The 230,686-nt window shown below is 58.7% G+C and carries 201 protein-coding genes, 6 tRNA genes and 2 rRNA genes (1 of these 209 cut by a window edge); 139 read left to right on the top strand and 70 right to left on the bottom strand.

From position 1 onward, the window contains the following. Positions 1 to 2,604: ribosomal RNA gene (locus ACFFFR_RS00005) — 23S ribosomal RNA — on the top strand; the annotation flags it as partial. A 183-nt stretch (positions 2,605 to 2,787) separates the two neighbouring features. Continuing rightward, positions 2,788 to 2,904 (top strand): 5S ribosomal RNA (gene rrf / locus ACFFFR_RS00010). A gap of 302 nt (positions 2,905 to 3,206) precedes the next feature. On the opposite strand, the gene ACFFFR_RS00015 is transcribed toward rrf, so the two are convergent. The 3 genes from ACFFFR_RS00015 to ACFFFR_RS00025 form a co-directional block, all read right to left on the bottom strand. Then, entirely contained in the window at positions 3,207 to 4,073 is an 867-nt protein-coding gene (locus tag ACFFFR_RS00015; RefSeq protein ID WP_377457087.1) for a LysR family transcriptional regulator, read from the bottom strand. Positions 4,074 to 4,194: 121 nt separating this feature from the next. Then, the gene (locus ACFFFR_RS00020) at positions 4,195 to 5,394 is read right to left on the bottom strand and encodes a MalY/PatB family protein (RefSeq protein WP_377457089.1); all 1,200 of its coding nucleotides are present in this window, start codon (positions 5,392 to 5,394) and stop codon (positions 4,195 to 4,197) included. Between the two features lie 121 nt (positions 5,395 to 5,515). After that, positions 5,516 to 6,976, bottom strand: coding sequence for a sodium/glutamate symporter (locus ACFFFR_RS00025; RefSeq protein WP_377457091.1), 1,461 nt, complete (start codon positions 6,974 to 6,976; stop codon positions 5,516 to 5,518). Positions 6,977 to 7,053: 77 nt separating this feature from the next. Here ACFFFR_RS00025 and ACFFFR_RS00030 point away from each other — a divergent pair, with 77 nt between their 5' ends. The 3 genes from ACFFFR_RS00030 (at position 7,054) to ACFFFR_RS00040 (ending at position 9,843) form a co-directional block, all read left to right on the top strand. Beyond that, positions 7,054 to 8,172 carry a pyridoxal-phosphate-dependent aminotransferase family protein gene (locus ACFFFR_RS00030; protein WP_377457093.1) on the top strand — a complete coding sequence of 373 codons (1,119 nt, stop codon included), beginning with the start codon at positions 7,054 to 7,056 and terminating at the stop codon, positions 8,170 to 8,172. Continuing rightward, positions 8,173 to 8,760, top strand: a complete 588-nt coding sequence (locus tag ACFFFR_RS00035) for a TetR/AcrR family transcriptional regulator (protein WP_377457094.1) — start codon at positions 8,173 to 8,175, stop codon at positions 8,758 to 8,760. 141 nt (positions 8,761 to 8,901) lie between these two features. Next, positions 8,902 to 9,843 (top strand): AraC-like ligand-binding domain-containing protein, encoded by a 942-nt coding sequence (locus ACFFFR_RS00040; RefSeq protein WP_377457096.1) that lies wholly within the window; start codon positions 8,902 to 8,904, stop codon positions 9,841 to 9,843. Between the two features lie 29 nt (positions 9,844 to 9,872). On the opposite strand, the gene ACFFFR_RS00045 is transcribed toward ACFFFR_RS00040, so the two are convergent. After that, positions 9,873 to 11,210, bottom strand: coding sequence for a DUF2254 domain-containing protein (locus ACFFFR_RS00045; RefSeq protein WP_377457098.1), 1,338 nt, complete (start codon positions 11,208 to 11,210; stop codon positions 9,873 to 9,875). Positions 11,211 to 11,256: 46 nt separating this feature from the next. Here ACFFFR_RS00045 and ACFFFR_RS00050 point away from each other — a divergent pair, with 46 nt between their 5' ends. The 17 genes from ACFFFR_RS00050 to ACFFFR_RS00130 all read left to right on the top strand — a co-directional run bounded on the left by ACFFFR_RS00050 (position 11,257) and on the right by ACFFFR_RS00130 (position 28,764). Next, a complete protein-coding gene (locus ACFFFR_RS00050; protein ID WP_377457100.1) occupies positions 11,257 to 12,228 on the top strand; it encodes a hypothetical protein in 972 nt (323 codons plus the stop codon). A gap of 26 nt (positions 12,229 to 12,254) precedes the next feature. Then, positions 12,255 to 13,397 (top strand): tetratricopeptide repeat protein, encoded by a 1,143-nt coding sequence (locus ACFFFR_RS00055; protein WP_377457102.1) that lies wholly within the window; start codon positions 12,255 to 12,257, stop codon positions 13,395 to 13,397. Positions 13,398 to 13,399: 2 nt separating this feature from the next. Beyond that, positions 13,400 to 14,191 (top strand): HAD-IIA family hydrolase, encoded by a 792-nt coding sequence (locus tag ACFFFR_RS00060; protein WP_377457104.1) that lies wholly within the window; start codon positions 13,400 to 13,402, stop codon positions 14,189 to 14,191. Further along, positions 14,188 to 14,364, top strand: coding sequence for a hypothetical protein (locus tag ACFFFR_RS00065; protein ID WP_377457105.1), 177 nt, complete (start codon positions 14,188 to 14,190; stop codon positions 14,362 to 14,364). Before ACFFFR_RS00060 ends, ACFFFR_RS00065 begins: the two co-directional genes overlap by 4 nt. A gap of 2 nt (positions 14,365 to 14,366) precedes the next feature. Next, complete coding sequence (locus tag ACFFFR_RS00070) at positions 14,367 to 15,179, top strand: TlyA family RNA methyltransferase (RefSeq protein WP_377457107.1); 813 nt, start codon at positions 14,367 to 14,369, stop codon at positions 15,177 to 15,179. 69 nt (positions 15,180 to 15,248) lie between these two features. Beyond that, on the top strand, positions 15,249 to 16,436 hold the full coding sequence (locus ACFFFR_RS00075; protein WP_377457843.1) for an NAD kinase: 1,188 nt from the start codon (positions 15,249 to 15,251) through the stop codon (positions 16,434 to 16,436). Between the two features lie 17 nt (positions 16,437 to 16,453). After that, the gene (recN, locus tag ACFFFR_RS00080; RefSeq protein ID WP_377457109.1) at positions 16,454 to 18,181 is read left to right on the top strand and encodes a DNA repair protein RecN; all 1,728 of its coding nucleotides are present in this window, start codon (positions 16,454 to 16,456) and stop codon (positions 18,179 to 18,181) included. 38 nt (positions 18,182 to 18,219) lie between these two features. Next, positions 18,220 to 18,861, top strand: a complete 642-nt coding sequence (locus ACFFFR_RS00085) for an NUDIX domain-containing protein (protein WP_377457111.1) — start codon at positions 18,220 to 18,222, stop codon at positions 18,859 to 18,861. A gap of 9 nt (positions 18,862 to 18,870) precedes the next feature. Then, entirely contained in the window at positions 18,871 to 19,839 is a 969-nt protein-coding gene (xerD, locus tag ACFFFR_RS00090; protein ID WP_377457113.1) for a site-specific tyrosine recombinase XerD, read from the top strand. Positions 19,840 to 20,000: 161 nt separating this feature from the next. Next, positions 20,001 to 20,843, top strand: a complete 843-nt coding sequence (locus ACFFFR_RS00095; RefSeq protein WP_377457845.1) for a ParA family protein — start codon at positions 20,001 to 20,003, stop codon at positions 20,841 to 20,843. Continuing rightward, the gene (locus ACFFFR_RS00100) at positions 20,827 to 21,639 is read left to right on the top strand and encodes a segregation and condensation protein A (RefSeq protein WP_377457115.1); all 813 of its coding nucleotides are present in this window, start codon (positions 20,827 to 20,829) and stop codon (positions 21,637 to 21,639) included. The genes ACFFFR_RS00095 and ACFFFR_RS00100 overlap by 17 nt, the downstream gene beginning before the upstream one ends. Then, entirely contained in the window at positions 21,636 to 22,220 is a 585-nt protein-coding gene (gene scpB / locus ACFFFR_RS00105; RefSeq protein ID WP_377457117.1) for an SMC-Scp complex subunit ScpB, read from the top strand. The genes ACFFFR_RS00100 and scpB overlap by 4 nt, the downstream gene beginning before the upstream one ends. Next, positions 22,165 to 23,220: a pseudouridine synthase gene (locus ACFFFR_RS00110; protein WP_377457119.1), complete on the top strand. Its 1,056-nt coding sequence runs from the start codon at positions 22,165 to 22,167 to the stop codon at positions 23,218 to 23,220. Before scpB ends, ACFFFR_RS00110 begins: the two co-directional genes overlap by 56 nt. Then, positions 23,220 to 24,338 (top strand): prephenate dehydrogenase, encoded by a 1,119-nt coding sequence (locus ACFFFR_RS00115; RefSeq protein WP_377457121.1) that lies wholly within the window; start codon positions 23,220 to 23,222, stop codon positions 24,336 to 24,338. The genes ACFFFR_RS00110 and ACFFFR_RS00115 overlap by 1 nt, the downstream gene beginning before the upstream one ends. Next, entirely contained in the window at positions 24,338 to 26,500 is a 2,163-nt protein-coding gene (der, locus tag ACFFFR_RS00120) for a bifunctional cytidylate kinase/GTPase Der (RefSeq protein ID WP_377457122.1), read from the top strand. The genes ACFFFR_RS00115 and der overlap by 1 nt, the downstream gene beginning before the upstream one ends. Positions 26,501 to 26,512: 12 nt before the next feature. Beyond that, a complete protein-coding gene (locus ACFFFR_RS00125; RefSeq protein WP_377457124.1) occupies positions 26,513 to 27,181 on the top strand; it encodes a cyclase family protein in 669 nt (222 codons plus the stop codon). Positions 27,182 to 27,267: 86 nt separating this feature from the next. Then, complete coding sequence (locus ACFFFR_RS00130; protein WP_377457125.1) at positions 27,268 to 28,764, top strand: DUF1846 domain-containing protein; 1,497 nt, start codon at positions 27,268 to 27,270, stop codon at positions 28,762 to 28,764. On the opposite strand, the gene ACFFFR_RS00135 is transcribed toward ACFFFR_RS00130, so the two are convergent. Further along, the gene (locus ACFFFR_RS00135; protein WP_377457847.1) at positions 28,761 to 30,635 is read right to left on the bottom strand and encodes a pyruvate kinase; all 1,875 of its coding nucleotides are present in this window, start codon (positions 30,633 to 30,635) and stop codon (positions 28,761 to 28,763) included. The two genes, ACFFFR_RS00130 and ACFFFR_RS00135, sit on opposite strands and share 4 nt — an antisense overlap. A gap of 132 nt (positions 30,636 to 30,767) precedes the next feature. Between ACFFFR_RS00135 and ACFFFR_RS00140 the strand changes: the two genes are divergently transcribed. Continuing rightward, positions 30,768 to 31,568: a glycerophosphodiester phosphodiesterase gene (locus ACFFFR_RS00140; RefSeq protein ID WP_377457849.1), complete on the top strand. Its 801-nt coding sequence runs from the start codon at positions 30,768 to 30,770 to the stop codon at positions 31,566 to 31,568. A 63-nt stretch (positions 31,569 to 31,631) separates the two neighbouring features. On the opposite strand, the gene ACFFFR_RS00145 is transcribed toward ACFFFR_RS00140, so the two are convergent. Then, positions 31,632 to 31,708 (bottom strand) — tRNA-Pro (locus ACFFFR_RS00145). A 39-nt stretch (positions 31,709 to 31,747) separates the two neighbouring features. After that, entirely contained in the window at positions 31,748 to 32,347 is a 600-nt protein-coding gene (locus ACFFFR_RS00150) for a hypothetical protein (protein WP_377457127.1), read from the bottom strand. Positions 32,348 to 32,496: 149 nt separating this feature from the next. On the opposite strand from ACFFFR_RS00150, the gene ACFFFR_RS00155 reads away from it, so the two are divergent. From ACFFFR_RS00155 to ACFFFR_RS00170, 4 genes are all read left to right on the top strand, one after another. Further along, entirely contained in the window at positions 32,497 to 32,946 is a 450-nt protein-coding gene (locus ACFFFR_RS00155; protein ID WP_377457129.1) for an FHA domain-containing protein, read from the top strand. 150 nt (positions 32,947 to 33,096) lie between these two features. Then, the gene (gene ftsR / locus ACFFFR_RS00160; protein WP_377457851.1) at positions 33,097 to 33,780 is read left to right on the top strand and encodes a transcriptional regulator FtsR; all 684 of its coding nucleotides are present in this window, start codon (positions 33,097 to 33,099) and stop codon (positions 33,778 to 33,780) included. Between the two features lie 15 nt (positions 33,781 to 33,795). Further along, entirely contained in the window at positions 33,796 to 34,323 is a 528-nt protein-coding gene (locus tag ACFFFR_RS00165) for a bifunctional nuclease family protein (protein ID WP_377457131.1), read from the top strand. A gap of 223 nt (positions 34,324 to 34,546) precedes the next feature. Further along, the gene (locus ACFFFR_RS00170; RefSeq protein ID WP_377457853.1) at positions 34,547 to 35,071 is read left to right on the top strand and encodes a MerR family transcriptional regulator; all 525 of its coding nucleotides are present in this window, start codon (positions 34,547 to 34,549) and stop codon (positions 35,069 to 35,071) included. Positions 35,072 to 35,153: 82 nt separating this feature from the next. Here ACFFFR_RS00170 and ACFFFR_RS00175 read toward each other — a convergent pair whose 3' ends face one another. After that, positions 35,154 to 35,933, bottom strand: a complete 780-nt coding sequence (locus ACFFFR_RS00175; RefSeq protein ID WP_377457132.1) for a ParA family protein — start codon at positions 35,931 to 35,933, stop codon at positions 35,154 to 35,156. 156 nt (positions 35,934 to 36,089) lie between these two features. On the opposite strand from ACFFFR_RS00175, the gene ACFFFR_RS00180 reads away from it, so the two are divergent. Beyond that, positions 36,090 to 39,542 carry a pyruvate carboxylase gene (locus ACFFFR_RS00180; protein ID WP_377457134.1) on the top strand — a complete coding sequence of 1,151 codons (3,453 nt, stop codon included), beginning with the start codon at positions 36,090 to 36,092 and terminating at the stop codon, positions 39,540 to 39,542. A gap of 59 nt (positions 39,543 to 39,601) precedes the next feature. Further along, positions 39,602 to 41,026 carry a mycothione reductase gene (locus ACFFFR_RS00185; RefSeq protein ID WP_377457136.1) on the top strand — a complete coding sequence of 475 codons (1,425 nt, stop codon included), beginning with the start codon at positions 39,602 to 39,604 and terminating at the stop codon, positions 41,024 to 41,026. 33 nt (positions 41,027 to 41,059) lie between these two features. Here the strand turns inward: ACFFFR_RS00185 and ACFFFR_RS00190 are convergent, their stop codons facing one another. From ACFFFR_RS00190 to ACFFFR_RS00200, 3 genes are all read right to left on the bottom strand, one after another. Continuing rightward, complete coding sequence (locus ACFFFR_RS00190) at positions 41,060 to 42,901, bottom strand: AMP-dependent synthetase/ligase (protein ID WP_377457138.1); 1,842 nt, start codon at positions 42,899 to 42,901, stop codon at positions 41,060 to 41,062. A gap of 85 nt (positions 42,902 to 42,986) precedes the next feature. Further along, a complete protein-coding gene (locus tag ACFFFR_RS00195; RefSeq protein WP_377457140.1) occupies positions 42,987 to 43,307 on the bottom strand; it encodes a hypothetical protein in 321 nt (106 codons plus the stop codon). After that, on the bottom strand, positions 43,304 to 44,179 hold the full coding sequence (locus ACFFFR_RS00200) for an alpha/beta hydrolase (protein ID WP_377457141.1): 876 nt from the start codon (positions 44,177 to 44,179) through the stop codon (positions 43,304 to 43,306). The genes ACFFFR_RS00195 and ACFFFR_RS00200 overlap by 4 nt, the downstream gene beginning before the upstream one ends. Here ACFFFR_RS00200 and ACFFFR_RS00205 point away from each other — a divergent pair. After that, entirely contained in the window at positions 44,161 to 44,946 is a 786-nt protein-coding gene (locus ACFFFR_RS00205; RefSeq protein WP_377457143.1) for a lysophospholipid acyltransferase family protein, read from the top strand. The two genes, ACFFFR_RS00200 and ACFFFR_RS00205, sit on opposite strands and share 19 nt — an antisense overlap. A gap of 77 nt (positions 44,947 to 45,023) precedes the next feature. Then, positions 45,024 to 46,415, top strand: coding sequence for a class II 3-deoxy-7-phosphoheptulonate synthase (locus tag ACFFFR_RS00210; RefSeq protein ID WP_377457145.1), 1,392 nt, complete (start codon positions 45,024 to 45,026; stop codon positions 46,413 to 46,415). Here the strand turns inward: ACFFFR_RS00210 and ACFFFR_RS00215 are convergent. Together ACFFFR_RS00215 and ACFFFR_RS00220 are read right to left on the bottom strand one after the other, a co-directional pair. Next, positions 46,412 to 47,734 (bottom strand): protein kinase domain-containing protein, encoded by a 1,323-nt coding sequence (locus tag ACFFFR_RS00215; protein ID WP_377457147.1) that lies wholly within the window; start codon positions 47,732 to 47,734, stop codon positions 46,412 to 46,414. The genes ACFFFR_RS00210 and ACFFFR_RS00215 overlap by 4 nt on opposite strands. Positions 47,735 to 47,761: 27 nt before the next feature. Continuing rightward, positions 47,762 to 49,675 (bottom strand): LysM peptidoglycan-binding domain-containing protein, encoded by a 1,914-nt coding sequence (locus ACFFFR_RS00220; RefSeq protein ID WP_377457149.1) that lies wholly within the window; start codon positions 49,673 to 49,675, stop codon positions 47,762 to 47,764. A gap of 227 nt (positions 49,676 to 49,902) precedes the next feature. On the opposite strand from ACFFFR_RS00220, the gene ACFFFR_RS00225 reads away from it, so the two are divergent. After that, positions 49,903 to 50,280 carry an Rv2175c family DNA-binding protein gene (locus tag ACFFFR_RS00225; RefSeq protein ID WP_377457151.1) on the top strand — a complete coding sequence of 126 codons (378 nt, stop codon included), beginning with the start codon at positions 49,903 to 49,905 and terminating at the stop codon, positions 50,278 to 50,280. 48 nt (positions 50,281 to 50,328) lie between these two features. Here the strand turns inward: ACFFFR_RS00225 and ACFFFR_RS00230 are convergent, their stop codons facing one another. Beyond that, on the bottom strand, positions 50,329 to 51,453 hold the full coding sequence (locus ACFFFR_RS00230; RefSeq protein WP_377457153.1) for a polyprenyl synthetase family protein: 1,125 nt from the start codon (positions 51,451 to 51,453) through the stop codon (positions 50,329 to 50,331). A gap of 87 nt (positions 51,454 to 51,540) precedes the next feature. Between ACFFFR_RS00230 and dinB the strand changes: the two genes are divergently transcribed. Next, positions 51,541 to 52,710, top strand: a complete 1,170-nt coding sequence (dinB, locus tag ACFFFR_RS00235; RefSeq protein WP_377457155.1) for a DNA polymerase IV — start codon at positions 51,541 to 51,543, stop codon at positions 52,708 to 52,710. A 67-nt stretch (positions 52,711 to 52,777) separates the two neighbouring features. After that, a complete protein-coding gene (locus ACFFFR_RS00240) occupies positions 52,778 to 53,161 on the top strand; it encodes a DUF3040 domain-containing protein (protein ID WP_377457156.1) in 384 nt (127 codons plus the stop codon). Here the strand turns inward: ACFFFR_RS00240 and ACFFFR_RS00245 are convergent. Further along, the gene (locus tag ACFFFR_RS00245) at positions 53,158 to 53,853 is read right to left on the bottom strand and encodes a GntR family transcriptional regulator (RefSeq protein ID WP_377457158.1); all 696 of its coding nucleotides are present in this window, start codon (positions 53,851 to 53,853) and stop codon (positions 53,158 to 53,160) included. The genes ACFFFR_RS00240 and ACFFFR_RS00245 overlap by 4 nt on opposite strands. Before the next feature lie 110 nt (positions 53,854 to 53,963). On the opposite strand from ACFFFR_RS00245, the gene ACFFFR_RS00250 reads away from it, so the two are divergent. The 25 genes from ACFFFR_RS00250 to nrdR all read left to right on the top strand — a co-directional run bounded on the left by ACFFFR_RS00250 (position 53,964) and on the right by nrdR (position 83,960). Then, the gene (locus tag ACFFFR_RS00250) at positions 53,964 to 55,232 is read left to right on the top strand and encodes an MFS transporter (RefSeq protein WP_377457160.1); all 1,269 of its coding nucleotides are present in this window, start codon (positions 53,964 to 53,966) and stop codon (positions 55,230 to 55,232) included. Next, a complete protein-coding gene (locus ACFFFR_RS00255; protein ID WP_377457162.1) occupies positions 55,229 to 57,256 on the top strand; it encodes a hydantoinase/oxoprolinase family protein in 2,028 nt (675 codons plus the stop codon). Before ACFFFR_RS00250 ends, ACFFFR_RS00255 begins: the two co-directional genes overlap by 4 nt. Before the next feature lie 2 nt (positions 57,257 to 57,258). Continuing rightward, a complete protein-coding gene (locus ACFFFR_RS00260; protein WP_377457164.1) occupies positions 57,259 to 58,869 on the top strand; it encodes a hydantoinase B/oxoprolinase family protein in 1,611 nt (536 codons plus the stop codon). A gap of 330 nt (positions 58,870 to 59,199) precedes the next feature. Next, the gene (mraZ, locus tag ACFFFR_RS00265) at positions 59,200 to 59,631 is read left to right on the top strand and encodes a division/cell wall cluster transcriptional repressor MraZ (protein WP_377457166.1); all 432 of its coding nucleotides are present in this window, start codon (positions 59,200 to 59,202) and stop codon (positions 59,629 to 59,631) included. A gap of 191 nt (positions 59,632 to 59,822) precedes the next feature. Beyond that, on the top strand, positions 59,823 to 60,833 hold the full coding sequence (gene rsmH, locus ACFFFR_RS00270; protein ID WP_377457167.1) for a 16S rRNA (cytosine(1402)-N(4))-methyltransferase RsmH: 1,011 nt from the start codon (positions 59,823 to 59,825) through the stop codon (positions 60,831 to 60,833). After that, positions 60,830 to 61,441, top strand: a complete 612-nt coding sequence (gene ftsL / locus ACFFFR_RS00275) for a cell division protein FtsL (protein WP_377457169.1) — start codon at positions 60,830 to 60,832, stop codon at positions 61,439 to 61,441. The genes rsmH and ftsL overlap by 4 nt, the downstream gene beginning before the upstream one ends. A 24-nt stretch (positions 61,442 to 61,465) precedes the next feature. Beyond that, on the top strand, positions 61,466 to 63,286 hold the full coding sequence (locus ACFFFR_RS00280) for a peptidoglycan D,D-transpeptidase FtsI family protein (RefSeq protein ID WP_377457171.1): 1,821 nt from the start codon (positions 61,466 to 61,468) through the stop codon (positions 63,284 to 63,286). A gap of 1 nt (position 63,287) precedes the next feature. Beyond that, a complete protein-coding gene (locus ACFFFR_RS00285) occupies positions 63,288 to 64,904 on the top strand; it encodes a UDP-N-acetylmuramoyl-L-alanyl-D-glutamate--2,6-diaminopimelate ligase (protein WP_377457172.1) in 1,617 nt (538 codons plus the stop codon). 12 nt (positions 64,905 to 64,916) lie between these two features. Beyond that, entirely contained in the window at positions 64,917 to 66,398 is a 1,482-nt protein-coding gene (locus tag ACFFFR_RS00290; protein WP_377457174.1) for a UDP-N-acetylmuramoyl-tripeptide--D-alanyl-D-alanine ligase, read from the top strand. Positions 66,399 to 66,401: 3 nt separating this feature from the next. Beyond that, entirely contained in the window at positions 66,402 to 67,514 is a 1,113-nt protein-coding gene (gene mraY / locus ACFFFR_RS00295; protein WP_377457176.1) for a phospho-N-acetylmuramoyl-pentapeptide-transferase, read from the top strand. Then, a complete protein-coding gene (murD, locus tag ACFFFR_RS00300) occupies positions 67,501 to 69,051 on the top strand; it encodes a UDP-N-acetylmuramoyl-L-alanine--D-glutamate ligase (protein ID WP_377457178.1) in 1,551 nt (516 codons plus the stop codon). Before mraY ends, murD begins: the two co-directional genes overlap by 14 nt. After that, positions 69,044 to 70,228, top strand: coding sequence for a peptidoglycan glycosyltransferase FtsW (locus tag ACFFFR_RS00305; RefSeq protein ID WP_377457180.1), 1,185 nt, complete (start codon positions 69,044 to 69,046; stop codon positions 70,226 to 70,228). Before murD ends, ACFFFR_RS00305 begins: the two co-directional genes overlap by 8 nt. Next, the gene (gene murG, locus ACFFFR_RS00310; RefSeq protein WP_377457182.1) at positions 70,225 to 71,337 is read left to right on the top strand and encodes an undecaprenyldiphospho-muramoylpentapeptide beta-N-acetylglucosaminyltransferase; all 1,113 of its coding nucleotides are present in this window, start codon (positions 70,225 to 70,227) and stop codon (positions 71,335 to 71,337) included. The genes ACFFFR_RS00305 and murG overlap by 4 nt, the downstream gene beginning before the upstream one ends. Further along, entirely contained in the window at positions 71,334 to 72,752 is a 1,419-nt protein-coding gene (gene murC / locus ACFFFR_RS00315; protein WP_377457184.1) for a UDP-N-acetylmuramate--L-alanine ligase, read from the top strand. The genes murG and murC overlap by 4 nt, the downstream gene beginning before the upstream one ends. Continuing rightward, positions 72,752 to 73,558, top strand: a complete 807-nt coding sequence (locus ACFFFR_RS00320; RefSeq protein WP_377457186.1) for a cell division protein FtsQ/DivIB — start codon at positions 72,752 to 72,754, stop codon at positions 73,556 to 73,558. Before murC ends, ACFFFR_RS00320 begins: the two co-directional genes overlap by 1 nt. Positions 73,559 to 73,767: 209 nt before the next feature. Beyond that, on the top strand, positions 73,768 to 74,907 hold the full coding sequence (ftsZ, locus tag ACFFFR_RS00325) for a cell division protein FtsZ (RefSeq protein WP_377457188.1): 1,140 nt from the start codon (positions 73,768 to 73,770) through the stop codon (positions 74,905 to 74,907). A gap of 109 nt (positions 74,908 to 75,016) precedes the next feature. After that, positions 75,017 to 75,673, top strand: a complete 657-nt coding sequence (locus tag ACFFFR_RS00330) for a purine nucleoside phosphorylase YfiH/LACC1 family protein (protein WP_377457189.1) — start codon at positions 75,017 to 75,019, stop codon at positions 75,671 to 75,673. A 56-nt stretch (positions 75,674 to 75,729) separates the two neighbouring features. Further along, the gene (locus ACFFFR_RS00335) at positions 75,730 to 76,419 is read left to right on the top strand and encodes a YggS family pyridoxal phosphate-dependent enzyme (protein WP_377457855.1); all 690 of its coding nucleotides are present in this window, start codon (positions 75,730 to 75,732) and stop codon (positions 76,417 to 76,419) included. Between the two features lie 73 nt (positions 76,420 to 76,492). Then, positions 76,493 to 77,020, top strand: a complete 528-nt coding sequence (locus ACFFFR_RS00340) for a cell division protein SepF (RefSeq protein WP_377457191.1) — start codon at positions 76,493 to 76,495, stop codon at positions 77,018 to 77,020. Between the two features lie 45 nt (positions 77,021 to 77,065). Then, positions 77,066 to 77,356 carry a YggT family protein gene (locus tag ACFFFR_RS00345; RefSeq protein WP_377457193.1) on the top strand — a complete coding sequence of 97 codons (291 nt, stop codon included), beginning with the start codon at positions 77,066 to 77,068 and terminating at the stop codon, positions 77,354 to 77,356. A 151-nt stretch (positions 77,357 to 77,507) separates the two neighbouring features. Further along, on the top strand, positions 77,508 to 78,161 hold the full coding sequence (locus ACFFFR_RS00350; protein WP_377457195.1) for a DivIVA domain-containing protein: 654 nt from the start codon (positions 77,508 to 77,510) through the stop codon (positions 78,159 to 78,161). A 107-nt stretch (positions 78,162 to 78,268) separates the two neighbouring features. Continuing rightward, on the top strand, positions 78,269 to 78,874 hold the full coding sequence (gene lspA / locus ACFFFR_RS00355) for a signal peptidase II (protein ID WP_377457197.1): 606 nt from the start codon (positions 78,269 to 78,271) through the stop codon (positions 78,872 to 78,874). Then, the gene (locus tag ACFFFR_RS00360) at positions 78,867 to 79,829 is read left to right on the top strand and encodes an RluA family pseudouridine synthase (protein WP_377457199.1); all 963 of its coding nucleotides are present in this window, start codon (positions 78,867 to 78,869) and stop codon (positions 79,827 to 79,829) included. Before lspA ends, ACFFFR_RS00360 begins: the two co-directional genes overlap by 8 nt. A gap of 87 nt (positions 79,830 to 79,916) precedes the next feature. Next, a complete protein-coding gene (gene dnaE / locus ACFFFR_RS00365) occupies positions 79,917 to 83,459 on the top strand; it encodes a DNA polymerase III subunit alpha (protein WP_377457201.1) in 3,543 nt (1,180 codons plus the stop codon). A gap of 51 nt (positions 83,460 to 83,510) precedes the next feature. Next, positions 83,511 to 83,960, top strand: coding sequence for a transcriptional regulator NrdR (nrdR, locus tag ACFFFR_RS00370; protein WP_377457203.1), 450 nt, complete (start codon positions 83,511 to 83,513; stop codon positions 83,958 to 83,960). 181 nt (positions 83,961 to 84,141) lie between these two features. Here the strand turns inward: nrdR and ppgK are convergent, their stop codons facing one another. Together ppgK and map are read right to left on the bottom strand one after the other, a co-directional pair. Continuing rightward, on the bottom strand, positions 84,142 to 84,915 hold the full coding sequence (ppgK, locus tag ACFFFR_RS00375) for a polyphosphate--glucose phosphotransferase (RefSeq protein WP_377457205.1): 774 nt from the start codon (positions 84,913 to 84,915) through the stop codon (positions 84,142 to 84,144). Then, positions 84,915 to 85,823 (bottom strand): type I methionyl aminopeptidase, encoded by a 909-nt coding sequence (map, locus tag ACFFFR_RS00380; RefSeq protein ID WP_377457207.1) that lies wholly within the window; start codon positions 85,821 to 85,823, stop codon positions 84,915 to 84,917. The genes ppgK and map overlap by 1 nt, the downstream gene beginning before the upstream one ends. A 139-nt stretch (positions 85,824 to 85,962) precedes the next feature. Between map and ACFFFR_RS00385 the strand changes: the two genes are divergently transcribed. Continuing rightward, positions 85,963 to 86,172: an SPOR domain-containing protein gene (locus tag ACFFFR_RS00385; RefSeq protein ID WP_377457209.1), complete on the top strand. Its 210-nt coding sequence runs from the start codon at positions 85,963 to 85,965 to the stop codon at positions 86,170 to 86,172. A 19-nt stretch (positions 86,173 to 86,191) separates the two neighbouring features. On the opposite strand, the gene panB is transcribed toward ACFFFR_RS00385, so the two are convergent. Next, positions 86,192 to 87,013: a 3-methyl-2-oxobutanoate hydroxymethyltransferase gene (gene panB / locus ACFFFR_RS00390; protein ID WP_377457211.1), complete on the bottom strand. Its 822-nt coding sequence runs from the start codon at positions 87,011 to 87,013 to the stop codon at positions 86,192 to 86,194. 82 nt (positions 87,014 to 87,095) lie between these two features. Here panB and ACFFFR_RS00395 point away from each other — a divergent pair, with 82 nt between their 5' ends. After that, positions 87,096 to 88,436 (top strand): glutamine synthetase family protein, encoded by a 1,341-nt coding sequence (locus ACFFFR_RS00395; RefSeq protein WP_377457213.1) that lies wholly within the window; start codon positions 87,096 to 87,098, stop codon positions 88,434 to 88,436. Continuing rightward, positions 88,437 to 91,697 carry a bifunctional [glutamine synthetase] adenylyltransferase/[glutamine synthetase]-adenylyl-L-tyrosine phosphorylase gene (locus ACFFFR_RS00400; RefSeq protein WP_377457214.1) on the top strand — a complete coding sequence of 1,087 codons (3,261 nt, stop codon included), beginning with the start codon at positions 88,437 to 88,439 and terminating at the stop codon, positions 91,695 to 91,697. It begins immediately after the preceding gene. A 16-nt stretch (positions 91,698 to 91,713) separates the two neighbouring features. On the opposite strand, the gene ACFFFR_RS00405 is transcribed toward ACFFFR_RS00400, so the two are convergent. Both ACFFFR_RS00405 and glnA read right to left on the bottom strand, forming a co-directional pair. Beyond that, positions 91,714 to 92,685: an LLM class flavin-dependent oxidoreductase gene (locus ACFFFR_RS00405; RefSeq protein ID WP_377457216.1), complete on the bottom strand. Its 972-nt coding sequence runs from the start codon at positions 92,683 to 92,685 to the stop codon at positions 91,714 to 91,716. 52 nt (positions 92,686 to 92,737) lie between these two features. After that, the gene (glnA, locus tag ACFFFR_RS00410) at positions 92,738 to 94,162 is read right to left on the bottom strand and encodes a type I glutamate--ammonia ligase (RefSeq protein ID WP_377457218.1); all 1,425 of its coding nucleotides are present in this window, start codon (positions 94,160 to 94,162) and stop codon (positions 92,738 to 92,740) included. 175 nt (positions 94,163 to 94,337) lie between these two features. Between glnA and ACFFFR_RS00415 the strand changes: the two genes are divergently transcribed. Further along, a complete protein-coding gene (locus ACFFFR_RS00415; RefSeq protein WP_377457220.1) occupies positions 94,338 to 94,847 on the top strand; it encodes an RDD family protein in 510 nt (169 codons plus the stop codon). Positions 94,848 to 94,881: 34 nt separating this feature from the next. Here the strand turns inward: ACFFFR_RS00415 and ACFFFR_RS00420 are convergent, their stop codons facing one another. Genes ACFFFR_RS00420 through lipB form a run of 3 tightly spaced genes read right to left on the bottom strand, consistent with a single transcriptional unit; the run spans position 94,882 to position 97,438 of the window. Then, the gene (locus tag ACFFFR_RS00420; protein ID WP_377457222.1) at positions 94,882 to 95,664 is read right to left on the bottom strand and encodes a DUF4191 domain-containing protein; all 783 of its coding nucleotides are present in this window, start codon (positions 95,662 to 95,664) and stop codon (positions 94,882 to 94,884) included. A 59-nt stretch (positions 95,665 to 95,723) separates the two neighbouring features. After that, positions 95,724 to 96,728 (bottom strand): lipoyl synthase, encoded by a 1,005-nt coding sequence (gene lipA, locus ACFFFR_RS00425; protein ID WP_377457224.1) that lies wholly within the window; start codon positions 96,726 to 96,728, stop codon positions 95,724 to 95,726. Between the two features lie 44 nt (positions 96,729 to 96,772). Continuing rightward, a complete protein-coding gene (gene lipB, locus ACFFFR_RS00430) occupies positions 96,773 to 97,438 on the bottom strand; it encodes a lipoyl(octanoyl) transferase LipB (protein ID WP_377457226.1) in 666 nt (221 codons plus the stop codon). A 392-nt stretch (positions 97,439 to 97,830) separates the two neighbouring features. On the opposite strand from lipB, the gene ACFFFR_RS00435 reads away from it, so the two are divergent. Continuing rightward, positions 97,831 to 98,874, top strand: coding sequence for a serine/threonine-protein kinase (locus ACFFFR_RS00435; protein WP_377457228.1), 1,044 nt, complete (start codon positions 97,831 to 97,833; stop codon positions 98,872 to 98,874). A gap of 10 nt (positions 98,875 to 98,884) precedes the next feature. Here the strand turns inward: ACFFFR_RS00435 and ACFFFR_RS00440 are convergent, their stop codons facing one another. The 4 genes from ACFFFR_RS00440 to ACFFFR_RS00455 form a co-directional block, all read right to left on the bottom strand. Next, positions 98,885 to 99,235, bottom strand: coding sequence for a hypothetical protein (locus tag ACFFFR_RS00440; RefSeq protein ID WP_377457230.1), 351 nt, complete (start codon positions 99,233 to 99,235; stop codon positions 98,885 to 98,887). Between the two features lie 100 nt (positions 99,236 to 99,335). Continuing rightward, positions 99,336 to 101,102, bottom strand: a complete 1,767-nt coding sequence (gene sucB / locus ACFFFR_RS00445; protein WP_377457232.1) for a 2-oxoglutarate dehydrogenase, E2 component, dihydrolipoamide succinyltransferase — start codon at positions 101,100 to 101,102, stop codon at positions 99,336 to 99,338. An 81-nt stretch (positions 101,103 to 101,183) separates the two neighbouring features. Further along, positions 101,184 to 102,563 carry a dihydrolipoyl dehydrogenase gene (gene lpdA, locus ACFFFR_RS00450; protein WP_377457234.1) on the bottom strand — a complete coding sequence of 460 codons (1,380 nt, stop codon included), beginning with the start codon at positions 102,561 to 102,563 and terminating at the stop codon, positions 101,184 to 101,186. 170 nt (positions 102,564 to 102,733) lie between these two features. After that, positions 102,734 to 104,260, bottom strand: a complete 1,527-nt coding sequence (locus ACFFFR_RS00455; RefSeq protein ID WP_377457236.1) for a leucyl aminopeptidase — start codon at positions 104,258 to 104,260, stop codon at positions 102,734 to 102,736. Positions 104,261 to 104,492: 232 nt separating this feature from the next. Between ACFFFR_RS00455 and ACFFFR_RS00460 the strand changes: the two genes are divergently transcribed. The 3 genes from ACFFFR_RS00460 to ACFFFR_RS00470 all read left to right on the top strand — a co-directional run bounded on the left by ACFFFR_RS00460 (position 104,493) and on the right by ACFFFR_RS00470 (position 108,574). Beyond that, positions 104,493 to 105,524, top strand: a complete 1,032-nt coding sequence (locus tag ACFFFR_RS00460) for a proteasome assembly chaperone family protein (protein WP_377457237.1) — start codon at positions 104,493 to 104,495, stop codon at positions 105,522 to 105,524. 112 nt (positions 105,525 to 105,636) lie between these two features. Further along, positions 105,637 to 106,911 carry a DUF4192 family protein gene (locus ACFFFR_RS00465; protein WP_377457239.1) on the top strand — a complete coding sequence of 425 codons (1,275 nt, stop codon included), beginning with the start codon at positions 105,637 to 105,639 and terminating at the stop codon, positions 106,909 to 106,911. A gap of 259 nt (positions 106,912 to 107,170) precedes the next feature. Continuing rightward, the gene (locus ACFFFR_RS00470; RefSeq protein WP_377457241.1) at positions 107,171 to 108,574 is read left to right on the top strand and encodes an RNA polymerase sigma factor; all 1,404 of its coding nucleotides are present in this window, start codon (positions 107,171 to 107,173) and stop codon (positions 108,572 to 108,574) included. Between the two features lie 147 nt (positions 108,575 to 108,721). Here ACFFFR_RS00470 and ACFFFR_RS00475 read toward each other — a convergent pair whose 3' ends face one another. Then, positions 108,722 to 108,931 carry a DUF7455 domain-containing protein gene (locus ACFFFR_RS00475; RefSeq protein WP_377457243.1) on the bottom strand — a complete coding sequence of 70 codons (210 nt, stop codon included), beginning with the start codon at positions 108,929 to 108,931 and terminating at the stop codon, positions 108,722 to 108,724. 161 nt (positions 108,932 to 109,092) lie between these two features. Between ACFFFR_RS00475 and ACFFFR_RS00480 the strand changes: the two genes are divergently transcribed. Beyond that, entirely contained in the window at positions 109,093 to 111,195 is a 2,103-nt protein-coding gene (locus ACFFFR_RS00480; protein WP_377457245.1) for a DNA gyrase/topoisomerase IV subunit B, read from the top strand. 20 nt (positions 111,196 to 111,215) lie between these two features. On the opposite strand, the gene ACFFFR_RS00485 is transcribed toward ACFFFR_RS00480, so the two are convergent. Both ACFFFR_RS00485 and ACFFFR_RS00490 read right to left on the bottom strand, forming a co-directional pair. Next, complete coding sequence (locus tag ACFFFR_RS00485; RefSeq protein ID WP_377457247.1) at positions 111,216 to 112,067, bottom strand: M56 family metallopeptidase; 852 nt, start codon at positions 112,065 to 112,067, stop codon at positions 111,216 to 111,218. 101 nt (positions 112,068 to 112,168) lie between these two features. Continuing rightward, positions 112,169 to 112,531 (bottom strand): BlaI/MecI/CopY family transcriptional regulator, encoded by a 363-nt coding sequence (locus ACFFFR_RS00490; RefSeq protein WP_377457248.1) that lies wholly within the window; start codon positions 112,529 to 112,531, stop codon positions 112,169 to 112,171. A 204-nt stretch (positions 112,532 to 112,735) separates the two neighbouring features. On the opposite strand from ACFFFR_RS00490, the gene ACFFFR_RS00495 reads away from it, so the two are divergent. From ACFFFR_RS00495 to cydC, 3 genes are read left to right on the top strand one after another with little or no spacing between them, the layout of a single operon-like run. Then, positions 112,736 to 114,310: a cytochrome ubiquinol oxidase subunit I gene (locus tag ACFFFR_RS00495; protein ID WP_377457250.1), complete on the top strand. Its 1,575-nt coding sequence runs from the start codon at positions 112,736 to 112,738 to the stop codon at positions 114,308 to 114,310. A gap of 29 nt (positions 114,311 to 114,339) precedes the next feature. Further along, positions 114,340 to 115,362, top strand: a complete 1,023-nt coding sequence (gene cydB / locus ACFFFR_RS00500; RefSeq protein WP_377457252.1) for a cytochrome d ubiquinol oxidase subunit II — start codon at positions 114,340 to 114,342, stop codon at positions 115,360 to 115,362. Positions 115,363 to 115,371: 9 nt separating this feature from the next. Next, positions 115,372 to 118,848: a thiol reductant ABC exporter subunit CydC gene (cydC, locus tag ACFFFR_RS00505; RefSeq protein ID WP_377457254.1), complete on the top strand. Its 3,477-nt coding sequence runs from the start codon at positions 115,372 to 115,374 to the stop codon at positions 118,846 to 118,848. On the opposite strand, the gene ACFFFR_RS00510 is transcribed toward cydC, so the two are convergent. Continuing rightward, positions 118,845 to 121,382, bottom strand: a complete 2,538-nt coding sequence (locus ACFFFR_RS00510; protein ID WP_377457256.1) for a DNA gyrase/topoisomerase IV subunit A — start codon at positions 121,380 to 121,382, stop codon at positions 118,845 to 118,847. The genes cydC and ACFFFR_RS00510 overlap by 4 nt on opposite strands. 85 nt (positions 121,383 to 121,467) lie before the next feature. On the opposite strand from ACFFFR_RS00510, the gene ACFFFR_RS00515 reads away from it, so the two are divergent. Genes ACFFFR_RS00515 through ACFFFR_RS00525 form a run of 3 tightly spaced genes read left to right on the top strand, consistent with a single transcriptional unit; the run spans position 121,468 to position 125,929 of the window. Next, positions 121,468 to 124,170 carry a bifunctional acetate--CoA ligase family protein/GNAT family N-acetyltransferase gene (locus ACFFFR_RS00515; protein WP_377457258.1) on the top strand — a complete coding sequence of 901 codons (2,703 nt, stop codon included), beginning with the start codon at positions 121,468 to 121,470 and terminating at the stop codon, positions 124,168 to 124,170. 31 nt (positions 124,171 to 124,201) lie between these two features. Next, positions 124,202 to 124,786 carry a DUF5998 family protein gene (locus ACFFFR_RS00520; protein WP_377457260.1) on the top strand — a complete coding sequence of 195 codons (585 nt, stop codon included), beginning with the start codon at positions 124,202 to 124,204 and terminating at the stop codon, positions 124,784 to 124,786. Further along, positions 124,787 to 125,929: an alkaline phosphatase family protein gene (locus ACFFFR_RS00525; RefSeq protein ID WP_377457261.1), complete on the top strand. Its 1,143-nt coding sequence runs from the start codon at positions 124,787 to 124,789 to the stop codon at positions 125,927 to 125,929. Positions 125,930 to 125,947: 18 nt separating this feature from the next. Here the strand turns inward: ACFFFR_RS00525 and sepH are convergent, their stop codons facing one another. Next, on the bottom strand, positions 125,948 to 127,171 hold the full coding sequence (sepH, locus tag ACFFFR_RS00530) for a septation protein SepH (protein WP_377457263.1): 1,224 nt from the start codon (positions 127,169 to 127,171) through the stop codon (positions 125,948 to 125,950). Positions 127,172 to 127,423: 252 nt separating this feature from the next. On the opposite strand from sepH, the gene ACFFFR_RS00535 reads away from it, so the two are divergent. Further along, the gene (locus tag ACFFFR_RS00535) at positions 127,424 to 127,723 is read left to right on the top strand and encodes a DUF4193 domain-containing protein (protein WP_377457265.1); all 300 of its coding nucleotides are present in this window, start codon (positions 127,424 to 127,426) and stop codon (positions 127,721 to 127,723) included. Between the two features lie 63 nt (positions 127,724 to 127,786). Here the strand turns inward: ACFFFR_RS00535 and ACFFFR_RS00540 are convergent, their stop codons facing one another. Continuing rightward, on the bottom strand, positions 127,787 to 128,269 hold the full coding sequence (locus ACFFFR_RS00540; RefSeq protein ID WP_377457267.1) for a DUF3093 domain-containing protein: 483 nt from the start codon (positions 128,267 to 128,269) through the stop codon (positions 127,787 to 127,789). A gap of 42 nt (positions 128,270 to 128,311) precedes the next feature. On the opposite strand from ACFFFR_RS00540, the gene dut reads away from it, so the two are divergent. From dut to ACFFFR_RS00560, 4 genes are read left to right on the top strand one after another with little or no spacing between them, the layout of a single operon-like run. Continuing rightward, positions 128,312 to 128,812 carry a dUTP diphosphatase gene (gene dut / locus ACFFFR_RS00545; protein WP_377457269.1) on the top strand — a complete coding sequence of 167 codons (501 nt, stop codon included), beginning with the start codon at positions 128,312 to 128,314 and terminating at the stop codon, positions 128,810 to 128,812. Between the two features lie 4 nt (positions 128,813 to 128,816). Next, the gene (locus ACFFFR_RS00550; protein WP_377457270.1) at positions 128,817 to 129,467 is read left to right on the top strand and encodes a DUF3710 domain-containing protein; all 651 of its coding nucleotides are present in this window, start codon (positions 128,817 to 128,819) and stop codon (positions 129,465 to 129,467) included. Next, a complete protein-coding gene (locus ACFFFR_RS00555) occupies positions 129,467 to 129,856 on the top strand; it encodes a single stranded DNA-binding domain-containing protein (RefSeq protein WP_377457272.1) in 390 nt (129 codons plus the stop codon). The genes ACFFFR_RS00550 and ACFFFR_RS00555 overlap by 1 nt, the downstream gene beginning before the upstream one ends. After that, entirely contained in the window at positions 129,853 to 130,551 is a 699-nt protein-coding gene (locus ACFFFR_RS00560) for a DUF3159 domain-containing protein (RefSeq protein WP_377457274.1), read from the top strand. The genes ACFFFR_RS00555 and ACFFFR_RS00560 overlap by 4 nt, the downstream gene beginning before the upstream one ends. On the opposite strand, the gene ACFFFR_RS00565 is transcribed toward ACFFFR_RS00560, so the two are convergent. Both ACFFFR_RS00565 and ACFFFR_RS00570 read right to left on the bottom strand, forming a co-directional pair. After that, positions 130,493 to 131,161 (bottom strand): potassium channel family protein, encoded by a 669-nt coding sequence (locus ACFFFR_RS00565; protein ID WP_377457275.1) that lies wholly within the window; start codon positions 131,159 to 131,161, stop codon positions 130,493 to 130,495. The genes ACFFFR_RS00560 and ACFFFR_RS00565 overlap by 59 nt on opposite strands. A gap of 8 nt (positions 131,162 to 131,169) precedes the next feature. Then, complete coding sequence (locus tag ACFFFR_RS00570) at positions 131,170 to 131,922, bottom strand: potassium channel family protein (protein ID WP_377457277.1); 753 nt, start codon at positions 131,920 to 131,922, stop codon at positions 131,170 to 131,172. Between the two features lie 50 nt (positions 131,923 to 131,972). On the opposite strand from ACFFFR_RS00570, the gene ACFFFR_RS00575 reads away from it, so the two are divergent. The 9 genes from ACFFFR_RS00575 to ACFFFR_RS00615 all read left to right on the top strand — a co-directional run bounded on the left by ACFFFR_RS00575 (position 131,973) and on the right by ACFFFR_RS00615 (position 143,473). Continuing rightward, positions 131,973 to 133,922, top strand: a complete 1,950-nt coding sequence (locus ACFFFR_RS00575) for an APC family permease (RefSeq protein WP_377457278.1) — start codon at positions 131,973 to 131,975, stop codon at positions 133,920 to 133,922. A gap of 8 nt (positions 133,923 to 133,930) precedes the next feature. Further along, the gene (locus tag ACFFFR_RS00580) at positions 133,931 to 135,313 is read left to right on the top strand and encodes a class I SAM-dependent RNA methyltransferase (protein ID WP_377457280.1); all 1,383 of its coding nucleotides are present in this window, start codon (positions 133,931 to 133,933) and stop codon (positions 135,311 to 135,313) included. A gap of 144 nt (positions 135,314 to 135,457) precedes the next feature. Then, a complete protein-coding gene (acnA, locus tag ACFFFR_RS00585) occupies positions 135,458 to 138,163 on the top strand; it encodes an aconitate hydratase AcnA (protein WP_377457282.1) in 2,706 nt (901 codons plus the stop codon). Between the two features lie 150 nt (positions 138,164 to 138,313). Next, entirely contained in the window at positions 138,314 to 140,314 is a 2,001-nt protein-coding gene (gene dxs, locus ACFFFR_RS00590) for a 1-deoxy-D-xylulose-5-phosphate synthase (protein ID WP_377457284.1), read from the top strand. 30 nt (positions 140,315 to 140,344) lie between these two features. Then, positions 140,345 to 140,932 carry a DUF402 domain-containing protein gene (locus ACFFFR_RS00595; protein ID WP_377457286.1) on the top strand — a complete coding sequence of 196 codons (588 nt, stop codon included), beginning with the start codon at positions 140,345 to 140,347 and terminating at the stop codon, positions 140,930 to 140,932. Beyond that, positions 140,929 to 141,450 (top strand): hypothetical protein, encoded by a 522-nt coding sequence (locus ACFFFR_RS00600; RefSeq protein WP_377457287.1) that lies wholly within the window; start codon positions 140,929 to 140,931, stop codon positions 141,448 to 141,450. Before ACFFFR_RS00595 ends, ACFFFR_RS00600 begins: the two co-directional genes overlap by 4 nt. Continuing rightward, positions 141,447 to 142,421: an aldo/keto reductase gene (locus ACFFFR_RS00605; RefSeq protein WP_377457289.1), complete on the top strand. Its 975-nt coding sequence runs from the start codon at positions 141,447 to 141,449 to the stop codon at positions 142,419 to 142,421. The genes ACFFFR_RS00600 and ACFFFR_RS00605 overlap by 4 nt, the downstream gene beginning before the upstream one ends. Positions 142,422 to 142,468: 47 nt before the next feature. Then, the gene (locus ACFFFR_RS00610) at positions 142,469 to 143,035 is read left to right on the top strand and encodes a potassium channel family protein (RefSeq protein WP_377457291.1); all 567 of its coding nucleotides are present in this window, start codon (positions 142,469 to 142,471) and stop codon (positions 143,033 to 143,035) included. A gap of 21 nt (positions 143,036 to 143,056) precedes the next feature. Next, positions 143,057 to 143,473: a VOC family protein gene (locus tag ACFFFR_RS00615; RefSeq protein ID WP_377457293.1), complete on the top strand. Its 417-nt coding sequence runs from the start codon at positions 143,057 to 143,059 to the stop codon at positions 143,471 to 143,473. Here the strand turns inward: ACFFFR_RS00615 and ACFFFR_RS00620 are convergent. The 7 genes from ACFFFR_RS00620 to msrB form a co-directional block, all read right to left on the bottom strand. Then, positions 143,470 to 144,000: an O-acetyl-ADP-ribose deacetylase gene (locus tag ACFFFR_RS00620; protein WP_377457295.1), complete on the bottom strand. Its 531-nt coding sequence runs from the start codon at positions 143,998 to 144,000 to the stop codon at positions 143,470 to 143,472. The two genes, ACFFFR_RS00615 and ACFFFR_RS00620, sit on opposite strands and share 4 nt — an antisense overlap. Positions 144,001 to 144,004: 4 nt before the next feature. Continuing rightward, entirely contained in the window at positions 144,005 to 144,442 is a 438-nt protein-coding gene (locus tag ACFFFR_RS00625) for a Rieske (2Fe-2S) protein (RefSeq protein WP_377457297.1), read from the bottom strand. 25 nt (positions 144,443 to 144,467) lie between these two features. Beyond that, positions 144,468 to 146,600 (bottom strand): 3-hydroxyacyl-CoA dehydrogenase NAD-binding domain-containing protein, encoded by a 2,133-nt coding sequence (locus tag ACFFFR_RS00630; protein ID WP_377457299.1) that lies wholly within the window; start codon positions 146,598 to 146,600, stop codon positions 144,468 to 144,470. A 101-nt stretch (positions 146,601 to 146,701) separates the two neighbouring features. Beyond that, positions 146,702 to 147,934, bottom strand: a complete 1,233-nt coding sequence (locus ACFFFR_RS00635; protein ID WP_377457301.1) for a ribonuclease D — start codon at positions 147,932 to 147,934, stop codon at positions 146,702 to 146,704. Between the two features lie 5 nt (positions 147,935 to 147,939). Further along, complete coding sequence (locus ACFFFR_RS00640; RefSeq protein ID WP_377457303.1) at positions 147,940 to 148,566, bottom strand: DUF3000 domain-containing protein; 627 nt, start codon at positions 148,564 to 148,566, stop codon at positions 147,940 to 147,942. Positions 148,567 to 148,582: 16 nt separating this feature from the next. Next, positions 148,583 to 149,671 (bottom strand): threonine aldolase family protein, encoded by a 1,089-nt coding sequence (locus tag ACFFFR_RS00645; protein ID WP_377457304.1) that lies wholly within the window; start codon positions 149,669 to 149,671, stop codon positions 148,583 to 148,585. Then, positions 149,668 to 150,108, bottom strand: coding sequence for a peptide-methionine (R)-S-oxide reductase MsrB (msrB, locus tag ACFFFR_RS00650; protein ID WP_377457857.1), 441 nt, complete (start codon positions 150,106 to 150,108; stop codon positions 149,668 to 149,670). The genes ACFFFR_RS00645 and msrB overlap by 4 nt, the downstream gene beginning before the upstream one ends. A 33-nt stretch (positions 150,109 to 150,141) precedes the next feature. On the opposite strand from msrB, the gene ACFFFR_RS00655 reads away from it, so the two are divergent. Continuing rightward, positions 150,142 to 151,395, top strand: a complete 1,254-nt coding sequence (locus ACFFFR_RS00655) for an alpha/beta hydrolase family protein (RefSeq protein ID WP_377457306.1) — start codon at positions 150,142 to 150,144, stop codon at positions 151,393 to 151,395. Here the strand turns inward: ACFFFR_RS00655 and ACFFFR_RS00660 are convergent. Together ACFFFR_RS00660 and ACFFFR_RS00665 are read right to left on the bottom strand one after the other, a co-directional pair. Further along, positions 151,392 to 151,835 carry a SufE family protein gene (locus ACFFFR_RS00660; protein ID WP_377457308.1) on the bottom strand — a complete coding sequence of 148 codons (444 nt, stop codon included), beginning with the start codon at positions 151,833 to 151,835 and terminating at the stop codon, positions 151,392 to 151,394. The two genes, ACFFFR_RS00655 and ACFFFR_RS00660, sit on opposite strands and share 4 nt — an antisense overlap. A 149-nt stretch (positions 151,836 to 151,984) precedes the next feature. Continuing rightward, a complete protein-coding gene (locus ACFFFR_RS00665) occupies positions 151,985 to 152,881 on the bottom strand; it encodes a sulfurtransferase (protein ID WP_377457310.1) in 897 nt (298 codons plus the stop codon). 206 nt (positions 152,882 to 153,087) lie between these two features. Here ACFFFR_RS00665 and zapE point away from each other — a divergent pair, with 206 nt between their 5' ends. Next, positions 153,088 to 154,125 (top strand): cell division protein ZapE, encoded by a 1,038-nt coding sequence (gene zapE, locus ACFFFR_RS00670; protein ID WP_377457312.1) that lies wholly within the window; start codon positions 153,088 to 153,090, stop codon positions 154,123 to 154,125. Positions 154,126 to 154,264: 139 nt separating this feature from the next. On the opposite strand, the gene ACFFFR_RS00675 is transcribed toward zapE, so the two are convergent. From ACFFFR_RS00675 to ACFFFR_RS00690, 4 genes are all read right to left on the bottom strand, one after another. Then, a tRNA-Gly gene (locus ACFFFR_RS00675) sits at positions 154,265 to 154,341 on the bottom strand. Between the two features lie 22 nt (positions 154,342 to 154,363). Further along, positions 154,364 to 154,435, bottom strand: a tRNA-Val gene (locus ACFFFR_RS00680). Positions 154,436 to 154,527: 92 nt separating this feature from the next. Continuing rightward, positions 154,528 to 154,598 (bottom strand) — tRNA-Cys (locus ACFFFR_RS00685). 43 nt (positions 154,599 to 154,641) lie between these two features. Next, a tRNA-Gly gene (locus ACFFFR_RS00690) sits at positions 154,642 to 154,715 on the bottom strand. Between the two features lie 161 nt (positions 154,716 to 154,876). On the opposite strand from ACFFFR_RS00690, the gene ACFFFR_RS00695 reads away from it, so the two are divergent. The 10 genes from ACFFFR_RS00695 to ACFFFR_RS00740 all read left to right on the top strand — a co-directional run bounded on the left by ACFFFR_RS00695 (position 154,877) and on the right by ACFFFR_RS00740 (position 163,123). After that, positions 154,877 to 155,722: a cytochrome gene (locus ACFFFR_RS00695; RefSeq protein ID WP_377457314.1), complete on the top strand. Its 846-nt coding sequence runs from the start codon at positions 154,877 to 154,879 to the stop codon at positions 155,720 to 155,722. 68 nt (positions 155,723 to 155,790) lie between these two features. After that, a complete protein-coding gene (gene def, locus ACFFFR_RS00700; protein WP_377457316.1) occupies positions 155,791 to 156,345 on the top strand; it encodes a peptide deformylase in 555 nt (184 codons plus the stop codon). 10 nt (positions 156,346 to 156,355) lie between these two features. After that, positions 156,356 to 157,300, top strand: a complete 945-nt coding sequence (fmt, locus tag ACFFFR_RS00705; protein ID WP_377457317.1) for a methionyl-tRNA formyltransferase — start codon at positions 156,356 to 156,358, stop codon at positions 157,298 to 157,300. A 4-nt stretch (positions 157,301 to 157,304) separates the two neighbouring features. After that, positions 157,305 to 158,870 carry an RsmB/NOP family class I SAM-dependent RNA methyltransferase gene (locus tag ACFFFR_RS00710; protein ID WP_377457318.1) on the top strand — a complete coding sequence of 522 codons (1,566 nt, stop codon included), beginning with the start codon at positions 157,305 to 157,307 and terminating at the stop codon, positions 158,868 to 158,870. A 33-nt stretch (positions 158,871 to 158,903) separates the two neighbouring features. Continuing rightward, the gene (gene rpe, locus ACFFFR_RS00715; protein ID WP_377457320.1) at positions 158,904 to 159,554 is read left to right on the top strand and encodes a ribulose-phosphate 3-epimerase; all 651 of its coding nucleotides are present in this window, start codon (positions 158,904 to 158,906) and stop codon (positions 159,552 to 159,554) included. Between the two features lie 29 nt (positions 159,555 to 159,583). Further along, positions 159,584 to 160,309 carry a nicotinamide riboside transporter PnuC gene (gene pnuC, locus ACFFFR_RS00720; RefSeq protein WP_377457322.1) on the top strand — a complete coding sequence of 242 codons (726 nt, stop codon included), beginning with the start codon at positions 159,584 to 159,586 and terminating at the stop codon, positions 160,307 to 160,309. A gap of 79 nt (positions 160,310 to 160,388) precedes the next feature. Continuing rightward, positions 160,389 to 160,652 (top strand): phosphoribosyl-ATP diphosphatase, encoded by a 264-nt coding sequence (locus tag ACFFFR_RS00725; protein ID WP_377457324.1) that lies wholly within the window; start codon positions 160,389 to 160,391, stop codon positions 160,650 to 160,652. Between the two features lie 20 nt (positions 160,653 to 160,672). After that, entirely contained in the window at positions 160,673 to 161,524 is an 852-nt protein-coding gene (gene hisG / locus ACFFFR_RS00730; RefSeq protein WP_377457859.1) for an ATP phosphoribosyltransferase, read from the top strand. An 89-nt stretch (positions 161,525 to 161,613) separates the two neighbouring features. Next, positions 161,614 to 162,378, top strand: a complete 765-nt coding sequence (hisF, locus tag ACFFFR_RS00735; RefSeq protein ID WP_377457326.1) for an imidazole glycerol phosphate synthase subunit HisF — start codon at positions 161,614 to 161,616, stop codon at positions 162,376 to 162,378. Further along, positions 162,353 to 163,123, top strand: a complete 771-nt coding sequence (locus ACFFFR_RS00740) for a GNAT family N-acetyltransferase (RefSeq protein ID WP_377457328.1) — start codon at positions 162,353 to 162,355, stop codon at positions 163,121 to 163,123. The genes hisF and ACFFFR_RS00740 overlap by 26 nt, the downstream gene beginning before the upstream one ends. 23 nt (positions 163,124 to 163,146) lie before the next feature. Here the strand turns inward: ACFFFR_RS00740 and ACFFFR_RS00745 are convergent, their stop codons facing one another. Beyond that, a complete protein-coding gene (locus ACFFFR_RS00745; protein WP_377457330.1) occupies positions 163,147 to 163,794 on the bottom strand; it encodes a TIGR03085 family metal-binding protein in 648 nt (215 codons plus the stop codon). An 85-nt stretch (positions 163,795 to 163,879) separates the two neighbouring features. On the opposite strand from ACFFFR_RS00745, the gene hisI reads away from it, so the two are divergent. The 10 genes from hisI to ACFFFR_RS00795 all read left to right on the top strand — a co-directional run bounded on the left by hisI (position 163,880) and on the right by ACFFFR_RS00795 (position 172,741). Continuing rightward, positions 163,880 to 164,266 carry a phosphoribosyl-AMP cyclohydrolase gene (hisI, locus tag ACFFFR_RS00750; protein WP_377457332.1) on the top strand — a complete coding sequence of 129 codons (387 nt, stop codon included), beginning with the start codon at positions 163,880 to 163,882 and terminating at the stop codon, positions 164,264 to 164,266. Between the two features lie 7 nt (positions 164,267 to 164,273). Continuing rightward, positions 164,274 to 165,896, top strand: a complete 1,623-nt coding sequence (locus ACFFFR_RS00755) for a chorismate-binding protein (protein WP_377457334.1) — start codon at positions 164,274 to 164,276, stop codon at positions 165,894 to 165,896. 3 nt (positions 165,897 to 165,899) lie between these two features. Next, positions 165,900 to 166,514 (top strand): Trp biosynthesis-associated membrane protein, encoded by a 615-nt coding sequence (locus ACFFFR_RS00760; RefSeq protein WP_377457335.1) that lies wholly within the window; start codon positions 165,900 to 165,902, stop codon positions 166,512 to 166,514. Between the two features lie 85 nt (positions 166,515 to 166,599). After that, positions 166,600 to 166,881 (top strand): HGxxPAAW family protein, encoded by a 282-nt coding sequence (locus ACFFFR_RS00765; RefSeq protein ID WP_377457337.1) that lies wholly within the window; start codon positions 166,600 to 166,602, stop codon positions 166,879 to 166,881. A gap of 38 nt (positions 166,882 to 166,919) precedes the next feature. Then, positions 166,920 to 167,732, top strand: a complete 813-nt coding sequence (gene trpC / locus ACFFFR_RS00770; protein ID WP_377457339.1) for an indole-3-glycerol phosphate synthase TrpC — start codon at positions 166,920 to 166,922, stop codon at positions 167,730 to 167,732. Between the two features lie 94 nt (positions 167,733 to 167,826). Further along, on the top strand, positions 167,827 to 169,083 hold the full coding sequence (trpB, locus tag ACFFFR_RS00775; protein ID WP_377457341.1) for a tryptophan synthase subunit beta: 1,257 nt from the start codon (positions 167,827 to 167,829) through the stop codon (positions 169,081 to 169,083). Positions 169,084 to 169,088: 5 nt separating this feature from the next. Further along, on the top strand, positions 169,089 to 169,883 hold the full coding sequence (gene trpA / locus ACFFFR_RS00780; RefSeq protein WP_377457343.1) for a tryptophan synthase subunit alpha: 795 nt from the start codon (positions 169,089 to 169,091) through the stop codon (positions 169,881 to 169,883). Then, the gene (lgt, locus tag ACFFFR_RS00785) at positions 169,883 to 170,833 is read left to right on the top strand and encodes a prolipoprotein diacylglyceryl transferase (RefSeq protein WP_377457345.1); all 951 of its coding nucleotides are present in this window, start codon (positions 169,883 to 169,885) and stop codon (positions 170,831 to 170,833) included. The genes trpA and lgt overlap by 1 nt, the downstream gene beginning before the upstream one ends. A 103-nt stretch (positions 170,834 to 170,936) precedes the next feature. Next, on the top strand, positions 170,937 to 172,430 hold the full coding sequence (gene pyk, locus ACFFFR_RS00790) for a pyruvate kinase (protein ID WP_377457347.1): 1,494 nt from the start codon (positions 170,937 to 170,939) through the stop codon (positions 172,428 to 172,430). 206 nt (positions 172,431 to 172,636) lie between these two features. Further along, on the top strand, positions 172,637 to 172,741 hold the full coding sequence (locus ACFFFR_RS00795) for a mycothiol transferase (RefSeq protein WP_377457348.1): 105 nt from the start codon (positions 172,637 to 172,639) through the stop codon (positions 172,739 to 172,741). A gap of 79 nt (positions 172,742 to 172,820) precedes the next feature. Here ACFFFR_RS00795 and ACFFFR_RS00800 read toward each other — a convergent pair whose 3' ends face one another. Continuing rightward, complete coding sequence (locus ACFFFR_RS00800) at positions 172,821 to 173,453, bottom strand: ANTAR domain-containing response regulator (RefSeq protein WP_377457350.1); 633 nt, start codon at positions 173,451 to 173,453, stop codon at positions 172,821 to 172,823. A 117-nt stretch (positions 173,454 to 173,570) separates the two neighbouring features. Between ACFFFR_RS00800 and ACFFFR_RS00805 the strand changes: the two genes are divergently transcribed. Next, positions 173,571 to 173,652, top strand: a tRNA-Leu gene (locus ACFFFR_RS00805). 64 nt (positions 173,653 to 173,716) lie between these two features. Here the strand turns inward: ACFFFR_RS00805 and ACFFFR_RS00810 are convergent. After that, positions 173,717 to 174,238, bottom strand: a complete 522-nt coding sequence (locus tag ACFFFR_RS00810) for a hotdog fold thioesterase (RefSeq protein WP_377457352.1) — start codon at positions 174,236 to 174,238, stop codon at positions 173,717 to 173,719. Positions 174,239 to 174,298: 60 nt separating this feature from the next. On the opposite strand from ACFFFR_RS00810, the gene polA reads away from it, so the two are divergent. The 3 genes from polA to rpsA all read left to right on the top strand — a co-directional run bounded on the left by polA (position 174,299) and on the right by rpsA (position 180,171). Beyond that, positions 174,299 to 177,076, top strand: coding sequence for a DNA polymerase I (gene polA / locus ACFFFR_RS00815; protein ID WP_377457354.1), 2,778 nt, complete (start codon positions 174,299 to 174,301; stop codon positions 177,074 to 177,076). Positions 177,077 to 177,124: 48 nt separating this feature from the next. Continuing rightward, entirely contained in the window at positions 177,125 to 178,525 is a 1,401-nt protein-coding gene (locus tag ACFFFR_RS00820; protein ID WP_377457356.1) for a GNAT family N-acetyltransferase, read from the top strand. Positions 178,526 to 178,701: 176 nt separating this feature from the next. Next, positions 178,702 to 180,171 (top strand): 30S ribosomal protein S1, encoded by a 1,470-nt coding sequence (rpsA, locus tag ACFFFR_RS00825; RefSeq protein WP_377457358.1) that lies wholly within the window; start codon positions 178,702 to 178,704, stop codon positions 180,169 to 180,171. 99 nt (positions 180,172 to 180,270) lie between these two features. On the opposite strand, the gene ACFFFR_RS00830 is transcribed toward rpsA, so the two are convergent. From ACFFFR_RS00830 to ACFFFR_RS00840, 3 genes are read right to left on the bottom strand one after another with little or no spacing between them, the layout of a single operon-like run. Further along, positions 180,271 to 181,269 carry a GNAT family N-acetyltransferase gene (locus ACFFFR_RS00830; protein WP_377457360.1) on the bottom strand — a complete coding sequence of 333 codons (999 nt, stop codon included), beginning with the start codon at positions 181,267 to 181,269 and terminating at the stop codon, positions 180,271 to 180,273. Positions 181,270 to 181,304: 35 nt separating this feature from the next. After that, positions 181,305 to 182,519: a class I SAM-dependent methyltransferase gene (locus ACFFFR_RS00835; RefSeq protein ID WP_377457361.1), complete on the bottom strand. Its 1,215-nt coding sequence runs from the start codon at positions 182,517 to 182,519 to the stop codon at positions 181,305 to 181,307. Next, positions 182,516 to 183,244 (bottom strand): IMPACT family protein, encoded by a 729-nt coding sequence (locus ACFFFR_RS00840; RefSeq protein WP_377457363.1) that lies wholly within the window; start codon positions 183,242 to 183,244, stop codon positions 182,516 to 182,518. Before ACFFFR_RS00840 ends, ACFFFR_RS00835 begins: the two co-directional genes overlap by 4 nt. Positions 183,245 to 183,276: 32 nt before the next feature. Between ACFFFR_RS00840 and coaE the strand changes: the two genes are divergently transcribed. The 4 genes from coaE to ACFFFR_RS00860 all read left to right on the top strand — a co-directional run bounded on the left by coaE (position 183,277) and on the right by ACFFFR_RS00860 (position 188,900). After that, positions 183,277 to 183,888: a dephospho-CoA kinase gene (gene coaE, locus ACFFFR_RS00845; RefSeq protein ID WP_377457365.1), complete on the top strand. Its 612-nt coding sequence runs from the start codon at positions 183,277 to 183,279 to the stop codon at positions 183,886 to 183,888. Between the two features lie 79 nt (positions 183,889 to 183,967). Continuing rightward, a complete protein-coding gene (gene uvrB, locus ACFFFR_RS00850) occupies positions 183,968 to 186,121 on the top strand; it encodes an excinuclease ABC subunit UvrB (protein WP_377457366.1) in 2,154 nt (717 codons plus the stop codon). A 265-nt stretch (positions 186,122 to 186,386) separates the two neighbouring features. Next, positions 186,387 to 187,583 carry a TerC family protein gene (locus ACFFFR_RS00855; RefSeq protein WP_377457368.1) on the top strand — a complete coding sequence of 399 codons (1,197 nt, stop codon included), beginning with the start codon at positions 186,387 to 186,389 and terminating at the stop codon, positions 187,581 to 187,583. 9 nt (positions 187,584 to 187,592) lie between these two features. Next, on the top strand, positions 187,593 to 188,900 hold the full coding sequence (locus ACFFFR_RS00860) for an MFS transporter (RefSeq protein WP_377457370.1): 1,308 nt from the start codon (positions 187,593 to 187,595) through the stop codon (positions 188,898 to 188,900). Between the two features lie 16 nt (positions 188,901 to 188,916). Here ACFFFR_RS00860 and ACFFFR_RS00865 read toward each other — a convergent pair whose 3' ends face one another. From ACFFFR_RS00865 to ACFFFR_RS00875, 3 genes are read right to left on the bottom strand one after another with little or no spacing between them, the layout of a single operon-like run. Next, positions 188,917 to 190,242, bottom strand: a complete 1,326-nt coding sequence (locus ACFFFR_RS00865) for an alpha/beta fold hydrolase (RefSeq protein WP_377457372.1) — start codon at positions 190,240 to 190,242, stop codon at positions 188,917 to 188,919. A gap of 10 nt (positions 190,243 to 190,252) precedes the next feature. Beyond that, a complete protein-coding gene (locus ACFFFR_RS00870) occupies positions 190,253 to 192,835 on the bottom strand; it encodes a DEAD/DEAH box helicase (RefSeq protein WP_377457374.1) in 2,583 nt (860 codons plus the stop codon). 9 nt (positions 192,836 to 192,844) lie between these two features. Then, positions 192,845 to 193,537, bottom strand: coding sequence for an MBL fold metallo-hydrolase (locus ACFFFR_RS00875; RefSeq protein ID WP_377457375.1), 693 nt, complete (start codon positions 193,535 to 193,537; stop codon positions 192,845 to 192,847). 100 nt (positions 193,538 to 193,637) lie between these two features. On the opposite strand from ACFFFR_RS00875, the gene uvrA reads away from it, so the two are divergent. The 11 genes from uvrA (at position 193,638) to secG (ending at position 206,744) form a co-directional block, all read left to right on the top strand. Beyond that, positions 193,638 to 196,529, top strand: coding sequence for an excinuclease ABC subunit UvrA (gene uvrA / locus ACFFFR_RS00880; protein WP_377457861.1), 2,892 nt, complete (start codon positions 193,638 to 193,640; stop codon positions 196,527 to 196,529). An 86-nt stretch (positions 196,530 to 196,615) separates the two neighbouring features. Beyond that, positions 196,616 to 197,284 carry a lysophospholipid acyltransferase family protein gene (locus ACFFFR_RS00885; protein WP_377457377.1) on the top strand — a complete coding sequence of 223 codons (669 nt, stop codon included), beginning with the start codon at positions 196,616 to 196,618 and terminating at the stop codon, positions 197,282 to 197,284. Positions 197,285 to 197,287: 3 nt separating this feature from the next. Next, the gene (gene uvrC, locus ACFFFR_RS00890) at positions 197,288 to 199,291 is read left to right on the top strand and encodes an excinuclease ABC subunit UvrC (protein ID WP_377457379.1); all 2,004 of its coding nucleotides are present in this window, start codon (positions 197,288 to 197,290) and stop codon (positions 199,289 to 199,291) included. Between the two features lie 84 nt (positions 199,292 to 199,375). Then, the gene (rapZ, locus tag ACFFFR_RS00895; protein WP_377457380.1) at positions 199,376 to 200,269 is read left to right on the top strand and encodes an RNase adapter RapZ; all 894 of its coding nucleotides are present in this window, start codon (positions 199,376 to 199,378) and stop codon (positions 200,267 to 200,269) included. An 89-nt stretch (positions 200,270 to 200,358) separates the two neighbouring features. Beyond that, positions 200,359 to 201,360 (top strand): gluconeogenesis factor YvcK family protein, encoded by a 1,002-nt coding sequence (locus ACFFFR_RS00900; RefSeq protein ID WP_377457382.1) that lies wholly within the window; start codon positions 200,359 to 200,361, stop codon positions 201,358 to 201,360. 9 nt (positions 201,361 to 201,369) lie between these two features. Further along, entirely contained in the window at positions 201,370 to 202,350 is a 981-nt protein-coding gene (whiA, locus tag ACFFFR_RS00905) for a DNA-binding protein WhiA (RefSeq protein ID WP_377457384.1), read from the top strand. Between the two features lie 76 nt (positions 202,351 to 202,426). Beyond that, complete coding sequence (locus ACFFFR_RS00910; RefSeq protein ID WP_377457385.1) at positions 202,427 to 203,050, top strand: superoxide dismutase; 624 nt, start codon at positions 202,427 to 202,429, stop codon at positions 203,048 to 203,050. A gap of 227 nt (positions 203,051 to 203,277) precedes the next feature. After that, positions 203,278 to 204,285 (top strand): type I glyceraldehyde-3-phosphate dehydrogenase, encoded by a 1,008-nt coding sequence (gap, locus tag ACFFFR_RS00915; protein WP_377457387.1) that lies wholly within the window; start codon positions 203,278 to 203,280, stop codon positions 204,283 to 204,285. Between the two features lie 117 nt (positions 204,286 to 204,402). Further along, positions 204,403 to 205,644, top strand: a complete 1,242-nt coding sequence (locus ACFFFR_RS00920) for a phosphoglycerate kinase (RefSeq protein ID WP_377457389.1) — start codon at positions 204,403 to 204,405, stop codon at positions 205,642 to 205,644. 6 nt (positions 205,645 to 205,650) lie between these two features. After that, positions 205,651 to 206,475, top strand: coding sequence for a triose-phosphate isomerase (gene tpiA / locus ACFFFR_RS00925; RefSeq protein ID WP_377457391.1), 825 nt, complete (start codon positions 205,651 to 205,653; stop codon positions 206,473 to 206,475). A gap of 17 nt (positions 206,476 to 206,492) precedes the next feature. Continuing rightward, complete coding sequence (gene secG / locus ACFFFR_RS00930; protein ID WP_377457393.1) at positions 206,493 to 206,744, top strand: preprotein translocase subunit SecG; 252 nt, start codon at positions 206,493 to 206,495, stop codon at positions 206,742 to 206,744. A 76-nt stretch (positions 206,745 to 206,820) separates the two neighbouring features. Here the strand turns inward: secG and pgl are convergent, their stop codons facing one another. The 6 genes from pgl to tkt are packed head-to-tail and all read right to left on the bottom strand — an operon-like array spanning position 206,821 to position 214,990. Next, on the bottom strand, positions 206,821 to 207,612 hold the full coding sequence (gene pgl, locus ACFFFR_RS00935) for a 6-phosphogluconolactonase (RefSeq protein WP_377457395.1): 792 nt from the start codon (positions 207,610 to 207,612) through the stop codon (positions 206,821 to 206,823). Next, the gene (locus ACFFFR_RS00940; RefSeq protein ID WP_377457397.1) at positions 207,596 to 208,537 is read right to left on the bottom strand and encodes a glucose-6-phosphate dehydrogenase assembly protein OpcA; all 942 of its coding nucleotides are present in this window, start codon (positions 208,535 to 208,537) and stop codon (positions 207,596 to 207,598) included. The genes pgl and ACFFFR_RS00940 overlap by 17 nt, the downstream gene beginning before the upstream one ends. Beyond that, complete coding sequence (zwf, locus tag ACFFFR_RS00945) at positions 208,534 to 210,093, bottom strand: glucose-6-phosphate dehydrogenase (RefSeq protein ID WP_377457399.1); 1,560 nt, start codon at positions 210,091 to 210,093, stop codon at positions 208,534 to 208,536. The genes ACFFFR_RS00940 and zwf overlap by 4 nt, the downstream gene beginning before the upstream one ends. After that, complete coding sequence (locus ACFFFR_RS00950) at positions 210,090 to 211,727, bottom strand: phosphoglucose isomerase-related protein (protein WP_377457401.1); 1,638 nt, start codon at positions 211,725 to 211,727, stop codon at positions 210,090 to 210,092. The genes zwf and ACFFFR_RS00950 overlap by 4 nt, the downstream gene beginning before the upstream one ends. A 33-nt stretch (positions 211,728 to 211,760) precedes the next feature. Then, the gene (gene tal / locus ACFFFR_RS00955; RefSeq protein WP_377457403.1) at positions 211,761 to 212,867 is read right to left on the bottom strand and encodes a transaldolase; all 1,107 of its coding nucleotides are present in this window, start codon (positions 212,865 to 212,867) and stop codon (positions 211,761 to 211,763) included. Positions 212,868 to 212,878: 11 nt separating this feature from the next. Then, positions 212,879 to 214,990, bottom strand: coding sequence for a transketolase (tkt, locus tag ACFFFR_RS00960; protein WP_377457405.1), 2,112 nt, complete (start codon positions 214,988 to 214,990; stop codon positions 212,879 to 212,881). Between the two features lie 213 nt (positions 214,991 to 215,203). Between tkt and ACFFFR_RS00965 the strand changes: the two genes are divergently transcribed. Then, positions 215,204 to 216,187, top strand: coding sequence for a heme o synthase (locus tag ACFFFR_RS00965; RefSeq protein WP_377457407.1), 984 nt, complete (start codon positions 215,204 to 215,206; stop codon positions 216,185 to 216,187). Between the two features lie 308 nt (positions 216,188 to 216,495). On the opposite strand, the gene ACFFFR_RS00970 is transcribed toward ACFFFR_RS00965, so the two are convergent. The 3 genes from ACFFFR_RS00970 to ACFFFR_RS00980 are packed head-to-tail and all read right to left on the bottom strand — an operon-like array spanning position 216,496 to position 219,244. Continuing rightward, complete coding sequence (locus ACFFFR_RS00970) at positions 216,496 to 217,455, bottom strand: COX15/CtaA family protein (RefSeq protein WP_377457409.1); 960 nt, start codon at positions 217,453 to 217,455, stop codon at positions 216,496 to 216,498. A gap of 8 nt (positions 217,456 to 217,463) precedes the next feature. Beyond that, positions 217,464 to 218,255 carry an ABC transporter permease gene (locus ACFFFR_RS00975; RefSeq protein WP_377457411.1) on the bottom strand — a complete coding sequence of 264 codons (792 nt, stop codon included), beginning with the start codon at positions 218,253 to 218,255 and terminating at the stop codon, positions 217,464 to 217,466. Further along, positions 218,252 to 219,244 carry an ABC transporter ATP-binding protein gene (locus tag ACFFFR_RS00980; protein ID WP_377457413.1) on the bottom strand — a complete coding sequence of 331 codons (993 nt, stop codon included), beginning with the start codon at positions 219,242 to 219,244 and terminating at the stop codon, positions 218,252 to 218,254. The genes ACFFFR_RS00975 and ACFFFR_RS00980 overlap by 4 nt, the downstream gene beginning before the upstream one ends. Before the next feature lie 196 nt (positions 219,245 to 219,440). Between ACFFFR_RS00980 and ACFFFR_RS00985 the strand changes: the two genes are divergently transcribed. From ACFFFR_RS00985 to ACFFFR_RS01005, 5 genes are all read left to right on the top strand, one after another. After that, the gene (locus ACFFFR_RS00985; protein WP_377457415.1) at positions 219,441 to 220,259 is read left to right on the top strand and encodes a helix-turn-helix transcriptional regulator; all 819 of its coding nucleotides are present in this window, start codon (positions 219,441 to 219,443) and stop codon (positions 220,257 to 220,259) included. After that, complete coding sequence (sufB, locus tag ACFFFR_RS00990) at positions 220,256 to 221,716, top strand: Fe-S cluster assembly protein SufB (RefSeq protein ID WP_377457417.1); 1,461 nt, start codon at positions 220,256 to 220,258, stop codon at positions 221,714 to 221,716. Before ACFFFR_RS00985 ends, sufB begins: the two co-directional genes overlap by 4 nt. A 74-nt stretch (positions 221,717 to 221,790) precedes the next feature. Continuing rightward, on the top strand, positions 221,791 to 223,020 hold the full coding sequence (sufD, locus tag ACFFFR_RS00995) for a Fe-S cluster assembly protein SufD (protein WP_377457863.1): 1,230 nt from the start codon (positions 221,791 to 221,793) through the stop codon (positions 223,018 to 223,020). 42 nt (positions 223,021 to 223,062) lie between these two features. Then, on the top strand, positions 223,063 to 223,821 hold the full coding sequence (gene sufC, locus ACFFFR_RS01000) for a Fe-S cluster assembly ATPase SufC (RefSeq protein ID WP_377457419.1): 759 nt from the start codon (positions 223,063 to 223,065) through the stop codon (positions 223,819 to 223,821). 35 nt (positions 223,822 to 223,856) lie between these two features. Continuing rightward, the gene (locus tag ACFFFR_RS01005; protein WP_377457420.1) at positions 223,857 to 224,198 is read left to right on the top strand and encodes a metal-sulfur cluster assembly factor; all 342 of its coding nucleotides are present in this window, start codon (positions 223,857 to 223,859) and stop codon (positions 224,196 to 224,198) included. A 125-nt stretch (positions 224,199 to 224,323) separates the two neighbouring features. Here ACFFFR_RS01005 and ypfJ read toward each other — a convergent pair whose 3' ends face one another. Continuing rightward, a complete protein-coding gene (gene ypfJ / locus ACFFFR_RS01010; RefSeq protein ID WP_377457422.1) occupies positions 224,324 to 225,226 on the bottom strand; it encodes a KPN_02809 family neutral zinc metallopeptidase in 903 nt (300 codons plus the stop codon). Positions 225,227 to 225,392: 166 nt separating this feature from the next. Here ypfJ and abc-f point away from each other — a divergent pair, with 166 nt between their 5' ends. Both abc-f and ACFFFR_RS01020 read left to right on the top strand, forming a co-directional pair. Next, on the top strand, positions 225,393 to 226,994 hold the full coding sequence (gene abc-f, locus ACFFFR_RS01015) for a ribosomal protection-like ABC-F family protein (RefSeq protein ID WP_377457424.1): 1,602 nt from the start codon (positions 225,393 to 225,395) through the stop codon (positions 226,992 to 226,994). A 36-nt stretch (positions 226,995 to 227,030) separates the two neighbouring features. Next, positions 227,031 to 227,852, top strand: coding sequence for an AlbA family DNA-binding domain-containing protein (locus tag ACFFFR_RS01020; RefSeq protein WP_377457426.1), 822 nt, complete (start codon positions 227,031 to 227,033; stop codon positions 227,850 to 227,852). On the opposite strand, the gene ACFFFR_RS01025 is transcribed toward ACFFFR_RS01020, so the two are convergent. Genes ACFFFR_RS01025 through ACFFFR_RS01035 form a run of 3 tightly spaced genes read right to left on the bottom strand, consistent with a single transcriptional unit; the run spans position 227,835 to position 229,513 of the window. Next, on the bottom strand, positions 227,835 to 228,752 hold the full coding sequence (locus tag ACFFFR_RS01025; RefSeq protein WP_377457428.1) for an SURF1 family cytochrome oxidase biogenesis protein: 918 nt from the start codon (positions 228,750 to 228,752) through the stop codon (positions 227,835 to 227,837). The two genes, ACFFFR_RS01020 and ACFFFR_RS01025, sit on opposite strands and share 18 nt — an antisense overlap. Further along, entirely contained in the window at positions 228,745 to 229,014 is a 270-nt protein-coding gene (locus tag ACFFFR_RS01030) for an acetone carboxylase (RefSeq protein WP_377457430.1), read from the bottom strand. The genes ACFFFR_RS01025 and ACFFFR_RS01030 overlap by 8 nt, the downstream gene beginning before the upstream one ends. After that, a complete protein-coding gene (locus tag ACFFFR_RS01035) occupies positions 228,980 to 229,513 on the bottom strand; it encodes a DUF3099 domain-containing protein (RefSeq protein ID WP_377457432.1) in 534 nt (177 codons plus the stop codon). Before ACFFFR_RS01035 ends, ACFFFR_RS01030 begins: the two co-directional genes overlap by 35 nt. 110 nt (positions 229,514 to 229,623) lie before the next feature. Between ACFFFR_RS01035 and ACFFFR_RS01040 the strand changes: the two genes are divergently transcribed. Both ACFFFR_RS01040 and ACFFFR_RS01045 read left to right on the top strand, forming a co-directional pair. After that, positions 229,624 to 230,349 (top strand): beta-ketoacyl-ACP reductase, encoded by a 726-nt coding sequence (locus ACFFFR_RS01040; RefSeq protein ID WP_377457434.1) that lies wholly within the window; start codon positions 229,624 to 229,626, stop codon positions 230,347 to 230,349. Positions 230,350 to 230,381: 32 nt separating this feature from the next. Next, positions 230,382 to 230,686, top strand: partial view of an SDR family oxidoreductase gene (locus tag ACFFFR_RS01045; RefSeq protein ID WP_377457436.1) — the beginning only. The gene runs 454 nt beyond the window's last position; only the first 305 of its 759 coding nucleotides appear in the window; the start codon lies at positions 230,382 to 230,384; its stop codon lies beyond the right edge, outside the window.

The following is a 230,686-nucleotide window of genomic DNA, read 5'->3' on the forward strand; positions in this document are numbered from 1 at the left end:
TGGTAAGCCTAAATACTCCCTGTTGACCGATAGTGAATCAGTACCGTGAGGGAAAGGTGAAAAGCACCCCGGGAGGGGAGTGAAATAGTGCCTGAAACCGTGCGCCTACAATCCGTCAGAGCCTGCATTTGTGTGGGTGATGGCGTGCCTTTTGAAGAATGAGCCTGCGAGTTAGTGGCATGTGGCGAGGTTAACCCGTGTGGGGTAGCCGTAGCGAAAGCGAGTCTGAAGAGGGCGTTTTTAGTCGCGTGTCCTAGACCCGAAGCGAAGTGATCTACCCATGGCCAGGTTGAAGCGTGTGTAAGAGCGCGTGGAGGACCGAACCCACTTCAGTTGAAAATGGAGGGGATGAGCTGTGGGTAGGGGTGAAAGGCCAATCAAACTTCGTGATAGCTGGTTCTCCCCGAAATGCATTTAGGTGCAGCGTTACGTGTTTCTTATTGGAGGTAGAGCTACTGGATGGCCGATGGGCCCTACAAGGTTACTGACGTCAGCCAAACTCCGAATACCGGTAAGTGAGAGCGTAGCAGTGAGACTATGGGGGCTAAGCTTCATAGTCGAGAGGGAAACAGCCCAGACCACCGATTAAGGCCCCTAAGCGTGTGCTAAGTGGGAAAGGATGTGGAGTTGCTTAGACAACCAGGAGGTTGGCTTAGAAGCAGCCACCCTTGAAAGAGTGCGTAATAGCTCACTGGTCAAGTGATTCCGCGCCGACAATGTAGCGGGGCTCAAGTACACCGCCGAAATCGTGGCAAACACACATTTTTGTGTGGTTGGGTAGGGGAGCGTCGAGCACGTGGTGAAGCCGCAGAGTGATCTAGTGGTGGAGTGTGTTCGAGTGAGAATGCAGGCATGAGTAGCGAAAGACGGGTGAGAAACCCGTCCGCCGAATGACTAAGGGTTCCAGGGTCAAGCTAATCTGCCCTGGGTAAGTCGGGACCTAAGGCGAGGCCGACAGGCGTAGTCGATGGATAACGGGTTGATATTCCCGTACCGGCGAAAAACCGTCCATGTTGACCAATTGATACTAACCACCCCAAAACATGCCAACCGGTTTAGTTTACTATTCTGGTGGTGTGTGGCGGCGTGGGACCTGATTTTGGAAGGCAAACGTATTAACAGGTGTGACGCAGGAAGGTAGCCGGGCACGGCGATGGTTGTCCGTGTCTAAGGATGTAGGGCTGCTGGTAGGCAAATCCGCCAGCATCTTGTGCCTGAGATCTGATGGGACCCCACACTTGGTGGGGTGTATCCGGTGATCCTATGCTGCCTAGAAAAGCATCGACGTGAGGTTTTAGCCGCCCGTACCCGAAACCGACACAGGTAGTCAGGTAGAGAATACCAAGGCGATCGAGAGAATCATGGTTAAGGAACTCGGCAAAATGCCCCCGTAACTTCGGAAGAAGGGGGACCCGGACCGTGACCCACACTAGCGGTGGTGAGCGGGTAAGGGTCGCAGAGACCAGAGAGAAGCGACTGTTTACTAAAAACACAGGTCCGTGCGAAGTCGTAAGACGATGTATACGGACTGACTCCTGCCCGGTGCTGGAAGGTTAAGAGGACCTGTTAGCAACCCTTGTGGTTGCGAAGCGGAGAATTTAAGCCCCAGTAAACGGCGGTGGTAACTATAACCATCCTAAGGTAGCGAAATTCCTTGTCGGGTAAGTTCCGACCTGCACGAATGGAGCAACGACTTCTCTACTGTCTCAACCATGAACTCGGCGAAATTGCACTACGAGTAAAGATGCTCGTTACGCGCAGCAGGACGGAAAGACCCCGAGACCTTTACTATAGTTTGGTATTGGTATTCGGTGTGACTTGTGTAGCATAGGTGGGAGACTAGGAAACCGGCACGCCAGTGTCGGTGGAGTCATCGTTGAAATACCACTCTGGTCATAGTGAATATCTAACTTCGAACCATGATCTGGTTCAGGGACAGTGCCTGATGGGTAGTTTAACTGGGGCGGTTGCCTCCTAAAAAGTAACGGAGGCGCCCAAAGGTTCCCTCATCCTGGTTGGTAATCAGGTGTCGAGTGTAAGTGCACAAGGGAGCTTGACTGTGAGACAGACATGTCGAGCAGGGACGAAAGTCGGGACTAGTGATCCGGCGGTACGTTGTGGAACGGCCGTCGCTCAACGGATAAAAGGTACCTCGGGGATAACAGGCTAATCTTGCCCAAGAGTCCATATCGACGGCATGGTTTGGCACCTCGATGTCGGCTCGTCGCATCCTGGGGCTGGAGTCGGTCCCAAGGGTTGGGCTGTTCGCCCATTAAAGCGGTACGCGAGCTGGGTTTAGAACGTCGTGAGACAGTTCGGTCCCTATCCGCTGCGCGCGCAGGAGATTTGAGAAGATCTGTTCCTAGTACGAGAGGACCGGAACGGACGAACCTCTGGTATGTCAGTTGTACCGCCAGGTGCACCGCTGATTAGCTACGTTCGGGAAGGATAACCGCTGAAAGCATCTAAGCGGGAAGCCAGCTTCAAGATGAGATCTCCATACCAGGCCCCCAGCAAGACCACTGGGTTGATAGGCAGGATGTGTACGCAAGGACTAACGACTTGCTCAGCTGACCTGTACTAATAAGCCGATAACTTACACACAACACACACAAAACGTTGTGATGCTCCGCGTCCACCATACGGTCCCCAACCAACAACCCCCACACACAAGCGTGTGGGCGGGCACCAACACCACAATAACCAAATACACACGCACGCACAACACGTGCCACTAGATTTCACCCCCAACCCACCACAAACGGGTACCAGGGGGCGAGAAAGAGTTACGGCGGCAACAGCGTGGGGGAAACGCCCGGACCCATCCCGAACCCGGAAGCTAAGACCCACAGCGCCAATGGTACTGCAACCGGGAGGTTGTGGGAGAGTAGGACACCGCCGGACACCCCTTCACAAAAAAGGAGAGTGGGCCTCACAACGACGTGAGGCCCACACCCATTTAAAAACNGACCCACAGCGCCAATGGTACTGCAACCGGGAGGTTGTGGGAGAGTAGGACACCGCCGGACACCCCTTTCACAAAAAAGGAGAGTGGGCCTCACAACGACGTGAGGCCCACACCCATTTAAAAACACAATTCGGGTTGCCCTAAAAATTGCCTTGATCTCTTTTCAAGGTGGCAACCCGCATATCCTGCCGACGATAGATTCGAGCCTTGATGTGCTGCGGGTGTGACCAGGTATGACTTAGTGTGCTTGTGCGGCGAACTTCCGAAGGACGTTCATGATAGGTCGCCGATCTTCAGCTAGGGTCAAGAGCCCCATATACAGCGTTGGCGCATCACTAATTGGAATGTAGGTGACCTCGTCCCGGGGGTTCGAATATTGCATCGATTCAGGACAGACATTGATCCCGAATCCGGCCGCCACGAGATCCTGGGCTTGAGGGGCATCAATAATAAGTGGTTTGCGTTTGAGGAACGGGACCCTTTCGGCTCCAAAGATTCCTGTATGCCACACATCGCGCTCCAAATCTGTGACACTCAAGAGTTCGTAGGGGAGTAAGTCGTTCAGCGTTACAGAGGCTCGTTGTGCCAACGGATGCTTCTTAGGCATCGCAGCCACAAACCCCTGTTGCTGAATGACCACATAATCCGTTCCCGGAGGATTGTTCTTGTGCGGCATGGGGTAGATCAGTGCATCCAAGTCCCCAGCGAAGAGTTTCGGGACACCATCCAAATAAGGGACATGTTGTGTCTTCAGCTCTGCCTGCGGGAATTCAGCACGCAAGCTGCGTAGGATCTGTGCCACTTCAGGAACCGTATTCATGCTCGCCAAAGTAATTACTTCGGTTCGCTTAACGATTTCCGCCTCGAATCGTTCCACCGAGTGGATCACCTGTGTTGCAAGCGGAAGAAGTTCTGCTCCGCGCGCAGTGATCCGTGCCCCGCGATTCGTTCTAGTAAAGAGCGCCTCTCCGATTTTCTCTTCGAGATTCGCGATCTGATCAGAAAAGGCAGAAGGACTCAGCTGCAGCGCCCTGGCAGCATCGCCAAAGTACTCATGGCGTGCGGCAGTCACAAAGCACTGTAACTGTTGCAACGTGAATCGCATCTGAGTTCTCCCCATAGGTCATGGTAAAAGTTACCACTGTGTCTATCCTATGGCCTTGGCGCGGCGGTTTCGGCCAAACTCATGCTAGGTAAGTACTCTCGTAGCATGAGAAAAGGCGATGTCAGCGCGGACTAAGCGCTGATCCAAGCGCCTGAAAAATCTTGACAACGGTGTCTCGGTGCGTCGCAAAGTTCACGCGAATGTGCCCCACACCTTCTGGTCCACACTCTTCGCCATCAGTAGGCAGCACACCACAGGCGTTGGCGAGATTCCGCGCCAAACTTCGTTCGGCATTAGCTCGGTATTGTTCGTAGTTGGCCGTGCCCCTGACATCCAGCCACGCCAAGTATGTTGACTCCGGTGGAATAAAGATAGCACCGGGTAAGTATTCTTTGGTGAGCTCGGCAACCAAGTCACGATTGCTTCTCAGGTAGTCACAAGCTTCTGTCAGCCATTGCCGCCCGTGATTGAGTGCTGCTGCTGTAGCCACCAATCCTGAAGTTGCTGTACCGAACTCGACCCTCATACTCTTTGGCTTCCAGACGGACACGTCCTGCGGGTTGCTGAAGATGAGGGCAGCAGCTTTAGTACCCGGGATGGAGAATCCCTTGGTGGCGGAAAAAGCGGTCAACGCCACCTTGTGTGCCTCTGGGCTCACGCCGGCAAAAGGGACGTGCTGGCCGTCGCCCAACATGATTGGGGCGTGAATCTCGTCCGCAAAAACTCTCACTCCCGATTTTGCGGCTAGCTCCGCGATACGGGCCAGCTCTTCGCGGGTGTAACTCTTACCGATTGGATTGTGCGGGCTAATCAGAACCAACATGCCCCCGTCGGTCATTGCGCTAGCGAGTCCATCCCAGTCAATGTCCCAGCAATTGTCCGCAACGTTCCTGACCATGCTCACCGTACGCAACGGTCGGCCAGAATCGTGTGCCAAAGTTAGGAAATTCATGTACGTCGGGGTGAGCAAAATGAGCGGTTGCCCCTCCGGTAGGAACGCGTCGAGGACCTGTTCGAACAAGGTGACTAGGTCAGAGACTGGGCGGATATGGCTACGCTCCGGTTGCCAGCCCAAGTCACTGTAGTAGTCCGCAATGGCTTCCTGAAAGGATTTCAGCAGGGCTGGGGGCTGATACCCCAGGTCTCCTTCGAGAGCCCATTCGGAGAGAGCCTGACGAATTGCTGGTGCCGGTTGAAAGTCCATTTGCGCCACGAAACATGGCAGCTGAACTCCTGTTGACCATTTCAGGCTTTTCGTGGTTCGCATCTTGTCCGCCGTGGACATAGGCAACAGGTCTTTGAAATCAGGCAGCTCACTCATGAGCGCTAGTCTACTCATCTGAACATCGCATCTGAACAACAGCCGCACACGCAAAAAGGACAGTTCTGGTGGAACCCCATTGGGGTACCAGAACCGTCCTTTTGCTCGTAGACGTGAAGCCCTAAGCTTGTGCTTCAGCTTCCTCCATGATCTCCTCGACTGGATCATCCACGTCACCGGCCTTGACCTTCTTGAAGTGGCCCATACCCCACCACACGGAGGCGACGAACAGGACAATCATCACGATCAAGAACGGCAGTTCCCCGAACTGCATGATCAACGGAATGGCGGCGGCGGTGATCATACCGCCACCAAAGAACGGCACCATAGCCAAGGACTTGTAGCCGAAGGCTTCCAGCGCGGGAGACTTGTCCTCTGGGTCCGCGATACGCATCAGGATCAGGCCTGTCGCCGTGACGCCCATGGACTGGCCAAAGTCACCCACACCGCGTTCCAACCAGAACGAGGGCAGAATACGCGGGGTGAGCCACACCAACACGAAGGTAGAGAATGCCACACCGGCAACCGACAGAATCAGGAACGACTCCCAGTTCTGCGCAATGGCCGTCAGAGACAGCGTAGCCAACGCGGAGATGATCAGCAGGTCCAGTGCTAGGCCCTGGATGCGGAACATCATCTGCTGGTCCAATAAGAAGCCGTTTCCGGTCTTATCCAAGTACAGCTGGACAATCACGCCGCCAAGCATTGCCATCGGGAACAACGGCAGATATTCCATCAGCTGCAAATGCTCGCCCCAGAGAACAGATTCCAGCCACTGCAGCCCGGACAGGAGGAGCCAGCCGATAAGGATTGCCAACCCAACGACAGCTAGGTGCAATGACAGTGGCTCAATGGAGGACGGGCGGGAGGTCATCATCGCGGCCGGAACGTTCTCGTCCTTCTTGTACAGCCCGCGCTGTTCTTCCAGCGACATTTGCAGGCCGTTGTCCAAGCATTCGGCCTTGCCTTTTCTGACGGCCCAGTTGATCACAGCAACGCCGATGATGATGCCCGAGACCAAACCAACGGTGGCAAGGGCTAAAGCCAAGTCGGAGCCGCCTTCGAAGCCAAAGTCTTCGAAGACTTGCTTCATACCGGCTGCGGTACCGTGTCCACCTTCAAATGCGGCCTCAATGAGAGCGCCAGCAGCAGGGTGCAGGCCAAAAAGCGGAGCCAGCAACAACATGGTGAGCAAAATACCGATGATGTACTGCCCGGTTGCGTAAGCCATACCGATCGATAGCTGAGGTCCAGCAAGGCGGGCCACCTTACGCGGTGACATCACCTTTGAGCCGAGGAACAAGGCGGCGAACACGACTGAAATCAACAGGCCGGGCAGAACTTTCCAGACCTCGAGGATTTCCTCGGTGAACACGCCACCATCGGCAAGCCAAGGAAGATTCAGCGGCTCAGCAAGTCGACCCAGGATCTGCGGGCCGAGGGCCAGCGCCAAGAAGCCAGCCAGAATAGAGGAGGGGAGAAAGAGTTTCTGAACCCAACCAATCTTCACGCGCATCCACTTACCCAACAGCAACAAAGCGGTGAGTAAGATCAGCGCGAACCCGATTTGATTCGGTGTCATGGCTCATCCTTTCTAAGAAGAAAATCGAGGCGAGTAGGACTAGCCTACTGCAGAGCGAACGACTTAGACTGACCCACATGAGTGCCTCCACTGCTTTTTCCACCCCCGTGCCCAACCGGCGCCTGTTTGGTCCCGGCCCCTGCAACCCATACCCGGAAGCTCAGCTGGCTCTAGGGTTGCCTCTACTAGGCCATTTGGATCCTGAGTTCATCACCCGGATGGATGCCGTGTGTGACCAATTACGGAGGGTCTGGGGGACCGAGAACGCGCGCACCTTGCCACTGTCTGCTACTGGCTCGGCTGGCATGGAAGCAGCGTTCGTCAACACTGTGCACCCCGGCGATGTCGTCGTGGTCGCAGTTAACGGTCTCTTTGGTGAGCGGATGGTGGAAGTGGCCTCTCGACATGGGGCCGAAGTTGTTCGGGTCGATCACGACTACGGGCAACCTGTCGATGCGGAACGTGTCCTGTCCGCCCACCCGAACCCGCAGATGATTTGCGCGGTCCACGCGGAAACCTCCACCGGCGTTGTCTCCGATATTGCTGCCTTGGGCGCAGGCAAAGGGGATGCCTTGCTGCTTGCCGATTGCGTCACCTCCATCGGGGGTATGGAGATTAACCTTGATGAGTGGGGCGTGGACCTTGCTTATGCGGGCAGCCAGAAGTGTTTGGGCGTGCCACCAGGGCTTGCACCGTTTACCATCAACGACCGCGCCTTCGAACGTCGGGTTGAGAAGCCAGCCAACTGGTACCTAGATTTGGGTCTGCTGGGCGGTTACGCCGTGGGTGCTACCGGCGGGCAACGAACCTACCATCACACCGCTCCGACCGGCATGGTCATTGCACTGCAAGCCGGACTGGATCGCATTGAAGCCGAGGGGCTTGAGAAGGTCTACGCCCGGCACGCCGCAGCCGGAAAAATGCTCCAAGACGGGCTCGAAGAGATGGGGCTAGAGCTCTTTGCCGCTGAAGGGCACCGGCTCGCGCAGCTGACAACTGTCCGTGTTCCCGACGGTGTTGACGCGGCGGCCGTCCGCTCCTTCCTGCTCGATGAATACGACACCGAGATCGGCGCGGGGACAGGGGAGTACGCACAAAAGATCTGGCGTATCGGTTTGATGGGCCACAACGCCACGGAGGCGAACGTGACCTTTATTCTGGCGGCGTTGAAGCGAGCCATCGAGGTGGCAGGATAGATGCCCCTGATCGTCGATCATGTGCAACGGCGTGCCGAACTGGTGGAGGTGACGTGGCGGGTGATCGCTCAGTTCGGATTCGAACGAGCTACCATGCGCCAGATCTGCGCGGCGGCCGGTTACGCCAACGGGGCCCTCAAACCCTATTTCCCCACAAAAGAAGACCTGCTCGAAGCCACCTTTGAGTACGTGTTTGAACGAACCACCACGAGGATCCACGAAGAAGTGGGGGACTCCACGGGCCGAGAAGCGCTCGAAGCCTTCGCGGAACAAGTCTTACCACTAGATGAGCTGCGCCAGGACGAGGCCCGCGTGGTCATTCCCTTTTGGCAAAGAGCCTTACACAACGAGGAAGAACAAGCAGTCAACCGAGAGAAGATGAGTAGCTGGCAGAAGATGCTGCACGGCTGGTTCATGGACGAAGGACTGGCAGAAGAGACAGCAGTTAGCGCCGGACACACCTTCTTGACGTTCCTTTTGGGAACCCAAGTGACCACGGCTTTGAACCAAGAAGGGACCGAGGAACAAACCCTCCGAGAGCATACGCGGTTCATGCTGGATGTACTTCTGCGCACAGGTAAAGCCTAAGTAACGAGCAGGGTCCTCTTTTTTTACGCTTATATGTCTCCAGTTGGAGAAAATAGCTGACATTGGTTGAAAACCTCATTAGACTATCCGGACACGGTGATTTATCTCACGCCGTGATTCTGGTTGCAGAAGAGGTGGCTGATGTACCAAGAACAGACTGTGGACAACTTCGCTCAGTGGCGACAGTTGGTCTCGAATGCTTTTGTGCCGTTGGAAACCACAACGGATATCCACGATCAATTCAGGGCGACGATCGCCGGTCAACAATTCAATGAGATCGCGTTGCTGAAGGTTCAGGCGCCCCAACACAGCGTTATGCGGACCCAGGACCAGATCGATCGTGAGGACAAGAGCTACTACAAACTGAATCTGCAATTGGCAGGACAAGGGTTCTTGGCTCAATACGGTCGTTCGGCAACCCTACGTCCAGGAGACTTGGCTCTGTACGACACAGGGGAGCCATATACTCTCGAATTCGATGAAGATTTCAGCACGCTGGTGTTGATGTTCCCCAAGGATGGATTGGGTATCCCCGCGGCAGACATCAAGCAGCTGGCCGCGGTGCGGTTGGCCGGGGAGCAGCGCTTGGCTCGTGCTATCAGCCCCTTCGTTGCTGAGCTCGGCCAACAGCTGCCGGAGTTGAGTTCACCCCTTGGCGCTCGCTTGGCTCAGAACGTAGTCGACTTGATGACGACGTTCCTTGCTGACGAGTTGTATCAGGGGCACGCCCCGGTGGACGAGCAGACAAAATTGCTGGCTGAAGTTCGTGACTTCATTGACCAGCAGCTGCCCAACCCCGAATTGTCGCCGGCGGTGATTGCCGCGGCCCATTTCATGTCCGTCCGCAGCCTGCACAAACTGTTCTCGGAGACCGGTTCTACCGTCTCGGAATGGATTCGGAGCCGCCGGTTGGAGCGGTGTCGTCAAGATCTGGCTGACCCGTTGTTGGCACATCTTCCGGTCGGGGCTATTGGGGCCCGCTGGGGCCTGAGCGACGCGGCTCATTTCTCCCGGAGCTTCCGTTCGGCATACAACTGCTCACCCTCGGCCTATCGTGCTACCGGGGTCACCACTGCGGCTTAGCAGCAGCCCCAACGTATAGAGAAACGGCGCTACAGATTGCGCTTCAGGGCCACTCTGGCATCGTCAAGAGCGGCCCTGATCTCTTTCTTGTCCGCCTCGATATGCGCGCACCGATTCACGCTCTCGCTGAGCCGGTCAAGATGGACTTGGATCTCTGCTTCGTGACGTTTGGAGCGATCCGCCCACGCAATATCTCGCAGCATGTTGGCTAAGCGGCGCAGCACCACAGGATCCGCCTCGGAGTAGACCCGCAACTGGGTCAGACCGGTGTCGAGCAAATCGGCGAAAGTGTGTTGGTTGACCAACAGGCGGGGTTGACCTGTCTCATCCCGGAACAGGCGCGGACCGGTGACCCGGTTGGAGGCAACGCCAAGCAGGCTGCCGATATGAACCATCGCGTCTTGTGCTGTCGTCGGGTCGTTGACACCGGGGGAGAGCGCCTTGCAGGCAATGTCGGAGAGCTGACGTAAACCAAACTCGGGCTGGTTGAGCACACTGCGCTCCGAATTGACCGTGGTCGCGTCAAGAAACGCGCTCTTGAGCCGCTCGTGCTGTTCGCCGCTGATTCCGGAGCTGCCCGGCCCGGGCCAGATGGAGATATGTGGTGCTCCTTCAATGACCGAGTCACCCACTTTGGCGTCGAAGCGGATCATGGTGTTGGTCTCTTCGGCGGCGCGCAGCAGCGCTTGCGTGTCAACGGCTGCCAAGAACCCTGATTTTCGGCTGCGAAGTCGGAGAATTCTCTCGTTCGGTTCGTCCGGTATCGGCTGGAAGTCGGTGGTGTATTCCGGGTAGATCTGCTCAATCTGGCGCGCAGTTTCGGCCCGGACGTTCTTCATCACCATTTCTACGCGAATCTCTCGAGCCAAGTGGGCAAGAAATAGCACGAGCGCGAAGACCGAAGCCAACGCCAAAATAATGGCGAATGTCACGGAAAGATGGGGCACGAACTCGGGCCCGGACTCATCTTCGGTCCGAACGGCAGTCAGCACGAAAAGTGAATAGGTGAAGGAGCCCAGGAAGACGGCCAAGGTGACATGGACGAAGCGGTCTGCGGTGAAGTTGCGCAGCAGTCTCGGTGAGAACTGGCTGGAGGCCAATTGCAGAGTCACCACGGTCAACGAAAAAGTCAGTGAGGTGACAGTCATGAGAGAGCCAGAGATGGTGGTCAACACGTCTCGAGCCGCGTCCGGGCCACCGGAGAAGACCCACGGCCACCGGGGATTATCTGTTGCCGAGGCATAGGATGCTCGGTCCAGCTCCGGTAAGCTCAAACCAAGAACGACGGCCAGTAGCAGAGCGATCAGGGGAACTGGCCAGAGCTCGGTTCTGATGGAGTCTTTGACCCGGTACAGATATTCACGCATGAACAGCAGTCTACGGGGTTGAGTAATCCCGGCAGCGAGGACAGAGATGAAGAACACGCCCTTCGCCGGTAGGACATGGGCCTACCAGCGTGCCCGGGAACTACTGTCAGAACATTTTCGACGCCAACCAAGCCGATCTTCAGGCCGGAGCGAACCGGTGCGGTTGCAGGCTGCCGACTTTTCCCCAGCGGTGTTGGACCCGAGGGTCTCCGGCAACACTGCCGACAGGATGCAGCAGGAAGAGTCCCTACCAGGCGGCATCTTGCCAGCGGGTTTTCAGCTGATTGATCTCAACCCGGCCGGTGACTTAGAGGTTGTCGGTGAACTGAACTATTGGTCAACGCTGCAGAGCTTCCGTGCAGAATACGGCAAGAACGTGGTGGCCGTTTTGGAACCACTGCAGGAAGAGCACGGCCTCTCCGTGCGGGTTTCTCTCCTGAGCGGGGAACGCTACCACCACATCGGCTTTCTACCCGCCGCGGTGGCCCCGCAATACTACGCCGTGCTGGACCGGCTCACACGGAACCGTCAGATCGGTCTGTGCCCGGCCCGGATTTGGTGGCCGGAAGGCGAAGCAGAATCCATCATGCAGGTGTACTTGCGGCTTGCTCCGGCCGATCAGGTGCTACCGGAAGCCTCCCCGGAGGGACCGTACTTCAACATCACCGGGTACACGCCGGTGGTAGTCACTAAAGAAGAAGAGCATCAACAGGCACTGGACTTTTTCGGCCCCCAAGAACGGATCTGGTTCCATTTGGGTTTCGCCGCGATCAAGACCGGCAAGTATGCCGGAGAACGAGCCGTGCAGGTCCGTATCGAAGACCATATCGTCGGCGAGCTCACCCATCTGATGGGGCAACGGTACGGAGCCCTGGTGGAAACCGGGATTGGACGCGGCCAGCGGGTCATCTGTCAGGGTTCGATCCGCGACGAAGGTGAACGTGGTCTCCAAGTGGAATTGCTGCTGCCTTCCCAAGACGCGCTCCGTGCCGGGGTTAGCTATGATAAGAAAGACTAAATTGCAGAGAGGGAGCCGCACTCTTTATGGCTGAGGAGCAACCGAAACAACGTCGATCCGGCAGTGACCGGAATCAACGTTTCGGTGACAAGAAGAACGACTCGAAGCGCGACTGGCGCGGGCGAGGCCACCATCGAACCGACTCGGAGGAATCTTCCGCGCGTTCTGATCGGCGCGAGCGATGGGATAGAAAACCCCGGCAGCATCGGGCCGAGCGCGGCGAGCAGGAAGAACGTGGCACCGGCCGGGGCGAGTTCCGGGGGCAACGCGGTGAGCGTCGAGGCCAACGTTCCAAAGACCAATTCGGGCGCAACCGTCGGGACCAAGAAGCCCGCATTCGGCAGCGTGGCGACCAGCGCAGCGCCAACCGTGAAGACCGTGGCCGTTCTCCCGACATCGATCCCGACGTCACCGGAAAAGAGCTCAACAAGGTTGTCCTGAAACAAATCTCCGGCATGGACGATCGCAACCGCAGCTGGGTGTCCAAACACCTAGTGATGGCCGGACGATTGCTGGCCACGGACCCAGAACTGGCGTTCGAGCATGCGCTCGCGGCTTCCCGGCGCGGGGGCCGTCACGCTGTGGTGCGTGAGGCAGTCGGTTTGACCGCCTACGCAGCAGGTCACTACCACGACGCACTCCGGGAGTTTCGCACGTACCGCCGCATCAGCGGAGACCAGTCCCATCTGCCGTTGATGGCCGCCAGTGAAGCCGCCCTAGGCCGGCCAGAAAAAGCGATCGAGCTCGCCGAAAGCATTGAAGCTGAAAAGCTCGAAGTAGAACAAAAAGTCGACATGGCGATCATCATCTCTGGGGTATACGCGGACATGAAGGAATATGAGAAGGCCAAGACTGTTCTCGAACTACCCCAGCTGAACTTGGGCCGGGCCTACAGTTTCAGCCCCCGACTCTTCCGCGCCTACGGCGAAGCCTTGACGGATTTGGGGCAGCTGGACGAAGCACAAACCTGGTTCAACCAGGCGACTGTGGCGGACGCCGCCCTCGGAACCGGTGACTTCGCACCCCCTGAAATCATCGACCTCGGTGAAGACCTTGAGGAAGAAGAACCCAAGCCGCGGGTCAAAGACGTGCTAGATCCGGCGACCACCGAGCAGCAGGGCAACCAAGATACCGCAGCAGAGCAAGCGCCAGCCACAGACGGAGAGTGACGGTGAGCGAGGAACTCATCTTCGGAAAATATGACGGGTTGCTGTGCGATCTTGACGGGGTCGTCTACGCCGGCCCGGACGCCATCGAAGGGGCGCCAGAAGCACTGCAAGAGCTGGCTGGCCGGGGCGTGAAAATCGGTTATGTCACCAACAACGCCTCCCGGTCAAACCTCGTCGTCGCGGAGCATCTACGCTCCCTCGGCGCCCCGGCGCCGGACCATACCGTCTTCGGGTCGGTGCAAGCAGCCGTCGCCCTCTTACAGCAACACGTGCCCGCACCCGCATCCGTATTGGCCACCGGATCTGAGTACCTGGCAGACAGCCTAGTGGCAGCCGGCTATCGGATCAGCGCCGACCACCATGACCGGCCCGACGCCGTCGTTCAAGGTTTCAACCCGGCCCTGGCGTGGCCAGATCTTGCTCACGCCAGCTACGCGATTGCCGCGGGCTCTTTCTGGGTCGCAACCAATATGGACACCACGATCCCAACTGCCGAAGGCATCGCTCCAGGGAACGGAACGTTTGTGCAGGCGGTAGCCACAGCTACCGGCAAAACCCCGATCGTTGCAGGCAAACCGGAACCTCATCTTTTCCGCGTTGCGTCCGAACAGCTGCAGCTGCGCCGTCCGTTGGTGATCGGTGATCGACTGGACACGGACATTCTGGGCGGCAACCGGGCTGGCTACGACACCGCGTTGGTCCTGACAGGGATTAACACCCGCGCCCAAGCTCAAGAGGCTCCTGCTGAATTGGTGCCAACCATGATCGTGGAATCACTGCGGGAGCTGCTATGAATCCGGAAGAGCCGGGCCAGGATCTGAACCTAGCTGAGCTGCAAGAAACGCTGAACAAGCTGCGGCTGCAGCTGGATCAGACCATCCAAGCGGACGAGCAGGATGCTGCCGCCGTGGATGAGCTGCTGGGTCTGGATCGGCAGCTGAACGAGCATCCGCAGAGCCTGTGGTAGCCATGTCAGGTCCGGGAAGACAAACGCAACGGCTGGACCAGCACCTTGTTCACATGGGGGTGGTTCCCTCACGAACGAAAGCCGCGACACTGATTCAGACTGGCTCGGTTCTTGTTAATGGATCGGTTCAAACGAAGCCGGCCCACAAAGTGGCCGAAACTGATGCAGTCGAGGTACGAGACGGCGGGGATAAATACGTTTCCCGCGCCGGACATAAACTTGCCGGGGCGTTAGCCAGATTCCCGGACATTAACGTACACGGGAAAATGTGTTTGGACGCCGGGGCGAGCACCGGCGGATTCACCCAGGTGCTCTTAGAAGCCGGTGCTGCAGGCGTGTATGCCGTAGATGTAGGGCACGGACAATTAGTCCAACAGTTGCGGGACGATGACCGTGTCCACGTGTATGAAAAACTCAATATCCGTGACATTCACACCATCTTGGACCCTGAATCGGTGCCACTGATCGTTTCTGATCTGTCCTTTATTTCGTTGACGTTAGTCATCCCCGCACTGTCGGCGGTCGCGGCACCCGGAGCAGACCTCTTGCTCATGGTGAAACCGCAATTTGAGGTTGGCAAATCGAATGTCGGCAAGGCAGGGGTGGTCACGGACCCCCGCTTGCGCAGGGACGCAGTGACACGGGTCGTGGACTGCGCAGCTGAACACCAGCTGTGTCTACAAGGCGTCGACCGCAGCAGCCTGCCGGGACAGGATGGGAATGTCGAGTTCTTTTGCTGGTTCACTTCAGGAGCCAGGGAATCCACACCACAGCAGGACAGTTCGACACTGTTGGCGGCGGTTGACTACGCCTAACCAGCGAAACGAGAAGTTCGGTAGGCTGAGACGAGCAGAAACATCGACCGGGATATGTGAATCAGCTTGATTATCAAAAAACGCAGACGCCTGAGCCCGCCGGCTCCCGAAGGGGAGAAGTCGAAGCGGCGGCGAATCTTGTTGCTGGCCCACACAGGCCGTTCAGACGCGATCGAGGCAGCCATCCAAACCTGCCACCAGCTGCTCAATTCTGATCTGATCCCGGTGATGCTGCGACGGGATATGGAGCAGATCGAGAAGCATTCGCACCGACACCAGTCCCAACTGGGGATTCTCTCCAATGTCGAGATTTTGGGTATCAACACTGAACTGCCGGACATCATGCTCTGCATGGTTCTGGGCGGTGACGGATCAGTGTTGCGTGCAGCCGAATTCGTCCACGGCTACGACATCCCGATTCTGGCCGTGAATCTGGGGCACGTCGGGTTCTTGGCTGAAAGCGAGCGTTCGGATCAGCAAGAAACTGTCCAACGGGTCGTAGAAGACTCATACACCGTCGAAGAACGGATGAGTATTGACGTCAAGGTCTGGCACAACAACGAGTTGATTGCTCAAACTTGGGCGCTGAATGAAGCCAGTGTGGAAAAGATCAATCGTGAACGCATGCTGGAAGCGGTGATCGAAGTTGATGCCCGTCCCATCTCAACGTTCGGTTGTGATGGTGTCGTGCTCGCAACCCCAACTGGATCAACTGCTTACGCGTTTTCTGCCGGAGGGCCCGTGGTGTGGCCAGAAGTTGATGCCCTGTTGTTGGTGCCGATTAGCGCCCACGCGTTGTTCGCCCGGCCCATGGTGATCGCTCCGACCTCGGTCATGGCGGTGGAGATTCTGTCCCGCACTGAAAGCGGTGGGGTCCTTTGGTGTGATGGCCGCCGGATGGTTGAACTACCACCGGGCGCTCGCGTTGAAGCAACCCGTTCCCCGCAACCGGTGAAGTTGGCCCGTGTCAATCGGACTCCTTTCGCTGAACGGTTGGTGCGCAAGTTCGAACTTCCAACAACCGGGTGGCGTGGGCCTGCCAAGACCGAGCAGCAGCATGGACCAACGGAGCTGGAGCATCAGCGACGTGCATCCGGGGCTGTCACGGAGGCACTGAAGATCGTCGAACCGCGCAACATCACTGCTGCACCCCCGGTTACTGGACGGCTTAACATCAACCCGGCTGATCTGCGGTTCCACCGGAATCGTAAGAAAAACGACGATAAGCAAACCGACCAGGACACTGATCAGAAGTAGAAGGCGGTGCGGCACTCGTGATTGAAGAAATCAACATCCAACAACTCGGGGTCATTGAGTCTGCCACACTGCCGTTGTCCGAAGGCTTCACGGTAGTCACTGGGGAGACTGGTGCGGGTAAGACTATGGTCGTCACCGCCCTCGGTTTGTTGCTAGGCCAACGTGCGGACTCGGGTGCGGTGCGCCACGGAGAAAACTCCGCCAGCGTCGACACCCGCTATGTTTTACCGAAGATCACTGACCGGCTAGCTCAACTGCTTGAGGAGCAGGACGCAGTCTTAGAAGAGCATGACGGCGGGGCAGATCTGCTGGTCTCCCGGACCGTCTATGTCAACGGTCGTTCCCGAGCCACCGTCGGTGGTCGGCAAGCTCCGGCCGGGATTCTGCAAGAAATCGGGCGCGAGCTTGTCGCCGTGCACGGTCAAACCGACCAGCTTCGTCTAACCAGCGCTCAAGCCCAGCGCGAAGCGCTAGACCAGTTCGCCGGAGCAAAGCTCCGTGACAAACTCGAAACGTATCAAGAACAATTCGAACAGTGGCGGCACAGCGCCCAGATACTGGCCGAACTGACATCCAATGTGCGTGAACGCACCCTTGAGGCTGACGGCCTGCGCCAAGCTCTAGCCGACATCGACGAGGTTCAGCCGCTCAGCGGGGAGGACGAGGAACTCAAAGCGACCCTGCGTCGACTCGAAAACGTCGAAGGGTTGCGCAGCGCGGCAGCGATCGCACAAATGGCCCTGATCGGCGGCGACGACGCCGGAGTTGAATCCCCGAGCGTGGCTAGCCTGATACAGCATGCCGAAAGCGAGCTCGGCGCCGTCAGCGACGAAGACGAACAGCTTCAGCAGTTGGCTCAACGACTGCAGGAATTGAGCATCCTGAGCTCCGACCTAGGGTCTGAACTGGGAGCCTACTTGTCCAGCTTGGACATGGACGATCTGGAGTCACTGGGTGCGGTGCACGAAAGGATCGCCGAACTGAACCGGATCACTCGAAAATACGGTGAACACGGCAACAGCACCTTGGACGACATTATTGCTTGGGCGGATCAGGCCCGGACACGTCTTGCAGATCTAGACGTGTCCGACGAGCGCATCGAACAGCTTCAGGCAGAAACCCAGCGTCTTGATGATGCCGTGAATGAATCCGCGCAGGAACTCTCAGCGATTCGGACCCGAGCCGCGGCTGAATTAGCAGATGCAGTAAGTAAGGAGCTGCAAGCCCTGTCGATGCCGGACGCACGACTCGTGGTGGACGTTACCCCGGCTCAGGAGCGGACCCGCTACGGACAGGATGAAATCACCATCCAGTTACAACCGCACTCTGGGGCCGGACCGCGTCCACTCGCGAAAGGCGCCTCCGGTGGGGAGCTTTCTCGCGTCATGCTCGCGATCGAAGTTGTGTTGGCGACCAAGAACCCGGTTCCCACCATGATTTTCGATGAGGTTGACGCTGGGGTCGGTGGACAAGCAGCCGTAGAAATCGGCCGTCGACTCGCAAAACTGGCCCAACACACCCAGGTCATCGTGGTCACGCACTTGCCGCAGGTGGCAGCCTTCGCGGATCACCACATCCGCGTCCTGAAAGCCACCGACACCCAAGCGGCTGTGACCAGTAGCGATGTGGGCCCCTTGAACGCCGAAGAGCGGGTCCTCGAACTCGCACGGATGCTTTCCGGGCACCAAGATTCCTCTTCTGCCCAAGAGCACGCCCGCGAACTATTGGCATCCTCCCACACCTAGCCATCCTCACTAGCTGCAAAAATTCCGAGGTCTTCCCCATGCATTTTGATCCCCAGACAGTCCGCGATGAGATCCACGACGTGCCCGTGCACAGCACCGAAACAGTCTTTACGGGGGCGGTCTGGGATGTGCACGCCGATGAGTTCGACTACACCAGCGAAGCGGGCACCCAAAAACTGCGCCGCGAATATGTGCGCCACACCGGTTCGGTGGCCATCGCGGCGGTGAACGAGAACAACGAGCTGTTGCTCATCCAGCAGTACCGCCACCCGGTAGGGCAGAAGCTGTGGGAAATTCCGGCAGGCCTACTCGACCATGAGGGTGAAGACATGCTCCAAGCGGCCCAGCGTGAGCTCGCCGAGGAATCAGACCTTGTAGCCGACACCTGGCACATCCTCATCGACTGCTACACCTCACCTGGCGGACAAACCGAGTCCTGCCGCATCTACTTGGCCACCGACCTGAAAAAAGTACCGGAGGAGCAACGGCACGATCGGGAAGGTGAAGAAATCGATATGCAAACAGCCTGGATCGAGCTGGCTCAAGCAGAAGAACTCGTCTACGCCGGAAAGCTCCACAACCCCTTTACCGTCATGTCGGTTCTGGCGCTCAACGGGCGGGCTCGAGAACTCGCCCGCCCCGCCGATGCTCCATGGCTGCCACAGCGGCAGGACAGCTGACGGTTGGCTATGAAGACCGAAACACACGCATTGCCGCCACCGGCTCAAGCTTATTTCACTCACCTGCAGATCGAACGCGGGCTCAGCGCCAACACCATGAGTGCTTATCGGCGGGACATTGGGCGCTACCTCAACTTCTTGGCACAGCAGAACCGCGACCTGACTGAATCCCGGCCCCAAGATATCCGTGAATTCCTAGTCACGCTCACCGATCCGCCCATCGACCAAGACACCGGTGAGAAACCAAAGCCGTTGTCGGCCCGGACCGCAGCAAGAGTGATTATCGCGGTACGTGGTTTGCACAAGTTCCTCGCGCTAGAAGGACTGACACCCACCGACCCCGCAGCAGGAATCAAACCCCCAACGCATCCAGAGTCCCTACCAAAAGCCTTGACCGTCGAACAGGTCCAGCAGCTACTGGCCGCAATGCCGGAACAGAGCCCGCGCCAGCTGCGCGATAAGGCCCTGCTCGAGTTCCTCTATTCCACCGGAGCCCGGATCACCGAAGTCATAGACTTGGACGTGGACGATCTTCACCTCGATCCAGAACCAGAGCAACCCGCAGTGGTGCTCGTCCGAGGTAAGGGCGGCAAAGACCGGTTGGTGCCCATCGGTAGCTACGCACAGAAAGCAATCCAAGCCTATTTGGTGCGCGGCCGTGCAGCGCTCGCGGCTGGGGGAGTGGGCAACCCAGCCGTCTTCCTCAACGCCCGTGGCGGCCGACTTTCCCGTCAATCGGCCTGGCAGATCTTGAAAGACGCGGCGGCCGCAGCCGAACTCGATGTGCCGGTATCACCGCACACTCTGCGCCACTGCTTCGCCACCCACCTGCTTCAAGGTGGCGCTGATGTTCGGGTCGTCCAAGAGCTGCTGGGGCACTCCTCTGTGACCACGACTCAGGTCTACACCAAGGTCACCCCTGATAAGCTCCAAGAGGTCTTCCGAACTTCACATCCACGGGCCCTACATTCAGCTTGATCCTTAACTTGAAGGCTCGCCGGGGGTGGACGGCAATTCCCACAAAATAGGTTCCAGCAGTCATAAAGTGGAACCAGTAAACGTAATTTCATCAACGCCAGTAGGGAGCGGAATCGGTGAATCCGAAGGATAACGCAGAACTGTTCCCCGTTAAACCGGGGATGCAATTGGGCCCAACCGGTCGGCCGTTGCGAGACTTCCCTGAGCCGCAACCCCTGAGCACCCACGGGCCAGCCCGCATCATCGCGATGGTCAACCAAAAAGGCGGCGTCGGAAAAACAACGTCAACCATCAACTTGGGCGCCGCGCTTGCCGAATACGGACGCAAGGTCCTCATGGTTGACTTCGACCCACAAGGTGCCCTCTCTGCCGGTTTGGGAGTGAGCTCCCACGAGCTTGATACGACCGTGTACAACGTCATGATGGAACGCAATGTGCACGCGCGCGATGCGATCGTGCCCACGAACGTGGAAGACGTTGACTTGCTCCCCGCCAACATTGACTTATCTGCTGCCGAAGTTCAGCTTGTCAACGAGGTCGCCCGGGAACAGGTCCTCGCGCGCGCTTTGCGTGACGTGGCCGATGACTACGACGTCATTCTGATTGACTGCCAGCCTTCCCTAGGCCTGTTGACGGTCAACGCGTTGACCGCAGCTCACGGGGTTATCATTCCGCTGATCGCAGAGTTCTTCGCGCTACGCGCCGTCGCACTGCTGGTGGAGACCATTGAAAAAGTCCAAGACCGGCTCAACCCGGACCTGAACATCGACGGCGTGCTAGCCACCATGTACGATGCTCGGACGTTGCACTCCCGCGAAGTCGTGACCCGACTCGTGGAAGCATTCGGGGACAAGGTCTTCGAGACGGTGATCCGCCGCACCATTCGTTTCGCCGATGCCACCGTCGCAGCGGAACCGATTACCTCGTACGCCTCCAATCACCAAGGGGCCGACGCCTACCGCCAATTGGCCCGAGAACTGATCGCCCGTGGCGGAGCCCCGTAACGAGCAACGCCGGGAATCTGATGCGGGCTTCCACCTGCAGCTGAGCAACTTCAACGGCCCGTTCGATCTGCTGTTGACCCTGATCGGCAATCACAAACTAGATATCACAGAGGTTGCCCTAGCCCAGGTGACCGATGAGTTCTTGGCCTACTTGCGTCAGCGCCTTGCTGACAACACCCAAGAAGCCCTTGATGAGGCGAGCGAATTTCTGGTGGTCGCGGCCACCTTGCTGGACCTGAAAGCGGCCCGACTGTTACCGGCTGGTGAAGTGGAAGATGCAGAAGACATCGCCGCCCTAGAGGCACGTGACCTGCTGTTTGCCCGGCTGCTGCAATACAAGGCCTTCAAAGAACTGGCCCAACATCTGGCAGGATTGGTGGGGCAAAGCCAGAACTATGTGGCCCGCAGTGTCCCCCTCGACCCGCCCTTTGACGCGGTCTTGCCCGAACTCATCGTCAATACGACCCCGGAGCAACTCGCGGCGATTGCAAGAAGTGTCTTCGAACGGGAATCGGCGCCACCGCCACAGGTCGGGGTAGATCACCTGCACCACCCGAAAGTGTCGGTGCCAGAACGAGCCGAGCTCATGATGGCACACCTAAAAGAACATGGGAGGGCGACCTTTTCCGAACTCTGCCCCCGCGGCGGAGATGATTGGCAAGAGTACGTCGCCACCGTGGTGGCAAGTTTCCTCGCACTGTTGGAACTCTTCAGAGACCGCCACATCGATTTGCACCAGGAAGACAGTGGTACGGAACTAACTGTGAGTCTGCTAGTTGAGGAAGAATCATCATGAGCGAGTCCACGAATTTGCCGCGACTTTTAGAAGCCATCATGATGGTCACCGATGAGCCATTAAGCGACGCTGACTTGGCCGAAGTTCTTGGACATCCGCGCGAGGACATTGAGTCGGCCTTGAAGCAGCTTGCCCACGAGTTCGCATCCGCACACGACGGGCAAGGGCGCGGATTTGTGCTGCGAAAGACCGGGGCCGGCTGGCGAATTTACTCTCACCCAGATTTTGCTGCCGACATTGCAACCTTCCTCACCCACGGTCAATCCGCACGCTTGTCGCAGGCTGCCTTGGAGACGCTGGCGGTGGTGGCGTATCGGCAACCGATCTCACGGTCCCAGATCGCCGCGATTCGTGGTGTGAGTGTTGACTCAGTCGTTAAAACCCTCCAAAGCCGCGGTTTAGTGGAAGAATATGGTCAGGACGAGCACACTCAGGCGACCCTGTATCAAACGACGTCCAGTTTTCTTGAGACAATGGGGATAACTTCGTTGTCCGAGCTGCCGCAACTGTCTGAACACTTGCCGGGTGTGGAAACCTTGGCCGAGGTGTTGGACACCGAGCAGAATCCGGACGTGTTCTAATCCGCCGCGTTGTCCCCGTCCACACACAGACCTTGTTATTCAGGAGAGACCATCCATGAGCTCACAGCATTCTCGCGGTTCCGGCCGTGGCAAAGGCCGCGCACGCGGACCTGCAGCTGGCGGAAAGGGCAAAGCCCGCAGCGGCCGGCAGCAGGGGAGCAAACAGGGCCCCTTTGAGAAAGAGCGGTTCGGACAGAATTTGGGTCCGCGCCGCCAGCACCAAACCCCACCGCGTGGACAGCAAGCTGAAGAAGTGTTCCACGAGGTCCATGATCCGGAAGGCGTTCGACTCCAGAAAGTCTTGGCTTCGGCCGGTGTTGCGTCCCGTCGAGTCTGCGAAGAACTCATCGCAGAAGGACGGGTTGAGGTCGACGGCAAAATTGTGGTTGAACCCGGCGTCCGCGTCAATCCAGAAACGGCCACCATCCATGTGGATGGCATGCGTGTTCAGCTGAACCGCCAATTGCGCTACTACGCCTTCAACAAGCCTCGTGGAGTGGTGTCGACCATGGACGACCCGGAAGGCCGCCCCTGCATCACGGACTACCTGAAAAACAAGCACGAGCGGCTCTTTCACGTCGGTCGACTCGACACGAACACCGAAGGGTTGTTGCTGCTGACCAATGATGGTGAGCTAGCTAATCGACTCACCCATCCAAAATGGGAAGTGCCCAAAAAGTACTTGGTCCAAGTTCCTGGGCCCCTGCCCCGTGGTGTGGGCGCGCAGATGCGGGCAGGTATTGAATTAGAAGACGGGATTTCCCGGGTCGATTCCTTCAAAGTTGTTGACTCAACACCGGGCTACGTTCTCATTGAAGTTGTCCTGCACTCGGGGAAAAACCGGATTGTGCGGCGCATGTTCTCGGCCGTCGGACATCCGGTGCGCCGACTCGTTCGGCTGCAAATGGGTTCGATCCGACTGGGCGATCAGAAGCAGGGCACCGTACGCCCGCTTTCCCAGCATGAAATCGGCCATCTCCTCGCCGAGGTGGGGATGTGATGGCCAAGCATACGGCCGATAGTTTGGGTGGTGCTGTCCTGATCCGGGGTACCGGACTGTTGGGAACCAGTATCGGACTGGGCCTGTCCAAAGCCGGCGCCCAAGTGTATCTTTCCGATCCATCCCCGTCAGCACAGGCAGTCGCAGTGGACATTGGCGCAGGCGCCCCGCTGGGTGAGGCCACCACCGATCCCGCCGTGGTGGTGATCGCGGCCCCACCTGATGTGTGCGCGGCAGAAATCGCTGATGCGCTACAACGCTACCCGAACGCAGTCGTGCTCGATATCGCGTCCATCAAGGTCGCCTTGTTGGAGGATCTGCAAAAACGGGTTGCTGCCGGCGAACTGACCGCCGAACAACTGAGTCGCTACATTGGCTGCCACCCCATGGCCGGGCGAGAACGCTCCGGTCCGGTCGCAGCGCGTGGCGAGCTGTTCACCTCCATGCCATGGGTCATTTGCCGCCGGGCGGACGTCCAGGAAGCAGCCGTCAATGCCGCATTGGAAATTGCCCATACCCTGGGGGCCTCCGTATCTTACATGGACACGGCCGACCACGATGCCTCGGTGGCCCTCATCTCACACTTGCCACAAATCGCGGCTTCACTTGTTGCCTCCCGGTTGCAAGACACCCGCCCAGAGTCCCTCGCCCTTGCCGGCAACGGTCTGCGTGATGTCACTCGTATTGCCGCGTCCGATCCGTCGCTCTGGGTGCAAATCCTGTCCGGAAACGCGCCCCGCATCGTGGAAATACTCTACGGCGTCCGCGAAGATTTGAACCGGTTGATTAACACCATGGAAAACCCCACCGGACCGGGTGCCCGGTTGGATATTGCCCAGCTGATGAGCGAAGGCAACACCGGTCACGCCCGCATCCCGGGTAAGCATGGTGCACCACCGCAAGCCTTCACCAAGGTCACGGTCATCGTGGACGATACCCCCGGTCAGATCGCCGCCCTCTTGGCTGACATCGGTCGCATCGGGATCAACGTTGAGGACCTGCGGATGGAACACTCCGCCGGACACCAAGTCGGTATGGTGGAAGTGGCCGTGGTCCCAGGCGTGCGGGACACACTGATCGAATCATTGACCGAAATTGGCTGGAAGGTAGTTCAATAATGACCGAAGAAAACCTCGCTGAACACCTTGTGATTGCCATTGACGGGCCATCCGGCTCCGGCAAGTCATCCGTATCGAAAGCAGTGGCCCGCGCATTAGACGCTGCATACTTGGATACCGGTGCGATGTACCGCGCCGTAGCGTGGCTGTGCTTAGACCAAGAATTGGACACTGCCAATGAAGAGGCCGTGCTGGAGGGACTGCGGGACGCTGAATTCAGCATCTCTACCGACCCGGATGACGAAGCCGTGGAGGTCAATTCAAATCTGATCACGGAGGCAATCCGTTCCACCGAGGTCACCTCGGTCGTCTCGGAGATCGCCGCCCACTTGCAAGTACGCGCCTTTTTGGTCCAGGCGCAGCAGGAAATCATCGCCGAACATCCGGCCATCGTGGTCGAAGGCCGGGACATCACCACCGTGGTAGCACCAGATGCGCCAGTCCGAATCTTGCTGACCGCAGACGAAGCAACCAGAATGTCCCGCCGCGGACTGCAGATCGTGGAGCAGACAGACCAGTTACCTGATCAGGAACTGCTGCGGGAACAGGTCAAAGACCGGGACGCCAAAGATGCCCAAGTGAATGAATTCATGGTGGCAGCGGACGGGGTCGTCACGGTCGATTCCACGGATCTAAATTTCGAAGAAACCGTTGAGGCGGTTCTTGCGGTCGTCAACGAGCAGCTGAGTAATTCAGCGCAGCGTGTGGAACTTGAAGACGAATCCGATCACAAGCGCGCACAGATTCTGCGTGAGCATCTCGGGGATTACGAGCTCGAACCAGAAGACGAAGTGCTGCTGGCCGACTGGGAAGATGACCTAGAACTCGTGCCGGAGAAGATCCCTCCCGTCCTAGCGGTTGTGGGCCGGCCGAACGTGGGTAAGTCCACGCTGGTAAACCGCATCTTGGGGCGACGGGAAGCCGTGGTCGAAGATGTTCCCGGCGTGACTCGTGACCGAGTCAGCTACCCGGCCGAATGGAATGGTCGAGAATTCACCATGGTCGACACCGGTGGCTGGGAGCAGGATGCCAAAGGCATCCATCGCAGGGTCGCCGAGCAGGCTGAGATGGCGGTGGACGTCGCAGACGCTGTGCTCTTCGTGGTCGATGCAACCGTTGGTGCTACCGCAACCGATGAAGCGGTGGTGCGGATGCTGCGCCGCAAGAAAAAGCCGATCATCTTGGCTGCCAACAAGATCGACGACTTTCATCAAGAACCGGAAGCTGCCGCCCTGTGGGGCCTCGGATTGGGGACACCGTATCCGGTGTCCGCGATTCACGGCCGGGGCACCGCAGATCTACTTGATGCCGTCATGGAAGAACTGCCCGAACAATCAGCCTACGGTGGTTTGGTGCCGACCGGTGGTCCCCGCCGGGTGGCCTTGATCGGGCGCCCGAATGTGGGCAAATCGTCGCTGTTGAACAAGCTTGCCGGTGAAGAACGCGTGGTGGTTGACGACATTGCAGGCACCACTCGGGATCCGGTGGATGAACTCGTCGAATTGGGTGATCAGACATGGCGCTTCGTCGACACTGCCGGTATCCGGCGGCGTCAGCACATGGCTCACGGTGCCGAGTACTACGCCTCGCTGCGAACACAGACGGCCCTCGACCGTGCCGAAGTTGCTGTGGTGCTTATCGCGGCCGATCAGGTGATCTCCGAGCAAGACGTACGAATCGTTCAGTTGGCACTGGATTCAGGCCGGGCTCTCGTCCTAGCGATCAACAAGTGGGATCTGCTGGATGACGAGCGCCGCAAGTTCCTCGAACGTGAAATCGAACAGGATTTGTCCTTTGTTGACTGGGCGCCTCGAGTGAACATCTCCGCCGCCACAGGCTGGCACAAGGACAAACTGGTACCTGCGCTGGAAACGGCCCTTGAATCGTGGGATAAGCGGCTTCCGACCGCGAAACTCAATGCGTTCTTGGGTGAACTCGTTGCTGCTCATCCGCACCCTGTGCGTGGTGGCAAACAACCTAGAATCCTGTTCGGTACCCAAGTATCAGCGCGCCCGCCCAAGTTCGTTCTTTTCACAACCGGTTTCTTGGATCCGCAGTATCGCCGATTCATTACCCGCCGGCTCAGAGAGACATTCGGTTTCAAGGGCACGCCCATTGAGATTGGTATGCGGGTCCGGGAGCGACGCAGCCGCAACGACTAGTTGGTATAGCTCATGGATTCGGTCCGCGATCTTACGCAGCCATGGCAGGCCGGGATGCCTGCGGTAGCCGGTGACCCTAGCTTCCAGCTGAATCGGCTCAAGAGCGCTGATCGGGACGGGTACGCTCTGCATCGTTTCGTGGCGGGTTCCCACACTGGAACCCATTTCGATGCCCCAGCACATTTGTTTCCGTCGGCCCAGACGGTCGATCAGGTGCCGCTGGATCAGTTCTGCGGCCGCGCGCGGGTATTGCAGGCGCACACCACAGAACCGCAGTGCATTACGGCGGATCAATTGGGTCAACAATTGCTCGATTTCCTGTCCCAACCGGAAGCAGAGCCAATCGTGTTGATCGCCACCGGTTGGGACCGTTGGTTTTCTTCGGACCCTGAACGTTATGGGAACCACCCGTACCTATCGACCGCTCTCGCCGCACTGTTACGGGATCAGGGAGTTAAATTGGTGGGCATCGATACCTTCAGTCCTGATGCGCAGGGAAGTGTCGAGTTGCCCGTGCATCAGGTCTTACTTGCGGCAGGGATTCTAATTGTGGAAAACCTCTGTGGGCTCACCGAGTTGCCGCCGACCGTGAACTTTTCCGCATATCCACTGCCGCTAGTAGGCGCGGATGCGGCCCCTGTCCGGGCAATAGCAAGCTTGGATGAGGGGCCGCAAACGTGAACTTTCCGAATGCCATAAGATACTAACGAGGCGCTCGAGAGCCAAGACGTTGCTATCGAGTGAAAGCAAGACAAAGATAGGGCACGATGTCCCCACATAAACTGGGATTTGACCGCGAACTGTATATCAAATTGCAGTCCGAACACATCGACGCTCGACGCCAAAAAATCGGTGGCAAACTCTACTTGGAGATGGGCGGAAAGCTGTTCGATGATCTCCACGCCTCTCGAGTTCTGCCGGGCTTCACCCCGGATAACAAGATCGCCATGTTGGAACGGCTCAAAGATGAGCTCGAAATTGTGGTCGCGATCAACGCGAAAGACCTGCAACGCCAAAAAGTGCGGGCCGACCTCGGCATCCCTTACGAAGAAGATCTGCTTCGCCTTGTCGATGTGTTCCGCGAACGAGGCTTCCTTGTCAACAATATTGTGATGACTCAGATGGATGAGTCCAACGGGATTGCCCGGGCCTTCAAGAACCGGCTGGAGCGGCTCGGACTGAAGGTGGCACGGCACAGGACCATCAAAGGCTACCCGGCAGACACCCAGCATGTGGTCAGCAAGAATGGTTTCGGCAAGAACGAATACGTGCACACCACCCGAGACCTCATCTTGGTCACTGGCCCGGGTCCGGGGTCAGGAAAATTGGCCACCTGCCTATCCCAGATTTATCACGATTATCGCAACGGTATTCCGGCCGGATACGCCAAATTTGAGACGTTCCCCATCTGGAACCTGCCCTTGGACCATCCGGTAAACCTGGCTTACGAAGCGGCGACAGCGGATCTTGACGACGTGAATATGATCGACCCGTTTCATCTGGCCGCATACGGGGTTCAAGCCGTGAGCTACAACCGGGACGTGGAAGTGTTCCCGTTGCTAGCGATGCTCTTACAAGAACTGGCGGGGGAGTCCCCCTACAAGTCGCCCACAGACATGGGGGTGAATCTGGTTGGGGCCTGCATCAGCGATGACGAAGTCTGCAGAGAAGCAGCGAAACAAGAAATCATTCGCCGCTACTACAAGGCGCTCGTGGAGGAACGTCGCGAAGAGGCTGACCCGACCGTGTCTGAACGTATCGCCTTGCTGATGGGCAAGCTGGGGATCACCAAGGCTTCGCGAGAAGTGGTGGAACCAGCCCTTGAGGTCGCGCGACGGACACGAGAACCAGCCTCAGCCATCCAACTGGCTGACGGGCAGATCGTCACAGGTAAAACCACCGCACTGTTGGGCTGCTCCGCAGCAATGTTGCTGAACGCGTTGAAGGTGTTGGCCGGTATTGATGACGAGGTGCAATTGTTGGCACCGGAGTCGATTGAACCTATCCAATCGTTGAAGACCGATCATTTGGGGAGCAGGAACCCTCGGCTCCACACGGATGAGGTTCTGATCGCCTTGTCGGTGTCAGCGAACTCGGATGAGTACGCTCGCAGGGCTCTGGACCAGTTGCAGAATCTGCGTGGGTGTGAGGTTCATACCACCACCATTCTGGGGTCGGTGGATGAAGGGATTTTCCGTAATTTGGGTGTCCTCGTCACCTCCGAACCGCAGTACCAGGTCAAGAGCCTGTACAAGAAGCGCTAGGTTTCTTTCGGCTCTGAATCGCGGACCCGCCACGACTCCAACGCCCGCAACATGTCGCGCTTCTTACTGGTGTGTCCATCCATGCGTGCCAAGATGTCATGCAGTGTCGAAATGGTTTCGGCGATGAATGGGCCCTTATTGAGCATCACTGCCTCAGCTCGCTGAGCCATCGCAGCGTCCGTGATTTCTGACCTTGAGGGCAACCCTGATTTGGCCATGCTCTCCAAGACTTGAGTGGCCCAAATGACGGGAACGTGTGCCGCTTCGCAGAGCCACAAGATTTCTTCTTGAAGCTCTGCCATTCGTTCGAAACCCGCTTCCACGGCTAAGTCTCCGCGAGCGATCATGACACCGACTCGAGGCCAGCGCATGGCTTCCAATAACAGTTCCGGTAGGGCGCGGAAGGCGGCAACCGTTTCGATTTTCAGCACAATGTCCACCCCGGAGGCGTTCCTGTTCTGGAGCTCTGCGATCAGCTGGCTAATGTCGTCGGTCGTGCTTACAAAGGACATGTTGACGATATCGGCGTGGGACGCCACAAAATCTAGGTGCTGCAGGTCTTCTTCCGTGAGGGCCAGTACGTGAACGTCCGTGTCGGGAAAATTGATTCCCTTTTCAGCCCGGAGTTTGCTGCCCTTGGGCCCGGTATGGGTCACCGTTAGTTCTATGGAGTCTTGGGTGACGGCGAAAACGTCGGCCCCGATTTTGCCATCATCAAACCAGACTCGTTCACCCTTGCGTACCTGAGCGAAAATTTCCGGGAGCGAGCAACCGATTGTGAATGGAGCGGTATCAGTCACGGGCTGGGGTTCCATGTCCTTGGTCAGGACAAGGGTGTCACCTTCGTGTACGCGCAGTGCTTGCTCCAATGCGGGCAGATCCGCAATGGTGAAGAGCGGGTTTTGGTCTGTGTCGTAGATCAACGAACCAGTGTGCCAATAAATAGTTTTGGTCGTGGAAACAAGCACGCTCGTGGGGCTACTAGCCTCCACGATGAGCGATCTGCTTGAGCCTCGAGCATCGGTGTACCGCAGTTTTTCGCCCACCTGTAGGGGAGCGGTTGTCAGGATGGCCGACTCTTCGATCGGAACCACGTGGAGATCCACCCCGTCAAAACCGTCAAAAGGTGCCGGATCAGGTTCACTGGACAGCACGACGAAGGCCGGTTCTAGGACGTCTCCGGTGCTGCTTCGCCGCGGCCGGGTCTTTCGGACTTTTTCACCGGGCTGTAACGGACCGGTACGAAGTTTAGGGCCGGCCAGATCCATGGCGATCCGAGGGATAGACGCATCGTCCGCAGCGGAGTCTTGAAGGTTCGTCACCATCTTGGCCCAAGCCTGCTGGTCGTCGTGGGCACAATTGATACGCGCTAGATCCATTCCCGCACGACACATGTGCTTCACGAGCTCTGGGCTCTGGGCAGCCTCGGAGGGCATCGTCACCATGATGCGTGTCTGACGATCTGGCCTCGCGGGACCCAGAAGATCGTTGGCATGTTCACTGAGCAGGGTACGGCCCTGGGCTGGGGTGAGACGCTGTTCGGCTGGGCGGGTTGATCTTACCTCACCGGCTAAGCATTCCAGAGCGGTGATAACCAAATCCAGATGACCTAAAACACCTGCTTCCATTCGGCCCAGTGAAGACAGCCCCACTGCAGTCAAATCTTCTTGAATTTGGCGTAGATCGCGACTACGCAAACCGATGTAATGGATGAGGTTCTGCGCCGAGGCAAGATTGTCCGGATGCACCCGCTGCAACTGTTCTGTGTATCGGGTCTCTAGTTCTTGCAGGGAGGCACGAATCTGCACCATTGTTTCTGTAAGCTCGTGCACTGACATGTGGGCCCTTTCCGCGCTGGTGCTATTGAGGATAGGTTACGAAACTCAAAACTTGGTGAATTCTTGAGTGGCCGGAGCTGAAATCACGGCAACAAGCTCATATTCAGCAGTCGCTACGGAGAAATCGTCGTTAGCGTAGGGATCGTGAAATCGGGACTAGAAATTGTGGGTCATCGAGGATGCGCCGGTACACAACCTGAAAATACTCTCCGTGGACTATCCGAAGCACTCAGTATGGGAGTGGACGGCGTCGAGATTGATCTGCGCCTGACCCGAGATGGGGTTCCGGTGTTGCTACACGATGCCCATCTGAATCGGACCACCAATTGCGAGTCCGTTGAGGCCTTTCGAGGGATCAAACAGCTTTCTGTGAGCGAGCTGAATCTGGCACAAGTAGTTTCCTTACGAACAGTGGACCATCTTGGCAGCCCCACAGCTGAAACCGTTCCTACCCTTGTACAAGCGGCCGAACTTATCGTAGAAACAGCTGCGGGATGGTTCATCGAGCTGAAGGAACCATCGCCACCAGGTCCGTGGTTGCACGCTTTAGTGCACACGATCCAATCGTCGATGACTTTTCGGTGTCTGCTTGCCCGTGGCCAAATCCAATTCCTCAGTTTCGATCATCCGGCGCTCGCAGCGGTGGGGGACCTGTTGCGGACGCATGGTTACACGGTAGGCTTGCAACCACTTGTCGACACCATCCCAACTGGTAAGGAACTCTTACAAGCGCGCCTCTTGGGCAGAACCCTTGGCGCAGACCAACGATGGTTGACCCTAGAGAGTGTGCAGAGCGCGCAGGATGCAGGTATGCGGATTCACCCGTATACGGTGAACAGTTACCAGGATGCTGAACGCGTCCGGAGACTCGGCATTAGTGCATTCACCACAGATCATCCAGAACGCTTCATGCACTTGCGTCGCGCAGCAGAACCAGCCCCGGGCAACTCAGTACCGATCCGGTAAACAGGACAAGATTTCTGCAGGAAACATCGAATCCCGCCTGCCAAGCAGACGGGATTCGCTAAGTGGTCGGGCTAGCCGGATTTGAACCGACGACCTCTGCACCCCCAGTGCAGCGCGCTACCAAGCTGCGCCATAGCCCGTTACCGTGGTCAACGATTTAGACCACTAGGTACTTTACCTTATTTTTCGGCTTCAAGTTGGCGAACCCGCTGGCCCCGTTTACGGAAGGCAGCGACGCTGACCACCAATGCTAAGAAGGCAAGCCCACCGAGCAGAGCGCCGTACGCGGTCCAAGTGCCAAACCACGTAGCTTCGGTGCCGAGAATGCGCTGGGCGTTATGCGCTGCAGCGTTGGAACCAACATGGATTCCCAAGGTAATGAGATTCGGCACCGCGACCAACACTGCCAGAACGATCAGTGCAATCTTTGCCGGCCATTTCAACTTGGGTCGGCGAATCTGCCAAATGAGCAGCAGTGGAAAGAACGTGAAGACTGAACCATAAAACAGCCCCAATAGGACCCCGGAGGCCAGATTCTTATCCACCTGGTTTCCGATAATGTTGGCCCACCAGACCGGCAGCACATTCGCGACGAAGAAAACGATGCCAATGCTCAGCGCAAGTACGACTACCCCAACGATCAGCCAGGCTGTCCAATTGATAGGACGACGCTGTGCCGGGGGAGTATCAGTCTCGGGTGCTCGAGTCGAAGGGCTGGGCTGCTCATCCGGTGTGATGGGTTCCTCAGGTGGGGTAGGACGGTGCGCATCGGTAGTCATGACTCTCATTCTTGCAGACCAGTAGGTTGGCTATATCAAAGAAGTTGCAACGTTTAGTTGAAGGTGAACTCCCGCCGGTTCTTAGATAGTATTTTTCTACGGCGACTACTAGAGTGGCCGAAACAAGCTGACTAACGAAGGAAAGCTGTATGAGCGAACAGAATGCCGGGCAACCGACCCCGAATAGTGGTGCCATCAATGACACGACCTCCATGGCTCTGCCCGTTTTTAACGATCCAGTTGCTGGGGATCAACAGCTTTCAGATCAAGAACGTCAGTGGCTGAACTCGCTGGCCCCAGACTCGGCCTTGCTGATCGCACACCGTGGCCCCAACGCGGGAGCCCGGTTCCTGCTCGATCAGGACGTGGTTGGTGCTGGCCGTCGCCCAGACTCCGATATTTTCCTTGACGATGTCACCGTCTCACGCAAGCACGTGCAGTTCGTTCGTAACCAAGACGGATACCAGTTGGTTGACCAAGGCAGCCTGAATGGCACCTACGTCAATCAGGACAGGGTGGACTCCATCCAGTTGCGAACAGGTCAAGAAGTGCAAATCGGTAAATTCCGACTGACCTACTACGCAGCCGGTCGCTACTAAAGATTTTTCGTTCCACCACTTGTGCGTGAATGGGCCTCGCAGCACTAAACCGGGGCTCATTTGCTGAATCGTCAAAGGGAAAACCACTACGTGAACTCTCAGGCCAGAGCGGCAGCCTTTACCTCGCAGAAACAACAGCGCGGCAAATCCATGACCATTGGAGAGCTGTTGACCGAACTCAAAGATGACTTCCCTGCGGTTACTGCCTCCAAGATCCGTTTCCTTGAGGAAAAAGGGCTGATTACACCGCAGCGCACAGCAGCTGGCTATCGCAAATACACCGGCGCCGACGCGGACCGGCTCCGTTTCATCTTGGCGATCCAGCGGGATGAGCACAAACCGCTTTCCGTCATCAAGGAGTACCTAGACGCGATTGATCGTGGCGAACAGCCTCAGCCGCTAAGCTCAGGGATGTCACTGGGGCCAAAGGTCGTGACAGAGCAGCTCGCCCATGAAATCATCGGGCGTATCCGTCCGCTGACCCGGGCCGAACTGCAGGGCATTACCAATGCCAGCGATGAGTTGCTTGAAGACCTCCACAACTTTTCGCTGCTGCGTATGACCGATGACCAGCGTTATGACGAACATGCTCAGCGCGTCGTCAAAGCGGCCGTCATTTTGGCCTCCCACGGCATCGACCCCCGCCACTTGCGCAGCTTCAAAATAACTGCAGATCGTGAACTCGGACTGGTAGAGCGGGCGGTAGCGCCCATGGCCGCAAGAAAAGACGCCGCCGCTCGAGCCCGGGTTGCTGAAACAGCCCGGGAGATCTCGGAGGCGTGTCTGTCCATTCACGCCGCTCTCGTCCAAGGCGCGATCAGCGACTACGAGTAAAGGAAAAGTAGCATCATGACCGAACCCGCAGCTGGAAAACAACAGGTGGAACTGGTGGGTGTTCGGATTGAGCTGCCACACTCCCAACCGGTCGTCCTACTCCGGCACCCGTTGAGTGAAAAATATATTCCTATTTTCATCGGTGCCCCGGAAGCGGCAGCGATCGCGCTGGAACAACAGCAGATCACCACGCCGCGACCCATGACCCACGACCTTCTGGTCTCCGTCGTCAAGGCGCTGGATTCCCAAGTGATTGAAGTGGAAATCACCAGAGTCGACGACACCGTGTTCTATGCCGAGCTTGTTCTGGCCAATGGTGCCCGAGTCGACGCTCGTGCCTCCGACGCTCTAGCCATTGCAATTCGGGTGGATTGCCCTATCTTCGTAGCCGCCGACGTGCTGGCCCAGGCCGGTCTTACCCTGAATGAAAACGGGGATGAGGTAACCTCGGAAGAGAACGAAGAAGTCGATGAGGAAGCGGAGATGGCCAAGTTCCGTGAATTCCTTGACGACGTAAACCCAGACGATTTTTCTCAACAGTAAACGACACACCCTCAAGTTCAACTTGAAGGTCATTGATCTGGTGGCTCAGAAGCCCTAGAGTTCAGATATAGGTTTGACCGCTCGCACCGGCAATCTAAGACATTCACGTTGATGAGGGAAGCAGTACCCGCGTTACTGCAAGGAGGAAGCCGTGACGGAAAAGACCAACGCCGCGTTCGATACGCGCGGACCGGTCCAGGCCGATGGCCCAAATGCCCAAGGCATGCTGTTCGACGACGACGGCTCCGTCTTGGACGAATCGCTGGGCTATCGAGGCCCCACTGCATGCAAGGCAGCAGGCATCACCTACCGTCAGCTCGACTATTGGGCACGCACCGGGCTGGTCGTTCCGACCGTTCGTTCCGCACAAGGATCCGGATCCCAGCGCCTGTACTCATTCCGGGATGTCCTCGTGCTCAAGGTCGTCAAACGTCTGCTTGATACCGGCGTATCCCTCCAACAGATTCGCACTTCGGTAGGGCACCTGCGGCAGCGTGGCGTGGAAGATCTCGCCCAGATCACCCTGATGTCTGATGGTGCCTCAGTCTACGAATGCACTTCCAACAAAGAAGTCATCGACCTAGTTCAAGGCGGACAGGGTGTCTTCGGCATCGCCGTCGGCCGGGTCTGGCAAGAAGTCGAAGGGACTTTGGCGAAACTGCCAGCAGAAGGTAGCAACCAGCCCGCTGCGGAAGACGAACTCGCGGCTCGCAGGGCCGCCCGCGCCCAGCGCAAATCTGTCTCCTAGCCTCTCTAGTACTCAACGCTTAAACGCTAAAGGCTCCGATGATTCGGAGCCTTTTAGCGTTGTTGTTTAAAACCTAGATCCGTTACTTCCGGAGTCGCTCCAGCAGCTCGTCAAAAAGGCTGGCGATTTCGGTGGCTTCCGGTCGTGGCCAAGCATGAATCGGGTAGGCCGCGCCTTGGACTTGCTGCCACAGGTTCGACTCTGGGATGGCTGGCAGAAGCAGTTTGTCACCAAACATCCGTTCCATCTCCATGATGCGGTATTGGTGCTCCGGATTGTCGGGGTTGTACCGATTGACGACAACTCCGGCCAGAGCAGCTTCAGATCCGAATTGGCGGGCCAATGACATTTGTCCACGCAGACTGCGTTCAGTGCCTGCTACCGAGAAGAGGGTCGGTTCCGCTACCAAGACGATGCGGGTGGCAGCCAACCACGCCATCCGTGTCAAGCCATTCAAAGACGGCGGGCAGTCGATGAGCACCAAATCGTAGCCACTGACATTTTCTAGTAGCCGGGCCAATCGCTGCAGGTCGCGGCGTCGCAAGTCCGGGCGGTCGTAATACCCGCTTAATGAAGAGCCGACTAGGACATCGACTGTCCCGGTGCCAGAGCTGGAGGCCTGCGGCCAGCCTGCCTTGACAACATGATCCGCGACGTTGGCTTTACGCACATTACGCAGCAGATGTCCTACAGGTTGCTGGGTGCCCAATTCGGCGCCCAGACCGGTGCTGGAATCACCGTGTGGGTCCAGATCGATCACCAAAGTCTTCAACCCAGCTGCCCGCGCAGCTGAGGTCAATCCAAGGGTTACCGACGTTTTTCCGACGCCACCCTTGAGCGAAGAAATACTCAGAACCTGCATGCTCACCCTGTTTCTAATTCGCGATCACTTACCATCATAGAACCCGGTGCCCACGAACCACGTATTTTTCTGTGCATGGCGGAGATAACTCCGCTATTGTGCACTTAGAGCACTACATATGTGTCCCTGTGGAGATATTTAAGGAAGGACACTTGGATGTTCCAGAAGATCCTGGTTGCCAACCGCGGTGAGATCGCCATCCGCGCGTTCCGTGCCGCTTACGAACTCGGTGCCAAGACCGTCGCCGTGTTCCCGTACGAAGACCGAAACTCTATTCACCGACAAAAAGCTGACGAGTCATACCGCATTGGCGAAGAAGGCCATCCGGTACGGGCCTATCTTGATGTCGACGAGATTATTCGTGTCGCGCTCGACGCTGAGTGCGATGCTATTTACCCCGGCTATGGATTTCTTGCGGAGAATCCGGATCTGGCGCGAGCAGCCAAAGAAAACGGGATCACCTTCATCGGCCCTCCGGCAGATGTCTTGGAGCTGACCGGTAACAAAGTTAACTCCCTGAATGCTGCCAAAGAAGCCGGCATTCCCGTTCTGAAGTCCTCAAAACCTTCAGCGGACCTAGATTATCTTCTGGCTACGGCGGATGAAATCGGCTTCCCGATCTTCGTCAAAGCCGTTGCCGGTGGCGGTGGCCGCGGCATGCGCCGAGTGGAGACACCGGAGACGCTGAAGGAAAACCTCGAAGCGGCCATGCGTGAAGCGGACACCGCGTTCGGTGACCCAACAGTCTTCCTCGAACAGGCCGTACTGCGTCCGCGTCACATCGAGATTCAGATCCTGGCCGATAATGATGGCAACATCATCCACCTGTTTGAACGCGACTGTTCCCTCCAGCGGCGCCACCAGAAGGTCATTGAGATGGCCCCGGCCCCGAAACTGGATGAGAACATCCGGCAGGCGCTGTTCCGCGATGCCGTGAAATTTGCCAAGGCCATGAACTACCGGAACGCCGGAACCGTAGAGTTCTTGGTCGATACGGCCGGTGAGCGGGCGGGCCAACACGTCTTCATCGAGATGAACCCACGCATCCAGGTCGAGCACACCGTGACCGAGGAGATCACGGATGTGGATCTGGTGCAGTCGCAAATGCGGATTGCTGCCGGGGAGAGCCTGGAGGATCTGGGGCTGCGCCAAGAAGACTTGGCCCCGCGCGGGTTCGCGTTGCAGTGCCGTATCACCACCGAGGACCCGGCCAATGGTTTCCGTCCGGATGTCGGCACGATTACCGCCTACCGGTCCGCAGGCGGATCCGGGGTGCGCCTAGACGGTGGAACGATTTACACCGGTGCAGAGGTTTCGCCGCACTTCGACTCGATGCTGGTCAAACTGACCTGTCGAGGCAAAGACTTTGATACCGCCGTAGCTCGGGCACAGCGGTCCTTGGCAGAGTTCCGTATCCGTGGCGTGGCCACCAACATCCCATTCCTCATGAACGTTTTGGAAGATGAGGAATTCCTAGCGGGCGATGTGGCCACCGACTTCATCGACAATCACCCAGAACTGCTGAACCTGAACCGTTCTCAAGACCGCGGTTCGAAGGCTTTGCAGTACTTGGCCGAAGTGACGGTCAACAAGCCCCACGGTGAGCGCATCGAGGGCCCTGACCCACGTAAGAAGCTCCCGTACTACCCCGGGGACAAGTCAGACGAACCGTACCGCTCGCCCTTTGACGGTCCGGCCAAGCAGAAGCCACCGCACGGCTGGAAGCAAGTCCTCGACGAGCTTGGGCCCGAAGGCTTCGCACGCAAGCTGCGCGAACAAAAGGCTCTTGCGGTCACCGACACGACCTTTAGGGATGCGCACCAGTCCCTGTTGGCCACCCGGGTACGAACCCGTGACCTGCTCTCGGCAGCACCTGCGTTAGCCCACACGATGCCGCAACTCTTGTCGGTTGAAGCATGGGGTGGTGCCACTTACGATGTGGCCTTGCGTTTCCTGAAAGAAGATCCTTGGAAGCGGCTGGAGCTGTTGCGGGCCGAGATGCCGAACATCCCCATCCAAATGTTGTTGCGTGGACGTAACACGGTCGGCTACACCCCGTACCCGACCGAGGTGACGGATGCCTTCATCAAGGAGGCTGCAGCCACGGGTGTCGACATCTTCCGGATCTTCGACGCGCTCAACGATGTGTCCCAGATGGCACCCGCTATCAAGGCCGTGCGTGAACACACCAAGAGCGTGGCCGAGGTAGCGCTGTGCTACACCGGCAACATGCTGGACCCGAATGAGAAGCTCTACACACTGGATTACTACTTGGACTTGGCCCAAAAGTGTGTAGACGCAGGCGCTCATACCCTTGCCATCAAGGACATGGCCGGACTCCTGCGGGCCCCGGCCGCAGCCAAGCTGGTCACAGCTCTGCGGGAACGGTTCGATGTCCCAGTTCACTTGCACACGCACGACACAGCAGGCGGACAGCTGGCAACGTTGTTGGCCGCTGCGGAAGCCGGTGTCGATGCAGTCGATGTTGCTGTTGCCGCCATGGCTGGCACCACTTCCCAAGTCTCAGCGTCTGCACTGATCGCCGCATTGGAGCACACCGAGCGAGATACGGGCCTTGACCTGAAAGCCGCAACCGAGCTGGAACCGTACTGGGAAGCAGTTCGGAAAATTTATGCGCCGTTCGAGTCGGGTCTATCAGCACCGACGGGGCGGGTGTACCACCACGAAATCCCAGGCGGGCAGCTTTCAAACCTGCGCCAACAGGCGATTGCGCTTGGTCTTGGACACCGCTTCGAAGAGATCGAAGAAGTATATGCGGCCGCCGATCATATGTTGGGTCATCTGGTGAAGGTGACGCCAAGTTCTAAGGTTGTCGGCGATCTCGCGTTGCAGCTGGTTGGCATGAACGTAGATCCGAAAGAGTTCGAGCAGAACCCGCAAGACTACGACTTGCCTGACTCGGTCATCCAATTCCTCACCGGACAACTGGGCGACCCACCCGGCGGCTGGCCAGAGCCATTCCGCACTAAGGCGCTGCAGAATCGGGTCATTAAAGAGCAAGAAGAAACGCTCAGCCCCGAAGACAAAGCAGCGCTGGATGAAGCCGGACAAACTCGTCGGGATACGCTGAACCGGTTGCTCTTTGCCGGCCCAACACGAGACTTCGAGCAGGCCCAGCAAACCTACGGGGATCTGTCCACCTTGCACTCTCGTGACTTCCTGTTCGGGCTCACCAAAGAACATGAGCACGTCATCTCCCTGGGTAAGGGTGTTCGCCTGCTGGTGACACTGCAGACCATTTCGGAAGCTGACGAGAAGGGCATGCGTACCGTCCACCTGACCCTGAACGGTCAGTCCCGTCAGGTCATGGTCCGGGATGAATCCGTTGAGTCAGCTTACGTTGAAGCGGAGAAGGCCGACAGCTCCAACCCAGGGCATGTGGCCGCTCCATTCGCGGGAGCAGTCACCATCCAAGCCAAGGTCGGAGACACCGTTGAGGCGGGCCAATCGGTGGCAACCATCGAGGCCATGAAGATGGAAGCGGGCATCACCACCGCGGTCAGTGGAACCGTCAAGCGGGTGGTCTTTGACCAGGTGAGCCAGGTCGTCGGCGGTGACCTGCTCGTGGTGGTCGAACCGGAGGGCTAAGCTTTCGCCAACAACAAACCTGTCTGCCCGACCCCGGCGACACCGATACACTTTGAATCATGGCTGAAACAGCGCACTATGATCTAGTAATTATCGGTTCGGGGTCGGGCAACTCGCTTTTAACCCCCTATTGGGATGACAAGAACGTCGCCAGCATCGATGGTGGGATCTTTGGCGGAACCTGTCTGAACAACGGTTGCATCCCCACCAAAATGTTCCTCTACCCGGCAGATCATGCGGCTATGACCGACCGCCTCAGCGCTCTTGGCGTGGACATGGAGGTCACCGGTACCGACTACGCGGCGATTCGTGATCGAGTCTTTGGGATCATTGACCCAATTTCTGAAGGTGGCGCCGAGTACCGCGCCAATGGCGAACATACGACGCTCTATCCGGAGTACGCGCACTTCACTGGCCCGAAGGAACTCACCACCGACTCAGGGGCCGTCATTACCGGCGATCAGATTGTCATTGCGGCTGGTTCCCGGCCAGTGCTGCCAGCTGAGATTTCTGGGCTCGACCACCCGGCAGTGCACACCAACGTCGACATGATGCGGTTGTCCGACTTGCCGCGACGCACGGTCGTGCTCGGCGGGGGTTTCATCGCTTCCGAAGCTGCGGCCATGTTCCACGGTCTCGGCTCAGAGGTGACTCAGATTAACCGTTCGGCAACCCTGCTGCGTGCCTTTGACCACGACGTGTCGCAAACCTTTACAGAAGTTGCTGGCAAAGCTTGGACGGTGCAATTAGCCCAGCAAGTTACCGCGGTCGAAGATGGGGGAGACGACGGTGCAGCCGCTACCGTCGTCACCGAAGGCAGTGACGGGACCGAGTATCGTTATCCCGCAGATGCCGTCATCGTTGCCATGGGCCGAGTCCCCAATAGCGACACCCTGAACCTTGCGGCCACCGACGTGGCCACTCACGACGATGACCGGATCGTCGTCAACGATTTCCAGCAGGTTCTAGACAAACACGGCAAGGTGATCGAGGGCATCTGGTCGCTGGGAGACATCAACAGCGAGTACCAGCTCAAGCATGTCTCGAATCTAGAAGCCCGCACCGTGATGAACAATCTGGAGAACCCGGATTCGATGGTCCGTAGCGACCACCGTTTCGTGCCGGCCGCCGTCTTCACCCAGCCGCAGGTAGCCACGGTCGGACTGACGGAGGCTGAAGCGATTGATCAATACGGTGCTGATGCAGTCGCGGTCAAGAAACAGTATTACCGGGACACAGCTTACGGTTGGGCGATGGGAGCCGAAGAAGAGTTCGCCAAGGTGATCGTATCCAAGGCAGGCAACCGTATCCTGGGCATGCACATCGTGGGTGAGCAGGCCGCTACGTTGATCCAGCCAATCCTGACGGCCATGCAATTCGACATCCCCGCCGACAAACTAGCGCGCGGTCAATACTGGATCCACCCCGCGCTGACCGAGGTCGTAGAGAACGCCCTACTCGGAACAGTGGACGTTCCCTACTAGTCCTCACCCATCTCAACAAGGGGCAGCGTCGGACTACTGTTCGGCGCTGCCTTTGTTTGCGGCGCCGTTCTTTCCGTTGGCGTACAACGATTCGATGACGTCTTCGTAGTCCTTGACGACATTGGCGCGGCGCAGTTTCAATGACGGGGTTAGGTGACCGGACTCCACTGAGAGGTCATCAGCAAGCACTACAAACTTGCGGATCTGTTCCGCTCGGGAGACCGAGTCATTGGCCTTATCAACCAGTTTTTGGATGTGTGCCAGTACTTTGGGGTGCTCGGTGAGCTCTTCAATCGGGGTGTTGGCATCGATTCCGTTTCGTCCCAACCACCCTGGCAGGGTTTCCGGGTCGAGAGTCACCACAGCTGCGATGAAAGGTTTCTCGTTGCCGACGACCATGGCTTGAGCTACGAGCGCATCAGCACGAATCTGATCCTCCAGCTGGGCCGGGGCAACATTCTTGCCGCCGGCGGTCACAATGAGTTCTTTCTTCCGACCGGTGATGGTCAGGAAACCCTCTTGGTCCAGTTCGCCCATGTCCCCGGTCCGGAACCAACCGTCCTCCGTGAAGGATTCAGAATCTAGCTCTGGAATGTTGTGATAGCCGCGGAAGACACATACGCCCTTGGCAAGAACTTCTCCGTCTTCAGCGATGCGAACACCGCAACCTAGAAGCGGACGACCGACCGTACCGATTTTGATCCGATCCGGGGTGTTGACTGTCACCGGTGCGGTGGTCTCGGTCAGACCGTAGCCTTCTAGGATCTTAACGCCGATTCCGTAAAAGAAGTGCCCTAGATGTTTGCCGAGTGGGGCACCACCGGAGACGGCATACTCGACTCGACCGCCCATGGCCTCTTTGATCTTGCCGAACAGGATCTTGTTGAACAGGGCGTGCTTGAGCTTCAGACCGAAGGGCACGTGGCCTTCAGCTGAGGCCTTCGAGTATGCGATAGCGGTTTCTTCACCGGCGGAGAAGATTTTGCCCTTTCCGCCGTCTTCAGCTTTCGCCTTGGCCGCGTTGTAGACCTTTTCGAAAACACGTGGAACCGCAAGCAGGAATTCAGGTTTGAAGGATTGCAGATCATCCACCAAGTCCTTGATGTCCGCTGTGTGGCCAACCTTGGCCCCGGCAGCGACGCAAAGGACTGAAATGAACCGGGCAAAGACGTGCGCCAGCGGAATGAACAAGACTGTGGAAGAAGACTCATTGACCACATGCCCCAAGCTGGTCAACGTCTGCTTGGACAGCTCGACAAAGTTCCCATGGGTGATCTCGCAGCCCTTTGGTTTGCCTAGGGTACCGGAGGTGTAAATGATGGTGGCCAAGTCTTTGAGGCCAAAACCTTCATAGCGGGAGCGCAGCTGGCCATCAGTGATGTTGCTTCCAGCCTTCCGTAGCTCATCCAAGCCGGTATCGGTCATCTGCCACATATCGGTGAGCCGATCGTAGTTCTCACTCTTGATGGCCTGCCGGATGACGGAGCCGTGGCGCTCATCAGCGTAGAACGCGCCCTTAGCCCCAGAGTCAGTCATGATCCAGCCGACCTGTGAAGGAGAGGACGTTTCGTAGACAGGTACGACAACACCGCCAGCAAACCATACGGCGAAATCAACCAGTGTCCATTCGTACTGCGTGGGGGCCATGATGAGGATCTTGTCGCCGGGGTTGAATCGCTGAGCGACCAATCCCTTAGCGATGGCCGTCACATCATCATAGAATTCCTGGGTGCTGACGTCGGTCCACTCACCGGGACCAGACTGGCGCGCAAATAAGGGTGATTCAGGTGAAGCGGCTACGCGTTCCAACAGTAGATCCGGGGTGCTTAGGTTTTCGGCGACTGTAATGCCTTCATCAACAAATATTTCTTGCACGGTGCCCCTCTGTTGGTGTGACTGCTGCGGATGATGTGTGCGGATGTTACCCGTGGTTCTAAATACTACGTGGTTGCGGCATACGTCACAATTGTGCGCCGGTGTCGTCGTAGTCCCGACGTTTTCGTTGGCGCGGGATCAGTGAAAACAGCAGGGCTGCGATGATCAACGGACTCAGCAGATCGGTGAACAGCGAAGGCAGCGGCAACTCAGCCTTGAACACAGGTTTGAAGAGCGAGACCAGAAGCAGCAGTGCGATGAGCAGCCAGGTCACGATGGTTTTGGGCTGGGTCGAGCCCAAAACTGAAGGTGGGTTTGGTTCTTGGAACGCACCGCCGAAAATTTCTCCATCCGGATCAATGTCATCAATGTCTGAACGTTCGTAGTCCCGTGGCCCGTCCATCATGCTTGTTTCCCTACCCGGTTGCCTATTTTCTTCAAGATCGTGCTCGTCATCAGAGGCAGATCGTAGTCCATGGTTGCCACATGGAAGCTTCGTGTCAGCGCGGTCTGTTCCAAGTGGGTGCCCAAACAGCGACGCAAAAAGTGCGCTGAGCTTTCGGGGACAACGTGGTCGACAGTGGATCGGAACAAATGCACAGGTTTGAGGATCGGCGCATTGCGCAACAGCTTCGCTCGCGTGGCGTTGATCAGCTTGTCTAGCTCATACACCCCACCAGTTGGTGTCGCAGAGTAAGCCAGCTCATCCTGACCTGGACGATTAATGTCGTTGCTAATCGGTCGCGACACCGGCACCAGGTATCGCAAAATCCCAGCAACGTGAGCAGCCGGATTGGCGAAACTCAGCGCAGGGTTGATGACAAAGGTACCCGCGTATCGTGGGTCCGAATCCAGCTCACATGCCGCATCTAGGGCGAGGGTTCCACCCATTGATTGCCCAACCAACCAGATCGATTCAACACTGGGCGCCACAGCACTGATCGCAGCTTTAATGGCGTGCTGCCAAGCGGTGTAGGGAGTGGAGGCCAAGTCGGCGATCGTGGTGGCGTGCCCCGGCAGTAGGGGCACATGCACATGGTGACCTGCAGCTGCCAGTTCAGCGGCGAACTCACGCATGCTTGCAGGCCCCGAGGTGAATCCGTGGATCAGAATTAACGCTGTGTTGGTCTTTCCGACCACATTGATCGGCGCATGTTCAGCATGGTTTATCACTCGGTGACCCTTCCCGCTGGTTACAGTAGATATGTATGAGCTTATCGAAGCCGCCGCAATCCAGTCCGGAAGGAAAACAACCGCATATGAGTGGTGACCGCACATCGGGTGTGTACTGGTGGACCAAAAACGTCATCTTAGGTCCGGCGACTGAGGTCTTGTTCCGCCCCTGGGTGAAGGGACTAAAAAACATTCCCGCAACCGGCGGTGCGATCCTTGCTAGTAACCACCTATCGGTCTCTGACTCGGTATTCTTGCCGATCAAAGTTCCGCGGCCCGTTGTCTTTCTGGCCAAGATCGAATACTTCCAAGGCACCGGTGTGAAGGGGTGGGCGACACGAGCCTTCATGCGCATGACCAACCAGCTTCCGATGGACCGCTCTGGTGGGCGAGCATCCGCCCACTCGCTTTCCTCAGGTGAAGAAGCCCTGCGGGAAGGCCGCCTATTGGGCATCTATCCGGAAGGTACCCGGAGCCCTGACGGCAGGCTATATAAAGGCAAGATTGGGGTTGCGCGATTGGCGCTGAGCGCCCAAGTCCCAGTGATCCCGGTGGCCATGATCGGCACCGACAAAGTGCAGCCAATCGGTCGGAAGCTGCCCCGCGTCCGCCGGGTGGGCATGATCATCGGAGAACCGCTGGACTTTTCCGCCTACTATGACCGTGCCTCAGACCGGCAGGTGCAACGGCAGGTCACAGACGAAATTATGTACGCGATCATGCGTCTTTCCGGGCAAGAATACGCGGACATGTACGGTGCCACCTTTAAGCGGCAACTCGACGATGCTGCCAGTGCCCATCCGCGCAGAGAACCACGATGGAAAAGATTACTTCGTAAATTATCCCGTTATCGGTCTAAGTCCTATAATTAAAGGTCTGCTGGCCATCGACGTATGCCACTGGTGTGCGGTGATGAGCGTGCGGCAGATTTTTCCCAAGCACTACAGAAGTGAGTGAATTGAACGCGATCCCAACACCAAGCTATGAAACTGCGGTCTCATCAGGCGCAGCCGATTATCCGGGGTTGGACGACTGGCGCTCGCTGCCGATCAAACAGCAGCCTGCGTGGCAGGACCACCCGGATTATGACAGCTCTATCAAAGAGCTGTCCGAGTATCCACCGCTGGTCTTTGCCGGCGAAGTCGACGTTCTACGTAAGCGCTTGGGCCAAGCGGTTCGAGGCGAGGCCTTCGTCCTGCAAGGGGGAGACTGCGCGGAAACCTTCTCCGGAGTGACCGCCAACAAGATTTCCTCCCGCATCAAGACCATCTTGCAGATGGCCGTCGTTCTCACCTACGGTGCCTCCATGCCCGTGGTAAAGATGGGCCGCATGGCTGGACAGTTCGCCAAGCCTCGCTCATCGGACATGGAAACGCGTGACGGAGTCACGCTCCCGTCATTCCGTGGTGAGATCATCAACGGTTTCGACTTCACCGAAGAAGCCCGCATCCCTGACCCGAAACGTATGGTGCAGGCGTACCATTCGTCAGCGGCAACGCTTAACCTGATCCGTGCCTTCACCCAGGGTGGTTTTGCCGACTTGCGTTCGGTGCATGCCTGGAACCGGGGCTTCATGGCGAACCCCGCCCACGCCCGTTACGACCGGCTGGCCAAAGAAATTGACCGTGCAATTCGCTTCATGGAAGCGGCCGGCGCCGACTTTGAGGCACTGAAACGGACCGAATTCTACTCGGCACACGAGGCGCTCCTGCTGGACTACGAGCGACCATTGACCCGTATCGATTCTCGAACTGGGTTGCCGTACGCCACCAGCGCACACTTCCTGTGGATTGGTGAGCGCACCCGTGAGATCGATGGTGCCCACGTTGACTACCTGTCACGATTGCAGAACCCGATCGGTGTCAAGGTTGGACCAAACGCCAGCCCTGACGACTTGAAGGCCCTGATTGAAAAGCTCAACCCGGAAGGTGAAGAAGGCCGCCTGACTTTCATCTCCCGTATGGGTGCCGAAAAAATTCGAGAGAATCTGCCTGCACTGGTGAAGTCGGTTCAGGACCTTGGTGCTCCTGTGCTGTGGGTCTGCGACCCGATGCACGGCAACACCGTCACCAGCCAGAACGGTTACAAGACGCGCCGGTTTGACGACGTGCTGGCCGAACTGCGTGGCTTCTTCGATGTGCACCACGAATTGGGTAGCTACCCGGGTGGTTTGCACATGGAGATGACCGGTGACGATGTCGCTGAATGCCTAGGCGGGTCCGACCCGATCGACGAGTCAGCTTTCGCAGATCGCTACGAAACACTTTGCGATCCACGTTTGAACCACCGGCAGTCACTAGAACTGGCGTTCCTCGTTTCCGAGGCACTCTCCCAGATCTAGTAGGGAAACGGGCCGCCCAGAAGTATTTCGGCGGCCCGGAAACCGGCAAAGCCTAAAGCGCCAATCCCGCCCAACCACAGCAACCACCGCAGGGTCGTTGCGACCGGGCGGGGTTGGCGCAGTCTTATTTGAGGCCTGCGCGCCTGCCGGCGCTGGGCCAGCGTCGTGACCGGCTTCGAAGCAGCTGCAGCACCTGCAGTGGGAGCAACCGAGCTCTGGGGTGCATGTGAGGGCATTGGTGGCTCAGGAAATGTCACCGTCGCGCCCACCTCGGGACGGGCCGCTGGACTCAGCGCCGTTGTGAAGGCTCGAGTCTGTTCCCCGTCCCCTTCTTCGGGAGTGTGGAAGACCTGAGTGGCCTGGCCCGGCGATGACTGAGGCCAGGGCAAATCAACGATTTCTTCTGAAGCCCGAGCATCCTCACTGAGCTGTTGAGCGGCAGGTTGATTGATGACTTCCGTGTGAGCACTCTGACCGGACTCCGCAGCTTTCATCTGCATCCGCAGTTTGCTGATCCTGCTCGCCAAAACCTGTGCGTTCGCTGGCCTGCGTTCCGGATCTGGCTCTGTGCAGTCCAGAACGAGTTGGGCCAAACTCGGGCTGAGCTCGGGATCGAACTCCCTAGGGTCTGGGACCCGTTCGTGGGCATGCTTGTAGGCCACTTGGATCGATTCGCCGGTGAATGGTTGCCGACCGGTCAGCATCTCAAAAAGCATGATGCCCACCGCGTAAATATCCGAGCGTTCATCAGCCTGTTCACCGGTCACCAGTTCCGGTGACACATAAGCCACGGTCCCAACCAAGACATCGGCTGACGTGTGTTGTGTCGCCGGCCGTGAAAGACCAAAGTCGGTGACTTTGATGGAGCCATCCCGCGACACCAAGACATTTTCCGGTTTCATATCACGGTGCACCAGCCCCGCCTGGTGTGAGGCGGCCAAACCGTTGACGATGGACGCCGCGAAGATCAATGCAGCCTTGGGGGAGAGCTTCCGGCGGATATTCAAGACGGTGCGCAGCGTGTTGCCCTCAATGAACTCCATCACCAGATAGGGCAGTCCTGACGGTCCATCCAAACCTTGATCGGTGACCTTCACGATGTGCGGGTGATTCAACTGGGCTGCAGTCAACGCTTCCTGACGAAAGCGATCAGCAATCCCCGGTTCATCCCGTAGCCGATCGTGCAACACCTTTACGGCCACATCGTGGCTGAGCCGCAGGTCTTTGGCCCGGTAAACCTGAGCCATGCCGCCTTCAGCGATCCGCTCGATGAGTTCGTAGCGTTCGCCAAAGGTCTGGCCGACGAGGTTGGTGCTCATAGCACCCAAGCTTATCGAGCTTTGGGGTTAGCGCATATTTGCGCGCACCTTGCGTACATAGTCTTTCGTGTCCGGGTACATGCCCTGGGTCTGGACTCCATGAAGGCCCTGGTAGTAGCCCGCGATGCCTTCATCAACGCTGCGTGCATTGCGCTGCAGATGACGGATGATCGCCACACCAGCCACAACGTTGTCGTGCGGATCCAGCAGGTTCAGCTTGCGACCAACCATCTCGGAAGCCCACTGGCCGGAAGACGGGATGACCTGCATGACACCAATGGCGTTGGCCGGTGAAACCGAGGCATGGTTCAAATGCGACTCGGTGATGGCATGGCCCAAGGCCAGCTTCGGATCAACACCCATTTGTCGTGCCGTGCTGATGATGAGCGACTCCATGTAGGCCTTGGAAGGGATCTGCATGGACAACAGCGTCTGGTAGTTCTTGTTAGCGGCTGCCACTGTCTGTTGCGGGTACACGTAGTGCAAGAAATTAGCAGGGATCGCTTGCGTGCTAGACGCGGCCGAAACAGTTGATGAGCTCTTGGTGTTGCTGGCGGAGCTGGAGGCCTTGCCGCTGAGTTTGAGCTTCTGGCCCGGGTAAATCGTCGAAGTAGACTTCAGCCCATTGGCGCTCAACAGGGTCGACAAGCTAATGCCATTACGGGAGGCAATGCCGGAGAGCGTGTCACCAGACTTCACCGTGTAGGTTCCGCCGGTAGCAGTCGACGCGGACGTGCTCGAGGAAGCCTTGCTAGCGGTAGAGGTGGACGCCGAACCACTCAGCTTCAGCTTCTGCCCCGGGTAGATGACGGAGGAAGACTTCAACCCGTTGGCGCGTAACAGCGTAGCTAGGCTAGTGCTGGTCTTCGCCGCAATGCCCGAGAGTGTGTCACCGGATTTCACCGTGTAGGTGGAAGAGGAGGAGCTGGAGCTAGAAGAGCTCGTTGCTGGACGGCTACTGGACTTTGCGGAAGCAGCAGATCCGCTTAGCTTGAGTTTCTGGCCCGGGTAGATGATGGAGGAAGACTTGAGCCCGTTGGCACGCAGCAGGGTGCTCAGGCTGGTCTTCGTCTTAGCGGCGATGCCCGAGAGCGTGTCCCCCGATTTCACGGTGTACGTGCCGGCAGACTTTGACGGTGCTGCCGACGATGCCGAGCTGGAGCTCTTAGAAGTTACAGCCGATCCGCTCAGTTTGAGCTTCTGGCCCGGATAGATGATGGAGGATGACTTGAGCCCGTTGGCGCGCAGCAAGGTGCTCAGACTGATCTTGGTCTTAGCGGCGATGCCCGAGAGCGTGTCACCGGATTTCACCGTGTAGGTGGAAGAGGAGGCGCTGGAGCTAGAAGAGCTCGTTGCTGGACGGCTGCTGGACTTTGCGGAAGCAGCAGATCCGCTTAGCTTGAGTTTCTGGCCCGGGTAGATGATGGAGGATGACTTGAGCTCGTTGGCACGGAGCAGGGTGCTCAGGCTGGTCTTAGTCTTGGCCGCGATACCGGAGAGTGTGTCCCCTGATTTCACCGTATACGTGGAAGAGCTAGAGCTGGAAGAGCTGCTGGAACTCTTCTTAGCCGTCGTCGAAACGGGGGCAGTTCCACGCAATTTGATGCGCTGACCCGGGTAGATCACGGATTTGCTCGTCAGCCCATTGAGCTTCAGAACGGTTGAGACGCTCAGCTTGTAGCGCTTCGCGATCGAATAGATGCTGTCGCCCGCCTTGACCTTCACCGATGAAGGTACAGAACGAGAGCTTAAAGACTGAACAATCTTGGACTGGGCAAGTGAAATGTTACTGGCGGTCGGCTGTTTTGGCTGCAGTGGGGCAGCAGGGGCTGCCGTGGCAGGAGCAGCGAGGGCGAGGCTACCAAGCGCGACTGCTGGTAGAGCCGTAGTGGCGGCGGCGGTCTTCAAGACGCGCTGACGCGAAGTGCGAGTAACGGACATAGGAGTACTCCCAGGTGAGCGAACTGCATTCACCCTCGAAACCACCGTACATATGTTGGGACTGAATGTAACGCGTGTGAATCGTGATGAAATTGTGACTATTGGTAACTTACCTTAAGCCTTGATAACGATTCAATATCGGTGACGACTTTGTTCGATGCTCGGGCGTGTCGAATCTCAATGGCCAGAGCAGCCCGGTCACAGCCGATGTGTGGGATTCTTGAAGAGTGGAACTTACAGAACTCATCAAAGACTGGCGAACCTTGCCAGATATCGCCGAACTCTTGGACGTCAAAATCACCAAGGTTCACCGTCTTCTTGCCGAAGACGCCCTGCTGGCACACCGCATCCCCAGCGCGAGCGGTGGTAACGACTTAGTTCGTGCTGTGCCTGCCGCGTTCATCGTGGAAGACGGGGAGAAGTCGCGTGTGCTCGAATCGCTGCGCGGCACGATTACGCTGCTGCGCGATGCGCGTTACAGCGATGAAGAAGCCCTGCGTTGGCTCTTTACCGTCGACGAATCATTAAATGGCTCCCCATTGGAAGCACTGCGCAACGGTCACAAAACAGAAGTGCGTCGGCGAGCACAAGCCCTGGCCTGGTAAGCAACAGCATCCCATAGAACCATTCGGGGGCGTTGGGACTGCGTATGGCTATTTTTGCCGGTTGATTGCGGCCTCAGCTAGCGTGCGCAAGCCGGTGCGGACAGCAGTGGGGCACTGGAGAGTGTCGATGTGAGCGAACGCCTCTTGGGCTTTCGCCTCGATCAACTGCTCAATCTTGGTTTCGGCGCCAGAGTTACGAATGAGATCCTGCAGCTCGGCGATTTGCGCCTCGCTGAGCTCGTTGTCACCGAGATGATCATCGATCATTTGCTGTCCAGCAGCTGTGCTGGCGGATCGGGCATAAGCAATGAGCGCGGTGCGCTTGCCTTCACGCAGATCATCACCGCTTGGCTTACCCGTCACGGCCGAATCACCAAACACTCCAAGTTGGTCATCACGTAGTTGAAACGCTTCCCCCAGCGGCAAGGACAGCTTAGACAGCTGCGCCAAAAGTTCGGGGTTCGCGCCGGCGGCAGCAGCACCCAACATCAGTGGTCGCTCGACTGAATACTTGGCAGATTTGTACTGCAGAATCGTCATGGCGCGCTCAAGCGCAACATCAGGGGTGTGGAAACGCCCCGCCGACTCTTCACGAATGTCCAGGTATTGTCCGGTCATCACTTCAAAGCGCATATCGTCGAAGACTTTTCGGGCGCTAGCCGCCGCGTCAGCGCAGCCGGCAGCAATGTCGAGAACCACGCTGGCAAAGACCTCTTCCGACAAGGCCAAACTCAGATCTCCCGCTAGGATTCCGGCAGAGACACCAAAATGCTCGGCATCCTGATCCCAGCCGCGACCGACGTGGAGTGCTTCAAAACTCCGGTGAGCACTGGGCTGTCCACGACGGGTGTCGGAGCGATCCAGAATGTCATCATGGATCAGGGCCGCGGCTTGAAATAGCTCCAAGCTCACCCCCAGTCGCCGGATGCGTTCATCGGTCGGATTACTGCCTGCGATTTGCCACCCGTACCAAGCGAAAAGCGGTCGAATGCGCTTGCCGCCTAGGCTCAACGCCTTAATGCTTGCCACTAGGTCGGTGCCTTCTTTGGCGATGGACTCGACGCGCTGTTGTTGTTGCTCCAAATAGTTTTGGAGGGCGTCGTTCACGGAGCTAACGAACTCGGTCGCGGATAGCGGTGCAGGTTCTGAGGTCTGCGAGCCTGCCGTAGGCATCGATTGAGGGCCTTCCTGAAGTGCGAGTGGACTAGTGACAACTATACTGACCTTGTCTGAATCGTCGCTGTCAGGGGAGGGAGCAGCATGGTCGAACCACATATCCTCCACGTCGACATGGACGCCTTCTTTGTCTCCGTTGAGCTCTTAGACCGTCCGGACTTGTTGGGCAGGGAAGTGATCGTTGCCCATGAATCGGGCCGTGGTGTAGTCACATCAGCGTCGTATGAGGCACGCAAGTATGGGGTCAGATCGGCCATGCCCGTCCAGCAGGCGTTGCAACGATGTCCGCATGCGGTCATTATTCCGCCCAGCAGAGATAAGTACACCTTTTATTCGGCTCAATTGATGCAAGTACTGGGTGAGTTCTCGCCCACCGTGGAACCGCTCAGCATCGATGAGGCATTTGTCGATCTCTCCGGGGCCTTTCGGTTGCTCGGTGATGCAGAAACCATTGGTCACAAAATCCGTTCCGAGATCCGCCAACGATTGAAGCTGCCGGCAACGATTGGCATCGCTGACCGGAAATTCATAGCTAAGATCGCGTCCACGGCCGCCAAACCTGACGGCCTGCTGGTGATCCGCCCGGATGAACGCCTCACGTTCCTACACTCGCTGCCCGTCTCAGCCCTGTGGGGAGTGGGTGCCAAAACCCAAGAGGTCTTGGATCGGTACGGCATTCACACTGTCGCAGAGTTAGCGAGCATACCTCAACAAAAACTGGTTCGGATGTTCGGCAAACATGGAGCCCAACTCTATGAGCTCGCCCATGGACACGACAATAGGTCGGTCGAGCCGGAGCGTGCAGAGAAATCCATTTCCACGGAACAAACATTTGAGATCGATCTCATCGACCTAGAGCAGATGAAACGGAAACTGCTCCAGCTCAGCCATAAAGTAGCTCAGCGGTTGCGTGCACAAGAGCTGACCGCTTTGACGGTCGGGCTGAAGGTTAAATACGCATCGTTCAAACAAGTCGTACGTTCCGTGACGCTTGAAATTCCAACAGACGAAGCGCACCAACTGCATCACTACAGTCAAAGATTGTTGGAACAACTAGCGCCATTGCCCGAACCCGTGCGACTGTTAGGGGTCCGAGCGGGAAACCTTGTCCACGCTTCGGGAAACATCCAGCTCGGGTTTGATGATTTGGGTGGACAAAGGCGTCAGTCAGAGGTGACGATGGATGAAATCAAGGCTAAATTTCCGTCGTTGCGGTTAGGGCCTGCGAGTCTATTTCAACAGCATCAAAAGTGAGGTCATACACTCACAATTTGCGCGATAGGATAGAACTCAAGAGTACGTGTCGGGTGGAGAAAAGATCATGGGACTTTCAGAAAAAGAGAAAAAGATCCTCGAACAGCTGCAAGCACAACTGGCAGCTGATGATCCCCGCTTTGCATCGCGCATGGAGGAGGAAGCGGAGTCCGTATCCCAGCCCGGACTGCGCTTCTCACGGCGCCGTATCACCATAGGCATCCTCGTTTTTGTTCTCGGCATTGCAGGCCTACTCGTCGGGATCTCTATGCAACTCATCGTTGTAGGAATCCTGGGTTTCCTCGTCATGGTTGCTGGCGTCGTGTACGGCACCAGTCGAGCTAAGACAGGAGCCGGTGAAGCAGCCTCCAGTGGCGAGCCGAAAAAGCCAAGTGGATTCATGCAAAACCTTGAGTCCAAATGGGACGAGCGGCAAAACGGGGACCGCTAGATCGACATCAACTTCGTGTCATTTCGTGCGAAGTAGTCCTCGACCCTGCGTTGAAACAACTCAACATGCTGCGCCGCGAGCTTCTCTGCGGACTCCACTTCTCCGGCCAGATAGAACTGTAGTAGCTCTTCGTGATGTTCATGTGCCAAAGCATAGTGATCAGCCAACGAATGGCTTGGCCCGTCACTGCCACCAAAGCTGACGAAAGCTAGACGCTGCAATAACGTTTGCAAGGTCCTGATCGTATCCGCGAAAAACTGGTTGCCGGCAAGCTGGGCTTCGGCGATATGAAAATCGGCATTGGCCTGGGCCACCTGAGCCGGATCCGCCGCGATCATCGCCACCTCTACTTGCTGGGCATAGTCGCGCAGCGTAGCGATTTTTTCAGGGTCAGCCTGCAACGCCATCTTCCTTGCGACTGCCCGGCTGATCAGATGTAAAGCTTCGAAGGCTGCTTGCGTTTCATCAAGATCAAGATTCTTGACAGAAAAGCCACCCCGTTCGGTGAGCACGATCAGATTCTCATGCGAGAGCGAAAACAATGCCTCTCGGATGGGTGTGCGGCTCATCGCCAAATCGTGCGCCAGCTGAACGTCGCTCAGCCGTTGACCCGGCCGTAATTCCAAGGTGAGGATCTTGGCGCGCAAGGCCTCGTAGGCTTCAGTTCGTGCAGAACGAGCTTTGCCAGTCATGAATGCTTACCCTCCTGCAACAGACTCACTTAATTTTCGTCGACTGGGTTGAACCGGTCAATCTCCGACCCTAGGGTTGTATGCAGATTGTATACAGAAGGAGGTAGGCCATGAGCGTCGCAACCGATGCCGAGCATCAGACGTACAAGCGCCGGGCGGTCATTTCAGCGAGTCTGGGCTGGGGCTTGGACGGATTCACGTGGACCATGTACGGGTTCGCCTTGACAGCCGCACTACCGGTTTTGAACATGACCAATGCGGATGCGGGTTGGGTAACGGCGCTCAGCGTTGCTGCCTCGGCCTTAGGTGGCGTGATCTTTGGCAACCTTGCAGACCGCTATGGTCGTGTTCGGGTCCTGACATGGGTCATCATCGGCTACTCGGTTTTCACCGGTTTAACCGCGACAGCCCAAGACATGTTCCAGTTCATGATGTGGCGCATCCTAGAAGGGATGACCTTCGGTGGTGAATGGGCCGTCGGTGCGGCTCTTGTGGCCGAATACTCGACACCGAAGTATCGCGGTCGCCTGCTCGCCTTTATTCAAAGTACCTACGCAATCGGCTGGGCAGCCTCTACCGCCGCCTACTTGGTCGTCTTCTCTCTGCTGGAACCGGAAATCGCATGGCGCATTCTCTTCGTCATCGGAATCCTGCCGGCGTTCTTTGCCATCTGGATTCGCCGCAACGCCAAAGACGCGGTGACGCTGGCGGAGAATCCCAAACAGCAGGAGAGCTTTAGGAATCGCTGGTCCAAACTGTTCACCGGAGCCCAAGCCAAACGAACCATTTTTGCGACAGTTCTAGGTGTCGGCGTTCAAGGCGTCTACTACTCGGTCTTTGTCTTCTTGCCCACGTACCTTCGCGATGAACGCGGACTGTCGATCGTTGGCACAGCGTCCTATACGTGGGTGGCAATTGTCGGCTCCTTTATTGGTTACGTTTCCTCCGGTTTCTTCCTAGACTGGTGGGGAAGGCGCCGCACTTTCTTGTTCTTCTTTATTGGGTCCGCAGCCAGTGTGAGCTTGTTCGTCCTGACCCCGGTGGCGCAGAACGCTCTGGATGTGTTGATCATTTTGGTCCTAGGTTTCTTCGCCTCTGGACAAGCCGGCGGCACCGGGGCCTACCTTTCCGAATTGTTCCCGACGGCCATCCGCGGCACGGGTCAAGCCTTCTCCTATAACTTTGGTCGGGCGCTTGCAGCGTTCGGTCCGCTGACGGTGGGGCTGATGGCCGAGAGCATCGGCCTCGGTAGCGCGATCATGACGATCGCGATCATCGGTGCCGTCATCGGTATTACCGCACTGGTTTTCCTGCCAGAAACCAAAGACAGCGTCATCGTCGACTCCTCCGAAGAAGAAAAGAGTGTGACTACACCATGAGTGAAACCGAATCCGGACACTACTTTCTAGCCGCCGACACCGGTGGAACCTTCACCGATATCGCAGTACAGCAGCCCAACGGTGAACTGTTCGTCTGGAAGGTTCCCTCCACACCGGAAGCCCCAGACGACGCCGTCCTAACCGGAGTCACCGAAGCCTTTGACGAGATCGGGGCATCGCTGGAGAATGTGCAACATTTTGTACACGGGACAACGGTGGCCACGAATACCGTTTTGACGCGCACCGGCGCCCGGGTAGGACTGCTGACTACCAAGGGATTCCGCGACATTCTGCGCATCGGTTGGCAGGCCCGACCTTCACTTTACGATCAGTATCAGCGCAACCCTGAACCGTTGGTGGCTGTCGAAGACATCCGTGAAATCGACGAGCGGATGAGTTCTGAAGGGGAGATCCTAAAGTCCCTGGACCCAGAAGAAATCCGCAAGGCTTATGAGGACCTGGTCGAGGCCGGTGTGGATGTCATTGTGGTGTCTTTCTTGAATGCTTACACCAATGCCCAGCATGAACGTGAGGCGATCGCTGAGCTATCGAAACTGGGGGATTTGGAACTCTTCGCAGCCTCATTGCTCTCCCCGGAGATCCGCGAATTTGAGCGTACCTCCACCGGTGCGATTAACGCCTACATCCAACCTAAGATCAGCAATTACATCGCTCGGCTTCAAGACGGAGCCAGCAAAGCTGGTATCGGCGCGCCACTGTGGATCATGCAATCCAATGGGGGCCTGATCTCTCCGCAGAATGCCGAACAGGAGGCTGCCCGCACGATCCTATCCGGTTTGGCCGGTGGCGTTACGGGCGCGGCCAGCTGGGCGCGCATGCTCGGCATGAAGAATGTGGTCTCATTCGATATTGGCGGAACCAGCACTGACATCGCCATGATTCGTGACGGTGAACCGGATGAAACCCAGCTGGCAGAGATTGGCGGGTTGCCGCTACGGATGCCTGCCATTGACGTGCACACGATCGGAGCCGGCGGCGGATCCATCGCGTGGCGGGACAGTGGTGGTGGGCTGCGCATGGGACCGCACAGCGCTGGTGCCGTGCCAGGACCTGTTGCTTACGACCAAGGCGGGGAGGAACTCACCGTTACGGACGCGCATCTCGTTCTTGGCCGACTTGGTGAAGAACTGTTGGGTGGTCGGTTCAAGCTCAACAAGGAAGCCGCCCTACGCCGGATGGAAGTCTTTGCCGAGGAAGTCGGTCTGAGTGTACCGGAGACAGCAGAAGGCATGATCCGGGTCATCAACGCGACGATGGCGCGCGGTGTGCGCAAGGTGTCGGTGGAACGCGGTGTGGATACCCGTAACTGCGACTTGATGGCTTTCGGTGGGGCCGGACCACTGCACGCGGCCGAACTGCTAGCCGAACTCGACATGCGTTCAGCGGTCATCCCGCCGCAGCCAGGCATCGCCTCGGCCGTCGGCATGCTTGATGCACCACAGCGGCACGACTATTCCTCAGCGGTGTTCTACCGGCAAGGAGATGACCTGCCTGTCCGTGATCAGCTTTTCTACGGCCTGTTGGACCAAGCTGATGAACTCGATGTCAGCGAACGCGCTGAATATGGATTCTTTGTGGACGCCCGTTACGCCGGCCAGAGCTTCGAACTCACCATCGATCATGCTGATGATTGGGACAAACTCCGTGAGATCTTCGACCAAGCCCACTTGGAACGCTACGGTTTTGCTGATCCGGACGCCAAGATGGAAATCGTGGTGCTGCGCTTGGTGGTCACCGATCGGGTCGCCCAAGGCACCCAACTGCAACCGACCAAGGAAACTGCAGTAGGAGAAGAACCGAAGCCGCTCCAAGAGCGCGAGGTCTACTTTGACGGTGAATGGCAGAAGACACCGGTGTACCGACGCACCGACCTTGTCCCGGAGCAGAGCTACGTCGGACCCATGATCCTAGAGCAGTTCGATTCGACCATTTTGGTTCGCCCGCAGCAGCAGGCACGCCAAGACGAGCGCGGATTCTTGCACCTGCAGAAAGTGGAGGCATAGAGATGACACAGCCTTTGAACCCAGTTGAACTTGAAATTGCCCGGAACCGACTGGAATCGATTGCCGAAGAAGTCGGTCTTGCACTCATCAAGACCTCCTACTCACCGAACATCAAGGACCGTCGTGACTGCTCAGCAGGCCTGTACACACCCGATGGGACACTGATCAGCCAAGCCGAACACATCCCACTGCATTTGGGGGTCATGCCGGAATTTATCCGGACCGTGCTGAACGAATATGGCGTCGACAACCTCGTCGACGGTGATGTCTTGATCACCAACAACCCCTACCTGCGGGGCTCTCACCTGCCCGACGCCTGCGTCATTACACCCATCTTTGTCGATGAACGCTTGGTTGCCGTGGTTGCCAATATGGCGCACCATGTGGATGTTGGTGGCATCGCACCTGGTTCCATGGCCACCTACGCCACCGAGATCTTCCAAGAAGGCATCAGGATCCCGCCGGTCAAGCTTTACAGCGCAGGTGAGCTGCAGCGTGAGTTGCTCAATGTGCTCATGACCAATGTGCGTACCGCAGATAAAACCCGCGGCGATTTGATGGCACAGGTTGCAGCTAACCGGCTGGGGGAGCGACGGGTCGAGGAACTCGTTCAGGAGTGGGGTGCCGAGTACTTCATCCGTGCCTGTGAAGAATTGGCTGACTACGCCGAACGTCGGACCCGAACCGCGCTGGAATCATTGCCAGATGGCTCAGGTGAGTTCACGGATCACCTTGAACATAATGGGGTGGGCGAGGAACGACTGGAGATCCATGTTGCCGTGACAAAGAGCGGGGACCGGCTCACCGTTGACTTCAGTAAGACCGATCTAGCCGGCGCCGGGGCAGTCAACTGCTCCGCTGCGGTGACCCAGGCCTGCGTCGCCTACGTTGTAAAACTCATTGCCGATGCCACGCTGCCCTCCAACGCAGGGCTGATGCGTCCGATTACGGTTCGGACACGCCCTGGCACCCTAGTCGATGCCCAGTTCCCGGATCCGGTCTCCAACGGAAACATTCAGACCGCTCAGCGCATCGTAGATACGCTGCTGGGGGCCTTCCATCAGATCGCTCCGGATCTGGTTCCCGCGGCCTCCTCCGGTTCCATGTCGATCATGACCATTGGCGGGCGCGACTTCCGAACCGGCCGTTATTTCTCCTACGTGGAGACCTACGGGGGTGGCCAAGGCGCCATGCCGGGACAGGATGGCGCCCACGCCATTCACACCCACATGACCAACACGCGAAACACCCCTTGCGAAGTCATCGAACAGGAGTACCCGCTGCGCGTCGGCGAGTATGCGGTGGCTGACCGGACCGGTGGCGCTGGCGAATACACCGGTGGTGATGGGCTGATCCGCACACTCACACTCGTGGGCGGAGAAGCTGTGGTGATTGCCGGTACGGCACGCACCGACCAAGGACCTTGGGGGCTCAATGGTGGCGCTGACGGTGCCAAAGCTTCCGTGGAATACATTCGTCGCTTTGGCGAGCAAGATGAAGCCACGGAACTGCAGGAAGCCATGAGCCGTGGCGCGCTCGCCAGCGGTGACGCCGTGCGGATTCAAACCGCAGGCGGGGGAGGCTACGGCGCACCACGCCAAGCGGATAACTAACCGCTCCCACGCCCCTCCACCCTCCACCACCAACTCCCCCCACTTTGCTCCCCTCGGCGCAAAGTGGGGGATTTTTTATGCCGAAACACGGCGAAACCAGGCTTGTGAGGATCGCTGTGAAAGAGCCAACAGTTTTTCCCTCCACTTCAAACCATTCTCGTGAAAACCCCGAGATCAAGCGGAACGAGGGTGCACTCTGGTGGAAAAAATTCCGGACAAATTGAAGATTATTGCTTGACGGTGGGGGATTGTGGGGTAAAGTGGGGGACGTAAGAGCGAAGTGGATAGCAAGGGTGAGTGCGTATTGTCGCTAGCCGGAGAGGGTAGGCCATGTTTCTTGGCACCTATACTCCGCGTCTGGATGACAAAGGGCGGCTGATTCTTCCGGCGAAGTTCCGGGACGAACTTTCAACCGGATTGGTCTTGACCCGCGGTCAAGAGCGATGCATTTACGTTTTCAGCATGCGTGAGTTTGAGCGAATGCACGAAGAAATGCGGAAAGCGCCACTCTCTTCGAAACAGGCTCGAGATTACGTCCGTGTCTTCCTCTCCGGGGCCTCCGATGAGATCCCGGATAAGCAAGGACGAATCACCATTCCAGCCGCGTTGCGTGACTATGCGGGGCTGGGACGGGACGTAGCCGTCATCGGTGCAGGTAGCCGAGCGGAGATTTGGGACTCCACCGCTTGGGAAAACTACCTCTCCGAACAGGAAGCTCAGTTCTCCGACACTGACGAAGACGGGCTTCCAGGGCAGGAGTGATCCAGCCCGAAACGCTTGTGCTGGGGTTTGCTCTCTTTCCGTACACGGATCAGCCGACTCAACTTCCCCGGAGTCGGACGGGTTTCGTGCGGCCGTTTTGACGGCGCGGAAGGGGGACAAACCCCAGCACTGCAAGCACTAGCACCTTGATCATCAGCGCCGTTGAGCACTCATACATGGAAGGGAGCCAGATGGAGGCCAAGCCTACCTCTGACCGTCACGTTCCAGTGTTGCTCCAGCGCTGCGTCAATCTTCTGGCTCCCGGAATCGAAGCTGCGCGCCAGTCCGGTACAACTCCCGTCATCATTGATGCCACCCTCGGGATGGGTGGGCACTCTGAAGCTATTCTGAATCAGTTTGACGACGTGCTGCTGATCGGTCTTGACCGCGATACCCAAGCGTTGGAATTGGCCAGCAAACGTCTGGCCAGCTTTGGTGATCGTTTCAAGCCCGTGCACACAACCTACGACCGAATTGACGAAGCCTTGGCGGAAGCCGGAGCCCAGACACTCTCTGGAATCCTTTTCGATTTGGGGGTCTCGTCGCTGCAACTGGATGAACGAGACCGCGGTTTCGCCTACTCGTACGACGCGCCACTAGACATGCGCATGAACCAGTCCGCGGGTATCGATGCCGCTGAGCTACTCAACACTGTTGAGGAACGGGAACTGATTCAAATCATCCGGGTCTACGGTGAGGAACGATTCGCCAACCGAATCGCAGCCGCCATCATCAAGCGACGGGAAGAAACCCCGTTTACCCGCACCAAAGAACTCAGTGATGTCATCATCGCGGCGGTTCCCCCGCACACCAAAGGCGGGCACCCGGCAAAACGAACCTTCCAAGCCATCCGGATTGCGGTCAACGAGGAACTGGCGATTCTTGAGGACGCCATCCCGAATGCCTTGGACCGGTTGCACGTGGGTGGCCGTCTGGTGGCGATGAGCTATCACTCCCTCGAGGATCAAATCGTCAAACGTCACTTGCGTGAACGCTCCAAATCAAAGGCTCCAGTCGGGCTGCCTATTGAGCCGGAAGAACTCAAAGCCACGTTCACCATGGTGACAAAAGGAACAGAGGCCCCCTCCGCAGAAGAGATCGCCGAGAATTCACGAGCGGCTTCGGCCAAGCTACGTGCAGCAGAGCGCATCAGAGAAGACATCAAACCACAGGCAGACTACCCCAGGAGTCATAGGCTATGACGGCGCAACCGAACGAACGTCAACCGTTACTGACTGCTGTACCGTCTTCGGCCGGGCAACGGCAGGTAGCGAGTGAGAAACGCCCAGTCCTGCGCGTCATCACGGGTGGAACCAAGCGAAAGAACGCTTGGTTCTTGTTGTCCTACCTGATTCCGGTCCTTGCCGCGGTGGTCATCATCTTGGGGATTAACGTCACGGTTTCCAGCCACCAGTACAACGTGGTGCAGATGAAAAACCAGCAGCTAGAGCTTGTGCAGCAAAATGAAGCCCTGACACAGCAAGTCAAAAACCTCCAAGCTCCACAGAATTTGGCCTCCCGCGCGGCAGAATTAGGAATGGTGATGCCAGCCTCTGTCGGCTCCGTCGACGTCAACAGCCAGAAGGTCAAAGGCAATCCGACTCCGGCCAAGAAATCCGATAAACCCACCACATGGGTTGCCAAGCCCGGAGTCGCAGCCTCATCCGAACCGGTTGTTGTGAAGAGCCCTAAGAGTGAGTCGGCATCTTCCACCGGCCCAGCTGCGACCGGTGGAACCCGCGAAGCAACCCCGCAGCTGGCAGAACAAGAACTCAATGGTGGCACCATACCGGCGCCACGGCAAAGGTAAACATCGACCCGAGGAGCCCCGGACGTGGCAACACCCAAGAAGCAACAGCTCGGTCCACTGTTGGGTGCCGTATCCGGCCCCACTAACGGCCGACTACGTTTTGCCGTTGCGGCAGCCTTGGTGCTGCTCATGGTGCTGGGCGGACGTCTCTTCGTGATTCAGGGCTTGGACCTGGACGGAAAAGCGATTGCTGCCGCCAAGGAACGAACCCGCACCTACTCCATCCCGGCCGAACGCGGTTCCATCTTGGACTCCAAGAACAATGTGCTTGCCATGAGCGTGGACCGGTACAACTTGGTCGTGGACCAAACCCTGGTGGCCGATTACAAACGACCGATCCCGGGCACAACCCCAACCGAGTATGAAGTCGTTTCCGTCGATCAGGCGGCGACAGAACTTGCCAAGATCTTGAACGCTGACTCTGACACCGTAAAAAACACTTTGACGGGGGACAAGCGCTACCAGATTGTGGCCAAGAACTTGCTGCCCGAGGTCAAAGACGCAGCCCTTGATTTGAAGATCCCTGCGCTGGTGGGTGAACGCATCGACAAGCGCGTCTACCCTTCCGGTGCAGTCGGAGGCTCAGTCCTTGGCTTCCTGAGTGGGGACGGGACACCACTGGAAGGGATTGAACGGACCCAAGACGAGATCCTCTCCGGTACTCCAGGGGAACACACCATGGAGATAGGTGCTGACGGCATCCGTATCGCTACCGCCGATTCATCGATCAAACCTGCCGAAAACGGTAAAGACATCCGGCTGACCATTGACCAAGATATCCAGTGGTTCGCTCAAGAGGCCATCAGCGCCAAGGTGCGGCAATATCGCGCCACCTGGGGCAACATCGTGGTCACGGATGCGAAAACTGGTGAGATCCTGGCCATGGCTGACTCCACCACGGTGGATCCGGCCAATCCAGGCAAGACGGATGAACTATTCCGCCAGCCGTTGGCCTTGACCCGAGACTACGAGCCGGGCTCGACCGGCAAGGTTGCGACCTTTGCGGCGGCATTGGACTCTGGGGCCATCAAACCCTTGGATAACTTCCGGGTGCCTAACAAGCAGACCTTCACCGGTGAAACCATCAACGATTCGATGCGACACCCAACCTTCGACATGACTGCGGCAGGTGTCTTTGCCCGTTCCTACAACACCGGAACGGTGCAGGTGGCGAACAAGATGGACAACAAAAAGCGCGAAGAGTACATGCGCAAGTTCGGCATCGGCAGTCCCATTGACATCGGATTGAACACCTCCAGCCCCGGCGTGCTGGCCCCAGCGGATCAGTGGGATCGCCGCCAGCAGTACACCACTTCATTCGGGCAGGGCTACACCGTCACGAATCTGCACTCGGCCTCCATTTTCCAAACGATCGCCAACGATGGTGTGCGCGTCCCACCGCAGCTGATCGATGCCTACATCTCAGCCGACGGTAAGGAAGAGAAAGCGCCGCGGAAGAAGGGCGAGCGAGTCGTCTCCAAGAAGACCGCCCAAGAAATGCTGCGGATGATGGAAGCCGTCGTGGAAGAATCCACCGGCGTCGGGGCAAAGATCCCCGGCTACCGCGTCGGTGGCAAGACCGGTACCGGTGAGGTCGCCGTGAACGGTGTCTACGACGGGTACGTGACTTCCTTTACCGGTATTGCACCGCTGGATGATCCCCGCTTCGTCGTCTCGGTGATCGTCTACCGACCGCAAGGTGATTGGAAAGACTGGACCGTTACCGACACCTTTGCCCAAGTCATGGGACAAACACTCAATACCTACAATGTGCCGCCAAGCGGAGCGAAGTCCAAACACTATAAAGTGTTTACCGACGATCCGCAGAAGCGACCATGGGAATAGAATGACACGCCTGAGCCCCGCACAACAGGCCGAAGCTAACTTTCGGCCGAACACACCTGTACCAACGCCACTGGTTGACGTTGCTGCAGCAGTAGGACTTGAGCCTGCTGACGTGCACCCCTCCGGTATGAACACCCAGGTCACCGGCGTCAGCCTCAACACCAAAACCGTGCTGCCTGACGATCTGTACTTGGCCTTACCAGGGGCCAAACAACATGGTGCCGCCTACGGTAGCCAAGCAATCGCCGCCGGGGCTGCCGCAATCTTGACCGACCCCGCCGGGGCTGACCTATTGCGGGGAGTGGAGGTTCCGGTACTTTCCGTCCAACGGCCACGCCAATACGTGGGTGCCGTCGCCGAACTGATCTACCGTGATGAATCAGTCCGGGACATCAAACTGTTCGGGGTCACCGGAACAAACGGCAAAACCACCACGAGCTACTTTATCGACGCCGTCCTCACCCAACTGGGATTGACCTCGGCACTAGTGGGCACCATCGAAACCCGGCTGGGTGCCGAAACCATCCCGAGTTCGCTCACCACACCCGAGGCCACCCAACTTCACGCCTTGTTCGCCAAGCTCGCACAGACGGGCGGCCAGTCCGGTGTCATGGAGGTCTCCTCCCATGCCATCAGTTACCAGCGCATCTCAGGGCTGCACTTTGCTGTCGCCGGTTTCACCAACCTGACCCAAGACCACCTTGACCTGCACGGGAGCATGGCGGACTACTTCGACACCAAAGCTGAGCTCTTCAGCAGCCAACGCTGCGACACCGCGGTGATCCTCACCGACGGTGGTGAGCAGGGCTACGGACACAAGATGGCTGCCGCTGTGAGTGCCAAACTCGTGCGGTTGTGCACCGATGGCACTGATCCGGAAGCCGATTGGTCAGTGACTGAGGTGACCCCGGACGGACTGGGCCACGCCTTCACGCTCCAACACAAGGACGGTACCCGCATCCAAACCAGCACCGGGCTGCCAGGCGAGTTCAATATCGCCAACGCTGCCTTGGCAGCCGTCATGGTGCTCTCCGCTGACCTCTCAGCACTAGGCATCACCCGCCAAGAGCTGGTGGAGGTCCTGTCCGGAGGACGACCGTTCGACACCGCGGTGCCAGGACGGATGGAAGTCATCACGCAAGAACCAGCCGGGGTCGTGGACTTTGCGCATAACCCGGACGCTATGATTCGCACCTTGAGCGCATTGAAGGAAGCCAGCGCTGGCAAACTCATTCTGGTCTTCGGCGCCACCGGTGAACGTGACACGTCCAAACGGGCCATCATGGGCGCCATCGCAGCCGAATACGCGGATGTGATCATCGTCTCTGATGATGATCCGCACGGGGAAGAACCTGCCGGCATCCGGGCTCAAGTCATGGCCGGAGCCAAGGACTGGATTCGGGAGCACGACGCCGATCGGACCCTGCTGGAAATCTCTCCCCGCCAAGACGCGATCAAGCACGCAGCCGAGCTGGCGGATCGCCACGACACGATCGTCCTGGCCGGCCGCGGCCATGAAACGGCCATGGATGTTGCCGGCACCGTCGTACCCATTGATGACCGAGATGAACTACGTCACGCGGTGGCCTTGGCTCAGAAACAGGCCCGCGCGCGGTAGAGTCGATACGTCATGATTGAATTGAGCGCGGCCGAAATTGCGGCCATCACAGCAGGTTCCCTCAGCGGTGAGATCGATACCGCCGCCACCGTTACGGCCGCCACGGTTGATTCTCGAGAAGCAAACGGTTCTTCCGTGTTCATCGCCAAACCGGGTGAGACAACCGATGGGCACCTCTACATCGATCAGGCCATCGAGGCTGGAGCCCCCTTTGTGCTGGCCGAACGTGTGACCAAAGACGCCCAACGCAATCCGCACCCGGCCATCCTCGTTGAAGACGTGGTCACCGCCATGGGCCAACTGGCCGCAGAGATTGTGCGCCGCATCCGTGCGCATAGTCCCACCACCGTCATCGCGATGACGGGCTCGGCCGGTAAAACCACGACAAAAGACCTATTGGCCGCGATTTGTGCCGCAGCCGGACCGACCGTTGCTCCCATCGGATCCTACAATTCCGAGGTCGGACTGCCGCTGACCGTCTTCGAAGCGGAGCTAGACACCCGCTACCTCGTCCTAGAAATGGGTGCCACCGGGTTGGGACACCTGGAGTACCTAGTGGGTCTGATTCCACCAGATGTGGCTATCGTGCTGAACGTGGGCCACGCGCACGCCGGAGAATTCGGCTCCCAAGCCAATATCGCGACGGCCAAAGCAGAGATCCTGTCCACGTTGACGTCAGCGCAAACCGCGATCCTGAACTTCGACGATAGCTTCGTGCGGGACATGGCGGCTAAGACCAACGGTCAGGTTTGTTACGTCAGTGCCGATGCAAACCGTTGGGAAGCCATCCCAACCGAGCAAAAGATGGTGGCACTGAATCCGCGTTTGGATCAGACCCTCCAGCTTGGCACCGGACTGCGCAGCACGATCTCGGGTCAGAGCGAAGAGACAGACTACTTCAGCACCGCGTTGCTGGGCGAACATCACATCCACAACGTCCTTGCTGCTGCGGCAGCAGCTCAAGCTGCCGGTTTGAGCCTAGAACACATCGTGGAAGCCCTCAGTGGCCGTGGACCAGCGAGCCGCTGGCGCATGGAGCGGCAAGAACGCGAAGACGGACTGTTGGTGATCAACGACGCTTACAACGCCAACCCAGAGTCCATGCGGGCAGCTTTGAAAGCAGTCGCGCAGCTTGGCCGCGATACCGGACGCCGGACTTGGGCTGTCATGGGCGAAATGAAAGAATTAGGGGAAGAATCCCGCGCAGCACACGCTGACTTGGGCGAAACCGTCGTCCGCTTGAACATCAGCCAGCTGCTGGTGATCGGTGAGGGGGCCAAACCCGCTTACAACGCCGCCATTCTTGAAGGCAGCTGGGGTTCGGAGGCGTACTATGTCGAAGACATCGCCGCAGCCGAAGCGTTGCTGAACGAAAGGGTCCGACCCGAAGACATCGTTCTGTTGAAGGCCTCGAACTCAGTCGGGCTTGGCCCGCTGGGGGACCGGCTAGCCGGTCGCGGCACAGACGAACAGACAGAGACCAAGGAGCAGTAAGCCGTGGTAGCACTCCTCATCGGAACTGTGATGGCCTTGGTCATCTCCATGGCGGGAACCCCGCTGTTTGTCCGCTTCTTGGTGAAACAAGGCTACGGTCAGTTCATCCGAGACGACGGTCCAACCCAGCACCACACCAAGCGTGGCACACCCACCATGGGTGGGGTGGTCTTCATCCTGACCATCGTGCTGACCTACTTCTTGACCCATCTCATCGAAAGCGCCATCAACGAGCAGCATCCTGGGCCCACAGTTTCAGGGCTCTTGCTCATCTATCTGATGGTCGGTATGGGACTGGTCGGATTCTTGGATGACTACATCATCATCCGCCGACAACGATCGTTGGGGCTCAGGGCGTGGGCCAAGATCGTGCTGCAGGCGATCGTCGGTGTCTCCTTCGCCGTGATGGCACTGTTCTTCAAGGACGAGCGGGGACTGAGTCCAGCTTCAACGGCGATCAGTTTTGTGCGTGACACCAGCATTGATCTTGCTTTCGCCGGACCAGTTGTCGGGATCATCCTGTTCGTGTTGTGGGCCAACCTGATTGTCACCGCCTCCACAAATGCGGTCAACCTCACCGACGGTCTTGATGGGCTAGCCACCGGTGCGGTAGCCATGGTCTCGTTGGCGTACACCGTGATCTCGCTGTGGCAGTTCAACCAAACCTGTGGCTCTTCCCGCGCCATTGAATCGGCCTGTTACGAAACCCGAGACCCACTGGATCTGGCCCTGCTAGGTGCCATTATTTGCGCGGCGCTGGTCGGCTTCCTCTGGTGGAACACCTCCCCGGCGAAGATTTTTATGGGCGACACCGGCTCCTTGGCGCTGGGCGCAGTACTGGCCGGCTTCGCGCTGTTCTCCCGCACGCAACTGCTGTTCGTGATCTTGGCCGGCCTGATGGTCATCATCGCAGCTTCGGTGATCATCCAGGTCGCCTACTTCCGGCTTTCCGGTGGCAAGCGGGTGTTCTTGATGGCGCCGCTGCAGCACCACTTCGAACTCAAAGGATGGGCAGAGGTCACGGTCGTGGTTCGGTTCTGGATCATCAGCGTCCTCTTCGTCGTTGCCGGCATCGCCATGTTCTATGGGGAGTGGGTCCTGAATGCAGGAAATTAATGTTCTTCCCGAACTGACCAGCTGGTACGGGCCATGGCAGGGCGTGCCTGCCGTTGTCACCGGCTTGGGCGTGTCCGGCTTCTCGGCCGCTGACACGCTGATCGAATTGGGTGCCAAAGTCGTCGTTGTTGACGGTGCAGACCACCAAGAGAACCAGGCCAAGGCAGAAACACTGCGGATCGTCGGCGCACACGAGGTTCTCTTGGGCGAAGAACACCTCGATGCAATCCCAAGCGTTGACGGTGAAAGCCCGCAACTCATCGTGACCTCACCCGGTTGGCGGCCAGATCAGCCACTGCTGGCAGCAGCCACCGCCGCGGGCATCCCCGTCTTCTCCGATGTTGAACTGGCATGGCGCGTGCAGGACAAGTGGGCTAACTCGCAAGATCCAGCCGAGCGCGCGCCGCTGCCACAATGGATCGGGCTGACTGGAACCAACGGAAAAACCAGCACCGTCGGGCTGGCTGAATCCATGCTTCTGGCTGCCGGGAAACGCGCCATCGCCTGCGGCAACGTAGGCGTGCCGGTATTGGACGCCATTCGTGATCCAGCCAAATTCGAAGTACTGGCCCTAGAACTGTCTTCCTTCCAATTGCACTGGAGCGACTCGTTGTCCTTCCACGCTGCTGCGGTTCTGAATCTGGCTGAAGACCACGTGGACTGGCACGGCAGCTACGACGCCTACGTGGCGGCAAAAGCGAAAATCTACCACCAGGCACAGCTAGCTTGCGTCTACAACGCAGACCAGCCGGCTACCACGACTTTGGTGGAAGAAGCAGACGTTGTTGAAGGTGCCCGAGCTATCGGTTTCACCACTAACACACCAGCCTTGAGCATGCTGGGGCTGGTCGATGACATTTTGGTGGACCGAGCCTACTTGGTCGAGCGCAAGACTCAGGCATTGGAACTGGCTCGGTTCGAAGACTTCACCACCCCACCTGCCCAGCACATGGTTGCAAATGCGTTGGCTGCGGCCGCTTTGGTACGAGCCCTTGACGTCCCACCGGAGGCCATCCGAGCAGGCATCCAAAACTACGAACCTGGCGCCCACCGGATGCAACTGGTTGCCAAGGCCGAAGATGTGCTGTGGGTCAACGACTCCAAAGCAACCAACCCACACGCCACCGACGCTTCCCTGCGGGGATTCAAGAACATCATCTGGATTGCCGGTGGCCTCTCCAAGGGGGTGGACTACCAGCAGCTGATCAAAGCCAATGCAGAACGCCTCCAGTCAGTCATCCTGATCGGCACCGACATCGCCGGTCTGCAAGACGCGCTTGCCAAGCATGCGGCCAACGTCCCCGTGACATTGATTGAACAGAACCCGGAAGCGTTTATGGATAAGAATGCGTACGGGCGAGCGGTCATGGCTGCGGCCGTGGCACAAGCGGATCAGAACGCTACCGCCGATTCCACTGTTCTGCTCGCGCCAGCTGCTGCCTCCATGGACCAATTCACTTCCTATGAGACACGCGGTCAAGCGTTCATTGATGCTGTGGCCGACCTGATGGAAGCCAAAGGTTTCCCACGTGCTTAGCCGATTCACCGCCTGGTTGGAAAAGGATGACCCACGGGTCACCTTTTACCTGATTCTGGTCCCAACGCTGCTGCTAGTGGCGCTCGGATTGGTCATGGTACTTTCCTCCCTGACGGTCGAATCCATCGGTAAGGACGTTTCTGTTCTCGGCGAGTTCCAACGTCAAGCCATCGCTGCAGGTCTCGGCCTGCTAGCCATGATCGTGTTGCGCCGCATGCAACTGAAACATTTTCACCTCATTGCCTGGGGCGGTCTGGTGATCGTGCTGATTATGCTGCTGTTAGTGGCTTTCACGCCCTTGGGTGTGGAGGTCAACGGCAACCGCAACTGGCTACGGCTTGGACCCTTGCCCCAAATCCAACCGGCAGAGATCGCCAAACCTGTGTTCGCCCTCTGGGCCGGTAGCGTGGTGGCCCGCAAATCGGCGGTGATCCACGAATTTAAGCACCTGCTCATCCCCATCCTGCCCGTGGGCATGGTGATCATTGGCTTGGTCATGTATGGCTCTGACTTGGGCACGACCTTGGTGCTGTCATTGATGCTGGCCGTCGCGTTACTTCTGGCCGGGGTACCAAAGCGCTGGCTGATTTTAGGCGGCGCGGCAGGACTGTTGGCGGTCGGCGCGCTCACCGCCTTGAGCGCCAACCGAATGCGGCGCATCTACGCCTGGCTGGGCACAAACTGTGACGAACCCACACACCCCTGTTACCAAACAGAACAGGGTCTGAACGCGTTGGCCGCCGGCGGCTGGACCGGGTTGGGCTTGGGCCAATCTCGCGTCAAATGGCACTACTTGCCTGAAGCGAAGTCTGACTTTGTCTTCACCATTTTGGGTGAGGAGCTTGGCTTGTTGGGCGCGGTATTCACGATCTTGTTGTTCATCATTCTGGCCATCGGGCTGTACCGTACCGCCGTGAACGCTGAAGACAAGTTCAGCCGTGTGGTGTTGGGGGTCATGCTCATTTGGATTGTGGGGCAGACCTTCATCAATATCGCCATGGTGACACGGTTGATGCCGGTGATCGGCGTTCCGTTGCCCTTCATCAGTTATGGTGGTTCGGCACTCATTGCCACGATCGGAGCAATGGGCATTGCGCTGAACATAAATCGGCGACAGCACACCCAGCAACTAGAGTTGTTGCAAGAACTTGATGATGCGAAGAAGACCCACACATGACCGAGACTGAAAAAAGCTCCCTAGGATCCCTCGTCTTTGCAGGCGGTGGCACCGCAGGACACGTTTCACCGCTGCTGGCCATGGCGGCAGCGGTGCGGCAACAGTATCCGGACACCAAGGTGACGGTGATTGGAACCGAATCCGGGCTGGAGACTTCACTGGTACCACAAGCCGGCTGGCCGCTGGAGACCATCGACAAGGTTCCGCTGCCACGAAAGCTCAACCTAGATCTGCTGAAAGTACCCTCTCGGCTTTATGCCACGATTCGCCAAGCAGAAAACATTCTGCGTGGCAAAGAAGCGGACGCCGTTGTCGGTGTCGGCGGGTATGTGTGCACCCCGGTTTACTTGGCCGCTAAAAAGCTGGGGATCCCAGTGATCATCCATGAAGCCAACAAGAAGCCAGGACTCGCCAACATTGTGGGTGCGCGCTTCGCCGCCAAGGTGGCGACCGCTTACGAAGGAACCAAACTGGGTTCGGCACCGGAAGCTGTGGGCATGCCCATGCGTGCCGAAATCGTTCAGGCTCGTCGGGGGAGCGGAACGGCCGCGGCCCGAACTCGACTGGGACTCGACCCCGAACGCAAAACCCTGGTCGTCACCGGTGGCTCATCCGGGGCAGTAAGCCTCAACGAGGCCTTGGCGGCCGGCGCTGCCCCAATCTTGGATACCGGGGCTCAAATATTGCACCTGACCGGTCACGACAAACACGTCGACGAACGACGTTTCCCATCGGTGCTGCACGAACATTATCACCAGCGTGAATTCCTTCAGCACATGGAAGACGCCTACCTCGCGGCAGACCTGATGGTCACCCGCGCTGGCGCCGGAACTGTTTTTGAGCTGACCGCCGTGGGCGTGCCGACCGTTTTCGTGCCGCTGCCGATCGGTAATGGCGAGCAGAAACGGAACGTGGAACATCTCGAGCTTGCTCAAGCCACCACGGTGATCGACAACGCAGACTTTACCGCGGACTGGGTGAAAACCGAGCTGACCGCTCTGCTGACCAATGAAGCAGAACTTCATCGTCAGGCCGGGCTCATGGCATCGTTCGGTCAACGAGACGCCGCCGCGCGTATGGTCGACATGATTCAGGAGGTCCTTGCTTGAAAAATAACCAGCAGGAACGGATCCACTTCCTCGGCATGGCCGGAGTGGGTGTCTCAGCAGTCGCCCGAATCATGCAGGCGCAAGGACGGACGATCTCCGGAACTGATGCCAAAGACTTGCCGGTGATGAGCGAGTTCGCCGCCCGAGGCGCTGTGACCTACATCGGCTACCGGGCCGAAAATCTTGACGATCTCGACGCAAAAGGCCTCCTTCCGAACGTCATCGTGGCTTCCTCTATTGCCCAAGACGGTAATCCGGAGTACGAAGCAGCCCGGCGCCGTGGCTTGCGCTTGCTCCACCGTTCGCAAGCACTTGCCGAAGCGATGTCCGGTCATCGGGTGATTGCCGTTGCGGGCACCCACGGCAAGACCACCACGAGTTCGATGACGGCCACGGCCTTGCGGGCCGCCGAGCTTGATCCAACGTTCGCGATCGGTGCCAATCTGGTTGACCTAGGTGTTAACGCCCATGTTGGTTCCACGGATCTGTTCGTGGCCGAGGCTGACGAGTCCGATGGTTCGTTGCTGAACTACACACCAACCATTGTCGTGTTAACGAATGTCGAGCCAGACCACCTCGATCACTACGGAACCCCGGAAGCCGTTTACCAAGTTTTCAAAGACTTCACCGCCAAGATCGTCCCGGATGGAACCCTGATTTACTGCACCGACGACCCCGGGGCGAGCAGCACCGCAGCATGGGCGCGGGAACACCGATCTGATCTGAACGTGATTGGCTACGGTTTCGACGCCGCAGCGGACATTCGACTCAGTGACGCGAAGGCTGTGAACACTGGCCAAGAGTTCACCCTGACCACAGGTGAAACCAGCCACCAAGTCCGGTTGCAGATGCCCGGACAGCACAATGCCCTGAACGCTGCCGCGGCGCTGGCCGTCCTCAGCGTCTTAGATGCCAACCTTGAGGCAGGTAGCCAAGGGCTAGCCGGGTTCGGGGGAGCGGCCCGTCGATTCCAATTCCACGGGGAAGTCCAGGGCATTCGCGTGTTTGATGACTACGCTCACCACCCGACAGAAGTGCGGGCGGTCTTGCAGGCTGCCCGCTCGATCGCAGGTGCAGCGGCAGTACGCGTGCTGTTCCAGCCACACCTGTTCTCTCGGACTCAAGAATTCGCTGCCGAATTCGCCGCCGCGCTCGAACTTGCTGACGAGGCCATCATCTTGCCGATCTACCCGGCACGCGAAGACCCCATCCCGGGGGTGACCGCAGAACTGATCGCCCACAAAATCGGCTCGGGGGCTCCCGTCCTAACCGCTGAGGCGGCCGTCGCCCAGCTGGCGCAGCAGGCCCAGCCTGGGGATGTACTCCTGACCGTCGGCGCCGGAGACGTCACCTATTGCGCGGACCACCTTGTCACCGCTCTAGAAGATCACCACAGCCACGGAGATGGACGCTAATGTCCTTTTCGCAGCACGAAGCCAACATTTTCGAACTGCCGGAGTCGCCAACCCAACGCCGTAAACGCTGGGCCTTTTGGGCGTGGATGATTTCGCTGCTCAGTGTGCTGATCATCGGTGCTGTCATGGCGGTCCTCTTCTTCAGCCCGCTGCTAGCGACCAAGACCATCAAGACCACCGGCAACCACCTGCTGGCCGAAAAAACTGTAGTCAAGAAACTCGAACCGCTGACCGGCAAACCTCTTCCCCAGGTCACGGACGGGCAAGTAGCGGATATGCTCGCCGATCAAAGCGCCATCAGCAGCAGCCGGATCCAAGTTCAGCTACCGGACACGTTGATCGTTCACCTGATCGAGTATGACCCCGTCGTGGTGGTACAGACCAAGACGGACAAGACCACCAGCTACGCGCTATACAACTCGCTGGGTCAGAACATTAAAACTCTTTCGGGCAAGAAAGAGGCGGATAGCTTCAAACTTCCGGTGGTGGACTCCGGTCAAGCCACCAAAGATCAGACACTGTTCACCACCGTGACCAATGTGCTCGGTGATGTCGGATCGGGGCTGCGCGGCCGCATGGTTTCAGCCGAAGCCAAGACAGTGGACTCGGTCATCTTGAAACTCAAAGATGGCCGCCAGATTTTCTGGGGCAATAGCGAAAATAACGAAAAGAAAAAAGCGGTCCTCGACGCGCTGATGAAAAACGAAGCCCACCGCGCCAAACAGGCAAAAGCTGGCAAACTCAAAGACTATACAGCCGTGAAAGTCTTTGACGTCAGCACCCCGGACCAGCCGGTTTTGCGCTAGGAAGTAACTAATCGAGCGACACACCGGCCCGGTCTTTGAATGCGTACCGCAATCACAATAGGTTCATAACTGGGAACAGGTTGACATAATCTTAACGTTCTACTTGAGCTTTAAGGTTGGTTGGCTGAAGCGTCCTCGCCAATTCAGTTCGGTTGGGTGAGCGAGGATCCGGTGAAAACCGTACATACCAGAGCAAGGGATACATAGACGTGGCAGCACCCCAAAACTACTTAGCCGTCATCAAAGTTGTTGGTGTCGGTGGCGGTGGCGTAAACGCCGTCAACCGCATGATCGAAGCCAACCTGCGCGGTGTTGAATTCATCGCCATTAACACAGACGCTCAGGCACTGCTCATGAGCGATGCCGACGTCAAACTGGACGTTGGGCGTGAACTGACTAAGGGCCTAGGCGCCGGCGCTGACCCTGAGGTCGGCCGTCAGTCTGCCGAAGATCACGCTCAGGAAATCGAAGAAGTCCTGCGCGGTGCCGATATGGTCTTCGTTACCGCAGGCGAAGGCGGCGGCACCGGTACCGGTGGCGCCCCCGTGGTTGCTCGTATCGCCCGCTCCTTGGGCGCTCTGACAATCGGTGTTGTCACTCGTCCATTCACCTTTGAAGGTCGCCGCCGGGCCAACTCTGCCGAAACCGGTATTGAAGCGCTGCGCGACGAAGTCGACACCCTGATTGTCATCCCGAACGATCGCCTGCTCTCCATCTCGGACCGCAACATCTCCGTTGTTGACGCTTTCCGCTCCGCCGACCAGGTCCTGCTCTCCGGTGTTCAGGGCATCACCGACCTGATCACCACCCCTGGCCTGATCAACCTTGACTTCGCCGACGTGAAGTCAGTCATGCAGGGCGCCGGTTCCGCGCTAATGGGAATCGGTTCTGCGCGCGGGGACGACCGTGCCACCAAGGCTGCCGAGCTCGCTATTGCCTCTCCGCTGCTGGAAGCATCCATTGATGGCGCACACGGTGTGCTGCTGTCCATCCAGGGTGGTTCTGACCTAGGGCTGTTCGAGATCAACGAAGCCGCCCGGATGGTGCAAGAGGTTGCGCACCCAGAAGCGAACATCATCTTCGGTGCCGTCATCGATGACGCACTCGGGGACGAAGTCCGCGTCACCGTCATTGCGGCCGGTTTCGATCAGATCAACGCCACCAGCGCTCCAGCCGCTGCACCGGTGGAAGCCGGTGCCGCAAGTGAAGAAGAGCCACTGCCGGAGACAGTCGAAGATACCGAGCACGAGCAAATCAAGGCTACTGAGTTCGAAAACAACGCTGTGCCCGTCGTGCCAACCACGGCGTCAGCCAATGACGACTTGGATGTGCCTGACTTCCTGAAATAAATTGCTCCCTCCCTTTTCCTGGCAAACAACCCTGGATTCCGGGGTGGTGATCGGATTCACGGGCACAGCCTTTGGATCCCTCGCGTCACCACCTCCGGAGTCTGGGGTTGTGTCGTCTCTGCCCACACCCCGCCAACGCTTGGACGAGACCGTAACAGCGGCCGGTTACAACCGGGTACGTTTCATGCGCCAGACACACTCCAGCTGTGTGCTGCCCCGAACTGTGAGCGAAGACCAAAGCTCACTCGCGGCGGAGTTTGATGGCCACTACAGCGACGGGCAGGCGCTCTCGCTGGGCGTGCTCACCGCAGATTGTCTGCCGATCCTGATCGCAGGAACCAATCATCAAGGTCAGCCACTGGTGGCGGCCATACACGCCGGCCGAGTGGGTCTGCTCGCCGGCATCATCCAGCAAGCCCTCCATGTGCTCCAGCCAAAACTGGCCGCACCCGGCAGCCACCACTATGTCCGTCCAACCGCGGTGATTGGTCCCGCCATTTGCGGACAGTGTTACGAGGTCCCTCTCGCCATGCGGGAAGAAGCTGAAACCCAATTCAGTACAATAGGGGCGGAAACATCGTGGGGGACACCCGCACTCGATCTGAGTGCGGCAGCAGCAGAAGTGCTGCAGCAGGCAGGTATCCACACCATGTCGACCGGAATCTGCACCCGTGAAGACCCCGCCTTTTATTCGTATCGTGGTGGCGACATCACTGAGCGTAATGCCGGAGTGGTGTTGACCCCCGCAACTGCTAACAAGGAGTAGACCTGAGTACCCGTCGCCAAGAGCTCACCGAATCGCTGTCACGTGTCCGTGAACGAATCGCCGCAGCCAGCGCCGATCGCGCTGTCGCACCCGAGCTCATCGTGGTCACCAAGTACTTTCCCGCTTCCGACGTGGAACTACTCACCGAACTCGGCGTCACCGAATTTGGGGAGAACCGAGACCAGGAAGCTGGTCCCAAGGCCGTTGAAACAAGCGATCTCGAGCTGAACTGGCACTTCATCGGCCAGTTGCAGACCAACAAGGCCCGCACCGTGGTGCGATACGCCTCGGCCGTCCACTCGGTCGACCGGGTCAGCCTGGTCAAAGCCCTAGAAAAAGCCAAGGCGCGCTTTGCACGGGAGAGCGAAATCCCCGATCCTTACCAGCTGCGCGAGAAAAAACTTCCGGTGCTGATCCAAGTGGACCTTGACCCCGCAGCTGGAACAGACCCAGCCAAACCCCGCGGCGGCGCATTGCCAGCCGAAATCGAGGAAATTGCCGCCGCCATCGCTGCCACCGAGTGGCTGACGCTACAAGGTGTCATGGCCGTGGCACCGATGGATGCGGACCCGGCAGAAGCTTTCGGACGTCTTGCCAAGCACCATGAGAGCTTGTTGGCCAGCTATCCGGAGGCGACGTGGTGTTCGGCCGGCATGAGCCACGACCTAGAAGCAGCCGTGGCCGCAGGTGCGACACACCTACGCATTGGCTCCGATGTGCTCGGTGCGCGCCCTAGCCTCGGGTAACGTCAAAGTAGCGCTAAGTATCGGGTGCGAACGCGTCGATGCGCTACAACCTTACCCAGATGAGGAGTAAACCATGAGTGGTGCTTTGAAGAAGACCATGATTTACCTCGGGCTTGCTGATGCGGAAGAGGCCCAGCCGCAGCGCAGCCAAAGTCCGCACATCGAAAAAGAGGTGGCTGAAGCCCCTCGCCAAGAACCTGTGCGCGCTTTCGCCGCACCAGAACCGGTCGAGCCTTCCGAACCAGAAGAGGTCAAGGAATACCGCGCGCCGGTCACACCCATTAAACGTGCAGCTTCAGCTCGAGAAGAAGACGGTACTATGCACCAAATCACCACGGTCCACCCGCGCAGCTACAACGACGCGAAGATCATCGGCGAATCGTTCCGCAGCGGTATCCCGGTCATCATGAACGTCACCGATATGGGCGAGCAGGAGGCCAAGCGTTTGGTTGATTTCTCCGCCGGCCTGGTATTCGGTCTGCGTGGCTCCATCGAGCGGGTTACCAACAAGGTGTTCTTGTTGACCCCGGAAGATGTTGAAGTTCTCGGCGAAGACCAGCGTACCTCGGAGAACCAGGAACACTTCTTCAACCAGTCCTAACCGGCTGGATCCGCCACTAACTGCTCACGGAAGGAAGCGACGAGCGTGCAAATCATCTGGGCAGCATTGTATTTGGTGCTGACAATTTACTCGCTTCTTCTGGTCATTCGGATTGTTTTTGAGGTTGTCCAACAATACGCGCGCCAATGGCGACCCAAAGGGGCTGTGCTGATTCTGGCCTCGGCCACCTACACCGTCACAGACCCGCCAATCCGATGGCTTCGCGGCCGTATACCCATGCGAATGGGCGGACTAAATCTAGATTTTTCGTTCATTATTGTTTTCTTCGCCGTAGCAATTCTGAAGATGATCGTCCGAGCAATTGCGCTAGCTTAGGCTCAACACTCGGGGCGCAAGGTTTGGCTTGACCAACGTTGCGTTATAAATTAGATATATAAAAGATGCGAACTTATCGACTCGCATGAGATCCGAAGGTTCAAGTAATCGTCCGGCGAAGCGGACAACAAACCAGTATTGAGGTGACCCGATGGCTTTGACGCCAGAAGATGTAGTCAATAAGCGCTTTCAGCCGACGAAATTCCGTGAAGGCTACGATCAGGACGAGGTAGATGATTTCCTCGACGAGATCGTCGTTGAACTGCGCCGCCTGAACGAAGAGAACGACGGACTGCGCAAGCAGGTCGCCGAACTCGAAGCACAGCTGGACGGCGCCGATGTGCCAGCTCCAGCCCCTGTCTCTGCTGCACCTGTTGTCGAAGAAGAGCCAGAACCAGTCGTCGAAGAAGAACCAGTTGTCGAGGAAGAAGCTCCAGCTGCACCAGCCCCACAGGCTGCCGCAGCAGTCGAGACTCCTGCCGCCGCACCAACTGGCGACGCCCAGTCCGCTGCAGGCATGCTCGCCATGGCACAGCAGCTGCACGACCAGTACGTTGCCGAAGGTAAGGCCGAAGGCCAGCGCATCATCGAAGAAGCCAAGGCTGAAGCCGACGCCACCATCCGGGACGCTCAGGAACAGTCCCGCCGTACCCTCACCGATCTGTCCGAGAAGAAGGCTGAGCTGGAAGACCGCGTCGAATGGTTGCGCGGCTTCGAAGGCGACTACCTGTCCCGCATGAAGTCTTACATTCAGGGCCAGCTGAAGGATCTGGAAGCACACACCTCACTTGCTGACAAGCAGTAAGGCGTTTGCCTCACCCACAGCAACCCGCTGACGAGAAAGCCAGTATAGGAATCCGCTTCCTATACTGGCTTTGCTCATGTTGACTCACACCTGCCGAAAGATCCTTGATGACCGCCAGCGTACCCGCCAGCACCGCACCGACCAGCCCCCGTCGATTCATCCTGCCTGCCATCTTGGGGCTGCTGGGCTACATCCTTGACCAAGTCACCAAGTTCTGGGTGCTGAGCAACATGCATGAGGGCGAAACGATCCCCGTGCTCCCGCCGGTCCTGAGCTGGCATTTCGTGCGCAACCCCGGGGCAGCTTTCTCCATGGGGACCGAATACACATGGGTTTTCACCATCATCATGGTCGTGGTGGCAGCGTACGTGATCTACAAGTTCCGAACCACAACCAGCAAGATCTGGTTAATCGTGATGGGTACCCTCCTTGGGGGGATCCTAGGAAACCTCACCGATCGTCTCTTTCAAGAGCCAGGTTTCGGGTTAGGCCATGTCATCGACTTCATCGCGGTCCCCAATTTTGCGGTCTTCAACGTCGCGGACTCGCTCATCGTCTGCTCGATGATCGTGATCTGTATTCTGCTGATCAAAGGCGTACCGCTCAACGACGAGGTCGATGACGATCTCGACCAAGTGCAGGCACCGGAAGACCAACCAGAACCTTCCGCGGTCACCGACGCGGACGAACCGACCTCCAAGAATCATGAGTGATGGCGGCATCGGAGAGCAGTTCTATGACGGCCTAGATAAAACCTTCGTTGTCGGCCAGGATTGCCCCACAGGTCGGGCGGACGCAGCCGTGGCAACCGCCGTAGGCACAACCCGCACCGTGGCGGCAGAGTGGATCAATTCCGGCTATCTGCGCCGGGCAGATGGAGCAGCGCTCAAGAAGTCAACGAAACTCGTTACCGGGGAGACCATCACGGTGGTGGTTCCGCCCCGAGAAAACCCGTTAGAACCAAGAAGTGAGATTGTGGATCAGCTCAAAGTCATTGCCGATGACGAACACTATGTGGTGATCGACAAGCCCACCGGTGTGGCCGCGCACCCGTCATTGGGCTGGCACGGGCCCACCGTCGTGGGCGCACTCATGGGACTGGGCTACCGGATCAGTACCTCCGGGGCAGCCGAACGCCAAGGTATTGTCCACCGACTCGATGTGGGCACCACCGGGATCATGGTGGTGGCCAAGACAGAGCTGGGTTACACGGCATTGAAGAACGCGTTCCGCGACCGGACCCCGATCAAGATCTACCACGCACTCGTCCAAGGTCTGCCCGATCCACTCGAAGGCACCATCGATGCCCCGATCGGCCGGCACCACGGTCACGAATGGAAGTTCGCGGTGACCCAAGACGGACGCGAGTCAGTCACCCACTATGAGACCGAGGAGGCCTTCGGCCCAGCCACCTTATTGAAGGTCGATTTAGAAACAGGACGGACCCACCAGATACGAGTTCACTTCTCCGCGATGGGCCACCCACTGGCCGGGGATCTGACCTATGGTGCCGATCCCACCTTCGCGGCCAAGCTCGGCCTGACACGCCAATGGCTACACGCCGCCGAATTATCTTTCCCACACCCGGCTACCGGCGAGACCATGCACTACAGCTCGCAATATCCGGCTGATTTACACCAAGCGCTGGCTCTGCTGCAGACACATTAACTCGTTCAAACGACTAGACTGTTAAGGCAATGTGGCCAGCAAAGATTCTGCTGGATTGCGGCGTTTTTCGGGGAGTAAAGGGAGCATATGGCGGACACGGTGAAGGCACGTAAAGACGAATTTGTTCACCTGCACAACCACACCGAGTATTCAATGCTGGACGGTGCAGCCCGTGTCTCCGACTTGATGGTCCGAGCCAAAGAACTTGGTATGGGCGCTATCGCCACCACCGACCACGGGTTCATCTTCGGCGCCTACGACTTCTGGAAGCAAGGCAAAGAGCACGGCGTCAAACCCATCATCGGGGTGGAAGCGTACCTGACCCCAGGCACGCACCGCACGGACCGCACCCGCGTGAAATGGGGCAACGGTGTGGAGGACGTCTCCGGTAATGGCTCCTACACTCACATGACGCTGTGGGCGGAGACCACCGAGGGGATGCACAATCTGTTCCGGGCCTCCACCATCGCCTCCCTCGAAGGCCAGTTATACAAGCCACGTATGGACCGGGAAACCCTGCAGACGTATTCCAAAGGACTGATCGCCAGCACCGGGTGCCCCTCCGGCGAGGTCCAAACGAAGCTTCGCCAAGGCCTCTACCGCGAGGCGGTGCAAGCAGCCTCTGACTTCCGGGATATCTTCGGTAAAGAAAACTTCTTCTGCGAACTGATGGACCACGGGTTGGACATCGAACGAAGAGTCTCTACCGACCTGCTGCGTCTGGCCAAGGAGCTAGACCTGCCATTGGTGGCCACCAATGACCTGCACTACACGCACGCTCACGACGCCCAATCACATGCGGCATTGCTGTGCGTGCAGTCCGGTTCCACCATGAGTGACCCGAACCGGTTCAAGTTTGATTCCGACGAGTTCTACCTCAAGTCTCCAGCCGAGATGCGTTCGCTGTTCAAAGATCATCCGGACGCATGTGACAACACGCTGCTGATCGCAGAACGCTGCAACGTCGAATTTGACGAATCCGCGTCCTACATGCCGGTCTTTCCCGTCCCGGAGGGCGAATCCGAAGAGTCTTGGTTCGTCAAAGAGGTCGAAAATGGGCTGCGGTTACGCTTCCCGAACGGCATCCCAGATGAAGTGCGCAAACAAGCCAAATATGAAACCGAGATCATCCTGCAAATGGGGTTCCCGGGCTACTTCTTGGTGGTTGCCGACTTCATCAACTGGGCCAAGGACCAAGGCATCCGCGTGGGTCCGGGCCGTGGCTCCGGTGCCGGTTCCATGGTCGCTTTCGCGATGCGCATCACCGAGCTCAACCCGCTCGAACACGGCCTGATTTTTGAGCGCTTCCTCAACCCGGAGCGCGTCTCCATGCCCGACTTCGACGTGGACTTTGACGATCGTCGCCGCCCCGAAGTCATCAAGTACGTGACCGAAAAATACGGCGATGACCGGGTCGCGATGATCGTCACCTACGGCACCATTAAAGCCAAGCAGGCACTCAAAGATGCCTCCCGCGTTCTTGGCTACCCGTTCTCGGCGGGGGAGACCCTCACCAAGGCGATGCCGGCAGATGTCATGGGCAAAACAATGCCGCTGCCAGACATTGAGAACCCGAAATCCAAACGGTACAAAGAAGCCGAAGAAATGCGGGAGCTGCTGGCCACCGACCCGGACTCGCGCAAAATCTTCGATACCGCGCTGGGCTTGGAGGGGCTGAAACGCCAATGGGGCGTCCACGCCGCGGGCGTCATCATGTCTTCGGAACCGTTGATCGACGTGATCCCGTTGATGCGTCGCGACCAAGACGGTCAGATCATCACCCAGTTCGATTACCCCACGTGTGAAACACTCGGGTTGATCAAGATGGACTTTTTGGGTCTGCGAAACCTGACGATCATCTCTGATGCTATTGAGAACATCAAGATGAACAAGGACTTCGATCTTGACTTAGAAGCCCTCGATCTGGACGACAAGGCCTCGTATGAGCTGCTGGCTCGAGGGGACACCCTTGGCGTGTTCCAGCTCGATGGTGGACCAATGCGTTCGCTCTTGAAGCTGATGCAGCCGGATAACTTCGAAGACATTTCTGCGGTTCTGGCGCTGTATCGCCCGGGGCCGATGGGTGTGAACTCGCACATCAACTACGCGCTGCGAAAGAACAAGCAGCAAGAGATCGTCCCGATCCACCCCGAGCTTGAAGAGCCGCTGGCTGAAATCCTGGATACGACCTACGGTCTGATCGTGTACCAGGAGCAGGTCATGGAGGCGGCCCAGAAGGTCGCCGGCTATAGCCTTGGACAGGCGGACTTGCTGCGCCGTGCCATGGGTAAGAAGAAGAAAGAGGAGCTGGATAAACAGCAAGCAACCTTCTTCGAGGGCATGCAGAAAAACGGGTTCTCGCTCGAAGCCTGTGAAGCATTGTGGCACGTGCTGGAGTCCTTCTCCGACTATGCGTTCAACAAAGCGCATACCGCCGCTTACGGTTTGGTGTCCTATTGGACCGCCTATCTGAAAGCGCATTACCCGGCCGAGTACATGGCAGCGTTGTTGACCTCGGTTGGCGATGACAAGGACAAATTGGCGATCTACCTCAACGAATGTCGCCACATGGGCATCACGGTGCTACCACCGGATGTGAACCAGTCCGCGTTGAACTTCACCCCGGTGGGCGAAGACATTCGCTTCGGAATGGGGGCCGTGCGCAACGTGGGCGATCACGTGGTCGCGGGGATCGTCGAGGCGCGTGAGGAAAAAGGCAACTACACGTCCTTCACCGATTTTCTGCAGAAGGTTCCCGGGACCGTCTGCAATAAGCGCACGATTGAGTCGATGATCAAGGCGGGCGCATTCGACGAAATTGAAAACAATCGTCGCGCGTTGGCCCTCATCCACGAGGAAGCTGTTGACTCAGTCGTCGTCCAGAAACGAAATGAAGCTGCGAACCAGTTTGATTTGTTCTCCGCTTTAGACGGTGATAGCGACCTGGCCAGCTCGTTCGATGTGGAGATCCCGGATGTTCCCGAATGGGATAAAAAGGACAAACTCACGTTCGAACGTGAAATGCTCGGACTGTATGTTTCCGACCACCCACTGCAAGGTTTGGGCGGGGCCCTTGAGTCGCAAGCAAGTCACAGTATTCAGAGCTTGCTCTCGGATGAGGGTCCGGCTGACGGGCACCGTGTCACCATTGCGGGGATGATCACCTCCTTGCAGCGCCGGATCGCCAAGAGCTCCGGTAACGCGTATGCACGCTGTGAGATCGAAGATCTGGGCGGCTCCATGGAAGTGATGTTCTTCGGCCAAGTGTATGGTCCGATTGCCTCGCTTCTGGAAGAGGACCTGATTGTGGTTGTCACGGGTCGCTTGCAGCGCCGCGACGATGGCAACGTTTCCCTTAACGCCCAAGAGCTGACCATTCCGGACCTGTCGGATGCCAACACCGGACCGTTGGTCTTGAACCTACCCAGCCACCGGGTCACCGAAAAAGTTGCCCAAGCACTGGGCGAAGTGTTGCGTAACCACCTAGGCACGACCGAGGTTCGGGTTCGCCTCAACGGCAACCACAAGGAAGAGCTGTTCACTTTGCCGCCGAACTACCGGGTGGAACCGAACCCGAACCTGTACGGCGACTTGAAAGTTCTTTTTGGCCCCTCCGTGTTGGAGAATTAAGTACCCTAAAGAAGGTAGTTGGGTTCTGACCTGCAGAAAGTGAGGTGAAGCGTGCGCTGTCCGTTTTGTCGAAATCAAGACTCGCGCGTCATCGATTCTCGAAACCTTGATGATGGGGCGACCATTCGTAGGCGACGGTCGTGCCAGGAGTGCGGTAAACGCTTCACGACGTTGGAAACGGCGTCGCTTTCGGTGGTGAAACGCTCCGGTGTTGCCGAGCCGTTTGATCGTTCCAAGGTGATTTCCGGTGCGCGCAAGGCGTGCCAGGGTCGGCCGGTCTCAGATGATGATTTGGCGCTGCTGGCCCAAGAAGTGGAAGAGACGATTCGGGCCACCGGGGCTGCTGAAGTTGAAGCCCATGAAGTCGGGCTAGCCATCCTCGAACCATTGAAGCGACTGGATAAAGTCGCGTATTTGCGCTTTGCTTCGGTGTACCAGGGGTTCGATTCGCTCGAAGACTTCGAGGCGGCTATTCAGGATCTTCGTTCAGATCAGGGCTAGCCGGGCGCATTTTCAGGGGTTCCCAGAGCGATCATGATCAGCTAGACTGGTAGACACGCTTCGGTGGTGATTTCGGAGGGGAAGCCGAAATCACCACCGTACCAACCTAAACGCCGGTACGGCAGGTTCGATCCTAGAAGGATCTTGAGCTAGCTGTACCGGCGTTTTCTCGTCTTTACCGCTATCCGTGTCGATCTAACGCGGCTCGAGCGGCTCCGATAATCCCGGCATCAGCGCGTAATTGTGCCACAGCCACGGGACACTGAGCGCTGATATGCGGTAAGAACGCCTCGGCTTCGCGACTGACGCCACCGCCGAGAACGAAAACATCGGGGAAGAACAGTCGGTGCACGTGCGCTAAGTACCGGTTGACACGGTTCGCATACTCTGCCCACCCCAGCCCATCTCGTTCGATCGCGGAGGCTGCAGCCCGGGTTTCAGCAACCTCACCATCGAGTTCCAAATGTCCCAACTCAAAGTTGGGGATGAGCTGATTCTGATAGATCAAACCTGAACCGATCCCGGTCCCCAAGGTGAGGACCATGACAGATTCGGCATGCCGAAATTCAGGTTTCGACCGGATCACCCCGTAACTGACCTCGGCCAAAGCTGCCGCATCGGCATCGTTGAGGACCGCCAGCTGGCTGGTGATCTCAGGTGCAAGCTCGTGCGCGACATTGCGTCCCAGCGTGGCCGGATCGATATTCGCCGCGGTCATAATGGTCCCGGCCTTGATGACCGAAGGGAAGGCCACCCCAACGGGGGCCTGGCCCACGCGGGGGTCACGCTGCAGCTCTTGAATCAGCCGAACCACGGTGCGGAAGATCGCCTCCGCATTGTTGGGTGTGTCGTAGCGCAGCCGTTCACTGACAATCGTGCCGAGCTGTAAATCGACAATGCCAGCTTTCGCCCCTGTGCCGCCGACATCAACACCAATTCGGTACCGGTTCTCCATTAGGACTCCTCAGACCGGGCAGTGCTGGGAAGGGTCAGGATTTCAGCGCCGTCTTCACGGACTACTACGGTGTGCTCGAATTGGGCGGTGCGCTTGCGGTCCTTGGTGACCACGGTCCAGCCGTCTTCCCACATATCGTGGCGGTAGTCCCCCAACGTGAGCATGGGCTCGATGGTGAAGACCATGCCTTCTTCCATGGGGGTATCAAAGTTTGGTGCCGCATCGTAGTGCGGGATGACCAACCCGGTGTGGAACGCTGTGCCTACTCCGTGTCCGATGAAGTCTCGGACGACTCCGTAACCAAAACGTTTAGCGTAGGACTCGATGGTGCGGCCAATTACATTGATGGGACGGCCTGGTTTGACGGCCTTGATGCCACGACGCAAAGCCTCCTGCGTGCGTTCAACCAGCAGCCGTGACTCTTCATCAACCGTCCCCACTAAAAAGGTCATGTTGTGATCTCCGTGGACACCGTCCAGGTACACCGTGATGTCGAGGTTGACGATATCCCCGTCAGCTAAGACGGTGTCATCCGGGATCCCGTGACAGATCACCTCATTGACGGAGGTACAAATGGACTTGGGGAAGCCACGGTAGGACAAGCACGAGGGATAACCACCGGCATTGATGATGAACTCGTGGGCGATCCGGTCAAGCTCATCAGTTGTGACACCCGGTTTGATGGCCGCTGCGGTGTGCTGCATGGCGTCGGCGGCCACGGTGCCGGCACGACGTATCCTTTCTACGATGTCATCTGGGTAGGCGTCCGGACCCTTGTAGGGGGCAGGTGCTTTCTTCCCGTAATATTCGGGGGTGACAATGTGATTCGGAATCGGCTGGGCGGGGGAAACTTGCCCCTTTGTCAGGGTGCCGATCGGTGCTGTGCGGGGTGCTGAAGAATCACTCATGTCTCGATCCTATCGCCGCTGTCAGTCTTAAGCGCTCAGCGTTCGCCAGTGCCGAAGCTTCAAGGGGCCTTGGTGATGGATTACATTGGAACTAAGCAGACCTACCAATGGTCGGCCACCATCAAGGAGGAAGCAAGACATGGCTGAGAACCAATACTGGTACAACGTTGTCACCGGCGAAATCGAGAAGGGCCAGCAATCCGATTGGACCAAGTTGCTCGGCCCTTACGCGACTGAAGATGAGGCCAAACAGGCGTTGGCTAAGGTCGCCGAAAACAACGAGCGTTGGGACGAACTCGACGAAGATGACCGTCAGCGGGACAACAACCCGCTCAACGACGACGCATAAGTCTCAGGACCCGTCCAAACTAGGACGAGAAGCTCGTCGCCTCATCGGGGAACGCACCTGATACAACTTCCTTATGGAAGTCTCGGGCTGCTTGTTCCACGATGGGGCGCAAGTTTGCGTACTGTTTGACGAACTTCGCCATCCGGCCGCCCCGCAAGCCCAACATGTCCTGCCAGACCAGCACCTGACCTGTAGTCCCAGGCCCGGCACCGATGCCGACGGTCGGGATGGTGAGTGCTTCATCAACAGCGTTCGCCACCGAGGTCGGCACCATCTCCATCAGCAAGCCGAAAGCCCCCGCCGCTTCAAGGGTTTGGGCCGTCTTGACCATGTCCGCTGCGGCTTCGTCACCGCGACCTTGGACCCGGTAGCCGCCGAGCGTGTTTTCTGACTGCGGGGTAAAACCAATGTGGGCCATCACGGGAACGCCTGCAGCGGTCATGGCTTCGATATGCGGAGCGTAGAATTCCCCGCCCTCCATCTTCACCGCCGCAACGCCAGCTTCTTTGAGCAAGCGGATCCCTGAGGCCACTGCCTGTTCGGGAGAAACTTCGTAGGAGCCAAAAGGCATGTCTGCGATGACCATTGCACGGGTAGTACTGCGCACAACTGCTGCAGAAAAGGTGATCATCTGATCCAGGGTGATCGGCAACGTCGTGCGGTGACCCAACACATTGTTGGCCGCGGAATCACCAACCAACAATGTTTCGATCCCGGCAGCATCAAAAATCTCGGCCATGTATTGGTCGTAGGCCGTCAACATGGCGAAGTGCGTGCCGTCTTGTTTTGCTTGGGCCAAGTGAGTCGTCCGGATTTGTTTGATGTCCGCAGAAATAGCCATGACAGCTAGTCTACCCATCCGCGATGCCGGAAAAGACTAGAGTGAGAAGTGCAGACCGTCGACCTGTTGAAGGAGCACGCACGTGAACCAGCACCAAGAGAATGTATTGCGCACGATTGAGGACAACGATGTTCGATTCATTAGGCTCTGGTTCACCGATGTGGTCGGTGTCCTGAAGTCTGTGGCACTCGCCCCGGCCGAGGTGGAAGCCGCTTTCGAGGAAGGACTTGGCTTTGACGGATCCTCAATTGACGGTTACACGCGGGCCCAAGAATCCGACATGCTGCTGAAACCAGATGCGGGCACATTCCAGTTGTTACCGTGGCGGGGCATGGATGAACCCACCGCGCGTATGTTTTGCGATGTGCTGACACCAGACGGTGAACCCTCTGCCGCTGACCCGCGCCACGTGTTGCGTAAGCAGGTCGAACGCGCCGCACGCATGGGTTTCACCTGCTACACCCACCCGGAAGTGGAGTTCTTCCTGCTACGCAGCGATGAACTCGGTCCAGATGGTGAACCACAACCGGTTGACCGAGCCGGATACTTTGATCACGTGCCAGGCGGGGTGAGCCAGAACTTCCGTCGCCGCGCCGTCACCATGCTGGAAGCCGTCGGGATTCCCGTCGAGTTCTCCCACCATGAGAACGGTCCGGGCCAAAACGAGATCGACTTGCGCTACGCGGAGATTCTCGAATCGGCGGACAACGTGATGACGTTGCGCACGGTTATCAAGGAAGTGGCCTTGATGCACAACTCGTACGCCACCTTCATGCCGAAGCCTTTCTCCCAACACGCGGGCTCGGGGATGCACACTCACTTCTCGCTTTTTGAAGGGGACCAGAACGCCTTCTTCGAACCCGGTGCCGAATTTCAACTCTCCACCATTGCACGACAGTTCATTGCCGGTATCCTCAAGCACGCGCCCGAACTGACCGCGGTAACCAACCAGTTCGTCAATTCTTACAAGCGTCTCTGGGCCGGGGGAGAGGTACCTGCGTATGTGTCCTGGGGGCACAATAACCGCTCGGCATTGATGCGCGTTCCGCTGTACAAACCGAATAAGCGCGACTCAGCCCGCGTGGAGTACCGGGGCATAGACTCCGCGACCAACCCATACCTGTCCTACGCAGTCCTGTTGGGCGCCGGACTCGAGGGAATCGAAAAGGGCTACGAGCTTGCCCCAGCCTCCACCGACGATATCGGCGCACTGACCAACTACGAACGGCGCGTCATGGGCTACGAACCGCTGCCCGGAACCCTCCATGATGCGCTGCGGTTGATGTCCGAGTCCGAACTCATGCCGGAGATCCTAGGCGAACATGTTTTCTCCTCTTTCCTGCGCAATAAAGAAGCCGAGTGGGACGACTACCGGGTCAACATCAGCCCGTTTGAGCTCAACCGGTACCTCGGGGTGCTGTAAATGAGTGACCCCGCACCTCCGACACGACGTGCACTGATCGCGGCCGGATTCGCAGACTTGGACCGGGCCGGCAAACTGCTCGACAGCCCTGAACTCGTTGAGTTCGACTCCCGGGTCATGTTGCGGGCCTTCCAATACGCAGCAGACCCGGATCAGGCACTCATGTTGTTGATCCGTCTACTGGCGCGAAAACCCGAATTAGCTGACTGGCTCAAATCTGCGTCCATGGCGCAGGTGGAACCCATGATGCGCTTGCTGGGAGCTTCCGAAGCCCTAGGCGAGTTCGTGATCCGCCACCCCGACCACGCTGAACTGTTTCAACACAGCTACGGGGACGACCCGGAAATGCCGGAACCAGGGCATTACCGAAAATTCCTGCTCGCCTCGGTCGGCGCACGCCACCATGAGGCGCAGACCCGGGACTGGATCTCCGTGGCCGAGGAAACGGCCAGCGAAACACTGAGCTTTGAACCGGAAAGTTATGCCCCGGAGGCCGGGCTGCTGCCCTACACCGAGCAGGTGGCGGCACCGACGGATCAGGAGCTTCAATCTGCGGATCTTTCTGAGGATGCAGACGGCCCGGGCCGGGTCACCAAGGCCAGTCAGGAAGAACCGCATCCGGTCGCAACCCTGACCGGTAAGGAAGCCCGGACCGCGCTGCGGGTGGCATACCGGGCCAAGTTGCTTCAGATCGCGCTGGCTGATTTGTGTGGCGCCGACCCGGTTGCGCACGAACCGATCGTGGCGACCGCCTTGGCCGATCTCGCGGCCGCCGCCCTTGATGCCGGCCTAGCGGTGGCACGGGCAGAAGCGGCAGAGAAGTTTTCGGCCAAAGAGGTGGCGGATGTGCACTTTGCGGTCATCGCCATGGGGAAGACCGGCGCCCGCGAACTCAACTACATCTCTGACGTAGACGTAATCTTCGTACACAGCCACTCGGAGGCTCTCAGCGATCAGCGCGCTACAGAGATCGCCACTTTTCTAGCGCACGGGCTCAGCAAAGCGATTTCCTCATCCGGGATTGAACCAGGTTTGTGGGAAGTAGACGCCAATCTGCGCCCAGAAGGCAAAGACGGCGCCATTTCACGCACGGTTGAATCCCACTACGAGTACTACCAACGCTGGGCGCACCTATGGGAGTTTCAAGCTCTCCTGAAGGCCCGTCCAGCGGCGGGGGACTCTGGGCTGGGACGGCGCTACTTCAGAACTATCTGGCCGATGGTCTGGGAATCCGCCGCCAAAGAAGGCTTTGTCCAGTCCGTGCAGGGCATGCGCAAACGCGTAGAAGAGAACATTCCCCGCAAAGAAGAAGAGCGTGAAATCAAACTGGGCCCTGGCGGCCTACGCGATGTTGAGTTCACCGTTCAGTTGCTCCAGCTGGTTCACGGCCGCAGTGAAGAAAGCCTGCGGGTGCGTAACACCCTGACTGCTATCGACAGGCTGTGTGCAGCCGGGTATATCGGTCGATCCCAAGCCGCGGAACTGTCAGAAGCCTACCGGTATCTTCGGTTACTGGAACATCGCATTCAGATGGTCAAGATGCGCCGAACCCACCTGATGCCCTCAGACGATCGAGGACTGCGGGTGTTAGCGCGATCATCACAGCCACCCGGTGTTCAGTCGCGTCCCACCCAAACCCAATTGCTGGACACCTGGCAACGCACTAAGCGCCGAGTCCGGTCGCTGCATGAAGCGATCTTCTATCGTCCACTGCTTTCGACCACAGCACACCTGAGCCCAGACGAAATCAAACTGAGTACGGAAGCAGTGAAAGACCGGTTGGCTGCACTCGGCTATAAGGATCCGGCCGGCAGCGTCCGACACATTGAATCGCTGACGCAAGGCGTCAGTCGCAAAGCCGCCCTGCAACGCCAACTGCTGCCAGCAATGCTGGGTTGGTTCGCCGACGAGATCGACCCGGACGGTGGTCTACTGGCCTTCCGCCGGCTCAGTGAATCGCTCCATGGGTCCCCGTGGTTCCTGCGAACCCTTCGGGACTCTAATGTTGCCGCCCAGCGGTTGTGCAAAGTGCTGGCCAGCTCCAAGTTCATGGCCAACCAATTGGAGTTCCTCCCGGAATCGGTGGCATGGTTTGGGCGTACCGCGGATTTGCGGCCTAAAACTGAGGACGAACTCTGGGCAGAGAGCCAAGCGAAGCTGGCCCAGCACCCCGAATCAGGTCACGCCATCCGACTGCTTCGCTTGATCCGCCAACGGGAGGTCTTACGGACCGCCGTGGCCGATGCGATCGGATTGATTACCCAGCGAGAGGTTTCGGCTGCGCTTACGACAGCGGACAAAGTGCTGGCCCGTGGCGCGCTCGCGATCGCCGAACGAGAGATCATCACCACTGATGCGGGCGACAAGGACCCTGACCGCTTGCTCATGGACTTCGTTATCGTGGCCATGGGGCGTCAGGGCGGACAAGAAATCACCTACGGCTCTGACCTTGACGTCATGTTCGTTTACCGCCCGCGTGCTCAGGCGGCGGCAGACGCGGCAGCGAAGCAAGCGACCCAAGTGGCTAACCGGGTGATCGCTCTTGTTAGGCGCCCGGTCAAGCCTGCGGTGCTGGGGGAGAACCCTCTCAGTATTGACGCGGATCTACGGCCGGAGGGAAAGCAGGGGCCCATGGTGCGAACCGTGGCTTCCTACGCCGAGTACTACCAGCGGTGGGCGGAGGTGTGGGAGCGGCAAGCGCTGCTGCGGGCCATGCCGATCGCCGGGGACGAGGAAGTACAAGCAGAATTTTTAAGCGTCATCGATCCGCTGCGCTACCAAAAAGGTCTCAGCGACGTTGAGGCCATGCAGATCCGCCGGATCAAAGCCAGAGTGGAAGGGGAACGTCTGCCCCGAGGGGCTGATCCGACCCGGCACTTGAAACTCGGGCGTGGCGGTCTTTCCGACGTTGAATGGCTGGTCCAACTGTTACAGCTGGAACACGCTGCCGTGCACCCGGAACTGCAGACAACGAGCACGATCGCGGCCTTGAATGCACTAGAAGCAGCCGAGCTGTTACCGGCTGAAGATACCGAACAGCTCAAAGAGGCTTGGGTGCTGGCCACTCGGATCCGCTCCGGTTTGGTGATCTGGACCGGCAAGACCTCCGATGTTCTGCCGACCTATCGAGAAGACCTCGAGGCGCTAGCCCGGTGGTGCGGATACCCGGAAAACGCCGTGAGCGAGTTCGAGGAGGACTATCTGCGGATCACGCGGCTAGCCCGAGGCGTGTTTGAACACCGCTTCTACGGAATCGACTGAAACAGCAGGGCTTGGCTTACAGCTCGGCCACCAGCTCCAAGGTGCGGCGTTGGGCCTGAAGCTCGGTGGCGAGATTCACGATCATGACCTCATCTGCGCCGGTCAGTTCTTGGAACTCACGCAGTTGAGCGCCAACCGTCTCAGCGGTTCCCACCGCCCGATAATGCAACATCTGTAAGACCTGATGGCCGGCGGCCGAGTGATAAAGCAGCTCAACTTCTTCATCACTCAGGTTCCGGCCGCGGCCCAACATGGACCGAACTCGTGCTCGTGCCGCCTTCTCGTACAGCTGGTCTGCCTCTTCCGCGGTCTCTGCCGCGATGACCGACAGGGCAGCAATCATATAGGGCTCGGGGTGACGCTCTGAGGGCCGGTACTCCTTGCGATAAACTTCGGCGGCTTGCAAGAGCATCTGGGGTGCGAAGTGTGAAGCGAACGCGTAGGGCAGGCCGAGCTGCGCGGCGAGCCGAGCTCCGAAGAGAGACGACCCCAAAATGTAGAGCGGAACATTGGTGCCACGCCCGGGGTAAGCATAGACACCCGATTCACGGGTATCTGCGGCGAGGAACGATTGCAGCTCTAGAACGTCCTGGGGGAAGGTGTCAGCGGCGTTGGCGTCGCGGCGCAGCGCACGCATGGTCTGATGATCCGTTCCGGGTGCGCGGCCGAGCCCCAAATCGATCCGATCTGGGAACAACTCGGCCAGAGTGCCGAATTGTTCAGCAATAACCAGCGGGGCATGGTTGGGCAGCATGATGCCGCCGGCACCAACACGGATTCGCTCGGTGTGGGCTGCGACGTGCCCGATCAGCACGCTGGTCGCCGAAGACGCGATCGACTGGAAGTTGTGGTGCTCTGCGTACCAGAGCCGATGATAATTCAGACTGTCCGCTAGCTGTGCTAGTTCCAGCGATTTGGCCAGCGCCTCACGGATCGGCTGGCCGTGACGGACCGTGGCAAGATCCAAGATGGAGAGGGGAAAGTCCACCGTTTCCTTTCAGTGGTGTCGCCACGGTCCGCAACGGCCCGTGAAAGACACCTTAGATGGAGTAGTAGAGTTCAAACTCGTACGGGCTGACGCGCAGATGCAGAGGATCGATCTCCTGAGTCCGCTTGTACTCGATCCATGCCTGGATCAAGTCCTCGGAGAAGACATCGCCCTCGAGCAGGAAGTCATGATCCTCTTCCAACGCCTGCAATGCCTCTTCAAGAGATCCTGGCGCTTTCGGAATGTCAGCGGCTTCTTCCGGCGGCAGCTCATAAAGGTCCTTGTCGATTGGCTCCAGTGGCTCAATCCGGTTCTTGATGCCGTCCAACCCTGCCATCAGCTGAGCGGCGAACGCCAAGTAGGGGTTCCCGGACGGATCCGGCGCACGGAACTCGAGACGCTTGGCCTTGGGGTTCGCACCCGTGATCGGGATACGGATGGCTGCCGAACGGTTGCCCTGTGAGTACACGAAGTTGATGGGGGCTTCGTAGCCTTTCACCAGTCGTTTGTAGGAGTTCACCGTTGGGTTGGTGAATGCCAGCACCGCGGAGGCGTGCTTGAGCAGGCCCCCAATGTACCAGCGTGCCGTGTCGGAGAGGTTTGCGTAGCCCTTCTCGTCGTAGAACAACGGTTCGCCATCCATCCACAGCGACTGGTGGCAGTGCATGCCGGAACCACCGTCACCGTACACCGGTTTCGGCATGAAGGTCGCGGTTCGGCCCTGCTGCTGAGCAACGCCTTTGACGATGTATTTGAACTTCAAGATATCGTCGGCGGCGTGGGTGAGCGTGGTGAACGTGTAGTTGATCTCGTTCTGACCGGCTGCGCCAACCTCGTGGTGGGCACGTTCAACGTTCAAACCGACCTGCTCCAACGCCAAGGAGATGTCGTCACGGATATCCGCGTGCTTGTCTGTTGGGGGAACGGGGAAGTAGCCACCCATGGTGTAGGTCTTGTGGCTAAGGTTGCCGCCCTCATCTTTGCGGTGGGAGGTCCACCATGCTTCTTCCGAGTCAACGGAGAAGAAGGAGTGGTTCGGGTCGTTTTTGAACCGGACATCGTCGAAAATGTAGAACTCGGCTTCGGACGCGAAGAATGCGGTATCAGCGATGCCGGTGGATTCCAAGTATTCTTCCGCCCGCTGAGCTACCCCACGCGGGTCGCGGTGGTACGGTTCCCCGGTGCGCGGGTTGATGACCGAGAAGTTCATCACCAAGGTCTTGGCTTTGCGGAAGGGGTCAATGAAGGCGGTCGCAACATCGGGGATGAGCTGCATGTCCGATTCGGCGATGCCTTGGAAGCCTGCAATTGAAGAGCCATCGAAAAGCTGACCTTCTTCGAAGAAATCTCGGTCAACGGTTTTGGCTGGAATGTTGAAGTGCTGCTGCACCCCCGGAAGATCCGTGAACCGGATATCGACGAATTTCACGTCTTCGGTTTTCAAATATTCCAATAGTTCGTCTGCTGTCGTGAACACAACTGGCTCCTCAAATAATTCGTAGACGTTTTTAGTCTAGCCGGTGACACCCGTCGGAACAGGGCATTTTGCGCCCTCAGCCGATAAAGAAGTGATCGGGGCCACAGTACAGTTGGCTGATGGCGAACAGGGTGATCAAGTTCGGCTTCGGCGATGAGCGACATAGACTAGAGGGGTGAAAAAGAACCCGTCCTCCGATGAGCAGCCACAGGAAAAATCAGACCAAACCCGGATTAGCCGAAAAGATCTGGCTTCGTGGGTTGAAGGGCCGCCGCGGACCAATAAGAACGAGTGGCCAGGTCAAGACCTTGGCCTCCCTAAGGACGGTCCGACCCGTTTGGCCAGTTTTGGTCGGCGAATTGGCGCGGTCTTCATTGACTGGATGATCGCCTGGGGTATTGCTCTTTTCCTAGCCCGTGAAACTACGTGGACGCCGCTGATCGTCTTTTTCATTCTCACGGCGGTACAGCTAGGCCTGTATGAAGCCACCTTGGGTAAGCGTTTGTTGCGTATGCAGGTTGTGCAGGTCGGCGGGGCCCGCATTAAGTGGGCTAAGGCAGTGCTGCGGACGTTCCTTCTATGCTTGGTCGTCCCAGCCTTCATCATGGATGCAGATGGGCGGGGCGCTCATGACAAAATCGCTAACACTGTAGAGATTGCCTTCGCACCCCGCCCAAAAGCGTAGGTATTTTGTAGGAGCTTACGCTCCGACGAGATTTTTATTTGCCGCGCAGCGCCTTGCGATCAGGACGCATCCGGTACGGGTCGATACCTTTCGGAATGGGCAGGCCTTGACCGGAGATGGAGCTCAGCCGCTGGTTCACGGCTTGGACCTCATGCTTGGTCAGGGTCTTGTCGTACCCCTTCATGGTTTTGACGACCTTATGTAGCTCTGTCTGACCCTCGCCCTTACCCACGTGGATCACGTGTACCGGCACATTGGGGGCCACCCGGTTGACGAACTGGCGCTGTTTCTGCACGAGCTTGCGCACCCGGCCAATCGGTCCTTCAGTGACCAAGACGACGCCAGGGCGGCCAATAGCGCGGAAGACCACGTCGCGGGAACGCGGGGTGACAGCCACTGGCTCTTCTTCCACGATCCAGCCGCGGCGTAGAGTACCCAGCGCAGCACCAGCGGCACCTGGACGGTCCTCAATCTGGGCGAACGCGGCCCGTTCACCGCGGCGGTTAAGCATGATGACTGCGACCAACAAACCAACAGCGATGCCGAGGATCAACCATGTGATCCAGTTGTTCAGCAAAAGGCCAACAATGAGGCCAATGACAACGGGAACAAGGAAGCCAAGGAGCATACGCCAAACAATTGATGGGTCGTATGCCTTCGTCATGGTGAAGACTTGACGCAATTGTTTAATGGCGCCGGGCTTCTTGTTAGCTTTCTTGCGTTCCTTAATGGCTTGCTTCTCGGCTTTGCGTTCGGCGCGCAGTTCAGCCTTGGTCGGCCCTTGGGCTGCCTTATTCTTGGGTGCGTTGGCGGACATACTTCTCTCAGAGGTCATGACAAAACGAAATCGTGTACCTCTAGTGTACTCGGCTGGGGTTAACGAGACTGAATCAGGGACGCCGCTTCTTGTCGGGTCGAACCGGAGTCTTCAATGTGTGCCAATTCGGCCGGGATCTCCCAACCCTTCTTGCGCATCGCGGCAGCCCACAAGCGGCTGGCACGGTAGGAAGAACGCACGAGCGGACCGGACATCACACCGAGGAAACCCATTTCTTCAGCTTCCTGGGCCAGCTCGACGAATTCTTCCGGTTTGACCCAACGCTGCACCGGCAGGTGTCGTTCAGTCGGGCGCAGGTACTGAGTAATGGTCAGCAGGTGGCAGTTGGCATCGACCAAGTCTTGCATCGCCTGAGAAATTTCTTCTCGGGTCTCACCCATACCCAAGATGAGGTTCGACTTGGTGATAGCCCCCTGTTGGTGCCCGTAGTTAATGACATCCATCGAGCGTTCATAGCGGAAAGCCGGACGAATGGTCTTGAACAGCCGCGGCACAGTTTCCACGTTGTGTGCAAAGACCTGAGGCTTGGCATCGATGATGGTTTGCAAGTGTTCTTCGTTACCGGAGAAGTCGGGGATGAGGATCTCAACACCGGTGCCGGGGTTGAGCTCGTGAATCTTGCGAATGGTTTCCGCGTATAGCCACGAACCTTCATCCTCGAGGTCGTCACGGGCCACCCCGGTCACGGTGGCGTAGCGAAGCTGCATCTGTCGCACGGACTCGGCGACCTTCAATGGCTCGGTGACATCGAGAGGAGCAGGTTTACCGGTATCAATCTGGCAGAAGTCACAACGGCGGGTACATTCCGAACCGCCGATCAAGAATGTTGCTTCGCGGTCTTCCCAACACTCGAAGATGTTCGGGCAGCCTGCCTCTTCACAGACGGTGTGTAGTCCTTGGCCGCGCACAAGCGATTTGAGCTCGGCATACTCGGGACCCATTTGGACTTTGGCTTTGATCCAGCTCGGCTTGCGTTCCACTGGGGTGGCAGCGTTACGAGCTTCAATGCGCAGCATCCTGCGTCCTTCAGGGGCAACCGCCATGTTTTCTCCTAGGGTGTTATTTGGCCGCGGGGTCTGCCGCGGCGTTAGCTGAAGACGACAGCGTCAGCGATGTGTTCCTCGGCCCCCACGTTTAAGGCCTCTTTGATGGCTGGCAGAACGTCCGTCGGGGTGATGATCCGACCGGCCTCTGCGCTGATCGTGGTGGTGCCAGCGTCTGTGATGCCGCAAGCAATCACGTGTTCGTAGGGCTCAAGAGAGTTTGAGCAGTTCAAAGCGAAACCATGCATGCAGACATTCTTGTGTACGCGCAGACCGATCGCAGCGATCTTTCGGTCCGGCCCATTCTCATCAGCCGGTACCCAGACGCCGGAGCGTTCAGGGATTTGCACCGTGTGGATTCCGTAGTCGCCGATGACTTTCATCAGCGCGCGTTCAAGGTAGTCAACGTAAGCGCGGACGTGGCCGCGGCTCTTCAGGCGAACGATGGGGTAGCCCACCAGCTGGCCAGGGCCATGCCACGTCAGCTTGCCGCCACGGTCAACGTTGACCACAGCAGAACCATCCGTGGGAAGATCCTCGGGCTCGGTGCGCTTTCCTGCCGTATAGACGGAGGCGTGCTCCAGAAGATACACGGTGTTATCCGCTTTACCGTCAAGCACAGCCTGGTGCGTCTGCTGCTGCAGCTGCCACGCTTGCTGGTAATCCACGTAGTTCGGCTCCAAGCCAAGAACTTCAAAGTTCAGCTTCATAACTTCCTACCCTACGACCGACACCCGAGATAATGGAAATTTAGATCTCATGTTTTCCGATGCATGATAGCTGTGGATATCTCGAGATGCCTCCGGGTTATTTCTGTCACTATTCTGCCATGAGCACGCATCAGCAGCCGCTAGGTCAGACATTTTGTTTGCTTGGGCACTCACGGGTTCGAGTTCCTCGTCATGAGAAGTTCGCGGGCAAAGAGGTTTTCCGCTCCGATAAGACATCGGAGTGTCTTGTTGTTGACGTTGATCTGATCAGCGCTGAACATAGTGAACTCGAGCTTGGCGAACCGCTGAGAACCGCTGAACATTGGGCTCAAATGTGGTCGTTGTGCACACCGGATGTCACAGCAGAATCTGCCGTATCTGAAACGATGTTGGTGGCAACTGAATTTGTGGACGGGGTCAGTCTGACTGATTTGGTCAGCCAAACGGGTCCGCTGCCACTGTCCCAATTGTTAACGCTTGTTGCGGCGCTCGACTTGGCCCAGAGCTCCGATCCGAGCTCGGCGGTGAACCTCACTCCTGATCGTGCACTCTTCACCGCGCTAGGAAAACCCCGCTTCCTGTCCCGCACCAGCGGTGGGGTAGGCCCAGAGGGGTGTCTCTGGTTCGCGCTCACCGGCCATCCACCGCCCACCCAGCGGCTGGCAGTAGGTTTACTCCGGGACGATCTGCCGCGTCGACTAGAAGCGGTCGTGGATGCCTACCTAGCCGGAGAGCGGTCCTTGGCCGATGTCCGTGCAGTCCTGCACCGACTCACTGAACCGCGTCCGCTTCAACTCGGTCTGCCGCCTGCCTTGCGTTCCGGGCAACGGACAGAAACGAAAGTCCTGACCAAAGTTACTGCCCGCGTCCTTTTGGGAGTCTTCACCGCGTGCACCGTCCTGTTAGCCGGCTGGCAGCTCGAGCAGAGGTTTTCTGCACCCTCAGCCGCAGTGCCTGCCCAACCCCAACCAAGGATGTCCCCCAGTGCTGCAACACGCGGATGGGACCCGGAAGTGTGCCTCTGGGACCGTCTGGCAACCCGGCGCCAAGCCGCACTGGAAGGACGAGGAAGCGTTTCCGCTTACACCTATCCGGACTCGCCAGCCTTTCGCAGCGAAACCGCACTGCAACAAAAGCTCCGTACCGCCGGTATCGAACTCAGCGGACTGCAGACACGCTTGGTGCCCGGACAGCATGACGGCCAGGAATGTACAGACCCGGTTGGGCTCTTCGCCTGGCAGCCAGTCACCAGCACAGAACCGATGCGGGAAGTCGAAGTCTTCGCCTTGGTGAGTGGACATACTCAGCGCGGCAAAAACGGCCGGGCTCAGGAGATAAAACCTGTTAAACAACAATTGAGCGTGCAATTGCGTCTGCACCACGGTCGCTGGCTGATATCCAGCATTCACGTGGCGGACGCGCACGCCCAATCGTGAGGGGAAAGACTTAGACCCAGATGGAAGCGATGGCCATATTGATGAGGGCCATACCACCGACGGCATGTGCCAGACCGGTCGAGACTTCTTCACCTTTCTTGACCTTGGACCGACCAATAACGGCGGCGACCAAGACGATCAAGGCGATCACGGCCTTGACGCCAATCTTGATGTGGTTCAGGTCGCCATCTGCCATCTCGCGCAAGCCCACGATCAAAAGGCCGGTGATGAAAGCACCCCAAGCACCAATGTATTGGTAGCTGGTGACGGTCGGGGACTTGAAGTGGGCGATCCAGCCGCCGACCACCGTGGCGACCGAAAGAATGTGGAGGAAGACAATAATGTGTGTGAGTACGTCCATGCTGTCCAGTCTATCGAACGCAAAGACCCCACACCGCATCCACCAATCGGTGGGGCAGTGTGGGGTCGTTCGCGTGTCTAACTAGACGCTAGCGTCTGATTTAGAGTTCTGCGCCGAATGCGCCTTCTTCCAAGCGAGCCTTGATGGACTGCAAGAAGCGCCCGGCATCAGCACCGTCGACCAACCGGTGGTCGTAGGTCAGGCACAGGTACATCATGTTGCGGATCGCGATGGTGTCGTTGCCATCTACATCGGAGATGACCATTGGACGCTTCACGATCGCACCGGTACCCAGGATGGCGACCTGAGGCTGGTTGATGATCGGGGTATCGAACAGTGCACCGACAGAGCCGATGTTCGTGATCGAGAAGGTACCACCGGAGAGTTCATCAGGGGAGACCTTGTTGTCCCGGGCGCGGGCGCCCAGATCGGCAATGCGGGAGGCCAGACCGGACATGTTCAAGGAACCTGCGTCGTTGATGACCGGAACCAGCAGACCACGGTCGGTATCCACCGCGATAGCGATGTGTTCCTTGTCGTGGTAGGTGATTTCCTGCTTCTCTTCGTCGTACAGGGCGTTCAGTTTCGGGTGGGCCTTCAGGGACTCGGCCACAGCCTTGGCGATGAACGGCAGGAAGGTCAGGTTGACGCCTTCGCGGGCGCGGAACTCATCCTTCTTAGCGGCGCGCAGCTGCCAGATGCGGGTCATGTCCACTTCGATGACCTGAGTCAGCTGGGTGGAAATGTCGAGAGATTCGCGCATGCGGCGGGCGATGACCTGGCGGATGCGTGGAGCCTTCTCGGTGGTCCCGCGCAGCTTGGTGTCTGCAGATGGGACGGCCTGTGGCGCTGCAGAAGCAGCGGCTGGAGCCCCAGCTGGGGCAGCTGCTGGGGCCGGAGCGGCGGCAGCCTTCTCCTGTTCCTTGGCGGCAGCTTCGACATCCTGCTTGCGGATACGTCCACCAACACCGGTGCCCTTAACCGTGGAGAGGTCAACACCTTTGTCCTTGGCCAAGCGGCGGACCAGTGGGGTCACGTAGCCGGCAGCAGAGTTATCGTCCTGATCGGCAGCTGATGCCTTGTCGGTCTTCTCTTCCGTGGCCGGTGCTTCCTCGGCTGGCTTGTCAGTTTTGTCTTCAGCTGGGGCCTGCTCGGACTTCTCTTCGGACTTGTCCTCGTCCTGCTCTTCAGCCTTGTCCTCGCCCTTGTCTTCGGACTTGGCTGCGGAGCCGGAACCGATGATGGCCAGCACGCCGCCAACCTCGACGGTATCGTCTTCGTCTGCGCGGATTTCCAGCAGGGTGCCGGCAACTGGGGATGGGATCTCGGTGTCAACCTTGTCGGTGGAGACCTCCAGAAGAGGTTCGTCAACCTCGACCTCTTCACCGATTTCCTTCAGCCAGCGGGTCACGGTGCCTTCGGTGATGGACTCACCGAGTTCTGGAAGTTTCACTTCCTGGCTCTCACCAGCGTCTTCGGAACCGGAATCAGAAGAGCTCTGCTGCTCTTCTTCCTGCTCTTCAGAAGAAGTGTCTTCCTGCTCTGCTGCTTCCTCTTCTTCGGCGGCTGGTTCTTCAGCTTCTTCCTCAGCAGCGGAGTCGTCGTCCGAGCTGTCGGAAGAGGAGCCATCCCCATCACCGATGCGCACCAGCGGTTCGCCAACCTCGATGGTGTCGTCTTCTTCGGCCAGGATCTCTTCGATCACGCCGGCGACAGGGGATGGGATCTCGGTATCGACCTTATCGGTGGAAACTTCCACGATCGGCTGGTCGACCTCGACGCTCTCGCCAACTTCAACCAGCCAGCGGGTGACAGTGCCTTCGGTGACGGATTCACCGAGGGCCGGTAGGTTTACGGTTTCAGACATTGTGTCCCCGATTCTCCTTGTTATAAGAATTCGTGCGAGCCAAGTGCCGGCGCGCCTGTGTTAGTGGCTGTGGCCGGTGGCTTAGCCGTGCAGCGGGTGACCGAAGAGCGCCATGGCTGCTTCGCCCAAAGCTTCGTTCTGGGTTGGGTGTGCGTGGATGAACTGGGCGACATCCTCCGGGTAGGCTTCCCAGTTGACGATGAGCTGGGCTTCACCAATTTGCTCACCAATACGTGTGCCGATGCCGTGCACACCCACGATTGGGCCGTCCTTCTGGCGGACCATCTTGATGATGCCGCCGGTACCCAAGATGGAGGATTTGCCGTTGCCGGCCAAGTTGTACTCGGTGACCTCGATCTGGTCGTCGCCGAACTTTTCCTTGGCGGCAGGTTCGGTGTAGCCGACAGACATGATTTCCGGTTCGGTGAAGGTGACCTTTGGAATGTTGATGTCTTCGACGATGATCGGGTTGTTGCCGGCGATCTCTTCGGCAACGAAGATGCCCTGCTGGTAGCCGCGGTGTGCCAGCTGCAGACCTGGGACAATGTCACCGATCGCGTAAATGTTGCCAACACCGGTATGCAGACGTTCGTTCGTGATGACGAAGCCGCGGTCCAGGGTGATGCCCTGTTCTTCGTAGCCCAAACCTTCGGTGACCGGGCCACGGCCAACGGCGACCAAGCAGACCTCTGCGGTGAATTCCTTGCCATCGGCCAAGGTGACTTTCACGCCGTCATCGGTCTCTTCGACCTTCTCGAAGAAGGTGCCCACGTTGGACTTGATGCCCTTCTTCTTGAACTCGCGTGTCAGGACCTTGATGATCGATGGGTCTTCGTTCGGGACCAAGGAAGGCAGGCCTTCGATGATGGTGACGTCGACGCCAAAGGAGTTCCAAGCGGACGCGAACTCGGAACCAATCACACCGCCACCGAGCACGATGGCAGATTCTGGGATGTAGTCCAGCTGCAGAGCCTCGGTGGAGGTCATGATGCGCTTGGAAGCGGTCAAGCCCATGGTCTTGGATTCGGAACCGGAGGCCAAGATGATGTTCTTGCCCTTGTAGCGGGTGCCGTCGACTTCGATTTCATTTTGGGAGACCAACTTGCCTTCACCGGCAATGACGTTGACCTTCTTCATCTTCAACAGACCGGTCAGACCCTTGAACTTGCCGGCGACAATGCCGTCCTTGTATTCGCGGACCCCGGCCATGTCGATTTCATCCAGGGTGGTCTTGATCCCGTACTTGGCGCCATTGCGGGCATCATCGGCTAGCTCTGCTGCGTGCAGGTATGCCTTGGTGGGGATACAGCCGGTGTGCAAGCAGGTGCCCCCGAGCTTGTCTTTTTCGATAAGTCCGACAGTGAGCCCGTACTGGACTGAACGCAGTGCGGCAGCATAGCCGGCACTACCACCACCGAGAATCAATACGTCAAATTCTTGCGCGTTTGCCTCTTCGGCCACGGTGAACGCTCCTCTTGCAGTTTCCGGCGACGCTAGCCGCCTTAAGGTGTTTTGTTAATTCACAGTTTAGTCACAGAATTATTCCGGACTATGGAATTTTACTTCCATTTTGCCTGCGTGGCGGCCAAAAGTCATGTTCGTGACACTCTGACCGCCCTCTACAGACCATCTTAGTTCGCGTAGGACTCTGCGACAGACATTAGAGTACGAACCATGACGCCAGTAGCGTCTTTACCGGTGTAGCCGTATGGGGAGCCTTCGTTGAAGGACGGCCCGGCAATGTCAATGTGGGCCCACGGGATGGTGGCCCCAGCCTTGTCGGTGCCGACAAATTCGCGCAGGAACGCTGCGGCGGTCATCATGCCGCCGAAACGCTCACCGATGTTGGACAGATCAGCCACCTGGGACTTCAGCGAAGGCTTCAATTCTTCTGGGATCGGCATTGGCCACACCAATTCGCCGGTGGATTCAGCCGCATCAACAACACGCTGGCGGACAGCTTCATCTCCCATGACGCCACAGGTGCGAGTGCCGAGGGCAACCATTTGGGCTCCGGTCAGCGTTGCGATGTCGATGATGGCATCTGGCTGGTCTTCACCGGCAGCCACAATGGCATCGGCTAGCACGAGGCGGCCTTCAGCGTCAGTGTTCATGACTTCGACGGTCTTACCGCCATACATGGTGATGACGTCGGATGGCTTGATTGCCGTGGCGGAGGGCATGTTCTCAGCCATGGCCAGCCACGCGGTGACATTGACTTTGGCGCCCCGGGCAGCGATACCGGAGATGGCTGCCAGGACGGCAGCAGCACCGGACATGTCAGACTTCATGGTCATCATGGAAGCTGCCGGCTTCAAGGAGATACCGCCGGTATCAAAGGTGATCCCCTTACCTACCAAAGCCACGTGTCCAGTGGCTCGAGCGGGTCGGTATTCGATCTTCACCAGACGCGGACCGTTGACTGAACCCTTACCGACACCGATGTGACCGCCGAAGCCGTCCTTGTGCAGGTCCTTTTCGTCCCACACCTTAATCTTCAGCTTCTGGTTCTTGGCTACTTCGCTCGCGGTCGCAGCGAAAGTCTCCGGGAACAGATGTGATGGGGGAGTGTTAATGAGGTTCTTAGCTAGTGCCACTGCTTCAGCCCCGGTGGTGGCCGCGGTGACGAGTCCGTCAGAGATCTTGGAAGAAAGCTCGGTGGCGACCTCGATGGTTTCCAACTTTGGTTCAGCGTCGTTATTCCGACCGTTCTCCGACTTGTAAGCGGTGAAGCGGTAGGTGCCTAGGAGTGCGCCTTCAGCGACAGCTTGAAACTGTTCTGGCTCGGCGGCAGGGAGGGCAAAAGTCAGGGAGGAGATGCCCTTAGTCGTACGGGTGACGGCACCAGCGGCCCGGCGCAGCGTTTCTGGCGTGTAGCCCTCTTCAACGGCTTTGCCTACACCGGTCAGGATCAGGACGGGAAACTTCTTTGTATCCATGCCTGGTAGTTGCACGACTTGATCGGTGGCTCCGGTAACACCGAGTGAAGCCAGGGAATTCTCGAGAGCGGCGAGATCTTTCTTATCGAGAGCATCCCCAATGATCTGCGGGCCGTTCTCACCTTGGGCTACCGCCACCACGAGGCCTTCGCTTTTCGCCTTGCTCAATGAGGCGGGGGTGGCTTTGACGGTCGGCAGCGAAATATCGATCTTTTTCATGCGGCTCCCTACTGCAGGCGGGTTATCCACGCTGAACTCCCCACCAAAACAAGATGTGAAAGAAATGTTGAGTAATTACTACTCTACGACAGCACCCTATGTCAGGAAAGCGTTGTAGACAGCGTCCACCGTAGGGAATAAAGCTCAGGGCGTAGCGTGTTGATCAAGGAGGTATAGAATAGATGCTCGAGTTCGTCACGCGAACCTAACCGCTCAAGGAGGCTACCAGCACATGCAGGACCCAATGTCATTGTTCACCCTTACGTCGGTGGGCCATGACTTGCGCGAATCTTTGCGCTCTTCACGGGCCCTCCGGGAAGTAGAGGACCTCACCCTCGTGGTGTTATTCACCGGCCATCACAACGCCGGTTGTATCAACAATGTGTTGCGTGATGAGTTCAACGCCGAACTAGAAAATGAACTGTTGGCGAGCTTTGACGTGGATCAGCTCATCAACTACCGGGATCGTCGCCCGACCATTACCTTTGCAGGCGACCACTTCACCGAATACCTTGCCCCCAAGATGCACCTGCGTCTGGCCTACGACCAAGCACAACGTCCCTTCTTGCTGCTCACCGGCCCTGAACCGGACCTGCAATGGGAACGCTTTACGCAGGCGATCTTGAACATCATCGAAGATCTCCATGTGAAACTCACCGTCATCATGGAAGGGCTGCCCATGCCTGTTCCACACACGCGTCCGTTGGGACTCACGGTCCACGGCAATGCCGGTGATCGACTGGCGGGCTTGTCCACGTTCACTCCGATGGCTGACCTGTCAGCATCTGCCGCCATGGTCTTGGAATATCGACTCACTGAAGCCCAGCGCGACGTGCTCGGCTTGACGCTGCATATCCCGCATTACCTGGCTGAGATGGTGTACCCGCAAGGAGCAGTGGCGGCCATTGAGTACCTCAGCGCCGCGACCGGTCTATCACTTCCGTCTGACAAACTGCGTGAGCAGGGTCGGGATCTGGACACCGACATCGCTCAGCAGGTTGCCCAGAGCCAAGAAGCCTTGGAATTGGTCCAGAAGCTGGAGACCAACTTCGACGAGTACGCCGAAGAAAAGGCGCCAAGGTCCCTGCTGGTTGACGAGAACGAGGAGATTCCAGATGCGGAAGTAATCGCCACGTCCCTGCAGGAGTTCTTGAGCACGCAACCGCGGCACACGACCGAGCCCACGCAAGCGAATCAGCCGATGCCACCGGAACTGGAATTCAAACAGCTCGAGCAGCGCCGCGAGCCAGACGAAGACGCATAAGCACAGCCTGGGCTGAAGCGGGGTCATCCACACGGTGACCCGTTCGCGGTCTTATTCCAAACTAAGATCACTTGGCCGTTCAACACGGTCGGGCCAAGACCAAGCTGGGGCTATGACGAAGAAGAACCAGCGCCCGTGGGCAGCCACCGCAGCAGACTCCAGCCACCAAGACACCTTTATTGCTCATAGTCGGGCAGATCTCATCGTGTACGTGCGCCAAGTGCTGGGCTTCCAACCCCGCAACTCACTCGTACTCATCACAGTCTGCGGACAACGCCTGACCTCGGTGCTCCGGGTGAACCTGCCGGCCGCGGATATCAATGCCGAGCAGGCCGATGAATACTTGCAGGACGTACTTGCCACCTACGGGGAACGAGTACAGAACCGTCACTTGTTGGTACTGATTTTTTCGGATGAACACTGGCTACCTGATCAGCAACCACCGTTCCACGAACTGTTCAAAGTCGCCCGGCAACAACAAAAACGAACGGACGGACAAGTACGGTTCTCACACGCCTACTTTTTTGGGGCCGATCAAATCGACACAGTCTTCCCGGGCTCGCGCCACAGCGAGGATGCAACTGCACTTGCGCTTGACTCAACGGCTCTTAACGCGCAGCTCACAGTTGCCGGTTTCTGCTCGGCCAAAAGTGCCGAGGAGCAGATTCAACGTCTGGTGGCTGCCCCGTGGGCGAACCAGACGCAACTCAGAAACCAAGTGCGCTTGCGTGCCAAACGAGTTCGTCAGTTCGAAGCGTCTTTGAATTTCGACGTGAGGCATGCCCGCCATCTTTTCGGACGTTTGGAAAAGTGGGACAAATGGTTGCGTCGCATCGCGGCAACGGGTGTCGGCTCCCGGCAGGACAAAAATGCCGCCATGATTCGGCATCATCGCAACGATGCCATTGAATTGGTAACAGACTTAGAGCATGTCAGAACTCGTGACCTCGTGTTAGTTTTAGCCAGCTTCCCGCTCATGACCACGGTAGCTGCATCGTTCCAACACTTTTTCTCCGAACCCGTACGCAACCAGCTGTTTAAATCGTTGGACCCGGAACTCACAGACACGGACGTGCCGGCAGAGAGCTGGCAGATCAACTTCCTCTCCCGAGCCTTGATGGCTGCCACAGACACGGCACCAGATTGGCAACGAACTACCGCCTGCAACGCACTTTTGCGAGAACTCCTACCCATCGCTGAAGGTGATAGTCGACAGGCCATCCTAGGCTTACTGGCCTGGTCCGAATGGGCCATGGGCAGATCCTCATTGGCGATGGTTTACCTGGAGAAAGCCACAGCCGAAGATCCGACATACCGATTCACCATGCTGTTCAACGCGCTGGTGAGCACCGGCCGCGTCGCAGAATGGGCCAGTCGCGAACCCTGAGAGCAAGCCACAGCCGGGGCCACATCACAAGACACAGACTTTTTCTTACTTCGGGGAACAAAACCCGCAGTGGTAGTGTTGTCACTCATAAGACCCTGATTCTGATCCTCGCATCTGGCCTTCGCCAGAGTCGACCCCCTTAGGGACGGCGTCACCGCTGTCCGGAGGGAAGGATTTGACAGGGTCATAGTGGTGTTACCGGTACGCCCGGTAAGGCAGCACTTATACGCACGACAGATGATAGCCGGAAAGGTTTTCTGTGACAGTTCAGAAAAAGTCAACGACTACCCGCACCAAGACCGCTGCAGCAGCAGAAGACGTGGAGCAGGGTACCGCCGCGAAGTCAGGAGCGAGCGAGGCTCCCGCCAAAAAGGCTGCGGCAAAGAAAACCACGACGCGCAAGACCACAACCCGCAAGACCACCGCCAAGGCGGCGACCAGCACGCGTGCAAAGGCCAAGGCGAAGGAAGCCGAAGAGGCAACCGGAACCAATGAAGACGAACTCGAAGAGGACGTCGAGGAAAAAGATCCGGTCGCGGATGAGCTAACCGACGAAGACGTAGCGGTAGACGAAGACCTAGACGCTGACGAGGCCGAGGACGAAACCGAAGAAGCCGAAGAGGCTGACGAGGACGAAGCTAAGGCGGAAGAAAAGGACGTCAAGGGCCAGCCTAAGGACAAAACTGGCTCTGGATTCACCTATTCCGAAGCTGACGAAGAAGACGCTCCGGCCCAGCAGGTAACCGGAACCGGTGCAACGGCTGACCCGGTCAAGGACTACCTCAAGCAGATCGGCAAGGTTGCCCTGCTGAACGCTGAGCAGGAAGTCGATCTTGCACTGCGCATTGAAGCCGGTCTGTTCGCCGAGCACAAGCTCAAGAATGAGAAAATCACAGACTTCCAAACCAAGCGCGACTACGAACTGATTATCGCCGACGGACGTGACGCCAAGAACCACCTGCTGGAAGCTAACCTGCGCCTGGTGGTATCGCTAGCCAAACGCTACACCGGTCGCGGCATGCTCTTCCTAGACCTGATTCAGGAAGGTAACTTGGGCCTGATCCGCGCCGTAGAGAAATTCGACTACACCAAGGGCTTCAAGTTCTCGACGTACGCCACCTGGTGGATCCGTCAGGCCATCACCCGCGCCATGGCCGATCAGGCGCGCACCATCCGTATCCCAGTCCACATGGTGGAAGTCATCAACAAGCTCGCCCGGGTCCAGCGCCAGATGCTGCAAGACTTGGGCCGGGAACCAACCCCGGAAGAACTCGCACAAGAACTGGACATGACGCCAGAACGCGTTGTCGAGGTGCAGAAATACGGTCGCGAGCCGATCTCTCTGCACACCCCGTTGGGCGAAGATGGCGACTCCGAATTCGGTGACCTCATTGAAGACTCCGAAGCTGTCGTCCCAGCCGACGCCGTCAGCTTCACCCTGCTACAAGAACAGCTGCACTCCGTTCTGGACACGCTCTCCGAACGTGAAGCAGGCGTGGTGGCCATGCGCTTCGGTTTGACCGATGGTCAGCCCAAGACCCTCGACGAGATCGGCAAGGTGTACGGCGTGACCCGTGAACGCATTCGCCAAATCGAGTCGAAGACCATGTCGAAACTGCGTCACCCATCCCGCTCCCAAGTGCTGCGGGACTACCTTGACTAACCAGCCTCAAGGGAACAAACCGAGGCCTTAACCAGCTGTGGCTGGGAACCTGATCGAACAGGTTCCCAGCCACAGTCGTTGTAAAGACTTATTTACAGACAGATTTCGACGCCCTGCGCCATATCAACGGCCAGGCGATAACTGACGTTAGGCGGGCTGGCCCAGAAGCTCCGACTGGTCATCCCATACCTGGGCTTGAGGCTCCAACGCCTCCTTGACCTGACGGCTGTGGTGAATGCAGAACAGCAGTTCACCGCCGGTGGACAGCACAGCGCGAATATACGCCTGTGCCCCACAGCGATCACAGCGATCGTGGGCGTTGAGCTGACGGGAAGAGTTGGTCTGAATCTCAGTCATGATGCCCTCCTTAGAATTCGAACCAGTATCTCCTGTACACCCCATACAACCACGGATGGTGCAAAAATCATGCCCGAAACGGCCACGCCGACAGGGAAACCCGATTGGGAATAACTAACCGGTATCCTAGATAAGGCCCAAAAACTCAAGGAGAGACCTCGTTGATCACCCGTTCGGAATACAACGCGCACCAGCTGTCAGTCCTGGAAGGACTCGAGGCTGTTCGCAAACGCCCCGGCATGTATATCGGCTCCACCGATTCGCGTGGCCTCATGCACTGCCTCTGGGAGATCATTGACAACTCCGTCGACGAAGCCCTGGGCGGCTACTGCCAAGAGATCATCATCACCTTGCACCCGGACGGTTCGGTGGAAGTCGAAGACGACGGCCGCGGCATCCCCGTCGACAAGGAGCCACGCACCGGACTCTCCGGTGTCGAAGTGGTCTTCACCAAGCTGCACGCCGGCGGTAAATTCGGCGGCGGATCCTACTCGGCCTCCGGTGGCCTGCACGGTGTCGGCGCTTCCGTGGTCAACGCGCTGTCTGCCCGCCTCGATGTCCAAGTCACCCGCGCCTCCAAAGTTCACCAGATGTCGTTCAAGCGCGGAAAACCTGGCCGTTTTGCTGACAAAGGCCGGCCAAAAGCCGATGCGAGTTTCACACCCTTTGAAGGGATGGACCACCCGCTAGAAATCGTCGGCAAGGCGAAGCGAGGTCTCACCGGCACCCGGGTTCGGTACTGGGCAGATGAACAGATTTTTACCCCCGACGCCCAATTCTCTCTGGAAGAACTACAGGGCCGTGCGCGGCAAACCGCTTTCTTAGTACCAGGTTTACGCATCGTCATTCGGGACAACCGCACCCATCGCCCCAACCCCGAACTGCAAGCCGAAGAAGTGTTCCACTACGACGGCGGTATTACCGAATTCGTCGAGCATCTGACACATCAGTCCTCGGTAACTGACGTGTGGCGCATCGAAGGCAGCGGGAATTTCACCGAACGTGTCCCCGTCCTCACCGAAGATGGGCAAGCAACCATGGAGGACGTCCAACGCACCTGCGAGGTGGATATCGCCCTGCAGTGGAATATCGGCTACGACACCGTGGTGCGGCCTTTCGTGAATATTATCGCCACGCCCAAAGGCGGCACCCACGTGGCCGGATTCGAAGCGGCTCTGCTGCGCACTTTCCGGAAAGTGGTTGAGTCCAATGCTCGTAGGCTCAAGGTGGGCAATGACAAGCTTGAGAAAGATGACGTCCTTGCCGGGCTCACGGCCGTGCTGACGGTGCGGTTAGCCGAGCCACAGTTCGAGGGCCAAACCAAGGAGGTCCTTGGCACCTCTGCGGTGCGGCAAATCGTCTCCCGGGTCGTCGAGAAGCAGCTGACCGCGCTGCTGACCTCCAGTAAACGTAATGAAAAGGCTCAAGCCAATGCGCTGCTGGAAAAAGTTGTTGCGGAGATGAAATCACGCATCTCAGCCCGAACCCACAAAGAAAACCAGCGTCGTAAGAACGCCCTTGAGACCTCCACGTTGCCGGCGAAGCTGGCCGATTGCCGCTCTGAAGATATCGCCCAATCAGAGTTGTTCATCGTTGAAGGTGACTCCGCGTTGGGAACCGCCAAGATGGCTCGATCCTCAGACTTCCAGGCGCTGCTGCCCATCCGCGGCAAGATCCTGAATGTTCAAAAAGCCACGCTGTCCGACATGCTCAATAACGCTGAATGCGCCGCTCTGATTCAAGTCATCGGTGCAGGCTCCGGGCGCAGCTTCCAACTGGAGGCCGCACGCTACGGCAAAGTCATCCTCATGACAGATGCTGATGTCGACGGTGCGCACATCAGAACCTTGCTGCTGACCTTGTTCTTCCGCTACATGCGGCCCATGCTGGATGCCGGACGGGTTTACGCGGCGGTGCCACCGCTGCACCGGGTGGACATCATCAACCCCGGTGCCAGATCCAACGAAGCCGTCTATACCTATACCGAGCAGGAACTGCATGAGCTGCTGACCCGGCTCGAGGCTGAGGGACGACGCTACAAGGAACCGATTCAGCGATACAAGGGTCTGGGTGAAATGGACGCCGATCAGCTGGCAGAAACAACCATGGACCCTCGCTATCGCACGCTACGGCGCGTCAGCGTTGCCGATGCCGAACGCGCCGAAGAGATCTTCGAGTTGCTCATGGGCAGCCACGTCGCCCCACGCAAAGAGTTCATCATTTCTGGCGCCGATGCCCTCGAACGTGAACAGATCGATGCTTAGTGACGGTGTTGGCAGCCAGCTTAGAGCGGGCCGAAACTGAGCAAACCCATCACGCCCAGCAACACCGCAGTGGCGGATGCGATCATGGTGGCCGCCACCGTGCCGGAGGTAGCTGGGTCGTTGATGAGGGTGGCGACCCGAGGGGAAAGCTGAGTCTGTTCCTGGGCTGTCTGCGAGGTAGGTACGAATGTATCCGCCGGTTCCTGGGGCGTCAGAGGATAGGTTGCCACCACCGCGGTGAGTAGAACCGAGCGGTCAAACTTTTCGAGGGTCGCGCGATCAGCCAAAATCTCCACCAAGTTCGACACCGCAGACTGGGCTTTCTCTGTCACCGGCAACCAAGGTAACGCTTGGCGCCAGGTCAAAAATGCGGCTAGCAGCAGGTGGTGGTTCTGTCTAATGTGGGCTCGTTCGTGGGTTAGCACCGCATCGAGTTGCTCTTGGCTGAGCTTGTCTTGCAATCCGGATGAAACAACGGTCAGTGGTTGCCAAAGCCCCGGTAAACAGTACGCCACAGGTTGGTCAGCGGGCAGCACATAGGTGTGTTTTGCGGAGCCTTCACTGCCTAAGAGCTTGACGAGGTTCTTGTGTTCATTGACTTCCCGTTGTAGCCGCACCACCGTGACTATAAAGGTCAGCAGCAGATGCCCTGCCAATACGGCGGCGATCACGAGCATGGTGACATGGACCGTGGGTAGCGCCATGACGGTACCTAGCGGGGAGTCGCTTCGAAGAATGTGTGAGACCGCTTGGGGGACGGTATTGCCCAACGGGGCCAGTGCAGCGGCAATGGGGGCTCCGAGGAGCGAAAACACGCCGGCAACTGCGACGGTCTGCCAGATCACCATCGCGGCGAACGGATGGGCCCACATCCAACGCTGCTTGTGTAGCCAGAGGGGTATCGGCCACGCAAGCATGATTGCCAGTCCGGCAAGGACAAGCGCGGTCATCAAAGAGAAAGAAGCGCTATCGCTTAGTTGGTCTCAGCCAGCATGGAGCGCACTTGCTCGGCCTCCTGCGGGCTGATTTCGCCGATGAGGCGTGCCAACACTGCGCTTCGATCTGGGACCGTGCCAAGAACGTTGCGCAGCAACTCAACTGTGTGGTCTTCCCGTGAGGCGACGGCCACGAACTGATGTGGACGAATGTCTCGGTCCCGCTGGACCATGCCTTTTTTCTCCAGACGGGTGAGCACCGTCAGAATGGTGGTGACAGCCAATTCACGGCCGCTGTCAGCATCGAGCAGGGCTTCGCGAACGTCTTGGGCAGACAGCGGACGAGCATCGGTCCAGAGAATGTCCATAATAGAGCGTTCGAGATCACCGAGAGAGCGCAACGATCAGTTCCTTGTGTCAGCGTAGGCAAGAAGAATTGCCTACTAAAATTCACCAATTACTACCTAGTGTACAACTTCACATGGAAACATCGGGTTAACGACCGAGTTCGATTTCTACTCGCGGTAGAAGTTCGGTAGTTTAACTAGTGGGTAATAAGCCGCCCGTTTGAGGGGAGCGGCTGCCCACCGGTGAGAAAGGGAACCATGGACCCATTAGAACTTGCCAGATGGCAATTTGGGATCACAACCGTCTACCACTTCCTCATGGTGCCGCTGACGATTGGTCTAGGGATCGTTGTTGCGACCTTGCAGACCATGTGGGTTCGCACCGGCAAGGAACAGTATCTCAGAATGACCAAATTCTGGGCGAAATTGTTCCTGATCAACTTCATCATGGGCGTGGCCACCGGTATCGTCCAAGAGTTCCAATTCGGCATGGCCTGGAGCGAGTACTCCCGGTTCGTCGGTGACGTCTTTGGCGCACCACTGGCCATGGAGGCCCTCATCGCCTTCTTCGCCGAGTCAACGTTCTTGGGTATTTGGATCTTCGGCTGGGGCAGGATCAGAAAAGGACTCCACTTAGCCGCACTCTGGATCGCGGTCATCGCCTCTGTCTTCTCAGCTTTCTTTATTCTGGCCGCAAACTCGTGGATGCAGCACCCGGTCGGCACCGAAATGATCGACGGACGTCCCGTCATGGTCGATATTTGGGCCGTGCTGGGCAACGACACTCTCTGGGCGGCTTTCCCGCACACCATTGCCGGCGCCTTGGCTGTTGCCGGTGGTTTCTTGGTCGGTATTGCTTGGTGGCACCTGTGGCGTCGCCGCGTTGATGGCATTGACTCAGTCGACGAAAACGGTCGCGTCATCGTGGGTACGACCGGTTCCAAAGGCCGTGACGAAGTCGATCACAAGGTCTGGCTGTCCTCGCTACGCTGGGGCGGTTGGATTGCCCTTGTCGCATTCTTGGGTACCGCCTTCACCGGGCACTGGCAGGCACAGCTGATGATTCACCAGCAGCCGATGAAAATGGCTTCCGCTGAGGCGGCCTGCCACGACGGTACTGCCTTCTCCGTTCTTTCCATCGCTGATCTGCGTGGTGGCGGGGCAACCACGTGTGACGACATCATCGGTGTCTTTGAGATTCCTGGCCTGCTGTCTTACCTGGCCTACAGTGACTTTGAGACCGAGGTGAAGGGTGTCAACACGCTGATCCCGGAATACCAGGAGAAGTACGGCCCCCACTTGCCGGATGACCCGATGTACGGTGAGCGTGCCGGAGCTGAAATCAACTACCTGCCCATCATGGAAGTGACCTATTGGGGCTTCCGTCTGATGATCACCTTCGGTGGCTTGGCGGCCTTGGCTGCGGCGATTGCGCTCTGGATCACCCGAAAAGGTACCGTCCCGGAATCCCGCTGGTTGAAGAACTTGGCCCTGCTGAGCATTTGGGCGCCGTTTGGTGCTAACACCGCAGGCTGGATCTTCACCGAAATGGGTCGCCAGCCCTTCGTGGTGGCACCGAACCCGGATGGCATGGACCAAATCTTCATGTACACGGCAGCGGCCGTCTCCCCGGGTGTTGACGGGCGAGAAATCCTCTTCTCGCTGATCGTGCTCACCGGTATTTACGGTGTCTTGCTGGTCGTGGAAGTACTGCTGTTGACCCGCTATGTTCGTGGCGGTGTCCCCGCCGGCATGCCGGAACTCACCATGGATGAAGACATCGATGATGAGGACCGCAAGGATCGTGACGACGTTTTGGCCTTCGCCTACTAGGCGCGGCAAGCAACTAAGGAAGACTCTCAATGGAATTCTTACCAACACTGTGGTTTATCCTCATTGCCGTGCTGTGGATCGGATACCTCTTCCTCGAGGGATTTGACTTGGGCGTCGGTATGCTCATGAAACTCTGGGCTCGGAACGAGTCACAGCGCCGCCAGCTGCTGAACACCATTGGTCCGGTATGGGACGGTAATGAAGTCTGGCTGCTGACCGCCGGTGGTGCGACTTTCGCAGCGTTCCCACTGTGGTACGCCTCCCTGTTCGCCGCCCTGTACATCCCGCTGACCATCGCACTGCTGGCGTTGATCTTGCGGGCCGTATCCATCGAATACCGTGGCAAAGCGATGACCCAAGCTGGGCGTAATGCCTGGGACTGGGCCATGGCCGGAGGCTCGGCCGTAGCCGCTTTCTGCGTAGGCGCCATGCTGGCGCTGACCACCACTGGTCTGCCACTGGATGCCAACGGCGACCGCGTCGGCGGTGCCTTCGTCTGGCTCAACGGCTATGCGGTACTGGGCGGATTGGCCGTGGTCGGCTTCGCGCTCATCCAGGCGTGGGCCTTCTTGGGCCTGAAAACCGATGGGGCCTCCCGAGTGGAAGCGAACCTGCAGCTACGCAAATTCCTGCCCCTGTACATCGCTCCGCTTGCCATCTGGGCTCTGCTAGTGATCTTCGCCAACGGGCACAAGCTGTGGGCCTGGCTGGCGTTGATCATCGCGGTTGTGGCACTTCTCGGTTCGTGGCTGGCCGCGGCCCGCAAGCGCGAAGGTTGGACCTTCGTCTTGCTCGGGGTCTTCTTGGTCGCAGGCGCTTCTGCGATCTTCACCAGCGTGTACCCGAACGTGCTGCCTTCGACCATCGATGAGGCCTACAACCTGACCGTCACCAACGCCTCATCCTCGACCTACACGTTGACGGTCATGGCTTGGGTCGCCGCCATCTTTGTTCCGATCGTCTTGGCCTACCAAGCGTGGACCTACAAGGTCTTTGCCAAGCGCATCGCCGAACACCACATCCCCGACCAACATGAGGTTGTCCCGCTCTAGGATAGATACGTGAGCGTAGACCCTAAGCCTAAGAATCGCGCGGTCAGCCCGCCGGAACCACCAGAAAGTTCCGCCGGGCGCCGCGCGATCGGCATTTTTGCCCTCTTTGCCATTATCAAGGCCATCGGCTGGATTCTGATCGCCCAAGCGGTAGCTGAAGCCATTACGCCGTTCGCCGCTTTGGCCGGCAAAACGGACGTCCCAAGCTTAAAGGCGCTCCTAGCTCCACACATCGAGCCGTTCCAACAGTTGCCCGCCACCGCGAATCTTGACACGGCTCTGATCTTGGGTCTGGTTGGCGCCGGGTTGCGTGGTTTGGCGGCGTGGGGCACTGAAGTGGTTGCCAACCGTATCGCGTTAGGGGAGAAGGAGCACTACCGCTACAGGATCCTGAAACACCGACTCACCGGCAGTCTGCCTCAGCGGGTTGGCGACGAGTCGGTATTGATCACGCGTGGGCTAGACGGCTTGGATGACTACTACAAGAAGTACTGGCCCGCGCTCGTCTCAGCAGCGATCATCCCGGTCATTCTTGGTTTCTGGATCCTCATGGCCGATTGGGTCTCAGCTCTTGTGCTGGTTTTGACGATCCCGTTAATCCCGCTGTTCATGATCTTAATCGGCCAGCATACCGAGGAACGGGTTGATGAGGCCGCTGAGGGGCTAGCCCGCATCTCACAAAATCTTTACGAGCTGGCGCGGGGACTACCCGCACTGGTGGGACTGCACCGTGCCGGGGTACACGCCAAAGCTCTGCGCAGGGTATCCGAGCGATACCGGGCCGCCACCATGAAGACACTACGATCAGCTTTCATGTCCGCGCTCGCACTAGAACTCATCGCGACCCTGTCCGTCGCCGTTATCGCTGTATTCATCGGTGTGCGACTGGTATACGGTCACATGGACCTTTTCGCGGGGATCGTGGTGCTGGTTCTGGCAGCTGAAGTGTATCTACCCTTCCGTGACATTGGGTCGGCCTACCATGCCAGCGAGGACGGCTTGGAGGCGTTGAAACGGATTCGTGACCAACTCAACGATCCGCGCCCGAAAACACTCCAAAGCACGAAGCCAGACAGCACCAACACTGAGGTTGGATTCAGCGGTCTCACCGTGAAGTACCACGGTGCCAGCGTACCCGTCCTGAGTAACGCCGATCTGCAAGCGCCGGCAGGTGCGCTCACCATCTTGGCCAGTGCCTCCGGGACTGGTAAATCAACAATCTTGAAGTTGCTGGCCGGGGTGCTCGGCGACGAGCTTGTCGATTTTTCTGCCCGCACCGTCCAACTTCCGCAGGATCGGCTGTACCTGTCCCAGCACCCGGTTTTCACGGAGGCTACGGTTGCAGCCGAAATGCAGTTGTACACCGGCTCCGGAACAATGGCGAAGAGCCACATCACCGACGCGCTTAACTTGTGCTCGGCCGAGCATTTGCGCCACCGCGAGCTAGCTCAGCTCAGCCCGGGGGAGCAACGCCGGGTCGCGTTGGCCCGGGTCATTGCTAGAGCCTTGTCGCAGTTGGAAGCGGGACATAACGTCAGTATCTTCTTGGACGAGCCCACCGCACACCTAGATGAAGTCTCGGCAGAACGTATCCGCGTTGGTCTGACGCGACTCATCCAACGGTTCCCCATGATCAGCGTTGTCGCCGCCTCACACGACCGGAAGCTCCATGCCCGGGCTGATCAGCTTCTGGATATCGATGCTGCAGGAAAGTTGACCGCGATGAGAGTGGAATCAGAACATGATTGCCCGGCCCTGCAGCACATCGCAGATGACGGTACCAGCACGAGCACGCCACGACCGCTCCGCAAGGAAGTCGAAACGAGCGGTACGTCCCAGTCGTTGTGGGGACTGCTGAAGTATCTGCCCCTGCGGAACTGGCGGTTCCTGGGCGGGGTGGGGCTAGCCGCTATCACGGTACTAGCAGCCGCAGCTCTGGCAGCCCTTTCCGGTTGGCTGATTGTTCAGGCGTCGTATCAACCACCGGTGCTGTACTTGCTAGCCATCATCGTGGGTGTGCGCTTCTTTGGCATCGGCCGGGCAGCTTTCCGGTACGCTGAACGACTAGCCACCCACCGTGCCATTTTGGATTGGGCGAATGATTTGCGCCTGACTTTGTGGAATGCGTTGGCAACAAACATTCGTTTTTGGCCGACCCTGACCCGTCGTGGCGGGTCGCTGAACTTGCTGATCGCAGACGTTGACGAATTGCGCGACGCACTACCTCGTGTCGTGGTGCCGATTCCTGCCGCCGTGATCGCCTGGGTCATCACCACGATTCTGCTGGGTTTGATTCTGCCAGAGCTGGTTCCGATCGTGGCCATGGCCGGGCTGATCGGACTGTTCTTGGTGCCGTTGCTGATTTGGTGGATTGAACGTGGCACCCAACGCAAACTTGCCGAACACCGCAGCTGGTTGGTGGCCGAATCTTCGCAGCTGCTCGGTGGTGCTGCCGAAGTCCACGCCAATGGCCTCGCAGAACCACTGTTGGAACGCTTCGCACAGGCTGAGGCCGCGCAGCAACGCCACCTGAAACGACGAGCTCTCTTCGCCGGAATAGGTCAAGGCAGCGCCGTTTTCATCACCGCCGCAACGGCAATCATCAGTGTTCTCATGGCTCTCGAAGCAGGACTTGAGGCACCCATGGTGGCCCTTCTCGGATTCCTGCTGTTGTCGTTGGCCGAACCATTTGGCCAAACCGTGGAAGCAACTCACGAGGCATCAGTTTTGGCGGTCCAGTTGCAGAAGCTCGCCCCGCTCCTAGAAGAGAAGGATCCGAGCGTCGTCACAGGCCATACAGAACTTCTCCAGCACCCGGTAAGTGCAGACGTGCTCGTATCTGGACTGCAGACTCAGTCGGTAGCAGCCCAATACCCGGGCACCGTCGAACCGGTCTTTGCCGATCTAGACTTCTCCGTAGAAGCCGGGGAGCTGACGGTCGTTACCGGGCCATCCGGCAGCGGAAAGTCAACGTTGCTCGCCGTTCTTTTGGGGTTCCTGCCCCCGGCCGCCGGACGTTATCTCATCAAGACCACCGCTGGCACTGATCAGCTCGAATTGGCCCAAGCATTCGAGAGAATTGCGTGGTGCCCGCAAGAGGCCTACCTGTTCAACTCAACGTTGGCCGGCAACCTGGCGTTGGCGCGAGACCGAGACGAGGCCCCTTCACAGGAACAGATGATCGCAGTTTTGGAACAGGTTGGTCTCGGTCCGTGGTTCGCTACCACGAGCGAGGGTTTGGACACCTCTATCGGGGCGGGCGGGGCGTACCTCTCGGGTGGTCAACGGCAGCGCTTGGCTCTTGCCCGTGCGCTGCTGGCAGACGCCGATGTGTTGCTCCTGGACGAACCGACGGCCCACCTCGGGGAAGACGAAGCCGCCGAGCTAGTGGCAGATTTGCACGAGCTCAAACGCGAGCGCTCACTGGTCATCGTGACGCACCAAATGGATTACGTGGCCCAAGCGGACCGCCACGTGCAGCTTTAGAACTCGAGCGTGCCTTGCTCGCCGGCACTCTTGCCGTCTTTGGCGGTTGCCGCCGGGGCGACAACGGTGCCTGCCAACAGGTCAATCTTGTGGCTGAGCGGAATACCGGAGGCATCGCGGCCGGCCAACTCTAACGGCAGGGTGCGTGCGACACCGGCTTTGGTAGAGCCCAGCATGGTGGTGGCGCCAGTGCCCGCTAGGGCGAGTCTGTCCTCACCTTTCAAGAAGCGGTGCGCGCGAATCCCCGCCGTGGCTCGGCCACGAAGCGGGAAGTCATTCAGATCGGTGATCTTGACCGTCCCGTGGGTAGCGTCCCCGGATACCGGGTTTGTGATGGTCACCACGCGAGCTCCAACGGCGCGCTCCGCGGCAGTGACCACGCCGAAGTGAATGACCTCATCGCTTTCTGCGACGCGCATCCCGGCGACGCCACCGGCGGTGCGGCCTTGCGGCCGGATCTTCTCAGCTTCGGTCCGCAGCAGCTGGGCATTACGGGTGATGAAGACGAGCTCCGCATCGTCTGGGCAAGCAGCGGCGCCCACGAGGGTGTCCGCGCCCTTCAGCGTAATGGCCTCCCAACGATCCCGATTCAATGGGTAGTCCGGGCTCAGGCGCTTGACTACCCCGGAAGTCGTACCCATGGCCAGCACCTGATCCAGCGGCACCAACGTCAACAACGTCTCGTTCTTCGCCAGTCCGATGAAGTCATTGGCGTTGACCGCATCTTGGAAACGTGGGGCATGATCGGTGATCGCGGTGACAGGAAGGTCAATGACTGGCACGCGCAGCATGGTCCCGTCCGTGAGTAGTGCACCCACTTCGGAGCGAGCCGAGGTCGGGATGACCGCGGCGATCAAGTCGTGCTTGTACCGCCGTGGCTGGGTGAACTCGGTCGAACGGTTTGCTGTTCGAACGATCAAACCAGTCTTGGTCAGCACCACGAAGCAAGGGTCGTCGGCAATCTGCAAGGCGCCGGTGGCTTTACCGGCACTCTTTTGCGGTGCCGCCGGGGTGGTACCAGCAAGGGGAGCGAGGTCTTCGGAACGTTGCAGTACGGTGCGTCGTTCATCACCGAACTTCTCTACGACTTCGTCCAGTTCCGCGCAGACAAGCTCCCGCAGCAGCCGGTCGGAGGCCAAAATGGCTTCCAGCTCGGCAATAGCGGCCTTGAGTTCATCTTGTTCGGCCTCGAGCTCGATCCGCGAGTACTTGGTGAGCTGTCGCAAGCGCAGTTCAAGGATGTGGTTCGCCTGGGTCTCCGTCAAGTCGAAGGCCAGCATCAGTCGTTCGCGTGCCTGGGAGGCTTGATCGGCGCCACGGATGATCTGGATGACCTCATCAATGTTCAGGATCGCGATGAGCAAGCCCTCAACAAGGTGGAGTCGTTCGCGCCGTTTGGCTAACCGGTGCTCGGTACGTCGGCGCACCACGTTCAGCCGGTGGTCAACATAGACCTCCAGCATCTCTTTCAGCCCCAAGGTCAGTGGCTGGCCGTTGACCAAGGCAACGTTGTTGATCCCGAAGGACTCTTCCATCGGGGTGTGCTTGTACAGGGCCGCCAGCACCGAATTGGGGTTGAAGCCGCTCTTGAGCTCGATCACGAGCTTCAGCCCGTTCTTCCGGTCCGTCAGATCGATGACGTTCGCGATCCCGGACAGCTTCTTGGCGGTGACCCCAGCCTTGATACGGTCAATGACCTTCTCCGGCCCGACCAAGTACGGTAGCTCGGTAACGACAAGAGCAGTTTTGCGGGCGGAAACTTTTTCCAAAGCGACTTTGGCCCGGGTCTTGAAGATGCCTCGACCTGTCTTGTAAGCATCCTTGATGCCCTTGGTACCGGCAATGATTCCCCCGGAGGGCAGATCAGGGCCCGGGATGAACTTCATCAGCTCGGAGAGTTCGGCATCCGGGTTTTGAATCAGATGCTTGGTAGCACCCACGACTTCGACAAGGTTGTGGGGTGCCATGTTCGTGGCCATACCGACCGCGATGCCGGAGGCCCCATTGACCAGCAGATTGGGGAAGGCGGCCGGCAGCACCTCCGGTTGTTGCTGGGAGTTGTCGTAGTTCGGGACAAAATCCACCACGTCTTCATCGAGGTTGGTGGTCATCGCCAGCGCGGCCGGGGCGAGCTTGGCTTCGGTGTACCGGGACGCGGCGGGACCGTCATCGAGGGAACCGAAGTTACCGTGCCCATCCACGAGCGGCAGTCGCAGTGAGAAGCTTTGGGCCAGACGGACCATCGCGTCGTAGATGGCCGAATCGCCATGCGGGTGAAGCTTACCCATAACTTCGCCGACCACCCGGGAGGACTTGACGTGTCCACGTTCGGGGCGCAGCCCCATCTGGGCCATCATGTACAGGATGCGGCGTTGGACCGGTTTGAGACCGTCACGGGCATCGGGCAGGGCCCGGGAGTAGATGACCGAGTACGCGTATTCGAGGAAGGAACCTTCCATTTCCGAGGCGACGTCAATGTCGATGATGTTCTCGGTGAAGTCGGCATCCTGCAGACTGTCCTGGTCACGGGACATAAACGGGCGTACCCTCCTGGCAGCAAAAAGAAATGTAACCGAGCCAACTCCCACAGCAACAGAAATAGGCTCTAGGCTTTATTCTATGGTGAAACAGAACGAAACTGCGGATTACCCGAGCCACTGGGAAGCCGACGTAGTGCTACGGGACGGAGCCACAGCCCATTTGCGGCCGGTGAGCCCGGCCGATGCCGAGGCGCTGCAGCGGATGCATCAAGGCCAATCTGAGACCTCCATCTACTTACGTTTCTTCACCTACAAAGCTTCCCTCAGCGACGCCGAACTGGAACGCTTCACCCACGTGGATTACCGAGACCGGGTGGCATTTGTCATTACCATCGGTGACGACATCGCCGGCATTGGCCGTTACGATCGGTTGGATGACCCGTTGGAGGCGGAAGTCGCGTTCATGATCGCCGACGCGCATCAAGGGCGCGGACTCGGCTCCATTCTCATTGAACACTTGGCCGCCGCTGCCCGCGAGCGCGGCATCCGGCGCTTCTCCGCGGAGGTCCTTCCGGAAAACCGGACCATGCTCGTGGTCTTTCAAGAATCCGGGTTCGACATCTCCCGTCGCTTCGACGACGGTGTCGTGGTCGTTGAGTTCTCCATTGATCCGACCGAGCGCTCGCGCGCCGTCATGGAATCCCGCGAACACCGGGCCGAAGCCAAATCGATCGCTGAAATCGTCAACCCCAGATCGGTGGCCGTCATTGGGGCCTCCCGCTATTGGGGCAAAGTCGGACACCGACTCCTGGAATCCCTCGTCGAAAACGGGTTCAACGGACACGTCGTGGGCATCAACCCGGAAGCCTTCGAAGTCGGTGGGACTGTCAGCTTCGCTGGAGTCTCTGAAAGTAAAGAACCCATCGAGTTGGCTGTGGTCGCCGTACCCAAAGACCGGCTACCCGAAGTCGTGGAAGAATGCGGCAAAGCCGGGGTCAAGGGTCTGCTCATCATCACCGCCGGGTTCGAGTACGGCAACGGCATGGAGGTCCAACGCAGCATCGTTCGGCAGGCCCGCCGGTGGGGCATGCGGGTCGTGGGCCCGGCTTCCGCAGGAATCATTAACACTGACCCCGAGATTAGCCTGAACGCGTCGCCATCTCCGACGTTGCCCCTGCGCGGCAGCCTAGGACTGTTCACCCAGTCCGCGGCGATCACCATTGCGTTGTTCGCCTCCGCGGTCCGTCAAGACATTGGATTCTCCTCTGTCCTTTCGGCCGGCAACCGTGCCGATGTTTCCGGTAACGACATGATGCAGTACTGGGAAGACGACCCCAATACCCGCGCAGTCGCCCTCTACCTGGAGAGCTTCGGCAACCCACGTAAATTTGTTCGGATCGCGCGCCGGCTCTCCCGCACCAAACCTGTCATCGTGACGAAGTCAGACATGACCGGCCGGCGGATCCCAGCCGGACACCAAGTTCGCACCACCCAAGCTTCCCCGGAAGCAACCCGTGCCCTCTTGGCTCAAGCCGGGGTCACCCAAGCGCGAAACCATGACGAAATGATGGACGTCTGCCGTCTGGTATCCACCCAGAATGTGCCGGCCGGTTCCCGGGTGGGCATCATCTCTAATTCGCCGGCCTTGGCGCAGGTCTCCGCAGACACCGCGGACCAGCTGCGCTTAGATCCCACCCTGATCATCGACGCAGTCAACTTGGATCAGGACCTGCCGGCAGCACGGGAGTCGATGCGGGCCGCGTTAGCGGATGCGATAGCCTCACCGAAAGTGGATGCGCTGCTCGTGGTACCGCAAGCCGGGTTGAACCAAGGACTGGACGAATGTTTAGAAGACATCGCTAACCTGGCTGCCACAACGGACAAACCAGTTTTGGTGACGATCTCCGGCGTCTTAGATGAAGACATCGAACTGAACTCCATTGCCCACGCCGGTGAAGTACAAGAAGCTGGAGACCTGCAAGCAGGGGTGCCCTGCTACTCCAACCCGGCCAGGGCCTTGAAAGCGCTGGCATTGCTGGCACGCTACCGGGACTGGCTGAACCAAGACGTAAGTGAAGTGCACCGTCCCGAAGACATCGATCAGGATCGCGCAGCCGAAATTGTGGCGGCCGCTGTGGCCGAAGTTCCGGGCGGGGAACTGAAGAAACTTTCGGAGAAAGACACCGCAGCATTGCTAGCCAGCTACGGGGTCCACCTCCTAGAAACCATCCCGTTCGAAACCCCGGAGGAAGCCGTCGCAGCAGCCGAAGAACTCGGGTGGCCCGTGGCGCTCAAAGCCACCGACTCCTACCTGCGCCACCGGCTGGATCTCGGCGGAGTACGACTCAATATCCCAGACGAGGCCAGCCTGCGGGCCAACATCACGCAGATGCGCGCCCTGTTGGAAGCCTACGGCTCACCGGGTTTGGAAGTGCAGTCCATGGTCGCGGCCGGTCAAGGCTGTGCCGTGCGCGCCATTGAGGATCCGCTCCACGGCCCGGTGCTGTCCTTTGGAGTCGCAGGTGACGCTGTTGACTTGCTCAATGACTGGGCGCACGCCAGCCCACCGCTGACCCAATTGGATCTGGACCAGATGATCCGGACACCGAAAGCCTCAGCCAAACTGTTCGGGTACCAGCAGATGCCGCCCGTGGATGCAGAAGCCGTCAAAGACGTGCTGAACCGGATCGGGCTGCTCAAAGACGACTTCCCACAGGTCGTGAAGCTGAAACTGTCCCCACTGCTGGCCGCAGCTGATTCTGCTACCGTTTTAGCTGCAGAGATTCACGTAGCTAACGCGGAACAACGCACCGATTCGGCACGCCGTGCCTTGAGTAACTAACCAACAAACAGATGGGTAATGTGAGCGCACTATGACTGATTCCACCCAACCACGTACGCGCCTGATGGACGCAGTGGAGCGGGCCGGGTTCTACCCGGACTTGGTGAATCAAACCTTGCAGCAGGCGTTGGGGGATGTAGAGCCACTCGAATTCCTCGTCAATGTCGATATGCACTTCGACATGGAGCAGATGCACCGCCACATCACCGTCCTCATGGTCACCGACGCCTGGTTCGTGGTGGCCCACTTGGATGGCTCTGCCGATGAAGATTCGGATGAGGCCAGCGCCCGGATCGCTACCGAAGTTGTCCCGTTGAAACGGGTCCGCTCGGTCGTCCTGTCCACTTCCCATGCCAAACCCGAACACGGTTTCCACCCTGACCACGTCCAAGAGGTCGAACTAGCCGTAGCGTGGGGCCAGAACATGCGCATCGACGTTGGCCCGGCTTCCTGCGGGGACCCGAACTGCGATATTGAGCACGGCTTGACCGGTAACCAGTTCCCAGAAGACCTGCTGATCCGGGTTGCGGAGAAAGCCAGCGGGGCCATGGCCGTGCAAAAGGCACTGTCCTTCGGTCAAACGCTGCGCACCGCGTGGCTGAAAGCCAACGCCTAGATGACACAGCCACTTCCGGCCGGACCGGAGTACGGTTCCCGCAACCTTGCCGACCTCATGCCCTCCGCTGCCGCCGCGATGGGGGTGACGGGCTTACCCAACACGCTGGGGCTGCCCAGCTCATCCAAATACTGCATCATCATGGTGGACGGACTCGGCCACCGGCTGGTGAAAAAACACCGGGGCTATCTGCCTTTCATTTCCAAGGCAGAGCAACGCCACATTGTTGCAGCCTACCCAACGACCACCGCATGTTCACTGACCACCCTTGGAACAGGAGTGCCGCCGGGAACCCACGGGGTGCTCGGGTACGACGTTTACGACCCGGATCGGGACACCGTCAACAACATGCTCTCCGGGTGGGACCCCACGCTCGATATTGCCAGCTGGCAGCCTGCACCAACTGTCTTCGAACAGTTACTTCCCACCCACGTCAGTCCCGTTACCGTATCCATGCCGCGCTTCGCTGACTCCGGGCTGACGCGTGCCTCGCTCCATAGCAGCGACTACCGCGGGGCCAACACAATGCCGGCCCGGGTGCGGGCAGCTATCGAGGCGTTGAACGAACCCGGGAACCAGCTGGTGTACTTGTACTTTGACGAAACCGATGTGGCCGGGCACCGGTACGGAGTGGATTCAACGCAGTGGCGAGAAGCCGCCGAGGAAATCGATTTGTGGGTCCGGAAATTCATCACGGGCCTGAACAAGACTAAAGCGGGGGCCAAGACCACCGTTTATTTGACTGCTGATCACGGGATGCTGGACGTACCGGAATCCGGCCGGATCGACTTGGCCGAAGAGTCTTGGCTGACCGATCAACTGCACACCACGGCCGGGGATCCTCGCTTCTTGCAACTCTTCCTCAAACCGGACGTGGATCCCGCAGCGCTGCACGCCAAACTTGCTGACCGCTGGGGCAAGCACGCGTGGGTCGTCACCAAGGAGCAGATGCTCAGCGAAGGCTGGTTCGGTGAGGTGCCGCCCAAGCATCAAGCCAGACTGGGGGAATTGCTCATCGCGGCCCGGGAGCCGATCGCGTTCTTTGACACCCCACGGGTGGGCGAGCGGGCGCTCGGGATGGTGGGTCAGCATGGCTCACTGACACCGGTGGAGCGAGAAGTCCCGCTGTACCGGTTGAACTAGGTCAAAGACAAGCGGCGGTTATTCGCCGCGGGTCCCAAACACGATTTCATCCCAGGATGGGACCGAGGAACGTTTTGGTTTCTTCTTTGCCGGTTTGTCCTGCTGCGACTCCTGGTCCGCGTCCGCGGTGGCGGAATCGTTGGCCGGGCTGTCAGCAGATTCCTGCTGATGGGCCTGTTTGTCGAGTTCAGCTTGCCGCTGCTCAGCTTCGTGGTCGGCGACCGCCTGCAACGCATCGGTCTGGCCACGGACCTCACCGTGCTTCTTGGCGGCCGGGACCGGAGCGGGCACATCGTCCTGCTCCGGCTGGTCGTAATTACCAAAATCGATGTGGCGGACAAGACCACGGCTGACACCGATGTTGCTCTCTTCCGGACGGGGCAGCCCGAAAGTGTCCTCGTTTTCCTCGTCCTCATCCATAGGGTCGAAACCGCGGGCAATATAGCCGGCTAGTTCGTCATCGGACTCTTCGTCCGAACCAAGCCGGGTTCCGCGTCGCTCCCGAAGCAAATCCAAGAGTCCGTCGTGGTCTTCGTGCGGGTTGGCCACACCAGCCTGGACATCTGCATCGCTGACCGCGCTCAACCGGTGCCCGGCCACCGGCGTATCGAGTGGCTCGTCTTCGGACAGCACACGGGCCCACTGGTTCGCGTTCTCCAGCTGCTTGGCGGCCGGTTCAAAGTACCAGCGCGCCTCGGGCTCTTCGTCCGCGAAGAGGTACGACTGACTTGGCCGATCAAAGCTGGCTTTGATTTGCCAGGTGCCGTGAGGATCACGCCAAGCATCCCACTGAACCGAGTCCAGCGGGATCTGCAGGGAACGCAGCTGGTAGTTCAACATGTCCAGCAAGGTGGCTGGCTCGGAGTGGTAGCTGGGGTAGCGGTGGGCGTCTGGCTGTTCGTCGGCTACTTGGACCCGCTGGGCAAGCTGCACCATGTAGGCGCGCTCGTCGAGAACGGGTTGCGCGTAGCGCAGGATGGCTTGTTCGCCCATATTGGAGGCGTAGACGAGATCGTCGACGCTGGCACCTTCACGAATGCGTGTCTGGATTTGGCGCGGGGTGAGTTCTTCCGGGATGTGCTCGGTCGGCACTTTGGCCGGTGGGGGAGGTGGCACTTGGGCCTGTTGGGCGGCGGTGAGCAGCTCGGCATCAGCGGGCAGCAGGAATTGGGTCCCATCGGGGGCTTCCAGGATGAGATTGGTGTGTCCGTCCTGCGGTCCAACAAGCTTTAGCTGCTGCATACACTTCCTCCGAAGCAACAATGATCCGTATGTTGACTCTGCCATGAAATGTGCATTTGTGGCGAGATATGCTGCGGTGTGGCGGCAAAAAACCAGCATCTGTTTGACTCGATTTGGAAATTAGACAGAAATAAGAAAAAATCTGTGCGAACCATCAGCAACGAGAGTTCTGTTCGATTGGGAATAAATCGGTAACAGTTGCTGGTTTGTGGTGGTGTTAGTCCATCCCGTACGGAGTGTGAAGAGATAGTTATGGCCACTGATTACGATGCGCCTCGCAAGAACGAGGATGACGTCAGCGAGGAGTCAATTGAGGAGCTGAAGAATCGGCGTTCCGATTCTCAGTCTGCCGTGGTTGACGAAGATGAGGCCGAAGCCGCCGAGGGGTTTGAACTTCCCGGTGCCGATCTGTCCAACGAAGAGCTGCAGGTGACTGTGCTGCCCGCGCAGGACGACGAATTTACCTGCGCTTCTTGCTTCTTGGTCCGGCACCGCTCCCAGGTGGCCTTGGAAGAGGACGGCATGTTGTATTGCCGTGACTGTGAAGGCTAAAAAGTTTTCCCGCACAAAAAAGCAGCCGTTGGTGTGAACGGCTGCTTTTTCGTATCGGCCCAGTTAGCGGCGGTTCAACGCCGCGACCAGTTCGGCCGGTTTGCGCGAAGAAACAATCCAGTAGGGGGTCTGGTCTTCCGGATCCAGCACCGGCACCGTCACGACGGGGTCAACCCAGCCGCGCATACACATGTAGGCGAGCCCGTGTAGTTTCGGTCCGCGTTGGGCGAAAGCCTCATCTTTTTCGAAGGCTTGCGCTTCACCCAGGAATTTCCGTTCGATGGTGGCGCGACCGGCGGTGAAATACTGGCTTGTGACGGTCAGCGTCGGTCCGGCGAAATACAGCAGCAGGGCAAGGATGGCTGCGACCACGATACAACCAATGATGGTGGTGACAACGCCCATGGGGATCATCACCAAGGCGCTTGCGGCGACGGCGCCGGCTGCGGTCAGCCACAGCCACCAAGAAGGCCACAACTTTTCTTGGAAAAGAATTTCATTGCTCACACCGTTCACTGGTGCGGCAGGGGAGTCGGCAGAAGTCATGGCTCTATCATCTCACTTGGAGCTAACGAGCCAAATCAACACATGAAGGACAACACCGTGAGTGAATTCACCGCCGGGGCCCAGATCCCCGTGCAGTTACAGAAGCTAGATCAGGACTTGCCCACACCCCGATACGCCAAGCACGGCGACGCAGGCGCCGATCTCTACGCCGCTGAAGATGTCAGCTTGGCACCGGGACAGCGCGCCCTAGTCCCCACCGGGGTGGCGATCGCGCTGCCGCACGGTTATGTGGGCCTGGTACACCCGCGCTCGGGTCTGGCGCTGAAGCACGGTATCTCGATCGTGAACACCCCGGGCACCATCGATGCTGGCTACCGGGGTGAGTTGAAAGTGATGCTCATCAACACCGACCCGGAAGAGTCGGTGACGTTGAAGCGGGGCGACCGGATCGCCCAATTAGTGATCCAGCCCGTTGTTGAAGCATCATTTGTGGAAGTCGACCAGCTTCCGGACTCCGATCGCGGGGCCACCGGGTTTGGCTCCTCCGGCGGATTCGGAACCTCGGACAAAACGGTAGGGTAGAGCCATGCGACTGTTCGGCCGAAATCAGAATCAAAACATCTCCCACGTTGAGTCTCCGTTCGAAGACGAAGACGAGCTGGTGGATAGCCCCGAAGAGGATGCTGAAGGCCCGTTTGATCTCAGTGAGAAGCCGGATCTTGAGGGCTACCTCGATTTGGGCTCACTTCGTCTGCCCGTCCAAGACGGCATGAACCTGCAGATCGAGGTTTCCGAGAACACCAATCAGGTCATCGCTGTCACCGTGGTGCTGGGCCAATCCTCACTCCAACTGCAGCCCTTCGCCGCCCCGAAACGGGCCGGTCTGTGGTCGGAGATCAGCGAACAGCTCATCAAATCGCTCCACCAGCAAGAGGCGGAGGTCGCCAAGAAAGACGGCCGTTGGGGCGAAGAACTCTTGGCCCGTGTGCCAGCCTCCATGCCGGATGGTTCACCAGGTTGGCGGGTTGCACGGTTCATCGGAATCGACGGGAACCGCTGGTTTTTGCGTGCGGTCGTCGCTGGGCAGGCCGCCATGGAGAACGCGGAAACCGCGATCGTGGAAGATTACCTGTCCCGGGTCGTGGTTGATCGTGGCACCGACCCGATGCCACCACGAGACTTACTGCCGCTATCCGCACCGACGGACTTACCTGGCCAGCCCACCGTCCAAGCCTGATGCGTTTCACCCCAGCCGCTGACGAACCTGCCGTCGAGCTCAACCCGCCAACTGCGGCTCTCCCGGAGCTGCGGGCTAACGCGCCGCGGACAGAGCTGACCGAACTCACGGATCTGCCCACCAAGGGCCGGGTGCAGTGCCGCGGCTATGTGCTGGAAATAACCACACCGGCTGCCGACGCGCTTCCCATCTTCACCGCCCGCATCGGTGTCCGTGCACCGGACCCGCAGGATCATGAGGCGGCCGTCTACGTGACGCTTCGTTGGCTGGGCCAAGACACGGTGGCCGGTGTCCGTCCCGGCACCACCTTGCTGTTCGAAGGTATGGTGGCCCCGCGCGAAGGGGAGCCGACCATTCACAACCCGCGCTACGAAATTCTGCCCTCATGAATACCCCTGAGAAAAATTCCCAAGCGGAGTCCCTCTCCGCAGCCGTTGGCGGCAAGCTCGCCCGCACCGAGGACGGTCAGCTGGATGTACTAGCCTCCGTAGGTGGTTGGCGCGGCATCATCGAGTCCTTCTTGCCGGCCACGGTGTTCTTGGTGGTGTTCATTCTCAGCTCGGAACTGTCGTGGGCCCTGATCTGCGCCATGGCGGTGGCTGTGCTCGCCGCAATCGCGCGTAAGATCGCCGGGGGCACCATGATGCAGGTCATCGCCGGCGTGGTCGGCGTTGCGATCTGTGCTCTGGTGTCTGGGACCACCGGCCAGGCCCGCGACTATTATTTGCCGGGATTGTACACCAATGCCGCTTACGCCGCTGGGATGCTGCTGTCTGTGCTTATTCGTTGGCCGATCATCGGTTTGATGTACGGATTCTTACGCCAAGAAGGTACCGATTGGCAGCAGAATCGGCGGCGCCGGCGACGCTATGCTCTCGCAACACTCTTGGTGATGGCGGTCCCGCTGGTGCGACTGCTGGTGCAAGTACCGTTGTACGCGGCAAATGATGTGGAGGCGCTGGGCATCAGCCGGCTGCTGATGGGAGTGCCGTTATACGCGGCCGCGCTCTGGGTGGCGTGGCTGATTACTCGTCAGCCGAGCGAACAAGAAGCTGACGTAGCTCAATCTCGCCCTGTGCACTAGTCAAGAAGAAGACCTCATCCTCGCCTTCTAAGGTGTCCTCTTGGCTGGGCGTCAGCGGTAGACCGTCCCGGACCACCGCGACCGGTACCGTGCCCATCGGCCAGTCGATGGCACCGATGGTCTGGCCCACGACGGCATGATCGACCGGCACCGTGAAAGCCGCCATGGCGGTCTTGCCGGTGCGCAAGGTGAGCAGCCGGACAACATCTCCGACTTCCACGGCCTCTTCCACCAGTGCGGTCATCAACCGGGGTGTGTTGACGGAAATATCCACGCCCCACGCGTCGTTGAAAAGCCAGTCATTGCGAGGATTATTCACGCGGGACACGGTCCGGGCGACCCCGAACTCGCTCTTGGCAAGCAGCGACACCACGAGGTTGGCCTTGTCGTCCCCGGTGGCGGAGACAACAACATCGGCGCTTTCTAAATCGGCTTCTTGCAAGACCGAGAGCTCACAAGCATCCCCCAGCAGCCACTTGGCCCCTTGCAGCCCTGCCCGCCCGACGGCCTCGGATTTTTGATCGATCAGGAGCACCTGGTGTTCGTGCGCAATGAGTTCCTTGGCAATGGATGCTCCGACGCTGCCTGCTCCGGCGATGACTACACGCATGGTGTGCTTTACTCCTGCTCCCACTGGAAGGGCTGATTGGCGCCGTCATAACGGCTCAGCTTGTTCGCGCTCGAGGCGGTGTGCTCGTCTTTGGGCTGGCTCCCACGATCGCTGGAGAGCAACCGGTCCACATCGGCCATCGTCGCGATCGGAACCATGGCGTGCAGGATGTCGCCCTGCTGCAACCGGGTGTCAGCACGAACCAACACACCCTCACCGAACCGTGTCAGATAGGCGGCTCGGATTCCCGCCTCGGCCTCTAGATCAATGATCTTCTCGCCCACCCACGAGGGGTGCACATCGATTTCTGCCAAGATCAGCCGACCGGAGGCATCCCGATAGTCACCGGCGATGCCTTGTTCGGGCAGGATGCGGCGCAGCACTTGGTCGGTGGTCCAGCGCACCGCGGCCACCGTGGAGATGCCGAGCCGCTGATAGATTTCAGCCCGCCCTGGATCGTAGATGCGGGCCACCACATGGGGCACCTTGAACATTTCTCGGGCCACCCGGGCCGCAATGATGTTGGTGTTGTCCCCGTTGGAGACGGCCGCGAATGCGTAAGCTTCGCGGATCCGGGCCTTGATCAGCACATCTTTATCAAAGCCGACCCCTTCAATGCGCGTGCCTTGAAAGCTTCGACCAAGTTTGTGGAAGGCCTGCTCGTTCTGATCGATCACCGCCACCGAGTGGCCAGAACCTTCTAATGTGGTTGCTAACGCCGCGCCGACGCGGCCACAACCGAGAATCACAAAATGCGCCATAATCATTAGTCTATTAGCGAACCGACACCATCGAGGCATAGGTTTAATCCGTGGCTTCACTTTCGAAGAAACTGCGCCGGCTTCTGGTCGGCACTCCCTACGACACCCAGCTCTTGGCCAAGCAACGCTTCGGCAAGGCCGTAGGGCTCCCAGTCTTGGGCGCCAACGCATTCTCCTCGGTGGCCTACGCACCCGATGAAATCATCCTGATGCTGGCTTTGGCCGGCGCCTCCGCGTTGACCCTGGGACCCCAAGTCGGTATCGCGCTGGTGGTCTTGATCCTCATCTTGGTTTGGTCCTACCGGCAACGTCTGATCGCCTTCCCCGAAGGCGGGGACTACCAGTTGGTGTTCCGCACCTTGGGGCGGCGGCCAGGACTTTTTGTGGGGGCCGCACTACTGTTGGACTTCGTCTTGACCGCGGCCGTGTCCCTGAGTGCCGCAAGCTACTACCTGATGGTCCTGCTGCCGGGCACTCAAGGGTGGGGACTGGCATTGACGCTAGGCCTGTTGGCTGTTTTGACACTAGCTAATATCCGCGGGGTTGGGCGGGGACGAACCAAAGTCGCGGCTATTACCTACCTGTTCCTGCTGGGCATGGTTGCGCTCTTGGTGGTAGGCATGGTGCAGTACGCCACGGGCACCCTCGCTCTTGCCGAATCTGCCCAACAGCCCATCGAACCGGCTCCGGAATTCGCGAACGGTTTGCACGGGATGCTCGGCGCCTTGCTGGTGGTCCGGGCTTTCTCCACCGGCGCGGCAATGGCCACCGGTATTGAAGTGCCGGCGTCCAACGCCCACCTGTTGACCAAACCGCGCGGCCGTAACGCCGGCATCATCTTGGTGATCGTGGGTCTGGTAGCGGCTTTGCTGACGCTGGGGGTTCTATCGCTGACCCAGCGGACCGGCATCCGCCTGCACTACGGACACGCCGAGCAACAGCCGCCCGTGTTGGCCCAACTCAGCAGCACCATCTTCGGGCCGGGCTCGATCGTGAGTTACGTGCTAGGCGCACTGGTGATTGCGGTGCTGGTGTTCGCCGCGAACTCCGCTTTCAACTCTTTCCCGTCGCTGGCCTCCCAGTTGGCTAAGGACCGGTTCCTTCCCGAACAGTGGGCGCACCGCGGCGACCGGCTGTCCTACACCCACTCGGTCCTGTGGTTAGCCGCAGCCACCGCACTGTTGGTGCTGGTGACGGTCGCGAATGTTGCCATCTTGGTCCAGCTGTACGTGGTTGGCGTGTTCGTGGCTTTCACCCTGTCTCAGTGGGCCATGGTGGTGCACTGGAACCGGAGACTCGGTCAGAGCGCGGGGCGCCGAGTCCGCGGCAAAATCATGCGCTCGCGAGCGATCAACTTTGTCGGTTTCCTCGCGGCTGCCGCGGTAGTGCTGGCTGTGGTGCTCACCCGTTTTGTGTACGGCGCCTGGATCATCGTGCTGGCCGGCATGTTGCTGGTGCTGCTCATGGGGCTGATCAACCGTCACTACCGGGCGACAGCCGCGGAGCTTGCCGTCAGCGTGGGGGAGCAGAAGGCGCTCCCGGCCCGGGTGCACGGGGTCATCCTGATCTCCGCCGTCAATAAGCCCACCATGCGTGCCATCTCCTACGCCCGGGCGGCCCGACCTTCCACACTGGAGGCGGTCCTGATCGATACTGACCAAGAGCAGACGGCAAGCATTGAAAAGGCGTGGGCAGAACACAAGATCGCGGTGCCCTTGACCATCATTGCCTCTCCGTACCGCGAATTGGTCAACCCGGTGATCTCGCACTTGCGCTCTAAACGCCTGCGTTCGGCTCGAGAACTCACCGTGGTCTATATCCCTGAATTCGTGGTCGGCTCTCGGTTCCGTGCCCTACTACACAACAAGACAGCGTGGCGGATTAAGACAGCCTTGCTGTTCGAACGTAACGTGATGGTGGTGTCAGTTCCGTGGCAGCTGGATTCCTCCGATAGGATCAGCGAAGCAGCACCGATCAAAAACCAGCGTGAACGTGAGTGATTCCTGTCGTGAGTGAAAATAACCTTCCTCGGGTCCGAGTAGAACTAGGCCCGATGGCTCACGGCGGTCATTGCGTTGCTCGGCATGAAGGACGGGTTATTTTCGTCCGGCACGGTATTCCGGGTGAGGTGGTCACGGTTGCGCTGACCGACGCCGGGGAGAAATCACGGTTCTGGCGCGGTGACGTCATTCAAGTCCACCGTGCCTCCGAACACCGGCGCACCCACTTCTGGTTGGCGGCCGATTCGCTGAAGACGCACGCGGCACGCAACCTCCCGGTTGGCGGGGCCGAATACGGTCATATTCACTTGCCGCATCAACGCCGCCTGAAAAACCAGGTTTTCCGTGACACCCTGAACCGGATCGGCAAACTCCAAGTTGAAGCCTACGTGGAGGAGCTTCCCGACGAAGACCCGCAGGGCCTGGGGTGGCGGACCCGCTCATCCTTCGCGATTGGCCCCACCGGTGTGATGGGGATGCACCCGCACCGCTCGAACCGGATCAGCGCCGTCAAAAACTTTCCGCTGGCACATCCCCGCATCAACGAGCTGAAACTGTGGACCCTGCCGCTGCGTGGCGCCCAGCGAATCCATGCCGCCACGAGCGCCGAAGGGGAGAACCTGGTGGTGCTGGAATGGTTGCACCGGATCACCCGCTCCACCACCGAGGTCGTCAAACAACAGTTGGACAGCTACGCCGAACAGCTGCACCCGGTCTTGTCCGAGCTGCCCAACCTCAATGTGGCATTGCTGATGGTGTCTGACCCGAAACATCCTTCCCGCCGTCAGCTGCTCACCCTCACCGAGAACACGGCCCTGACCGAAACTGCGACCATCGACGGCACCGACTACTCGTGGCAGGTCTCCGCCGACGGGTTCTGGCAAATCCACCGCAACGCCCCGGCCACCCTTGCCACGGCAATGCTCGAAATGCTGCAACCAGAAGCCGGGCAACACGTCGCCGACCTGTACGCCGGGGCCGGGCTTTTTACGGCCGTGCTAGCCACCGCGGTGGGTGAGACGGGACGAGTTGATTCGGTAGAAGCGTCCCCGATTACTTCTGCCGACGCCGCCACCAACTTCGCGCACCAACCACAGGTGCAGGTGACACGCGCAATGGTGGAAACCTTCCTGAAACGGGCCAAAACCAGCTGGGACGCAATCGTGTTGGATCCACCGCGTGCCGGTGCCGGCCCAGAGGTGATCGCGGCCTTGGTTGCCAAAGACATCCCCAAGATTTGTTATGTTTCCTGCGATCCGGCCTCGTTCGCCCGGGATGCGGCTGACCTCGTCCAAGCCGGCTACAGCTTGGAGGAAGTACGTGTCTTCGACATGTACCCGAACACGCACCACATGGAATCGGTCAGCCTGTTTACGCGGAAAGTGGTGTAGCTCATGTTGGCCGGTGACGTAACTGACGGTATCGACCAGCGCAAAACGATAGACTGAGCCTGAGAGCTCGCCATTCGTGCTGCCTAAGGAAGTGAGCGCGGAGGCGGGTTACCAGACAAATCTGGAAACGAAGAGGAGTCCTGCGTGAGTAATGTGGACAGCTTCGGTGCTAAAGGTGTCCTAGACGTCAATGGTGCTGAATACGAAATTTACCGACTAAACAAGGTTGAAGGTTCTGAAAACCTCCCTTACAGCCTGAAGGTTCTGCTAGAAAACCTGTTGCGTACCGAAGATGGTGCCAACGTGACCAAGGAGCAGATCCAGGCTCTGGCCGATTGGGACCCATCGGCCCAACCCAACACCGAAATCCAGTTCACTCCTGCACGAGTCATCATGCAGGACTTTACCGGTGTGCCATGTGTTGTTGACTTGGCGACCATGCGCGAAGCTATCAAGGACTTGGGTGGCGATCCGAAGCGGGTCAACCCACTGGCTCCTGCTGAACTGGTCATTGACCACTCCGTGCAGATCGACGCCTTCGGTACCGCCGATGCGATCGAACGCAACATGGAAATCGAATACGAGCGCAACGGGGAACGCTACCAGTTCCTGCGCTGGGGCCAGGGCGCCTTCGACGACTTCAAGGTCGTCCCACCGGGCATGGGTATTGTCCATCAGGTCAACATCGAATACTTGGCCCGCACCGTCATGACCCGCGAGGTCGACGGCGTAAACCGTGCCTACCCAGACTCCTGTGTCGGTACCGACTCCCACACCACCATGGTTAACGGTCTGGGCGTGCTCGGCTGGGGCGTTGGCGGTATTGAAGCTGAAGCCGCCATGCTCGGCCAGCCGGTGTCCATGCTGATCCCACGCGTGGTCGGCTTCAAGCTGACTGGCGAGATCCCTGCCGGTGCCACCGCAACCGACGTGGTGCTGACCATCACCGAGATGCTGCGCGACCACGGTGTAGTCGGCAAGTTCGTTGAATTCTACGGCGACGGTGTCTCCTCCGTGCCACTGGCCAACCGCGCCACCATCGGTAACATGTCCCCAGAGTTCGGTTCCACCGCAGCCATGTTCCCGATCGATGAAGTCACTCTGGATTACCTGCGCCTGACCGGCCGCTCCGAAGAGAACATCGCTCTGGTGGAGGCCTACACCAAGGAACAGGGTCTCTGGCATGACCCATCCCGCGAGATCAAGTTCTCCGAATACCTCGAGCTGGATCTGTCCACCGTTGTGCCTTCGATTTCCGGTCCGAAGCGTCCACAGGACCGCATCGAGCTGACCGAAGCGAAGGAACAGTTCCGCAAGGACATCCACAACTACGCCGCAGGTGACGAGGACGCCCTATCCGTGGGCCGTCCATCTAAGGCCGTCGACGTGAAGATGGCTGATGGCCGTCAGTTCGAACTGGACCACGGCGCAGTCTCGATCGCATCGATCACCTCCTGCACCAACACCTCCAACCCATCAGTCATGATGGCTGCCGGTGTGCTAGCACGCAACGCCGCCGCGAAGGGCCTGAAGGCGAAGCCATGGGTGAAGACCTCCATCGCCCCAGGCTCGAAGGTCGTCACGGACTACTACGAGAAGTCCGGCCTGATCCCATCGCTGGAAGAACTTGGCTTCTTCATCGTCGGCTACGGTTGCACCACCTGCATCGGTAACTCCGGTCCGCTGGAGTCAGAAATTTCCGACGCGATCAACGAACACGACCTGTCCGTCACCTCGGTGCTCTCCGGTAACCGTAACTTCGAAGGCCGTATCAACCCAGACGTGAAGATGAACTACTTGGCCTCCCCGCCACTGGTCATCGCTTACGCACTGGCCGGTTCCATGGACTTCGACTTCGAGAACCAGCCACTGGGCACCGACGCTGACGGCAACGACGTGTTCCTGCAGGACATCTGGCCGGACCCAACCGAGGTTCAGGAAATCATCGACAACTCGATCGATACCGAGATGTTCACCTCCTCGTACTCCACCATCTTCGACGGTGATGAGCGCTGGCAGGCACTGGACACCCCAGAAGGTGACACCTTCGCTTGGGATGCCGAGTCCACCTACGTGCGCCGCCCCCCATACTTCGAAGGTATGACCTTGGAGACCGTCCCGGTCACCGACATTGAGGGTGCACGCGTCCTAGCGAAACTGGGCGACTCGGTCACCACCGACCACATTTCCCCAGCCGGCTCCTTCAAGTCCGACTCCCCAGCCGGTAAGTACCTGCTGGAGAACGGTGTGGACCGCAAGGACTTCAACTCCTACGGTTCCCGCCGTGGTAACCACGAAGTCATGATTCGCGGTACCTTCGCCAACATCCGCCTGCGCAACCAGCTGCTGGACGGTGTCGAAGGTGGCTACACCCGCGACTTCACCCAAGAAGGTGGCCCACAGTCCACCATCTACGACGCAGCCATGAACTACCAGGAAGCGGGCACCCCACTGGTGGTGCTGGCCGGTAAGGAATACGGCTCCGGTTCCTCCCGTGACTGGGCTGCCAAGGGCACCAAGCTGCTCGGTGTGCGCGCCGTAATCGCCGAATCCTACGAGCGTATCCACCGCTCCAACCTGATCGGTATGGGCGTGCTGCCACTGCAGTTCCCAGAAGGTGAGTCCGCTGACACCCTCGGGTTAAGCGGTGAAGAAACCTTCTCCGTCACCGGCGTCACCGAACTGAACGAGGGCCGCACCCCGGCCACCGTGAAGGTCAAGGCTGAAGCCGCAGACGGCAAGGTCACCGAATTCGATGCCGTCCTACGCATCGACACCCCAGGTGAAGCAGACTACTACCGCAACGGCGGTATCCTGCAGTACGTGCTGCGTCAGCTGGCCACCAAGTAATAAAAACCAGCCAGTCAGCGCACAGGCTGCGCTAAGCACACGGTAAACACGCCGGGGCAGACTGAGTGCATCGAGCACCAGCTGCCCCGGCGCTGTTATTCTAAAGATTCACCCCACGTACGCCACGTGGCCACCGCCGGGAGGAAACTCATGGGCATCTTGGAAACGATTCGCCACCCACACGATCTATCGAAACTCAGCCAAGCTCAACTGGAGCAGTTGGCGGAGGAGATCCGTGCCTTCTTGGTGGCCAGCGTCTCCCAAACCGGCGGCCACCTAGGACCAAACCTCGGCGTCGTAGAACTGACCATGGCCCTGCACCGCGTATTCGACTCACCGCGGGATCACCTCATCTTTGACACCGGGCACCAGTCGTACGTGCACAAGATCCTCACGGGCCGGCAAAACTTCGACACCCTCCGCCAACAGGGCGGCCTGACCGGTTACCCGGAACGTGCCGAATCCGTGCACGACATCGTCGAGAACTCGCACGCTTCCGCCTCCCTGTCGTGGGCAGACGGTATTTCCCTAGCCCACAAACTCAAAGGCGAATGCGACCGTTCCACGGTCGCCATTATCGGTGACGGTGCCCTCACCGGTGGCATGGCCTGGGAAGCATTGAACAACATTGCCGCCGATAAAGAACGTCCAGTCGTGATCGTGGTGAACGATAATGGGCGCTCCTACGCACCCACCGTGGGCGGGCTGGCAGAGAAGCTCGACGGGCTACGCCGCTCATTCCTCGACAAGGTGCGCACCCACAAAGCCTACGAAGACACCCTGGACTACTGGAAAGTGCGGCTCCAAGGAGCCGGGCGCACCGGACGTCTCATGTACCGTTCCCTGCATGCCGCCAAAAAAGGGGTCAAAGACTGGTGGGCGCCGCAGGGTCTATTCGAAGACTTAGGCCTGAAATACATTGGCCCCATCGATGGCCATGACCTAGAAGAACTTGAACAAGCCTTCACGGACGCCAAGAACTACGGTGGTCCGGTCTTGGTGCACTGCATCACCGAGAAAGGACACGGGTTCGAGCCAGCGGTCGCGGATGCAAGGGACCAGTTCCACGCGGTCGGGGTCATTGACCCGATCACCGGTGAACCGGTGAACCCGGGTAAGGGCAAATCGTGGACCAGCGTCTTTGAGGAAGAGATCAACCAGATCGCTGCCGAAGACGAGCGCATTGTCGCCATCACCGGTGCCATGCGCCAACCGGTTGGCCTGACCACCATGAGTGAGAACTTCCCGGACCGGGTCATTGATGTGGGCATCGCCGAACAACACGCGGTGACCTCAGCCGCGGGGCTGGCCTACGCCGGGATGCACCCCGTCGTGGCAATCTACGCAACGTTCTTGAACCGTGCGTTCGACCAAGTCCTGATGGACGTGGCCCTGCACAAGGCCGGCGTCACCTTTGTTCTGGATCGCGCCGGGGTCACCGGGCCTGACGGGCCAAGCCACCACGGCATGTGGGATCTGGCTATCCTCCAAGTGGTCCCAGATATCATGATCGCTGCCCCGCGTGATGCGGAGCGGCTCAAAGAAGAACTCCGTGAGGCAGTAAAAGTCCAGGACCGGCCAACAGTGGTCCGTTTTGCCCGTGGCACAGTCGGTGAGCCAATCGAAGCCGAAACCCGCCTGTATGACGGTGTCGATGTTCTCTACCAAAACGACGAGATTGACCTCAGCGCCACCGATCAGATCGCCGATGTGCTACTCATTGCGCTCGGCCCCATGGCAGAGATGGCCTTGGATATCCGCCGCCGACTCGCCGATCAGGGCATCACCGCCACCGTGATCGACCCACGTTGGGTCCTGCCGGTAGCCGACTCCGTCATCGCCTTGGCTGCCCGGCACCGGCTGGTCGTGTGCATTGAAGACGGTGTGAAAACCGGTGGCGTCGGATCCCGGATCCGCCAAGAAATGCGCGCCAACGGTGTGGACACCGCACTCAATGAAGTGGGACTACCTGCCCAATTCTTGGCCCCCGGCACACGAGAAGAAGTGCTCGCCCGAGTCGGTGTGACCGCGCAACAGATTACCCGAGACACGGTGGACCAGGTCCTGGGGACCAAGGTGCCTTTCGCCCGTCCACTGCCAGATCAAGACCAGCCCACCGGTCACATCCCCCGGATCGACCAACAATCCTAAATCACGGCAGCAAAGGACAACGTCTAGCTGATGCACTTCACGGATGCGACGAAAACCGCTGAAACACTGCAGACCGGTGACATGATCGTCGCCCGGGCCTGGAAATACGATGGGCGTCCGCACTGGGTAGTACCCGGCACTTACCTCGGCTCCGACGAGCACGGCTACTGGGTCTACCAAGGTCGGGGCTGCTTCGTTTCCCGGCCCGGTGTCGGTTTCTATGCCGGAAATGATGCTGTCAGTCTTTTCCCCTACAGCGGGGACTACATCGCCACCTGCTACGGCAAGGGCAGGGGCCGATCCCGGATCTATGTGGATATCTCCACCGCGCTACGCGCCGATCCCATTCGCCCAACAGGTTTCGATTTCCATTCCATCGACATGGATTTGGACGTCATTCTGACCCAGAGTGGGGAAGTACTCATCGATGACGAAGATGAATTCGTGGAGCACACCCACCAAATGGGCTACCCGGCTACGCTGGTGGAACAAACCCAACAAACCTGTCAACAGGTGCACCGAGACATTGCGGCCCGACACGCCCCCTTTGACGAAACCACGATCGAGTCTTGGCTAAGACGCGGACGCGAACTAACCCTTCAGGAAGCCACACCATGAGTACTTTTTACCGCGCCTACAAGCAGGATGACCAAAATTCCCTGACCTACCGTGAGGCATGGATTGATGCGGAGGCAGAAGAATTTGTGGTCCATCACGGCAAAGTAGGTCACCTAGGTGAGACCGGGGAACAACGCTTCGGCAGTGAAGAAGAAGGAGCCGAGCTGCTGGAGATCTTCATTCAGCAGTGCACCGTAGACGGCTACACCGATGTGAACGAGCTTCAGCTGGGTGAAGTCAAAGCTTCTTGGAAGCTGAAGACCACCGCAGGTACCCAACGTGACCATTCGTTTGCGATCAAAATCCGCCGAACCTTGAGCGCACATTTGGGTTGGCGAGGACTCGGCGAAATCATTGACCCCCAAAACCCGATAATCGGTGATGGTGAACTGGTGTACCGGATCGCCACCCCGGCACCGCGACGAGCCATTGAATCGATCAAGGCCGCGGCTCGTGAATTCAAACTTGATCCCACCAAATTGACCTGCACCCTGGAAAAGAAGGCGGAGCTGACATGAAGTACAACCAACTAGGGCACAGCGGGCTCACCGTCTCTGCTGTCGGACTTGGATGCAACAACTTCGGCCGAGCAAACTCCGCCACCGAAACCCAAGCGGGAACGAACGCCGTCGTAGAAGCCGCCTTAGATGCCGGAATCACGCTCTTCGACACCGCCGATGTTTATGGCAAGGAAGCCGGGCTGAGCGAACAACTGCTCGGCCACGCCCTAGCGGGTAAACGCGACAAGATCGTGCTCGCCACCAAATTCGGGATGGACGTGTCCGGTCTGAACGGACCTGACTTCGGCGTCAGAGGATCTCGGTCCTACATCATCAAAGCGGTGGAATCCTCCCTCGTACGACTAGGCACCGACTACATCGACTTGTTCCAATTCCACACCCCGGACCCCAACACGCCCATCGAGGAAACCCTCCGAGCCCTCGATGATCTGGTGACGGCCGGAAAAGTGCGCTACATCGGGCACTCTAACCGGGCCGGGTGGCAGATCGCGGACGCCGAGTATGTGGCCCAACAGCTCGGCACGGAACGCTTCATCAGCGCCCAGAACCACTACAACCTGCTGGATCGTCGTGCGGAGCTGGAAGTCTTGCCAGCCGCTGCCGCCTACGGCCTAGGCGTGCTGCCGTACTTCCCGTTGGCAAGTGGGCTTCTGACAGGCAAATACAGCAGCGGAGAAGCCCCAAAAGGCTCGCGGCTATCCTACAACCGCCAAGAAATGGTTGAGAACGCAGATCTGGAACAATTGCAAGCGTTCGGTGCCTACGCCCGCGAGCGTGGGATCAGCGAGGTGGACGTGGCTTTCGGTTGGCTCCTGGCCCAACACCCGGTGAGCTCCGTCATCGCTGGGGCCACATCCGCCGAACAGATTCAAGCAAACGCTGCGACGGTGCATTGGGAACCCACCGAGGAAGACCTCACTGAGTTAGACTCGATCTTTCCCAAACCTGAACCAATCGCCCTGTTCTAAACCCCGAGCCGTGGCGTTTCAGCCACGAAGACAGAGAGGTAGCGGGGATGACAACTAAACGTGCGCGCTTTTCTCGTGCGGTCCGCACAGCACCAAAAGCTAGCTTCAGGTTCCTCAGTCGAACCGGGCACAGCCTGTTCTTGGTGGTCGTCATTGCCATCTACTTTGTGGTTCCCATCCATGCCGAGTCGGATCGCTTGGGACTTTTCGCCGGCCTCATCGCAACCGCACTGTGTTTAGCGATCGTGATTTTCATTCTGATCCGGGAGGCGCTGTACGTTCGGGCCTCCGGCGCCAGCAGACTCGGCGTTATCCAACTTCTGTTGTTGATCGAAGTATCCACGATTATGTTCGCGTTGGCCTACTACGCCATGTCTGTTTTTGCCCCGGATCAAATGGTCGGAATCACCACCCGGATGGATGCCCTATACTTCACGATGACCACGCTGGCGACGACCGGCTACGGCGACATTCACGCCCAAGGACAACTGGCTCGCGGCGTGGTGGCCTTGCAGCTGGCATTCAACGTCGGTTTCATTGCGATGGCAACCCAGATGGTCCAAGCCAGTTTCAATGCCGGCCGCATGGGCGGCAACCGGCTACACCGTAACTGATCGAACCGCTAGACTTCGAGAATGAAACTCACTCCATTTCTCATGTTCCAGCACGGACACTGCGCGGCCGCTACGGAACTGTACCTACGCGTTTTCGACGACGCCACCTTGGACTTCCAGATCATGCATCCGGCTCCACAGCAGAACCTCGTGATGCGCTCACAAGTGAGCATTCATGGCCAAGCCATCGCGCTAAATGACTCCCCAATAGAGCACGCCTTCGATTTCACCCCGTCGCAATCGTTTTTCATCGACTGCGACGACGCTTCCGAGGTGGACAGGATTGCTGAGGAGCTCGGCGCGGGCGGCGCAACCCTGATGCCAGCGGATGCCTACGGCTTCTCAGAGCGTTTCGCCTGGGTCAACGACCGGTACGGAGTATCTTGGCAGCTGAATTACCAAGGTGAGGTACCGGTCGAACCACCGGCCACCACCTAGTGTTTCTCAAACACCCGGTGGAACGCGTCGAAAACAGCGTCACTGAACAACACGAAGCGAATATCTCCCACATTCGACCAGCGTTGCGCAGCAGACTGCGAATCGATAATGACCTTCCGGGCGGCGCGAGCAACATCCGCAGCATCCCAGCCGTAAACCCCTGCACCAATCGCAGGGAAAGCAATCGAGCTGACGTTCAGCCGTTGGGCTAAATCGAGGCTGGCGGAAAAGCAGCTTTCCAAATCCGCCACGTCAGTCTGTCCGGCGTTTCGGTTGGGTCCGACAGTATGAATGACCCACTTGGCGTTGAGCTTTCCTGCCCCGGTTGCGACGGCTTCGCCAGTCGGCAGGCCGGTGGGGAACATCCTTGACCTGATGTCCTGGCATTCGGCGAGTAGTTCTGGTCCTGCCGCTTTATGGATTGCGCCGTCGACGCCGCCGCCACCGAGCAGGGTGGAGTTGGCGGCGTTGACGATCGCATCGACTTCTTCCGCGGTGATGTCACCGACTTTGAGTGAAATTTTCATGGTCTTACCCCCTGACCAGGATGTCGTTTCCTTGGACTTCGCAGGTGAGCTGGGTCAGTGGCTCCCGAGCCGGTCCGAACTGTGGGATCCCTTCAGCGAAATCGAACCCGGAGTTGTGGCACGGACACAAGAAATTCTCGGTATCGACACCGACAACGCAGCCTTGGTGCGGGCACTTGGAACTGTAGGCGATGAACTGGCCAGCACTAGGTTGTGCCAACAAGACCGGGGTTTCACCGGCCATGACGGACTTACCGGTTCCCACCGGTACCTCATCAACAGTGGCGACTTTGGTCAGTTCGGTCGGCAGCGGGGTCTTCTTGGGCGCGCAAGCACTCGCGGCAAGCCCCAAGGTGCCGACGGCTGCCACCGCGGCGGCACCCTTGATCACATGACGTCGAGACGGCCCGCCGCAGTCGGCGCAGCAGTGTTCTTCACTCATGGTCCCCATTTTAGCCAGCGCAGTACTATTCGGCGTGGAAGTTCCGTCCCCGCACCTGCTGGCTGTAGCCCTGTTGATCCAGATAAGGTGTAATGCCGCCCCGGTAGACCGGCCACCCGGCGCCGAGAATCATGCCCAAGTCGACTTCCTCCGGACCGGCTACCACGCCTTCATCCAGCAACAGATCGATTTCTTCAGCCAACCCGGTAAATACTTGGTCCCGGATCTCTTCTGCGCTGCGGACTCGATCGCCTTGAGTGAGCAGTTCTGCCGTCGCCGCAGGGATGTGCTTGTCACCGGAGTCGTCTTGCTGCCACACGCTGGTGATGTTGGCATCAATGAGCCGCTGCAAGTTCTCCGAAACGTGGAAGCGGTCTCCGAAGCTGGCGTGCAAGGATTCAGTGACGTGTTGTGCCACAGGCAGCCCGACCAGGGCCAGCAGATCGAACGGTGTCATCGGTAGTCCGAATTCGCTCAGTGCGTTATCCACCGTCTGGGCATCAGTGCCTTCATCAAAGGCACGTTGGATCTCGGACATGAAGCGTAGCAGCACACGGTTGACCACGAACGCGGTGGCGTCCTTGACCAAGATCGGGGTTTTGCGGAGGGTCTTAGCCAATTGGAAGGCCGTCGCCAGCGCCGTTTCATCGGTGGACTCGGTCCGCACGATTTCAATCAAAGGCATCGAAGCAACGGGATTGAAAAAGTGGAAGCCAATGAGGCGCTCTGGGTGAGCTAATGCTTCGGCCATGGCGCTCACCGATAGGGAAGAGGTGTTGGTCGCGAGGATGCAATCTGGCGAGATGATCTCTTCCAAACCGGAGAGCACTTGCTTCTTCAGTTCGAGTTCTTCAAAGATCGCTTCAATGACAAAATCTGCGTCGGAGAAGGCTTGCTGATCTGTTCCTGCGGTAACCAAGTCTTTGAGCCCCGCGGCCTGCTCGGTGGAGAGCTTTCCGCGATCGACTTGTTTGGCCAGCTGCTTCTCAACGAAGCCCAGACCTCGGTTGGCCGCGTCCTCGTTGATGTCGGTCATATGCACGGGAACTTGCAAGGCTTGGGCGAAGACAAGGGCGAGCTGGCTGGCCATGAGACCGGCACCGACCACACCCACTTTGCTGATCGGACGGGGTTGCACATCCGTTGGGACACCAGCTGGCCGCTTGGCCCGTTTCTGCAGAAGCTCCATGTAGGAGTACACGGTGTTCTGGAATTCGGTGGTGAGGATCAGTTCGGAAAGAATCTCGATCTGAGCATTCCGTGAACCTTCGGCGTCCCCACGCTCAGCGAACACCACCGCTTCAAGGACTTTTGCCGGCGCCGGCGGGATCCCCCGGGTTCGGGACGCAATGGTTTTCTCCGCCGCGGCGTAAGCGTCTTTCCAGTCCTGCTCAGACCAGGTGCGCTCTGGTTGCCGTTGGGCGGAGAGGCTCGCGGCCTCGAGCTCTTGTTTAACCCAGTCAAGCCCAGCTGAACGGAAATCGTCAGCAGGCAACTGAAGATCCATGATGCCCAGTTCGACGGCTTCGGACGCGGAGAGGACCCGGTTGTTGGATAGCGGATCATCGACCATAACGCGCAACGCAGCTTTTGGGCCGATCAAGCGTGGCAGTCGGTAGACACCGCCCCAGCCTGGTACCAAGCCTAGGAAGGCCTCTGGCAGTGAAAGGTTCTTCACGTCTTCGGACACGATTCGATAGTCCGCTGCCAACGCCAGTTCCAAGCCGCCGCCGATCGCGACCCCATTGACGAGCGCGATGGTCGGAACAGGCAAGTCTTCCAGCAGGTCATAGGCAACATGGCCCAACTCTGCGACTAGGGCGCCGTCTTCTTTGGTCGTGACGAGACGACTGATGGAGAGGTCGGCGCCGGCCACGAAGGCAGGTCCTTCTGCCGTGACAACGACGGCTGCGTATTTGTCCGCAGATTCAGCCAGTTCCAAACGGACCTGATCGAATGCTTTGCCGAGATTGATCAGGGTTTGTGGGCCCAAGATGTTGGGTCGGGATTCGCCGGCTTCGCTGGCTAGGGTGAGCACCAAAATGGGTGCGGGATCATGTTTGATTTCTTCGCGAGTGACCGTACTGACGTTCTCTTTGGGGATGAGCGAAGTGAGGTGTTCGAAGCGAGAAAAGTCAGTGGCAGGTGCCGGGGTCATGGTCACTCCTAGAAGTCGCGGGGTAAACGTCTAGACACCATCAGACCACATTAAGTGAGCTTAGTTACACAAACACGCCACAATGTTACTTGCCGGTAAATCTAGTCTTCTTGTGGGTCAGGTTCCAAGAACGCGACTGTCATGGGAGCCCACACATACTCGATCTGCCACTGCCGGGCACCCAGTTCCCGTAGTCGTTCTTGGATACTTTCAGGGGTGATGGGTGCGGGTGGTTCCCAACTGATCTGACGCAAGATGGAAGGTGTCAGCAGATTTTCCACTGGTACATCAATTTGATCTGCAATGGCCTGAAGCCGGGGACGGATCGTTTGTAACCGAGCATCAGCTTCCGGTTTCCGTTGAGCCCACATGCGCGGCTGCGGAAGACTTCCTTGTCCGCGACGGAACCGTGGCGGCGTCTTGGTGGCCTTGACGCCGGCATTGATGGCATTGAGCCAGCGCGGCGCATCACGTTTGGCAGCTCTGCCCCGGAATCCGGGAATTTCTAATAATTGCGGCACGGTAGCAGGTTTTGCTTTCACAGCGGCCATGATGGCGCTGTCGGGCAGGAGCCGACCTGGCGCGATGTCGCGTTTTTGGGCTAGATCCTCCCGGGACTCCCACAACGACTTCAGGATCGCCAGATCTCGCCGTTGCGTGAGTGCATGCGCGCCGGAGGTGCGTCGCCAGGGGTCAACACGCGGTTCCGGCGGACCAGCTAGGCGGGTAGCTTCAAACTCCTGCTCGGCCATGTCTACCTTGTTGGTAGCTTCCAACCGGGTTTGGAGTTCAGCCCGCAATTCGGGCAAGAGCTCCACATCGAGTGCCGCGTAGGCGAGCATGCGTTTGGGCAGCGGCCGTTGCGACCAATCTGCGGCCGAATGCTCTTTAGCCAGACGTACCCCGAGGAGTTCTTCGGTCAATGTGGCCAGTCCCACCTTGGGCATCCCCAAGAGCCGGGCAGCGAGTTCGGTGTCGAAGAGCTGGGGCGGATAAAGTCCGGCAGCGGCAAGACAGGGCAAGTCTTGGCTGGCGGCATGCAGAATCCAGGAGTCCTCTTGGAGGACTTCATTGAGCGCTGAGAGGTCCTCGTAGGCTTCCGGGTCGATGAGGAAGATACCCGCATTGTCGCGTTTGAGTTGAATGAGGAAGGCTCGTTGGCCGTAGCGAATTCCCGAAGCACGTTCGGTGTCAACGCTGAAAGGGCCGGTCCCGGCTTTGAGTCGGTTGATGGCGGAAGTGAGTCCTTGAGCGCTATCGGTCAGGAACGGAACACCGCCGGCGGGTTCAGTTAAGAGGGGGAGTGCATCGCTGTTGTGCTCTGCGTCAGACACGTAGGTCAATTCCTCCGGATAAAGGGTAGGGCGGTTACGCCGTCAGGTAATTCTGGAACTCCTGCGAAAGCGCATAGCATGGCTGTCCATGCTTGCAAGTGAGCGCCGAAGTTCTCTTCCGGGGTCCACGAGGCGCGAACTTCAAGATCTGTCTGGTCTGGACGATCGGCAAGGGTGCCAAAGTGTTCGGCCAAGACGCGCGTCGCGGCGGCGCCGGCGGCCCGGTAGTGACAACCGTTCGATTCTAATGCTTCCACCAGCCAGGACCAAGCCACTTGGCCCAAGAGGGGGTCAAAGCTCATCTCCGCATCAGTGGTTGTGCGAATGAAAGTAACGATACGAAACTGGCCATCCCACACCGGGGAACCGGCAGGGTCGTAGAGCAAAACAAAACGTCCATGGGCCCGCAACGGCGTACCCGATTCCGGGTATAGGTCTGTCACATTCTCCGGTGACGGGGCGTTCTGCGTGGCGTCAATTTCTGCTTCCAGAGCAATGGCGTAGGGCGCTAACCCTTGCGGTGCTGGAATCTCAACGAGACGCACCTGCGGTGAACCATGAGCGGTTCGCAGCTGTCCGAGCGCATCACGAAACACCGCGGGGACTGCTGAAGAATCATGGTGGACGCTCACACCAACAAGATTAAACCTAGCCTTGAGTGTTGTGGGAGAGGCACGCCGTAGTGAGTGCTTGCGCGAACTGCTCGATGTCGGCTTCGGTGGTGTCGAACGAACACATCCAACGAACAACACCTGAATCATCCCAGTCGTAGAACGGGAACTGGGCTCGGACTTCATCTGCGGCCTTGCTGGGCACCCGTGCGAACACTGAATTGACCTCTACTGGGGCAACAACTTCAACGCCGGGGATATCATTGACAGCGACCGCGAGCCGCTGGGCCATCGTATTGGCGCGGGTCGCATTGTGCACATACAGATCTGTGCCAAACAATGCAATCAGCTGGGCTGAAATGAAACGCATTTTAGAGGCCAGCTGCATGCTGTGCTTGCGGATGTACTCCACCGGGTGCGGAGACACCCCATCCGTTCCATACCCGGCATGAATTCGGGAAAGCTTGTCTTGATTTAGCACGATGACCGCTTCGGCGTTCATCGCTCCGTTCTTGGTGCCGCCCAGACTGAGCATATCGACACCGGCTTCTACCGTGTATTCGGCGAGCGAATTGCCGGTTGCCGCAACAGCATTGGCCAGCCGGGCACCATCAAGGTGGACGAGCAGGCCGTAGGCGTGGGCGAACGCGGTGAGTTGGCGAATCTCATCCAGCGTGTAGAGGGTGCCCCACTCGGTGGCTTGGGTCAGAGAAAGGACTGCCGGGCGTGCGGCGTGGACGAATTCTTGTTGAGCTAGATGGGGCTCGATCAGTTCCGGAGTGAGCTTAGCGTGTGGGGCCGGAATCGAGATGATTTTCAGTCCAGCCATCTTTTCCGGGGCTCCGCCTTCATCGTTGTCGATGTGTGCTGCCGCGGAGCTAATCACCGATCCCCATCGTGGGGTGAGTGCGCTGAGTCCGACCACGTTGGCACCGGTGCCGTTGAAGACAGGGAAACCGAGTGCGTCTGGGCCAAAGAGTCGTTTGGTGAGGTTGTTGAATTCCGCTGTGATGGCATCTTCGCCATAGGCGCGGGTGTGGCCGCTGTTGGCGGCCAGCATGGCATCGAAGACGTCGGGGTGGACCCCGGCGTAGTTGTCGGAGGCGAAGGACTTCAGGTCGTTCATTCGGTGGTGGTTTCTTTCTCCGGGACGAAAGTGAGTGAAACGGAATTGATGCAATAGCGCAGGTCAGTGGGGGTATCGAAGCCCTCACCTTCGAACACGTGGCCTAGGTGGGACTTGCAGTTATTGCAGAGCACCTCCACGCGCTTCATACCCAAGGAATTGTCTTCAACGTATTGAACCGCTTCTTCAGTGACCGGTTCGAAGTAACTGGGCCAGCCGCATCCGGCATCGAATTTTGCGTCCGAGCGAAACAGTTGGGCGCCACACGCTTTGCAGTCGTAGCGGCCGTCTTCCTTATGGTCCCAGTAGATGCCGGTGTAGGGACGTTCTGTGCCAGCCTCACGCAAAACCTGAAACTCGACAGGACTGAGCCGGTTGCGGAAATAGTCGTCGGTAAAGTTCTGTTCGGTTGGCGGGTTCACCGTAGTGCCTCCTATGCGGCGGAAGGGTCTCTTGGTTAGGCTAACAGAGTGCGTGATCGTAATTCTGTGGGCAAACGCGTAAAGAAAACCGCAACAACCGCGTCATGGGCAGTCGCTGGGGCCGGGGTGGGAATTGCGGCTGGCTCCGTTGTGGCAGCGGCCGCCTCCGGTGTAGCCGGCTATTTCGCCCGGCAAGTGGTCGTCCCGGTACGTACCCCGGAAGAAGCACTCGAGATTTATTCACTCTTTCAGGGCCCCAGTGGGTTGGAAATCATCTTGCCCATGACGCCTGAAACGCTCATGCCAGGCTTATACTCGCTGTCTTTCGCCGGGGGAGAAGGCATGGCCCGTATCGGTGAGATCACTTCCTCGAATCCGGCTGATGGGACCGTGTCCAGACGCGTGGAAAAAATCTATTCCGGTGACTTGAACTCCGCTGTCCGGGGACGATGGACGGGAATGTGTTACGCACATCCAAACGACTTTGGTTTCTCGCCCACCGAGATCACGCTCGAAACTGAGCTGGGACCGGCACCCGCGTGGTATGTCCCGGCCAAGCCAGACGCTCCGTCCAAGCGTTGGGCGATCATGGTGCACGGGCGTGGTCCCAAACGCAATGAAGGCATCCGGGCGCTGCCGGTCACCCATGGGCTGGGCATGGACTCGCTGTTGATTTCTTACCGCAACGACGGTCAAGCCCCCGACGCCCCGGACGGCCGGTACGGGCTTGGGTCGACAGAGTGGCGTGATGTTGAGACCGCCATGGCTTATGCGGTCGCAGCCGGGGCGGAGGAGATCATCCTATTTGGTTGGTCCATGGGTGGGGCCATCTGCCTGCAAGCCAATGACCTCTCCCCGCTGAGCACCTATATCTCTGGACTGGTTCTGGACGGGCCGGTCGTAGATTGGCTCGATGTACTGGCCCACCAAAGCAAGGCCTACCGATTGCCGGGACCGATTTCGACATTGGGTCAGTGGATGATGACGCACCCAGCAGGTCGATGGATCACCGGTTTAGCCGCCCCGGTAGATTTCACCCGCATGAATTGGGTGTCGCGAGCCGATCAGCTCCGCACGCGCACCCTGATCGTGCATTCGCTGGAGGATGATTTCGTGCCGGTGAAACCGGCCTTCGCGCTCGCGGCCAAGAATCCACAATTTGTCACGCTCGTGCCCTTTGCACGAGGCAGGCATACTCAAGAGTGGAACTACGATCGGGAGAAATGGGAGCACGTCGTGCGAGGTTGGCTCAGCGATGTGTTCGACTCACCCAAACCCGGGCGATTACCGATATCAGCCTAGGCGGCTTCCAGCTGTGTGCGGATATTTCGTTTCAACCGGCCCAACATGGCGGTCATGCCCCGCAAACGAAGCGGGGTAATGGCTTTGGCTAGACCCAGCGCGTTGGCGATGTCGTCTGGCACGGCGAGGATTTCATCCGCGGTCGCACCATCGAGACCTTCGGAGAACACCGAAGCAAAGCCACGGGTCGTTGGCGCTTCGGCGGGGGCGGAAAAGAAGATTTCTGTTTTGTGCGGTGCCTCCGGGGCAACTTCTACCGCTAGGAACAGGGGAGTCTGGCATTCAACGACCTGTTCCATCTCTTCTTCATGGCCGTCATAGCGCTCTGGCAGGGCCGGCAGCTGACGGGAAAACTCCAGCAGTAGCTGCAGCTTCTCCGGGTCGGGAACTGCGTTAAATTCCTCGATGATTTCGGCAAGGGTGGACGGGATGGAGGTCATGGACCAACTTTCAGCAACAAAACGAAGACTGGCACTGCGGCACCGATACGGCGCCGCACACCAGTCTAGTTGCTGTGCGGGCAGCAGACGACACTGGCCCCGCTTTTCCACCAAGGGAGAAAGCAGGGCCAGGTGCTGTTGGCAGGGTCTTAGCGTGGTAGCTCGCCAGGTTCCTCACCAGAGTGAATGGGAGCGCCCACTAGGTTGCCCCACTCGGTCCAGGAACCGTCGTAGTTGCGCACGTTTTCGTAGCCCAGAAGATACTTCAGCACGAACCAGGTATGGGAGCTGCGCTCACCAATACGGCAGTAGGCCACTACCTCGTCAGAGTCACCGACGCCGGCATCTTCCCGGTAGATCTTGCTGAGTTCTTCTGCAGATTTGAAAGTGCCGTCTTCGTTGGCGGCGGTGGCCCATGGCACGGAGACCGCCGTGGTGATGTGTCCACCGCGCAGTGCGCCTTCTTCCGGGTAGTCAGGCATGTGCGTGCGTTCGCCGGTGTACTCCTGCGGGGAACGCACATCGATCAGTGGTTTGCCGAAGTGCGCCACTACATCGTCGCGGAACGCGCGGTCGGTTTTGTCGTCGCGCTCAATGACCGGGTACTCGGTCGGGGTTACCGTTGGTACCTCAGTGGTCAACTCGCGGCCTTCAGCAATCCACTTGTCGCGGCCACCGTTCATCAACCGAACATCTTCGTGACCGTACAAGGTGAAGACCCAGAGCGCATAGGCGGCCCACCAGTTGGACTTATCACCGTAGACCACCACGGTTGAGTCACGTTTGATGCCCTTGGAACCCATGAAGGCAGCGAAGTCTTCCTTGGCAAGGAAATCACGGTTGATCTGATCGTTCAGCTCAGTGTGCCAGTCGATCTTGATGGCCCCGGGAATGTGCCCGGTTTCGTAGAGCAGGATGTCTTCGTTGGATTCGAGGAGGACTACGTTGTCATCGTCTTTGTGGTCGGCGACCCACTGGGTGGAGACCAAGCGTTCTGGGTGGGCGTAGCCCGCAAAGGCTTCGTTGTTCTCGGCAGGAATGCTCATGGAGAGAACCTTTCTGGTCTGGGCAATGCAATTAATTAGGGCAGATCTTTATTCGCTAATCTGCCATTTGTCTTTAACTCTAGCCCGTGTGGCCCGGTGCTGGACATCCGGGTTCATAGTGAGCCACATTTCGGCTGTTCCATTTGTGTACCAGCTCTCCGGTAGAGTAGAAGAGCAGCCGACCAGATATCTTCAAGGGTGTGTCAGTGAACAACATCGTGCATCTTTCCGACCGGACTCCAGCCGTCAGTGTCGGCGAACTTTTGGCGGGGTTGCACCCCTCATACCGTTTCGGTGAGGTCTCCTTCAACACGTATAAGCCGGACCCTGCCCAGCCGTCCCAGCAAGAGGCTGTTGATCGACTCACCGCCTTTGCCGAAGGAATCGGAAAGAGATCCAAGGGCGGGCTGTTCGGACTGTTCAGCAAGAAGAAGGAATCCAAGGCGGGCATTTACCTAGATGGGGGCTTCGGGGTTGGTAAAACCCACCTGTTGGCTTCACTCTGGCACGCAGTAGAAGGCAAGAAGGCTTTCGGAACTTTCGTCGAATACACCAATTTGGTTGGTGCGCTAGGCTTCCGGCAAACGGTGGATGTGCTCAAAGAGTATGCGCTGGTATGTATTGACGAATTTGAGCTGGATGATCCAGGAGACACCGTGTTGATGTCTAGGCTGATGCGCGAGTTAGCTGATGCCGGAGTCAAGCTTGTTGCAACATCGAACACGCTGCCTGGCGCATTGGGTGAAGGACGTTTCGCGGCACAGGATTTCCAACGGGAGATTCAGGTGTTGGCCGACCAGTTCGACGTCTATCGGATCGACGGTCAAGACTATCGTCATCGGGGTCTGCCGGAGGCGCCAGCACCGATGAGCACCGAAGAGTTGCTGCCCCATGCGCAGAAGGCTTTCCCAGGTCAGACCATTGCCGTCGATAAGTTCTCCGACCTGACGGCACAGTTGGCAAAGGTTCATCCGTCGCGGTACCGGCAACTGATTGAACCGGCTGATGTCCTGGTGCTCGAAGATGTTGACACCATCACCGAACAAAGCATGGCGTTACGCTTCGTGGTCTTTGCTGACCGGTTGTACGACAAGGATGTCCCCGTCGTGGCCTCGGGCAAACCGTTTGATCAGCTTTTCACCGAAGAGATGATGTCTGGTGGCTACATGAAAAAGTACTTCCGCACCATCTCCAGAATGACGGCGTTGGCGCGCGAAGGGCAGATGGGGGAGAAGGCACTCTAAGCGCACCTACTGCTACTTTCTAAAAAGGTCTCATGCACGGGATTGCATTGAGACCTTTTTCATGACTGCAGTTGCTTACTTGCTGCGTGGGAAACGAAAATGCCCTCCCAAACGTTTGGTTTGGAAGGGCATTTCATCGTGGAGCGGATGACGGGATTCGAACCCGCGACATCCACCTTGGCAAGGTGGTGCTCTAGCCAGCTGAGCTACATCCGCACAGAAGAAAAAGTTTCTTCAGTGGACGATACTGGGTTCGAACCAGTGACCTCTTCCGTGTCAGGGAAGCGCGCTACCGCTGCGCCAATCGTCCGTGTGATCCTCGCTGAGGAACCTTGTTTAGTCTAGCACAAAAAATTCGTAAAGAATTCACACGCTATTCTGTTTTATGAATCACATTGTTCGAGGTGGGGACGGGATTCGAACCCGCGTATACGGCTTTGCAGGCCGCTGCCTCGCCTCTCGGCCACCCCACCGAGGCTTCTCTTACGCAAGTAAGAAGAACAACAGTGATTTTCGAGCGGATGACGGGATTCGAACCCGCGACATCCACCTTGGCAAGGTGGTGCTCTAGCCAGCTGAGCTACATCCGCATTGAAGGTTTTCACCTGTCTCGGTGAATTCCAACGAGATGAAACTCTAGCCCAGATAATCCTCCAACACCAAATCCGACACTGCGCGGTAGGTCGTGAATTTTTGTGCTGGTCATCTCCCAGCCGAAGAGTGTCCCTGCTTCATGCCACACTAGAAAGCTATGACAGCACCTCCGTTAGCTCAGCAGACCCCGTATGGGCGGATGTATGTACGCAAGATCGATGGGGTACCAGAAGTACCGTCCATCACCACCATCATTGGCAGGCAAGCCACTGACCTGACCGGTTGGGCCGGATATATGGCCGCGCAAGCTGTGATTTCTGATCCAAAGTTGCCGGATTCCATTGGCAACCGGGCCAAGTTGGGGCACATTGCCCGCACAGCAGCTGATGCGGCAGCCCAGTACCGTGACCAAGCGGCCGCGCGCGGAGACCGTGTCCACGATTACGCCGAACAAGTTGCTCTGCGCGCGCTGGGCAAGCCGCACACCATGCCCCAAAGCCGCGGAGTCCTAGCCGAGAACAATGAAGAAGACTTCGCTGATCGTTTTGATGAATGGTGGGACCACTACAACGTCCGTCCCTTAGCCGCAGAAGTCACGGTGTGGAACCATGAGGTCGGTTACGCGGGGACTATTGATCTGGTCGCGGAAATCGCTGGGAAAGTGTGCTTGATCGATTTCAAAACTAAAGGCACAGACCGACAAGGTCGGATCAAACTCCCGGATGACAAGGTCGCCATGCAACTCGTTGCCGGTTTGAAGGCTGAAGAGTCCATAGTTGATCCGGTGACAGGCCAATGGGAGCCATGGCCCTACGGAAACGCGGACATCCTCATGGCGGTGGCCTTGGGCGAGCGAGAAGTCCTCCCACTTCAAGTGGCCCCGCAAACATGGCGTGAAAACTGGTACATGTTTTGGGCGCTACGCAAAGTGTGGCAATACGAACGCGTGGTCTCCGACCACCCACGCACACTGCTGCCAATTAGCCCGCCGCCACAACGGTAGACTAGACAACGCCCAGCATTTGATGAGGGCCTTGAACTGAGAACACCCAGGCAGCGAAGGAGAGTGTGTTGGCGATTCGGCAAATCCGCTTGATCGGAGACCCAGTACTGCGGACCAAAGCTCAAGAAGTAACAGACTTTGGACCTGAACTGCACAAACTGATCGACGACATGATCGAGACAATGCGTGACACTGGGGGTGTTGGGTTGGCTGCCCCGCAAATTGGCGTCGAGAAACGGGTGTTCGTCTATGAGGCGGACGGCGAGCTGGGACATGTTGTTAACCCGTTACTGGAGAATAGCCAAGAGCAACTCGAACCCATTGAAGAAGGGTGCCTATCGATCCCTGGGCTGTCTTACCCAGTGGTGAGGTCGATGCGCACGACCATCAAGGGGCAAGACAAGAACGGCGAAGAGATCCAGATCAGTGGTGAACACCTGCTGGCGCGCGTGTTCCAGCATGAGAATGATCACTTAGATGGTGTGCTCTTTATCGACCGGTTGAATCGCGAAGACAAGCGTGCCGCGCTGGCTGAACTCAACGACCCCGCCTACCAGAACACGATTCAGCAGACCAAGGCAGAGCGTTCCGGTAGCGTCGGCAGCGCCTTCGGACTGAACTAGGACTGATCCGATGACCGCCAAAGATCCCATCATTTTTGCTGGCACCCCGCCGCTGGCCGCAGATGCTCTCAATACCCTGTTGGAAGCAGGCATCAATGTCGCGGCAGTGTTGACCAGAACCGATGCGCCAGTGGGACGCAAACGAGTTTTGACGCCTTCCCCGGTGGCACAAGTCGCCGAAGAACACGGCCTGCCCGTCATTAAAGCCGATCGAATCGACGAGCAAGCGCATAACGCGATCAAGGATTCTGGGGCCAAGCTCGGTGTGGTCGTTGCCTACGGCGCCCTGCTGAAACAACACACCCTTGATGCGCTCCCACACGGCTGGGTTAATCTTCACTATTCATTGCTGCCCGCATACCGTGGCGCAGCTCCGGTGCAGCGGGCCATGATCGCCGGCGAACAAACAACCGGGATATCAGTGTTCAAACTGACCACCGGACTTGATACCGGGCCATTGGTGTACCAACAAGAAGTAGCCATCCCTGCCGGAATCAATGCCGGAGATTTTCTCAACGAACTCACAGCAACGGGTGCCGCAGCCTTGACGGAACTTGTTCCGCAACTCTTGGCAGGGACGGTGACCTACACCGAGCAAAGCGGGGACGTTTCGCATGCGCCCAAACTCAGTAAAGAAGATGGGCTGATCGACTTCGACGAAACAACAGTCCTCGTCGCCGGGCGGATCAACGGCACCAGCCCAACCCCGGGGGCGTGGGCCTACTTTGCGGATAAGCCCATCAAGTTCTTTTCGGCTCTACCGGTACCTGCGGAGGCTGGTCTTTCCGCCGGAGACTTTGATGCCACAAAGGACGGTATCGTGGTCGGCACCGCTGACGGCGCATTGTTCCTCAGTACCGTTCAACCTGCCGGCAAACGAGCAATGTCTGCCAGTGATTGGGTCCGCGGGGTCACCACCGATAAACACTTCCACACTCGGCTAAAGGAGTCATAAAGACGTGTCAGAGCATAGTGGACGCGGCCGCCGCGACGCACACCGCGGCAAAGGCCGATCAATACAGGGTGGACGACGCAACGCCGCCGGACGGGAACGCAACCGGGGAGGATCGGGTCCGCGCAAATTCTCGGCTCAAGCGCCAGGACAGCGCAGCCGATCGGCAGATCCGGCACGTCTATGCGCCTACGAGGTGTTGCAAGCGGTGGCGATCGACGACGCCTATGCGAATCTGTTGCTGCCGAATAAGATCCGTGAGCATCGCCTCGACCGTCAAGACGCCGCCTTCGCCACCGAGCTCTGTTACGGGGCCTTGCGGCTCTCCGGTACGTACGATGCGATCTTAGAAAAGTGCGTGGATCGACCCATTAAACGACTCGACCCACAGGTACTGGATGTGCTGCGGCTGGGAAGTCACCAGCTGCTGAATATGCGGGTGCCGGCGCACGCCGCACTCAACGAATCGGTCGCCCTAACTCGGGATCGGATTGGCGCCGGTGCCGGTGGATTGGTGAACGCCGTTCTGCGCAGGGTGAGTGAAAAGAGTATCGACGAATGGGTTGATGAACTGGTTTCGCAAGCCGCCAACGAGCAAGAAGCTTTGCAGATCCGGTTTTCACATCCGGTCTGGATCATCCGGGCATTGCGCCAAGCTCTGAAGCTGACTGGCCGACCGGAAAGCGAATTGGAAGACACCCTTGCCGCCAACAACCATCCAGCCGATCTGAATTTTGTGGCATTGCCAGGACTCGGGTCTTTGGAACCGCTGGTCGAGAAAGGTGCCGAACACAACGCCATCGCGCCAGACGCTGTCGATTTTCGCGGGGGAGACGTCGCACGTCTACCCGGGGTCAAAGAGGGAACCATCCGGGTGCAAGACACCGGAAGTCAGCTCATCGCGCGTGCAGTCGCTGCCCTACCGATCACGACAAACGCAGAAAGCGATAAAGCTTGGCTCGACTTGTGTGCCGGTCCTGGTGGTAAAGCTGCACTGTTGGCGGCCCTAGCCGAACAGCACGATGCCCACCTCCTCGCGAACGAACCCGCCGAACACCGGGCGAAGCTCGTGCGTCAGGCGTTAGAGCCCATCCCGAAGCACGCCTGGGATGTTCGCGTCGGCGACGGACGCACCATCGACTCCGATGCACCTGCAGCGGGCTTCGGACGAATTCTCGTGGACGCACCCTGCACCGGCTTAGGCGCCCTACGCCGCAGACCTGAAGCACGGTGGCGCAAACAGCTCTCTGATGTTGCTGAACTGACTCCGCTGCAGGCTGAACTGCTCAATGCCGCTTACCGTGTGCTTGCTCCCGGAGGTGTGCTGGCCTATGTCACTTGCTCACCTCACCCGGTGGAAACTGTCCTGCAAGTTCAAGACTTTTTGCGGGATCATCCGGAGGCTGAACTTGGGGACGCGAAAGCAGCGCTCAACGCGGTCGCCAAGATCGAGCTCTTTGATGAACATGATCGGGCCGTCACGGACCCGGTTGTCGCTAAGACCGCTCAGCTGTGGCCACATCGACACGACAGTGACGCAATGTTCATGGCCCTGATCCACAAACCTCAGTAATAGTCGCGCACCAAACACGCAGAAAGCTCGCCCATGAAAACGTTCATTCACCCCAGCATCTTGTCCGCAGACTTTGCCCGACTTGGTGAAGAGCTACAACGCATCCCGGATGCCGATGCGGTTCACGTAGACGTCATGGACAATCACTTTGTGCCCAACCTGTCATTTGGAATGCCGATCATGGAAGCGGTGAAAGCCAACACCGACTTGCCATTGGACGTGCACCTGATGATTGAAGACCCGGACCGGTGGGCCTTGCAGTACGCGGACGCCGGAGCGGACACCGTGAGCTTCCACGTAGAAGCTGCACAAGCCCCAATACGACTTGCCCGCGAACTGCGGGACCGGGGCGTCAAAGCGGGCTTAGCGCTGCGTCCAGCAACTCCCGTAGAACCCTATTTGGAGCTGTTGCCCGAGTTCGACATGCTTCTGATCATGACCGTCGAGCCAGGCTTTGGCGGCCAATCCTTCTTAGATGTCATGATGCCCAAGGTCCGCACCGCGCGAGAATACATCGATGCCGAACAATTACCCGTGCGGATCGAGGTCGACGGCGGCATTAACGCTGCAACAATCGGAACAGCTTTCAAGGCGGGAGCCGACGTCTTCGTGGCCGGTTCTGCCGTCTATTCAGCGGCCGAGCCAAATCAAGTCATCAAGGATCTGCAAGCAGCCCTCAGCTAACCAGTCACACGTTCAAGAAAGTATTCTCAGTGGAATTTCTGCGGTGGCTGTTTGAAGCCACAATCCCTATCGGCGGATCGGTCCTAGTGGTCCGAGAGGTCGTCGGCAACGTCTTTGGTCTCGCCAGCGCCCTAGGCGGAATGCGCCGCAAAGTCTGGGCATGGCCAGTCGGAATCATCGGCAACCTGCTGTTGCTGACGGTCTTTCTCGGTTCGTTGTTCGGCGACGTTGATCAAGCCAACCTGTTGGGTCAAGCCGGACGCCAAATTATGTTCATCGCTGTCTCCATTTACGGCTGGCGGCAGTGGCGCAGCTCCCGCAATCAGCTGCGTGAGAAGGGGACAGGCCAGAGCGGTACTACGGCGATCACACCCCAATGGGCGGGCTGGAAGGTGCGCATGGGTCTCATCGCCACCATGGTGGTCGGGACCTTGGCCATCACCCCACTGTTTCGCATGCTCGGTTCTTATGAGCCGGTCTGGGCTGATGCGTGGACTTTCGTCGGTTCCCTCTTGGCTACCTACGGTATGGCCCGGGGCTGGGTCGAATTCTGGTTGATCTGGGTGGCCGTCGACGCGGTTGGTGTACCGCTGCTGTTCGCCGCCGGATACTACGCAAGTGCGTTCATGTACCTGTTCTACGGTGTCTTTACGTTGATCGGCTTCTTCGTGTGGGCACGGGCACAGCGGCATGAGAAACCCCAGGTCGAGACGGTCCTGCCGGATCCAACCATCCAGCCACCAGCTCACAATTGAGATCAAATGAGCCAACTTTGATCGGTCACATAGTCCGGTCAATGCCACTGCTGAGCCGAACAACCATTAGGGTAAGAACGTGAAGAATTTTGAAGAGCTCTTCCAAGAGTTGTCCCACAAGGCACAAACACGACCTGCCGGCTCCGGTACCGTAGCTCAATTGGATGCCGGTATCCACGGAATCGGCAAGAAGATCGTCGAGGAAGCCGCCGAAGTCTGGATGGCTGCTGAGTACGAGTCGAAGGAAGAATGCGCTGAAGAGATCTCTCAGCTGCTGTACCACCTTCAGGTGATGATGATCGCAAAAGATCTCACGCTTGAAGACATCTACCGTTACCTATAAGGGAAACCACCATCATGAGCATGCTGCGCATCGCAGTTCCTAATAAGGGCTCCCTCTCTGAGGCAGCCAGCACCATGCTGCAGGAAGCCGGCTACCGCAAACGCCGGGATACCCGCGAACTCGTTATGGTCGACGAGGCCAACAACGTGGAATTCTTCTTTCTCCGGCCCCGTGACATTGCCGTGTACGTGGCCGCCGGGACCCTTGACGTCGGCATCACCGGCCGCGACCTCTTCCGTGATGCGCGCACCAACGGCGAAGCCGAAGAACTCATGAGCCTTGGCTTTGGTCGTTCCACCTTCCGTTTCGCCGGGCCCGCTGGCAAGTACACCTCCATCGACCAGCTCGAGGGCAAACGCTTGGCAACCTCCTACGACGGCTTGCTCAAAGACTACTTGGCCGAGCACAACATCAACGTAGAAAACGTGGTTCGACTCGATGGCGCCGTGGAATCCTCGATCCGTCTCGGCGTCGCAGACGTTATTGCTGACGTGGTGGAAACCGGAAACACCTTGCGGGCCGCCGGGATGGACACGTTCGGGGAACCAATTCTGGTCTCCGAAGCCGTCGTCATTGGACGTAAGGGAGTCTCCCACCGTGACATCGATACGCTGCTGCGCCGGTTGCAGTCGGTCTTGGTTGCACGTCAATACGTCCTAATGGATTACAACATCCCGCGTGAGCTAGCCGAAGAAGCCCGCGAGCTGACCCCGGGATTCGACGCTCCCACCATGTCCCCACTGCAGGACGAGTCCTGGGTGGCCATGCGCGTGATGGTCAGAAAAGAAGAGATGAACATGGTCATGGACCAGCTTCATACCCTCGGTGCCCGGGCCATTTTGGTGTCGGCAATTCTGGCCACCCGTATCTAACCAGAAGGACCTGTTCCATTCAGGTCTTTTCTTCCAGCATGTTCCCGATAAAATGCTGCAGTACCATCTACCGATGAATCGAAGGAAAAATGAGCGTAGCGATTCGAGTAATCCCTTGCCTAGATGTTGATGGCGGACGCGTCGTCAAGGGCGTCAAATTTGAAAATCTTCGGGATGCCGGTGACCCGGTGGAACTCGCCCAACGCTACAACGCCGCCGGCGCTGATGAGCTGACATTTCTTGACGTGACGGCTTCGACCGCCGATCGTGCCACAACCTTTGATGTCATCCAACACACTGCCGAGCACGTGTTTATCCCGCTCACCGTTGGTGGCGGCGTCCGCACCGTAGAAAATGTTGAAAAGCTGCTGCACTCCGGCGCCGATAAGGTATCGATCAGCACCGCCGCCGTGGCCCGTCCCGAAGTGATCAACGAAATTTCTGAGAAGTACGGAAACCAAGTTTTGGTTCTGTCTCTGGACGCCCGGAAAAACCCTGAGTTGCCCTCCGGGTACGAAGTCACAACCCACGGTGGCAAAACTGGTACCGGTATAGACGCCATTGCATGGTGTGAAGAAGCCGAAGAGCGCGGCGTTGGCGAAATTCTGTTGAACTCCATTGACGCAGACGGTACCAAAGATGGGTTTGATCTCGAACTGATCCGCAAGGCCCGTGCTGCGGTCTCGGTTCCACTGATTGCCTCGGGCGGAGCCGGTAAACCCGAACACTTCCCACCGGCAGTGGAGGCAGGTGCCAACGCAGTGTTGGCTGCTTCCCTGTTCCACTTTGGCCCCGAAGACATGGTCAGCCAAGTCAAGCAGGCCATTAGTGAGGCTGGTTACCCTGTTCGCTGAGAATCGTCGCGCGTTATTAGAAATCGTCAACCGTGGCTGGCCCGCGGTTGAGACTTCTGAAATTGACGGCTGGATTGTCCGCTTTTCATCCGGCGTGACCAAACGCGCCAACTCGGTGCTGACGCTGCACGCACCGGAGAATGTGGACGAGGCGATTCGGGAGGTTGAGCGGCGCTCTGTTGAGCGGTGGCTGCCAGCCTCCTTCCAGGTCGGCACTTTTTCCCAACCGGATGACCTGGATCAGCTGCTGAGCGAGCGTGGCTATGAATCTATTGGTCCCACCACCGTGCAGGCGATGGAACGCGGGGACTTACAAGGTTTCCTCGGTCGTACCGACGAGCGGGTCACCGCCAGTTCGGCCCCATCCCAGGAATGGTTGGAATTCTTTTGGGAACGGGAAGCGTTCACCGATCCGACGATTCGGTTGGTTACCCAGCGGATTTTGACCGGCGTCGAATCAGTCTTCTATGAACTGCGAGATCCGGAAACAACCGAGATCCTGTCCATCGCCAAGATGTCCCTCGTGGCCGAATACGGTGGTCTGTACTGTCTGTACACTCACCCTGATCATCGGGGGCAGGGTCATGCCCGGGCCCTGATCGAAACGATTCTTTCTGACGCAGCCGAACGCGACATTGAAGCCATTTGGTTGCAGGTCGAAGACAAGAACACCGGCGCGATCGTGCTGTACAACCAGCTCGGATTCGATACGGTGGCTCGCTACCACTACCGAGTCAAGGGCTAGCCCGGCGAAACAAACTGACGAGTCTAGACGGCCAGGTTGCTGTTCTTCAACGCCGTGATCGCCTCATCGGTTCCCTCAAACGTGACCAGCGCGTGATCGGTTCGGCCGTGCGCAAAGAGAACAAGTTCGCCCACCGAGCCGCGGATCGCCACTGACTCTTCGCCTTTTTTCGCGACCGTGCGTTGACCATTACCGCGGATGAGAATAACCCCGACTGGGCTGTGACGGAACAGGATGCGGGCGCGTTGCTTCAACTGTTCCCAGAGCAGCTGGGAATACCGGGCTGACAGATTGCGGGGCGCAAAACGGTCGTAGCGGTCGACGGCGCGGCGGACATCTTCCGTGTGGACAAAATACTCCAGTAGATTCGCTGCTTGATCCACCGGCTTGGTCCGCAACAAGGAGAGCCGCGGGCCCTGCACAAAACGTTGGACAAGTGCCGCGTAGTCACTTGCGGTGACCGCCTCAGCGGCAAGCTGCTGGGTTTTGCGTTCGGTCCAACTATTCAATGGTGAAAAGACATTTCCTAGGGTGGCCAAAGACGATTCCCGCAGGACCAAGTGTGCCGCCAAATGACGGGTCCGCCAATCCCCGCACAGCGTCGGGGCATCCGGGCCAGCACCCAGAAGGCTGTCAGCAAGAACGTGGCGCGAGAAATCTACATAGTCCATTACTGCTGAAACTAGCACGGATTTTGACTCGACGCGCCGTGCAGGAGGAATCTTGACCATTCAGCGGGCGTAGACTTAGATCACCATGGAAAAGAAGCCCAACCACCCAGAACTAGATCCACAGATCCGCGCCCTGCTGAAGAAGGACGCCGCCGGCCTAGTGGCCGCGATCGTTCAACAGCATGACACCGGGGACGTGTTGATGCTCGGGTGGATGGACGAGGAAGCTCTCCGGCGCACCCTCACGACCGGGCGAGCCACCTATTACTCCCGTTCCCGCCAAGAATATTGGCGCAAAGGAGACACCTCTGGCCACGCTCAATACGTCAAATCCGTCAGCCTCGACTGCGACGGGGACGCGTTGCTGATCAAGGTCGACCAAGTGGGCGCCGCATGCCACACTGGCTTGGCTTCCTGCTTCGATTCCCATCAGCTGCCAACTGTTCAAGGGCAGCGACCAACAAAAGGATAAACACCAGATGCGTCAGCTCGGACCGATCAGCCCATCGGCAGCAGACTTTGCTGTCCGGGCGCAAAGCACCAACGTCATCCCCGTCACCGTCACGGTGATGGCCGACACGCTCACCCCGGTAGGCCTCTACCAGCTCTTGGCTCGAGACCGGCCCGGAACCTTCCTCATGGAATCTGCGGCACCCGGTGGTGTCTGGTCGCGCTACTCTTTCGTGGGCGTCAATTCCAGAGCGACCTTGACGACGGATCCGCTCGGGGACGACCCGCAAGCCGCGTACTGGCAGGGCGAGGTGCCCGCAGGGGTTCCCACCGACGGCACCATTGCCGACGTGTTGAAGCAGACCCTGGCTGTCCTCGCCACCGAAGATCAGGAACGCGCGGACCTGCCAACACTTTTGGCGGGTCTGGTGGGCTACATCGGTTGGGACATGATCCAGTTCTGGGAACAACTCCCGGCCCGCCCCGACAATGATCTGCAGTTGCCGCTGGCCGCCATGAATCTGGTGACCGACCTTGCGATCTTCGACAACACCAATGCCACCGTCACCTTGGTTGCGAACGCGATCAACTTCAATGGTCTGCAGACCGGTGTGCAGGACGCTTACGCCGACGCCTTGGCACGTCTTGAGAAGATGCTGACCACGCTCCAACAACCAGCCGGTGCACACCTTGGGGTTACCACCGGTACCCGGGCTGACGAAGATCCGGCGGCACGTATTGCCCAACGCCTCGCATCCGAAATCCGTGCGGATTGGGATGCTGAGGAATACGGTACTTTTGTCACCGAATCCAAGGCCACCATCGAGGCAGGGGAGATCACCCAGATCGTGCTCTCCCGCCGGTTCGAAACAGAGCTGGATGCATCAGCGCTGGATGTGTACCGGATGCTGCGCTTCTTCAACCCATCCCCGTACATGTTCCTGTACAACTTCCAGACACCTAAAGGCCAAGATTTCCAGCTCGTCGGCTCCTCCCCGGAAGCTTTGGTCACCGTCCAGCACGGCCAAGCGATTTCACACCCGATCGCCGGTACCCGACGCCGCGGCGCGACGGAAGCTGAAGATCAGCAACTGGAAGAAGAACTCTTAGCCGATGACAAGGAACGTTCCGAGCACATCATGCTGGTCGACCTCGCTAAGGAAGACCTCGCCAAGGTATGTGACCCTGCCACCATTCAGGTGCCGCGGTATATGTTCGTGGAGCGTTTTTCACACGTCATGCACCTCATCTCGCATGTCACCGGAACGATCCGCCAAGATCTGAGCGCGTACGACGTCTTGGCAGCAACCTTCCCCGCCGGAACACTTTCCGGGGCGCCGAAACCGCGAGCTATTGAATTGATTGAGCAATGGGAGCCGTACGCGCGCGGTCCCTACGGCGGGGTAGTGGGTTACTTCGACTTCGCCGGGAACATGGATATGGCGATCGTGATCCGCTCGGCTATCCTCAAGGACGGTAAAGCCTACGTCCAGACCGGCGCCGGTATCGTCGCCCAGTCCGTGCCGGCAGCAGAAGCTGATGAGACGACGAATAAGGCCGCGGCCCCGCTGCGCGGAGTGCTACTGGCCAAAGATCTGCAAGACGTGGACGCGGGTTATCTGAACGAACTGAACCAGCTAAAGGACTCCTGACCTGTGACGGCATCAACTCCGAAAGCCAACCGACAACCGTTCTACCAGAAACGTGCAACGGTAATCCTGTTCGCGTTGATCATCGCCACGGCCGCGCTGATCTTCGCCGGACAAACATGGATCCAGGTCAGCTCCAGCGACCAGATCGTGCACACCGACCGGATCGATGTTGCCGGTGGGGATGCCACTAATCTGGTGACGGCGATGACCGTGGTGTCGCTGGCCGCAGCCGCGGCCTTGTCATTGGCGGGGACTTGGGCAGCACGGATCATCGGAATGTTGATCGCGGGTGCGGGCATCGTCAACGTGTTCGCGATTAGCACCGTGCTGGCCGACCCACAGACTGCGGCGGCCTCGGTGGTGGCCGAAGCAACCGGGATGCGGGTCATCCCCGGCGAGTACACCGTGACTGCGGCGCCGATCCTGACACTGGTTCTTTCTGTACTGTTGGCCGCCATGGGAATCTTGGTGCTGTTTGTGCATCGGTTCTGGAAGCGCAACCGTAAATATGACACCGCTGCAGCGGGGCCGGCAGAGACCGAATCAAGTGGGGGACACCTAGATGAAATCGATGCTTGGGATGCGTTGAGTGCTGAAGAGGACCCGACGCTACGCTGAGGCTGTCACTAATCCATCTGTTCCATATATTTCATGGCAGAATAGATAAAGCACCATTGCAATCTGTCATCAATTCGAGGGAAGAATGAACATCCAAACTGTTGAGGTAACCGACCGCGATTACGATCCAACACACACCCAGGAGCTCGGCCACGGCAACACGATTGCTGCTTGGGCCCTCGTGCTGACCGTTTCCGTTGGTGCTCTCATCACCGGTATCAGCCTCTTCCTGAGCGCTTGGACCGGTGTCATCATCGGTGTCGTCGTCATCGCCATTGGCTGCGCCTTGGGGATCGGCCTGAAGGCTGCCGGCTACGGCGTTGGTGGTAAGAAGACTGTCGAGCGCGAAGCCAAGAAGGATCGCTAAGCTCGTCACGAGTTTTTGAAAAGGGATAGATAACGTCTGTGAGCACAGTTCTTGATGAGATTAATGCCGGCGTGCGTGAGGACATGCAGGCCCGCATTAACTCCATCTCGCGAACCCGAATCCAAGAGCTGGCGGCTGCGGCCCCACCGGCCCTGAACGCCCTCGACGCTTTGGTCGGCGGCCGTCAGGACCCAACCGGCACGAAGATTATCGCCGAAGTGAAGCGCTCCAGCCCTTCTAAAGGAAAGCTTGCGGACATCCCGGAGCCAGCCAAACTGGCTGCAGACTATGAAGCCGGCGGTGCATCGGTCATTTCCTGTTTGACCGAGCAACGTCGCTTCAACGGTTCACTCGCGGATTTCGACGCTGTCCGGGCCGCAGTGAACATCCCACTGCTTCGCAAAGACTTCACCGTCGATGAGTACATGATCTACGAGGCCCGTGCCCACGGCGCCGATCTCATCTTGCTCATCGTTGCCGCCTTGGACGAAGCACAATTGCGAGACTATCTCGCACTGACCCATGAACTGGGCATGCAGGCGTTGGTCGAAACCCATACCCCGGATGAAATCGAACGAGCCGTAGCCGTCGATGCGAAGCTCATGGGCATCAACGTCCGGAATCTGAAAACGCTTGACGTTGATGTCAGCCATTACGCCACGTTGGCGGCGTTACTGCCGGAAAACGTCATCAGGATTGCCGAATCCGGGGTGGAAGGCGTAGAACAGATTCAAGAGTACGCCTCCCACGGTGCAGACGCGATCTTGGTGGGGGAAGCCCTCGTTAAGCATGGCTCCCCGGCTGAGGCGGTACGAGATTTCCGTGCCGCTGCCGCGGCCACTCGTCGCTGACATACATCATCAAGAGCTCGGAGGTATCCGCCGCACCTACACTGAGGGTGGCGGTGAATCCGGAATAAAGACCATTGAGTGGAAAAGGGACCACATGACAGAGCAACAGCCACAAGCGCAGAAGCTGCGGGATGCAGCAGGGCCCTACTTTGGGGATTTTGGCGGCCGCTGGATGCCAGAATCATTGATGGCGGCTCTGAACGAGCTCGATGAAGCGTTCGAAAAGGCTCTTGCGGACCCTCAGTTCCTTCAAGAGATCGACGATCTCAACAAGTCCTACACCGGTCGTCCCTCCCTGCTGACGGAAGTGCCTCGCTTCGCTGAGCACTGCCACGGGGCTCGGGTCTTCCTCAAACGTGAAGATCTGAACCACACCGGTTCGCACAAGATCAACAACGTACTTGGCCAAGCCCTCTTGGCTAAACGCATGGGCAAAACTCGCTTGATCGCGGAGACCGGGGCTGGCCAGCACGGCGTTGCCACCGCCACCGCCGCCGCCTTGTTCGGGATGGAATGCGTGGTCTACATGGGTGAAGAAGACACCCGGCGCCAAGCACTGAATGTTGCCCGCATGAACCTGCTGGGTGCCACCGTGGTGCCCGTGAAGATCGGTGCCCGCACCCTGAAGGACGCCATCAACGAAGCTCTGCGCGACTGGGTCGCCAGCGTCGAGAACACCCACTATGTGCTCGGCACGGTCGCTGGACCGCACCCTTTCCCGCGCATGGTTCGCTACTTCCACCAAGTCATTGGTGATGAAGCTCGGGAGCAGATTCTCGAAGCTACCGGTCGCTTACCAGACGCTGTCGGAGCCTGCATCGGCGGCGGTTCCAACGCCATGGGCCTCTTCCATGGATTCTTGGATGACCCGGAAGTCGAGTTGTACGGCTACGAAGCCGGCGGTGAAGGACTAGAAACCGGCCGGCACGCGGCCTCGATCACCTTGGGTATGCCTGGTGTACTCCACGGTGCCCGGTCTTTCGTCATGCAGAATGAAGACGGTCAGACCATTGACTCCCACTCAATTTCAGCTGGCCTGGACTACCCATCCGTGGGTCCAGAACACGCCTACCTCGCTGACATCGGTCGAGTCACCTACGAGCCCATCACCGACAGTGAATGCATGGATGCGTTCCAACTGCTCTCCCGGACAGAAGGCATCTTGCCGGCCATCGAGTCGGCCCACGCCCTCGCAGGAGCTCTTCGCCTCGCCAAGCGCTGGCACGAAGAATCCACGGCACAGGACAAGATCATTCTGGTCAACCTGTCTGGCCGCGGCGATAAGGATGTTGCCACCGCGGCCCGTTGGTTCGATCTGGTGGACGAAGAAGATTTGGGCGCAGGAGAGTAAAAAGCATGAGCCAGAACATCGTGTCAAAATCTGCTGAAGCGATCGAAAAAGCACGTTCCGAAGGACGCCCCGCGCTGATCGGTTTCCTGCCAGCAAGCTACCCAACCAAAGACGACTGCATCCAAGCCATTCTCGAACTGGCGAACAACGGTGTCGATATCGTCGAGGTCGGCATCCCGTATTCTGATCCGGTCATGGACGGGCCAGTCATCCAAGCAGCCACCTCAGAGGTGCTCGCCAAAGGTTTCCGGGTCGCCGAAGTCTTCGACATCATCAAGGCGGTCACCGACCAATCGGACGTAACCGTCCTGATCATGACCTACTGGAACTTGGTGGACCGCATGGGTGTCGACGAATTCGCTCGGCGACTCGCCGAAGCCGGCGGCGCCGGCATCATCACCCCGGACCTGGTCCCGGAAGAAGCCGGTGAGTGGGTCACTGCGTCCGATAAGTACGGACTCGACCGCATTTTCCTCACCTCGCCATCCTCAACCATGGAACGGGTGCAAAAAATCGTCGATATCTCCCGCGGCTTTGTCTACGGTGTATCCGTCATGGGCGTCACCGGCGCCCGCGAAGATGTCTCTGATGCCGCCGAGCGCGTGGTCAGCGAAGCGCACGAGGCCGGCGCGCCACGTGTCTGTGTCGGCTTGGGCGTTTCCAAACCCGAGCACGTCGTGGAGATCGGCAAGTACGCCGACGGTGTCATCGTGGGCACGGCTCTAGTGCGAGCCCTCGGCGAAGGCGGTCCAGCGGCCGTCGGTAAACTCGCAGCCGAACTGGCAAGCGCACACGCATAATGGAATTACTCAGCACCCTCGCGTACCTGCCATCCCCAAGCTGGGACGGGTTTTCCATCGGGCCACTGAAGATTCACGCCTACGCCCTAGCCATCATGCTCGGCATCGTGCTCGCACTGTGGCTGGGCATGAAGCGCTGGAAGGAACGCGGCGGAAACCCTGATGCGATCTACGACATCGCGTTCTGGGCGATCCCATTCGGGCTCATTGGTGGTCGCCTGTACCACGTGTTCTCCTCCCCAGACGCGTACTTCGGGCCCGGCTACGACGGTACCGGAGACCCGGCCAAGATCATCGAGATCTGGAACGGGGGACTCGGAATCTGGGGTGCCGTCGCGCTCGGCGCGGTGGGAGCCTGGATCGCAACCCGCGGACCCGGTTACCGATTCTCATCTGTTCTAGACGTACTGGCGCCCGGCATCCTATTGGCTCAAGCAGTGGGCCGCTGGGGAAACTGGTTCAACCAAGAGCTCTTCGGCGCACCCACCGATCTGCCATGGGGGCTCAAAGTCGACCCGGACCGCGTCCCGGCCGGCTACCCCGTGGACACACTCTTCCACCCGACCTTCTTGTACGAGTCGCTATGGAACATTGTCGGCGTGATCATCCTGCTGGCCATCGATCGCCGCTGGGCCTTGCGTGGCGGCAAGATGTTCTGGGCCTACGTCGCCTACTACACGCTGGGCCGTGTTTGGATTGAGATGCTGCGCATCGACCAAGCCGAAATGATCACGCTCTTCGGGGTCACCGCACGCCTGAACGTGTGGACCTCCATCCTGATGTTCATGATCGCCGTGGCAGTGTTGGTCTGGCTCGTGATGCGTGAGCGTGTCCACCCAACCGCGGACTCGATCTACCGTCCCGGCTACCCGAAAACCACTCCCGCCACCGCAGAAACCACCGACGTGGAAGTTACCGACGAGAAGGAATCTTCACCAACACACCGCTAATTTGGAAAAATGTTTTCGCATAGTGGTAATTTCTGTGGCATAGTTAAGGTGAATTCCAACGAGGCCCAGCCTCGCCGCAACCTTCACCAATTAAGGTGGTTTTATGAGACGCGCCAAGATTGTGGCCACATTTGGCCCCGCGACTGCCGGCTATGAAAAAACCCGAGACATCCTCGCTGCAGGCGTTGATGTTGCTCGGATGAACATGAGCCACGGCACCTACGAAGTGCACGAAGAGCAGTACAAGAATATTCGTCAGGCCGCCACCGACCTAGGCCGCAACGTGGCCATCTTTGCCGACCTGCAAGGTCCAAAGATCCGCCTCGGCCTCTTCAAAGAGAAATACTACGAACTCGAAAAAGGCCAGACCTTTACCATCACCACCGATGACATCACCGGTGACAACACCATCAGCTCCACCACCTATAAGGGACTGGTTGGAGACGTGAAACCAGGCGATCGCCTACTGCTCGATGACGGCAAAGTCGCTCTGACCGCTACCGCTGTTGAGGGCAACAACGTCATCACCACCGTTGATGTTCCCGGCCGGATCTCCAACAACAAGGGCATCAACCTGCCAGGGGTGGCCGTTAACGTGCCAGCTTTGAGCGAGAAGGACGAAGATGATCTGCGCTGGGCTTTGAAGCTCGGCGTGGACATGGTCGCACTGTCGTTCGTGCGCGATGCTCGCGACATTGAACGCGTCCACCAGATCATGGACGAAGAAGGCCGCCGAACCCCGGTGATCGCCAAAGTGGAAAAACCCCAGGCCGTGGACGCCATCACCGAAGTGGTGGACGCCTTCGATGCCATCATGATCGCTCGTGGCGACCTTGGCGTGGAGCTGCCGCTGGAAGAAGTCCCAGTCGTTCAGAAGAAGGCCATCGATCTGGCACGCCGCTGGGCGAAACCAGTCATCGTAGCAACCCAGGTCCTCGAATCGATGATCGAGAACCCGCGCCCGACCCGCGCTGAAGCCTCCGACTGCGCCAACGCAGTTCTGGACGGTGCAGACGCCGTGATGCTTTCGGGCGAAACCTCGGTGGGTAAGTACCCGGTTGAAGCCGTTGAGGTTATGGGCCGGATCATCGAAGCCACCGAAAAGACTGACCTGCACCGGATCCCACCACTGGGCTCCAAACCGCGGACCCGTGGCGGAGCCGTGACCCGCGCCGCAGTTGAAATTGCTCAGCAGCTTTCGGCCCAGTACCTGGCTGCATTCACTCAGTCCGGAGACTCGGCACGACGCCTGTCCCGGCTGCGTCCGACCCAACCGATTTACGCGTTCAGCCACGTCGAATCAACGGTCCGGATCCTGTCTCTGAGCTGGGGCATCCAACCAATGCTGGTGGACTTCGCAGAAAACACCGACAAGATGACCGCACAGATCGATCGTTCCCTCCTCAAGGACGGCATCGCCCAAGCCAACGAACTCGTTGTGCTGGCGGCCGGCTCCCCGCCAGGGGTTGCCGGTTCGACGAACCTCATCAAGGTCCACCGGATCGGTGATGTGGCCGACGTCGAGCAGCTCTCCGAGGGTCTGAAGCCACACCCACGCGAACCGATCGGCTTCTGGCCGGCACACTCGCCACGCTAAGTAGTCCAACGGGATAAACCCCTCATCCAAAGAACCGCGGTAGTCCTCCACACACGGGGACTCACCGCGGTTCTTTGGGTTAAACGGTCGTTGAGCTTCTCTCACCTTTGACAGCGTGGCCAGCTAGGCTCAAAGACTTATCTTTCGTGGAGTTCTGATCCGAAGATGCCCTGTTCGGGCAGCTATCTTCCCAGCCATAGGTGCAGATGAGCGTGCGCTGGGTGCTGACTCACATGATTGGGCAATATGCCCGCCACAACGGGCATGCAGATCTGCGGCGCGAGGCAACCGACTGCCAAGTGGGGGAGTAACCCTCAGCGGGCACCAAGCCGCAGTGGCGCAGCGATCTGGCTTCAGCGCTTCACTGCGGCGTCAGTCTTGAGCGAGAAACTATTTCTTCTCGGTCTGCTGGTTGTTGCTTCCAGAGAGCTGCTCGATGACCGCTTCAGCGACCTGCTGCATGCTCATCCGCTTGTTCATCGAGGTCTTTTGAATCCAGCGAAAGGCGTCCGGTTCACTCAGGTTCATCTGTTCGGTGAGCAAGGACTTGGCTCGATCGACCAGTTTTCGGGTTTCGAAGCGCTGCTTGAGGTCAGTGATTTCCTTTTCCAGCTGCTTCATTTGTTCAAAACGGCCGACGGCAACTTCGATAGCCGGAATGAGGTCATGCTCGGTAAACGGCTTCACCACATAGGCCATGGCACCGGCCTTCTGGGCGCGAGCCACCAAATCAGGTTGGGAGAAAGCGGTCAGCAATACGACCGGAGCGATGCCCGCTTCAACGATCTCTTCAGCTGCCGTAATGCCATCCTTGACGGGCATTTGGACGTCCATCAACACCACATCAGGGGTGTGCTCTTTGGCCAGCGTGACGGCTTCTTCGCCGTTGTCAGCTTCAGCTACGACGTTGTAGCCAGCACCGGTGAGCAGCTCGACGATGTCCAGCCGGATAATGGTTTCATCTTCTACAACTAGAACGGAACGAGCAGGTGCCTGCTGATCCGTGTTTTTCTCTTCGGACACAGATGCTTCCTTCAGTAAAATAGGGCCGGAATTATTATCTCACTGTTGAGCTTAAATGGCTGCATAGACGGTTTTGGAAATGGTCGTTGCCTGCCGTACACTTAGTGAAGTGTTCCCGCCCGAATGGCGGAATTGGTAGACGCGCCGCACTCAAAATGCGGTACTTAACGGTGTGTGGGTTCGATTCCCACTTCGGGCACACAGCAACAAAAACCGCGAGGATTCAGCTTCGAATCACTCGCGGTTTTTTGCTTCTGCCGCTTCTAAGGTTTCTTGCGCAAAATCATGTTCGTCATCCGGGCCGTGGAGAGGCGTCGGCCCTGATCATCGCTCATGACAATCTCGTGGGTGCACAGATTCCGTCCCAAGCGAATCGGCCGACACTCCGCTAGCACCCGGCCTTCGGTCGCGGCACGGGTATGGCTGGCATTGATCTCAGTTCCGACCACACCGGTGACGGTCTCGTCCCCCAAGGTAAACGCGTGCATCACGGTGGCGACCGAGCCCAAGGTTTCGGCGAGGACCAGGTGCGCACCGCCGTGGAAAATACCCATGTTTTGCTCGTTGCCGGCGACCGGAACACTCGCGCTCAGAAGCTCTACGGTCATAGTGTGGTAGATCAAACCCATCTTCGCGGCCAGCGGTGAAACACCGAATTTGCCCATGTAATCCCACATCTGTTCGGGCACATTCGCGGCGGCCAAACGGGCTCGTCGTTCTTCGTCCGTATTGGTCGGGGTCACACCCGGGTAATAGGCTAGAGGAGTCGGTTCTGTTGCGCTCATGCTCTCCAGCCTAAGTGCAGTGAATCAGGAATGAGAAAAGACTGTGAGAAAGGCTGATGCATGACCAACACGGAGAAGAAGACGCTCTTGATCCTCGACGGGCACTCGATGGCGTTTCGAGCCTTCTACGCGTTGCCAGCCGAGTCCTTCATGACCGAGTCCGGGCAGTACACCAACGCCGTGCACGGCTTCACCTCGATGCTGCTGACCATGATCAAAGAACGTCAGCCCACCCACGTCGCTGTCGCCTTCGACCTGGACACGCCCACGTTCCGGTCCCAGGACTACGCCGAGTACAAAGCTGGGCGGGCCAAAACTCCTGAAGAATTCCACGGCCAGATCGACCTGATCAACCAGGTGATGGGCACCCTGAACATTCCGACCATCACCGTCGATGGCTACGAAGCCGACGATATCTTGGCCACCATGGCAGCCAAAGGTGAAGCCGAAGGCTTTCACGTGCTGGTGGTCTCCGGCGACCGGGACACCTTCCAACTGATCACCGACAAAACCGAGGTGCTTTATCCCATGAAGGGTGTCTCGGAAATCCCGCCTATGACCGCCGCAGAAGTCGAACGGCGCTACGGGGTAGGTCCGGAACGCTACCCAGATCTGGCAGCACTGGTCGGCGAAGACGCAGATAACCTGCCCGGGGTACCTAAAGTCGGTCCGAAGACAGCCGCCAAATGGATCAACCAGTACGGCGGGACAGCACAGATCCTCGAACACGCCGACGAGATCAAGGGCAAGGTCGGGGAGAACCTGCGCGAGTACCGTGCCAACGTAGAACGCAACCTGAAGCTCAACCGACTGGTGCGCGACCTTGATCTGCCGATTGAGTTGGAGTCCACCCGACTGGAACAACTCAACCGCGACGCTATGGAAGAGCTCTTCGACGCGCTCGAGTTCCGCACCATGCGCAAAAAAGCGCTCGATACCTTCGGAGAGTTGTTCGGCCAAAGCACCGTCACCGAAGACGAAGACGCACCCCAGGTACCCGAAGCCCGCATTGTGACTGAAGCAGCTGCCGCTGAAGAGTTCTTGAGCCAACACTCCGGCAAACCACTCGGTGTCGACTTCACCCTCGTCACCGTGAAAGGCACCCCGGGACAACCTGTTGAACCCAACAGCCTGCCGGTGAAAACCACCAGCCGCAGCAACAACACACCGGTCACCGACGATGTCACCGCGGTTGCACTCTGCGCCCAAGACGACGCGATCTACATCCAATTACCGGACATTAACGCCGAACTTCATGCGGTGCTCGCCGACTATCTGGCGGACCCAGCCGAAGAGAAAATCGTCCACGACGTCAAACGCATCGTCAAAGCGCTGCACGGAGCAGGACTGGAACTGGCCGGGGTCATCGACGACACCAACATCTCCGGTTATCTCATCCAACCAGACCGGCGCGGCTACGATCTGGCCGAGCTAGCCAGCTTCTACCTGAAAACCGAATTGGGGGAGCAGAGCCCAGCTGGCCAGCAAGCCTTCGATTTCGGGGACGGCGCGGATGATGCAAACCAACAACTCGCCCAAGAACGGGTGGAGCGCGCCTTCACCTTGCTGCAGCTACACCATATTTTTGCCGCCGAGTTGATCGAGCGTGGCGCCAACCAGTTGCTGCTGGGTCTGGAGATCCCGTTGGCGTTGGTCTTGGCCGAGATGGAAATGACGGGCATCGCCGTTTCGACTGAGGGCATGAACGAGCTGCTCGATCATTTCAATGAGCAGTTGGAAGAGATCACAGCTCGCGCCTATGCCGCCGCCGGACGGGAAATCAACCTGTCCTCGCCAAAGCAGCTGCAAGAACTCCTCTTTGACGAGCTTGACCTGCCGAAGACCCGGAAGATCAAGACCGGTTACTCCACTGACGCGGAATCCTTGCATGAGCTGTACAACAAGACCGGGAACAAGTTCCTCGAAGCTCTGATGCAGCACCGAGACGTCACCAAGCTGAAGCAGACGGTCCAAGGTCTGGCCGAGGCGTTAGCGGATGATGACCGGATCCACACCACCTATTCTCAGGTTGCCGCAGCGACCGGACGGTTGTCTTCCTTGCGACCGAACCTGCAAAACATCCCGGTCAGGTCCGAAGAAGGCCGCAAGATCCGCAACATCTTCGTTGTCGGTGAAGGCTACGAAACCCTGCTGACCGCTGACTACTCGCAGATTGAAATGCGCATCATGGCGCATCTGTCAGAGGACGAAGGACTAATCCAGGCCTTCAAAGATGGGGAAGATCTGCACCGCTTCGTCGGCGCCCAGGTCTTCCACGTGGAACCGGAAGACGTCAGTGCTGAAATGCGCGCCAAGGTTAAAGCCATGAGCTACGGGCTCGTCTACGGACTGAGTTCCTTCGGCTTGTCTAAGCAGCTCGGCATCGGTGTGGACGAGGCCCGCGAATTGATGAGTGGCTACTTCTCGCGCTTCGGCGCGGTACGCGACTACCTGAGTAACGTGGTCGCTGAAGCCCGCAAAGACGGCTACACCTCGACCATCGAAGGCCGTCGCCGCTACCTGCCCGATTTGGGCTCAAGCAACCGACAGCGTCGGGACATGGCCGAGCGTGCCGCCTTGAATGCACCCATTCAGGGTTCGGCTGCGGACATCATCAAACGAGCCATGCTCGAACTCGACCAGAAACTGCGCGCCGGAAACTACTCCTCCCGGATGCTGCTGCAAGTCCATGACGAATTGGTCTTGGAGATCGCGCCGGGCGAATTGGAAGAGGTCACCGAACTTGTGAAAACCTCGATGGGGTCGGCCGCGACCCTGTCCGTCCCACTGGACGTTCACATCGGGACCGGCGACACCTGGCATGCGGCAGCACACTAGAACCAACACGATAACTCAACAACGCTAAGGAAGAGGGTTCACCACAGCATGAACCAAGATCACCTGAAAGCACCCAGCCTCGCCCCGGGACTGAAAGCCACCCATTTTCAGACCGGTCAAGCAACCGAGGTTACCGGGGACGGTCCTGCCGGTCCGGACGCGGCCACCGAGGAGTTCCTCCGTGCCGTCACCTACGGGTTTTACGGTCCGAAACCCAATGCTGAACGAATGGCGACCAAAACCCAACACTTCGTGGCGGACGGTCTGCGTGCCACCGTTGTGAAACCGGACCCGGCACCAACCGGACCGGAAGCCGAATACGGGCTGGGAGAGAACTTCCCGGTGGGAACCTTCGCCACCTTCTTTGGCAGCTACAACGCCGGCAAGGATGTCAAAGCCGATGCCAGTATCGACCCGTTCCTGCCGGTGGTCATGTGCACTGACGCAACCGTGAACCCGGGGTACCGCCGCCGGGGGATCCTGCGGTACATGATGACCGAAGCGATGCTTCACGGTCTGGAAAACGGTTGTGCCCTCGCCGCACTGACCGCAACCGAGGCAACCATCTACCAGCGTTTCGGCTACGGGGTTGCTTCTCGCCAACACCGGATCAAAGTCAATACCGGCCCCGGTTTCCAGATCAACACCGAAGAATACGGGCGCGTCGTGGCAGCAGACCCGGCAAAGATCGGCGACTTGGCAGACAAGATCTTTGCCACGTTCCACCGCAACAACCCAGGCTCGATCACGCGCCCGGCCGACTATCGGGATCGGATCACCGGAAACTATCCCAAGCGAGACGGCACCTCCAAGGCCGATGCGCTGCGAGCGGCCATCCACATCTCCCCGGATGGGGAAGTGGACGCCTACACCGTCTACGAGATGGTGCAGAAGAACTCCGGCTTCCCGGATTCAATCTTGATCCACGACTTGGTGTACAACGACGTCCAGGCCTATTTGGAGCTCTGGAAGTTCTTAGGCTCCCTCGACCTGATTACCTCGGCCACGTGGGGCTCGGCGCCTGTCCGGGATCCGCTGACCATGGCGATGGCTAACCCCCGGGACTATCAGATCAAAGAACAATTCGATCTGACTTGGGTGCGGGTACTGGATGTGCCACAGGCGATGGCCGGTCGCGGATACGGGGCGGATGGCGCCTGCACCTTGGAGATTTCAGACAACACCAAGATCACTGAAGGCGCGTGGGAACTTCAGGTCAAAGACCTTCAGGGAACCGCCACCAAGGTGGAGTCCATCAACCCGGAGCAACCGGTGTTGCGCATGGAGGCTCATGTGCTGGCCTCCCTGTATAGCGGGGACGTGGACTTGCGAACATTGCTGGCGGCTGGCACCGTCACAGCAGCCGGAAAAGTAGACAAAGAGACCTTAGATCGACTCAACGCGATGTTCCGATTGCACCGCCGGCCGTACTCGGTGACCTATTTTTAGTGTTCTTGCGCAACAACACGCCAAAAAGTTTGTTTTACCGCAAACCGGCTGGTTAGACTAGATACTTGTGTGCGCGCGTAACAGCGCTTCCTGAGCAAGACTCAGATTTACCAAGTAAGTGATCAGCCTTTTTTCGGCTGACTGAGATAACTATTCCATATCGGAGCCCCTACTACATGACCACTCCTACCAACGAGAAGCTCGGTGCCCCACCGGTCGCAATTAACGACATTGGCACCTCTGATGACTTCGCTGCGGCAATCGACGAGACCATCAAGTACTTCAATGATGGCGACCTCGTCGAGGGCACCATCGTTAAGGTTGACCGCGATGAAGTCCTGCTTGACATCGGGTACAAGACCGAAGGTGTAATTCCTTCCCGAGAACTTTCCATCAAACATGATGTTGACCCAGATGATGTTGTCGCCGTTGGTGATACTGTCGAGGCTCTGGTTCTGACCAAGGAAGACAAAGAGGGTCGGCTGATCCTCTCCAAGAAGCGTGCACAGTACGAGCGTGCTTGGGGCGACATCGAAAAGATCAAGGAAGAAGACGGCGTCGTTACCGGTACCGTCATCGAAGTTGTCAAGGGTGGCCTCATCCTCGACATCGGTCTGCGTGGCTTCCTGCCAGCATCCTTGGTTGAAATGCGCCGCGTGCGTGACCTTGGTCCATACACCGGCCAGAAGCTGGAAGCCAAGATCATCGAACTGGACAAGAACCGCAACAACGTTGTGCTCTCCCGCCGTGCCTGGCTGGAGCAGACCCAGTCCGAGGTTCGCTCGACCTTCCTCAACAAGCTGGAGAAGGGCCAGGTTCGTCCGGGCGTTGTCTCCTCCATCGTCAACTTCGGTGCCTTCGTGGACCTGGGTGGCGTGGACGGTCTGGTTCACGTTTCCGAGCTGTCCTGGAAGCACATCGACCACCCATCCGAGGTTGTCGAAGTTGGCCAGGAAGTCACCGTCGAGGTGCTGGAAGTCGACATGGACCGCGAACGCGTCTCCCTGTCTCTGAAAGCCACTCAGGAAGATCCATGGCAGGCCTTCGCCCGCACCCACGCACTGGGTCAGGTTGTCCCAGGTAAGGTCACCAAGCTGGTTCCATTCGGCGCGTTCGTCCGCGTTGAAGACGGTATCGAAGGTCTGGTGCACATCTCTGAACTGGCCGAACGCCACGTCGATCTGGCCGAGCAGGTTGTCAACGTCAACGAAGAACTCTTCGTCAAGGTTATTGACATCGACCTCGAGCGCCGCCGCATCAGCCTCTCCCTGAAGCAGGCTAACGAAGGCGTCGATCCTGAAGGTACCGAATTCGACCCAGCTCTGTACGGTATGGCCGCAGAGTACGACGAAGAAGGTAACTACAAGTACCCAGAAGGCTTCGACCCAGAGTCGAACGAATGGCTGGAAGGCTACGAAGCACAGCGCGAGGCATGGGAGCAGCAGTACGCTGACGCCCAGGCACGCTGGGAAGCCCACAAGGCTCAGGTTGCCAAGGCTCAGGCCGAGGACTCCGCAGCTGCTTCCACCCCAGCCGGTTCCACCGAAGCCCCATCCAGCTACAGCTCTGACGAGGCTACCGACTCCGGTACCTTGGCTTCTGACGAAGCACTGGCTGCACTGCGTGAGAAGCTCACCGGTAACTAACCAAACCTCAGTCGCATAGCCCACCGGGCTTGTGCGACACCATGATGGGCCCCTTCCACTTACGGAACGGGCCCATCATGGGTTAAAGACTGAACCGAATCAGGAACCCGGGTAGAGGATCGAGCGTAGATTCGGGGCCCGATAGTCTGGCCCCTTCAAGACTTTGCCATCAGCCCGCATGACCGGGCTGCCATCGGCTCCGAGCTTGGACATGTTTGCCCGATGCACTTCGGCCATGATCTGTCGAATCGGCATGTCCGTTTCCAAGGCCATCCCGTACAGCACATAGAGGCAGTCCGCCACCGCATCTGCCGCAGCGAGGGTGTCCACGGTCTCGGACTGGAACGGGCGATCCGCCAACTGGGCTAGGGCAGCCCGGATCGGGGCTACCGCGGTTGCCCCATGAATTGCTTCCAAGAGTTCGCACAGCTCCTCAGCGATGAGTTGCCAGCGTGTCTGGGTGTGCGGGACGGAAGCATCCGCCCCGTCAGTTTTGATCGGGAGCCCGAAGACGGTGTGGAACTGGCGGACTTGCTCCAGCGGATCTGCGATGGTGGCGCTCTCCGGCACGTCAGATGTCAGCCACTTGGTGCAGTAATACGCGTCCCGGTGTGTGCCTTTCAGGTAAATGGAGCCAGGCAGTAGCGCATGGACCGTGAATCCCATGGCTTGAGCCGCCCGCAGGGAGGCTATGTTGTTTTCTTCAATCCGGGCGTAAACGAAGTCCAGGTCCAAGTGCTCATGGGCAGCCTTGGAGGCGGCCTGACCGGCTTGCTTCAGGTACCCCTTCCCACGCTGGTCGGGTGCGAGCCAGTACCCCATTTCGGCGCTGCGGCCTTCCTTGTTGTGGAAGTCAATGACCCCGACGAACTCGCCAGAACTGGTCCGGATGACCCAGACTGCGGTGCCGGCGGCCCGCAGCTCGCTGCTGAAGTCGCGCACAAACCACGCAGCGTCGTCCCGGCTATAGGGGGAGGGACACTGGGTGAAAGCCTGAATGAGTGGATCTTGGCAGGCACGGTAGATCTCATCAATGTCTGAGTCTTGCGGAAAAGAGCGGACAAGCTGATCGGTGACTAGCCGGGAGAGGTCATGCATGGAAAACACTCTAGTCCAGCGGTCGTCGTACAGCGTCACCTGCGTTGCGAGACCGTCACCGTAAACTTCGCGTTGCGCGCCACCTGCCGAGTGGGCCCGATCAATGTTTCCAGCTCAGGACGGTACTTGAGTCCCGAGTTCCAGACACACCAGAGGGTTCCGCCGGGGCAGAGTGCGCGGGCCGCAGCGCGGAACAGTTTCGTTGCGATCTGCGTATCGACGGCATGTCCGGAATGAAAAGGCGGATTGAGGACGACATGCGCCACCGAGCCGTCCGCGAACTCTTCCAGAGCATCCATGCGTGCGGCCGAGACCTGCTGCGACACATCACTTAGTTCGGCGCTCCGTAGCGTGGAGATGACTGCGCTGGCTGATTGGTCGACCGCCGTGACGGACAGCGTTGGGTGCAGCAAGGCAAATGAGACGGCGAGGGTGCCGTTGCCGCAGCCCAAGTCCACGATGTGCCCATCCGAGGTCGGTTGGAACTCTTCGGCCATAGCTTTGATCAGGAGTCGGGAACTTGGATCCAGTCTTTCCGCACCGAAGGTGGCAGCACCCCCACTGAGTTCTAGCGCCCCGCCGGGCAGGGCGGCCACGTCATGACTCTTGTGTTGCCACGGCTCGGGTGCGTCGGCGATTGGCTGGGCGGCGACTAAGGCTCGGGCCTTACCGAATCCTCGACTGGCGCTCACGTGGCCGAAGTATCGTCTCAACACCTCGTTCTGGGAGACCGTCATGTACTTTTGGAGGCCCACCGCAACAAGGGTCGCGTCAGGACACAACCGTGCCGCAGCCCAAGCTAACCACCCCAGTTCCTCTTGGGCCCGCGGCAATTTCAGCAGAACCAACTCCACACCCGCCAGTTCCCGTTGCAGCTGTGCATCCGGGCAGCGTAGCTGCTGCATCGAAAGCTGGGTGAACTTATTGGTGTGGTGTGTGCTGGTGAGGTTCTGGAGCGCTGCTCGCTGCTGCGATAGCCGGTCTTGGAAACTATAAATCTGTCCGGTCTTGAGCAGGGCGGCGGCACTAGCTAACGCACCGTAACTGTCGTTGAGGACAAGGAGCGTCTCTAGGTTGAAGGTCCCCTCACGCCTGAGCTCGGTCAGTAGACGAGCGCCCAGCACATCTGCTTGATCGGTGGCGTGCAGGTTCGCGGAGTCGATATCGGGTCGGCGCGTCATGGACAGAAAATGCGCGCGGATCTGGGGTTTCAATTCCGGTAGCTGTGGTGGCACCGTGTAGATGCTCATGCCACATCCACCCATTGCTGTCCGATCAGCTCCGCTTGGGCAGCACCGGCCGTCAACGAGGCGATCATGGTTTCCATGGCATCGACTTTCCCAGCAGCCGCAGAAACACCGAAGGTCAGGACCGCCGTTGTAGCGGCATAGTCGGTCCCCAGGACCGGGTAACCGGCGGCGCGGAGCTCGTTCTCCCAGCGGCCAACCTGATCGTAGGGGGCTTCCAAGGTGTAGTTCAGCAGCTTTTCCCGTCTGATCAGCCGGGCGGCATCCAAGGCGGCGCTCACCGAATCCGAGTAGGCTCGCACCAACCCGCCGGCGCCAAGTTTGATCCCGCCAAAATAACGGACAACGACTGCGCAGATATCTGACAGATCAGTGACGCCGGTGCTGGTTTCTCGCTTGCGTAGGGCATCCAGCATGGGAACCCCTGCGGTGCCGGCTGGTTCACCGTCATCATTGGAACGCTGCACCCCACGGTCCGGACCCAATAAGAACGCCGAACAGTGATGCCGGGCATCATGGTGAACCTTGCGGGTCCGCTCGATCAACTCGCGTGCTGCGGCCTCAGAATCGACGCGTTGCAGATAAGCGATGAACTCGCTTCGTTTGATCTCCAGACTCACACCCACGTCGGCGCCGACGGCACCGGTGGCCTCCGCCGTCGTAGCGGCAGCAGGCTGGGCGGGACCTAAGACGGTGTAAGCGCTCGTGGCAGTCAGATCGGCAGACATATTAGGCTCTAGTCTAGTGATGGGAGGCAAGGATGAGCGAAAACAACAAACTCAGCATCGGGCTCACCGGCGGCATCGCCGCCGGCAAATCAACCGTGGCCGCCGAACTGGCCCGCCTCGGCGCGGAGATCATCGACGCGGATGAGATTTACGCTTGGTGCGTCCGCCCCGGTGGGGAGGGCATGGAAAAACTCATTGCCGAGTTCGGACCGCAGATCGCCAACCCTGACGGCTCGCTCAATCGCCCAGTGCTAGGTCAGCTGGTCTTCAGCGACGAGCAGGCTCGGGCCAAACTCAATAGCATCACGCACCCCATGGTGCGGGAAGAAGCCGCGCGGCGGATCGCCGCCAGTGACAAGGACGTGATCGTCGAAGACATCCCCTTGCTCACTGAAACTGGGCAACACGAACGGTTTGATCTGGTTCTCGTGGTGGAAGCTGACGAAGAAATCCGGTTGCAGCGCATGACCGAGCTGCGCAATATGAACCACGAAGACGCATTGGCCCGGATCAACTCTCAGGCAACGGATGCCCAGCGGCGTGCCATCGCCGATGTGGTGTTACACAATCACGGGGATCGCGCAGATTTGGTCGAGCAAGTTGACCGATTTTGGGAAGAGTACGTGGCGCCATGGCTCGGCTGAGACTTGAGAAGTTTCGCCCTCATGTGAATTGGCTACAAAACCGTGTAGCTTGTCAGCGCGCTGGCATAGACTTATCGGCATGAGTTTGGCGCAAAAGATCAATCGTGTGGTGGCTCCGTTCGAAGTCATCAGTGACTACGAACCGGCCGGTGATCAGCCTGAAGCTATTGCTGAACTTGCCGCCCGCATCAACAACGGTGAAAAAGACGTGGTGCTGATGGGCGCCACCGGTACCGGTAAATCGGCGACGACCGCCTGGTTGATCGAACAAATCCAGCGCCCCACCTTGGTGATGGTGCAGAACAAGACGCTGGCCGCCCAGCTGGCCAACGAGTTCCGGGAGCTGCTGCCTAACAACGCAGTTGAGTACTTCGTCTCCTACTACGACTACTACCAGCCTGAAGCATACGTTCCGCAGACGGACACCTTCATTGAGAAAGACTCTTCCATCAACGAAGAAGTCGAACGGCTGCGGCACTCCGCGACGAACGCGCTATTGACCCGCCGGGATGTGGTGGTGGTCGCCACCGTGTCCTGCATCTACGGTTTGGGTACCCCCGAAGAGTACATCGAACAGATGGCGACCGTCCGTACCGGTGAAGAAATCGACCGGGACGCGCTGCTGCGGCAGTTCGTGAACATGCAGTACGTGCGCAATGACCACGATTTCCACCGGGGCACCTTCCGGGTCCGCGGCGATACCGTGGAGATCATCCCGATGTATGAAGAACTCGCGGTCCGTATCGAATTCTTCGGGGACGAGATCGAAGCGATCTACACGCTGCACCCGCTCACGGCTGAGATCGTGCGCGAAGAAAACGAAATGTATATCTTCCCGGCTTCGCACTACGTGGCCGGTGATGACCGGATGGCCAGAGCCATCAAGGACATTGAACACGAGCTGCAGGTCCGGCTCGCCGAGCTGGAGAAGCAGGGCAAACTTCTGGAAGCCCAACGGTTGCGTATGCGCACCACGTACGACCTGGAAATGATGGAGCAGATGGGCTTCTGCAACGGCATCGAGAACTACTCTCGACACATTGACGGGCGCCCGGCCGGCTCAGCACCGCATTGTTTGCTGGACTACTTCCCGGACGATTTCGTGCTCGTCATTGATGAGTCGCACGTGACGGTTCCGCAAATCGGGGCCATGTACGAGGGCGACATGTCGCGTAAAAGGACGCTGGTTGAACACGGCTTCCGGCTGCCTTCAGCCATGGACAACCGCCCCCTGAAGTGGGATGAGTTCTTAGAGCGGATCGGACAAACCGTCTACCTGTCGGCGACACCGGGCAAGTACGAACTCGGCCAAGCCGACGGAGTGGTGGAACAGATCATTCGCCCAACCGGTCTGGTCGACCCGGAGGTCATCGTTAAGCCCACCAAGGGTCAGATTGATGACCTGCTGGATCAGATCAACGAACGGGTGGAGAAAAACGAGCGCGTCTTGGTCACCACCTTGACCAAACGTATGGCCGAAGACCTCACCGACTACCTGACCGAAAACGGTGTCAAAGTCGAGTATCTGCACTCGGATGTGGACACCTTGCGTCGAGTGGAGCTCCTGCGCGAGCTCCGCATGGGGGTCTTCGATGTTCTAGTCGGTATCAACCTGCTGCGTGAAGGCTTGGATCTACCGGAAGTCTCTCTGGTCGCGATCTTGGATGCGGACAAGGAAGGCTTCCTGCGTTCCACAACATCACTGATCCAGACCATTGGTCGTGCGGCACGAAACGTGTCCGGCCAAGTCCACATGTATGCAGACCGAGTCACCGACTCCATGCGCCAAGCCATCGATGAGACCAACCGTCGCCGCGAGATTCAAATTGCCTACAACACCGAGCACGGCATCTCCCCGCAACCACTGCGCAAACGTATCGCCGACATCACCGACCAGCTGGCGCGGGAAGACGCCGATACCCAAGAACTGCTGGCCGGTATGGGCGGAATCGCACTCGGATTCAAGTACGGGGAAGGCAAACGCGGTTACACGGCCGCCCGAAGCCCCGAACAGGAAGCCGCAGCAGCGGGCCTCGACGCGGCCGAAGAACAGCTGAAAGAAAACGTCGGGACTGTCCCAGCCACCGATCTGGCCGACCTGATCAGCCAATTGAGTGAGCAGATGCATAATGCCGCCGCCGAGCTCAACTTCGAGTTGGCTGCCCGACTGCGGGATGAAGTCGCCGACTTGAAGAAGGAACTGCGGCAGATGAAGGAAGCCGGACACGCCTAAGTTCTGTTTGAGGCTGCAGCCTTTGCTGGGTTAGGCTAGGTGTCTGGCGTAGGGGAGTATCCCAAATACTGTGGACGTCAACACGTGACCGACAAGTACCTACTTGGTCGGGAACCGGACGCAGTAGCCTGCACCGAGAACAACCAGCGCAGGCGGAGAGACTTACGGTGAACAACAGTGTTGTGCTGCCGTAGTGTACCCCTGACCGGGTGGCGTGCAGCCCACACTGACGATCAAACAAGACATCTTCGACAAAGGATCTTCAGTGGATATCGGTGCTTTTGAGTGGACCATCACGCTCGTCGTGATTCTCGGTCTTCTCGCTTTCGACTTCTTCTTCCACGTGCGCAAAGCCCACGAGCCATCGCTCAAAGAGGCTGCACTCTGGTCAACCTTCTACATCGTGGCCGCGCTCCTGTTCGGCTTGGTGATCTGGTGGATGGACGGCGCAACCTACGCGACGGAATACTATGCCGGCTACATCACCGAAAAAGCGCTGAGCGTGGACAACTTGTTCGTGTTCATGGTGATCATGGGCTCCTTCGCCGTGCCCCGGATCTACCAGCAAAAAGTCCTGCTGTTCGGTATCGTCTTCGCGCTGATCTCGCGTACCGCCTTCATCCTGGCCGGCGCTTGGCTCATCAACACCTTGGCCTGGATGTTCTACATTTTCGGCTTGGTCCTGCTGCTCACCGCCGGCAACCTGCTCAAGGGCGAGATGACCGGAGACAACGCCGGGGACGAAGCGGACAACTTTATGGTCCGTCTAGCCAAGCGAGTTCTCAACACGTCCGAGGAATACGACCGGGACAAGCTCGTCACCACCATCTCCGGTAAACGCATGTTCACCCCCATGCTTCTGGTCATGGTCGCCATTGGGTTGACTGACTTGCTGTTCGCCTTTGACTCCATCCCGGCGATCTTCGGCCTGACCAATCAGGCGTACATTGTGTTTACCGCTACCGCGTTCTCCCTGATGGGCTTGCGCCAGCTGTACTTCTTGATCGACGGGCTGTTGGACCGGCTGGTCTACCTGTCTTACGGTTTGGCCATCATCCTTGGCTTCATTGGCGTCAAACTCATCTTGCACGCCCTGCATGAAAACAACCTGCCGTTCATCAACGATGGTGAGCCGGTGCCAGTGGCAGAAGTCGAAACCGGTGTATCGCTCATCGTGATCCTGGCGATCCTGACCGTGACCGTGGTGCTGTCCCTCACCAGCAAGAAGGGCCGTGCGCTGCGCGTCGTGCAAAACGCCGCCCGGTACGCCAACGAATACTTGTCCCTGCCAGCGGACGCAGATCCTACCGAGCGCGCCGTCAAGAGCGAGAAGTTCCAGCTCTGGTGGGAGCGTTCCCGAGAACTGGATGATCGCTGGGTCAACGAGCTGACAGACCACCGTGACCAATATCTAGCCTTGTTGCACAAGGCGCGAGGACAACAGATCAACGACGCTGGCTAAGATGAAGCCATGCTTGAACCTGATGAACGACGGCGGCTGCAGCGCCGCACGGTAGTTTCCCTCGCCGCCGCTCAGATCTTCTCCGGTATCGGGACCGGCTCGGCCCTTGCGCTGGGCAGCCTGATGGCCGAAGAGATCACCGGCTCCACCGCGTTGGCCGGAACCAGCTCGCTGGCGTTCTCTTTATCCGGGGCCTTATTGGGGATCCCCCTGGCACAGTTGGCCCAGCGGGTCGGCCGGCGCACCGCGTTGACGCTGGGACTTTCCTTAGCCGCAGTCGGTGCCGTGCTCATGATCGCGGCACCACTGTGGGGTTTCACCACCCTGCTTGTCGGTGCATTTCTGATCGGGCTGGGCAATGCCGCGAACCTGCAGGCGCGTTTCGCGGCGACCGACTTGGCGGCCCCCGAACGTCAGGGCCGGGATCTATCGATCGTCATGTGGTCGGTGACGGTCGGCGCCGTGGCCGGGCCAAACCTGATCGGTTGGGGCTCCCAACTAGGTGCAAGCCTAGGCTTGCCGGCCCTGTCAGGACCGTTCCTGTATTCACTGGCCGGACTGATTTTGGGGATCATCATCCTGCAGGTCGGGCTACGCCCCGACCCGTTGTTGACGGCCCGCACCTTACTGGAGCAGGGGCAACAGGCTCAACCGAACAAGACGGTGCCAAAACGGAACTTCCTGGGCGGGCTCAAAACGATCGTTGCCAGCCCCAACGCTCTACTAGCACTGATCGCGGCAACGATCGGTCACTTTGTGATGGTCGCCGTGATGGCCATGACACCGGTCTTCATGCGCGGTCACGCAGAAACAACCGCAGGCCACGATCACGCGGCGATGCCGGACACGTTGCAGCTGATCGGTGTCACGATTTCTTTGCACATTGCCGGGATGTACGCGCTCAGCCCGCTCATGGGGTGGCTGGTTGACCGGTGGGGCCGTCGTCAAACCATTTTGCTTGGGCACGTCACACTCGTGGCCGCGACCCTCTTTGCAGGTCTGGGCAGAGAGAACACCGTGTTGTTGGTGATTGGTTTGTTCCTACTGGGTCTGGGCTGGTCCGCGTCCATGGTGGCAGCCTCTGCACTGATGGGCGAGGCCGTGGCCGCTCAGGTGCGACCCACCGCGCAAGGCAGTCTGGACTCCATGATGAACTTCGCTGGCGTGGCAGCTGCGGGCCTATCCGGTGGGCTGATGACGCTGACCGGGTTCCTCGGGCTCAACCTGATTTCCGGGGCACTGTCCGTCGGGGTGGTGCTCATCGTGTTCGTGGGCCTGCTGAAACTGCGAGCACCAGCCAGCCCGCAGCTGAGCTAGCCTCGGGCGTTGACGCTTAAGCCTCGTGCGGCATCTTGGCCATCGCCGCCAAGGTGGTGAAAATACGCTGACCGTCCGCGCGCAGCCCGTCATGATGGTATTCATCGGTGACCCACACTTGAAGATTTGGGATGGCTTGGGCGGTCCGCAACGACAAGTCAATCGGTACATAGATATCGTCCGGGTAGGCTGCAGCGGCGGCCGGGACCGTGTTCTTGGCAAGTTGGTCGGGATCGTAAAGTGGGTCCCAATCATCTTTCTCGGCGAGGATCTGCGCCGCCTGGCGTAATGGCCGTAACGCCGGATCGGCCTCGAAGAAACTAGGCATGATGTGCTCGCCTGTCGGGAGCAGGTCTGTCGCATCCGCGGCGAAGTCCGGCAGCTGCGCACGCACGCGGTCCGCTGCCCAGCCGGTCGGACCGGTGCCGGGTTGACCGTAAATGGATTCGTGCAACACCGCGTAGAGCGGGTTACGGTAAAAGCTGACGGTCTCGGCCACCACCGCACGGAAGTATTCGGAGATTTCTCCCTCTGGTAAGAAAGCTCTCTCCAGCAGATAGTGCAGTTGATCAACCCGTGTATTCCCGCCAAGGAACATCCCGAGCATCTGCAGCCGCTCGACTGTGAGGGTTTCGCCGGTAGGCAGGAGCACATCGTCATGTTGGACACGCTCGCGCAGATCATTCAGGATCTGCTGGTCCTGCGGGTACCAAGACAGGTATTCTGCCCACCGTTTGCGAATCAGATCGTAGGTACGTTCGTAGACGTCGGCAGCTGAGGACTCAATGCCGCTGAGCCCGCCGGTGATGAGGGACCCAGCCAGTGACTCGGGAGCTAGGGAAAGGTACGTCAGCGTGCAAAACCCGCCAAAACTTTGGCCGAGTGTGTACCACCGCTCAATTCCTAAGAGTTGGCGAATGGCTTCGGCATCTCGAACAATGTTGTCCGCCCGGAAATGGGTGAGATACCGCGCCTGATCGGCGGCACCACCAAGACTCAGCAGCGAGGTGGTGGTTGCCGGGGTCGATAGTCCTGTCCCGCGCTGATCCAGCAACAGCACCCGATACGTCTTCAGGGCCGTAGCTAGCCACCCACCGGCAGCGGGGCGCGGAGATTCGAACCCTGGACCACCTTGCAAGTAGAGCAGCCACGGCCGCTGAGCAATCTCTGTACTTGGTTCAACGGAGACTAGTTCCCGGGCGAAGACAGTGATGCGCGCACCGTCCGGGTCGGCGTAGTCCACGGGCAGCGAGAAGAAGTGCTTGGTCGAACGTACATTGTCCCGGACCGTTTCTTCGACCGAGTTCAACACTGTGCCGGTATTGGTTCGGTGATGGTACATGGCTACTTCCTTACAGGTCGTCGACGAAACCGACATGCGTGACGGCAATGACTGGTTCGCCGGCTGCATCTGAGGCGTCTAGATCTACCGTGGCGTGGATACCGAAATCGAGGTTGTCATCGGGGTCTACGATGATTTGGCGAACCTTCCACACACGCGGCTGGGTCTTGTCGATGATCAGGTATTTTTCACTGCGGGCCGCAGGTGAATCGTCAAGGTCCTCGTAGACATCGAAGTAGTCATCGAGTGCGTCGGCCCACGCGTCAGCATCGAAGCCGTGCGAACCGTCGAGTGCACCCAATTCCCGGTCTTTTTCGGCACCGAAGAGCTGGACTCGGCGGAACAGGGCATTGCGGACCATGACAGTGAAGGCCCGGACGTTGCTGGTCAATGGTGGGTCGGCCGGTGCAATTTCGGGATTGTCGTGTTCGTCTTTGAGCTTGGCCAGATCCCCGGCATTGAGTTCTTCCCATTCGTGCAGCAGTGAGGAGTCCGTGCTGGTCACGATCTGTTCCAACCACGTCAGGATGTCTTCAAGCTCTTCGGTCAGTGCAGCTTCAGGCATGGATTGGTGGAGAGCTTTATGCGCGTCCGTGAGGTACCGGAGCAACACACCTTCTGAACGGGCGAGTTTGTAATGCTGAATGAAGTCGGAGAAGCCCATGGCCTGTTCAAACATGTCACGGACAACCGATTTGGGACTGACCTCAAAGTCCTTCAACCACGGCGCGCCTTCGGAATAGATCGCGAACTGTTGTTCGAGCAATTCCCCGAGCGGTTGCGGGTAGCTGAGGGAATCGAGAACATTCATGCGTTCGTTGTAGTCAGCCCCTTCAGCGCGCAGCCGCCCCATGGCCTCATCCTTGACCTTCCGTTCCTGCGCAATGAGCACTTGCCGCGGTGGTTCTAAGGTAGCTTCGAACACCGAGACAGCGTCCAAGGGGTAGCTGGGGGAGTCTTTGTCGAGTAGCTCCAACGCCGCAATCGCGAAGGGGGACAGGGGCTGGTTGAGGGCAAAGTCCAAGGGCAACTCGACCGTGAGATCTACCGTTCGACCGTAAGGGTCCGGCTCATCCAGTTTGACCAAGACACCGGTGGCCAACAATTCCCGGAGAATGCCCAGCGCTTGGCGTAGCAGATTCGCCTTGTTGGCCTTGGTCTCGTGGCTGCGATCGACAAGCCGACGCAACGCCCGGATCGGGTCCTCGTCTCGCTCCAGCAAGTTGAGCAGCATGGCGTGGGACATCTTCATCCGGGAGACGAGCGCCTCCGGTTCAGATGCCACGAGTTTCTCGAACGTCTTCTCGGACCAAGAAAGGAACGAAGATGGCGGTTTGACCCGGGTGACGTTACGCAGGGACTGGTTGATCTTCTTCTCGTCATTGCCGTGCCGGGCTTGAGCCTTGGCCATGGCTTTCTCGACGGCCTTTTTGTTCTCCACCACGTGTTCTGGCGCCATGATGACGGCGGTGCCGCTGGTGTCGAATCCGGCGCGTCCGGCACGACCACAGATCTGGTGGAACTCGCGTGCGTTAAGGTGGCGGGTGCGTTTGCCATCGAATTTACTAAGGGCCGTGAGCACCACGGTGCGGATGGGGACGTTGATTCCGACCCCTAGGGTGTCGGTACCGCAAATAACTTTGAGCAGTCCTTGCTGCGCCAGTCGTTCCACCAGCCGGCGGTACTTGGGCAGCATGCCCGCATGGTGCACACCGACTCCGGCGCGCAGCATTTTGGACAGGGTCTTGCCGAAACCGGCGGCGAACGTGAATTCCTGCAGCTGCTCGGCGATCTTTTCTTTTTGCTCTTTGGAGATGATTGCCACGGACATGAGCGTCTGTGCACGCTCCACAGCTTCTAGTTGCGAGAAATGCACGACGTAGATGGGCGCTTGGTTTGTCGAGGCTAGTTCGACCAAGGTGTCCTGGACCGTTTCCTCGCGGTATTCAAACAGCAGCGGAATGGGGCGATCAGCGTGGGCTACCGTGGTGGTCTCTCGCCCGGTGAACTCGGTCAGCTCTTCTTCGAACCGGGTGACGTCGCCTAGGGTCGCACTCATGAGCAAGAACTGTGCCTGCGGCAGCTCCAGCAGCGGAACCTGCCACGCCCACCCACGGTCTGGTTCGGCATAGAAGTGGAACTCATCCATGATCACCGGACCAACTTCAAGGTCCTTGCCTTCGCGCAGCGACGCCAACGCTAAGATCTCTGCGGTGCAGCAGATGATTGGGGCCTCGGTGTTGATCGCCGAGTCACCGGTGATCATCCCGACGTTGTCCGCACCGAAAATGTCGATCAGATCAAAGAACTTCTCGGACACCAGTGCCTTGATGGGGGCGGTGTAGTAGCTGCGCTGGCCGGTTGCGGTCGCAAAGAAATGTGCGGCGATCGCGACCATCGACTTACCGGAACCGGTCGGAGTCGCCAGAATGACGTTGTTGCCCTGGACCAGTTCAAGGACGGCTTCTTCTTGGGCCGGGTAGAGCGTGAGCCCGCGGGAGCCCACCCAGGAATTGAACGCGTTGAAGAGCTCGTCTGGGTCAGTCGTTTCGGCAGGGAGAGAATCGAGAAGCGTAGGGTGTGTTTGGGTCATGGGTTGTGCTTACCAGCCGCGCTCGCGCCACTGCGGCAACGACGGGCGTTCGGCGCCAATGGTGGTCGGGTCGCCATGGCCCGGGTACACGGGACTGGCATCCGGGTAGACATCGAAGAGTCGAGACTCGACATCATCAAGGAGCTGGTTGAAACGGGTGCTGTCATTCCACGTGTTTCCAACACCGCCGGGAAACAGGCTGTCAGCGGAGAAGATGATGGGGGCATCGTCACGACCATCACGCTCGGACTCTGGAGCATAGACCAGAGCCAACGAGCCGGGGGTGTGGCCGCGCAATGCGATGACCCGTAAGGGAATATCCCCAAAGACTGCTTCTTGGCCGTGCTCCAGATGCTCTTCGGTCGGGACCGGGATCTCTGGGGCGTCCTCCACCGACGCGTAGGTCCGGGCCCCGGTGGCTTCTTTCATTTCGGCCAAGGCACGTACGTGGTCCCAATGGGAATGGGTGGTGATAATGGCCACCACACCAGCAGCCTCCACACCTGGATCCACGTCCTGATCGGCTGCTGTTTCCAGCATTGCGCTGATCGCGGAGGCGTTATCAGCAGCGTCAATAAGTACTTGGGCTCCGGTAGGCTTAGAGGTAAGCAGATAGATGTTGTTCGACATCTCGGAAACCACGAGACGGCGGATCACCACGGCGTTGGAAGAGTAAATTACCTGCGATTCTGGTGTGCTCATGCTCATAGGTCCAGCTTAGCGTTACCCGTAGTATTAACAACGTTTCTGCTTTTTTCCGGGAAGTCAGGAGTCTTACATCACCGTGAACAGGAATACCACTGTGCTGCAGCCGGCCTCAACGGCACCCAAAGCGGTTGCACGCGATCAGATTCAGGTCCAGGGCGCTCGCGAACACAACCTGAAGAATGTCGATGTCACGATCCCGCGTGACGCGCTTGTGGTATTCACCGGCTTGTCCGGTTCCGGGAAGTCCTCGTTGGCATTCGACACGATCTTCGCCGAAGGTCAACGCCGCTACGTAGAATCGCTTTCCTCGTATGCGCGAATGTTCTTGGGCCGTGTCGACAAACCGGATGTGGACTTCATTGAGGGGCTCTCACCGGCGGTGTCGATCGATCAAAAGTCGACCAACCGTAACCCCCGTTCCACGGTCGGCACCATCACCGAAGTGTACGACTACATGCGTTTGCTGTGGGCCCGCATTGGTATCCCGCACTGTCCGGTCTGTGACGAGCCGATCGCCAGCCAAACACCCCAGCAGATCGTTGACCAGCTCCTCCAGTTCGAAGAGCGCACGCGCTTCCAAGTGCTGGCCCCGGTCGTCCGTGCCCGCAAGGGCGAATTCGCCGACCTGTTCAAAGACCTGTCCGCCCAAGGCTTCTCTCGGGTCATCGTGGACGATGAAATGCATCAGCTCACGGACCCACCCAAACTTGAAAAGAACTTCAAACACACCATCTCCGTGGTCGTGGATCGCCTAGTCATCAAGGACGGCATCCGGCAACGACTGACCGACTCGGTCGAGACCGCCTTGCGGCTAGCTGACGGTCGGGTCGTGATCGACTTGGTGGATCTGGACCAGGACGATGAGGGCAAGTACCGATCCTTCTCGGAAAACCTTGCGTGCCCCAACGAGCACCCGCTGCAAATTGACGAGGTCGAACCGCGTTCCTTCTCCTTTAACAACCCTTATGGCGCCTGTGAGGTGTGTTCGGGTATTGGTTCCTCGTTGGAAGTTGACGCCGAGCTCGTCGTTCCGGACCCGGAGAAGACTCTGGCCGAAGGCGCGATCGCTCCGTGGTCACTGGGTAAAGCCACCTCCGAGTACTGGGGCCGGTTGCTGACCGGTCTGTCGGATGAGCTCGGCTTCGACATGAACACTCCGTGGAAGAAGCTGCCCAAGAAGGTTCAGAAAGCCATCTTGGAAGGCAAAGACTACAAGGTCAAGGTTCAGTACCGGAACCGATTCGGTCGGGAGCGGATCTACGCCACCGGCTTTGAAGGTGTCATCCGGTACATCAAGCGCAAACACGGGGAAACCGAATCGGATTCGACCCGCGACCGGTACGAGCAGTACATGCGCACGATCCCGTGTGCTGCCTGTGACGGTGCCCGACTCAACCCGGCCTCCCTGTCGGTACGCATCGACGGACTGAATATTGCCGAAGCTTCCCGGTTCCCGTTGCAGGAATCCATCGACTTCTTGGAGTCGCTGAAACTCAGCGACCGCGACGCGAAGATCGCCGACCAAGTCTTGAAAGAGATCCTTGCTCGGCTCCACTTCCTGGTGGACGTCGGACTCGAATATCTGAACCTCGAGCGACCTGCGGGAACGCTCTCCGGTGGCGAAGCCCAGCGCATTCGCTTGGCCACCCAGATCGGTTCCGGGCTGGTGGGTGTACTCTACGTGCTCGACGAGCCCTCCATTGGGTTGCACCAACGTGACAACCGCCGCCTGATCGAGACCTTGATCCGGCTACGGGCACTGGGCAACACTCTGATCGTGGTCGAACACGACGAAGAGACCATCGCAGAAGCCGACTGGATCGTCGATATCGGACCCGGGGCAGGGGAGTATGGTGGCGACATCGTCTACTCTGGGCCGGTCAAAGGACTGCCGAAGGCCAAAAACTCGATCACAGGTGATTACATTGCCGGCCGACGCAAGATTGAGATCCCACAGCAGCGCCGCCCGGTGGATCCAAAGCGCCAGCTGACGGTGGTCGGCGCTCGCGAAAACAACCTGCAAGACGTCACGGTCGATTTCCCGCTAGGGGTCTTCACCGCGGTCACCGGTGTGTCCGGATCCGGCAAGTCGACGCTGGTCAATGAAGTCCTGTACAAGGTGTTGGCGAACAAGCTCAACAACGCCAAACAGGTCCCCGGTCGGCATACGCGTGTGAACGGTCTGGAACACCTGGACAAGGTGATTCACGTAGACCAGTCCCCGATTGGGCGCACACCACGGTCCAACCCCGCCACCTACACCGGGGTGTTTGACCACATCCGCAAACTGTTCGCCGAAACGAACGACGCCAAGTTGCGCGGCTATCAGCCCGGACGGTTCTCCTTCAACATCAAGGGCGGACGCTGCGAAGCCTGCTCCGGGGACGGAACCTTGAAGATCGAAATGAACTTCTTGCCCGACGTGTACGTTCCTTGCGAGGTCTGCCACGGTGACCGTTACAACCGGGAAACCCTCGAAGTGCGGTACAAGGGCAAGAACATCGCCGAGGTGCTGGACATGCCGATCGACGAGGCCGCCGAGTTCTTCTCCGCTTTCCGTCCGATCGCCCGACACCTGAACACACTCGTGGACGTGGGCCTCGGCTACGTTCGGCTCGGGCAACCTGCCACGACGCTCTCCGGCGGTGAAGCCCAGCGCGTCAAGCTGGCCACAGAACTCCAGAAACGTTCCAACGGTCGCAGCATCTACGTGTTGGATGAGCCAACCACCGGCCTGCACTTTGAAGACATCCGCAAACTACTGTTGGTGTTGCAGGAGTTGGTGGACAAGGGCAACACGGTCATTACGATCGAGCACAACCTTGATGTCATCAAGTCCGCTGATCACGTGATCGACTTGGGCCCCTCCGGTGGTTCCGGCGGCGGAATGATCGTCGCGACCGGTACCCCGGAAGAAGTCGCGCAGAACAAGGACTCCTTCACCGGACAGTTCTTAGCTGAGATCTTCGCCAAAGCAGGCAACTAGCACCCGGCCCTACCCGGCTCTGCGCCGGGCCCTGACCTAGAATGGGCTGGAGAGTACTGAAAAATCATGATGAATGGAGACCGTCGGTGCGTGAGAACAACCCCACTCGGTTGCTGGTCCGCGGATCATTAAAGGCACTGTGCCGTCCGCAGATCCTCGGGGCAGAAAACGTACCCACTGAAGGCGGCTTCATCGTTGCCTCCAACCACCTGTCCTTCTTAGACAGTGTCATCATCCAGGCGTTGCTGCCGCGCACCGTCTCCTTCTTCGCGAAGGCCGAATACTTCAACCAGCCGGGCGTGAAAGGCAAAATCTCAAAGAGTTTCTTCGAGTCAGTCGGTTCCATCCCCGTCGAACGTGGGCAACAAGCGGCAAGCGTGAACGCCTTGAAATCACTGGTCGAAATCATTGAAGCCGGCCGTGGCGTCGGGATCTACCCCGAAGGCACACGCTCACGCGACGGCAAACTCTATCGGGGACGTACCGGTGTGGGCTGGCTCGCCCTGAGCACCGGTGTGCCGGTGGTGCCAGTCGGGCTGATCGGAACAGAGAAATTGCAGCCGGCGGACGCGAAGATCATCAAACCGCGATCGTTCACGCTCAAAGTCGGCAAGCCACTCCAGTTCGAACACCTCGGTCCTAAACACCCTTTGCCGGTGCGCCGTGAGGCCACCGACCAGATCATGGATGCCATTGCTGAACTCACCGGCCAAGAACGGGTAGAACACTACAACTCGGCGCCAGGAGTCGCCTAGCACGTGGCCGATCCAGCCAGCTACCGTCCAGCCCCCGGAACCATTCCGACCGAACCGGGGGTCTACCGTTTCCGGGATGCCCATGACCGGGTGATCTACGTGGGCAAAGCCAAGAGCCTGCGTTCTCGGCTGAACAGTTACTTCACGAACCCGGCCCTCTTGCCACCCAAAACCCACGCCATGGTCCACACCGCGGCCCGTGTGGAATGGACCATCGTCGGCTCCGAGCTGGAAGCGCTCCAGCTCGAATACACGTGGATCAAAGAGTTCACCCCACGGTTCAACATCATGTACCGGGACGACAAGTCCTACCCGTATTTGGCCGTCACGATGAACGAAGCCTTCCCCCGCGTTCAGGTCATGCGCGGTGACCGGCGCAAAGGTGTCAAGTATTTCGGCCCGTTTTCACCGGTCAAAGCAATCAGGGAAACCGTAGACACGATGCTGCGCGTGTTTCCCGTACGCACCTGCTCTGCCGGTGTGTTCCGCCGGGCCGAACGTGCCGGCCGACCCTGCCTGTTGGGCTACATCGACAAGTGCTCGGCCCCGTGCGTCGGCAACATCAGCCAGGAAGATCACTACGCGTTAGCCGAAGACTTTGTGGCCTTCATGTCCGGGGACGCGCGTCGTTTCGTCCGCCAACTCGAAACCCAGATGAAAGACGCGGTTGCCGAACTCGACTACGAATCGGCTGCCCGGTACCGGGATGACATCCAAGCGCTGCACAAAGTCTTCGAACGCAACACGGTGGTGCTCTCCGAAGATACCGAGGCCGACATTTTTGGCTTGGTCGAAGATGAGCTCGAGGCCGCCGTCCAGGTGTTCCACGTCCGCGGCGGGCGCATCCGTGGCCAACGCGGCTGGGTCGTGGAAAAAGTCGATGACACCACCGAAGGCCAGCTCGTGGAACAACTCTTGCAGCAGGTCTACGGCGGGCTCGATGACACCTCACGCATTCCACGGGAGGTGCTGATCCCATTCGCGCCCACCAACCCGAAAGACATCAGCACCTGGTTGACCGGTCTACGTGGCGCGAACGTGTCCGTTCGGGTTCCGCAGCGTGGCGACAAAAAGGCGTTGCTGGAAACGGTCGTGGAAAATGCCGAAGCCGCCTTGAAACTGCACAAGGTTAAACGGTCCGGGGACATCACCAACCGGTCGCTGGCCATCCAAGAGCTGCAGGAAGCGCTCGGTATGGAAGAACCACCTCTGCGAATCGAATGCTTCGACATTTCCCACGTTCAGGGCACCAACGTGGTTGCCTCGATGGTGGTCTTCGAAGATGGGTTACCGAAGAAACGTGACTACCGAAAATTCAACATCTCCGAAGAGGGCTCCCGAGACGACACAGCGTCCATGTTCGAGGTCATCACACGGCGTTTCGCCAACTATTTGCGTCAGCGGGCCAAGACCGCGCACCCGGTGCTCGAACACGCCGACGAACAGGCCGCGGACGCTACTGACGAGACCTTGGGCCAGCACGAAGCGGAACTGGAAGAGAAGAACGACAAGTTCGCCTACCCGCCGTCCCTCGTGGTGGTTGATGGGGGACAGGCCCAAGTCAGTGCCGCCAACCGGGCCCTTGAGGAGCTGGGACTCGACGCAGAAATCACGGTCGTGGGCCTAGCCAAACGGTTGGAAGAAATCTGGCTCCCCGAAGACCCGTTTCCGGTCATTCTGCCGCGCTCCTCGGAAGGACTCTACCTCTTACAACGGGTCCGGGACGAAGCCCACCGGTTCGCCATTACCGCCCACCGCAGCAAACGCAGCAAAGCGATGATCGGCTCCGAACTGGATCTGATACCGGGCTTAGGCGCGACCAAACAAAAAGCGCTGCGGGCCCACTTCAAGTCCATGAAACGGATCCGGGCCGCCAGCGTGAGCGAACTCCAAGAAGCCCCCGGCATAGGTCCCAAACTTGCCCAGACCATTCACGACCATTTCGCCTCAGCCGAGAAAACTGTCGCCGTGAATATGACCACCGGGGAAGTACAGGAAGAGTCCTAAGGCACTTAGTTCGATAAACTGACATTCGATGAGGCCTAACACGCCTTACTACCGACGCCAACACTAGGGAGTACAGGTACTTTCATGACGGACCCACTGAGCCCGGTCAAACCCAACGAGTCAGAAGTGTTGATCGTCACCGGTATGTCTGGTGCCGGCCGCACCACAGCTTCCCACGCACTGGAAGACCTCGGTTGGTACGTGGTGGAGAACATCCCTCCAGAGCTGATCGGCACCCTGCTCGATTTTGTCTCCCGAACCCCCGGAGCCGTGCCCAAACTGGCCATCGCCATGGACGTGCGTTCCAACACCCAGTTCTCCGATGTCATGGAATCGCTGAACACGCTGGCGGCCAATGGCATCGAATACCGGGTGCTCTTCATGGACGCAGCCGACGAGGTACTGGTACGCCGTTTCGAACACGGCCGGCGCCCGCACCCACTCCAAGGGGATGGCCGGATCGTTGACGGGATCACCCGGGAACGGGACGTGTTAGCCGCCCTGAAATCCAACGCAGACGTTGTCCTAGACACCACCGACCTGAATGTCCATGCGCTAGCCCGCGCCATCAACGAGCTATTCTCCGATGAGGGCCCCATCACCTTGCGGGTGAACATCATGAGCTTCGGGTTCAAATACGGTGTCCCCAACGACGCCAACTTCATGGCCGATGTCCGCTTCATTCCGAACCCGCACTGGGTCCCGGAGTTGCGTCCCTTCACCGGATTGGACGCGGCCGTGGCCAAATTCGTCCTCAAAGACGAAGGCGCCGAAGAGTTCGTGAACCGGTACGCCGAAATGCTAGAACTCGTTTTCGAAGGCTACCGCCGAGAAAACAAACACTATGCCACCATCGCCATCGGCTGCACCGGTGGCAAACACCGTTCCGTGGCAGTCTCAGAAGAACTGTCCCGCCGCCTGCGCCAGTTGCCAGGCCTGACCGTCAACGTCACCCACCGAGACCTTGGCCGCGAGTAAGAAAACAGCCCCTACCCGTGTACTACACCAACAAGATTCCTCTCGTCCCACCGCAGGGAGCAAACGGCCTACCATGGTCGCGCCGCCCCATGGACCGCACCCAAGTGGTCGCCATGGGAGGCGGTCATGGACTCTCAGCCACACTGTCCGCACTGCGCCTGATCGTCCGTGACCTCACCGCAGTCGTAACCGTCGCCGACGACGGTGGTTCCTCCGGCCGTATCCGCCAAGAACTGGACGTGCTGCCACCGGGGGACTTGCGGATGGCGCTAGCGGCACTCTGTGACGACACCGATTGGGGACGGACTTGGCGTGATGTCATGCAACACCGCTTCAAATCCAACCCGGACTCAGCAGCTACCCTAGACAACCACGCGCTGGGCAACCTCCTCATCGTCACCTTGTGGGAGCTTCTGGGTAACCCGGTGGACGGGCTGCGCTGGGCCGGGGCCCTGCTCGGGGCCCGCGGACAAGTACTGCCGGTCTGCTGCCAACCGCTGGTCCTAGAGGGGGACATCCTCTCCGAGACCGAGGACGGCAAGCTCTACCGCCGCACCGTGACCGGACAAGTGAAATTGGCCGAAGCGGCCCGGGCCGGTGCCGTGTCTAATGTGCGCCTGATCCCAGAAGATGTGCCGGTCACCCGGGAAGTGCTCGAAGCCGTTGATCTGGCCGACTGGGTTATCCTCGGCCCAGGTTCCTGGTACACCTCCGTGCTTCCGCATTTGCTGTTGCCACAAATGCAGCAGGCGCTGGCCACCACGACCGCGCGCAAAGCAGTGGTTATGAACTTGAAGACCGACACGCACGAGACCGTCGGGATGGGGGCCGCGGACCACCTGAAGGTGCTCTCCACGTACGCCCCAGATTTGCGGCTGGATGTCATTTTGGCCGACCCGGATGTGGTTTCGGATCACGCAGAATTTGCCGAGGCCGCCAGCCAGCTCGGTGCCGAAGTGCACTACTTCCGGGTGCACTCCCATCACGACCAGTCGGTCCACGAGCCGCTCCGGTTGGCCAATGCCTTCCAAGACATGTTTGATAGATTCTCCACGGACACGCTCCGCCCTCCTCAAAACCAAAAGGACTGATCACACCTCATGGCCCTGACTGAAGCGGTCAAAGAAGAGCTTTCGCGCTTGGAAGTTCAGAAGCCCTCAGAACGCCGTGCCGAACTGGCAGCGTTCTTGCGGTTCGTTGGCGCGCTACGCCTCGTGAACAAGACCATCATCATTGAAGCCGATGTTGACTACGCGGCGACGGCCCGACGCATGCGCGCCACGATCCAAGACATCTTCGGCTACAGCTGTGACATTGTGCCGACCACCGGGCAGGGGTTGCGTAAGGGGAGACGCTACCTGCTCCGCGTTGTCCGGGACGGTTTGGCCCTGGCCAGGCAGACAGGCCTACTGGATGGACGGGGCCGTCCAGTGCGTGGCTTGCCATCATCGATCGTCAACGGCACGGTAGCCGAGGCGGCTGCCGCGTGGCGCGGGGCCTTCCTCGCTCATGGATCATTGACGGAGCCGGGACGCTCCAGTGCCTTGGAAATCACCTGTCCCACCCCGGAATCAGCTCTCGCGTTGGTCGGGGCCGCCCGCCGCTTTGACTTGGCCGCCAAGGCAAAGGAAGTCCGTGCGGTGGACCGGGTGTCGCTGCGTGATGGGGATGCGATCGCGGCACTGTTGACTCGCATGGGGGCCCACCAGACCGTTCTGGTGTGGGAGGAGCGCCGGGTCCGCAAAGAAGTCCGCGCTACCGCGAACCGACTGGCTAACTTTGACGACGCCAATTTGCGCCGCTCCGCGCAAGCGGCCGTCGCCGCCGGGGTCCGCGTCCAACGCGCGCTGGAAATCTTGGGCCCGGATGCCCCGGAACACCTCAGCTACGCCGGTAAGTTACGCGTTGAGCATAAGCAAGCTTCCCTTGATGAACTTGGCCGCTTGGCTGAGCCACCCTTAACAAAGGACGCGATTGCTGGCCGCATCCGTCGCCTGTTGGCGATGGCCGACAAACGTGCCGCCGAACTTGGTATCCCCGGCACGGAAGCTTCCGTTACGCCGGACATCTTTGAGCAATAGCTTCAAAGGTGCCTAGGATAAGACAAGACAGGTGAGAACAAGATTTCTCGCTTGAGACATCTAGAGAGGATCAAAGATGGCTAAATTCACCCTGCCAGAACTCGACTACGCTTACGATGCTCTGGAGCCACACATCTCCGCACGCATCATGGAACTGCACCACTCCAAGCACCACAACACCTACGTAACCGGTGCCAACACTGCTCTGGAGAAGATGGCAGAAGCTCGTGAGGCTGGCAATGCCGCCGACGCTGCTAAGTTCTCCAAGGACCTGCAGTTCAACTTGGGCGGTCACACCAACCACTCCATCTTCTGGAAGAACATGTCTCCAAACGGTGGCGGCAAGCCAGAGGGCGACCTCGCTGCCGCTATCGACGAGAACTTCGGTTCCTTCGACGCTTTCCAGGGCCAGTTCAACGCTGCAGCCACCACCATTCAGGGCTCCGGCTGGGCCATCTTGGCTTACGAGCCAATCGGCGGCAACCTCGTCATCGAGCAGATGTACGACCAGCAGCAGGGTGTGCCAGTGGCCACCATTCCACTGCTGATGCTGGACATGTGGGAGCACGCCTTCTACCTCGACTACCAGAACGTCAAGCCTGACTACGTCAAGGCTTGGTGGAACGTCGTGAACTGGGAAGACGTTGCAGCTCGTCTGGATGCCGCTAAGAACGGTGCTTCCAAGCTGGTCAACCTCTAAACAGCTTCCGCGCTAAATAACTTCAACGCCTAAGACCAAGGCCGGTGCCACCCCGAAACAATCGGGGGCACCGGCCTTGCCTTTTTTGTGTGCCATTCCCTGCGCGCGCAAAAAAGAAGAAGAATCGGTAAACACGGGTTAATGAATTCGTCATTCGCACCCGGTATTGCTGGAATTAAAGAAGTACACCACCACGGGTGTACACGCCCCGCTTTGAGAGAGGCACCATGAGCACAAAAATTGCTATCAACGGTTTTGGCCGTATCGGCCGCAGCGCGATCCGCGCCATTGACGAGCTCGGCTACGACCTGGAACTGGTTGCGGTCAATGACCTGGCCAATGATGAAGACTTGGCCATGCTGGTCAAATACGACACCATCTTGGGCCCACGCCATGACGTCAGCTACGCCGACGGTGTGCTGACTTTCAACGGCAAACAAGTCAAAATGTTCGAAGAACCAGACCCAGCCAAGTTGCCGTGGAAAGACCTCGGCGTAGACATCGTGCTGGAATGCTCAGGCCACTTCACGAAGGGCCCGGCAGCCCGCAAGCATATCGAAGCCGGCGCCAAGAAGGTCATCATCTCCGCACCGGGCAAGGATATCGACGGTACCTTCGTCATGGGTATCAACGACCAGAACTACGACCCGGCGCAGCACGACATCATCTCCAACGCATCCTGCACCACCAACTGCTTGGCTCCGATGGTCAAAGTCATGCACGAGAACTTCGGGATCGTTGACGGTCTGATGACCACCATCCACGCCTACACCGGGGATCAGAACCTGCACGACTCGCCACACCACAAGGACCAGCGACGAGCTCGGGCCGCCGCCATGAACATGGTGCCGACCTCCACCGGCGCTGCCAAAGCCATCGGCGAGGTCATCCCGGAGTTGAAGGGCAAGCTCGATGGCTTCGCGATGCGCGTTCCGGTCATCACCGGTTCCGCGACCGACCTGACCGTCGAACTCGAACGACACGTTGAGGTCGAAGAGGTCCAAGCCGCGTTCAAGAAAGCTTCAGAAGAAGGCCCGCTGGCCGGCTACCTGAAGTACTCCACCGATCCGATCGTGTCCTGGGACATCGTCAAAGACCCACACTCCACCATCTTTGATGCACCCCTGACTAAATCCATCGGCAAGACCGTAAAGATCGTCGGCTGGTACGACAACGAATGGGGCTACACCGCCCGCCTGCTCGATCTGACCGCACTGGTGGCCAGCAAACTCTAATCGAGCACAACTGCATGTCTGCCGACCGCCGGATGAGGGAAACCTGCCGGCGGTCGCGCAGCATCAACACCTTGATATTTACCTCAAAAGACCGGCACAAGCGATAGGCTAAAGACCATGACTGCACAAACCATCCAAGACCTTCTGGCCGCTGGTGTGCGCGGCCGCCACATCCTGATTCGGTCCGATCTGAATACGCCGCTGGATAACGGCACCGTCAGCGACGACGGCCGTATCCGCGCCTCACTACCGGTCATTGAAAAACTCGCCGAAGCCGGTGCCAAAGTGATTGTTATGGCACACTTGGGCCGGCCCAAAGGCGAGGTCAACCCGGAGTTCTCCCTGAAGCCAGTTGCCGCCCGCATGTCCGACCTGACCAACGTGCCGGTCCAGCTGGCCGAAGACGTCACCGGCGAGTCAGCCCAACAGTTAGCCGCAGCACAAGAAAACGGCTCGATCCTGCTGCTGGAAAACGTCCGCTTCGACGCCCGCGAAACCTCCAAGGACGACGCAGAGCGCTCCGCGCTGGCCGATGAGATGGCAGCACTCACCGGCGAGAATGGCGCATACGTGGGAGATGCCTTCGGTGCCGTCCACCGCAAACACGCCTCGGTGTTCGACATTGCCGGGAAACTGCCGGCCTACCAAGGCGAACTCGTCGAGACCGAAGTCAAGGTACTCTCCGAACTCACCGGTGACCCGGCCCGGCCATACGTGGTGGTCTTGGGCGGTTCCAAAGTTTCGGACAAGCTCGCGGTCATTGACAACCTGATCGAACGCGCCGATTACCTGCTGATCGGTGGCGGCATGCTCTTTACCTTCCTGAAGGCACAGGGCCACAACGTTGGTTCCTCCCTGCTGGAAGAAGACCAGCTGGACACGGTCAAGGATTACCTGCGCCGTTCAGAAGAGGGCAACTGCAAGATTATCTTGCCGACCGACATCGTCATGGCGGAGAAGTTCGCCGCTGACGCCGCCCACGAAGTCCTCGCCGTGGACCGGCTGGAAGAAGGCGCCCGCGGTGCGGACGCTCTCGGTCTCGACATCGGCCCGGAATCTGCGCGGGCATTCGCCGATTACATTGCCAAGGCCAAGACCGTGTTCTGGAACGGCCCCATGGGCGTGTTCGAGTTCGATACCTTCGCTGACGGGACGCGCGCTGTCGCCGCAGCCATGGTGTCAGCCACCGCCGAGAACGACGCCCTCACCGTAGTCGGTGGCGGCGACTCAGCCGCAGCTGTGCGTCAGCTGGGCTTCCAAGACGACCAGTTCTCACACATCTCAACCGGTGGCGGTGCCTCACTGGAGTACCTGGAAGGCAAGAACCTGCCAGGTGTTGACGCATTGGAGGCAAAGTAAACCTCTATGGCGAAACAACTCGATAACAAGTTCATCCGCACGCCGCTGATTGCCGGCAACTGGAAGATGAACATGGACCACCAGCAGGCCATCACGCTGCTGCAAAAGCTCGCGTGGACCCTGAAGGACGCTAACCATGATTTCGAACGGGTCGAAGTCGCGGTCTTCCCGCCTTTCACCGACCTGCGTTCGGTCCAAACCCTGATCATGGGAGACAAGCTCAAGGTCAAGCACGGTGCCCAGGACCTATCCGAACATGACTCCGGTGCCTACACCGGGGACATCTCCGGGGCCTTTTTGTCCAAGCTCGGCTGCGAATACGTGTTGGTGGGCCACTCGGAACGCCGTCAGTACCACGGTGAGGATGATGAGATCTGCGCCGCGAAGATCAAAGCTGCCTTCAAGCACGAATTGGCGCCAGTGCTCTGCATCGGTGAAGGACTTGATGTTCGTCAGGCGGGGGAGCACATCCAGTTCACGCTGGCCCAGCTCTCCGGTGCGTTGGAGAACCTGGTAGGCGAACTGACTGAGGCGCAGCTGGGCTCCCTCGTGGTCGCCTACGAGCCCGTGTGGGCGATTGGCACCGGTGAAGTAGCCGGCCCAGCAGAGGCAGGCGAAATGTGCACCGCGATTCGTGGTCGACTCACCGAGCTGGTCGGCGAAGAAGTCGCACAGCAGATCCGAGTGCTGTACGGTGGCTCCGTGAAAGCGGAATCAATCGCTGCCCTGATGGCTGAAGAAGACATCGATGGTGCTCTGGTCGGTGGCGCGAGCCTTGATGCGACCGAATTTGCTAATATTGTTAGGTTCGAGCATCACTTGATGCGCTAGGAAACCGGAAGGCTAAAGTGGACGCCCTCAAAATCACCCTGCAGATTCTGCTGCTGGTCATCTCAGTGCTCATGGTCGTGCTAGTTCTGCTGCACAAAGGCCGTGGCGGCGGTATGTCTGACATGTTCGGTGGTGGCGTCAGCTCTTCGCTTGGCTCCTCCGGTGTCGCTGAACGAAACCTCACCCGACTCACGATCTTCCTCGGCCTGTTCTGGGGCCTGATCATCGTCGCACTCGGGCTGATCCAGAAGTTCAGCGTCGACTTCTAGCACGCATATTTGAAAACTGTGGCCTGATTCCAGACTGGAATCAGGCCACAGTTGGTTTAAGGCTGAAAAGGTGCGGTTAGTGTTCGCCGCGCGGGAGCTTCTCCGCGGCGGCATGATCCAGCCACCACATTGTTTGTTCGGCACCGTAGACCTTGCTCACGGGCAGCTCTGAGGCTTCGGAGGTGAAAGCCTCCGCGAGGACGGGTGCTTTTTCCGCACCGGTGGCTAGGATCCACACCCGGGCGGCACTGTTGATCATCTCGGTTGTCAGGGAGACACGCTCAGGCGGTGGCTTAGGGGAGTCACTCAACCCAACGGTGACCCCGGTGGACTGTGCCGCTGGGTGTCCGGGGAACAGGGAAGCCACGTGGCCGTCCGGGCCGACTCCGAGCATCACGACATCAAAGATCGGGGTACGTTCATCACGTTCTGAAGCGAAACGTTCCGTCAGCTCCGGATAGGCGGCCCTTAGCTGCTCCGCGTAGGCGTAGGCGGAGTCGGTCACATCATCTGAGTCTTCCGGCCCAAGGACTCGGTGGATGTTCTCGGCTGGTACCTTGGCGGTGGCAAAGAATTCCGCCAGCAACCCGTCATTGCGTTCAGGATCCCCGACCGGCACGTAGCGTTCGTCCCCGAACCAGTAGTGCACCGCAGCCCAGTCGACGGTGAAGAAGGTTTCGTCGTTGCGATCGTGGAGCTCCATGAGTCGGGCCGCGAAGGCTTTGCCCATGGACCCGCCGGTGCACACGATGGAAGCGGTGCCACCGGACTGTTGGCGCCGGGCGAGCACACCGATCAGGGCGGCGACCATTTCGGCGGCCAGCCGGTCAGCGTCAGGGAAAAGACGAAGATCAACGTTCTGAAGCACGGACACTCCTTAGATTGGTTCGCGGCAACCCTTTTTGAACAACCTCACCAAAGGTCTCATCCGGATCGAGACGGCGCAGTTCTTCAGCAAGGCAGTCCGCGAGCGTTCTTTTTGGCATCGAAATGTGTTGGACCGGGTCTTCTGGTCGGTACAGCTGGGCCACATCCCCCATGGACCGAGACAGCACAATGTCGCCCTTTTGGCGGCTGAACCGAACAGCGGTGATCCCAGAACCACGCGGGGCCGAATTGATGGTGATCGGGCAGCGCAGGGCCCGGGTCAGCCACGCGGCCAGCAGCACGGTGGAAGGGGAGTCGGCGGCGCCCGCAACGGTGATGTGGTTGATTGTGGCCGGGTCCACGAGGTCAAAAATGGCGGCGAGTTGGATGCGCCAACTGGTGGTGCGAGTCCATGACAGGTCGGTGTCACCAGCCTGATAGTTCTTCGACAGTGCTTCAAGAGCCCCACGCACATCGATCGCGTTCCCGGCATCGGTGATCCGCCGGTGTGCGATGCTGCCCAGTTGGGAGTCAGCAGGTTTTGTGGGAGCGGTGTGCGGCCACCACACCACGATCGGCGCATCCGGTAGCAACAAGGCGGAGACCATGGACTCGGTGTGCTCGGCCAGAGTGCCCGAACCGAAGAGAAGAATCACCTCGGAGGCGCCGGCGTCGCCGCCCACGCGAATCTGCGCATCGAGTTTGGTTTCGGCGAACTTGTCCCCGGTGACTAACACGATGATCCGGCAGGGGTGTTCCCGACTGGCGATGTTGGCCGCCTGGATGGCTTCTTCCTCTTTGCCTGCTTCGGTCGCGACGATCAGGGTCAAGACCCGGGACAGTGCGATCACGCCGCCGTCTTCGCGGATTTGGCCCAGCTTTTTGGCCACTTGTGAGGTGGTCGTATCTGGCAGATCGATTTTCATGGTCGCCGCCACATCCTTCCATCTCGGGCCAAAAGTTCATCTGCGGAGGCCGGCCCCCACGAGCCTGGAGCGTACGGTTCTGGCTGCTCCGGCAATGATTCCCAATATTGTTCAAAGGGGTCGAGGATCTTCCACGACAGCTCGACTTCTTCGTGTCGGGGGAACAGCGGTGGTTCACCCAGCAGGACATCTAGGATAAGCCGCTCGTAGGCTTCCGGGGAAGACTCGGTGAAGGCGTGACCGTAGCCGAAGTCCATGGTCACATCCCGGACTTCCATTTGGGTGCCTGGCACCTTGGAAGCGAAGCGGATGGTTGCGCCTTCATCCGGCTGAACCCGGATCACGACCGCGTTTTGGCCGAATTCATCGTCCCCGTGATCGCGGAACAGCAAGTTCGGTGCTTTCTTGAAGACCAGCGCGATCTCCGTGACACGTCGGCCAAGACGCTTGCCGGCACGCAGGTAGAACGGCACGCCGGCCCAACGGCGGGTGTTGATGTCCAAGCGCAGAGCCGCATAGGTCTCGGTTTTTGAAAGCGGGTTGAAGCCTTCTTCATCGAGGAAACCGGTGACTTTCTCGCCACCTTGCCAGCCGGAGGTGTACTGGCCCCGAGCGCAGGCCTTGGAGAGGTCTTCAGGTAGCTGGACTGCAGCGAGAACCTTCTCTTTTTCTGCACGCAATTGCTCGGCGTCGAAGGAGATGGGTTCTTCCATGGCGGTCAGCGCGAGCAACTGTAACAGGTGGTTCTGGATGACGTCGCGGGCCGCACCGACCCCGTCGTAATAGCTGGCGCGTCCACCAATACCGATGTCCTCGGCCATGGTGATTTGGACGTGATCTACGTGGTCGGAGTTCCACAGTGGTTCAAAGAGGGCATTGGCGAATCGTAAGGCCAAGATGTTCTGCACTGTTTCCTTGCCCAAGTAATGGTCAATGCGGAACACATCATCTGCGTCGAAGACGGCTTCAATGACGGCGTTGAGTTCTTGGGCTGAGGCTAGGTCGTGACCGAACGGTTTTTCGATGACGACGCGCCGGAAAGGAGGGTGTGCATCATCGGTGCCGGCCAAGGACACTTTGCCTGCTAGTCCGTGATCGGAGAGCTGCTGGCAGACAAGCTCAAAAGAGTTGGGTGGGATGGACAGGTAGAAGACGTGGTTGCCGCGGGTCCCGCGTTCGGTCACGAGCGCGTCAAGGGTTTCGCGCAGATTTTCAAAGGCTTCATCTGAATCGAAACCGCCGGAGATGAAGCGCAGCCCGCCGGCGAATTGGCGCCACACGGCCTCATTGAACTCGGTTCGGGCGCCAGCCTGGACGGCTTCTAGGACGTAGTCGGCGAATTCTGCGTGGGACCACTCCCGGCGGCCGAAACCGACCAGGGAGAACGAAGGTGGCAGCAGACCACGGTTGGCCAGGTCATAGATGGCTGGGAGCAGCTTTTTGCGGGCCAAGTCACCGGTGACGCCGAACAGGATCAGTGCTGAGGGGCCTGCGATCCGGGTGAGCCGTCGATCGCGCGGATCACGCAGCGGGTTGGCACAAGAGGTCTCTTTCATACTGTGTTCAAGGATGCCACAAGATCGGCCAGCTGGCGGATGCCGGCGGCCCGATCCGTCAGTGACAGTCGCAACACCGGCAGCCGGTGGCCTGCCAGTACGCTCGCGTCACCGTCGGCCTGGGCTTGAATCAGCTGACCGAAACCAAAGGGCCGCCCGGGGATGTCATGCTCGGGCTGGTCCGTGGTGGTGATCTGTAAGAAGACACCGTTGGCGGGGCCACCCTTGTGGTACTGGCCCGTGGAGTGCAGGAAGCGTGGACCCCACCCGAAGGTCACCGGGCGGCCAATGTTTGCCGCCAACGTGTCCCGGATCTGCTCGAGTTCGGTGTCTGCTTCGCGGTCCAAATACGCCTGAATGGAGAGGTAGCCGGTGCTCTTGACGGCCGCGGTGAGCTGTTTGAGGGCCTCCTGCAGGCTGCTGGCGCTGTCGAAGGGGCCGGAGGGCAGCATGGCGATGGTGTCTTCAGCGAAGTTCGGGGCCGGTGGCACCGGTTCTTCCGCCAATTGTTTGCGTGCCGCGACTTTAGCGGACTCCACATCCGGCTGGTCGAAAGGATTCACCGGCGCGAACGTGCACGCTAGCGATGTTGCGGCCTCCCAGAGGAAGAACTGTGCTCCGAGCGGGCCGTGCAGGGCGATGGCGTCTTGGCCTTCGGCCAACGAGTAGTCGTCGTCTTCTCCCAGCAGGTGGATACGGATGGCATCATCGAGCCCGTGGGTTGCTTCGTAGGCCTCCGGGCTGACGGGCACGGGCAGCAAGCCGTAACCGTTCTTGCCGGTGGACTCGGCAATGAGCTGTTCGGCCCACGCACCGAACCCGGGTAGGACCGGTTGGACGTCGGTGCCGTGGTTGATGATGATCAACTTATCCCGCAGCGGTTGGGTGCCGCCGAGCGCCGCTGCCAATTGCAGGGCCATGTTGTCCGTGTCGTCTTCGCTGATGAGTTCGGCGATGGCCGCCGCGTCCTCCACGACGGCACGCGTATCGATGCCCGCTAACACGGTTGGCACAATGCCGAATGCGCTCAGTGCGGAGAACCGACCACCGATGTCTGGGTCCCCGTAGAAGATTTTACGGTAGCCGTCTTCGGTGGCGGTTTGAGCCAGCGGGGAACCCGGGTCGGTCACCACCACCACGTGGTCGGGGCCGTGCAGCCCGGCTTCTTCGCACGCGCCTAGGAAGGCACGACGCTGGGAGTCCGTTTCAGTGGTTGATCCGGACTTGGAGGCCACCACCATGACGGTTCTGGACAGGTCCCGGTCCAGCACCCGGCTGATGTGTGCCGGGTCCGTTGAGTCAAGGACCGTGAGGGTCTGTGCACCGGCGTCAGCAGCGATGAGTTCCGGCGCCAAGGAGGATCCGCCCATTCCGGCCAGAATGATGTGTTCGATGCCCGCTTCGCGCAGCTGCGCAGCGTAAGCCTCGGCTTCGTCTAAGGCCTTGTAGGCGTCTTCGAACGGTTGGGTCCAGCCGAGACGTTTGCTGGCTTCATCCACGGCATCGGGGCCCCACAGGGTGGGGTCTTGGTCCCGCATCATCCGGGAGGCTAACTGCTGGGTGATCATGGTTGGCAGGTGTTGATCAATTGCTGACGCTGCCGCGCCGTAGGCGGCGAATCCCAGTGCAGTCATCGCTGCTCCCTTCATCGGTGGTGTATGCGAGTTTTAGTGGTAGTAGGCATCCAAGGCTTGTTGGACCGAATCCAGCAGCTCCGCCCAAGCGTCCGTGAATTTGTCGATCCCTTCGGATTCAAGTTCCTCCACCACACGCTGGTAGGAGACCCCAGCTGCCTTTAGTGCTGAGAGTAGCTGTTCGGCTTCTGCGTACCGGGATTGAATGTAATTTTCGGTCACAGTGCCGTGGTCGGCGAACGCTCGCAGGGTCTTTTCCGGCAGCGTGTTCACGGTGTGTGGGGCGATCAGCTCATCCACGTATAGGGTGTCTGGCAGGGCTGGATCTTTGACACCGGTGGAGGCCCACAGCGGACGCTGCAGGTTGGCCCCTTGGGCGGCCAAGTACTTCCAGCGTTCAGTTTCCAGTGACTGCTCAAAGATTTGGTAGGCCAGTTGGGCGTTGGCCACACCGGCCTTACCGCGCAGCATGGAATCTGCTGGCAGCAGGGCGTCGATCTTGGTGTCGAGTCTGGAGACGAAGAACGATGCCACCGAGTGGATATCGTTCAACGGAATCCCGGCCGCATGTGCTTTCTCTAGTCCAAGCAGGTAGGCGTTGATCACTTCACGGTAGCGTCCTAGCGAGAAGATCAGGGTCACGTTGACGCTGATGCCCTCCCCGATGACTTCGGTGATGGCGGCCAGGCCAGCTTCTGTGGCCGGGATCTTGATCATGACGTTTGGTCGGCCCACGCGGACGGCTAGGTCCTTGGCTTGTTTAACGGTGTTTGCGGTGTCGTGCGCCAGGCGGGGATCGACTTCCAGGGACACCCGGCCATCTTGGCCACCGGTTGCGTTGTAGAGGTCGGCGAACTGGTCGCAGGCCAGCGCGACGTCGGTGCTGGTGACTTCGGTGACGGCACGTTCAGCGTCGGCACCGGATTCAGCCAACTTCGCCAACTGCTCTTGGTAAGCGCTGGAGTCTTTGAGCGCGTTCTGGAAGATCGCCGGGTTGGTGGTGACGCCCCGGATCCCGAACTCGGTCATCATTTCTTGCAGGTTGCCGGTGGTCAGGCGTGTGCGGTCGAGGTCATCGAGCCACAGGCTGACGCCGGCTTCGGTGATCGCTGCTGCGTTCTCGTTGTTGGCGGTAGCCATGTCTCAAGCTCCTAGTTGCTGGTTTTTGCCAGTGAGGTTTTGGCCGCTGCCACGATGGCCTCGGTAGTAATGCCGAACTCTTGGTAGAGGCGCTTGTAGTCAGCGGAGGCACCGAAGTGGTCAAGACCGATGATTTCACCGGCATCGCCGACGAATTCACGCCACCCCATGGGAGACGCGGCTTCGACCGACACGCGAGCCTTGATTTCTGGTGGCAAGACTTCGTCTTGGTAGCTCTGGTCTTGCTCCTTGAACCACTCGACGGACGGCAGTGAAACCACCCGGGTTGCGGTGCCCTCGGCCTGTAGCTGTTCGCGGGCTTCCAACGCCAGCCCGACTTCGGAGCCGGTGGCGATCAGGATCAGTTGCGGGGTGGTGATGGCACCGTCTGCGGTGGCTTCGGCCAAGATGTAACCGCCACGTTCGGTCAGTTCGGCCGAGGCGATTTCCTCAGGGGACCGGTCGATCACATCGATGTTCTGGCGGGAGAGGACAATGCCGGATGGCTTATCCGAAGTCTGCAGGATCTTCTTCCACGCATACACCGTCTCATTGGCGTCGGCCGGGCGAACCACGTTCAGGTTCGGGATGGCCCGCAAGGAAGCCAAGTGCTCGATCGGTTGGTGGGTCGGACCGTCTTCACCCAAACCAATGGAGTCGTGCGTCCACACGTAGATGGATGGCACACCCATCAGGGCGGACAGGCGAATCGCTGGGCGCTGGTAGTCCGAGAAAATGAGGAACGTTCCGGAGTAGGCCCGGGTTGGGGAGGACAAGGTGATGCCGTTGACGATCGCGGCCGCGGCATGCTCGCGGATACCAAAGTGCAGGGTACGACCGTAGGGGCCACCGGAGAAGGTTTCGGTCTGCTTTTCGTACGGGACGAATGATGCCGCACCGTCCATGGTCGTGTTGTTGGAGCCGGCTAGGTCGGCGGAGCCGCCCCACAGTTCCGGCAGGATCGGGCCGACAGCGGAGAGGACCTTGCCGGAGGCGGCGCGGGTTGCGATGGCCTCACCTGCGGAGAAGCGCGGCAGTTCGTTGGTCCAGTCTTCCGGCAGCTCGCCGGCGAGCATGCGGTTCAGCTCTTTCGCCCGTGCGGGGTGTTCGGTTGCCCACGCGTCGAAGCGTTCTTGCCAGTCGGCCTGCGCGGCTGCACCGCGCTCTTGGAGCTGACGGGCGTGGTCCAGAACTTCTTGATCGATGTGGAAGTTCACGGCAGTGTCAAAGCCCAAGGCTTCCTTCAGCCCGGCAACTTCGTCGCCACCGAGCTTGGAGCCGTGAATGCCACTGGTGTTTTGTTTGGTCGGGGAAGGCCAACCGATGATGGTGCGCAAGGAAATGATGGACGGCTTCTGGGTCTCAGCCTTAGCCGCCTGCAACGCCTTGTACAGAGCAGGTAAGTCTTCAACGTATTCGCCGGTTTCGGTCCAGTCCACCCGTTGGGTGTGCCAACCGTACGCTTCGTACCGGGCCAGCACATCCTCGGAAAACGCGATCTTAGTGTCGTCTTCAATGGAGATTTCATTGTCATCGTAAATGACGACAATGTTGCCCAGCTCCTGGTGTCCTGCCAGCGAGGACGCTTCAGAGGTGACCCCTTCCTGGACATCACCATCAGAGGCGATGACCCAGATGGTGTGATCAAAGACCGAGTCACCAGCGGGCGCCTCCGGGTCGAACAGGCCACGCATGCGGCGTTGGGCGTAGGCGAAGCCAACCGCCGAAGCCAAGCCCTGACCCAGCGGACCGGTCGTGATCTCAACCCCGTCGGTGTGCCGGAACTCGGGGTGGCCGGGGGTCGCCGAACCCCAAGTGCGCAGGGACTCGAGGTCTTCCATCTCTAGACCGTAGCCAGCTAGGAACAGCTGAAGGTATTGGGTCAACGAGGTGTGACCGGGGGAGAGGATGAACCGGTCCCGGCCCAACCAATTAGGGTCGGCCGGGTTGTTCCGCATCAGTTTCTGGTAGAGCAGATAGGCAACTGGAGCCAACGAGATCGCGGTGCCGGGGTGGCCGTTGCCCACCTTCTCGACCGCATCAGCTGCCAAGACACGCGCGGTATCTACGGCACGCTGATCAAGTTCATCCCAGTTGAGTTCCGGTGCGGAAACAGTTGCCACGATGCTAGGTACTCCTGTTGTGTGAGCGAAAATTCTGAGTTGCTCTAAGCCTATCTTGAAGCGTCAATGAGCAAGCGACATCACCACGATGTTAACGTCAGGTGAATTTTGGTCAGTTCGGTTCCCTTGGCGGTCCACGATACAATGACACAAGCGTAAATATTGTTCTTTTCCAAGCGTGAAATGAAGTGACGAGCAGACGTGGAGCAAACGGTGGCAACCGGTAATCCAAACCTTGAGGCGGGGCAGGTTCACTCGAACCCAAACCAGGCTGAGACACCCCAGAAAATCGGGTTCAAACGTAAAGCCAAAGCCTATTTCGCCCTCACTAAACCTCGTGTCATCGAACTTCTGCTGGTCACCACGTTACCGACCATGATCTTCGCCGAGCGAGGCTTCCCGAACATCTGGCTGGTCTTGGCCACGATGCTCGGTGGCGCGTTGGCGGCAGGTGCCTCCGGTGCCTTTAACAACTACATTGACCGCGACATCGATCACCTGATGGCACGGACCGAGAACCGGCCGCACGTCACCGGTGAAGTCAGTGCTCGTGAGACCTTCATTTTTGCTTCCATCTTGGCCGTATCCTCGATCGCCATTCTCTGGCTCGGCGCAAACTTCTTGGCGGCCATGCTCGGTGTTGGGGCCATCTTCTTCTACGTGGTTATCTACTCGCTGATCCTGAAACGCCGCACCCAGCAAAACATTATCTGGGGCGGAATTGCCGGTTGCTTCCCGGTCCTCATTGCGTGGGCCGCCGTACGCGACACGGTCGAAGCGCCAGCGTGGATCCTCTTCCTCGTGATCTTCCTGTGGACCCCGCCGCACTACTGGCCGCTGTCCATGAAATACAAGGACGACTACCAGGCCGCAGACGTTCCAATGCTGGGCGCAGTCGCTAACGCCAAGACCGTTTCCGTCCAGGTCGTGCTCTACGCGTACGCCACCGTTGCGATCTCCCTGCTGCTGATCCCGATGGGCTGGGCCGGACCGGTGTATTCGGTCGCCGCGCTGGCCTCCGGTGCATGGTTCATTTACGAAACCCACGTGCTGTACAACAAGGCACAGGCGCTCAAGGCTACCGAGAAGCAAGCGATGAAGGTCTTCCACCTCTCCATCAGCTACATGACGATTCTGTTCTTGGGTGTAGCGCTTGACCCGTTCATTGGTGGCCCACTGGTGACGATCGGCGGCTAAAAGCCTAGCGATCTAGCTTAGACGGACAACTCCCCGGACCCTGCATGAGGACCGGGGAGTTTTTCTGTGCGGGCTTCTCAGCGCGGAAGAAACACTGACCTTCCTGAGCGAGGATTCGACCCGGCGGGGCAATGGGTTCTCCTAGCGGTGCTGCGAGGCAGATCCAACGAACTCAACAAACGGGACAGCAACGAAGAGGGCATAAAAGTGCCGCCCACTGATTGCGGTGCAGGAGTGGGCGGCACTGAGAAACTATTGACTTGTTGCCGAGCCGGTCAGGCCGTTATGGGCGGTGCTGGCCGCTCTAGTCAGACGGCTGCAGGTAGCTGCTCCGGAACGCTGTGTACCCGATACTTGCTCAGCTGCTTATCCGCGGCGTAGGTGACGGCTGAGATGCTCAACCCGGTGCCCAGCAAGTGGAACAGCACCAGCACGATCGGTACACCGGTGAAGTATTGAACGTACCCGATCACGCCCTGATAGAGGATCGCGGCAACCAGCAATACCACGCTGCGCTTCTGCGTTGCGCTGCCGCCGATCTTGAACGTCAGGAAGGTAAGAATCAATGCCGCCGCGGTCAAGATCCACACCGGGGCGACGTGAATGCGGGCCACCAACTCAAGATCAAAGTTGTGCCGCGGTGCTCCAGGGTCGCCGGCGTGCGGGCCGGTCCCGGTGACAATTGTCCCGAAGAAGACAGACAACGCCATGAAGATGATTAGGGAACCGGCCAGCATTCGGGTCGTGCCGGTGGTGGGACCATCCACGATGGGCGCATGCGCTGCTAGTTCACCCTTGCTGCGCCGATGCTCGGCGGCAACACGAACCAGCATCAACGTCGCCACGGCAACCATGATGGCCGAGACGAGGAAGTGGCCTGCGACAACCCAAGGGTTCAGTCCGGACCAAACGGTGATGCCACCCAGAACGGCCTGGATCGGAATGGTCATCATCAAGCCAATTGCCAGGCCAATGATCATGCGGAAGTGTTGCCGTTGCTTCCAGAGAACAACGACTAGCGCGAGTGCGATGCCGGCTAGGACGAACGTCAGAAGGCGGTTCCCGAACTCGATCGCCCCGTGCATGCCCAGTTCGGCGGTTGGCACCATGGATTCGGGGGTACATTTGGGCCATTCAGAACAACCCAGTCCCGACCCGGTTACGCGGACAGCACCACCGGTGACGATGATGCCCATCTCAGAAATCCAAGAGGCAATCGCTAAGCCGTAGGCCGATTTGGCAATCTTTGGCAGTTCGGTCTTGGTCATGGGTTCCTTTACTTCCACGAGAAGAATTTTACAGTCAATGCGGTCGCTCCCGCTGCCCAGGCGGAGAGGATCAGAAGCGGCAACAGGGCCCACTGTCCGTCCATGAGGGCAGCGCGCAAGCCGTCGCCGAGCGCTGCGGAGGGCAGCCACTGCAACAGCGGTGTCAAGAAGCCGGTTTGGCTCAGCGGAAACACGGAGCCGCCAGCGGCCCCGAGCAAGATCCACAGCAGGTTTGTGATGGCCAAGGTCGCTTCCGGGCGCAGCGTCCCAGCGACCAGCAGCCCCAAGGACGTGAACGCAACCGCGCCGATCAACAAGAAGACAAGGCCGGGAAGGATGCCCCCTAGTTCTGGGCGGTAGCCCAACACAAACGCCACCGTCAGCAGGACCACCAATTGGATCAAGAGTATGAGCATCACGGCGATGGCTTTGCCGAAGATCAACCCGGTGTTACCAATCGGCGTGGTGGACAGAAATCGCAATACGCCATACCGGCGGTCGAACGCTGTGCCAATACCCTGGGAGGTAAACGCCGAACTCATCACCGCGATCGCTAGGACACCCGGAGTCAGGATCTGAAGAGTGCTGTGCTCTTCCGTGTCGAGCAGACCGGCGGTATGCACACCAATGAGCACCATCACCGGGATGATGATCGAAACCAGCAGCTGTTCGCCGTTGCGCAGCATGTTGACCGTCTCGTAGAGACCTTGCCGGAAGACACGCTGGGCGAGAGAAACCGAATGGCCCGCGGGCCGCTGCTGCACCGGAGACCACGTTTTGGTGCTCTGCAGAGAATTCACTGGGCTAGCTCCGATTCTGAACCTTGTTGTTGGGCCACTTCGAAGAAGACATCCTCTAGGGTGCGGGGTCGGAAATGAAAATCTAGGGTCGTGACATCGTGGGCTGCCAAGATCTTGGCCACGACGGCCAGGTCAGCTGCACCACGACAGCCATCAAGAAGATATTTGTAGTTGCTCGAGCCGTTCGGCTCATCATGCAGCTCCGAGGCCGGCAACGCGTTGATCAGCTCGTTCCGCACGGTGGGTGACAGCGGCTCAGTCGTGCACAGCAACAACGGTTGAATTGAATCTGTGCCACGGTCTTGGCGAGTCAGTTCCGCAACCGTTCCGTGAGCTACCGTCTTACCTTGCTTAAGGAGGTACACGTAATCGGCTAGGGAATCTGCTTCAGAGAGCAAGTGCGTTGTCAGCAAAATTGTCATCCCGGCAGCTTTGAGCTCCAAGATGAAATCAAAAACGATCTGGCGAGATTGCGGGTCTAGTCCTGCTGAGGGTTCATCAAGGAAGACAAACTCCGGTTTGCCTAGGAGCGCGGCTGCCAGAGCGAGGCGTTGCTTTTGTCCACCAGAGAGATTTCTGATGGTAGTTTTCGCGTACTCATCAATGCCAAGCCGAGCCTTCAACTCGGCCACGTCTGCGGGTTCTTGGAAGAAGCCGGCGACGTGATGCAGAAGCCGATCGGCAGTCAAGGAGGGCGGCAAGCCACCGTCTTGAAGCATCACGCCGACGCGTGAACGCAACGCAGCACTGGCTCGATACGGGTTTTCACCCAACAGCTTCACATCACCACTGTTGGGACGTTCCAATCCTTGAGCGATCGATAGGAGAGTGGTCTTACCCGCGCCGTTCGGACCAAGTAGGACGGTGATGGAGCCTGGTTCGGCCGCCAAGAAAGCCCCGTCGAGAATGACTTTGTCCTTAACGCGGTAATGAACATCGGTTGCGATCAGCGCGGAGGACGAGTTGGCAGGCAGCGGGGAGGTAGACACGGTTCTCCATTCTACATAGCGACCCTGAATTTCTACTGGACGTAGAGCGTGTTTCCACAATGTGGAATAAGTCTCGCCTTACTAGTCACGGAATAATAAATACGCAATCATTGTTTTGTGTAATAGCTGCCCGGACTGGGCGAGCTTTGACTACACCATCTTGGTTGTCCGGATTTAGACGGCCAGAGAAGGAGATATGGCAGCAGAATCTGATCTTCAGAATCTCGACGCCACCGACACAGCAAAAACTGCTCCGGTGGTGAGCACCCGTGACCGGGTGCTAGCCGCCGTGCTTGAACACGGTCCCATCGCTGCAGCTGAGATCGGTAAGCGGCTCGGACTGACGGCCGCCGCCGTGCGCCGCCACCTTGACCAGCTCTCAGCCGATTCCCTCATTGAAGTTAAACGTATTGCCGGCCGAGCCTCCGGGGCAGGTCGTCCAGCCCGTGCCTACGTGGTCAGCCGGCAAGGACAAACCCAAATCGGTAATGACTACCTCAACATCGCTACAGCTGCCCTGCGTCAGTTGCAGCAGGTGATGGGGGACGACGCGGTACAGGATTTCGCGGCCCGTCGTTTTGACTCCATGGCCCAGCGCTACCGCGCAGAGGTCGACGCAGCACCAACACTTGAAGGCAAAGTCGATGCGCTCGTGGAAGCGTTGAACCGGGATGGGTTCGTTGCTTCCACACGGCACATCGCACAAAATCACCCCAACCCTGCCATGCATTCCATGCAGATTTGTCAGGGCCACTGTCCCATCCAAGATCTTGCTCGGGAGTTCCCCGAATTCTGTGAGCAGGAGGCGGAAGTCTTTGCTGAACTTCTGGGTGTGGACGTGCGCAGACTTTCCACCATGGCGGCCGGTGGCCACGTGTGTACGACACACGTTCCCGTCGGCCGACTGAAGGTCCTCGCACAACAACAGGCAGCACAACGTGGGGAACAACGCCAAAGCGTCGCCCCACGCAGAACCATCCGAGTATCCACACGGAAACAGGAGAAGTCGTCATGACTGACATTGCAAAAGAAAGCACCCAAGACGCGGGTGTGATCTCTGAGATTCTGGAGGCTAACCCAGAACTGGAAGGGATCGGAACATACGAGTACGGCTGGGCCGACTCCGATGAGGCCGGTGCTCTTGCTGAGCGTGGCCTGAGCGAAGAAGTTGTTCGCAACATCTCCGCGCTGAAAGACGAACCAGAGTGGATGCTGGATATCCGCTTGAAGGGCCTGAAGTACTTCGAGCGCAAGCCAATGCCGCTGTGGGGTCCAGACCTGTCTGACCTGGATTTCGACAACATCAAGTACTTCGTCCGCTCCACCGAGCGTCAGGCCCAGACCTGGGAAGACTTGCCAGAAGAAATCCGCAACACCTACGAAAAGCTGGGTATCCCCGAAGCTGAGCGTAACCGCCTGGTTGCCGGTGTTGCCGCGCAGTACGAATCTGAGGTTGTGTACCACCAGATCCGTGAAGACCTTGAAGATCAGGGCGTGATCTTCCTTGATACCGATACCGGTCTGAAAGAACACCCTGAGTTTTTCCAAGAGTACTTTGGCTCCGTCATCCCGGTTGGTGACAACAAGTTTGCTGCCCTGAACACCGCTGTGTGGTCCGGTGGCTCCTTCGTGTACGTTCCGAAGGGCGTCCACGTGGAAATCCCACTGCAGGCCTACTTCCGCATTAACACCGAGAACATGGGGCAGTTCGAACGCACCCTGATCATTGCGGACGAAGACTCCTACGTGCACTACATCGAAGGTTGCACCGCCCCGATCTACAAGTCGGACTCGCTGCACTCCGCTGTCGTGGAGATCGTCGTGAAGAAGGGCGCACGCGTCCGCTACACCACCATCCAGAACTGGTCCACCAACGTGTACAATCTGGTGACCAAGCGCGCTATCTGTGAAGAAGGCGCCACCATGGAATGGGTCGACGGCAACATCGGTTCCAAGGTGACCATGAAGTACCCAGCCATCTACCTCACCGGCGAGCACGCCAAGGGTGAGACCCTGTCCATCGCTTTCGCTGGCGAAAACCAGCAGCAGGACACCGGCTCCAAGATGGTCCACATGGCTCCAAACACCTCTTCGACCATCGTGTCCAAGTCCGTGGCCCGTAACGGTGGGCGTTCGGCTTACCGCGGTCTGGTCCAGATCCACGAGGGTGCCAAGAACTCCAAGAACAACGTTGAATGTGACGCGCTGTTGGTGGACACCATCTCCCGCTCGGACACCTACCCGTACATCGACATTCGGGAAGACGACGTGGAACTCGGTCACGAGGCAACCGTGTCCAAGGTCTCCGAAGACCAGCTGTTCTACTTGATGAGCCGCGGCCTTGAGGAAGACGAAGCAATGGCGATGATCGTCCGTGGCTTCGTTGAACCAATCTCCCGTGAGCTGCCAATGGAATATGCGCTCGAACTCAACCGCCTGATCGAATTGCAGATGGAAGGATCAGTGGGCTAAACGTGTCCAAACTGGAAGATCTGAAAGAAGCCGGCGTGCACGCCGCAGAAAAAATTAAAGAAACCGCGACCGACTTGGTGAACAAGGTGACGCACGGTTCTTCGGCCAAGCCAGCTATCCCAGGCTTCACTGAAGAAGGCGAGCAGCTCGTTCCGTTGACGGCGCCATCCAAGGCTAAGGGCGGCTCCACGCAGTCCCGCGCCGATCGCCCAACCAGCTTCAACGTCGCTGACTTTGACCTGCCAGGTGGCCGCGAGGAAGAGTGGCGTTTCACCCCGCTGAAGCGCATCAAGTCCCTGTTGTCCGATGAGGCCGGCGACGCAGCTGCACTCGAGTTCAGCACCACCGCCCCAGAAAACTGGGTCAAGGCCCCACTGGCCATCGGCGCAGCCCCACGCGGCACCGCCATCTTGCCAGCTGACCGCGCGGCCGTCGTTGGTTACGCCAACACCCCGGAAGCGAACTACATTTCCGTGCCAGCCGGTGAAAACAGCACCGAGCCTGTTTACGTGTACTTCAAGGGTCAGGCAGAAGGCACCCGCGTCAACGGTCACACCGTGATCGAAGTGGGCGAAAACGCTTCGGCAACCATCGTCCTGGAGCACACCGGTGCCGCCGACTACAACGGCAACGTCGAGTACATTGTGCGCGAAAACGCCTCCCTGACCGTGATCAGCCTGCAGCTGTGGGATGACAAGGCCAAGCACGCAGCCCAGCACGATGCCCTCGTCTACGGCGGTGGCCAGTACCGTCAGATCGCCATCACCATCGGTGGCGACTTGGTACGGTTCAACGCCAACGTGCGCTACGCCGGTGAAGGCGGCGACGCCCGCCTGTACGGCCTGTACTACGCGGACGCTGGCCAGCACCTGGAGCACCGCTCCTTCGTGAACCACAACGAGCCACGCAATGCCTCCAACGTGCTCTACAAGGGCGCGCTGCAGGGTGATGGGGCACGTACCGTCTGGGTTGGCGATGTCATGATCGCCAAGAACGCAGCCGGCACCGACAGCTACGAGAAGAACCAGAACCTGATTCTGACCGATGGCACCCGGGCCGACTCCATCCCGAACCTCGAAATCGAAACTGGTCTGATTGAAGGTGCAGGTCACGCTTCAACCACCGCCCGGTTCGACGAAACCCAGCTGTTCTACCTGATGAGCCGCGGTATGGACGAAACCACCGCACGCCGTCTGGTGGTTCGCGGCTTCCTGAACGAGATCGTTCAGCAGATCCGGATCCCAGAAATCGAAGAGCGGATCCAAGAACTGCTCGAACAAGAACTCGCTATCAGCGGTAACTAACCAAACATACTTTTTCGTTCCTAACAGGAGAAATCAACACTCATGTCAACTCTTGAAATTCGTGACCTGCACGTCTCCATCCGCATTGATGATGAGACCACCAAGGAAATCCTCAAAGGCGTCGACCTGACCATCAAGTCCGGTGAAATCCACGCCGTCATGGGCCCGAACGGTTCCGGTAAGTCCACCCTGGCTGCCACCATCGCCGGTCACCCACGCTACGAAGTCACCTCCGGCACCATCACCCTCGACGGTGAAGACGTGCTAGACATGGAAGTCGACGAGCGTGCCCGCGCGGGCCTGTTCCTGGGCATGCAGTACCCAGTCGAGGTCCCAGGTGTCACCATGACCAACTTCCTGCGCACCGCCAAGACCGCGATCGATGGCGAGGCTCCAAACATCCGTCACTGGACCAAGGACCTCAAGTCCGCCATGGAGAACCTGAAGATCGATCCATCCTTCGTGCAGCGCAACGTGAACGAAGGCTTCTCCGGCGGTGAGAAGAAGCGTCACGAGATCCTGCAGCTGGAACTGCTCAAGCCGAAGTTCGCCGTCCTGGACGAAACCGACTCCGGCCTGGACATCGACGCCCTGAAGATCGTCTCCGATGGTGTCAACCGTGCCATGGCTGAGAACGAGATGGGCACCTTGCTGATCACCCACTACACCCGCATTCTGAACTACATCAAGCCTGACTTCGTCCACGTTTTCGTTGACGGCAAGATGGTTGAAGAAGGCGGTCCAGAACTGGCTGAGCGTCTGGAAGCCGAAGGCTACGACCGCTACGCAGCCAACGCCTAAGCACACCTAAACCGAACGACCATCGGAGGTACACCATGAGCGAGAACGCCACCTCCAATGCAGCCAGCCAAACACCGCTGGAAGACATTGAAGAGGCCCTCAAGGACGTCATTGACCCGGAGCTGGGTGTCAACATTGTTGACCTTGGCTTGCTGTACGGGCTCAAGTACGCAGAAGACGGCGCGTTGTTGGTCGACATGACCTTGACGACTGCAGCCTGCCCACTCACCGACGTCATCGAAGCCCAAGTGGGCTCTGCGGTCGAACCGCTTGTCGATGAGTGGCGGTTGAACTGGGTGTGGATGCCGCCATGGGGTCCAGACCGGATCACCGACGACGGTCGTGAACAGATGCGAGCCCTCGGCTTCAATATCTAGTTCACTTCTAGGCTGACTCAGCAGTCACCTAAAAAGAACTGCAGAGAGCACAGTGGGGCGCTACCTTTTCGAAGGTAGCGCCCCACGAGTGTTTAACGATGCTGACTTGCCTCGGTTGTGGTGTCCTAGAGGTTCGAGCCGGAGACGTTGAAAGTGTCACAGCGGTTTACATCGCCGTGCTCGTAACCGGTCATGAACCACTTCATCCGTTGCTCCGAGGTGCCGTGGGTGAAGTTCTCCGGACGGACACGTTGGCCGGCCTTGCGCTGGATGGAGTCGTCGCCAATGGCCTCGGCCGCGTCAATGGCGTCCTTGAGCTGTTCCTGGCTGATCGGCTTCAAATAGGTTTCCCCAGTGTCATCGTCTTTGACCGTTGCGGCGTGGTGAGCCCACATACCGGCGTAGCAGTCAGCCTGAAGTTCCACCCGGACCGCAGGGGAAGTTGGCCCGGTCCCGCCTTGCTGGGAGTAGCGCAGCGTACCCATCATGTTCTGCATGTGGTGACCGTACTCGTGGGCGACCACATATTCTTGGGCGAGCGGGCCGGCGGAGGTGCCGAATTGCTTACGCAACACATCGAAGAAGGCCGGATCAAAGTAGGCGGTCTGATCGGCAGGGCAGTAGAACGGTCCCATGTCAGAGCTGGCCGACCCGCAGCCGGTGTTGACTCCGCCGTTGAAGATGACTAGCTCAGGTTGCTGGAAAGGTATGCCGTGCTTTTTTGCGTACGGGGCCCAAAAGGCGTCCAGAGATTCAGCCGTTGTGACAATACGGCAGTCGGCATGCTCGTTAGCATCAGCACCGGTGCGGCAGTGCTCTAAACTACTGGCCCCGGTCTGTTGCTGTTGCCCGGTATCACCACCGAGGAACGCGGTGAGATCCACGCCGGTGAACATCGCCAACAGCAGTAGAATCAGACCGCCGGCGCCACCACCAATGGCGATTTTGCCGCCGCCACCCATACCTCCGGATCCGCGCCGATCTTGGGCCCGACCGGGGTTAATCCGGATATTCTCATTGAAGCTCATGCCCTAAGTGTAAAGCAGGGTTACTGTTCGGTGTAGTAGTCGGCAAATATGGTGGGCAGGGTAGGTCCGTCGGCGTTGAGGCTGAAGCGTAGAATAGTTCAGGCGCTGTTTACGGACCACGTCCCGCCAGATACGCTGCGCAACCTTCAACCGTTAGGGTCTTTTGATGATTACTGTGTCCGATCTCGAGCTACACGCTGGAGCTCGAATCCTCATGTCCGAGGTATCTTTTCGCCTCGACAAAGGAGACAAAGTCGGGCTGGTCGGGCGCAACGGTGCGGGAAAAACGACCCTGACCAAGGTCCTTGCCGGGTTCGCACTCCCTGCGGCAGGCACCGTCAGCCGTACCGGAAGCATCGGTTATCTGCCGCAGGATCCAAAAGTCGAGAACATGGATCAACTCGCCAAGGACCGCATCTTCTCGGCTCGCGACTTGGACGGTGTGCTCCGGCGGATGCGGGAGGCGGAGAAGAAGATGGCCTACGGTTCGGCCGAGACCAAGGAAAAGGCCATGAACCAATACGGCAAACTGGAGCAGCGTTTCCAAGCGGCCGGTGGCTACGCAGCCGAATCGGAAGCGGCCACCATCTGCGCCAACCTAGGACTACCGGAAAAAGTACTCAACCAGCCACTCAAAACCCTCTCCGGTGGTCAGCGCCGCCGCGTGGAACTAGCCAGGATTCTCTTCTCTGACGCGGAACTGCTGCTGCTGGATGAGCCCACCAACCACCTAGATCAAGACTCCATCGTGTGGCTGCGAGACTTCTTGAAGGCCTACCCGGGTGGGTTCATGGTGATTTCCCACGACGTAGAGTTGATGGACCAAATCGTCAACAAGGTTTTCTACCTTGACGCCAACCGTGCCGTGATTGACCAGTACAACTTGGGTTACCGCGCCTACTTGGAACAGCGCCAAATCGATGAGGCCCGACGCAAACGCGAGTACGCGAACGCCGCCAAAAAAGCTGAGGCGCTCATCGCTCAAGGTGAGAAGATGCGGGCCAAGGCCACCAAGGCGGTCGCCGCCCAGAATATGTTCAAACGCGCCCAGCGGCTGCTGGATTCAGTTGAAGCCGAACGGCAAAGTGACAAGGTTGCGGCGATCCGCTTCCCGGCACCGGCAGCCTGCGGGCGCACCCCGTTGCAGGGCCGCTCGTTGAGCAAATCGTACGGATCCACCGAGATCTTCACCGCTCTGGATCTGAACATTGACCGCGGCAACAAAGTTGTTGTGCTTGGTTTCAACGGTGCCGGTAAAACGACGCTGCTGCGTTTGCTAGCAGGGATCGAAGAGCCCGATGCAGGGGAAGTCATTCACGGTCACGGACTCAAACTCGGCTACTACGCCCAGGAACATGACACACTCGACACCAACCGCACTGTCTTAGAGAACATGCGTTCGGCTGCCCCTGATCATCTCGGGGATACCGAGGTGCGGACTCTGTTGGGCTCGTTCTTGTTCTCCGGCGACGACGTGGACAAACCAGCAGGGGTGCTCTCCGGTGGTGAAAAAACACGGTTAGCGCTGGCATCACTTGTGGCTTCTAGCGCGAATGTGTTGCTGCTCGATGAGCCGACGAACAACTTGGATCCGGCCAGCCGTGAGGAGATCCTCAACGCACTGCGCAATTACGAGGGAGCGGTTGTGCTCGTCACCCACGACGAGGGTGCCGTCGAGGCGTTGGACCCGGAACGAGTGCTGATTCTGCCCGACGGGGTCGAGGACTTCTGGTCGGCGGACTATCAGGAGCTCATCACCTTGGCTTAGTCTCGAAGGGACACCTGTGGTGAAAAGAGGTCCCTAATGAGCACCGCCAAATCATATCGGGAAGACTTTGCACGCTTCTTCGAGGAACCTTCGCGGGAAAGCTTCCGTTCCTTGCTCTCCTCCCATGTCGGAGAAATCGAGCAATTGGATTTCAAACAAGCGTGGCCGGCATGGATCAAGGTGGCTCGCCATGTGTTGGCCTTCGCCAACTCAGGTGGAGGCACCATGATTGTCGGGGTGGCTGAGAACCCGGATGGGTCAGTCACACCTTTGGGACTGGAAAACCTCGTGGACAAGGCAGAAATTCAAAACGCCTTGGAACAGTTCCTGCCGCAGGAATTGGTTTTCGAAGTGCTCGATTTCAGTTTCGAAGAATCTGAGTATCCGGCGATCCGTGGCAAAAAGTTCCAGGCCCTCTTGGTGGAAGACAGACCGGATCACGTGCCATTCCTAGCGACACGGGACGGCTCCGGCATCTCCGACTCGGTGGTGTACGTTCGTCGCGGCACCTCATCCATCGCGGCCAATCACCGGGATCTGCAGCGGCTGATCAACCGCCGTATTGAGACCGGCCACTCGTCAAATCCATCACTGGATTTATCCGAGCATCTAGAACATCTGAAGCTGCTCTATCTAGAGGTCAACAGGTATTACACCCGAAGCTACGGAACGTACCTGGACACTTTAGAAGAGTACGGTCGGGCTGCGGCCGAATCGGCAGAGTCGGCCTACCCGGACCAGAGCTACGTCGAGTTCTTGGTGTCGGCGCTAGAAGCGAAGCAGGCTAGCATCCGCAACTTCCTTGATGTCTCCATCGAGCACGGCGACCCAGAGGGGGATCTACCGGCCGTCCAGTAGAAGGTCCTCGGCCTCTTCATCGCTCAAGGAACCATCCCGGCGGCGTTTGACCTTCTTCACGTCTGGCCGCCACGCCGCGTGGCGGTGGGTTTCTTCCTCACCGTATTCCAGTTGGGCCTGCTCCTCAGCGAAAGCGGTGCGGCGGGCCGCGTAACCGTAACCGATGAAACCAAGTATTCCGAAGAGGAACCACTGCCACGAATAGCTCAGGTGTGGGCCCTCATCCGTTGAAGGGCGCAGCAACGGTTCTGGCATTGTCGCCGCGGCAGGGTTTTCCTCCACCAACTGCCCGTAGCCAGCCTGAGCCACGGGGTAACCAACCTGGTCTTGGTATTGGTCAAGATTGATGGTGGCAAGCTGGCCGTCGGGAGCTTCACGATCCAACACCGGCTCGCCGGCCTTGGCCCGAACCACGATGGTGCTGGTGGCTCCGGTTGCTGCGGTGTCTACCGGCAGCGGTATCTCATCGGGCTGACCGTGCTCGTTGTTGCCGATCGGCAGCCAGCCACGACTGACGACAATGGTGGTCCCTTCAGTCGTGGTGAACGGGACGGTTGTTTCGTAACCGGGTTGGCCACCGCGCGTTCGGTTACGAATGATCACCGCGTCATCGACGTGGTAGGAACCTCTCAGTTCTACCGGGGTCCATTCGTCATCCGATTCGTAGTCGGTGAAAATCCTGATCCCGGCGGCACCGGTCAGGGGAGTGGCATCGTAAACAGCGTCGATCTGACCAATCTGTGCTTGACGGTATTGGTGCCTGTCCATCTGCCACGTACCTAAGAAATAGGTGGCCACGGCAAAGAGGCAAGTCAACAGGAAAGCGCCGATCCACTTGCCGGTCAGCAAGAAGCTGTAGCGGCGCCACCACGGTGCGCGCACGTTTGAGGACTCAGTCACCGTGTTCCTTCCGTTGCTCGGCCGGCTCTTCCAAGGGGACCGTGTCTTTGAAGAAGTTGCGCTCTTGCAGGTATTGGGTCAGCCACGCTTGGTGTTCGGGGCACGCCAACCATTCTTTGCGACGGCTGGGCTCGTGTACACGTGGATTGTTCCACAACAGCCGTACGCTGGCTTGGGCGGTGCACCCGGAACGCGAGCATTTCAAAAAGCCCGGTCCGGAGAAGAAATCAGTGATCGGACGGCCCTCCAGATGAAGGAACATCCCGGGGCGGCACGACCCACGAACGAGTGTTCGGGGAGTAGGTGGTGCCTTCGGCCGGTCTGGGGTCAGGTCCCGTTGAATCGTTGCTGGCGTGGGAAGCAGGTGTGCTCTCCTGTTGCCTGCGCTGATGTCGGAAACTGGAGGAAGCTAACACCGAGGATTCTGCCGGCAGAGCCAATTGTGTCGGGTGTGTCGGAGCGGGCTGAGGTAGTGCGCGGTTGGTTGGGATTCGAGCGTAGGAGCCGGGTTGGTGTTCGGCAGTGTTGCCCACATTGGCTAACACCACGGCAATGTACGGCAAGAAGATCGCGGCAGCGAAGCAGAGAATCTGCACAATCCCGGTGGTGAAGAACGCAAGGATGAAGCAGAGCAAACGGATCCCCATCTGGATGCCGTAACGCACCATCCGCTGCTTCAAATCCACATGAGAGGATTCTTCAGCATCGGTGATGGATTGAACCTGCAGCTCAGGTTCGACGGGAACTTTTTGTTTGCGCACAATAAAACTATTCTCCCACCTTGTAGGTTCTGTTTCATCTTTTGGTGAGGCACTCGTGACAAGATAGAAGGCAGCAACCCCTGCCCATACACGTAGATGAAGGATTTTGTGTGAGCGAAGCAACAACCGGTCGAAGTGTTCTGATCACCGGCGGCAACCGCGGCATTGGCTTGGCCATCGCCAAAGCTTTTCTAGCCAACGGCGACAAGGTGGCGATCACCTCTCGATCCGAGGTGACAGACCTGCCAGCAGGCATCCTAGCCGTGAAGGCAGACGTGACGGATGAAGCCTCGGTAGACGCCGCATTTAAAGAAGTCGAAGCCGCGCACGGGCCGGTCGAAGTTCTGGTCGCCAACGCAGGCATCACCAAAGACACCCTGCTGCTACGCATGAGCGAAGATGACTTCACCTCTGTTCTGGACACCAACCTCACCGGTGCCTTCCGGGTGCTCAAACGCGCGTCCAAGGGCATGATTCGGTTGAAGAAGGGCCGGGTTGTCCTCATCTCCTCGGTGGTCGGACTCTACGGATCCCCGGGGCAGATCAACTACGCATCCTCCAAGTCGGGCCTAGTCGGTATGGCCCGGTCGCTGACCCGCGAACTGGGTGCCCGGAACATCACCGCCAACGTGGTTGCGCCAGGCTACGTGAATACCGAGATGACCGATGTGCTGCCGGAGGAGACCAAAGACCAGTACATGAAAGCCATTCCGGCTGGACGTTTCTGTGAACCGGAAGAGATCGCCAACGTCGTCCGCTGGGTTGCCTCTGACGAAGCCAGCTACATCTCCGGTGCCGTGATCCCCGTAGACGGCGGACTCGGCATGGGCCACTAACGTTACGTTTTTGACAGGAAAAGATACGCAATATGAGTAAACAACAAGACCTGACCGGCCGCGGCATCATCGTCACCGGTTCTTCCCGCGGCATCGGTGCCGCCACCGCCCAGCTCCTTGCAAGCCGAGGCGCCGGAGTCGTCATCAACTACCGGCAGAAAGCCCCGCGGGCGAACAAAATCGTCTCAACGATCACCGAAGCCGGCGGCAAAGCCGTAGCCGTCGGCGCAGACCTCACCACGGATGAAGGCCGGGCTGCGCTGATTGATGCCGCCGTTGAGAACTTCGGCAAGCTCGATGTTCTGGTGCTCAATGCCTCCGGCGGTATGGAATCCGG

Source organism: Micrococcoides hystricis, assembly GCF_042434215.1.
GTDB lineage: Bacteria > Actinomycetota > Actinomycetes > Actinomycetales > Micrococcaceae > Micrococcoides > Micrococcoides hystricis.

What these genes read in the sequence shown, in the direction of transcription:
- ACFFFR_RS00015 (WP_377457087.1), bottom strand. Translation starts at nt 4,073, where the DNA reads ATGCGATTCACGTTGCAACAGTTACAGTGCTTTGTGACTGCCGCACGC.
- ACFFFR_RS00020 (WP_377457089.1), bottom strand. Translation starts at nt 5,394, where the DNA reads ATGAGTGAGCTGCCTGATTTCAAAGACCTGTTGCCTATGTCCACGGCG.
- ACFFFR_RS00025 (WP_377457091.1), bottom strand. Translation starts at nt 6,976, where the DNA reads ATGACACCGAATCAAATCGGGTTCGCGCTGATCTTACTCACCGCTTTG.
- ACFFFR_RS00030 (WP_377457093.1), top strand. Translation starts at nt 7,054, where the DNA reads ATGAGTGCCTCCACTGCTTTTTCCACCCCCGTGCCCAACCGGCGCCTG.
- ACFFFR_RS00035 (WP_377457094.1), top strand. Translation starts at nt 8,173, where the DNA reads ATGCCCCTGATCGTCGATCATGTGCAACGGCGTGCCGAACTGGTGGAG.
- ACFFFR_RS00040 (WP_377457096.1), top strand. Translation starts at nt 8,902, where the DNA reads ATGTACCAAGAACAGACTGTGGACAACTTCGCTCAGTGGCGACAGTTG.
- ACFFFR_RS00045 (WP_377457098.1), bottom strand. Translation starts at nt 11,210, where the DNA reads ATGCGTGAATATCTGTACCGGGTCAAAGACTCCATCAGAACCGAGCTC.
- ACFFFR_RS00050 (WP_377457100.1), top strand. Translation starts at nt 11,257, where the DNA reads ATGAAGAACACGCCCTTCGCCGGTAGGACATGGGCCTACCAGCGTGCC.
- ACFFFR_RS00055 (WP_377457102.1), top strand. Translation starts at nt 12,255, where the DNA reads ATGGCTGAGGAGCAACCGAAACAACGTCGATCCGGCAGTGACCGGAAT.
- ACFFFR_RS00065 (WP_377457105.1), top strand. Translation starts at nt 14,188, where the DNA reads ATGAATCCGGAAGAGCCGGGCCAGGATCTGAACCTAGCTGAGCTGCAA.
- ACFFFR_RS00070 (WP_377457107.1), top strand. Translation starts at nt 14,367, where the DNA reads ATGTCAGGTCCGGGAAGACAAACGCAACGGCTGGACCAGCACCTTGTT.
- ACFFFR_RS00085 (WP_377457111.1), top strand. Translation starts at nt 18,220, where the DNA reads ATGCATTTTGATCCCCAGACAGTCCGCGATGAGATCCACGACGTGCCC.
- xerD (WP_377457113.1), top strand. Translation starts at nt 18,871, where the DNA reads ATGAAGACCGAAACACACGCATTGCCGCCACCGGCTCAAGCTTATTTC.
- ACFFFR_RS00095 (WP_377457845.1), top strand. Translation starts at nt 20,001, where the DNA reads ATGCAATTGGGCCCAACCGGTCGGCCGTTGCGAGACTTCCCTGAGCCG.
- scpB (WP_377457117.1), top strand. Translation starts at nt 21,636, where the DNA reads ATGAGCGAGTCCACGAATTTGCCGCGACTTTTAGAAGCCATCATGATG.
- ACFFFR_RS00115 (WP_377457121.1), top strand. Translation starts at nt 23,220, where the DNA reads ATGGCCAAGCATACGGCCGATAGTTTGGGTGGTGCTGTCCTGATCCGG.
- der (WP_377457122.1), top strand. Translation starts at nt 24,338, where the DNA reads ATGACCGAAGAAAACCTCGCTGAACACCTTGTGATTGCCATTGACGGG.
- ACFFFR_RS00125 (WP_377457124.1), top strand. Translation starts at nt 26,513, where the DNA reads ATGGATTCGGTCCGCGATCTTACGCAGCCATGGCAGGCCGGGATGCCT.
- ACFFFR_RS00130 (WP_377457125.1), top strand. Translation starts at nt 27,268, where the DNA reads ATGTCCCCACATAAACTGGGATTTGACCGCGAACTGTATATCAAATTG.
- ACFFFR_RS00150 (WP_377457127.1), bottom strand. Translation starts at nt 32,347, where the DNA reads ATGACTACCGATGCGCACCGTCCTACCCCACCTGAGGAACCCATCACA.
- ACFFFR_RS00155 (WP_377457129.1), top strand. Translation starts at nt 32,497, where the DNA reads ATGAGCGAACAGAATGCCGGGCAACCGACCCCGAATAGTGGTGCCATC.
- ftsR (WP_377457851.1), top strand. Translation starts at nt 33,097, where the DNA reads ATGACCATTGGAGAGCTGTTGACCGAACTCAAAGATGACTTCCCTGCG.
- ACFFFR_RS00165 (WP_377457131.1), top strand. Translation starts at nt 33,796, where the DNA reads ATGACCGAACCCGCAGCTGGAAAACAACAGGTGGAACTGGTGGGTGTT.
- ACFFFR_RS00170 (WP_377457853.1), top strand. Translation starts at nt 34,547, where the DNA reads ATGCTGTTCGACGACGACGGCTCCGTCTTGGACGAATCGCTGGGCTAT.
- ACFFFR_RS00175 (WP_377457132.1), bottom strand. Translation starts at nt 35,933, where the DNA reads ATGCAGGTTCTGAGTATTTCTTCGCTCAAGGGTGGCGTCGGAAAAACG.
- ACFFFR_RS00180 (WP_377457134.1), top strand. Translation starts at nt 36,090, where the DNA reads ATGTTCCAGAAGATCCTGGTTGCCAACCGCGGTGAGATCGCCATCCGC.
- ACFFFR_RS00185 (WP_377457136.1), top strand. Translation starts at nt 39,602, where the DNA reads ATGGCTGAAACAGCGCACTATGATCTAGTAATTATCGGTTCGGGGTCG.
- ACFFFR_RS00195 (WP_377457140.1), bottom strand. Translation starts at nt 43,307, where the DNA reads ATGATGGACGGGCCACGGGACTACGAACGTTCAGACATTGATGACATT.
- ACFFFR_RS00205 (WP_377457143.1), top strand. Translation starts at nt 44,161, where the DNA reads ATGAGTGGTGACCGCACATCGGGTGTGTACTGGTGGACCAAAAACGTC.
- ACFFFR_RS00200 (WP_377457141.1), bottom strand. Translation starts at nt 44,179, where the DNA reads ATGTGCGGTCACCACTCATATGCGGTTGTTTTCCTTCCGGACTGGATT.
- ACFFFR_RS00215 (WP_377457147.1), bottom strand. Translation starts at nt 47,734, where the DNA reads ATGAGCACCAACCTCGTCGGCCAGACCTTTGGCGAACGCTACGAACTC.
- ACFFFR_RS00220 (WP_377457149.1), bottom strand. Translation starts at nt 49,675, where the DNA reads ATGTCCGTTACTCGCACTTCGCGTCAGCGCGTCTTGAAGACCGCCGCC.
- ACFFFR_RS00230 (WP_377457153.1), bottom strand. Translation starts at nt 51,453, where the DNA reads ATGCCTACGGCAGGCTCGCAGACCTCAGAACCTGCACCGCTATCCGCG.
- dinB (WP_377457155.1), top strand. Translation starts at nt 51,541, where the DNA reads ATGGTCGAACCACATATCCTCCACGTCGACATGGACGCCTTCTTTGTC.
- ACFFFR_RS00240 (WP_377457156.1), top strand. Translation starts at nt 52,778, where the DNA reads ATGGGACTTTCAGAAAAAGAGAAAAAGATCCTCGAACAGCTGCAAGCA.
- ACFFFR_RS00245 (WP_377457158.1), bottom strand. Translation starts at nt 53,853, where the DNA reads ATGACTGGCAAAGCTCGTTCTGCACGAACTGAAGCCTACGAGGCCTTG.
- ACFFFR_RS00250 (WP_377457160.1), top strand. Translation starts at nt 53,964, where the DNA reads ATGAGCGTCGCAACCGATGCCGAGCATCAGACGTACAAGCGCCGGGCG.
- ACFFFR_RS00255 (WP_377457162.1), top strand. Translation starts at nt 55,229, where the DNA reads ATGAGTGAAACCGAATCCGGACACTACTTTCTAGCCGCCGACACCGGT.
- ACFFFR_RS00260 (WP_377457164.1), top strand. Translation starts at nt 57,259, where the DNA reads ATGACACAGCCTTTGAACCCAGTTGAACTTGAAATTGCCCGGAACCGA.
- mraZ (WP_377457166.1), top strand. Translation starts at nt 59,200, where the DNA reads ATGTTTCTTGGCACCTATACTCCGCGTCTGGATGACAAAGGGCGGCTG.
- rsmH (WP_377457167.1), top strand. Translation starts at nt 59,823, where the DNA reads ATGGAGGCCAAGCCTACCTCTGACCGTCACGTTCCAGTGTTGCTCCAG.
- ftsL (WP_377457169.1), top strand. Translation starts at nt 60,830, where the DNA reads ATGACGGCGCAACCGAACGAACGTCAACCGTTACTGACTGCTGTACCG.
- ACFFFR_RS00285 (WP_377457172.1), top strand. Translation starts at nt 63,288, where the DNA reads ATGACACGCCTGAGCCCCGCACAACAGGCCGAAGCTAACTTTCGGCCG.
- ACFFFR_RS00290 (WP_377457174.1), top strand. Translation starts at nt 64,917, where the DNA reads ATGATTGAATTGAGCGCGGCCGAAATTGCGGCCATCACAGCAGGTTCC.
- murD (WP_377457178.1), top strand. Translation starts at nt 67,501, where the DNA reads ATGCAGGAAATTAATGTTCTTCCCGAACTGACCAGCTGGTACGGGCCA.
- murG (WP_377457182.1), top strand. Translation starts at nt 70,225, where the DNA reads ATGACCGAGACTGAAAAAAGCTCCCTAGGATCCCTCGTCTTTGCAGGC.
- ACFFFR_RS00320 (WP_377457186.1), top strand. Translation starts at nt 72,752, where the DNA reads ATGTCCTTTTCGCAGCACGAAGCCAACATTTTCGAACTGCCGGAGTCG.
- ACFFFR_RS00340 (WP_377457191.1), top strand. Translation starts at nt 76,493, where the DNA reads ATGAGTGGTGCTTTGAAGAAGACCATGATTTACCTCGGGCTTGCTGAT.
- ACFFFR_RS00350 (WP_377457195.1), top strand. Translation starts at nt 77,508, where the DNA reads ATGGCTTTGACGCCAGAAGATGTAGTCAATAAGCGCTTTCAGCCGACG.
- lspA (WP_377457197.1), top strand. Translation starts at nt 78,269, where the DNA reads ATGACCGCCAGCGTACCCGCCAGCACCGCACCGACCAGCCCCCGTCGA.
- ACFFFR_RS00360 (WP_377457199.1), top strand. Translation starts at nt 78,867, where the DNA reads ATGAGTGATGGCGGCATCGGAGAGCAGTTCTATGACGGCCTAGATAAA.
- dnaE (WP_377457201.1), top strand. Translation starts at nt 79,917, where the DNA reads ATGGCGGACACGGTGAAGGCACGTAAAGACGAATTTGTTCACCTGCAC.
- ppgK (WP_377457205.1), bottom strand. Translation starts at nt 84,915, where the DNA reads ATGGAGAACCGGTACCGAATTGGTGTTGATGTCGGCGGCACAGGGGCG.
- map (WP_377457207.1), bottom strand. Translation starts at nt 85,823, where the DNA reads ATGAGTGATTCTTCAGCACCCCGCACAGCACCGATCGGCACCCTGACA.
- ACFFFR_RS00385 (WP_377457209.1), top strand. Translation starts at nt 85,963, where the DNA reads ATGGCTGAGAACCAATACTGGTACAACGTTGTCACCGGCGAAATCGAG.
- panB (WP_377457211.1), bottom strand. Translation starts at nt 87,013, where the DNA reads ATGGCTATTTCTGCGGACATCAAACAAATCCGGACGACTCACTTGGCC.
- ACFFFR_RS00400 (WP_377457214.1), top strand. Translation starts at nt 88,437, where the DNA reads ATGAGTGACCCCGCACCTCCGACACGACGTGCACTGATCGCGGCCGGA.
- ACFFFR_RS00420 (WP_377457222.1), bottom strand. Translation starts at nt 95,664, where the DNA reads ATGTCCGCCAACGCACCCAAGAATAAGGCAGCCCAAGGGCCGACCAAG.
- lipA (WP_377457224.1), bottom strand. Translation starts at nt 96,728, where the DNA reads ATGGCGGTTGCCCCTGAAGGACGCAGGATGCTGCGCATTGAAGCTCGT.
- lipB (WP_377457226.1), bottom strand. Translation starts at nt 97,438, where the DNA reads ATGAAGCTGAACTTTGAAGTTCTTGGCTTGGAGCCGAACTACGTGGAT.
- ACFFFR_RS00440 (WP_377457230.1), bottom strand. Translation starts at nt 99,235, where the DNA reads ATGGACGTACTCACACACATTATTGTCTTCCTCCACATTCTTTCGGTC.
- sucB (WP_377457232.1), bottom strand. Translation starts at nt 101,102, where the DNA reads ATGTCTGAAACCGTAAACCTACCGGCCCTCGGTGAATCCGTCACCGAA.
- ACFFFR_RS00455 (WP_377457236.1), bottom strand. Translation starts at nt 104,260, where the DNA reads ATGAAAAAGATCGATATTTCGCTGCCGACCGTCAAAGCCACCCCCGCC.
- ACFFFR_RS00460 (WP_377457237.1), top strand. Translation starts at nt 104,493, where the DNA reads ATGCAGGACCCAATGTCATTGTTCACCCTTACGTCGGTGGGCCATGAC.
- ACFFFR_RS00465 (WP_377457239.1), top strand. Translation starts at nt 105,637, where the DNA reads ATGACGAAGAAGAACCAGCGCCCGTGGGCAGCCACCGCAGCAGACTCC.
- ACFFFR_RS00475 (WP_377457243.1), bottom strand. Translation starts at nt 108,931, where the DNA reads ATGACTGAGATTCAGACCAACTCTTCCCGTCAGCTCAACGCCCACGAT.
- ACFFFR_RS00485 (WP_377457247.1), bottom strand. Translation starts at nt 112,067, where the DNA reads ATGTGGGCCCATCCGTTCGCCGCGATGGTGATCTGGCAGACCGTCGCA.
- ACFFFR_RS00495 (WP_377457250.1), top strand. Translation starts at nt 112,736, where the DNA reads ATGGACCCATTAGAACTTGCCAGATGGCAATTTGGGATCACAACCGTC.
- cydB (WP_377457252.1), top strand. Translation starts at nt 114,340, where the DNA reads ATGGAATTCTTACCAACACTGTGGTTTATCCTCATTGCCGTGCTGTGG.
- ACFFFR_RS00510 (WP_377457256.1), bottom strand. Translation starts at nt 121,382, where the DNA reads ATGTCCCGTGACCAGGACAGTCTGCAGGATGCCGACTTCACCGAGAAC.
- ACFFFR_RS00515 (WP_377457258.1), top strand. Translation starts at nt 121,468, where the DNA reads ATGGTGAAACAGAACGAAACTGCGGATTACCCGAGCCACTGGGAAGCC.
- ACFFFR_RS00520 (WP_377457260.1), top strand. Translation starts at nt 124,202, where the DNA reads ATGACTGATTCCACCCAACCACGTACGCGCCTGATGGACGCAGTGGAG.
- ACFFFR_RS00525 (WP_377457261.1), top strand. Translation starts at nt 124,787, where the DNA reads ATGACACAGCCACTTCCGGCCGGACCGGAGTACGGTTCCCGCAACCTT.
- sepH (WP_377457263.1), bottom strand. Translation starts at nt 127,171, where the DNA reads ATGCAGCAGCTAAAGCTTGTTGGACCGCAGGACGGACACACCAATCTC.
- ACFFFR_RS00535 (WP_377457265.1), top strand. Translation starts at nt 127,424, where the DNA reads ATGGCCACTGATTACGATGCGCCTCGCAAGAACGAGGATGACGTCAGC.
- ACFFFR_RS00540 (WP_377457267.1), bottom strand. Translation starts at nt 128,269, where the DNA reads ATGACTTCTGCCGACTCCCCTGCCGCACCAGTGAACGGTGTGAGCAAT.
- dut (WP_377457269.1), top strand. Translation starts at nt 128,312, where the DNA reads ATGAAGGACAACACCGTGAGTGAATTCACCGCCGGGGCCCAGATCCCC.
- ACFFFR_RS00550 (WP_377457270.1), top strand. Translation starts at nt 128,817, where the DNA reads ATGCGACTGTTCGGCCGAAATCAGAATCAAAACATCTCCCACGTTGAG.
- ACFFFR_RS00555 (WP_377457272.1), top strand. Translation starts at nt 129,467, where the DNA reads ATGCGTTTCACCCCAGCCGCTGACGAACCTGCCGTCGAGCTCAACCCG.
- ACFFFR_RS00560 (WP_377457274.1), top strand. Translation starts at nt 129,853, where the DNA reads ATGAATACCCCTGAGAAAAATTCCCAAGCGGAGTCCCTCTCCGCAGCC.
- ACFFFR_RS00565 (WP_377457275.1), bottom strand. Translation starts at nt 131,161, where the DNA reads ATGCGTGTAGTCATCGCCGGAGCAGGCAGCGTCGGAGCATCCATTGCC.
- ACFFFR_RS00570 (WP_377457277.1), bottom strand. Translation starts at nt 131,922, where the DNA reads ATGGCGCATTTTGTGATTCTCGGTTGTGGCCGCGTCGGCGCGGCGTTA.
- dxs (WP_377457284.1), top strand. Translation starts at nt 138,314, where the DNA reads ATGGGCATCTTGGAAACGATTCGCCACCCACACGATCTATCGAAACTC.
- ACFFFR_RS00595 (WP_377457286.1), top strand. Translation starts at nt 140,345, where the DNA reads ATGCACTTCACGGATGCGACGAAAACCGCTGAAACACTGCAGACCGGT.
- ACFFFR_RS00600 (WP_377457287.1), top strand. Translation starts at nt 140,929, where the DNA reads ATGAGTACTTTTTACCGCGCCTACAAGCAGGATGACCAAAATTCCCTG.
- ACFFFR_RS00605 (WP_377457289.1), top strand. Translation starts at nt 141,447, where the DNA reads ATGAAGTACAACCAACTAGGGCACAGCGGGCTCACCGTCTCTGCTGTC.
- ACFFFR_RS00610 (WP_377457291.1), top strand. Translation starts at nt 142,469, where the DNA reads ATGACAACTAAACGTGCGCGCTTTTCTCGTGCGGTCCGCACAGCACCA.
- ACFFFR_RS00615 (WP_377457293.1), top strand. Translation starts at nt 143,057, where the DNA reads ATGAAACTCACTCCATTTCTCATGTTCCAGCACGGACACTGCGCGGCC.
- ACFFFR_RS00620 (WP_377457295.1), bottom strand. Translation starts at nt 144,000, where the DNA reads ATGAAAATTTCACTCAAAGTCGGTGACATCACCGCGGAAGAAGTCGAT.
- ACFFFR_RS00625 (WP_377457297.1), bottom strand. Translation starts at nt 144,442, where the DNA reads ATGAGTGAAGAACACTGCTGCGCCGACTGCGGCGGGCCGTCTCGACGT.
- ACFFFR_RS00630 (WP_377457299.1), bottom strand. Translation starts at nt 146,600, where the DNA reads ATGACCCCGGCACCTGCCACTGACTTTTCTCGCTTCGAACACCTCACT.
- ACFFFR_RS00645 (WP_377457304.1), bottom strand. Translation starts at nt 149,671, where the DNA reads ATGAACGACCTGAAGTCCTTCGCCTCCGACAACTACGCCGGGGTCCAC.
- ACFFFR_RS00660 (WP_377457308.1), bottom strand. Translation starts at nt 151,835, where the DNA reads ATGACCTCCATCCCGTCCACCCTTGCCGAAATCATCGAGGAATTTAAC.
- ACFFFR_RS00665 (WP_377457310.1), bottom strand. Translation starts at nt 152,881, where the DNA reads ATGAGCATTCCTGCCGAGAACAACGAAGCCTTTGCGGGCTACGCCCAC.
- ACFFFR_RS00695 (WP_377457314.1), top strand. Translation starts at nt 154,877, where the DNA reads ATGACAGCACCTCCGTTAGCTCAGCAGACCCCGTATGGGCGGATGTAT.
- fmt (WP_377457317.1), top strand. Translation starts at nt 156,356, where the DNA reads ATGACCGCCAAAGATCCCATCATTTTTGCTGGCACCCCGCCGCTGGCC.
- rpe (WP_377457320.1), top strand. Translation starts at nt 158,904, where the DNA reads ATGAAAACGTTCATTCACCCCAGCATCTTGTCCGCAGACTTTGCCCGA.
- hisG (WP_377457859.1), top strand. Translation starts at nt 160,673, where the DNA reads ATGCTGCGCATCGCAGTTCCTAATAAGGGCTCCCTCTCTGAGGCAGCC.
- hisF (WP_377457326.1), top strand. Translation starts at nt 161,614, where the DNA reads ATGAGCGTAGCGATTCGAGTAATCCCTTGCCTAGATGTTGATGGCGGA.
- ACFFFR_RS00745 (WP_377457330.1), bottom strand. Translation starts at nt 163,794, where the DNA reads ATGGACTATGTAGATTTCTCGCGCCACGTTCTTGCTGACAGCCTTCTG.
- hisI (WP_377457332.1), top strand. Translation starts at nt 163,880, where the DNA reads ATGGAAAAGAAGCCCAACCACCCAGAACTAGATCCACAGATCCGCGCC.
- ACFFFR_RS00755 (WP_377457334.1), top strand. Translation starts at nt 164,274, where the DNA reads ATGCGTCAGCTCGGACCGATCAGCCCATCGGCAGCAGACTTTGCTGTC.
- ACFFFR_RS00765 (WP_377457337.1), top strand. Translation starts at nt 166,600, where the DNA reads ATGAACATCCAAACTGTTGAGGTAACCGACCGCGATTACGATCCAACA.
- trpB (WP_377457341.1), top strand. Translation starts at nt 167,827, where the DNA reads ATGACAGAGCAACAGCCACAAGCGCAGAAGCTGCGGGATGCAGCAGGG.
- trpA (WP_377457343.1), top strand. Translation starts at nt 169,089, where the DNA reads ATGAGCCAGAACATCGTGTCAAAATCTGCTGAAGCGATCGAAAAAGCA.
- lgt (WP_377457345.1), top strand. Translation starts at nt 169,883, where the DNA reads ATGGAATTACTCAGCACCCTCGCGTACCTGCCATCCCCAAGCTGGGAC.
- pyk (WP_377457347.1), top strand. Translation starts at nt 170,937, where the DNA reads ATGAGACGCGCCAAGATTGTGGCCACATTTGGCCCCGCGACTGCCGGC.
- ACFFFR_RS00795 (WP_377457348.1), top strand. Translation starts at nt 172,637, where the DNA reads ATGAGCGTGCGCTGGGTGCTGACTCACATGATTGGGCAATATGCCCGC.
- ACFFFR_RS00810 (WP_377457352.1), bottom strand. Translation starts at nt 174,238, where the DNA reads ATGAGCGCAACAGAACCGACTCCTCTAGCCTATTACCCGGGTGTGACC.
- polA (WP_377457354.1), top strand. Translation starts at nt 174,299, where the DNA reads ATGACCAACACGGAGAAGAAGACGCTCTTGATCCTCGACGGGCACTCG.
- ACFFFR_RS00820 (WP_377457356.1), top strand. Translation starts at nt 177,125, where the DNA reads ATGAACCAAGATCACCTGAAAGCACCCAGCCTCGCCCCGGGACTGAAA.
- rpsA (WP_377457358.1), top strand. Translation starts at nt 178,702, where the DNA reads ATGACCACTCCTACCAACGAGAAGCTCGGTGCCCCACCGGTCGCAATT.
- ACFFFR_RS00830 (WP_377457360.1), bottom strand. Translation starts at nt 181,269, where the DNA reads ATGCATGACCTCTCCCGGCTAGTCACCGATCAGCTTGTCCGCTCTTTT.
- ACFFFR_RS00835 (WP_377457361.1), bottom strand. Translation starts at nt 182,519, where the DNA reads ATGAGCATCTACACGGTGCCACCACAGCTACCGGAATTGAAACCCCAG.
- ACFFFR_RS00840 (WP_377457363.1), bottom strand. Translation starts at nt 183,244, where the DNA reads ATGTCTGCCGATCTGACTGCCACGAGCGCTTACACCGTCTTAGGTCCC.
- coaE (WP_377457365.1), top strand. Translation starts at nt 183,277, where the DNA reads ATGAGCGAAAACAACAAACTCAGCATCGGGCTCACCGGCGGCATCGCC.
- uvrB (WP_377457366.1), top strand. Translation starts at nt 183,968, where the DNA reads ATGAGTTTGGCGCAAAAGATCAATCGTGTGGTGGCTCCGTTCGAAGTC.
- ACFFFR_RS00860 (WP_377457370.1), top strand. Translation starts at nt 187,593, where the DNA reads ATGCTTGAACCTGATGAACGACGGCGGCTGCAGCGCCGCACGGTAGTT.
- ACFFFR_RS00865 (WP_377457372.1), bottom strand. Translation starts at nt 190,242, where the DNA reads ATGTACCATCACCGAACCAATACCGGCACAGTGTTGAACTCGGTCGAA.
- ACFFFR_RS00870 (WP_377457374.1), bottom strand. Translation starts at nt 192,835, where the DNA reads ATGACCCAAACACACCCTACGCTTCTCGATTCTCTCCCTGCCGAAACG.
- ACFFFR_RS00875 (WP_377457375.1), bottom strand. Translation starts at nt 193,537, where the DNA reads ATGAGCACACCAGAATCGCAGGTAATTTACTCTTCCAACGCCGTGGTG.
- rapZ (WP_377457380.1), top strand. Translation starts at nt 199,376, where the DNA reads ATGACGGACCCACTGAGCCCGGTCAAACCCAACGAGTCAGAAGTGTTG.
- ACFFFR_RS00900 (WP_377457382.1), top strand. Translation starts at nt 200,359, where the DNA reads ATGGACCGCACCCAAGTGGTCGCCATGGGAGGCGGTCATGGACTCTCA.
- whiA (WP_377457384.1), top strand. Translation starts at nt 201,370, where the DNA reads ATGGCCCTGACTGAAGCGGTCAAAGAAGAGCTTTCGCGCTTGGAAGTT.
- ACFFFR_RS00910 (WP_377457385.1), top strand. Translation starts at nt 202,427, where the DNA reads ATGGCTAAATTCACCCTGCCAGAACTCGACTACGCTTACGATGCTCTG.
- gap (WP_377457387.1), top strand. Translation starts at nt 203,278, where the DNA reads ATGAGCACAAAAATTGCTATCAACGGTTTTGGCCGTATCGGCCGCAGC.
- ACFFFR_RS00920 (WP_377457389.1), top strand. Translation starts at nt 204,403, where the DNA reads ATGACTGCACAAACCATCCAAGACCTTCTGGCCGCTGGTGTGCGCGGC.
- tpiA (WP_377457391.1), top strand. Translation starts at nt 205,651, where the DNA reads ATGGCGAAACAACTCGATAACAAGTTCATCCGCACGCCGCTGATTGCC.
- ACFFFR_RS00940 (WP_377457397.1), bottom strand. Translation starts at nt 208,537, where the DNA reads ATGAAAATCGATCTGCCAGATACGACCACCTCACAAGTGGCCAAAAAG.
- zwf (WP_377457399.1), bottom strand. Translation starts at nt 210,093, where the DNA reads ATGAAAGAGACCTCTTGTGCCAACCCGCTGCGTGATCCGCGCGATCGA.
- ACFFFR_RS00950 (WP_377457401.1), bottom strand. Translation starts at nt 211,727, where the DNA reads ATGACTGCACTGGGATTCGCCGCCTACGGCGCGGCAGCGTCAGCAATT.
- tal (WP_377457403.1), bottom strand. Translation starts at nt 212,867, where the DNA reads ATGGCTACCGCCAACAACGAGAACGCAGCAGCGATCACCGAAGCCGGC.
- ACFFFR_RS00970 (WP_377457409.1), bottom strand. Translation starts at nt 217,455, where the DNA reads ATGACCAAGACCGAACTGCCAAAGATTGCCAAATCGGCCTACGGCTTA.
- ACFFFR_RS00985 (WP_377457415.1), top strand. Translation starts at nt 219,441, where the DNA reads ATGGCAGCAGAATCTGATCTTCAGAATCTCGACGCCACCGACACAGCA.
- sufB (WP_377457417.1), top strand. Translation starts at nt 220,256, where the DNA reads ATGACTGACATTGCAAAAGAAAGCACCCAAGACGCGGGTGTGATCTCT.
- sufC (WP_377457419.1), top strand. Translation starts at nt 223,063, where the DNA reads ATGTCAACTCTTGAAATTCGTGACCTGCACGTCTCCATCCGCATTGAT.
- ACFFFR_RS01005 (WP_377457420.1), top strand. Translation starts at nt 223,857, where the DNA reads ATGAGCGAGAACGCCACCTCCAATGCAGCCAGCCAAACACCGCTGGAA.
- ypfJ (WP_377457422.1), bottom strand. Translation starts at nt 225,226, where the DNA reads ATGAGCTTCAATGAGAATATCCGGATTAACCCCGGTCGGGCCCAAGAT.
- abc-f (WP_377457424.1), top strand. Translation starts at nt 225,393, where the DNA reads ATGATTACTGTGTCCGATCTCGAGCTACACGCTGGAGCTCGAATCCTC.
- ACFFFR_RS01020 (WP_377457426.1), top strand. Translation starts at nt 227,031, where the DNA reads ATGAGCACCGCCAAATCATATCGGGAAGACTTTGCACGCTTCTTCGAG.
- ACFFFR_RS01030 (WP_377457430.1), bottom strand. Translation starts at nt 229,014, where the DNA reads ATGTTCCTTCATCTGGAGGGCCGTCCGATCACTGATTTCTTCTCCGGA.